The sequence below is a fragment of the Acidimicrobiales bacterium genome (genome assembly GCA_016794585.1).
Lineage (GTDB): Bacteria > Actinomycetota > Acidimicrobiia > Acidimicrobiales > DATDAH01 > JAEUJM01.
The window spans coordinates 1-230,686 of the sequence record JAEUJM010000044.1; the positions used below are offsets into that span (position 1 = coordinate 1).

Consider the following 230,686-nt stretch of genomic DNA (forward strand, 5'->3'; position numbering starts at 1 on the left):
ACTTGCGTTTCCGTTCTCTCACCGACCCGCAGAGGTGTGCGCCATGTCCCAGTTCTCGCTGGAGCTGAACGAGGATCACCAGCAGATCCAGCAGTGGATCCACGACTTCGCCGAGGGGGTGGTGCGCCCCGTCGCGGCCGAGTGGGACGAGCGCGAAGAGACCCCGTGGCCGGTCATCGAGGAAGCCGCCAACATCGGCCTCTACAGCCTCGACTTCTTCGCCAACGGGTTCGCCGACGAAACCGGCCTGACCATCCCGATCGCCCTCGAGGAGCTCTTCTGGGGTGACGCCGGCATCGGCCTGTCCATCGTCGGCACGGTGCTCGGCGTGGCCGGCATCATGGCCAACGGCACCCCCGAGCAGATCGGCGAGTGGGTGCCCCAGTGCTTCGGCACCCCCGACAAGTTGATGATGTCGGCGTTCTGCGTGAGCGAGCCCGACGCCGGCTCGGACGTCAGCTCCCTGCGCACCACCGCGGTCTACGACGAGGCCAAGGACGAGTGGGTCCTCAACGGCCAGAAGACCTGGATCACCAACGGCGGCATCGCCGACGTCCACGTCGTCGTCGCCTCGGTCGACCGTGAGCTCAAGGGCCGCGGCCAGGCGTCGTTCATCGTGCCCCCCGGCACCCCCGGCCTCAGCCAGGGCACCAAGTTCAAGAAGCACGGCATCCGCGCCAGCCACACCGCCGAGGTCATCCTCGACGACTGCCGGGTGCCCGGCTCGTGCCTGCTCGGCGGCAAGGAGAAGCTCGACGAGCGCCTCGCCCGGGCCCGCGAGGGCAAGAGCAGCAAGGTCCAGGCCGCCATGGCCACCTTCGAGGCCACCCGCCCGTCGGTGGGCGCCCAGGCCGTCGGCGTGGCCCGTGCCGCCTACGAGTACGCGCTCGAGTACGCCAAGGAGCGCAAGCAGTTCGGCAAGCCCATCATCGAGAACCAGTCGATCGCGTTCATGCTCGCCAACATGAAGACCGAGATCGACGCCTCCCGCCTGCTCGTCTGGCGGGCCGCCTGGATGGGTCGGGCCGGCAAGGAGTTCACCGCCGCCGAGGGCTCGATGTCGAAGCTCAAGGCCGGCCGCACCGCGGTGTGGGTCACCGAGCGGGCCATCCAGATCCTGGGCGGCTACGGCTACGTCCGGGAGTACCCCGTCGAGCGCTGGCACCGTGACGCCAAGATCTACGACATCTTCGAAGGTGCCGAGCAGATCCAGGAGCTCGTCATCGCCCGCGCCATCTCCGGCCTGCGCATCCAGTAGCCCCGCGGTTCTCCGTGCGCACGGCCCCGGCTCCGGCCGGGGCCGTTCCGCGTCCGGGCGACGGTGAGGGCGAGGGCGAGGGCGAGGGCGAGGGCGACGGTGAGGAGGGGGCGAGGAGGGGGCGAGGAGGGGGCGAGGGCGGGGGCGCTCAGGCGCCGGCGCCGGGGGTGTCGCCGCCCTCGGCGACCGCGGCCATGCGGTAGCAGGAGCGGCCCGCCCGCTTGGCCCGGTACATGGCGGTGTCGGCGGCGGCGATGAGGGCGGACGGGTCGTCCACGCCGGTGGCGACCGCGACCCCGATGGACATGGTCATGTCCACCTGCTGGCCCTCGACCACGAGGGGCTGGGTCATGGTCGACAGCAGGCGGCTGGCCAGCACGCCGGCGTCGTCGGGCCCCTCGAGGTCCTCGGCCAGCACCACGAACTCGTCGCCGCCGAACCGGCTGATGGTGTCACCGGGCCGCACGGCTCGGCCCATCTCGTCGGCGATGGTCATGAGGAGCTGATCGCCGACGGCGTGGCCGAAGGTGTCGTTGATCACCTTGAAGTGGTCCAGGTCGCAGAAGAGGATGGCCACGGTCGTGTGGTGTCGGAGCGACCGGTCGAGGGCGTGGCCCACCCGGTCGATGAAGAGCTGGCGGTTGGGCAGGCCCGTGAGCCCGTCGTGGGTGGCCCGGTAGGCGAGGGCGGCGTTGCGCTCGCGGAGGGTCTCCTCGAGGCGCCGGTGGTCGTTGATGTCGTCGACCTGGACGGAGAGCATGCGCTGGCCGGTCTGGGTGAGGCGCACCATGGTCGCGGTGAGCCGGCTCCAGATCTCCTGGCCGTCGGGACGCACGAGGCGCACGTCGACCGGTGCGGTGTCGTCCGGGGCGACGAGGAAGTCGCGCACCACCTCGACGTCGGCGGGATGCACGATGCCCCCGAGGGTGGTCGCCGCCAGCGCTGCCTCGTCGCGGCCGGTCAGGGTGCGCAGGGTCTGGTTGACCTCGTGGAAGCGGCCCTCGTCGTCGATGCGGGCGAGACCGTGGGGGGAGTGCTCGAACTGCTGGCCGAACTCCTCGAGGAGCGACTCGGCCCGGCGCACCTCGGTGACGTCACGGGCGGCCACCGCCACGCCCGCCACCTCGGGGTCCTCGAGGAAGTTCGTGAGGTGGGCGGCGAGGATGCCGGGGGTCCCGTCGGCGCGGGTCACCTCGAGGTCGCACGCCACCCGGTCGTTCGGCGATCGCAGCAGGCGGTCCCAGGCGTCGGCGAGCACGGCCTGCGACTCGATGTGCACCACCGAGCCGAGGGGCTGGCCCACGAGGCGCTCGGCCTCGATGCCCAGGATGCGGGTGCTCACCGTGCTCGAGTAGCGGATGACCTGTTGGGCGTCGGTGAGGAGGGTGAGGTCGCCGGCGGCGTCGAGCAGGGCCCGGAGGCGCTTCGGGCCCTCGCCGAGCTCGCTCTCGAGCCGATGGCGGCGGCTCAGGTCCCGGACGGCGACCAGCACACCGTGCACCTCCGGGTCGTGGAGCAGGTTGCCGGCCACGAGCTCGAGCGTGCGCCACCCGTTGCGGCCGGCAGCGCGCATCTCGATGGGCACGGTCGGGCCGGGGTGGTTCAGCGCGGTGGTGATGGCCTCGTCGACGAGGCGGCGGTCGTCCGGGTGGATCAGGTCGAAGAACGAGGCGGCGTGCGCCTCGGGGCCCACTTCGGCCACGGTTCGGCGCGGTGCTCCGGTGATGCCGGAGTCCGACGAGTACCGCACGCCCCCGCGTGCGTCGATGACGATCACGAGGTCGCTCAGGTGATCGACGAGGGCACGGAAGAACTCCGTGTTCAGCCCGTCGTGCTCCTCGGTCACGATTCCCTCCTTCCGCCGGTGAGGGTTGTCTCCGCTTGATCAGTCAAGTCGCCCGATCGCCAGGACCCGCTCCGCCGTCGAAACCACTCTAGGTGAAAAATCTGACCTCGGAAAGTGGGAATCTCTCAAGATCGTCGTTGCGGACGCCGATGCGTCCCGCCGGTCGGTGGGCACTACCCCTGGCGGACGCCCCGCAGGCCCGCCCAGACCAACTCCGCCACCTGGTCGGCGAGGCGGTCGGGGTCGAGCCCCTCGGGGTTGTCGAGCCAGTAGCGGCTGGTCCCCTCGGCCACGCCCACCACGCCGTGGGCGAGGAGGGTGCGGTCGACGGGGTCGAGCCCCTCGACCTCGATCAGGTCGGCCACGAAGCGCGCGATCGACGCCTCCACGTGCTGGGCCACCACGAGGAACTCCTCGTCGGCCCGGGAGCCGCCGGTGAACAGCAGCTGGAACGCCTCTCGCTGGTGGGCCACGAAGGCGAAGTAGGCGCGCAGCCCGTCCTCGACCTTCTGGCGCGGCCCCGAGGCGCCGGCGGTGGCCTCGGCGATGGCCCGCTCCAGCCGGCCGCCCACGTCGCGGAGCAGTTCGAGGTAGAGCTCGCGCTTGGACTCGAAGTGCTGGTAGAGGACCGGCTTGGTGACGCCGGCGGCCTCGGCCACGTCGTTCATCGATGCGGCGTGGTATCCCTCCCGGGCGAACACGCCGAGGGCCACGTCGAGCAACTGGCGACGCCGTTCTGCGGCGGGAAGTCGCGTGGTCGAGGACATCGCGCCTCAACCTAGTGGCGCGTTGTTACCCGGCGGTAACCGGCCCCGGGGGCCCTGCCAGGCCCCCGGACGCCAAGGAGGCGATCAGTCGTCGTAGACGATGACGGAGCGGGCGACCTCGCCCGAGCCCATGGCGGCGAAGGCGTCGTTCACCCCGTGCAGGTCGATCTCGCGACTGATGAGCTCGTCGAGCTTGAGCTGCCCGCTCTGGTACAGGTCGAGCAGCTTGGGCACGTCGGTGCGCACGTTGGCCGAGCCGTACCAGCAGCCCTTCACGGTCTTGGCGCCGTAGAGCCAGGTGAAGGCGGCGTGCAGGTTGAGGAACACGTCCATCCGGGGCACGCCCACGAAGACGGCCTGGCCGCCCATGCGCACCATGTTGACGGCCTGCTCCATGGTCGCCCCGAGGCCGATGACCTCGAAGGCGACGTCGGCGCCGCGGCCGTTGCTGGCCATGACCTCGCCGACCGGGTCGCCCTCGTCGGCCTTGACCACCTTGGTGGCGCCGAACTCCTTGGCCATCTCGAGCTTCGACTCGAACATGTCGATGGCGATGATCTCGCCGGCGCCGGCGATCTTGGCGCCCTGGATCACGTTGAGGCCCACGCCGCCGGCCCCGATCACCGCCACGGTGTCCCCCTCGCGGATCGAGGCCGTGTTGAGGGCGGCGCCGACACCGGTCAGCACTCCGCAGCCGATGAGGGCGGCGACCTTGAGGGGGACGTCGTTCGGGATCTTGACGCAGCTGATGGCGGGGACGATCGCGTGCTCGCCGAAGGTGCCGAGCATGGCCATCTGGAACATCGGGCCACCCTGCGACGTCAGCCGGGTGGTGCCGTCGAGCATTCCACCCGTGGCCGACGCGCCGTTGTTCTCGCAGAGGAAGGCCTCGCCGCGCTGGCAGAAGTAGCAGGTGCCGCACTGGGGCACGAAGGAGAGCACGACGTGGTCGCCGGGCGACAGGCCCTCGACGCCCTCGCCCACGGCCTCGACGGTGCCGGCGCCCTCGTGGCCGAGCACGATCGGGGTGGGCAGGGGGATGGTGCCGTTCTGCACCGAGAGGTCGGAGTGGCAGACCCCCGACGCCCCCATCTTGATGCGGACCTCGCCGGCCTTGGGCTCGGCGAGCTCGACGTCGTCCCGGACCTCGAGCGGCGTGTCGACGCCGGTGAGGACTGCTGCGGAGTGGCTCATGTCTCGTTCCCCTTGTTGGTGGGTCGTCCCTGCTCGGCATCTTCCCGCTCGGCGGCCTTCACCCCGTAACCGAAGACGATGGCGGGGGCGAGGATCACCGAGCCCACCACCATCGAGACCACGATCACGCTCACCAGCGGATCGGTGAAGTCGACGAGGAGCCCGACGAAGAAGCCGACGATGGCGACGCCGAACAGTCCGTAGCCGACGCGCTGACCCAGGTCGACGAGGCGCTTGATCTGCGCACGGCGGGCGAGCACCTCGTCGTGGGTCTCGAGGTTCCTCGGGCTCACGACGCCCAGCTTCTCACGGTCGCCACCCCGCCTCCTCCAACAGCACGCCCACGTGCTCGGTCTGGCGCTCCCAGGAGAACTCGCGGCGGGCCAGGGCCTCGTTGTGGTCCAGCACCGCCGGATCGGGGTCGGCCAACCAGCGCCGCAGCGGCTCGGGGTCGTCGGTGGGGAACCACTTGAACCCCAGCCAGCGCAGCTCCTGGGCCACCGGGTATCGGGCCACCGCGGCGGGCCGGCGGTAGATGGCGGCCTCGATGGGCGGGTTGCCGAACCCCTCCCAGTGCGACGGGAACACCACCGCGTCGGCCGGCGCGTAGATGTTGGGGCCGTGGGCCATCGGGCGGTGGATCACCCGGCAGCGGGCGCCGGCGAGGATGCGGTCGAGCTCGGGGCCGAAGCCCTCCTCGGGGCCCCCGAGCAGCCAGTAGGTGGCGTCGAGCTGCTCGGCCAAGGCGATGGCCGCGGGGATGTCCTTGCGGGCGATGGCCCGGACGGGGTGGACGAGCAGGCGCTCCTCGGGGTCGACCCCGAGCTCGTGGCGGGTGCCCCACCGGTCGCCCGCCGGGCCGTCGACCTCGAAGCCGTTGTAGATGGTGAACGACGGGATGCCCCGCTCGGCCAGCTGGCGCCGGGTGAGCTGGTTGATGCAGACATGGCGCCAGGCCGGGTCGTCGGGCGGCAGCTCGGTGACGTGCGCGAAGTGGGCCCGCTGCCACGGCGGGTCGTGGTGGTGGAGGATCGCCGGCCGGCCCCGGAGCACGAGCGCCACCACCCGGGCCGCGGGCAGGTTCAGGGGGATGGTGAGCAGGTTCTCGACCAGCACCAGGTCGGCGTCGAGCAGGGCCTCGTCCACCTCGTCGATCTCCGGTGGCTCGTCGGCACCCCAGGCCAGCCCCGGGACGAGGCGGTCCACCGGGCCGTCGCCGGCCACCGTCACCACGTCGAAGCCGAGCGCCTCCAGGGAGCGGCCCCAGCTCTCGGCGATGACCGAGACGCCGTCGGCCTGGCCGAGGCGGAACGAGACGATGGCGCAGGTGGGCACAGGGTGGGGATCCGGGGGTCGGAGTCGCTCGTTCGGGGAGGGCGGGTGCTAGCCAAGGGGCCATGGACGACGCCGCCGCCCCGCCCGAGCGGCCCCGTGGAGCGGGAGGAGCGAGCGAGGCCACCGTAGCGAGCGACCTGCGGGATCGGGTGCGGGCGGTGATGGAGGCGCATTGGCGCGAGGTGGACGGCGCCGGCTTCACCGTGCCCAACGCCACGGTGTATCCCTGGCAGTGGTTGTGGGACTCGTGCTTCCACTCGATCATCTGGGCCGAGCTGGGCGACGGCGACCGGGCGGTCCGCGAGCTCCAGTCGTTGTTCGCCCACCAGGACGACGACGGCTTCGTCCCCCACGTCACCCACCACGGCCGCCCCGACTTCCACGCCGACTTCTGGGGCCGTCGGGGCACCTCGTCCATCACCCAGCCGCCCATGTACGGCCACGCTCTCGCTGAGCTCGAGCGCCGGGGCATCGCCGTGCCCGCGGAGCTGGTGGACCGGGCCCGCGCGGGCCTCGAGTTCCTGCTGCGGGTGCGCCGGCGCGACGACGAGTCCGGGCTCATCACCGTCGTGCACCCGTGGGAGACCGGCGCCGACAACAGCCCCCGCTGGGACGACTTCTGCCCCGGCGGCTTCGACGTCACCCGCTGGAAGCAGGTGAAGGGCGACCTGCTCGCCACGGTCGAGCGCACGGCCGGCGGAGCGCCGGTGGCCAACCCCGCCTTCCCGGTGGCGCCGGTCAGCTTCAACGCGCTGGTGGCGTTCAACACGTGGGAGCTCGGTCATCTGGCGTCCGAGGACGACGAGCCGCTCTGGGGGATGGGGCGCATCCTCCTGGAGCTGTCGGTACGGGTCGACGACCGCTGGGACGAGGGCCTGGCGACCTGGGTCGACGGCGGGCCCTCCGCTGGGGGGTCCGGCCGCGCCCGAACCTCGGACGCGATCCTCGCGACCCTCACCCGCGGTCCCGAGGACCGCGAGGCGCGTGCGTTCGCCGAGCTGTTCGAGCCGTCGGCCTTCGGCGCCGCCTACGGGCCGACCCAGGTGCACCGGGCCGAGCCGTCGTTCGACCCGCGTGGCTACTGGCGGGGGGCCACCTGGCCCCAGGTGAACTACCTGCACTGGGTGTCGGCGCTCGCGCCAGGTCGGGAGCACGGTCGCCGCCTCCACGCCGAGGCCGACCGCATTGCCGTCTCGACCGTCGCCGGCGCCACCGCGTCCGGCCTCGCCGAGTACTGGGACCCGGACACCGGCGCCGGCCTCGGCGCCGTCCCCCAGTCCTGGACCGGCTTGGCGCTGGTCCTGGCCGCTGAACCACAGCAGACAAGAGAGGCGCCTGGCTGACTCGTGCTCGCTGCGGTCGTGCTGCCTCGGCCGATCAGTGGCCTCTGACCCAGGGCCTACGGTCCTGCCTCGCATGGACGGGCTGCGTGTGCGCCGACGGTCCGCTGGTCTGGATGAAGGGTGGGACCGGCCGTTGGCGCCGATGCTCGGCACTGCCGTCGTGTGCCGTCGTCAGGACCTGCAGTGGATGCGGGTGGCGTAACGTCGGCGGGCGTGGCTGACCCGACGACCGATGACGCACCGGCGCCCGAGCTGCTGGCCGAGGTGGCCGACGGCGTGGGGCGCCTCACCATCAACCGGCCCGAGCGGCGCAACGCCATCTCGTGGGCGGTCATGGAGGGCCTGCGCCGGCACCTGGCCGACTGGAAGGACGACCCCGACGTGCGCGTCGTCGTCCTCACCGGCGCCGGCGACCGGGCCTTCTGCGCCGGCGCCGACCTGACCGGCATGACCGGTGACGGGGGCTACGTGGCCCTGCACGAGTCCCGGGGCGAGCTCGCCCGCCTGTTCCACGACCTGTGGGATCTCGGGAAGCCCACCATCGCCCGGGTCCGGGGGTACTGCCTGGCCGGCGGGTTCGGGCTGGCCCTGTCGTGCGACCTGGTGATCGCCGCCGACGACGCCCAGTTCGGCACGCCCGAGATCGACGTCGGCCTCTGGCCGTACATGATCACGGTGCCCCTGATCCGCTCGATGCCGCCGAAGAAGGTGCTCGAGCTGATGATGACGGGCCGGCGCGTCCGGGCGGCCGAGGCCGACAAGCTGGGCTTCGTCACCAGCGTCGTCCCCGTCGACGACCTCGACCCCGCGGTCGACGAGCTCGCCGCCACCCTCGCGGCCAAGTCGCCCGCCACCATGAAGCTGGGCCGGGATTCCTTCTACGCCGTGTGGGACCAGTCGGCCGAGGACGCCCTGCGCCTCCTGCATCCGATGCTGACCATCACCTCGTCCACCGAGGACGCCGCGGAGGGCATCGCCGCCTTCGTCGAGAAGCGCGAGCCCCAGTGGAAGGGCCGCTGATGGCCGACGATACCCCGAACCTGCACGACTGGGCGCCGCTCACCCAGGACCTCGCCGAGCGCCGCGAGCGGGCCCTCGCCATGGGCGGCCCCGAGCGGGTCGAGCGCCAGCGCTCCCTCGGCAAGCTGCCGGTGCGCGAGCGCCTCGAGCGCTTCGTGGACCCCGGCACCTTCGTCGAGTACGGCCAGCTCGCCGACTCCATGGACCCCGGCCTCGCCGACAAGGGGTACCTGGCCGCGGACGGCTGCGTCACCGGCATCGGCGAGGTGGACGGCCGGCGGGTGGCCATCTGCGCCTACGACTTCACGGTCATGGCGGGCTCGATGGGCGCGGTCAACGAGCAGAAGACGTCGCGCATGCGCGAGCTGGCCCTGCGCCAGCGCATCCCCATCGTCTGGCTGCTCGACTCGGCCGGCGCCCGCATCATGTCGAGCTCGGGCTCCACCTTCGCCGGCGTGGGTCACCTGTTCCGCGAGCAGGTCACCCTCTCCGGCGTCGTGCCCCAGGTGGGCGGCATGCTCGGGCACTGCGCCGCCGGCACCGCCTACATCCCTGCCCTGGCCGACTTCATCCCCATGGTGAAGGGCGTCTCCTCGATGGCCCTCGCCGGCCGCCACCTGGTGAAGGCGGCCACGGGCGAGGACGTCACCGAGGAGGACATGGGCGGCTCCACCGTGCACACCAAGGTGAGCGGCGTGGCCGACCTCGAGGTCGAGTCCGACGATGACTGCCTTGATGCCATCCGCACCTACCTGTCGTTCTTCCCGAGCCACAACCAGGAGGCGCCGCCCGTCCGCGAGTGCACCGACCCGGTCGACCGCAGGGTCGAGGAGCTGTACGACATCGTCCCCACCGCGCCCCGTCGCGCCTACGACATGCACAAGGTCATCCGTGCCGTCGTCGACGACGGCGAGTTCTTCTCGATGAAGGGGGCCTGGGCCAAGAACATCATCACCGGCCTGGCCCGCGTCGGCGGCCAGCCCGTGGGCATCGTGGCCAGCCAGCCCATGGTGCTCGGCGGTGCCCTCGACGTGAACGCCGCCGACAAGGCCGCCCGCTTCGTGTGGCTCTGCGACGCCTTCGGCATCCCGCTGGTGTTCCTCCACGACGTCCCCGGCTTCGTGGTGGGCAGCGCGGTCGAGAAGCAGGGGATCATCCGCCACGGGGCCAAGATGCTGTTCGCCATCAGCGAGGCCACCGTGCCCAAGGTCAGCATCGTGCTGCGCAAGAGCTACGGCGCCGGCTACTTCGTGATGAACGGCACCGCCTACGAGGCCGACTACGTCGCCATCTGGCCCACGGCGGAGATCGCCGTGATGGGCCCCGACGGGATGGTGAACATCATCATGCGCAAGCAGCTCGAGGCCATCCCCGAGGGCAAGGAGCGCGACGAGGCCCGCATCGCCATGGCCGACGAGCTCCGCAAGAACATCGACCCGTACATCGCCGCGGGCCACGCCGCGGTGGACGACGTCATCGACCCCGCCGAGACCCGCCACACCATCTGGCGCGGCCTCCAGGTGAGTCGCACCAAGCAGGTCCAGCGGCCGTGGCGCAAGCACGGCGTGCTGCCGGTCTGACCCCGCCCTGTCGATGACCGTCCTCTTCCTGCACATCCCCAAGGCCGCGGGCACGTCCTACGGGGCGGCGCTGGCGACCGCGCTCGGCGGTCCCGCGTACTTCCCCGACATCCCTGGCGGGATCACGTCCGAGGAGTTCCAGCAGGTCGACGTCGACTCGCTGCGGGAGTTCTCGTTCGTGGGCGCCCACGTGGACTACGGGCTGTGCCGGCGAGCACCGTTCCTGCGCCCGGTCACCGTCCTACGCGACCCCGTCGACCGCATCGTCTCCTGGTACCACTACGTGCTGAACGACGACGGGCCGTCGCTCGCGGAGTGGCGGGACTTCATCCACGCCCGGCGTCTGTCGGTCGAGGAGTTCCTGCTGCACCCGCAGCTGCGGTGGCTCCAGGGGCAGGCGCAGACCATGCAGATCGCCGGCCACCTGTGGAGCGGCGACCCCCTCCCCTTCGTCGACGACTTCGTGCCGATCGCGGCGGAGAACCTGTCCGGCTTCACCCACGTGGGCCTCTTCGAGCGCCTCGGCGACTCGATGCGCCTGGCGCAGGCCGAGCTCGGGTTGGCGGACGTCCCCACACTGCCCGACCGCAACGTCTCGCCCGAGCGGCCGACGCCCCTCGACCCCGAGGTGCGGGCCGAGGTGGCCGGCCTCATCGGCATGGACGCGGCGTTCTACCCGCTGGCGGTCGCGGAGTTCGAGCGCCGCCTCGCCGCGCACGGCCTCGCCGACGACCGCGTCGACCTGCCCCCGCCGGTGCGACCGGCGGCGATCGTGGCGCCGCCGGCGCCGGCCGCCCCCGCCGCGGGCCCGACCGACACGGCCGCCGGGGTGGGGGACTGGGTGGAGCTGGCCTGGGCCCCCGAGCCCGGCACATCGCTCAGCGGGCCACTCATCTGGCCACTGCCCCTGACCGCTCCGGAAGAAGCGACGACGGCGTCCGTGGGTGGGTCGCTCGTCACCGGTGACCCGGCACCGGTCGACATCGGCGCCAACTGGGTGCGGGTCGCGGCCGGGCTCTACCACGTCCAGGCCACCGTCCCCTGCCGTCGCTTCGACCACGACGACGACGGCGAGGAGTGGCAGCTGCTGTTCGACTTCGCCTGGTACGCCGATCCGCCCATCCCGTTCGCCGAGGGCCTGCCCGGCATGCCCGACCTGGTGCTCTGGCTGGCCCAGGCCGTGCCCGCCGGCCTGCCGAAGCTGCCGCTGCGGGGTGCGCCGGTCACCGCCGGCGGCCTGCTGCGCGTGCCGCGGGACGGTGGGCACGTGTGCTTCCTCCTGGGCTCCAACCGCCCGGTGGTCATGTCCCCGGGTGACGAGGTGCTGCTCCGCTACGCCAAGGTGGGGTGACGTCGTGGGCGGGCGTCGCCCGGCTCAGGCCTGGTGCTTGACGCCCGACAGCAGCACGTCGCTGATGCGACGGGGGGCCTCGGCCAGCAGCGGGAACGCGGCCGCCCGCTTCGGCAGGCGGATGTGGGACCGACCCTTGCGCACGGCGTCCACGATCGCGTCGGCCACCTGCTCGCGTGGGATGTCGACGAGCAGGCGCAGCTGGTAGCCCCGGTCGAACGAGTCGCGGGTGGGCGCGTAGTCGCGCACGTGGTCGAGCATCTCGGTGGGGATGGGCCCCAGCTGCACGACCGTCGTGCCCACGGGCAGGCCCTTCAGGTCGAGGGCCAGGATCTCGGTGAACTGGGTGAGCCCCGCCTTGGTGGAGGCGTAGGTGGCCATGCCCGGGTAGGCGGCGACGCCGGCGAGCGACGACACGTTGACGAGATGCCCCCGGCCCCGATCCAACATGCCCGGGAGCACCTGACGGCACAACTGGACCGGCGTGACGAGGTTGAGGCGGTAGATGCGCTCGATGTCGTCGGGATCGGCGTCCGCGAAGGCGCCCACGGCGTCGATGCCCGCGTTGTTGACGAGGACGTCCACCCCGGCGCCGGTCGACTCGACCTCGTCGACGAGCCCCGCCACCACCGAGGGGTCGAACAGGTCCGCCGGGTGGGCGGTGCCGCCGAGCTCGTCGGCGAGCGCGGCGAGGCGCTCGGCGTCGCGCGCCACCAGCGCCACCGACGCACCGGCCGCCGCGAAGGCGCGGGCCGTGGCCTCCCCGATCCCGCGGGAGGCCCCGGTCACCAGCACTCGACTGCCCTGGAGGTCCATGCCCCCAGGATGCACCGCCGAGGGGTCAGCCCGCGGGGGTGTTCTCGATCTCGACGTACTCCCGGCACGGCTGGCCCCGGTAGGACTCGCAGTCCGGCACCTCGTCGGGAACGTCGTGGTCGCCGCCCAGGATCGGCAGCACCACCGACGACGGGAAGTCCGCCGACTGGGCCACGGTGTTGGTGATGTCCTGACCGCTGAGCGAGTCGAACTCCCACTCGGGCCGGTCACCGCCGGGGGAGTCGACCGTGATGCGCAACTGGGAGCCCGGGTGGAACGCGTGGGCGAAGGGGAAGATCTCCACCCGCACGAGGGTGAACTCGCCCTCGGGCAGGCGCTCGTCGTCGGTCTCGAGGTGGGTCGACTGCGGGCGCAGCTCGGTCGACACCTCCTCGTCCAGCTTGCGGTGGCTGGCCCGCAGCCAGCCGTTCTGGAGATAGAGCTCGTCGCCGTTCGGGCGCACCTCGCTCAGCGTGACCTCGAGGTCGGTGTCCAGGGCGGTCGACTGCACATACAGGTCGGCGCTGGCGGGACCGGCCATGACCGTCGCCTCGTCGAACGGCTCGCTGAGGTAGCTCACCGCGTCGCCCTCGAGCAGCGGCTGCCAGTCGAACTCCTGCTCGGCGCTGAAGCTGAAGCCGTCCGCCGTCCGGTCGTCGCCGTACTCGGGGTGGTACTCGAACGACGCCGCGCTGTCCGCCTCGCCGTCCTCGACCGTCGGCTCGTCCTCGGCCAGGGTGCCGTCGGGCTGGAAGAACAGCCGGGTGGGCTCCACCTCGGACGGCGGCCAGGCCGTGTAGGTCTCCTCGAAGGTCGAGCCCGGGACGCGGGGCTGGTCCGTGCCGGCGCCGTTCTCGTAGAGGATGCGGATGTCGTCCTCGGCCTGGTACGCGGCGAGGGCCTCGTCGTAGGAGTCGTACTCGGTGAAGCGGTCCTCGGGGAACGGATAGTCGCCCTCGCCGAACTGGCCCGCGAACACCGCCGGCGCGCCGGCCCGGATGATGGGCGGGATCTCGGGGATCTCCTGGGCGACGTAGAAGTCGAGGAACTCGAACCACCGTTGGGTGTTCTCGGGGATGAGCGCGTCACCGTGGGTGCCGTTCTGCATCGAGACCACCAGGTCGGGGGTGTTCGTCAGGTGCTCGATCAGCGCGGGGAAGTGGCCGCCCGTCTGCTCGTCCTGCCACGAGCCCGTGAGGAACACGGGCACCTCGATGCGGTCGGCGAAGGTCACCGGGGTGAGCGGGGGGCTCAGGACCGGGTCGTAGTGCGGGTAGGCGCGGGCCAGCCGCTCGATGTCGGGGTTCTGGCTGCGCAGGCCCTGGTTGGCGGCGCACTCCTCGGCGTTCGGGCCGCCCTCGTCCACCACGAACTGCTCCCAGCCCTGGCCGTAGGGCTGGGCCCCGTCCTGGACGTTGAGGATCCAGTTCCGGGCGAAGCCGTCGTTGTACATGCCGCCCGGGTAGAGCACCGCCGGCCAGATGCTGTCGAGCACGGACATCGGGGCGATGGCCGCCAGGTGGGGCGGCTGGGTGGCCGCCACGTAGAGCTGGCTGTTGCCGGCGTAGCTGATGCCGATGAGGCCGGGCTTGCCGTGCTTGACCCAGTCCTGTGCGGCGACCGCCTCGACCACGTCGTAGCCGTCGCTGACCTGGGCGGCCTCGAAGAAGCTGAACGTGCCGCCCGAGCACCCGGAGCCCCGGACGTTCACCGACACGGTGGCGTAGCCGTAGATGTCCGCGAAGGGGGCGATGCTGCTGCCGGACCCGTTGGGGTTGGCGGTGTCGTAGCCCGAGTAGTTGATGACCGTCGGGTAGGGCCCGTCCTCGGGCGGGCCGGGCATCTTCACCAGCGCCGCGAGCGTGGTGCCGTCGCGGGTCTCGATGAAGTTCAGCCCCGGCTCGAGCACCTGGTCCTCGTAGAGCGAGGGATCGGGCTCGTCGTACACGTCGCCCACCGTGATGGGCTCGCTGGTGGCGACCGCCTCGCCGTCGGCGACCTCGACCACGTGGTACCCCTCGCCGGGAGGGACCCGCGCGAACACGAGGTTGCCCTCGTCGTCCACCGTGCCGGCGTCGGCCTGGAGCCCGTCGATGGTGAGCACCACCGGCTGGGGCACGCCCTCGGCGTCCACCACCTGGAGGTCGGTGCCCGGCTCGGCCTCGGTCACCGTGATGGCGCCCGTGTTGCCCACCACCTCGAACTCGGCCGGCGCCGCACCCTCGAGCTCGATGGGCTCGGCGGCGGCACCGTCGCCGTCACCGCCGTCGCTGCTGCAGGCGGGGAGCGCGATCGCGACGAGGGCCACGACGGCGAGCGAGAGGGCGCGTGCGGGTCGGCTCGAGGCCATGTCGGATGGTTCCCCCGTGAGGCAGGTGACCAGCTGGTAGACAGCGGGTGACGGACGGTCCGAGCACACTAATGGGACCGCACCCAGGAACGGGAGTCGCTCCATGACCGAAGTCGAGGCCGAGATCACCGCCAACGTCTGGCAGGTGCGGACGGAGGTCGGAGCGGTCGTCGCCGAGGGCGACGAGCTCGTCATCCTGGAGTCCATGAAGATGGAGATCCCGGTGCTGGCGCCGTGTGCCGGGACGGTCACCGAGATCCGGGTGGCGCCCGACGACCAGATCCACGAGGGCGACGTCGTGCTGGTGATCGATTCGGCTTAGCGCCCGTCGCCCTGCGGCTGCGGGGTCCTGTCCCCGCTCCGTTTCCACTGGCCCGGGGCGCTTTGCCGTCGGCCCTCCGTGGCGGGCTCGGTCCTTGGGTCTCGGGCGGCGCGGGTCGAGCGGGGCCGACGGGCGCCCCGGTCCAGCGGACCCTCGGAGCGGCGCCACCCCTCCGCCTCCGGGCGACCCCTGGCGGCCGGCCTCGGTCACCAGCTCCTTGGGGTCGGGGCGACCGCTCGGTGGGTCCCGTCGGTTGGTGCCGTTCCCGCGGGAGGCGCCGGCCGCCGGCCATCGCCTTCCTGGCGGGTGGTGCCGATCTCGGTCCTCGGGCTCCTTGGGGGCCGAGGCGACCGGCGCGCGGCTCGAGCGGTTGGCGCCCTTCGTGCGACGTCCTTGGTCCGGGCGGCGCAACATCTCTGCTTTCGTGACGGCGGGTGCGATCTCGGTCCTCGGACTCCTTTGGGGCGGGGGCGACTGCTCGGTGGTGCTCGTCGGTTGGTGCCGCTTCCGCTTCTCCGCTGGCCGTGGCGTCACGCTGGGTGGTCACTTCGAGGGTCGCCTCCGAACCTGAGGCAATAGCGCGCGGTATGCGCGCGCTATTGCCTCGACTTCGAGGGGCGCGGGCCTCGTGGGCACGGAGGGTGGGATCGGCGCCTCGGCCGGACCCCGTCGTCGCCGCCTTTCGCTCGTGCGAGCCCCCTCGGAGTCCGGCGTCGGACTCGGGATCGCGCCGGGAGGTCCCGGCGCCGCCGCCGGGGGTCAGGCGCCGGCGGCGCTTCCGGCCACGGTGGCGGTGAGTTGGGCGGCGGGGTCGAAGGCGACGCAGACGGCTTCGCGGTCGCCGCCGGACCAGGAGGCCTCGGTGGGCCAGAGGGAGACCATGGAAAGGGGGGAGGTGCCGTAGGCGACGCCGACGTAGGCCTCGAAGGCGATGGCGCACTGCTCGTCGGCGTAGGCGGCCACCTGGTCGGCGCCCGGGAAGGCCACCTCAGGGCCCTCGGTGTAGGTGATGACCCCGACGACCTCGCCGTCGTGGGCGGCGGCGCAGTCGACCACCTGCGCCTCGGTGGCCTCGCCGGTCGAGTCGGCGGAGAACGCCGACCCGTCGACGCAGTCGCCCGCCACCAGGTCGGTGATGGGCGTGGCTGCGGCCGAGGTGGTGGCCGGACCGCCCCCTGCGACCGTGGTGGTGGTCGCCGCGGGGGCCGCGGTGGTCGTGGTGGGGGCGCCGAGCTGTTCCAGCCAGGTGGGCGGGTCGGTGTCGGCGCACGCGCCAGCCGCCAACGCAGTCCCGAGGGCCAGGCCGGCGACGAGCACGGACAGGGTGGGACGTCGCATCGTCAGAAGCCCGCCGGCAGGAGCTTGTAGAAGTTCTCGAAGAACACGTAGAGCGTCACCGCGAAGAACGGGAAGGCGATCAGGTAGGCGGGCCACTTCCGCCAGGCCCGGCCCACGAAGTAGGCGGTGAGCCAGATGGCCGCGGCGGCCAGGCCCCACAGGACGGCGGGCGCCTTGGAGACGGGCTCGGTCTGCTCGGCGTCGTCGAGGGACACCTCTTCGGTGCGGGTGGGTCGCTGGCCGGGCGGGATGGGCACGGGCGCCTCCTCGAGGCGGGCCCGGATGATGATGCGCTCGCGGGCGCTGTACTTCGGGTGGCAGGCGGTGAGGGTGAGCATGTTGTCGAGCTCGCCGTCCTCGTCGAAGTCCTTGGCCTGGAGCACGTCGGTGCGGTCGGGGGTGACGATCTCGGTGCTGCGGTAGCTGTAGGTGAACTCGGCGCCGGTGACGTAGGTGACGATGATCTCGTCGCCCGACTTCATCTCGTCGACTCGGTTGAAGGGGGCGCCGTAGGTGGTGCGGTGGCCGGCGATGGCGGCGTTGCCGGGCTGGCCGGGCATCGGCGTGCCCTCGTAGTGGCCCGGGCCGTCTTTCAGGATGCTGAGATCGACGCCCTCGTAGAAGTACCAGTCGGCCCCGATCGACGGGATCTGGATGCGGCCCACGAGTCCGCCGGTGGCCGGAGGCGGGGGGATGACCTGATCGCCCTCGGTGGCACCGGACCCACCGGCCACGGTGGTCGCAGTGGTGGGCGCCGACGTCGTGGTGGTGGCCCCGCCGGCCGCGGTCGTGGTGGTGGCGCCCGGCTCCTCGTCGCCGCCGGCGAGGGTGCCGGTCTGCTCGAACTCCGCGGCCTGCGCCTCGAACTCGCTCTCGGCGCTGCTCTGGGCCTGGCGGGTCTGGATGCCCGTGCCCCAGAGCTGGAAGGCCACGAAGGCCAGGATGAGCACGCCGGCGGTGATGAGCACCCGGCCGATGCGGGAGAGGGCCTTGGCCAGCCTCACGGGGACACCACCCTGCGCGCTCGGCCCATAGGGAGGCGAGGCTACCCGGGGGCACGGGGGACGCGAGGGCGCGTGCGCCGCGGATGGGACGTTCGGCCCTAGGCCGGGAGGGCACGGCCCGGGCATTCTCGGAGGGTTCGCCACCCGAGGGGGAAGATCCATGCGCATCCTCGTGACCGAGACCCATGCCGAGGCGGCCCTGCCCGCCACCCGCCAGCTCGTCGAGGCGGGCCACGAGGTCGTGCGCTGCCGCGCCGACGACGGCCCGGCCTTCCCCTGCGCCGGCCTCGAGCCCGGCGGGTGCCCCGTCGAGGGTGGGATCGACGTCGCCCTCACCGTGCGCACCGGCCCGCCCGAGCAGCCGACCGCCCGCGAGGACGGCGCCGTGTGCGCCCTGCGCCGCCACGTGCCGCTCGTGGTGGCCGGCCCCGCCGGGCCCAACCCCTTCGAGGGGTGGTCGACGGTGGCGGTCGACGAGCGCGACCTCGTCGCTGCCTGCGAGGCGGCCGCCGCCTCGGACATCTCCCGGCTCTCCGACGCCGCCCGGGCCGAGGCGAGCCGGTTCCTGGCCAAGCGGGGCCACGACGTGGACGGTGTCGAGGTGCACACCCGGCGCTCGGCGCACGAGCTCAAGGTCGAGCTCAGGCTCCCCGACTCCCTCACCGGTCCCGAGTCCGACGCCGTGGCGGTCAGCGTGGCCGACGCCGTGCGCGCCATCGAGCCGACCATCCCCGTCATCGACGTCCGGCGCGCCTGAGCGCCGGCGCCACCGTGATCGTGACCGTGACCTTCGGCCCTTCCACCGGCCGCCGCCCGGCGCGACCCTGACCACATGACCGAGACCACGAACAACGAGGAGCTCGCCGCCGAGCTCGAGGATCTCGAGCGCGAGACGGTGGACGCCGACGGAGATGACATCCGAGCGCAGGTCGAGGCCCAGCTGGCCAAGTGGCGCCAGTGGATCGACGAGCTGGTCGTGCAGGCCGACCTGGGTCGCCTGGACGTCCGCGACGAGCTGCGGGACCTGGTCCAGCGGCTCGAGAACTCCTACCTCGCCCTGAAGAACGAGGCCGAGAAGGCCGTCGACCGCAACCAGGGCCGCGGCGAGCAGGTGCAGAAGGTCGCGGCGGGTGCCGCCGGGGATCTGAAGGAAGGCCTCACCAAGGCCACCGACGATCTGCGCAGCGCCGCCCGCAAGGCCTACGACCAGGTCCGCAAGGCGGCGTAGGCCGCCGCGGGTCAACCGTTCTCGGCCCTCGGGCCGTCACCTCACGTCGGAGGGTGACGGTCCGAGGGTCGGAATCGTCGCGTCGAGGGCGGCCGACTTCGGGCCGGACGTGTCGATCTCGATGGCCTCGGGCCACGGCTCGAAGCGCGCCGCCATCCAGTCCGCCACCTCCGGTGTGGCCTCGGACGCGTCGTCACCCCGGGCCAGCCGCCGGGCGACCCGGTCCCGGCAGACCTCCGGCGGGGCCACGCAGCGGATCGAGGTGACCCGCGCGCCGATCGCCTCCGCGGCCGCGCCTGCGGCACGTCGGCTCGCGGCGGTGCGCCATGATGCGTCGAGCACCACGGATCCGCCGGCGCCGACGGCGGCCAGCCCTTGCCGCACCACCTCGTCGTAGACCCGGGCGGTGACGTCGGGGGCGTAGCCGCCCTGCTCGATGGCGTCCGGTGCCCTGTCCCCACCCTGCCCGTCGCTGCGACCGAGCAGCTCGCGGCGCACGTCGTCGGACCGCACCACCACCCAGTCGTGCGCCTCGCCGATGCCTCGGGCGAGGGTCGACTTCCCCGTGCCGGGGCCACCGCCGACGAGGACGACGCGAGGCTCGGCGCGGCGCAGGTGGTCGAGGGCGAGGGCGAGGAACTGGTCGACGGTCGCCTCCTCGTCCGTGCGGGCGGCGTCCTCGGCGGGGAGTTGGTCGGCCCGTAGGGCGTGCACCTTGGCCCGCACCACGGCCCGCTGGGCCACGTACAGGTCCGTGAGGGCGGCGGGCGGGTGCTCTCCGGCCGCCTCGCCGTAGGCGCGCCACAGGGTGGTGGCGAGGTCGGGACGGCCGAGGTGCTCGAGGTCCATGGCCAGGAAGGCGAGGTCGGCGGCGACGTCGCCCCAACGGAGCTCGTCGGCGAAGGCGAGGCAGTCGAGGATGCGGGGGCCGTCGTCGAGGCAGAAGATGTCGTCGGCCAGCAGGTCGCCCTGGCCGTCGACGATGTGGCCGCCGGCGACACGGCGCTCGAGCATCGGGCGGCGGGCCCGGATGCTGCGCTCGGCCAGGTCGCCCGCGGCGGCGAGCGCATCGCCCCGCTCGGCGCCGAACCCGGTGGACGCGAGCTCGGCGAGGTCCGCCTCCCACCGGGCGGCGAGCGCGTCGGGAGTCGCCACCGCCTCGATGGCGGGGGACCGGTCCGCTCGCCGGTGGAACTCCGCCATGACCTGCGCGACCGCCACCACTTCGTCGTGACCGCCGCCGGCGCGGGCCAGGGTGGCGAGGCGGCGGGCGGGGTCGAGGCGGCGCATGAGCACCAGGTGGTCGCACACCTCTCCTTCGGGCCCGCGCACCTCGGCCACTCCCAGGTACACCTCGGGGGCCAGGCGGCGGTTGAGGGCGACCTCCCGCTCGCAGTCGACCCGTCGACCCTCGACGGTGGTGTGGTCGAGGAAGTCGGTGCGGACCGGCTTGTAGCGCTTGACCGCCAGGTCGCCGTCGAAGAGCACGGTCGAGATGTGGGTCTCGGCCACCGCCGCGGGTGGCGGCGGACCCGGCGGCGCCGGTGGGCGGGCGGCCGGCTCGGTCACCGGCCCATCATCGCCCCGCCGGCCAGAAGGCCGCAGAGGCGAAGGTCACGTCAGTCGCGGTGCTCGCGCTCGCGGCGCTCGGCCAGGCGGGCGGCGAAGACCGCGGCCTCGGTGCGCCGACTCATGCCGAGCTTCGAGAGCAGGTTGCTCACGTAGTTCTTGACCGTCTTCTCGGCGAGGTACATCCGCTCGCCGATCTGGCGGTTGGTGAGGCCCTCGGCGATGAGGTCGAGGATGCGGCGCTCCTGGGCGGTGAGGCCGGCGAGCTCGTCGTCTTCGGGGGTGCGCAGGCGCTCGAGGACCTTCTGGGTGAGCGCGGGGTCGAGGAGGGACTCGCCGGCACCCACGCGGCGGATGCCGCCGACGAGGTCGGTGCCCTTCACCTGCTTGAGCAGGTAGCCGGCGGCGCCCGCCATGATGGCGCTGAACAGCGCCTCGTCGTCGGCGAACGAGGTGAGCATCAGGCACTGGATCTCGGGGTGCTTCGAGCGGATCTCGCGGCAGACCTCGATGCCGTCGCCGTCGGGCAGGCGCACGTCGAGCACGGCGACGTCCGGCCGGGTGGCGGGGATGCGGCCGTAGGCCTCCTCGGCCGTTCCCGCCTCGCCGACGACCTCGAAGTCCTCCTCGGCCTCGAGCAGGTCCCGGAGTCCCCGGCGCACCACCTCGTGGTCGTCGAGCAGGAAGACACGGACGGTCATGGCGGACAGTCTGCCCGTTCGGCCCGGTTCGCGGCGGTTGGCTGCGTTCGTGCCCGCGGTGACGGTGGTCGTAACCTCTCGACGTGTCCAGGCCCACGGCGCCGTCGAGCATGCAGCAGCTGCTCGACGCGGTCGCCGCCGTCGGGACCGATCTCGACCTCCCGGCCATGCTGCGACGCATCGTGGCCGCCGCCGCGCAGCTCGCCGACGCCCGCTACGCCGCCCTCGGCGTGCTCGACGAGAGCGGCACCGAGCTGGTCGAGTTCATCACCGTCGGACTCTCCGACGAGGGGGTGCGAGCCATCGGGCACCTGCCCAAGGGGCACGGCATCCTCGGCATGCTCATCGTCGACAAGGAGCCGCTCCGGCTCCGCGACCTCAGCCAGCACCCCGACAGCTACGGGTTCCCCGCGAACCACCCGCCCATGACGTCGTTCCTGGGCGTCCCCCTGCGGGTGCGTGACGAGGTGTTCGGCAACCTCTACCTGACCGACAAGGCCTCCGGCGAGCAGTTCACCAGCGAGGACGAGCTGTTGGTGGTGGGCCTGGCCGTGGCCGCCGGCGTGGCCATCGAGAACGCCCGCCTCCACAACCGGGTGCAGGAGGCCGCCATCGTCGAGGACCGCGAGCGCATCGCCCGCGACCTGCACGACACCGTCATCCAGCGCCTGTTCGCCACCGGCCTCTCACTCCAGGGCGCCATCCGCAAGGCCGAGGTGCCCGAGGTGGCCGAGCGCATCGAGGCGGCGGTCGAGGATCTCGACCTCACCGTCAAGCACATCCGCACCGCCATCTTCGGCCTCGAGTCGTCCCGGGGGCGCACGGTCAACGGCACCCGCGCCGAGGTGATGTCGCTGTGCCGAGAGGCCGCCGGCCCGCTCGGCTTCGAGCCCCGTGTCACCTTCGACGGCCCCATCGACGCGTCCGTGCAGGGCTCGGTGGCCATCGACCTCCTCTCGGCGGTGCGTGAGGCGCTCAGCAACGTGGCCCGCCACGCCCACGCCTCCCGGGTGGACATCCACCTGCACGTGGTCGACGACACCCTCAGCCTCAGCGTGGTCGACGACGGCGTGGGCCTCCCCGACGACCTCGCGGCCGCCGGCCACGGCCTGCGCAACCTCCGGGACCGGGCCGAACGCCACGGCGGCAGCTTCCTCGTCCTGCCCGCCGTCCCGAGCGGCACCCGCGCCGAGTGGCAGGTCCCGCTGTCGTAGGCGGCGCCGCCGCCGATCAGGTGCGGGCGGCGGCGGGGGTGCGGGCGGGGAGTCGGCAGCCGGCCACGACGTCGGTGGGGACGGCCAGGTAGCGGTCACGGGCGCCGTGGGCCCACCAGCCCCCGGGCTCGAAGCCGAGCTCGGCGCGGGCGGCGTCGGCGGCGTCGACCAGGCCGGAGACGTCACGGGCCACGCCCGTGACGGTGACGCTCCAACCCCAGGGCTCGTCCGCGCCCAGGGCGTCGACCTCGAAGGCCACCACGGCGTCGGTGGTGGCGGTGTGCAGGCGGCTGCCCTCGGCGGTGCGGAAGACCACCCGGTCGCGCCACAGGCGGTAGTCGACGGGCACCACGACGGGCAGGGCTCCGGCGGTGAAGCCGATGCGCCCCACCTTGGCGGTGCCGAGCAGGGCGAGGCACCGGGCCCGGGTGAGGGGCTCGCCGCCGCTCTGCTCGAAGTCGATGGGGTCGAACACGGTGCGGGAGACGTGGTCGTCGTGGTCGTGCTCGGGGAGGACGTCGGCTTGGGCGGCCCGCTGGCGCACCGCGTCCTCGACCACGAGCACGAGGTCGGCGCCGGGGCTGGTGTAGCTGGTGGCCCAGGCCGTGTAGGGGCTGGCGAGGGGCGTGCCGGCCAGCACGAGGGGGACGCCGCTCTCGGTCAGGGTGAGGACTCGCTCCTCGCACCACGGCACCCCGACGAGGGCGTGGCCGGGGATCGAGACCACGACGTCGACGGTGTCGGGATCGAACGAGTGCCGGTCCCCGGTCGGCCACCGGAAGGGCACCCCGCTCTCGGCGGTGACGTGGCTGACCGTGTGGCCGGCGCCGGCGAGTGCGAGCGTCGCCTCACCGATCGCGTCGGCATCGGGCCCCACGAGCAGGACGTGCAGGCTGGTGCGCATCACGTCGCTCCCGGGTGGGAGTGGGCGACGGCGGATCGCGGCGGAGACGGCGCAACGCGCCGGCGGGCGTGGACGCGGCGGGTCCCGGTCCCCCCGGAGGCCGTCCCCTGTGCCGTGCTCCTTCGAGCCATGGGGCGAAGGTACGGGGGTGCGATCCGGCCCGGCAGGGGCGAAAGTCCCATCTCTGCCGCCGGTGGTGCGCTCAGGACCCCTGGCGCTGCGCTTGCTGGTGTGAGCGCGGCCTCCGTAGCCTGCCCTTGGCCCCATGGATCCCGTCGTCCACCTCCGCGCCGCGGTCTCGCTGCTCGGGCGCTTCCCCGCCCTCGCCGGCGTCGACCTCGACGTCGGGCGGGGCGAGACCGTCGTGTTGCAGGGCCCCAACGGCGCCGGCAAGACCACCCTCCTGCGGCTGTGCGCGGGCCTGGCGCCGGTCGCGTCGGGCACCGCGGTCGTCCTCGGCCACGACCTCACCCGCGACCGCAAGGCCGTGCGCCGCCATGTCGGCCTGCTCGGCCACCAGACCCACCTCTACGACGAGCTCACCGTCGCCGACAACGTCACCTTCTGGGCGAAGGCCGTCCGTGCCGACGCCGCCGACGCCCAGCGGGCCATGGCCCGCCTCGGCCTCGACGGGCGCCTCCGCGACGTGGCCGTCGGTCGCCTCTCGGCCGGACAGCGGCGACGGACCGCCCTCGCCGTGCTGGTCGCCCGACGGCCCGAGCTGTGGCTGCTCGACGAGCCCCACGCCGGCCTCGACCAGGACGGACGCGACCTGCTCGACGGCCTCATCCGGGAAGCCACCGCCGCGGGGGCCACGGTGCTGATGGCCTCGCACGAGCTCGAGCGGGTCCAGGGCCTCGCCCCCCGGGTCGTGCACATCGCCGGCGGTGGCGTGGCCGGCGACGACCCCGCGCCCGAAGCGGCCGGCGAACCGGCCGACGAGGGGGAGGCCGCCCGTGTTCCGTGACGCCGCCCTCATGGCGGGCAAGGACCTGCGCCTCGAGTGGCGTTCCCGGGTGGCCACCAACCAGGTGGCGCCGTTCGCCGTGCTCGTCCTCATCCTGTTCGCGTTCGCGCTCGACCCCGATCGGGGGATCCTCGAGCGGGCCACCGCCGGCCTCTACTGGATCACCGTGCTGTTCTCCGCCCTGCTGGCGCTGTCGCGGGCCTTCTCGGTGGAAGCCGCCGACGGCAACCGGGACGCCCTGCGCCTGTCGGGGCTCGATCCCGCCGGCATCTTCCTCGGCAAGGCGGCCGCCATCGCCGCCGAGCTGCTGGCCCTCGAGGTGGTGCTGCTGGTCGGTGTCGTCGTGCTCTACAACGCCGACCTCTCGGGCATCGGGCTGCTCGCGGCGACCTGCGTGGCCGCGACCGCGGGGCTGGCGGCCACAGGTAGCCTCTACGGCGTGCTCGCCGCCGGCTTGCGGGTGCGGGAGACCCTGCTCCCGCTCCTGCTCCTGCCGGTTGCGGCGCCCGTCCTCATCGGGGCGACGCGGGCTTTCGAGGCTGCGTTCTCCGGCACCACGGGCGAAGGTTGGTCGTGGTGCGTCCTGCTCACCGTCTTCGCCGCCGTCTACACCGTGTTCGGGGTGCTCGCCTTCGGGCCCCTGCTGGAGGAGTCATGACCACCACTGATCCGACGCCGGCGGCCACCGACGCCGGTCCCATGGCCACGGGGTCGGCCTTCACCCGGGTGCTCGGCATCCTCTGCCTGGTCGGCATCGCCGCCCTGCTGGCCTTCGGGCTGGTGTGGAGCGCCCCCGACGTCGTGCAGGGCGACTCGGTCCGCATCATGTACGTCCACGTGCCGGTGGCCATCGTGGCCTTCCTCGCCTTCGGGGTGACGGCCTTCGGCAGCGTGATGTACCTGTGGAAGAAGTCGCAGTTCTGGGACCTCACCGCCGGCGCCTCCGCGGAGATCGGCGTCGTCTTCACCTCCCTCTGCCTGGTCACCGGCATGCTCTGGGGCCGTCCCACCTGGGGCGTCTACTGGGTGTGGGACGCCCGCCTCACCACCACGGCGCTGCTGCTCGTCCTCTTCCTCGGGTACCTGGCCGTGCGCCGCATCCCCGCCGAGCCCGACGTCCGGGCCAAACGGGCGGCCATCGCCGGTCTGATCGCCTTCGTGGACGTCCCCATCGTCCACTACTCCACGGTGTGGTGGCGCACCCTGCACCAGGGGCCCACCATCACCCGCCTCGACCCGCAGATCGACGGCCTCATGCTCTTCAGCCTGATGCTCGGCATGGTGGTGTTCCTGCTCGTGTACCTCTGGCTGCTCGTCCACCGCTTCCGGGTGGCCTACCTCGAGGCCCAGGTCGAGGACCAGGGCCTCGACGTCGCCATCGCCGAGCGCCGCGCCGAGGCGCAGGCCGCGGGTGGCGCGGCCGCCACCCCGGCCGCCGCGGCCGCCGCCGACCCGGCCCCGCTCGTCAGCACGGGGGAGGAGCGATGAGCCACGCCGGCTACGTCGCCGTCTCCTACGCCCTGGTCCTCGGCTCCACCGCGTTCTACGCGGTCTGGGTGATCGTCAAGGGCCGCCGCCTCAGCCGCCAGGTGCCCCCGGAGGACCGTCGATGGCTCTGACCCCACCGCCCCCGCCGCCGTCGGCCACCGCCGACGAGTCCGACGAGGACCTCCCCCCGGTCGACCTCACGCCCCGCGCCGGACGGGCACGGGGCAAGCGCCGCCTGCCCGTGATCCTCGCCCTCGTCGTGGTCGTCGCCGCCCTGATCTTCATCGCCGCCCAGAGCCTCGGCTCGGCCACCTTGTTCTTCTACAACGTCGACGAGGCGGTCGCGAACAAGGACGACCTGGGTGACGACCGCTTCCGCCTCCAGGGCACCGTCGAGGAGGGCTCGGTCCAAGAGTCCGACGACCGGGTCGAGTTCGTGGTGTTCTTCGGCGGCGCCGAGGTGGACGTGGTCCACCAAGGCGACCCGCCCGAGCTCTTCCAGCCCAACATCCCCGTGGTGCTCGAGGGCAACTGGGACGGCGACCACTTCGCCTCCGACCGCATCATGGTGAAGCACTCCTCGTCCTACGCCGAGGACAACCCCGACCGGGTCGAGCCGGTCGACGCACCGGCCGCCGACGGCGTCACGGACAGTGGGTCGTCCGCGCCGTCCGGCCCCGACGAGTCGTCGGGGGGCGACGCCGCCGAGTCCGGCAACCCGTGACGCGGCCATGAACGTCGCTCTCGGCTCGGCCGCGCTGCTGTTCGGCCTCGGGGCCTCCGTGCTGGGTGCCGGCACCCTCGCGGTCGGGCTCGCCAAGAAGCGGCCCAAGCTGCTCGTGCTGGGCCGCAGCTACGCCCTGCTCGCGTTCCTCGGGGCCCTCGTGGCGTTCGCGGTCATGGAGCGCGCCCTCATCACCCGGGACTTCACGGTGGCCTACGTCGCCGAGAACGGCAGCTCGAAGACCCCCGCCATCTACAACTTCGCCACCCTCTGGGCGGCCCTCGAGGGCTCGATCCTGCTCTGGGCGCTGGTGCTCACCGGCTACCTGATGGCCATGATGCGCAAGTTCCGCCACCGCCAGACCGACCCGCTGGTGGGCTGGGCCAACCTCACCATGTTCGTGGTGTGCATCTTCTTCTTCGGGCTGATGGTCACGGTGGCCAAGCCCTTCCTGCCCTTCGACCCCGGGCCGGGCTTCGACGGGCCGGGCCCGAACCCCCTGCTCCAGAACCACATCCTCATGGCCTTCCACCCACCGATGCTCTACCTGGGCTACGTCGGGTTCACCGTGCCCTTCGCCTTCGCCATCGCCGCGCTGGCCACCGGTCGCCTCGGCGAGGGCTGGCTGGTCGAGACCCGGCGCTGGACCCTGTTCGCCTGGGGCTTCCTGACGGTCGGCATCGTCCTCGGGGCGTGGTGGTCCTACGAGGTGCTGGGCTGGGGCGGCTACTGGGCGTGGGACCCGGTGGAGAACGCCTCGTTCCTGCCGTGGCTCACCGGCACGGCCTACCTGCACTCGGTGATGGTCCAGGAGCGCCGCGGCATGTTGCGGGTGTGGAACCTGTCGCTCCTGTGCGCCACGTTCTCGCTCACCATCCTCGGCACCTTCCTCACGCGCTCGGGGGTGCTCGACTCGGTGCACGCGTTCACCGAGTCCGGCATCGGGCCGGCCATCCTCGGGTTCTTCGCCTTCATCGTCGCGGTCACCGTCGGCCTCATCGCCTGGCGGGGCGACACGTTGCGGTCGCCCGGGCGCATCGACTCGCCGATGTCGCGCGAGGGCGCCTTCATGGCCAACAACCTCCTGTTCGCGGCCTTCGCCTTCGTGGTGCTCCTCGGCACCGTGTTCCCTCTGCTGGTCGAGGCCGTCAACGGCGACCGCATCTCGGTGGGCGTCCCCTACTTCAACCGCATGACGATGCCCATCGGGCTCACGCTGCTGTTCCTCATGGCCATCGCCCCGGTGCTCCCGTGGCGCAAGGCCAGCGGGGAGCTGCTGCGCCACCGCCTGTACTGGCCGATGTGGGTGGCCACCGCCTCGCTCGTTTTCGCCGTGGTCATCGGCGCCCGAGGGCTGGCCCCACTCGTCGCGTTCTTCCTCGGCGGGCTGGCCGCTGGCTCGGCCCTCCGCCAGATCGTGCTCGCCACGCGGCGCCAGGGGTGGCGCGGACTGGTGGGTCGGGCCAACGGCGGCATGATCGTGCACCTGGGCGTGGTCATCATCGCCGTCGCCTTCGCCGCCAGCCAGAGCTTCGCCCACCAGGGTGAGTTCCGCCTCTCGCCCGGCGACTCGGCGGTCGTGGCCGGTCACCGCATCACCTACCTCGGGGTCGAGACGGTCGAGCGTCCCGAGAAGGTCGTGGTCCAGGCGCGGGTGCGCGTCGACGACGACGGGGTGTTCACGCCTGCCCTCAACCGGTTCCAGTTCGGTGGCCAGGCCATCGGCACGCCGTCGGTCCGGGTCGGGTTCGCCGATGACGTCTACCTCGCCCTGCTGGCCCTGCCTGGCGAGGAGGGCTCGGTGACGGGCACGGGCAGCGACACCAGCGACGCGCTGGCCGACGCCGCCGGCGACGGCTCGGAGGACGGCGCGGCGGCGGACGGCGCCGACGCCGGGGACGGCGATGCCGCCGCCGGCCAGCCCGCGGCCGACGCCGTGCTGCTGCGGGTGATCGTCCAGCCCATGATCGTCTGGCTCTGGATCGGCGGCGGGGTGATGGCCCTGGGCACGATCCTCGCGGCCTGGCCCGGGCGCCGGCGGCGCCCCACCGATCCGGTTTCCGCCCCTGTCGAGGTCGCCGCCGGCGGCCCCGACGCCGGGACCGATGACGGCGACGGCGGCGACCAGGGCGGAGGGGACGAGGGCGACGACACCTCGGCCCCCGAACCTGCGACGGTGGGCTCGTGACCGACCCCCAGGCTCCTGACGGGCCCCGCCGGCACGGGCGCGTGCTCGAGGACCCGCCTTCCGCCGACGCCGACGCCGACGCTGATGCCGGTACCCGTGCCGGGGACGGCGGGTCGGGCGTCGCGTCGTCGGGTCCCGCCGCGTCGGGCGACGAGGGCACGGGCGACGCCGCCGGCCTGTCCGAGGGGCGCCCCCGCCGCCGCGGCCCTATCTTCTTCGTGGCCCTCGGCGTCGCCGTCGTCCTCGCCGTGTTCGTGGTGGTGCTGGCCACCCGTGAGCCCAGTCAGGACCGACGGGCCGACAGCCCCCTGGTGGGCGAGGTCGCCCCGCCGGTGCGGGGGGTCTCGCTCACCACCGGCGACGAGTTCGACCTCGACTCGCTGCGGGGCCAGTGGGTGGTCGTGAACTTCTTCGCCACCTGGTGCGTGCCGTGCCGGGTCGAGCACCCCGAGCTGCTGTCGTTCAGCCGTCGCCACGCCCAGATCGGCGACGCCTCGGTGGTCAGCGTCGTGTTCGACGACGAGCCGGGCGAGGTGCAGCAGTACTTCGAGGACAACGACAGCACCTGGCCGGTCATCGACGGCTCCGGCACCGGCGTGGCCCTCGACTACGCGGTGGCGGCCGTGCCCGAGTCGTTCATCATCTCGCCGACGGGCTACGTCGTGGCCAAGGTGACCGGCGGCGTCACCAGCGTCGGCCTCGACCAGCTCATCGACCAGCTCTCCGGTGCCGAGTCCGACGGCGCCGGGTCCGACGGTGCCGGGTCGGGCTCCCCGGGGACCACGACGCCATGACCGACACCGCCGCCCCCGAGTCCGCCGGGGCCCCTGATCCCGACTCCTCCCCGTCGTCGTCGACGACGACGACCCCGGCGTCCCTGTCGGGCAAGGCCGGTCCGGCGCCGTGGCTGTGGGTCCTGATGGGGGCGATCGTGCTCGTGGCCCTCGTGGTGGGCACCCGTCCCGACGACACGCCCCGCACCAACGAGGACCGTGCCCATGCGCTCGGCGACACGCTGAAGTGCCCGACGTGTCGCAGCCAGTCGGTGGCCGATTCGGACGCCCCCGTGTCGAAGGAGATCCGCGCCGAGATCAACCGGCGGATCGAGGCCGGCGAGACCGACGAGCAGATCCGTGACTACCTCGTGGGGCGCTTCGGCGAGGACGTCGTGCTGACCCCTGCCGCCACCGGGGTCACCGGGCTGGTGTGGGTCCTGCCGGTCGTGTTGGTGGTGGCCAGCGGCGCCGCCCTGGGCTTCGCCTTCCGGCGCTGGCGCCGCCGGTCGCCCGTCGGGGTCACCGACGACGACCGGGCGCTGGTGGAGAAGGCCCGCCGCGAGCTCGAGGGCGACGGGTCGTCGTGACCGGCACCCGGTCCGCCAAGCGGCCGCCCGCGGGGCTCGGCGCCGCCGACCGCGACGCCCTCGTCGAGGAGCGCGACTTCCTGCTCGCCTCCCTCGACGACCTCGACCGCGAACACGCCGCCGGCGACATCGACGACGACGACTACCGCGCCCTCCAGGACGACTACACCGTGCGCGCCGCCGCGGTCGTGCGGGCCCTCGAGGAGCACGAGGCCGCCTCGCGGGGCGCCGACGCCGACCGTGTCGGCGACGGCGCGAACGGATCGGGCCGGGTCCGCACCCTCGCCATCAGCGCCTTGGTGGTCGTGTTCGCCGTCGTGGCCGGGCTCGTCATCGCCAACAACTACGGCACCCGCGCCCCGGGCGAGAGCGCAGTGGACGACGGCGTGGAGACCGCCCGCGAGAAGGTGTCCGAGGCGCAGCAGCTCGAGGCCAGCGGCGAGCCCGACTCCCTCGCCCGGGCCGCCGAGCTGTACGACGAGGTCCTCCAGACCGATCCCGAGAACGTCGACGCCCTCACCTACAAGGGCTGGCTACTCGTGCGGGCGGGTGTCGACGGCGGGATGGAGTTGTTGGATCAAGCCATCGCCCTTCGCCCCGGCTTCGCTCCGCCCCACGTCTTCAAGGCGGTGGCGTTGCGCAACCAGGGTGACCCCGAGGCGGCGCTCGCCGAGCTCGACGCCGTCGACCCCACCCAGCTCTCGGCCTTCGGCGGCCTGGTCACCAACCTGCGCCAGGAGCTCGAGGCCCTGGTGATCGCGGGCGACACCTCCGACGGCGCCGGCGCCGCCACCCCCACCACCGCCGCGCCATGATGGCGGGGTGACCGGATCCAGCAGGGGCGACGCCGGCGTGGTGACGCCGCGCAGCGGAGCGGAGCAGCGGCGGTGAGCTCGAACGGATCCCGAAGGGGTGACGCCCGAGGCGGCGCAAAGCCAGTACGCATCGGGGGTGGGCAGGGGTTCTACGGCGACGGCCACGAGCCGGTGGGCGCGCTCCTCGAGGCCGGCGTGGACTACCTGGTCTGCGAGGCGCTGGCCGAGCTGACCCTCGCCATACTCGCCAAGGACCGGCTCCGCGACGAGGCGCTCGGGTACGCCCGTGACCTGCCGCTCTACGTGGCGGCCGCGGCGCCGTACCTGCTCGACGGGCGCACGAAGCTCATCACCAACGCCGGCGGCATCAACCCCGTCGCCGCCGGTCGGGCCGTGGCCGGCTTCGCCAAGCAGGCCGGCGTCGGCGGCCTGACCATCGCCACGGTGGTGGGCGACGACGTGCGTCCCCGGGCCGCCGAGTTGGGCCTGCCCGACGACGCCATCTTCGCCAACGCCTACCTGGGCGCCCGTCCCATCGTCGAGGCGCTCGCCGCCGGCGCCGACATCGTCATCACCGGGCGGGTGGCCGACGCCTCGCTCTTCCTGGCCCCGCTCATCCACGAGTTCGGGTGGGCGTGGGACGACTGGGACCGCCTCGCCGCCGGCGTGACCGTCGGCCACCTGCTGGAGTGCAGCGGCCAGGTCACCGGGGGCAATTACTCGGGGGCATGGTGGGAGAACCCCGACCCGCTGCACGTCGGCTTCCCCCTCGGGGAGGTCGACCAGGACGGCGCCATGGTCCTCACCAAGCCCGAGGGGACCGGGGGCATGGTCACGTTCGACACCGTCCGGGAGCAGCTCCTCTACGAGGTGCACGACCCGAGTCGCTACCTCAACCCCGACGTCGTGGCCGACTTCACCACGGTGCAGCTCGACGATCTCGGCGACGACCGGGTCCGGGTGTCCGGCGCCACGGGACGCCCGGCGCCCGAGACCTACAAGGGCCTGGTGTGCACGCCCGCCGGGTGGTCCGGCGAGATCCGCTTCGGCTACTCGTGGCCCGACGCCGAGGCCAAGGCACGTGCGGCGCTGTCCTTCGTGCGCCGACGGGCGGAGGACGCCGGGGTGGCCGTCGACGAGTGGCACGAGGAGTACTTCGGGCTGAACGCGTACGGCGGCGACACGGTGGACCTGGGCCCCCGCGCCGGCGGCGACCACGAGCCGCCCGAGGTCATCGGGCGCCTCGCGTGGCGAGCCGCCGACCGAGACGTCGCCGCGTCGGTGGCGAAGGGCGCCGGCGTGTTGGGCCTGTCGGGCCCGCCCACCATCACCGGCACCGGGCGCGCCCGCGACGGCAAGCCCACGCAGCTCCTCGCGGTCGAGCCCTTCTTCGTCGAGCGGGCGTCGGTCGACGCCGGCGTGCGCGTCGACGTCGCCGTGCTCTGACCCCGGCGAGCGGCGGCGGGAGCCGGGCATCGGGATGCGGGGCGACAAGCGGTCTCGGCCTCCTGAGCCTCCCAGCCGAACGGTGACGTCCCCCGCCAGTCGGCGTTCCCCCTGCCGTAACCGTGTGCCTGCACTAGCGTGCGCGCCATGACCAACGTCTCACCTTCGGGCAAGCCCCTCGGCAAGCTGCGCAGCCCCATCGGCGTGTGGCTGCTCACCCTCATCACCTTCGGGATCTACCTCGTGTACTGGTGGTACAAGGTCAACAAGGAGCTCGACGACTTCGACGACGAGATCAACATCTCGCCCGTCCTCAGCGCCATCGCCCTGTTCGGGGTCATCACCACGGTCGTCACCATCGTCCGCACCGGCGGGCGAATCGGCCACGCCCAGAAGCGGGCCATGGGCGAGGACGACACGTCCGGTTGGCTGGGTCTGCTCCTGGCCTTCTGCGCCACCCTGAACGTCGCCTATTACCAGGCCAAGCTCAACAAGCTGTGGGAGAGCCAGGGCGCCACCCGGGCCTGATCAGCCGCATGGCGGCGGTCGGCTCGGCCGGTCGTCCGCCTCGTCCAACCGGTGGTGTGCCACCGCGGTTAGGGTCGCGGCTGAACCAGCCACGCCCCTCCCGGGCACCTTGGTGAAGGAGAACCTCAATGTCTGATGCCCCGCCGCCGCCTCCTGGTCCGGATCCGAGCAGCGTCCCGCCGCCGCCCGCTCCCGGCTACCAGCAGCCCGCACCCGGCTACCAGCAGCCGCCCGCCTACCAGCAGCCCATGGCCGCCGGTGGCGTCCCGGCCGTCGGCCCCGACGGCACGCCCCTCAAGTCGAAGATGGTCGCCGGCCTGCTCGGCATCTTCCTCGGCGGCTTCGGCGTCCACAACTTCTACCTGGGCAACACCAACAAGGGGATCATCCAGATCGTGGTCACCCTGGTCACCTGCGGCATCGGGGCCATCTGGGGGACCATCGAGGGCATCTTGATCCTCGTGGGCAACCAGGGCTTCTCCACCGACGCCCAGGGTCGCCCGCTGACGGACTAGCCGCACTGCGGCGCGCCATCGTCAGGGGGCGGGCTCGTACCGCCCCCTGACGAAGCGCTTCCCTTCGGGGTGCAGCACCCAGGTCGAGCCCTTCTTGGCGTCGCGGCCGTGGGCCTCCATGCCCTCGCCGATGAGCCGGTTCACCAGGTCGGGGATGATGTCGCCGTGGCTGCACAGCGCCACGTCGATCCCCCGGACCGAATCGAGCAGCTCGCGGGCACCATCCACCGACGCGCCCTCGAGCAGGGCGTCGTGGTCCTCGATGACAAGGCCGAGGTGCGAGGCCAGGGGGTCGAGGGTCTGGCGGCACCGCACCGCCGGGCTGGTGATCAGCCGACGGATGCCCTTGGCGCCCCAGAGCTCGACCAGGCCCTTGGCCTGACCGAACCCCTTCTCGGTGAGGGGCCGGAGCAGGTCGTCGTGGGCCCATTCGCTGCGGCTGAGGGCGTCGGCGTGGCGGACGAGGTAGACGGTCACGGGCGGGCGGCGTTCACGATGCAGGGTCGGGGTCGCCCGTCGGGCATCGCCCGAATGTAGGCGAGTGGGCGACCCGATTGTGCCACCGTCGGGTTGCGGGGCCGTCGCCCGGATCGGGTGATCCCGCGTAGGGTGGCCGCCGTGGCCAGGATCCAGCTCCGGGACCTCTGCGGGGCCCGCTCGGGGGACAAGGGCGACATCAGCGACATCGCGCTGTTCGCCGACGACGAGGCCGCCTACGAGGCCATCCGGGCGCAGGTCACCGCGGCGCGGGTGAAGGACCACTTCGGCTCGCTGGTGGCCGGCCCGGTCGAGCGCTTCGAGGTGCCCAACGTCTGGGCGCTGAAGTTCGTGCTCTACGACGCCCTCGGTGGCGGCGCCCCCCGGTCGCTGCGGGCCGACAACCTCGGCAAGACCTTCGGCGCCAGCCTCCTGCGCCTCTGGATCGACGTCCCCGACGAGGTCGCCGCCGGCGCCCGCCGGCGCAAGGCCCCCGTCCCCCGCTGACCCCGCCGGCGCCGGCGCCGGCCAATCAGCCGCCGGCGAGGGCGCGGAGGTCGGCGAGGACCTTCGGGAGGGCGGTGAGGAGGGCGTCGACGTCGGCGTCGGTCGTGCTCCAGCCCACCGAGAGGCGCAGCGAGCGGTGGGCGTCGACGCCCATGGCCTCGAGCACGGGGGAGGGCTCGAGCGACTCGGACGAGCAGGCGCTGCCCGAGTGGGCGGCGACGCCGGCCCGGTCGAGGCCGAGCAGCACGGCTTGTGGCTCGATGCCGTCGATGCCGAGGCAGACGAGGTGCGGGGCCCGGTGGTCGAGGTCGCCGTAGACCCGGACGCCATCGAGATCGGCCACCGCGGCCAGGATCCGGTCGGTGAGACGGCGGGCCTCGGCGGCCTCCGCCTCGATCCGCCCGCCGCCGAGCGCCTCGGCGGCGGCACCGAAGCCGACCACGGCGGTGACGTTCTCGATGCCCGCCCGTCGGGCCCGCTCCTGGTCGCCGCCCAGCAGGAGCGGGCGCAGGCGCAGACCTCGTCGGACCAGCAGGGCGCCGGCGCCGGCCGGGCCCCCGAACTTGTGGGCGCTGAGCGACAGCAGATCGGCGCCGAGGTCGGTGAACGCGATGGGGAGGTGGCCGTTGGCCTGGGCGGCGTCGACGTGCACCAGCACGCCCCGGTCGCGGCACCCGGCCACCACGTCGGCGACCGGTTGGACGGTGCCCACCTCGTGGTTGGCCCACTGCACGTGGACAAGGGCGGTCTCGGGCGTGATGGCGGCCAGAACCTCGCCGGCGTCGACCCGACCGCCGCCGTCGACGCCCACGACGGTCACGGCGCCGGCGCGGGCCGCCGCCTCCCGAACGGCGGAGTGCTCGACGGCGGGCACGACCTGGTGCGCCCCCCGCTCGGCGGCGCCCCACACCGCGGTGGCGATGGCCTCGGTGCCACCGCTGGTGAAGACCACTTCGCGCGAGCGGGCGCCGAAGCACGCTGCCACCTGCTCCCGGGCCGTCTCGACCGCCACCCGGGCGGTCAGGCCCTCGGCGTGTATGCGGCCGGGGTCGCCGGCGGGGTCACGCAGGCAGGCGACCATCGCCTCGACCACCTCGGGCCGCGGGGGCGACGTCGACGCGTGGTCCAGGTAGTGGCGCCGGCTCACGCCCCCATCATCGCCCGCCCGCCGCCCATAGCCCCCACCTCATCGCTTCTGCCAGCACGAGCCTGTTCTGCACGACAGGGCGGTGCTGGCGGAATGAGTGGACCGGGCGGGTGGCCGGACGACGCACACCGGTCGCGCCGTTCTGCCAGCACGAGCCTGTTCTGCACGACAGGGCGGTGCTGGCGGAACGAGGGGACCGGGCGGGTGGCCGGCGGTCACTCGGGGACGGCGGTGACGCAGCGCTCGTCGCCCATGGGGAGCGACGCCTCCGTGGCGGGCGTGGTGTCGCCGTAGAGGGCGCCGAGCATGCCCTTCACCATGCCGCGGTCGACCGCGCAGATCACCGGGTGCTCGACGGCGGCATCGCCGAACGGGCAGTGCTCGGACACGAGGCGCAGCTGGCCGTTGCGCGACTCGGCGCGCATGGCGAAGCCGTGAGCGGTGAGCGCGTCGGCCACGGAGTGCAGCGCGGTCCGGAACGAACGGGACTGGTCGCCGCCGGTGCCCATGGACTCGGCCATCGTGCGGCCGTATTCGATGCCCACCTCCTCGGCCATCCGCTCGGCCTCGGCGGGTCCGAGCAGCTCGAGGGCGCGGCCCAGCAAGGTGACGAGCACGTCGTCGTGGCGCACCGGCATCTCGATGGGCATCGCGTCGCTGGTGACCCGGTAGTGCTTCGAGGGCCGACCGGCGCCGCCGGACTCGCTGCGCTCGACCGCGACCTCCAGGTACCCGCCGGAGGCGAGCTTGTCGAGGTGGTGGCGGGCGACGTTGGCATGCAGCTCGAAGCGTTGCGCCACCTCTGCGGCGGTGACGCCTTCGGCGTGCTCACGGGCGAAGAGGTAGATGTCCCGCCGGGTGGGGTCGCCGAAGGCCGAGGTGATCGCCGTGACCGCCGAGGCGAACTCGGTGGCGGTGAGGGCCGAGCCGTCCACGTCGGTATTCTACCTATGCGCGTAGGTGAAATACCCGAGGCACCGGGCGAGTGCCCGTGCCCGCCACGCGATCGGTGCCCGCCGGGGCGCCGTCGAGGAGGAGGCACGACCCCATGAGCGATCAGCGCAACGCCGTCGAGTCGGCCATCGGCGGCGTGCTCGAGCCCGAGCTCGAGCGCACCCTCGCCGACCTCGGCCTGGTGCGTGGCGTCGCCGTCGACGGCGGCCGCGTGCACGCGGTCGTGGCCCTCACCACCCCCGAGAACCCCACGGCGCCCGAACTGGCCCAACGCATCACCGACGCCGCCGGCGCCGTCGAGGGCGTCACCGGCATCGACATCGAGTTCTCGGTCCTCACCGACGACGAGCGGCTGGCCCTGCGCCAGCGCCTCCTCGGCGACCCCCACGCCACCGCCGGCACCACCGAGGCCCACGGGCATGCCGAGGGCCGGGCCATCCCCTTCAACCAGCCCGGCTCGCACACCCGCGCCCTGCTGATCGCCTCCGGCAAGGGCGGCGTGGGGAAGTCCTCGGTCAGCACGAACCTCGCCGTGGCCCTCGCCGCCCAGGGCCACCGCACCGCCATCGTCGACGCCGACGTGTGGGGCTTCTCCGTCCCACGAATGCTCGGCATCCACCGGCCGCCCACCCTCATCGACGAGATGCTCGTCCCGCCCCGAGCCAACGGCGTGGCGTGCATCTCGATGGGCTTCTTCGCCGACGAGAGCCAGCCCGTGATCTGGCGGGGTCCGATGCTCCACAAGGCCCTCGAGCAGTTCCTCACCGACGTCTACTGGGGCGAGCCCGACTTCCTCGTGGTCGACCTGCCCCCGGGCACGGGCGACATCTCGATCTCCCTCGCCAGCTTCCTGCCCCAGAGCGAGGTGTACGTGGTCACCACCCCGCAGCCCGCAGCCGAGCGGGTGGCCCAGCGAGCGGCCTTCATGGCCCAGAAGGTGGGCCTCGAGGTGAAGGGCGTCATCGAGAACATGTCGTGGTTCACCGGCGACGACGGCACCCGCTACGAGCTCTTCGGCGCCGGCGGTGGGGCCGGCCTGGCCGAGCGCCTCGACGTGCCCCTCGTCGGCCAGGTGCCCCTGGTGCCGGCCCTGCGCGAGGGCGGCGACGGCGGCGAGCCCATCGCCGCGGCCGACCCCGACAGCGAGGCCGGGCGGGTGTTCGCGGAGATGGCCCGCACCATCGCCGTCGATCTGGCACCCACGAAGCGCCGTCACCCCGAGCTCCGGATCGTGTGATCGGGCGGTCGCCGCGTACCATCGGTCCCTGCGGCCGCTGGTCCCGGACCGGCCGCCCCACCCCGCCGAGGCCCCGCCTCCGCCCCGACCCCAGCGCCAGACAGAGGAAGACCATGGACGTTCGCATCGGTGTGACCTACAGCCCCAAGGAGCTCGACCTCGACCTGGGCGACGACGTCGATCGCGACGCCCTGAAGAAGAGCATCGAGGCCGCCCTTTCCGACGACGACGGTGTGCTCTGGCTGAGCGACAAGCGCGGGCGGGAGGTCGCCATCCCGTCGGGCAAGGTGGCCTACGTCGAGCTCGGCAGCCCCGAGGACGAGCGGCGGATCGGCTTCGGGGCCGGCTGAGCGCCCGCCCGTGCCCGCCTCCGCGGTGCCGCTGCTCGATCGGCGGCTCCTCTTCGTCACCGGCAAGGGCGGGGTCGGCAAGACCACCGTCGCGTCCGCCCTCGGGGTGCTCGCGGCGAAGCAGGGCAAGAAGACCCTCGTCTGCGAGTTCGACGCCAAGGGCAACATCGCCGACTTCTTCGGGTCGGACCCGACCCGCTTCGAGCCGCTCGAGGTGCAGCCGAACCTCTTCGCCATGTCCATGGACACCGAGGAGTCGCTGAAGGAGTACCTGCGTCTCCAGATCAAGGTGCCGCTGCTGGCCAAGATCGGGCCGCTGGCCCGGACCCTCGACTTCGTGGCCAACGCCGCGCCGGGCGTGAAGGAGATCCTCACCGTCGGCAAGGTGGCGTGGGAGGTGCGCGAGGACCACTACGACCTCGTGATCGCCGACGCCGCCGCCAGCGGCCACGTGGTGGCGCAGCTCTCGGCGCCGCAGGCCATCGGTGAGCTGGTGAAGGTCGGCCTCATCAAGGAGCAGACCAGCTGGCTGAGCGACATCCTCGACGACCCCGCCGTCACCGGCGCGGTCCTCGTGTCGGCGCCGGAGGAGATGCCGGTCAGCGAGACCCTCGAGCTGGCCGAGCGCATCCGCACCGACACCCGGGTGGACATCGCCGCCGTCGCGGTCAACCGGGTGCTCCCCGAGCTGTTCGGTCGGGGCGAGGAAGCGGTCTTCGACGCCTTGTCCGAGCCCGCCGCGCGCGAGCGCCTCGACGCGCTGGTGGGCCACCCCACCGCCCCGCTCTTCGACGCCGCCCGGCTGGCGGTCACCCTTCGCCGCACCCGGGCTGAGCACCTCGACCGCCTCCGCCACGAGCTGCCCGCAGAGCTCCCCCTGCTCTACCTGCCCGAGCTGTTCACCCGCAGCCACGGGTCGCGCGCCACCCACCAGGTGGCGGCCGCCCTCGCCGCCGAGCTCGGGCTGGAGGCCTAGGCCGTGGCCAAGAAGACCACCGTGGCGCCGCCGCCCGCGTCGTTCGAGCAGCTGCTGGCCACGCGCGAGATCGTCGTCACCTGTGGCTCGGGTGGCGTGGGCAAGACCACCACCGCGGCGGCCGCCGGGGCGATGGCCGCGGTGCACCTCGGCGGCAAGGTCCTCGTGCTCACCGTCGACCCCGCCCGCCGCCTCGCCACCGCCCTCGGCCTCGAGCAGTTCGGCAACGTCGAGACCCAGGTCCCCGCCAGTGCCTTCGCCGAGGCCGGCGTCGAGCCCCGGGGCGAGCTCTGGGTGGCCATGTTGGACATGAAGGCGTCGTGGGACGACCTCGTCCACCGCTACGCGCCGGACGAGGAGACCCGCGAGGCGATCCTGGCCAACCCGCTCTACCAGAACATCACCGGCAAGTTCGTCCAGAGCCACGACTACATCGCCATGGAGCGGCTCTACGAGATCCACGTCTCGGGTCGCTACGACCTCATCATCGTGGACACCCCGCCCACCCGGAACGCCATCGACTTCCTCGAGGCGCCCGAGCGCATGGCCGACTTCTTCAGCAGCCGCCTGCTGCGCTGGCTCACCGCCCCGGCCCGCTCCCGCATCCTCAGCACCGCCTCGAAGCCCTTCTACTCGATGGCCGACCGGATCCTCGGCTCCCAGTTCCTCCAGGACATCGCCGACTTCTTCCTGCTCTTCCAGACCATGTACGACGGCTTCGTCGAGCGCGCCCGGTCCATCGAGCGGACGCTGGCCGACCGCTGCACCACCTTCGTGGTGGTGAGCACCCTCGACACGGCGCCGGCACGCGAGGCCGAGTTCTTCATCGAGGCACTCGCGGAGCGGGAGCTGAACCTCGGGGCGCTGGTGCTCAACAAGGTGCTGCCGCCGTTCTTCGTCGACGCCGAGGCCGGGGCGATGGCCGAGCAGGTCTGCCGGGACAGCGAGGCGCTGGCTGAGCAGGTCGTGGCCGAGGGCATCGGGGGCTGCACCGACGCCGGACAGGTCGCCCGGGTGCTCAGCGAGGTCGGCGAGAGCTTCGTCAACTACCGGGTGGTCGCCACCCGCGAGGCCGAGGAGGCCGCCCGCCTGGGCGAGCGTCCCGGCCTCGTGGCGGCGGTGTCCTACCTCGAGTCCGACGTCCACGACCTGGGCGGCCTCCTCGAGCTCGGCGAGCGTCTCTGGTCGTGAACGCAGGCGTCCAGGGCGGGCCCGGCCGACGGCGGGGCGCATGACCGCCGGCCTCGTCGCGGGCGGCCACCCGGCGGTGGCCGAAGCCGCCGCTTCCGTCCTACGCCAAGGTGGCAACGCCTTCGACGCCGTCGTGGCGGCGGGGTTCGCCGCTGCGGTGGCCGAGCCGACCCTGTCCAGCCTGGGGGGCGGCGGCTTCCTGCTCGCCCGCACCGCCGGGGGCGCCGCCACGCTCTTCGACTTCTTCGTGGACACCCCGGGACGCGGTCTCGGTCCCGGGGCGGTCGAGCCCCACTTCGAGCCCGTCACCATCGCCTTCCCCGGATCCGATCAGGTCTTCAACGTGGGTCGGGGCTCGGTGGCGGTGCCGGGGTGCCTGGCCGGCTACCTCCACGTCCACGAGCGCCTCGGCCGCCTGCCCCTGCGTGACGTCGTGGCCCCTGCGGTCGACCTCGCCGGCGGCGGCGTGGTGGTGACGCCCATGGCCGCGGCGCTCTGCGCGCTGCTCTGGCCCATCTTCGACCGCTCGCCCGACACCCACGCCCTGTTCGCCCCCACCGGGCGGGCCCTGCGAGCGGGCGACCGCATGACCAACCCCGACCTGGCGGGCTTCCTCACCCGTCTCGGCGACGACCCCGGCCACTCGTTCTACCGGGGGGCGCTCGCCGAGTCCTTCGCCGCGGACATGGCCGCCGGCGGCGGCCTCGTCACCGAGGACGACCTGGCCGCATTCGAGGTGATCGAGCGCACGCCGCTGGCGGCGGACTACCGCGGCCATCTGGTGCTCACCAACCCGGCGCCTTCGTTCGGCGGCTCGCTGGTCGCCTGCACCTTGGGTCTCCTCGCCGACGGCGGCACCCTGCCCGACCGGGGGTCGCCCGACCATGCGGTCGCCCTCGTCGAGGCCATGGTGGAGACCGATCGCTTGCGCGCCCTCGGCGAGGTGGACGCCCGCCTCCAGGCCACGCGGGGCACCACCCATTTCAGCGTGGCCGACCACGAGGGGAACGTGGCCTCGATGACCACCTCCAACGGTGAGGCCTCGGGCTACCTCGTCCCCGGCACGGGCATCTTGTTGAACAACATGTTGGGCGAGGACGACCTGCACCCCGACGGCTTCCACGCCGCCCCGGCGGGGGAGCGGGTGGCGTCGATGATGTCGCCCACCGTGGTGCTCGACCCCTCCGGCCCGCCCGCCCTCGTGGTCGGCAGCGGCGGCTCGAAGCGCATCCGCACCACCATCGTCCAGGTCGTGACCGCGGTCGTCGACCACGGGGTCGCCCTGCGTCCCGCGGTGGAGGGCCCCCGCCTGCATTGGGACGGCGACGTCGTGCAGCTCGAGCCGGGGTGGCCCGCCGAGTCGGTCGGGGCGCTGCGCCGGCGCTGGCCGGTCAACGAGTGGACGGAGCGCAACCTCTACTTCGGCGGCGCCCACGCCGTCGTTCCCGCGGGCCCCACCGGCTCGGGCGCCGCCGCCGGCGACCCCCGCCGCGGCGGCGCCGCCCTCGCCGTCGACTGATCCCGCGACGGCCCGTCCGGTCCGCCCTGGGGAACCACACGGCTGAAACTTGTCAGAGCGGGTTCGTACGGTGCGGCCATCGGAACAGTGGAGGAGGATCCGATGGCCCACCGCACGAACCGCACGAACCGCACGCACCCCCACCGGCACGCCCGGCGGTGCCCCTCGGGGCGGACGCAGCACCTGATCGACCTCGAGAACCTGGCCGGCGGCCCGTTCCCGAACGCCGGCGTCGCGCTCGCCCGCCTCGACGAGTACCTCGAGGCCAGCGACTGGCAGCCGGGCGACCTCGGCGTCGTGGCCACCAACCGGTGGCTCCACCGCCGGATCGCCTTCGACCTGCCCCGCCACCTGCGGGCCCTGCCCGTGATCGGCAAGGACGGCGCCGACCTGGCCCTGCTGGGGTGGACCAGTCCCGCCGACGTGGCCAAGCGCTTCGACCGCCTGGTGGTCGGCAGCGGCGACCACGCCTTCGTCGAGCTGGTCGCCGGCGCCGCGGCGCTCGGGGTCCCGGCCTGGGTCGTGGGCGTCACCGGCACCATCTCGGCCCGCCTCGAGGCCGCGGCCACCCGCACGGTCGTGCTCGACCGCGCGGTCGCGGCAGCGGCCTGACCTACCATCCCGCCCCGTGGCCGGTGACCGCCTGGAGCGACTGTCCGACCTGCTCTTCCTGCTGTTGGAGCACGACCAGCCGCAGACCCAGGTCGAGCTCCGGGCGGCGCTCGGCCACCAGCCGACCACGGCCTACCCCGAGGGGGACAGCGGCGAGCGGGCCTTCTTCCGCGACCTCGCCACCCTCCGCGAAGCGGGCATCCCCGTCGTCGAGCGCGACGACGCCTACACCATCCGTCGTGAGGACTACTACCTGCCGAAGCTCGACCTCTCCGAGGACGCCCAGCTCGCGTTGAACCTCGCCGCCACCGCGGTCGGCTTCGCCGGGCGCAACTGGTCGACCTCGGCGGCGTGGAAGCTGGGTGGCCTGGTGGGCGGCCAGGACCAGGTGGCGGTGGTCGCCTCCGAGGAGCACCTGCCGGAGCTGTTCGCCGCCTGCGGCGACCACCGGCGGGTCCGCTTCACCCACGGCGACCGGGAGCGGGTGGTCGACGCCTGGGGCCTGCTGTTGCGGGAGGGCTACTGGTACCTGTTCGGCTGGTACGCCGACGCCGATGGCTGGCGCTTCTTCAAGGTGGACCGCATGACCGGGCCGGTGCTCGACGTCGGCCCCTCCGAGCACCCCGAGCCCGACGACTTCGACGCGGCGGCGGCCTTCCCCGCCGACCCCAAGCTCGTGGGCGGCGACGAGGTGGTCACCGCGCACGTCGAGGTGGACGCGGTGCTGGCCGCCAAGGTGCAGGCCGAGCACCCGCGGGCCCACGTGCTCGAACGTCGAGCCGACGGCTCGGTGGTCGTCGAGCTGGCCGTGTCCAACCGGCCGGCGTTCCGGTCGTGGCTCCTCGGCATGCTCGACCACGCCCGGGTGCTCGCCCCGGACGTGCTGCGCGACGACCTGCGCTCGTGGCTGGTCGCCATCGCCGAGGCCGGACGATGAGCGCGCCGGCGGTGTGGCGGCGCGCGAGCCGAGGCGGCCCGGTGGCGCCGAGCGGCGTCCTCTCCGCCCGGCTGGCAGTCGTGGCCGAGGCCCGACGATGAGCCGGCCATCGGTGGCCGAGCGCCTGCCGCGCATGCTCGCCGTGCTCGCCTTCCTGCACCAGGAGGGGTCGGCCACGGTGGCGGAACTGGCCGAGCGCTTCGGCCTGCCCGTCGAGCGCATGCGCCAGGAGGTGATCCTGCTGTCGATGTGCGGGCCCGACCCCTTCGACGTCCTGGACATCACCATCGACGGCGACGAGGTGGGCGTCGGGATGCTGCCCGACTACGTGCGCCGCCCGCTCCAGTTGTCCCGGGCCGAAGGCTTCGCGGTGCTGACCGCGGGCGAGTCGTTGCTCGCGAGCGGCCTGTTCGAGGCGGCGCCGTTGGACGAGGCCCTCGATGCGCTGGCCGCGGCGCTGGGCGTCGACCGCGACGACGTCGAGGTGGTGGTCGAGGTGCCGCCCTTCCGCGACGAGGTGCAGGCCGCCGTCGAGGCCGGCGAGACGCTCGAGCTCACCTACTACTCGCTCTGGCGAGACGAGGTCGACGAGCACACCGTCGATCCGCTGCGGGTCTCGCTGGTGGACGGCGAGTGGTACCTCGACGCCTGGGACCACGGCCACGACGAGGTGCGCAAGTACCGCGTGAGCCGCATCCACGCGGTGCGGCCCACGGGTGCGACTTTCACCCGGTCGGTGGCGCTCGACGATCCGTCCGCCTTCGTGGCGCCGGCGGCGTCGGTCGAGGCGCGGGTGTTGCTGCCCCGGTCGGCGGCGTGGGCGGCCGAGGTCTACCCCGGGGAGGTCGTGGCCGAGCACCCCGACGGCAGCGTCGAGCTCACCTTCTCGGTGGTGGGCACCACCTGGCTCGAGCGCCTGCTCTTGCGGGCCGGCCCCGACGCCCGGGTGCTGTCACCCCCCGACCTCGTCGACCTCCCCGCCCGGGCCGCCCGCCGCCTCCTCGCCCACCACGACGCCTGAGCCATTTCATTCTGGTAGCGACTTGGCAACGCCAGGGGAGCGTCGATCTTTCCAGCGGCGCCTGCATACGGCCAGCGCGGCCGAGCGTTTCCCCTGGTGGGAATGCATCGTCGCGCAGGCCCGAGCCCCCAGCGTCGCTGACGAGGGACCAGAACGAGCGGGGTGGCGGGTCAGGGGGCGCCGACGAGCGAGCCGGTGAGGCCGTAGCGCTCGGCGAGGCGGAGGGTGGCCCGGGCGTCGCTGGCCACGTAGCGCTCGAGGGCGGAGGCGGACAGCGACGGGAGTCGGGCGTAGTCGTGCTCGAGGCAGTCGATGCCGTGGAGCGCGGCGAAGGGCTTGAGCCGGGCCGAGCCGGCGATGCGGTGGGCGATGGGTCGGAGCTCGAGGTAGGCGTCGATGTGGTCGTGGGCGCCCCAGCGCACCCGGTAGGCCAGTCGGTGCCCGGCCGGTGGGCCGTGGGGCAGGAGGATGCCGGGGTCGGGCGAGAGGTAGAGGTCGAGGGCCACGCCGGCGGCGATGGCCCGGTCCCACACGAACGGGAAGTCGAAGCCGGCGCCGTTCCAGGTGACGAGGTGTCCCGGCGGGAGCTGGGCGAGGAACGCGTCGGTCTCCGCGAGCACGTCGGCCTCACGGCCGGTGAAGCTGCGCTCCCATCCGTCGCCGGCGATGCCGATGGCGATGATCCGGCTGGTGGCGGGGTCGAGGCCGCCGCGGGTGGTGTCGGTCTCGATGTCGAAGCCGTAGGCCGGTCGTCGCTCGTGGGCGGTCCCACGTGTCGTCAGCCGGTGAGTGGGGTGCGGGGTCACGTCGTGCCTCTCCTCGTCGCCCGATGTCGAACGGTAACCAGGGCCTGTGACAGGCAACCCGGGGCGTCCCGCCCGGTCGGCGGTCAGAGCGCGGAGAGGATGAGGTCGTCGGGGTCGATGGCGGGTGGGGCGGCGAGCTCCCATCGGCCGGCCCGCTTCTCGAAGCGCCACCAACGGCCGTCCCGGCCCAGTCGCAGCTGGACGTCGATGGCCGGGATGGTGAGGCGGTTCTCGCGCACGGCCACGGCGCCATAGCGCTTGAGGGCGGCGCCCACGGCGTCGCGGGCCGCGCCCATGACCAAGGGGTCGGCGCGCCACGGGGGGTCGCCGATGGCATCGAGCGCGGCCTCGCCCCCGAAGCGCCAGGCGGTGGCCAGGTGGCGCAGGGCGCGGTCGCTCTCCCCTGTGGCGGCCAGCAGCGGCATCCATCGGTCCGTGCCCAGGGCGCTGCTGGCCCGCCGGGCAAGATCAGCGTCGGGAGCGAGCGTGAGGTCGGCGCCGCCTTCGCCGCGGGTCAGGGCCCAGGCCCGCTCGGCGGCATCGGCGGCCAACTCGTGCAGGCCGGGGGCGGTGAAGGGCGCGCCGTTGGGTGGGTCGGTGGCCCACGGCGCCGGCCGACCGGGCGCGGTGCGGGGTGCCGGGGGCCGAGGCGGGTCCGCCGGCGTCCAGGCCCACGCCTCCCGGGCCACGACGCCGGGGTCGGCCTCGGGGGGCCGTTCGCCGGCCGCACCGGCTGCGTTCGTGCCCTCGGTACTGCTCGTGCCCGAGCGCCGGCGGCGGACCTCGGCCAGCACCTCGTCCCGGGTGCGCCCCCGCACGAGGAACAGGGTGAACGGGTCGTCGTCGAGCAGGTCCGCCGTGAGGTAGCAGACCGCGGCGGCGTGCTTGCAGGGATTGGCCCAGTCGGGGCACGAGCACTCTGGGCGCAGCTCGCCGGCCAGGGGCAGCAGGTCGACGTCGGCGGCCCGGGTGTCCTCGACGATGCCCGGGTCGAGCTCGCCGTCGAGCAGGGCGGCGGCGTGGCCGGCCCGGGCGGCGATGGCGTCGAGGGCGAGGTCCCACTCGCGGTCGGTGAACGGACGCACCCCGAGGCGCACCCGGTAGGGCACGGAACGACTGCCGTGGACGAAGGCGCGTACCGCCCCGGGCTCGACCTCGAGGCGCTCGACCCGGTCCTGGCGGGCGTAGGTGCGCCCCCGGGGCAGGCGGTTGGGGTCGAGCTGCGCGCGGTGTTCGAGGGCGTCGACCCACGCCGCCCCCCACCACGTGTTGCCGAAGGTCCGCCGCGGAGGCATCAGGCGTCCTCCGCATCGGTGTCGTTGTCGGCCAGCGGCGGCACCAGGGACAGGCCGCCGCGGCTCGGGGTGGCGGTGGACGGAGGCGACGACGTGGGAGCGGACGGGGAGGGAGCCGGGGAGGCGGGGCCGGACGCGGAGGCCGCCTGCCCTGCGCCGACGGGCTCGGCAAGACGGACGAGGTCGGCGAGGGCCCGGTCGTCGAGCTCGGAGATCCAACCCTCGCCGCTGCCCACCACCGCGTCGGCGAGGGCCCGCTTGTCCTCGAGGAGGGCGGCGATGCGGTCCTCGACGGTGCCTTCGCAGATGAGGCGGTGGACGGTGACGGGCCGGTCCTGGCCGATGCGCCACGCCCGGTCGCTGGCCTGGTCCTCGACCGCCGGGTTCCACCAGCGGTCGAAGTGCACCACGTGGCTGGCCTGGGTCAGGTTGAGGCCGGTGCCGCCCGCCTTGAGCGAGATGACGAACGCATCGGCCTCGCCGGCCTGGAACCGGTCGACCAGCTCCTGACGTCGGCGCACGCCCAGCGATCCGTGGAGGAAGAAGGTGCGCAGCCCGTGGGCGGCGAGGTGCTGCTCGAGCAGGCGGCCCATCTCGACGTACTGGGTGAACACGAGGGCGGCGGCGCCCTCGTCGGCGATGATGTCGAGCAGCTCGACGGTGGCGTCGAGCTTGCCCGAGCGTTCGACGAGCGGGCCGGGTTGGTGCAGGTACTGGGCGGGGTGGTTGCAGATCTGCTTCAGTGCGGTCAGCAGCTTGAGCACGAGGCCGCGCCGCTCGATGCCCTCGGTCTCCGCGATGGTGGCGAGCGCCTCCTCCGTGACCGCCTTGTAGAGCGAGGCCTGCTCGACGCTCAGGGGGACGATTCGGTCGACCTCGGTCTTGGGTGGCAGCTCGGGGACGATGGTCGGGTCGCTCTTACGGCGGCGCAGCAGGAACGGGCGGGTCACCCGGGTGAGGGCCTCGGTCGCCTCCGGGTCCCGGTAGCGCTCGATGGGCAGGGCCACCTTCCGACGGAACGGCTCGAGGGGGCCGAGCAGCCCAGGCGTGGTCCAGTCGAGCAGTGCCCACAGCTCGGTGAGGCGGTTCTCGACGGGGGTGCCGGTCAGCGCGAAGCGGGCGTCGGCGGGCAGCTTGCGGAGGGCCTTGGCCGTGCGGGCGAGCGGGTTCTTGACCGCCTGCGCCTCGTCGGCGGCGATCAGCCCCCAGTGGACCTCGGCCAGGCGCTCGGCGTCGCGGCGCACCATGCCGTAGGTGGCCACCACCAGCTCGTCGGGGGCGAGGTCGTCGAGGCTGCGTCCGGCGCCGTGGTAGCGGCGCACCGGGATGTGGGGGGCGAAGCGGGCGGCTTCCCGCTCCCAGTTGGCCAGCACCGAGGCGGGGCAGACCACGAGGGTGGGCCGGCCGGGGGCGTCGCCCTCGCTCCCGGGGTCGCCGTCGGGCTCGGGCACGGGTGCGGGCGGGTGGCGGTGGAGGTGGAGGGCGAGGAGCTGGACGGTCTTGCCGAGGCCCATGTCGTCGGCGAGCACGCCGCCGAGGCCGAGGTCGGCCATCTCGGCCAGCCAGGCCACGCCCCGCTGCTGGTAGGGGCGCAGCTCGGCGCCGAGCCCGGCCGGCGCCGGCAGGGCATGCGTGGGGTCGAAGGCGGCGAGGCGTTCGGTGAGCCCGGCCAGGGGGCCCTCGAGCTCGACCTCGAGCGCCTCGCCGTCGATCACCAGTTCGGCGCCGAGGCTGGCGGCCAGCACCTCGCCCGCACTGAGCCGGCGGCGCTGACGGAGTCGGGCCAGCCGCTCGGGATCGGCGCGCACCCAGCGGCCCCGCAGGCGGACGACGGGCCGCTTCGCCTCGGCCAGCGCCGCCAGCTCGGCGGCGGTCAGCGCCTCACCGCCGATGGCCGCGGTCCACCGCAGCTCGAGCAGGTCCTCCAACGAGAACCCGGTCTCGGCCACGCCCGCCGGCGCGGGCGTGGAAGACGCCACCGCGGTCAGCGTGAGGTCGTCCACCAGCTCCTTCGGCCAGAGCACCTGGATGCCGGCGCCGGCGAGGTCGTCGACGACGGGTCCGAGCAGGTCGTCGGCCTCCTCGTCGCTCACCTCCAGCGCGGTCGGTCGGGCCTCGTCGAGGAGCCGTTGGAGCGGCGGCCAGGTGCGGGCACCGCGGCGCAGGGCGAGGAGCAGGTCGGTCTCGCCCTCGGGGAAGCGCTCGAGGACGACGTCCGGCGCGTCCCACAGATCGGCGGCGTCGAGCACGAGTGACGGGTCGGCGGCGCTCTGGAGCTGGAGCGCGGCCCGGAAGGGGTCGGCCTCGTCGAGCGGCGGCTCGAGGCGCAGGGCCACGACGACGGCGTCGGTCGACGGGCGCAGACCGGCCAGCCAGGCCGCGGTCGCTCCCTCCAGCCGGGGGGACGACCCACCCTCGGCCATCGGGCCCACGGATGGGGCGTGCCGGTCGGCGGCGCCTCGACGGCCGGCGCCGGTGTCGGGCGTCATCGGACGGCCGCCGTCGACGTCCGGTCGGCGCTCTCCAAGGCTGCTCGACCGGGCGAAGGCCACGTGGCCGGCGGCGGCCGGCGCCGACGCGGTGCGGGGGAGCAGGTCGGCGACGGCATCGGCGAAGGCGGCGACGGCCACGTCCGCCGATCCGATTCGCAGCGGTCGGTGGCCGGGGAGAGCGACGGCATGGGCCTCGGGGGGCAGTGCCCGGGCGAGCTCGCCCTGGCGGCGGTGGTCGTCGGGATCGAGGGGGCCGACCCGCCAGGTGTCCGTGCCGGTCGGGGTGACGCCCGGCTGGAGCCGCCCCCGTGCGGCGAGCTCGACGGCGATGCGGGCGGCCGCCGCCCACGCCCGCACCGACCGCCCGACCTCCGCCCCGGCGGGCAGCTCGACGAGGGCGTCGAGCGCCTCGGCGAGGGGCACGCGGTGCACCGCCACCTTCTTGCGCCGCACCTGGGTGCCCGCGGGCACGGCCAGCTCGAGCTCGTCGGTCGGCGTCAGCCGCCGAGCCGCGTCCTTGCCTTCGGCGTCGCCGGCGAGGGGCCAGAGCGCGAGCCAGCTGTCCCTCGGCGGGTCGGCGGCGACGAACGTCGCCGCGACCGCGGGACCCGCGAGCTCGTGCAGGGACGCGTCGGCCATCGTCCGGGGACCGTACCCGCCCCCGTCGGCGCTCCCACGTCCGGCCGGGGTCCGTGGCCGGCGTCGCCCGCGGGAGTCAGCGCCAGCCGGTGCGGAGGACCTCGGCGTCGTCCCAGTGGTCGTGGAACACGACGTCGGCGAGGGGGCGCCGGCGGACCGGGCCGTGGGCGCCCCGGGGCCAGCCGACGACGACGTGTCCGGCGAGCAGCCACCCCTCGGGGATGCCCACGGCCTCGCGCAGCAGCGCCTCGCCGCCGTAGTTGGCCCAGCTGGTGAGGCAGGCGCCGAGGCCCTGGGCGCGGGCGGCCAGGAGGAAGTTCTGCATGGCCGGGTAGATCGAGCCGCCGAGCAGTAGCTCGGAGGCCGTGTCGTAGCCGAAGGTCGTGAACAGCACCGACGTCCGCTCGCCGGCGTGGTCGTGCAACTCGTAGGTGGCGCGATCGGTGCGGGCCCGGCGGCTGTCGTCGTCGGGATCGGGGCGGGACATCCCGTACACGGGCTCGATCACCTGGAGGGCGAGGCGGGCGGCCTCGGCCACCACGGCCCGCACCTCGGGGGATCGCAGCACCACGAAGCGCCACGCCTGCACGTTGGCGCCGTTGGGCGCCCAGGTGGCGGCTTCGAGACAGCGGTCGAGCACCTCGTCGCCGACGGGCTCGTCGGTGAAGCGGCGGATGGAGCGTGCGGTCGCCAGCACCTCCCAGACGTCGTCGGTGGCCCCCGGCATGGCCGTCCTTCTAGCAGGCTCCCGCTGCGGATGCTTCGGGCGGCCCGAACCTCGAACCGTCGATCGCGGAGGGCGACCGCGCCGCCGGCGGTCGGACCGAGGCGGCGCCGCTGGTCAGGCGGAGGCGGCGCTGGTGGTGCGGTCGGCGGCCTCGACCACCTCGTAGCCGCAGTTGTAGCCCGGGGTGAAGGTGACGCCGGGACCGCCGTGGCAGCCGGCGCCGCAGAGGTACAGGCCCTCGTAGGGGATCGGGTTGTCCGGCCACCCGGTGGGCCCGGGGCGGAACGGACCCATGAGCTCGGGGTGGATGAGGCCGTGGCAGAAGTCGCCGTCGATGGCGCCGTACATCATCTCGTAGGTGTACGAGGCGTAGGTGAGTTGGCGGTCGATGATGTCGGGGAAGTTCGGGGCCATCCCCGCGACCTTCTCCACGACCCGCTCGGCCATGACGTCTTTGAGGCGGGACTGCTCCTCGCGGGTGCCCACGACGGGGAAGTAGAAGGCGTAGGAGCTTGCCGCCTGCTTGCCGGGCGGGGCGAGGGCAGGGTCGAGCAGCGAGGGGATCTGCATGCCCATCGAGGGCCAGGCGGGCACGTCGCCGCGACAGCAGTCCTCGTAGTCCCGCTGCATCTCCTCGGGGGTGCCGAACATGCCCATGGATGCCCGGAGGTTGCCCTCGTTCAGCATCTCGTACGGGCCCGCGAACTCGGGGAGCCCGTCGAGGGCGAAGTGGATCTGCACGTAGGCGGCGCGGTGGTCGATGCGCTCGACCCGGCGCACCAGGTCCGGGGGCATTGACTCCCGGTCGACCAATCGGGTCAGCGTCGTGGTGAGGTCGAGGTTGGACACGACGTTGGGCGCCGAGACGGTGTCGCCGTCGGTGAGGCGCACACCGGTGACCCGCCCGTCCTCGATCAGGATCTCCTCGACCTTGGCGTGCAGGCGCAGCTCGCCGCCGGCGGCCTCGAACTGCCCGAGCAGGTGCTCGGAGAGCGCACCGATGCCGCCCTTCAGCTTGCGCATCATCTGGGTGCCGGGACTGGCCATGGCGAAGGCGAGGCACATGGCGCTGCCCGGGGTGTACGGGCCGCGGTAGGTGGAGTTGACCGCGAGGAAGGCGAGCATGCCCCGGAGCATCCCGTGGCGCTCCTTGTCGGGCAGGAAGCGGTCGATGACGTCCATGACGCTGCCGAACAGGGAGACCTCGATGGCCTCGCGCTCGGCCTCGTTGCGGGCGCAGGCGAACATCTCGTCGAGGCTCTTCGGGCCCTGGCGGACCTCGAAGCGGCCGAGCGCACGGGCGGGCGCGTCGCACCACCCCATGATCTCGGCCATGCCCAGCACGGCGTCCATGCCGTTGGTCTCGCTGATGTGCTCCATCAGCTTCTCGGGGTCGGTGTAGAAGATCATCGGGTCCTGACCCGGCCGGCCGATGTTCACGGACATCACGTCGCTCTCGACCGTCTCGCACGCATCGAGGCCCAAGTCGTCCCAGATCTCCTGGGCCATGGGGAACAGCACCGAGCCCGCGATCTCGAACTTGTAGCCCTTGATGAGCTCGGTGGTCGACGCCATGCCGCCCACGTGTTGGTTCTTCTCGAGGCAGAGGACGCGCAGCCCGCCCCTGGCCATGATGGTGGCTGCGGTGAGGCCGTTGTGGCCCGCTCCGATGACGATGGCGTCGTAGTCGCTCATGGGCGCCACCCTCCATCACTTGCGCACTCATGTCAACACTGACATGATCCGGCCACAACGGACACCAGGTGCGGACGGCCGCACCGGACCGCCGATCCGGGGGGATGGCCATGGGGGACCGCGGAGGACGCCGACACGGCGCCGTGAAGTTGCTGGCGGCGGCGATCGCCATCGTCGTCGCGGCCTGTGCCTCGGGGTCGAGCACCAGCCCCGACCGCGAGGACAGCACCGCCACCAGCGCCGGCGGCGGGGGCACCACCACGACGGTGGCCTCCGTCTTGAGCGGAGCCGACGCCGTGGCGGCTGCGGAGGAGGGCCTCCAGCCCTGGCTCGAAGGCACCTTCCGCCCGCCGCCCGACGACGGGCCCGCCGCGGTCGACGGCGCCGCGATCTACGTGATCTCGTGCGGCCAGCTGCTCGAGAGCTGCAGCGTGCTGGTGGACGGCGTGATGGACGGCGCCGATTCCATCGGCTGGGACGCCACCCTCTTCGACACCGGGCTCGACTTCACCAAGGCCGGCGACGGCGTGCGACAGGCCATCGCCGCGGGCGCCGACGGTGCCGTGGTCGTCGGGGTCGACTGCCAGCACTTCAGTGGCGCTCTGGACGAGGCCAACGCCGCCGACTTCCCCGTCGTGGTCCTCAACGCCTTCGACTGCGACGTGACCTCCGACGGCGAGCAGGACGCCCGCTTCGCGGCGCAGGTCAGCTTCACCCCCGAGGGCCAGGACCCCGAGCAGGGCGCCCGGGACTTCGCCGGCGCCAAGGTCGACTTCGGGGTGGTCGAGACCGACGCCGAGCTGAAGGTCATCAACCTCACCCAGGACGACCTGCTCGCCATCACGCTGCTCGGCGAGGGCTTCGAGCAGGCCGTGGGCACGTGCGGGTCGTGCGAGCTCGTCGACACCGTCACCTTCAGCACCGGCGACCTCCTCGACGGCTCGCTGCCCCAGAAGGTCGCCTCGTCCATCGTCGCCCACCCCGAGGCCAACGCCATCAGCTTCCCGTACGCCGCCGCGGTGCAGCTCGGCCTACCCGGCATCGCCGACGCCGGCCGCGACGACCTGCTCGTCCTGGGTGCCGAAGGCATGCCCTCGCAGTACGACCTGCTCGCCGATGGCCAGATCGACATGGTTATGGCCTTCCCCGCCGACTGGACCGGTTGGGCCGCGATCGACACCCTCAATCGCATCTTCCAGGGCGCGGAGACGGTGGACGAGGGGGTGGGCTACCAGCTGTTGACCGCCGACACGCTGGTGGACGGCAACGAGCCGCCGGCGCCCCCGTACGACTTCGAGGCCACCTACCGCGAGGTCTGGGGGGTGTGAGCGGGAGGCCCGAGCCCGCCCTCGCCGTGCGGGGGCTCACCAAGCGCTACGCCGGCGTGCTCGCCCTCGACGGTGTCGACCTGTCGGTGGCGCCGGGGTCGTTGCACGCCCTGCTCGGAGCCAACGGGTCGGGCAAGTCCACGCTCATCCGCGTCGTTGCCGGCGTGGAGCGGGCCGATGCCGGCGGGACGGTGTCGGTGGGGGGCGCCCAGGTCCGCGCCGACCGCACCTCGCCGGCGTGGTCACGGGCGGCCGGCGTGCGGGTCGTGCACCAGGGCACCTCGGTCTTCCCCGACCTCACCGTGGCCGAGAACATCGGCGTGGTCGCGGGCCTGCCCACCCGGCCCGGTGGCTCCATCCGGTGGCGGGCGGCGCGGGCCGACGCCGCCGCGGGCCTGGCCCGGCTGGGGTTGACCGTGGACCCGGCGGCCCGCATGGGGTCGCTGTCGCCGGCGGTCCAGACGCTGGTCGCCGTCGCCCGCGCCCTCGCCGACGTGGACGGCGGCGGCTCGGCCGTCGCGAGCGGAGGCCCCAAGCTGCTCATCCTCGACGAGCCCACCGCGGCGCTGCCCGCCGCCGAGGCCGCCACCCTGCTGGCCGGCCTGCGGTCCCTCGCCGGCGAGGGTCACGCCGTGGTCCTGGTCACCCACCGCCTCGACGAGGTCACGCGAGCCGCCGACGAGGCCACCGTCCTGCGCGACAGCCGCACCGTCGCCCGGGTGCGCGTGGCCGACACCGTCCCTGCCGACCTCGTGGCCCTGGTCACCGGGGCGGTGACGCCGGTGGCGTCCTCGGCGACGATCGACCCGGGCGCCGGCGATGGCGGAGGGGCGACCGCCGGCGCCCGGGCCGCAGCCCGCCGGGAGGCCTCTGGGGCCTCCGCTAGCAGTAGCGGCAGTAGCGGCGGTGCGGAGGAGCCCGAGGCCGCCGAGGCGGCGCCGTTGCTGGAGGTGGACGGCCTCGCGGTCGGTCCGCTGCGGGGGGTGTCGTTCACGGTGGCGCCGGGCGAGGTCGTGGGGATCGCAGGGCTGCTCGGCTCTGGGCGCTCTGCACTGCTCGAGGCGCTGTTCGGGGCCCGACCCCGTCGGGGCGGGACCGTGCAGCTCGTCGGCGCCGCGATGGCACCGCGCTCGCCGGCCCACGCGATGACCGCGGGAGTCGCTCTCGTCCCCGAGCAGCGCGAGCGGGCACTCTTCCCGGCCCGGTCGCTGGCCGAGAACCTCAGCGTGGCCGACCTCGGCCGCTTCCGTCGACGCGGCCGCATCGACCGGGGCGGCGAGTCGCGGGCGGCGGCGGACGACGTCGAGCGCTACGGCATCCGGGCCCGATCCGTCGCGGCGCCGGTCCGCACGCTGAGCGGCGGCAACCAGCAGAAGGCGGTGGTGGCCCGGTGGCTGCGCCGCGACCCGACCCTCCTCCTGCTCGACGAGCCGACCCTCGGGGTCGACGTCGGCGCACGGGCAGAGATCCACGCGCTCGTGCGCCGCTTCGTGGCCGGCGGCCACCGGGCCGTGCTCTGCGTGTCGTCCGACGCCGAGGAGCTCTGCGCGCTCGCCGACCGGGTGCTCGTGCTGCACGACGGGCGCCTCGTCGGCGAGCTCCGGGGGGCCGACGCCCACCCCGAGGCCGTCGCCCACCTGTCCCACGGCGGGGTGGCGGCGTGAGCGGTGAGGACCCGGTGGTGGACGACGCCACCGACGCGGTGGTCGACGTGGGTGCCGCCCCGGCGCCGAGCCGGTCGAGCGGGCGGGGTGCCGACCTGGCCGAGCGCTACGCCCTGTTGCTGGCCCTGGTCGGCGTCATCGCCTTCTTCTCGCTGCTGCCGGCCACCTCGGAGACCTTCGCCACGGTCACCAACTTCAAGTTCGTGCTCAACAACCAGGCCGTGCCCGTGCTGGTTGCGCTGGCGGTGACGGTCCCGCTGATCTGCAACGAGTTCGACCTTTCGGTCGGCGCCCTCACGGCCCTCTCGTCGGTGATCGCGGCGGCGGGCATGACCCGGTTCGGCCTCGGATGGGGCCCGGCCATGCTCCTGGCCGTCGGCGTGGTGGCGCTGATCGGGCTGGTCACCGGCCTGCTCGTCGCCCGCGGCGGGATCAGCTCGATCGTGGTCACGCTCGCCGTGTCGAGCGTGGTCATCGGCGTCCTGTCCTGGTACACGGGCGGCGAGAGCGTGCTCGGCACGTTCCCCGACCCCTTCACCTCGATCGGCGCCTGGCCCTGGCCGCTCGTCGTGATCGTGGTCGTCACCGGACTGCTCTGGTACCTCCTCGAACAGACCCCGTGGGGGAGACGGCTGTACGCGGTCGGCTCGAACCGTGAGGCGGCGCGCCTGGTCGGCATCGGCGTCGCTGCGAAGGTCACCCTCAGCTTGGTGCTGTCCGCCGCGCTCGCCGGCCTCGCCGGGGTGGTCGCCGTGGCCCGCAACGGGGGTGCCAATCCGACCGTCGGCCCGGCGCTGGTGCTGCCCGCGTTGGCCGCCGCCTACCTGGGGGCGACCGCGTTCCGCCGCTGGTTCAACCCCCTCGGCACCGTCGTCGGCGTGCTGCTGGTGGCCTTCACCGTCAGCGGCTTCACCCTCGCCGGCATCGACCCCTGGGTGAAGGACGTCATCAACGGCACACTGCTCCTCCTCGCCGTCGCCCTGGTGGCGCTGCTCCGCCGGCGCTCGTCCGCCACGGCCGGCTGACGCCCAGCGGCGGCGACCGGACCGGAGTCAGGCCCGATCGCGGAGGTCGAAGACCTGGATGGTCGGCCGGGCGGGGTCTGCGCAGGAGACCTGCGTGGCGAACGTGGCGCCCGCGGCGACGGCCAGGCCGCACGACGGACCGAGCAGGCGCTCCTGCCGGTGAGCGACCGAGTCGTAGGCGATCGTCCTGCCGTCGGCTGAGTCGGTGAGGATCACGTGCTCGGCGCCCACGGTGACGGAGAAGGCACCGGGCGTCGTCTCGAACCACCGCTCCTCGCCGGTGGTGGCGTCGTACACGACGACGTGGTCGTCGGTGGTGAGGACCACGACCTGCTGGGATGCGCCCACGATCGGGCTCGCTTCGAGCCCTTCCTCGTACTCGACGTTCCAGCGGCGTTCGCCGGTCGACGGGTCGAGCCGTTCCAGCCGCGCACTCTCGGGCCCAGCGGGATACGTCGCCGCGGTGCGCACGAAGACGGCGTCGTCGGTGGCGAAGAGGGCACCGATGTTGGCCTGCATCTGCCAGATCCCCATGCCGTAGTCGCCGTCGAGGGCCCGCAACTTGTCGTCGTTGCCGACGTAGACCTGGTCGTCGTCGACCGCGATGGCGGCATCGCCGAGTCCTCGTCGGGCCCATCGTTGCTCGCCGTCCTCGAGATCGAGGACCCGCACCGCCTGGGTCGACTGGAGCACGAGCATCGTCCGACTCTGCCGCACGCGCTCGGTCCCTGCGGGCACGGGACGGCGCCAGAGCACCTCGCCGCCGTCGGCGTCCACTGCGGTGATCTCGCCCCCGCAGTTGAGGACGAGCGGCGAGCCGTCCGGTCCGGGGACGGGCGCGAGCCAGCCCGGGAAGATGCAGTCGTCGACCGACCACCTCGGCTCTCCCGACTCGACGGTGAACGCCCGGAGTCCGCCGTCGGTGGGCACGACGACGTGGTCGCCCGCGATTCGTGCCTGGTCGGTCGGGTACGAGGAACCGAGCGACAGCTCGATCGAGGGAGGCGCGGCTTGGCCGGCGGTCACGATGTCGGCACTCGCGGTGCCCCCGGGGTCGTCCGGTTCGGTGATGGTGACCCGATAGCGCTGGTCCTCCTGGTCGACCCAACCGGTCCAGTGAGCGTCCTCATGGCGATCGAGCAGCCACCCGTCCCGTTCGAGGATGGCCGCGGCTCGATCCGAAACGTGTCCACCGGGCCTTCGCTCCTCGAACGCGAGTCGATGGCGGCAGCCCGGCGCGGGCGATGCCGATGCGATGGCGACCGAGTCGCCGTCGTCCACCGACGGGAGGTCCACCGGGCGGCACCGCTCGATGCCGGGTCCGGCGGAGGGAAGGCACCCCGTGCCCGCCAGCGCAAGCAGGGCTGCGAGGCTCGCGAATCCCGACCGTGCGCCCATCGGGTTCCATCGGCGGTCGCCGGATTCGGGATGAGTGATTCCACCGATGTTCGAGGCCGTCGAATCCGGCATCTTTGGAGGAAATGCCAGTCACCGGTGACTGGTGGTTCCTCCAGTGAAGGGTCAGGCGAGGGGGACGTCGCCGAGGAGGGCGAAGGCCTCGCCGGTGAGGACGGTCATGTCCTCGGGATCGCCGCCGCCGCGGCGGGTCCAGACGTCGAGGACGCCGAGCAGGGCACCGGCGATGACGTTGCCCACCACCACCGAGACCAGCTCGATTCGGTCGTCGGTGGTGCCCGCGCCGTCGGTGGCACGGGTGTGCTCCATCTTCTGGCGGATGGCGCCCTCGAGCTCGCGGGCGAAGGCGCCCTGGACGAGGCGCAGGTGGTTCTCGATGGTCTCGGGGCTGAGCACCCCGTGGCGGATCGCGGCGACCTGGTGAAGGATCTCCCGGTCGTCGGGGAACGACCCCACCGCCACCATGACCGACTCGAGGACGGGCTCGTCCAGGGGCCGGACGGCGAGGGCGGCGCTGAACCACTCGAGGCGACTCTCGTAGTCCTGGAAGAGCACCGCCTCCTTCGTCGGGAAGTGGCGGAAGAAGGTGCGCTCGGTGACACCGGCGCCGGCCGCGATCTCGGCGACGCTGGTGGCGTCGAAGCCGTCGCGGCGGAACAGCTCGAGGGCGCTGGCCTGGAGGCGCTCTCGGGTCTGGGCCCGTTGCTTGGCGCGCGTGCCCAGCTCGGCCATGGGCCCACGCTACTCAGGTCGTGGCAGTCCTGACATCATCGGGTCCAGTTTGACAGCCCGGAGGGCAGGTTCAGAACGCGCTCGACCCGTTCAGAGCGTCGGTGACGAGCTGGGTGCCACCACTGGCCAGCAGGGTCACGCCGATGGCGGTGAGCAGGATGCCGGCGATGCGCTCGAGGGTGCCGCGGGAGCGGTCGGACAGGCGGCGGTCGAGGTGGCCGGCGACCCAGAGCGTGATGCCGGTCATCGCCGCGTAGGCCACCCCGGCGACGGTCACGGCCAGTTGGTCGGCGGCGCCGTCGGTCTGCGCGGTGAACCCCACGAGGATGCCGAAGGTGGTGCCACCCACCGTCAGGGGAAACGTGACCGGCGTGAACAGCACCCGACGCCAGCTCTCGCCGGCGGCGTCGTCGCCCCTGTCGGCGCCGTCGGCCCCCGCCTCCGCACCCGCAGGCCGGTCGCCGAGGAGCGCCGGGTCCGTCAGGCCCCGCATCATCGGGATGCTGGCGTAGAGCAGGGCGATGCCGCCGGTGACCGACAGCGCCGCGGTGCTGATGCCGAGCACCTCCAGCAGCGGCTCGCCCACCCAGATCGACGCCATGGCGAAGATCAAGACGTAGGTGAACAGCCCGACGGCCAGGCGGGTGCGGTCGGGAAGGGGCAGGCGCCCCACGATGGGCAGGTACGACGACAGCGCCGCCAGCGGGCTGTAGAGCGCGAAAAGGGTGACGAAGAGCAGGACCCCGAGGTCCACGGAGCCGCTCATCGGGTCCGCCGGCTCAGAAGTCGACGGCGTCGCGGACGAGCGGGCAGGTCATGCAGTGGCCGCCACCGCGCCCGCGGCCGAGCTCGGCGCCGACGATGGTGATGACCTCGACGCCGGCCTTGCGCAGCAGTGAGTTGGTGTGGGTGTTGCGGTCGTAGGCGACCACGACACCGGGCTCGAGGGCCACGAGGTTGTTGCCGCTGTCCCACTGCTGGCGCTCGGTGGCGTAGATGTCGCCGCCGGTCTCGATGACCCGCAGCTGGTCGAGGCCGAGCGACTCGGCCACCACGTCGACGAAGGGCTTGCGCTCGGCGTGTACCTCGACGCCCTCGCCGGCGTCGTCGGGGCGGATGGAGAAGGTCTCGATGCCGTCGACGATGGGCGCGTGGGCGGTGGCGATGTCGCGGTCGGCGAAGGTGAACACCGTGTCGAGGTGCATGGCCGCCCGCAGCTTGGGCATGCCCGCGACGATCACCCGCTCGGCGGCGCCGGCCTCGAACAGGGCGTGGGCCACCTGGGTGATGGCCTGGCGGGACGTGCGCTCGCTCATGCCCACGAGGACGATGCCGTTGCCGACGGGCATCACGTCGCCGCCCTCGAAGGTGGCGAGGCCCCAGTCCAGCTCGGGGTCGCCCCACCAGACCTTGACGTCGGCGTCGGCGAAGTCCGGGTGGAACTGGTAGATCGCCTTCATGAGCAGGGTCTCGTCGTGGCGGGCGGGCCAGAAGAGGGGATTCATGGTGACCCCGCCGTAGAGCCAGCAGGTGGTGTCGCGGGTGTAGAGGGTGTTGGGCAGGGGTGGCATGAGGTAATCGCGCACACCGGCGTGCTCGCGGGCCAGTGCGAGGTAGCCGGTGCGGAACTCGTCGGGCAGGTCGTCGGTGGCGAGGCCGCCGATGAGGAACTCGGCCAGCTCACGGGTGTCGAGGCCGTCGAGGAAGGAGCGGGTCTCGTCGACCAGGCCCAGGCCGACCTCGTTGGCGGTGATCTTGCGGTCGAGCAGCCACGCCTTGGCGTCCGGGAGGTCCATGGTCTCGGCCAGCAGGTTGTGCAGCTCGACCACCTCGACGTCGCGCTCGCGCATCTTGGCCATGAAGTCGAAGTGGTCGCGTTGGGCGTTCTGCACCCACATCACGTCGTCGAAGAGCAGGTCGTCGCAGTTGGTCGGCGTGAGGCGGCGGTGCGCCAGGCCGGGGGCGCACACGAGCACCTTGTGGAGCTTGCCCACCTCGGAGTGGACGCCGTAGGGGAGGGGTTGGTCGGGCATGGGATCGCTCCTGGAGTCGGTGCGGCGGGGTGGGAGAGAGGGTTGGCCGGAGGGGGGAGGGTCAGATGGAGATGGTGCCGGTGGCGAGGGCGACGACGCCGGCCACCGCGCCGAGCACGGACACCACGAGGATGACGAGTTCGGGTCGGCTGAACAGCTGGCGACCCTGCTCGCGGCGGGCCATGACGAACAGGATCGTGCCCGGGGCGTAGACGATGAAGGCCACCAGCAGGTACTTCGCGCCGGCGGCGTAGAGCAGGAACACCGTGTAGAGCGTCGCCAGGCCGGCCACCAGCAGATCGCTGCGACCCTGCTCACCGGCGGCCACACCCCCGCGGCCCCGCGCCAGCTTCACCGCGAAGCCCGCCGCCAACAGGTAGGGGATGAGGCTGAGCGCGCTGGTCATGTTCAACATGAAGTCGAAGGCGTTCTCCGACAGCAGCACCACGAAGAGCACGACCTGGATCAGCGCGGTGGTGAGCAGCAGCGCCGCCGCCGGCGAGTCGGCGGCGTTGGTGCGGCTGAGGAAGGCGGGCATGTCCTTGTCCCGGGCGGCCACGAAGAGCACCTCGGCCGACATCAGGGTCCACGCCAGGTAGGCGCCGAGCACCGAGACGATGAGCCCGACGCTGATGAAGACCTCGCCCCACCCGCCGACCGCGGCCTCGAGCACCCCGGCCATCGAAGGCTGGCGCAGTTCGGCGATCTGCTCGCGGGGGAGGATGCCGTAGCTGACGATGGTGACGCTGGCGAAGATGGCGAGCACCATGACGAAGCCGAGGATGGTGGCCCGGCCGACGTCCTCCCGGCGCTTGGCGTAGCGGGAGTAGACGCTGGCGCCCTCGACCCCGAGGAAGACGAAAACGGTGGCGAGCATGGTGCCCCGCACCTGGGAGAACAGCGAGCCGGCGCCCTCACCCGACAGGTTGTCGGCCAGGACGTCCACGTCGAGGTAGGCGACGGCGAGGACGATGAAGACCAGGATCGGGATGATCTTGGCCACGGTCACGATCTTGTTGATGGCGGTGGCCTCGCGGACGCCCCGCAGCACGAGGGCGGCGAACACCCAGATGGCCACGCTGGAGAGGCCGACGGCGGCGAGGGTGTCGCCCTCGCCCAGCCAGGTGAAGATGCCGCCGAGGGTCGACATGATCAGCACCCAGTAGGTGACGTTGCCGACGCAGGCGCTGGCCCAGTAGCCGAAGGCCGAGAAGAAGCCGAGGTACTCGCCGAAGCCGGCCTTGGCGTAGGCGTAGACGCCGGCATCGAGGTCGGGCTTGCGCACCGCCAGCGTCTGGAAGACGTACGCCAGCATCAACATGCCGGCGCCGGCGATCACCCAGGCAATGAGCGCGCCGTAGACGCCGGTCTCGGCGGCGAAGCGGCGGGGCAGCGAGAACACGCCGGCGCCCACCATCGAGCCCACCACCATGGCGGTGAGGGTGACGAGGGTGAGGCGGGGGGCATCCTCGCCGACGTCGGTGTCCGTCTCGGAGGCGGTCCCGACCCCTTCGTCTGCTGTCACCGCTCGGTACCCTAGCGATCCACCCGTCGACCGCCCGGGTTGCGCGAGGGGTTGATCCATGAACTGGAGGTCACGAGATCATGGTCGCCCCTGACGCCGGCGTGGAGCGCCGGGCCCTGCGGGTCTCGCTCGTCGCCGCCGCGGGGCTCGGTGTCGCCGGGGTGCTCTGGGGCATCGCCACCGGGTCGCAGCTGATCCTGCTCGACGGGGCCTATGCCTTCATCGGCGTGGCCGTGTCGTGGCTGCTGCTAGCGGTGTCGCGTGCCGTCGGCCGGGGCCCCAACCACGTCTACCCCTACGGCCGTCAGGCGCTCACCCCGCTGGTGGTGGGCGTGCAGGGGTTCGTCCTGCTGGGCACGGTCGCCTACGCCGCCGTGGACGCCGTGAACTCGATCCTCGCCGGGGGCGAGGAGGTCGCGGCCGGCTGGGCCCTCGCCTACGGCGTGCTGACCCTCGCCGCCTCGCTCGTTGTGTGGCGCCTGCTCCTGCGCATGGCTCCCGACTCGGACCTCGTGGGCGCCGAGGCGACGGCGTGGCGCGTGTCCGCTGTGCTCGCCGGCGGGATGGTCATCGGCTTCGGCGCCATGCTCGCACTGGAGGGCGGCGCCCGCAGCGACTGGGTGCCGTACCTCGACCCGGCGCTGGTGCTCGTCGCCGCCGTGGTGCTGGTGCCGGCGCCGCTCGGCATGGTGCGCACGACCTTCGTCGAGCTGGTGGAGGCGTCGCCACCCGCCGACGTGCAGGCGCCGGTCCGCGCCGCGGTCGCCGCCATCGAAGCCGAGTACGGCGTGACCGTCCCCGACCTGCGCATGACCAAGGTCGGCCCCAAGCTCTACGTCGAGGTCGACGGCGTCGCCCCGCCGACCCTCACCATCGCCGACGAGCACGCCATGCGCCTCGACCTCGAGCGCCGCCTCGACGCCCTCCCCTTCGACGTCTGGCTCAACTTCGAGCTCTTCCCCGCCGACGCCCATTGACGGCGTCGGCTTCGCTGGTTTCGAGGTCTTCGGGGGTGGACATCTCTGTACATTTCCCTGGGTTTTGCTTGACAGTGGCGTGGTGTTAGGTGGGTAGTGGTGCCTCTGCGAGGGGGTTCTTTGTGATGGTTCGGCGGTGGGCGGGTGCGGTTGTCGTGGTGATGGTGTTGGCGGGTGTGGTGGTGGCTGCGCCGGCGGGGGCCGAGGTGTCGCGTGCGGGGGAGGTTTCGCCGACCCCCCCCGCGTGAGGTGGGGGAGCTGGTGTTCTCCGAGGACGGGGGGATCGAGCGGGGGGCGGAGGTGGTGTCGTTGCGGTCGGAGTTCTCTCGGACGTTCGCGACGAGCGTGGCGGGGGTGTTCGAGACGGTGTCGTCGTCGGCGCCGTTGCACTTCGAAGGTGCTGATGGTGGGTGGCGCCGGTTCGACAACGATCTCGAGTCGGCGTCGGGGGATGTGGTGGCGCCGGCGGCGACCGATGTGCCGGTGGCGATCGCGTCGGACGCGTCGGCGGCGGAGTTGGTGGCGGTGGAGCCGGCAGAGGGGGTGTCGGTGGGGTTCGGTCTCGAAGGGGCCGCGGCGGTCGAGGCGGAGGTGGCTGGGGACACGGCGACCTTCAGTGAGGTGGTCGAGGGGGTCGATGTGGAGTTGACCGCGTTGGATCGGGGGGTGAAGGAGACGATCGTGTTGGCTTCGCCCGAGTCGCCGAGCGAGTTCCGGTTCCCGTTGGTGTTGGAGGGTGCGTCGGCGTCGGTGAACGCCGAGGGTGCGGTGGAGTATCGGGACGGGACGGGGGCGGTGGTGGCGGTGACACCGGCGGGGTTCATGGTGGACTCGGCGACGGCTCGTGGGGTGGGGGAGCGGTCCGAGGCGGTCACCTATGCGGTCGAGGACGACGGGTCGGGCCCGGTGTTGGTGGTGTCGGTCGACCCGGGGTGGTTGGCGGACCCGGCCCGGGTGTTCCCGGTGTTGGTGGACCCGACGGTGGAACCGCCGTTCGCGACGGTCGAGGTCGGGGCTGATGACACCTACGTCGCAGATTCGGACACTGGGGACCATTCGACCAATAACAGCTTGTATGTGGGGTACGGCGACGGGGCGGTGCTGCGGTCGTATCTCCAGTTTCCGGGGATGGACGACTTCGACGGGATGAACGTCTACGACGCCCGCCTGGACCTGCGCCAGGTGTTCGGGACGAACTGCTCGCCGGGCCCGGTGGAGGCCTATCCGGTGCCGACCGCGTGGGAAGGGTCGGAGGTGACGTCGTGGCCGGGCCCGGTCGAGGACCTGGTGGATCGAGTGGCGATCGATTCGATGTCAGGCACGGCCGGGTTCGGGGCGCCGGGTTGTTCGTCGCCGGGGGCGGTGTCGATCCATCTGACCGCCGGGGCGGCGCGGTGGACGAGCACCAACCCGAACGAGTCGTGGGCCAACAACGGGGTCATGTTGCGGGCCGCGGACGAATCGCAGAGCGCGGGCGGCTTCCGGGAGTTCGCGTCGGCGGACTCGTCGACCCCACCGACGTTGAACCTGATCTGGTCGGACCCCTCCGACGCCGGCGAGGACAACACCGCGCCGACGGTCTCGGGTCCGTACGCCCCGCAGGGCGACCTCGCCTCGACCGCGGTGACCGCGTCGGCGGTGTATGACGACACCGACGAGGACCGCGGCCACGTGACGTACTTCTCGTACTTCCCGGATACGTACCTGCTCTCGGTGATCACTGCCCCCGAAGTTGACCCGGGGGAGACGTCAGGATTCTCGGCAACGGTCCCGTGGGACGTGCGGTTCTCGTGGCGGGCGTCAGCAGTCGAGGACGACGTCGACGCGCCAGGGTTGCCGCATTCACCGCTCACCCCGTTCATCGAGTTCGAGGCCAGGTCGGTGCAGCTCACCGACCCCGTCCCGGACCAGGTCCTGTTCGACGACGTGACCGTGACCGCCACCGCGGCGGTCACCACCAACCTGACGGGCGTGCAGTTCCTGTTGGACGGCAACGTCGTGTTCACCGACACGGCGGCGCCGTTCGAGATGGCCGGGTCGAGCACCACCACCGCCGACGGGCCGCACACCCTGGCGGCACGGGCCGTGTACAGCAGCGGCCCGCCCCGGACCAGCGTCACGATCGACGTCACCGTGGACAACGGCCTCAACACCCAACAACGCCTCCAGGTCGACCTCGGCACCGGCCGCATCGACCTCGACGAGTTCACCGAGTACGGCGTCAAGGGCCTGCTGAACCAGGACGCCATCGAACCCCGCTACCGGTCCACCGCCGAAGCCTCTATCGACCCCACTGCGGGTGTGCTCAGCTACCTGGGCAACGGGTGGGGGAGCCTCGACCCAGCCCAGAAGGAGGACATCGAGTCGTTCCTCACTCCAGAAATGACCTCGGTGGCAGGGACACTGTCTGGTTGCACCGGCCTGGTCGAAACCGATGTCTTCGACTTCACCGGGCTACCGGGCTGCATCCACACCACGCCGCACTTCGCGATCATCTACAACCCTGGCGAAGGTGACATCGACCCTGACGAGGACGACAACCCGGAGAACGGGCTGCCTGACTTCATCGACACCATGGAAACCTCGCTCGAAGGAGCGCGCCAGGCCTACATCAACATGGGCTACGAACCGGCCCCCGGTGTCGTGGTGGTTCTGGTGCAGGGCGCCGGGGAAGGTTTCGCCAGCCCGGTCGGGTCGTTCATCCGGCTCGGGAACCAAGCACCGAGCGCGACGTACCTGGCGCGCCATGAGTTGTTCCATCAGGTCCAGTACAACTACACGGCCCTTCGAGACATCGACGGCTACGTCGCCGACTTCTCGGACTTCCACCTCCCGTATGACGAGACCACGTTGTGGTGGCTCGAGGCCAGCGCCGAATGGGCCGCCCATCAGGCCTCGGTCGCCATCGGCGACCCCGACGAACCTACCTATGCCCGTCATCTGGATCAGGTGTTCGGGGCATCTAGGTCATACCTCGCAGACTTTCCGGCGATCTTCACCGCCGGCGTGCCGTTCAACTCGGTGGACTTCACGCCGGACCGGTCGCACGCCTACGGGTCGTTCATCTTCGCCGAGTACCTCGAGGAGGAGTTCGACCCCGAGTTCATGCGGCGCATCTGGGAAGGGATCGACACGTCGGACGACGAGGTGTCCGAGGTCATCGAGGGCCTGCTCGTCGACGACGAGAGCACGTCGATCGACCAGGTGCTCCCCGAGTTCTGGATCGCGAACTACCTGTTCGACGACCGCTCCGGGCTCGGTGGTCGCTACCACTACGGCGACCCTCACCTCGATTCGGTGTGGCGAGATGCACTCGAGGACTCAGACCTCTCCGTCGGGGCCGATGATTTTGCGGAGATCCCGCGTCCGGATCGGACGCGGCTGGTGTTGTCGACGCCCGAGGTGCCGGTGACGTCCGAGGTGCGAGTGGCGCCGGGCGGCAGTGCGTTCGTCGACCTCGACCCCAAGAACAACCTCCAGGGCGATGTCGAGCTCACCCTCGAGATCGGGGACTCGGGCCACCTCAACAAGTACCGGTTCTCCACGATCGCTTATCAGCGGGCCCCGAACAGTGGCGTGGAGTCGGGTCTCCCGGCCGTGTGCCAGCGCGACGGCGAGTCGATCATCGAGACCTACGAGTCCGAGCTCGCGTCCTTCGGAGACCAAGTCCGAATCGACGGTGCGTGCCAGAGCGCCACGCTGGTCATCACCAACATCGACCTCAACTCCGATGACCGCAACGGCGACGAGTTCACGGTCACCGCGTCGTTCGAGAACACGTCGCCGCTGACCGACGTCGTGTCGGCCAACTCGCTCGGCGTGTTGGGCAACGACACGAGCACCCACGGGGCGCTGTCGTCCGACGGGACCGCGGCAGTGTTCGCCTCGACCGCCCCGAACATGGTCACCGGGGACCAGGGTTCGGGCGCCGAGATCTACCAGCACCGCCTCGTCGACCCTGGCGGTCGAGAGACCGTGCTCGTGTCCGGCGGGGACCCCGATGGGACCACCGACCCCGACGACAGCAGCGGGTACCCGGTGGCCTCCAGCGACGGTGAGCTCGTTGCGTTCGCGTCGCTCGACGAAGACCTCGACGACACCGGCCTACCCAGCGACGGCGCGCAGATCTACATCGCCCAACCCGGGGCGCCCGCGTCGATCGAGCGGGTGTCCTTGTTCGAGCCTGAAAGCACCCAGTTGGCGGCCGCGGGTCGCCCTGCGATCTCGGGCGACGGCCGCTACGTGGTATACGAGGCCGGCGCCTACGCCGGGCTCGACCGGCCCGCCACGTTCGCTTCGGGAGCGGTGTCGGCGATCTACCTGCACGACCGGGATCACCCGTTGTGGCCGCCGACCTGCCTGTCGTGCGACGTGAACGGCGTCCCGGTCGGGTTGAGCTTCGACCCGGACATCACCGACGACGGCGACTACGTGGTGTTCTCCACCGACGCGGCGTTGGTCACGACCGACACCAACAGCGTGGTGGACGTGTACGAGTACAACACGGTGCACAACACCTTGACCCGTGTCTCGACCGACGCGATCGGCGGGGAGTCGCTGGTCGCGTCCACGAGCCCGGAGGTCGGCGGGTACACCACAAACGATGCCGTCGCCTACCAGCAAGGCGACGACGTCGTGGTCCACTACCAGGGCAACCGGTACGTCCACGACGACGTCAACCTCGTCGAGCTCGCCCCCGGAGGTATCGGGGGCATGGTCGTCCGCTCCGGCGGCGACCTCTACCACCTGTGGCCGATCGACACGAGCCACGCACCGGTGCTCGTCTCCGCGGGGATCGACGGCCCTGCGAACGCCCCCGCCTGGGGCGGCAGCCTCGACTACTACGGGAGGTTGGTCGTGTTCAACACCGACGCCGACAACCTCCTCATCGCCGACACCAACGACACCACCGACGTGTTCCTCCGCTACTTCGACGTGAACAATCCGTCATGACCGGTTTGCTCGCCACCCTCGGCCGCACCAGCGTGCTCGCCGGCGCGATCGCGGCACTGCTCGTCGCCTGCGGTCCGTTCGCCGAAGACCTCGGGATCGAGGGGATCTGGGTGGTGAATCAGGGCGACGAGGCGGTCACGGTCGAGGCCCGCTACTTCTCCAACTTCGATGAGCCCGTTACCGAGGACGACATCGGGTACAGGGTCCGGCCCGGCGAGTCACAGGCTGTCCGAAGCGTATTCGATTCGAACCACTGCGTTCCTGCTGATCTTGTCGTGTTGAGGGGCGGTGTAGAGATCCAACGGATCAGCGGGCCGATCTGCGTGCCGGGCGACACACTGACGCTTGACATCGGCGACCCTGGGAATGACGACGCCGATCCTTGACACGATCGGTGAGTCGACAGCGCCGCCAAGACCCGACGAGCTCAGCGTGGTTCGGACCGCCGGCGTCACCGGTGTTCGACGTTGACGGGCACGAGGTCACCTTCACTGAGACCGGGTACGGGGACGGCTTGCCCGCCGATCCCGAGTTCTCGGTCGTCTCCACCTGCACCCGGTGGTAGCGCCCGGGTTCAGCTGGCTTCGGTGAGGACGAGGGTGATGGTGCCATCCTCGCGGAGGAGGGTGAGGGTGTCGCCGGCGATGGACATCTGGGCGGTCTCGTCGAGGGCGGTGAAGAGCGCCGCCTCCTGATCCATGACGCCCTCGGGGGAGTCGCAGGTGCGGAAGGTGGCGGCGAGCGGGCCGATGCTGAGGGCGTCGCCCTCGAGCTGCCATTCGCCGCTGCCGTCGTTGCAACCGGTGGTGGCCGACACGGTGCCGTCGTCGGCGAAGGAGACGGTGGGCTCGGTGCCGTCGACGGGGCCGGTGACCGCGTCGGGGGTGGCCAGGTTCACCACGTCCCAGTCGCCGACGAGGGCCTGGTACCGATCGAGGGCGTCGAAGGCGAGGCGCACGTCGTCGGGGCCGGTGAGGACGAGGCGGTCGTCGGTGATCTCGACCGTGTCGGCGGCCTCCAGCGCAGAGACGAAGGCGTCCTGGGCGTCCATGAGGGCCTGCTCGCAGGCGATGAGGGTGCCGGCCAGCGGGCCGATCTCGACCGAGTCGCCCTCGAGCACGAACGGGCCGGCGTACGAGTTGCAGGGCCCGACGCCGTTGGTGGTCTCGCCGTCGACGTTCAGGGTGGCCGAGGCGCCGTCGGGCAGTTCGACCGAGCTGTCGCTCGGGTCGAGCACCCACTCCTGGGCTTCGAGGTCGGTGAGGAGGTCGGGCAGGCCCTGGGTCTCGGAGCGGGTGTCGGCGGTGTCGTCGCTGCCGCACGCGGCGAGGCCGGCGGCGGCGAAGAGGAGGAGCCCGAGGGCGACGGCGAGAGCGAGGGGGCGACGGGCCATCGCCGGACTGTACCGAGCGGTGACAGGACAAGCTGGTCTGGCTACGGTCGAGGCGTGCTCCGCCTCCTCGCCGCCGCCGTGGTCGCCCTCATCGCCGACGCCCTCGGGCTGATCGTTGCCGCCGCGGTGGTCGACGGCATCCGCATCACCGTGGTCGGCTTCGTCGTGGCGGTCCTGGTGTTCGCGGTGGTCGACCTGCTCATCCACCCCCTGTTCCGCCAGATGGCCATCAAGCGGGCGCCGGCGCTGATCGGCAGCAGTGCGCTGGTGGCCACCATCGTCAGCTTCGTCGTCACCGCCACCTTCACCGACGGCCTGACCGTGTCCGGTGCCACCGCCTGGTTCCTGGGCCCGCTCGTCGTGTGGGCGGTCGCACTGGTGGCCCAGCTGCTGTTGCCCCTCGTGATCTTCAAGCGGACCCTGGCCCGGCGCGCCGATCAGCGCTGAACGCCGGCGCCCATCTCGGCGGTGGAGGCCACGGCATCCGGAATCCGGACGTGCTCGCCTCCACCTCGCGACTGATCGCGCCGGCTGCGCCCCGGGATCAGTCGGCGGGGACGGCGCCGAGGACGATGAAGCCCTGGTTGTCCAGCAGGGTCAGGCGGTCGGGGGTGGCCTCGACGCTCGTGGCGTTGCCCAGGGCAGCGAGGATGCGGGTCTCCTGGCGCATCACGCCGGTCGGGTCCAGGCAGGCCCGCTCGGTGACCTCCACCGGCCCGATGGCGATGTCGTTGCCGTCCACGGTGTACGGGCCACCGCCGGTGTTGCAGCTGGTGTCGACGGCCATGGAGCCGTCGGCCGCGAAGGTCAACGTGGGCGACGTGCCCTCCCGCACGCCGATGATGGCGTCGGTCTTGGCCACGTCCACGATGTCCCAGTTCCCGAGGACGGCGCGGGCGGGGTCCGAGGCGGTGAACGTGAGGGTGGTGTCGTCGGCGCCGGAGAGCACGAGCGTCTCGCCGTCGACCTCAGCGGTGTCGACGGCGCGGAGGGCGGCCGTGAAGGCGTCCTGCGCGTCCTGGAGATCGCGCTCGCACCCGATGAGGGTCTCGGCCAGGCTGCCGATGGTCACCGACGTGCCGTCCACTTGGATCGAGCCGCGGTAGCTGTTGCAGGGGCCGAGGCCCGACACGGTGCCGGCGTCCACGGTGAGGGTGGCGCTGGCGCCGTCGGGCAGGTCGATCGAGCTGTCATCGGCCTCGAGCACCCAGTCCACACCGGTGAGCTGGCCCGTCACGGGCGCCCCTTCGGTGGTGGTCGGGGCGGCGTCGCCGGCGTCGCTCCCACAGGCGACGGCGAGCCCGAGCAGGGCGGCGGCGAGAGCAAGGACGGCGAGGCGGCGGCGCACGGAGCGAGGGTACCCAGCCGGGTCCACGCCCTCGCGACACCACCGGCGCCCGCCTCGGCCGTTCTGGGACCGCCGTGCCCAGGCGACGCCAGCGTGGTCCCAGAAAGGGATGGGGTCGGGCGTCTCGTACGGTGGGGCCATGAGCGACGGGGACGGGCAGGCGGGCGCCGCGGGGTTCGACGCCGAGGTGCGGTACACGAGCGACGGGGTGCCCCACATCCGGGCGGGGGACTGGGGCGGCATCGGCTTCGGGCAGGGGTGGGCCTGCGGGCGCGACCAGTTGCCGGCCATCGCCGACCAGCTGCTGAAGGTGCGCAGCGAGCGGGCCCGGTGGTTCGGCGCCGGCCGGCAGGGTGATCACCTCGCCAGCGACTTCGGCTACCTCGCGCTGGACGTGATGGGTCGGGCCGTTGCCTTCCGTGACGCCCAGTCACCCGACCTGCGGGCGCTCATCGCCGGCTACGTGGCGGGCTACAACCGCGCCGTCGACGAGGCTCACGCCGCAGGCACCCTCCCCGACTGGTGCGCCGGCGCCGGCTGGATCCGTCCCGTCACCGAGCTCGAGTTCTACGCCCACCTGGTGGACATCTCGCTGATGGCGAGCGGGCGCAACCTGGTGGGCCTCATCGGGCGCGCCGAGGCGCCCGGTCCCGACGGCCCCGTGGCCCCGTCTCCCGTGGATGCCCTCGGCGGGGGTGGTGGCGCCGCCGGCGACGGTGCCAGCAACGGGTGGGCGGTGGGCGGCGACGTCACCGCCTCGGGCCACGGCATGGTCCTCGCCAACCCCCACTTCCCCTGGTACGGCGAGGCCCGCTTTTGGGAGTGCCACCTCACCATCCCCGGCGAGCTCGACGTCTACGGCGTGTCGCTGCTCGGCACCCCCGGCGTGCAGATGGGCTTCACCGAGGGCGTGGCCTGGTCGCACACCTTCTCCTGTGGCAACCGCTTCACCGTCTACCGCCTTGACCTCATGGCCGGCGACCCCACCCGCTACCGCTTCGGCGACGACGAGCGGGCCATGACGTCGGCCACCCACCGGGTGGCGGTGCGGGCCGACACCGGGGTCCCGGACGCGGTCACCGAGGTCGAGCGGACGCTGTGGCGCTCGCACCACGGGCCCATGCTCAACCTTCCGCTGCTGGGCTGGGGCCTCGAGCTGGGCTTCGCCTACCGCGACGCCAACCTCGACAACACCGCCGTTCTGGAGCAGTTCGCCCGCATGGACCAGGCCACCGATCTCGACCGGTTCCAGGCCGTCTACGCCGACGTCCAGGGCATGCCGTGGGTCAACACCCTCGCCGCCGACCGCTCGGGCCGGGCCTGGTACATCGACGCGTCGGCCACTCCCAAGCTGAGCGCCGGCGCGCAGTCCCGCTACACCACCCGCATCCGGGAGGACTTCGTCGCCGCCCTGCTGTTCGAGAACCGGGTGGCGCTGCTCGACGGCAGCGACCCCGACGACGACTGGCTCGACGCCGAGAGCGCCGGCGCCCGCTCTCCCGGGCTCGAGGCCCACGCCGAGCTCCCGCAGGTCGAGCGGCGCGACATCCTCGTCAACGCCAACGACTCGCACTGGCTCACCTCGCCGGCCGAGCCGCTGGAGGGGTTCTCGCCGCTGCACGGCCTCGAGCGCACGCCCCGCACCCTGCGCACCCGCCAGAACACGGCGCTGGCGGCGGCCTTGGCCGAGCGCGGCGGCGTCACCAAGGAGGACCTGCTCGCCACACTGTTCGCGAACGAGAGCCTCAGCGCCGACCTGCTCGTGGACGCCGTGGTCGAGCGCTGCCGGGCGGCGGGCACGGTGACGGTCGAGGGCCACGAGGCCGACCTCGTCGAGGTGGCCGACGTACTCGCAGCGTGGGACCGCCGCTACGACCTGGGCTCGCGGGGCGCCGCGCTCTGGCGTGAGCTGGTCAGCACCTTCCCCCCGGCCGAGCGCCATGACGCCGGCCCGCTGTTCGCAGAGGCGTTCGACCCCGACGACCCCGTCGCCACGCCGCGCGGGCTCGCGGCGCCGGCGGCCGACCTCGCCGCCGACCCCGTCGTGCACGCCGCCGGCCACGCGGCGCGCGTCCTGGCCGCCGCCGGCGTCGCCCTCGATGCCCCGCTCGGCGAGGTGCAGTGGGTCATGCGCGGTGACGAGCGCGTGCCCGTCCACGGCGGCGGCGAGGGCGAGGGGATGATGAACGTCCTCAGCCCCTGGGGCGCGCTGGCGCCCATGTCGCTCGAGCCCGTGCCGCCGAAGGCGATGGCCCTCCCCGGCCGCGAGCGCACCGGCCTCACCCCCGGTGGTTACCAGTGCGACTACGGCGTGAGCTTCGTCATGGCCGTCGAGCTCACCGACGACGGCCCGAACGCGGTCGGCCTGCTCGCCTACGGCCAGACCGGCGACCCGAGCCGCCCCGAGCACCGCACCGGCGCTGACGCCTATGCGGCCAAGGAGGTGCGCCCGCTCCTTTTCGCCGAGGCCGACATCGCCGCGGCGCTCGCCGACACCGTCCACCTCACCACCGGCTGACCGCGCCCGGACATTGGAGGAAATAGCCGCCACATGTGGCAGCGATTTCCTCCAATCACGCTCGTGCGGACCGCGGGAGCGCCGAGGGTGGGGCGGATAGGGTCGTGACGCAGTCGGGCCCCCTGGTCCGCCTGGACGAGGAGGGTGGGGGCGGTGGGCGCACAGACGGCGACGATCCTCGTCACCGACCTCGTCGGGTCGACCGAGCTGCGGGTCCGCCTCGGTGAGGACGACGCCGACGCCCTGCGCCGTGTCCACGATGAGCTCCTGACCGCCGCTGTCGCCGGGCAGGGCGGCACCGTCGTGAAAGGCCTGGGCGACGGGGTCCTCGCCATGTTCTCGAGCAGCGCCGACGCGGTGGCGGCGGCGGTCGCCGTCCAGCAGGCGGCGCACGTCCACGGTCGCGGCCACCCTGATCAGGCTCTTGCCATTCGGGTGGGGATCAGCGTGGGCGACGTGAGCGTCGAGGACGGCGACTGCTTCGGCACGCCGGTGATCGAGGCGGCCCGGCTGTGCGCCGCGGCCGAGGGCGGGCAGGTGCTGGCGGCCGACCTGGTGGAGGCACTGGCGCGGGGTCGGGGTGGTCACGAGTACCGCCCGGTCGGCGAGTTGGACCTGAAGGGTTTGCCCGACCCCGTCCGCACGGTGGAGGTCGTGTGGGTGCCGGCGACGGCCGGGCCCGGGGCGGGGGCGGCGCCTCCCTTCCCGCCGCTGCTGCACGACGAGCGCAGCGTCTCGTTCGTCGGCCGTCCTCACGCAGTCGAGCAGATGACCGCGCTGTGGAAGGAGGCGGCCACCGGTCCGCGCCGCTGCGTCCTCCTGGCAGGCGAGCCGGGTGTGGGCAAGACCCGCCTGGCGTCTGAGATCGCCCGCCGGGCCCACGACGAGGGTGCCACCGTCCTGCTCGGCCGTTGCGAGGAGGAGCTGGGCCTGCCCTTCCAGCCCTTCGTGGAAGCCCTCGCGTACGTGGTGGCGACCGCCGGGCCGTCGGCCGGTGACCTGGGCCGGTTCCCCGCGGACCTGGCTCGGCTCTATCCCGAGCTGGCCGATCTGGTCCCGGGCCTCGGCGACCCCGTCCACGGCGACCCCGAGGTCGAGCGCCACCGCATGTTCGAGGCCACCACCTCCTGGCTGGCGGCGGTGGCCGAGCCCGCGGGCCTGGTCCTCGTCCTCGACGACCTGCACTGGGCGGGCAAGCCGACCTTGCTGCTGCTCCGCCACCTGCTGCGGTCCGCCGACATCGGACGCATTCTCGTGATCGGCACCTACCGCGACACCGACCTCGACCGCACCCACCCCCTCGGCGAGCTGCTCGCCGACCTGCGCCGCGAGCCCGGGGTCGAGCGCCTGTCGCTGGCGGGCCTGACCGTCGAAGAGGTCGAAGCGTTCCTCGCCGCCGCCTCGGGCGAGGAGCTCGACGACGACAAGCGGGCGCTGGCCGCCGCCGTGCACGCCGAGACCGAGGGCAACGCCTTCTTCGTGGGGGAGGTGCTGCGCCACCTTGCCGAGTCCGGCGCCATCGTCCAGCGCGACGGTCGCTGGCAGGCGGTGGTGGCCCTCGAGGACATGGCCATCCCCGAGGGGGTGCGCGAGGTCATCGGTCGCCGGGTGTCGCGCCTGTCCGATCCGGTCAACGACGTCCTGCGTTGGGCTGCGGTGGTGGGCCGGGACGTGGAGTTCGGGGTGTTGGACGACGTGGTCGAGGGGTCCGAGGACGATCTGCTCGGCGCCCTCGACGAGGCCGTCGACGCCCGCCTGGTGCAGGAGGTGGGCGCCGACCGTTACCGGTTCGTCCATGCGCTGGTGCGGTCGACCCTGCTCGACGAGATCCGCACCACCCGCCGGGTGCGCATGCATCTGCGTATCGCCGAGTCCCTCGAGCGCCGCCGTCCCGACGACCTCGCCGCCCTGGCCTTCCACTACGGCGAGGCCGCCACCGCCACCGCCGGTGCGGGCGACCGGGCCGTCGACTACGCCGGGCGTGCCGCGGCCCAGGCCTTCGACCGCACGGCCTACGACGAGGCGGTGACCCGCTACGAACACGCCTTGGAGCTCCTCGACGACCTGTCACCCGCCGACGAGTCGCCCGAGGAGCAGGTGCGGCGCCTCGACCTCCTGCTCGGCCTCGGCCGGGCGGCCTTCGCCCGCGGCGGAGGCGGTCACGAGCAGCCCCTTGCCGACGCCTTCACGGTGGCCCGGGCGCTGGGCGACGGTGAGCGCATGGCCGAGGCGCTGCTCGCGAGCTACCGGGGTTGGGGGAGCGTGGCCTTCGCCGCCAACGCGGCGCTCGTGGCGGACCTCGAGGCCACCCTGGCACTGCTCCCACCCAGCGACTCGGGGCCCCGTGCCCGGCTGCTCACCATGCGGGCCGCCGAGGTCAGCGCGCAGCGGGATGACCCCCGGGGTCGAGCCTTGCAGGACGAGGCCGTGGCGATGGCCCGGCGGGTGGGCGATGACGGGGCGCTCCTCGAGGCGGTGGGGGTCAAGTGGGCCACGCTGGTCGGCCACCGGGATCGTGCCGAGTGGGAGGCCATCTTCGATGAGGTCTTCGCTGTGCTCGGACCGCTCGGGGACGCCGGCCAGGAGGTCTTGTGGCTGAGTAGCCGGCGCGACATGCTCCTGGGGGCGGGCTTTCCGGTCGAGGCCGATGCGATCCTCGACGAGATCTTGCGATTCGACCTCTCGGTGCTGCCGGCCGTGCCCCGATGGATGATCGCCAACGCCGTGGCCGGCGAGCGCCTCTACCGGGGGGCGCACGACGAGGCCGAGCCGCTGATCGAGCGGGCGTTCGTGCTCGGCCAGGAGAGCGGCGCCCTCGACGCCTTCGCTTACTACGGCAACCACCTGCTCTTCCTGCGCCACCAGCAGGGCCGCAGCGACGAGGTGGTCGACATCGTCGTCGACTGGCTGGCCACGGACCCTCCCGGCCGCATCTACTGGGACGCTGCCCTGGCCATGCTGCTGGCGGGGTGCGACCGCTTCGACGAGGCCAGGGCGCTCTATCGGGACGCCATCGACGCGTTCCCGGGTCACCGCTACGACGTGTCGTATCTGCCCTTCGGCGCCTGCCTCGCCCACCTCGCCGCCGACCTCGACGAACCCGACCGGGCCGCCGAGCTGCTCGACGGGCTGGTCCCGTACCGGGGCGAGCTCGCCGGCTGGCGCAGCCTGTCCACGCTCGGCCCGGTCGACCTGGCCACCGGCCGCCTGCTCACCCTGCTCGACAGCCCCGGCGAGGCGCTCGAGCACCTTGCTTCTTCTGCCGACATCTGTGAGCGGGGCCGGCTCGCGCCCTTCCTGGCCATGACCCGCCTGGCCCAAGGCGACGCCGCCCACGCCCTCGGTGACGACGAGGCCGCCCGGCGGTGGTGGACCGACGCGCTCGACCTCGCCGCCGCCGGCGACTATCGCACCACGGTGCGCCGCGCCTCGGCGGCGCTGACGTCGCCCTCCGAGGCTGGCTGAGGCTCGCCGGTCGGGTCCACCCCGCTCGTTCTGGGGCATGAACCCCCGCCACGCGTTCTGGGACCAGGAACGGGGTCCATGTGACCGAAATCTGGTCCCAGAGGCGGATGGTGGGGAGGCGGTGCGCTCAGGTGGTGCCGGCCTCGGCGAGCGCGGCCGCCACCGCGGCCTCGGCGTAGGCGACGGTCTCGGTGATGGAGAGGGACCGGCCCTCATGTCGGCAGGCCTCCCACGCCTCCGGGCCGAGCTCGTCGGCGAGGCGGCGGTCCAGGTCGGCGAAGGCCCCCGCGTCGATCCCGAGGGCCGGGTCGTTGCCGATGGCGGCCGCCAGCACCGCAGCGGAGCGTGGGTGGCCCGTATCGGCCAGCAGCGTGACGGTGCGTCCGAGACCTCGACCCAGCCCGGCGTCGCCGGAGAGCGACAGCCCGGAGAGCACGGCAGCCGCGAACTCGAGCGCCTCGACGTGATCCTGGAGCCACCAGTCACTGTCGAGCAGGCCCTGCAGGAACAATGCGTGGCTGAAGCGGTTGCCCGACCGCTCCGAGAGGCGCAAGGCGTCGCGCGCCGACTCGATCGACGCGTCGAGGTCCCGGTGCTTCGTCGCGCCGGCCAGTGAGAGCCGCGCGCCGGCGATCTGCGACGGCATGCCGAACGCCTCCGTGGCGGCCACGGCACGGGTGGCCAGGGCGATGGCGTGGTCGTCGGCATCCGGTGCGACGAAGCTGGCCAGGACGGAGAGGCAGAGGTGGGCCACGTCGTACGGGCTGTCCGCCCCCCGCTCGAGGTGCTCGATGGCCCGGGGCAGGTCACCCTCGAGCAGGTCCATCATGGCGAAGTCGGAGTGCGCCCAGCCGAAGGGCTCGAACCCGGGCTGGTCGTTGCAGGCGAGCGCCTCCTCGCCGAGGCGGCGGCCGGCGGCGAAGTCGCCTCGGGCCCATGCGCTGTCGCAGGCCATGGTCAGGAGCAGGGGGAGGAGGGGGTGGCGCGCCTCGCGGGCCGCGTCGAGGACCCGGGCCGCCCAGCCGTGGGTCTCGGTGCGCAGCCGGAAGCGGGCGATCTCGTGCGTGTGGGCGGCGAGGCGCACCGCGAGGTCAGTCTCGCCGCGGGCGACCGACCACTCGAAGGCGGCCTGGAGGTTCGGGAGTTCGTCGTCGACCCACTCGTACGCGCGCCGCTCGTCGGGGGAGAGGAACCAGGCCCAGGCCTGGTCGGCCGCGTCGGCGAAGTGCCCGGCGTGGCGGTCGCGTATCGCCACGGCCTCGGCCGCCCCGCCCAGGACCTCCTCCGCGAACTGCCGGATCGTCTCCAGGAGCCGGTAGCGGACCTGGTCCTCGCGGCGGTCGGCCACGACGAGCGACCGCCGGGTCAGGGCGTCGAGGTGGTCCAGGACGGTCAGGTCGTCCTCGCCCCCGTCGGCGCACACCGCGGTGGCCGCGGCGAGGCCGAAGCCGCCGGCGAACACCGACGCGCGAGCGAGCACCCGCTGCTCGTCGGGGTCGAGCAGGTCGAAGGACCACTTCACCGTGTTGTGCAGGGTCTGGTGGCGCTCGAGCCCTCGCCGGCCGCCGGTGAGGAGCCGGAAGCGGGCGTCGAGCCGGTCGCGCAGCTGGGCCGGGGTCATCGACGTGAGCCGTGCCGCGGCGAGCTCGAGCGCGAGGGGGATGCCGTCGAGCCTCGTGCAGATCTCGTCGACGACGCCCTCGTCGGTCTCGTCGAGGGCGCGGGCGCCGACCTCCCGGGCGCGCCGGGCGAAGAGCTCGGCGCTGGCCGAGCCGGCCCCGCCCGTGTCGAGTGAGGGGACCGGCCGGACCCGCTCGCCGGCCACGCCGAGCGCCTCCCGGCTGGTGGTGAGCACCACCACGTCGGGGCAGGTGGCGACCAGCCGCTCGACGAGGTCGGCGGCGACGCTGAGGACGTGCTCGCAGTTGTCGAGTACGAGGAGGGCCCGCCGCCGGCCGAGGGCCCGGGCGATGGCGTCGGGCAGGCCGGCGTCGTCGGGCGCGGTGACGTTGAACACCGCCGCCACCGTCCCGGGGACGGCAGCGGCGTCGACGGGCGCGAGGTCCACCCACCACCGGCCGTCGGGGAAGGCCAGGGCCGGCAGGCCGGCGACCCGCTGGGCCAGCCGGGTCTTGCCGACGCCGCCGACCCCGGTCAGGGTGACCACCCGGGCGGCGCCGACGAGTCCGGCGAGCTCGTCCACCTCGGCGTCGCGGCCGATGAGGTCCGACGGCTCGACGGGGAGGTTGCCGCTCAGGGAGTGATCGGTGCGCAGCGCCGGGAAGTCCCGTAGCAAGCCGTCGGCGAGCACCTGGTGGACCCGCTCGGGCACACCGATGCCCCGCAGGTGCTGCTCGCCGAGGTCGAGCAGCCGGGTGCGGTCGACGAGCGCCGCCGTCGACGCCGCCACGAGGATCTGCCCGCCGTGGCCTGCGTCCATCACCCGGGCGGCACGGTTCAGCGCAGGGCCGAAGTAGTCGCCACCGCGGGCGTCGGCCTCGCCGGTGGCGATGCCCATCCGCACCGGCAGTGCGACCGTGTCCTGCGCGGCGACCGCCGCCTCGATCGCACCGGCCGGCGACTCGAACACCGCGCACATGCCGTCGCCGGTGTGCTTGAAGACGTCGCCACCGTGGGCGGCGACGGCCGCCACCAGGGCGTCGTCGTGGGCCCGCAGTGCGTCGCGCATGGCGGCAGGGTCGGCCTCCCAGCGCGCCGTCGAGCCCTCGATGTCGGTGAAGAGGAAGGTCAGCAGGCCCGCCGCCCCCGGGGTGCCCACGGCGCTACGCCGGCTCGACCTCGACGGCGAGGGCGGTCATGCGGGCCATGCCGGAGAGGGGCTCGATGCCGTCGGGGCCGTCGGCGGTCAGGATGTTGGCGTTCACGCCGGCGTGGGCCCGGGCGACCGTGAGTCCGCCAGTGCCGGCGTGGCCCCAGCCATGGGGGAGCGACACCACGCCGGGCATCAGGTCGTCGGTGACGGTCACCTCGACCTCGACCTCGCCGGTCTTCGAGCGCACCCGGGCCCGGCCGCCGTCGCGTACGCCGGCGGCGGCCGCGTCCTCGGCGGTGAGGTGGAGGCGGTTGGTGGTGCGGTCGCCGCCGACGAAGGGCTCGGCGTTGTGGGTCCAGCTGTTGTGGCTGTGGCGCTCACGGCGGGTGATGAGACGCAGGCCGGTGTCGGTGCGCTCGGCCTCGAAGTCGGCCTCGAGCCCCGCCGCCGCGGCCACGAAGTCGGGCGGCGCCAGGTGGACCTTGCCGTCCTCGGTGAACACCCGCTTGCCGAGGAACTCGCCGCCGGGCACGTCGGGAAGGCGCAGCCCGTGGGGGTGGCGGCGCAGTTGCCGCACCGGGTGGCGGGCGACCGCGAGCACGAGCGAGAGGAGGCGGGCGTCGGACACCTCGGCGAGGCGGCCCAGCAACGGGACCCCGCGCAGGCGGCCGAGGGCCCGCGTGAGGAACCCGGCGGCACCGGCGCCGAGGCCAACCCCGCAGGCGTCGGCGAGCCGGGCGAAGATCCAGGACTCCTCCCGGCGCTCGCCCGCCGGCGCCACGACGGCGTCGGTGTACTGCAGCCACGGGTCGACCTGCAGGCCGGCAAAGGCGTGGACCAGGGGCACGTCGGGCCGCTCCAGCCACGAGCACGCGGGCAGCACGTAGTGGGCGTGCTCGGCGGTCTCGTTGCGGAACAGGTCGATGCAGACCAGCAGCTCGAGCTCGTCGAGGGCGGCACCGAGGCGCTCGCCGTTGCCGATCGAGAGCACGGGGTTGCCCGCCGAGACGAACAGCGCCCGCACCTGGTCCGGCCCGGGGGTGGTGATCTCGTCGGCGAGGAGCGACGCCGGGAAGGTGCCGAGGATCGCCTCGAAGTCGCCGACCCGCGAGCGGGCCGTGCTCGTGCCGAGGCCGGCGGCCTTCGCCCGCTTCTGGAAGTCGAACGGTGGCGTGCGCACGAGCGCGCCGCCGGCGTGGTCGAGGTTGCCGGTCACCGCGTTGACGAGGTTCAGGAACCAGTAAGCAAGGGTGCCGTGGGGGCCCATGTTCACCCCGGTCGAGCAGTAGAGGGATGCGCCGTCGGCGGCCAGGTAGTCGGCGACGAGCGCGCGCAGGTCGGCGGCGGCGATGCCCGTCACCGCTTCGGTGCGCTCGGGCGACCAGTCGGCCACGACGCCGGCGAGCGCGTCGAACCCGGTGGTGTGGGCCTCGACGAGGGCGCGGTCGATGGCGTCCTCGGCCAGGACCACGTGCAGGAACGAGGCGAGGAAGAACACGTCGGTGCCCGGCCGGATGAAGAGGTGGTCGCCCACGGCCCGGGCGGTCTCGGTGCGGCGGGGGTTCACCGACACCACCCGGCCGCCCCGGTCGACGATGGCCTTGAGGCGGGCCATCGCCCGCGGCGCCTGCACGACCGACATCTGGGAGATGGCCGGGTTGGTCCCGATCAGCACCACGAGGTCGGTGCGGTCGAGGTCGGGGATCGGCTGGAGCAGCTCGTGGCCGTAGAGGCGCTTGGCTACCAGGTACTTGTTGGTCAGGTCCTGGGAGGCGCTGCTGTAGGACTGGGACGTGCCGAGGCCCTCGAGGAACGCGTTGAACGCCAGCGCGTGCAGCGCGCCGAAGGCGGCGGGATTCCCGAGGTAGCCGGCGACGGCGTCGGGCCCGTACTCGGCCCGCAGCGCCTTCACCTTGGCGCCGATCTCGGCCAGCGCCTGGTCCCACGAGATCCGCTCCCAGCGGTCGCCGACGCGCTTCATCGGGTGGTCGAGACGGTCCGGCGAGTGGTGGAGGTTGGCGAACTTGAGCCCCTTGACGCAGGCGAAGCCCTGCGAAGCGACGTGGTCCTTGTCGGGGTCCAGGCGCACGACCCGGTCGCCCTCCGTGGTGGCGAGCAGGCCGCAGCCCGCCTCGCAGATGCGACAGAACGTGGGCGTGATCGTCTGGTCGGCCATGGTCGTCCCCCTCGTCGTCGGCGTGGTGCGGCGGGAACCGCATCGCCTGTCGCCAGCGTAGGTTCCGAGCGCCGCCGGTGACCGGCCCGGTACGGTCGCCGCCATGGCGCGCTGGCGGATCGACACCGAGCGCGCCTCGGCGCGGGTCACGTTCCGCCCCGGCATCCCGGGTCTCGGCATCACCGTGCGGGGCCTGTCGGGTGAGTTCGACCTCACGTTGGGCGACGACGACCGGCCCGACATGCGCGTCCCGGTGCGGGGCGAGTTCGCCCTCGCCCTCGCCGACCTCGACACCGGGCCCCTCACGAAGGTGAGCCGCTCGCTGCTGAGCGGCGGCGACCAGATCCCCATCCAGGGCACCATCCGCGACGTCGCCCGCACGAGGGGCCACGACCACGACGAGTTCGGCTTCGTGGTCGACGTCACCATGCGGGGGGAGACCCACAGCACCGACGGCATCGGCACCAGCGGGGTGCTCGACGGCGACCGCCTGCGGGTGGAGGGCCGCACCACGGTGAACCCGCGGGCCGTCGGCGTGCCCGTGCCCAAGATCTTCCACGCCCGGGGCCACATCGTCTGGGACCTCGCCCTCGTCCTGCTCGAGCCCTGACCCGCCCCCCACCACCTGATCCCCGAGGCCCCGTGACGTCCTTCCCCACCCGCTTCGAGTCCACCCTCGACCTCGCCCGCCTGCCGTGGTTCGAGGTGCGGGGCGGCAGTCGCCTCGCCATCGCCGCCGATGCCGCCGAGGCGGTCGGCCCGGTGATCGACATGCACACCCACCTGGCCATGGGCTACCTGCGCAAGCTGGCCGTGGACGTCACCGTCGAGACGCCGGCCACCTCCTACTACTTCCCGGTCACGCTGCCCGTGGACCTCGAGGGGTACGCCAACGTCAACTTCGACGCCGCCTCGATGTTCGCCATGCGGGTCGACCTCTCCGCCATGAGCCTCACCGGTACGGGCATGCGTCGCACCCACACCGCCCCCAACCTGCTGCGCGACATGGGCGACCTCGGCATCGCCCGCTCGGTGGTGCTGCCCATCGACTGGCCGGTCGGCCCGCAGAACACCGACGTGGTGCTCGACGCCTGCCGCCCGCACGCCGAGCTCGTGCCCTTCGCCTCGGTCCACCCCCTCCGACGCGACGTGGACGCCCAGCTCCGGCGCCACAAGGCCGCCGGTGCCCGGGGCGTCAAGGTGCACCCCGCGGTCCAGGGGATCGCGCCCGACCACCCGAAGGCCGTGCACCTCTGCGGACGCTGCGGCGTCAATGGCCTCCCCGTCCTGTTCCACTGCGGGCCGGTGGGCATCGCCGGCAAGGGCGCCGACGGGCGCTGCCAGGTGCCCCGCTACGAGCAGGTCATCGCCGAGCACCCCGACACCACGTTCGTCCTCGGCCATTCGGGTGCGCTCCAGATGGAGCAGGCCGTCGCCTATGCCGACCGCTACCCCAACACCTGGTTCGAGCTGGCCAGCCTCGGCGTCGACGCCGTGCGCACCGTGCTCGAGCGCGTGCCCTCGGATCGCATCGTCTACGGGACGGACTGGCCCTTCTACCACCAGGGCCTCACCCTGGCCCGGGTGCTCATCGCCACCGAAGGCGACGAGGCCCTGCGGCGGGCCGTCCTCCACGACAACGCCGCTCGCCTCCTCGCCGATCCGCCGGCCGCGGCGGGCTGACCGGGCGGGACCCGGGGCCGGCTCCTCGAGCCTTCACCGACCTTGGACCCTGTCGCTCGCCGGCGTCTTGGCGCGACCATCGAAGCAGCGACGACAGGGGAGGTGCGATGCGGACGCCAGTCGATCCTCCGTCGGTCACATCCGGCGGGTATCCACGGACATGACCCCCGATGAGCGCCGTGACGACTTGGAGCGGCCCGACGAAGCGGCCTTGGGCGCCGAAGCGCCCGGCGCCGACGAGGCGGACGATCCGGGCGTGGACATGCGTTTCACCGTGATCGACCGGGTGGACGGCCGGGTCCACCTGCTCAGCGAGGGCGGCGGCGTGCTGTTCGCGCACCCTTCGGTGTCCGACGAGGTGTGGGACGCCGCGCTCGACGAGGTTCCCGACGCCTGGGAGATCGTGGACCTGCCCGAGCCCGTCGCCGACGTGGTGCCGAGCGCCTGGCACCCCTCGCACGGGCAGGGTGACCCGGACGGCGACTACCTCGACGTCGACGAGCTGGCCGAGCGGCAGTTCGAGCTGCTCACCTCCTTCGTGCGAGCCGGCTTCGACCGGGCCGAGGCCATGGCCCTGGTGCTCGAGCTGTTGCGCTCGGAGGGACCGGACTGCTGATCGCCCCGGTCGGTGACGTCGGCGGTGACCGCCGCGGTGGCTGCCGCGGGGATCGCGCCTCCTAAGCTGCGTCTCTGAAGGTGCCGGCAAGGGGTGTCGGCGCCTCGGTCGAGGGGACAGGGGTCCGGTGCGCCGACGCGTGGGGAAATTCGTGAGGTCGCCGGCGGCGGTGCTGCTGGTCGTGCTGGTGGGCGCCGCGGTCTGGGTCTCCCGCGACCAGTGGACCTGGCTCTTCCAGGAGGGTGACGCCCAGACCGTGGGCGCCTTCGCCCCCGCCCTCGAGGTCCTCGACGAGGACAGCGAGCACCTCTACCGCATCACCACCGGCAACGGGTCGACCCTCACCTACGAGATCGAGGAGAGCCTCGCCGGCGAGGACAACCTGGTGCGCGGCACCACACCGTCGGTCGCGGGCGACATCGCCGTGAACGTCGAGGATCCGGCCGACAGCCGCATGGGCACCATCGTGGTCAACGTCGAGCAGTTCGAGTCCGACTCGAACCTCCGCGACAAGCGCATCCGCCACGACTTCCTGGAGTCCACCCACTTCCCCTACGCCACCTTCCAGGCCACCGAGATCGAAGGGCTGCCCGACGCGGTGGACGGAGAGGGCGAGACCTCCACCGAGCTCACCGTCACCGGCGATCTCACCATCAAGGAGACCACCGCGCCGGTCACCTTCACGGGCACGGCCACGGTCACCGAGGATCGCCTCGAGGCGTCCGTGTCGGGCACCGTGGTGATGTCGACCTACGACATCGGTCCCATCCACGTCCCCGCCCTCGCCCACACCGGCGACGAGGTGGCCTTCGTGCTCGACGTCGTGGCCGAGCGCACCGACGTCGACGAGGCGCCGCCGGCCGGCGGCGACGAGGACGTGGCCGCCCCGGAGATCCCCGAGGGCGACTTCGCCGAGACGGTGCAACCGATCCTCGAGTCCAGCTGTGTCACCTGCCACGAAGAGGACGGCCCCGGTTTCAACACCGTCGAGCTGGGCACCGCGGGTGACGCCGCCGAGATCGCCGAGGACCTCGCCCTCGTCACCCAGGCGAGGTACATGCCGCCGTGGCCGGCATCGGACCTCAGCCCCGAGTTCGAGCACGACTTCTCCCTCACCGACGAGGAGATCGCGACGATCCAGGAGTGGGCGGCCGACGGCGGCGGGCTCGACGTCGATCCCGACACCGTGCTGGAGGCCGAGGACGAGCCCTTCGCCCCGCTCCCGCGCGACCAGGTCGTGCCCTCGAAGGGCGCGTACGTCGGCGACCTCGACGTGAAGGACGACTACCGCTGCCAGATCCACGAGGTCGAGGACCCCGAGGGCGACGGCGAGTGGATCACCGGCATGGCCTTCGAGCCCGACGAGGAGGACATCGTCCACCACTCGATCGTGTACCGGGTGCCGGCCGAGGGCATGGAAGAGGCGCTGGAGCTCGACGGCGCCGACGGGCGCGCCGGCTGGACCTGCTTCGGGCGCTCGAACATGCGCACTCCCGGCGTGGTGTCCATCGGTGGCTGGGCGCCAGGGCAGCAGCCGCGGGTCTACCCCGAGGGTGTGGGCATCTTCCTCGAGCCGGGTGACTTCATCGTCAACCAGATCCACTACCACTTCGACCACGAGAACCCGCCCGACCGCTCGACCCTGGTGTTCGACACCCTCACCCCCGAGGAGCTGGCCGACCGGGACGAGCCCATGACCGCCATCACCGGGAGCACCTACCTCACGCCCGCGGAAGGGCCGTGCACCCCCGAGGAGTCGGGCCCCCTTTGTGATCGGGAGGCGGTGCTCGACCAGATCGCCGACAACTACGGCATCGAGGCCCGGTTCATCCCCGATGCGCTCATCGGCGCATGTGGCGGCACCGTCGACGACTACGACGACCTCGACGGCACCCGGTTCGGGAGCTCCTGCGACATGCGGGCCCGGGACTTCGGCACGCTGTACTCGGTGCTGGGCCACATGCACGAGTTCGGGGCGGCCTACCGCATGACCCTCAACCCCGACACCCCCGACGAGCGCGTCCTGCTGGACATCCCGAACTGGAGCTTCGACTGGCAGCTCTACTACGTGCCCACCGAGACCATCCGGATCGCCGAAGGTGACGTGATCCGCTTCGAGTGCACGTGGGACCGAGCCAACGCGGCCATGGAGGAGCCCCGCTACGTCACCTGGAACGAGGGCACGGTCGACGAGATGTGCTTCTCGAGCGTGTCGGTGGTCCCCGACGTGGACGTCGAGGGCCAGCCCAACCGCTTCGCGCCCTGAGCCCCGGGTCCTCGCCTGGCCCTGCGCCGCCGGTCAGGGGGCGGCGGTGGTGGGTGTGGGCTCGGTGACGGGGGGGACGGTCACGGGTGGCGTGGTGACCGACGGCGTGACGGGGGTGACGGTCGCCGGCGTGTTGGCCGTGGTGGTGGGGGTCGTCGGCGTGTCGTCACCGCTGTCGCGTGTGACGAGGAAGAAGATCCCGACCGCGACGGCGAGCACGAGGAGCAGGCCGACGACCACGGGCGCGGCCGAACGCGACGGGGGTGCCGGCGGGGGCTGGGTGGGCGAGGCCACCGGCGCCTGCAGTTGGCTGCCCGGGACGGGCGGGATGGTGGCCTGCGACGGGTCGGGCGGGAGGTTCAGGGTGACCCCGCCGCGGGAGATGGCGTCGGTCCACTCGATGCCGTTCCAGTAGCGGCCGTCGCACTGGCCGAAGGGGTCGTGGTACCAACCGGCCGGGGTGGTGTTCATGTCGGTCACGGCGCATCCTCCGCTCACTCGTGCGGCACGCGCCGCCGCGCGCAACGGTACGCGGGGGCGGCGAGCGGGGCGCGCACCCTCGCGCGCCGGGCGCCTACCTACCGGTAGGTAGGCTGACCGGGTGGTTCCCGTGATCGACGACGCATCAGCCCCTGAGACCCTCGGTCTCGACACCATGCGGAGGCGCGACGACGAGCGGGTGAACTGGCGATCGTCGACGCCGTTCCTGCTCGTGCACGCCACCCCCCTCCTGTTGCTCTGGACCGGGATCTCGGCCACCGCCGTCGTCCTGCTGGTGGTCACGTTCTGGGCGCGGATGTTCTTCATCACGGCCGGCTACCACCGCTACTTCGCCCACCGCTCGTACTCGTTGGGGCGGGTGCCGCAGTTCCTGATGGCCCTCGGCGGCACGATGGCGCTGCAGAAGGGGCCGCTCTGGTGGGCCGCCCACCACCGCGACCACCACCGCTGGTCCGACACCGAACGCGACATCCACTCGCCCCAGAAGGGCTTCTGGTGGAGCCACGTCGGCTGGATCCTCTGCGACAAGTACAGCGCCACCGAGACCGATCGCATCCGGGACTTCGCCGAGTACCCCGAGCTCCGCTTCTTGAACCGGTTCGACTGGATCGGCCCGCTCGGCCTCGCCATCGCCTGCGGGCTCATCGGGGGCTGGTCGGGCCTGGTGCTCGGCTTCTTCGTGTCGACGATCCTGCTCTGGCACTCGGTGTTCTTCGTGAACTCACTGGCCCACGTGATGGGCCGGCGCCGCTACGCGACCGAGGACACGAGCCGCAACTCGGCGCTCATCGCCGTGCTCACCCTCGGTGAGGGGTGGCACAACAACCACCACTACGCCCCCCGGTCGTGCCGCAACGGCTTCTACTGGTGGGAGTGGGATCCCACGTTCTACGTCCTGTGGGGCCTCAGCAAGGTGGGCGTCGTGCGCGACCTCCACGGCCTGGCTCCGGGGGCGCGCGAGGCGAACCGGCTGCGCGACGGCGCGTTCGACATCGGCATGTTCCGGGCGAACTGGGCGAAGGCGGCCCGAGCGGTGGCCGATGCCGGGGCGTGGCTCGATCGCCGCAGCGCGGACCGCCACCCGGGGCCGGTCGACGTGACCGCGGCGCTGGAGGCCGACGGTCGCCCGACCCCGAACGTCGCCGCCTCGAAGGTCGCCCTCGAGCGCCTGGTCCACTCCTCGCTCGACTCGGCCTCCGAGCTCGCAGCGGCCATGCGCGCCGCCCAGCGCCGCTCGACGCGCGCCGCGGGCACCTCGACGTCGTAGCCGCGGCCGGCGAGCACGACCGTCCTCGGACCGTCGGACCCTCGGACCGTCGAAGCGGCGGCGAGGCGGCCACTAGCCTCCGGGGGTGGACTCCGGAGCGGCGGGCACCCTCCAGGACGTCGTCATCGTCGGTGCCGGCGTCGTGGGTTGCGCCATCGCCCACGAGCTCAGTCGCACCGGTCTGCGGGTCGCCCTCGTCGAGCGGGCCACCGAGGTCGGATTCGGCACCAGCAAGGCCAACAGCGGCATCATCCACGGCGGCCATCACGCCAGCCCGGACACGCTCAAGGGCCGGCTGGAGTGGGCCGGGAACCAGCTGTGGGACGGCCTCTGCGCGGAGCTCGGCTTCGGCTTCGCCCGGGTGGGTGAGCTCACCGTCGCGCTGGCGGAGGACGACGAGCCCGCCCTCGAGCGGTTGGTGCGCCAGGCCGAGGAGAAAGGTGTCCCCGGGGTCGAGCGCTGGACCCGGGAGCAGGTCCTGGCGGCCGAGCCCGCCCTCAACCCCGCACTCGTGGGCGCGGTGCACGCGCCCACGACGGGCGTCATCAACCCCTACGAGGCCTGCTTCGGCCTGGCCGAGAGCGCCGTGGCGGGTGGGGTCACGTTGTGGACCGACTGCCCGGTCCTCGCCCTGCGCCCGATGCGGGGTCCCGACGACGGTTGGGAGGTCATCACCCCCAGTGCCACGATCGCCACCCGTGCCGTGGTGAACGCGGCGGGCGTCGCCGCCGGCGACATCGCCCGCATGGCCGGCATCGAGGGTGTGCAACTCCGACCCCGCAAGGGTGAGGAGTACCTGCTGGACAAGCGCCTCGCCGGCCTCGTGCACCGGGTGATCTACCCCTGCCCCTCACCGACGAGCAAGGGCACCCTGGTCATCCCGACCTACGACGGCACGATCATGATCGGCCCCACCGCGGACCTGGTCGACGATCCGGACGACCTCACGACCTCGGTGTCCGGCGCCGATCGGATCCTCGCCGCCGCCCGGCGCCTCGTGCCGGGCATCAGCGAGCGCGACGTGATCGCCCAGTTCGCCGGGATGCGGGCGGTGCTCGACGACGAGGACTTCCTCATCGGGCCCACCGAGGCGCCCGGCTTCTTCAACGTGGCCGGCATCCAGTCCCCGGGGCTCACCGCGGCACCGGCCATCGCCCGGTACGTGGCGGCGCTGCTCGGCGCCGCCGGGTTCGACACCGAGCGCGTCAGCGCGGCGCAGCGGGTCGCGCCGCCCGTGCGCTTCGCCCACCTCGACGATGCCGCTCAGCAGGCGCTGGCCGCCGACGAGCCCGCCCACCGGCGCATCCTCTGCCGCTGCGAGATGGTCACCGAGGGCGCGGTCCGAGAGGCCATCGCCCGCGGCGCCCACACGCTCGACGGGCTCAAGTTCCGCACGCGTGCGGGCATGGGGCGTTGCCAGGGCGGGTTCTGCACCGATCGCTGCATGGCCGTACTGGCCGCCGCGCTCGACCTGCCCCTCACCTCGGTCACCAAGCGGGGCGGCGACTCCTGGTTGGTGCTGGACCGCTCGGAGCCCTCGTCGTGACCGGTCCCGGAGCGCAACGATGATCGACGCGCGGCCCCACGTGCTCCACGACCGCTACGACGTGGTGGTGGCCGGTGGCGGCCCCGCCGGGCTCGGAGCCGCGCTCGCGGCGCGAGAAGCCGGGGCCGAGCGGGTCCTGGTGGTCGATCGCGAGCCGGAGGCCGGCGGCATCCTGCTGCAGTGCATCCACGCCGGCTTCGGGCTGCACCACTTCGGCGAGGAGCTCACCGGCCCGGAGTACGCGCACCGGGTGTTGCACGAGGCGCTCGATCACGGCGTCGACGTGCTCTGCGACGCCTACCTCATGGACCTCGCCGACGGCAGGGCGAAGCTCCTCTCCGGGGAGCACGGCGTCGCGTTCGTGGAGACGGGGGCGACGGTGCTGGCCATGGGTGCCCGCGAGCGCACCCGCAGCGCTATCCGCATCCCGGGCGACCGGCCCGCCGGCGTCTTCACCGCCGGTCTCGCCCAGCGGTTGGTCAACCTCCGGGGGGTGTTGCCGGGCCGCCGGGTGGCCATCCTCGGCTCGGGTGACATCGGTCTCGTCATGGCCCGCCGCCTCGCCCTCGAGGGCGTCGAGGTGGTGGGCGTGTTCGAGCTCCTGGCGCACGCCAACGGCCTGGCCCGCAACATCGTCACCTGCCTGCACGACTTCGACATCCCGCTGCACCTGTCCACCACGGTCGTGGGGATCCACGGTCGCGACCGGGTGGACCACGTGACCGTCGCCCCGGTCGACGAGCACCTGCAACCCGTTCTGGAGCGCCAGTGGGAGGTGCCCTGCGACACCCTGCTCATCTCGGTCGGGCTCATCCCCGAGAACGAAATCTCGCGCCAGCTCCGCCTCCGGCTCGACCCCGTCACCCAGGGGCCGGTCGTCACGAGTGCGATGGAGACGTCCCGTGACGGGGTCTTCGCCTGCGGCAACGTGGTGCACATCCACGACCTCGTCGACTACGTGAGCGCGGAGGCGACGGTGGCGGGCACTTCGGCCGGCGGGTACGCCATCGGTCACCGCCCGGCCGCCGACAACGTGTGCCTCCAGGCGGCGACCAACGTCGCCTACTGCGTGCCCCAGACGGTCTCGACCCACCGGGAGCACACGGTGTACCTGCGGGTGCGTCGGCCCCTCGAGCAGTCCACCCTGCGTCTCAGCACCCCCGATGGCCGTGTCGTGCACGAGCGCAAGCTGCGCTACGTCGTGCCCGCCGAGATGGTGCGCCTGAAGCTGCGTCCGGCGCTGCTCGCCGACTTCCACGGCGACGCCCTCCAGGTGGAGGTCGTGGCCCGGTGACCGCGGCCGAGACCCCGATGAACCCGGACCTGAGCCCGAGTTCAAACCCGAACCCGGAGCCGGACCCGGGCGCCAGGGTGACCACCCACGGCTACCTGTGCATCGGCTGCCCTCTGGGGTGCCGGCTCGAGGTGGACGAGGGCGCCGACGGGGACATCGTCGAGGTCCGGGGCTTCAGTTGCCGCAAGGGTCGCACCTTCGCGGTGCAGGAGCACACCGACCCCCGCCGTCTCGTGACCACCACGGTCGCGGTCGACGGTGCCCGGTGGCCCCGACTCCCGGTGCGCACGGTCGAGGCCGTGCCGAAGGAGCTCGTGCTCGAGGTGTGCCGGGAGCTCGCCACGGTCCGCCTCCGTGCCCCGGTGGCCCTCGGCGAGGTGGTGCTCGCCGACGTCTGTCGCACCGGCACGGACGTGGTCGCCACGCGCGATCTGCCCGCGCTCGGCTGACCCGCCCCAGCGCCGTCGGCCCCGGTCTCCTACACTCCCCGAGTCGCCGGTCCGTATGGGGGCGGCGGCCATCCGGGGGGATCGTGACCACTGCGGCGACGGGCGCAGGCTCGGCGAAGGGGACGGGTGCGGTCGTCGGCGTGTTCGTCGCCGGGGCGGCCACCGCGGTGCTGCTCGGCGCCTACGGGCGGGTGCACGACCCCACGGGCGAGACCGCCCTCACGGCGTTCTTCTCGGGTCAGCTCCAGTTCAAGGTCTGGGCCGCCACCCTCGCCGTGCTGTTCGCGGTGGCCCAACTCGTCAGCGCCGGGCGCCTCTACGGGCGGTTCCGGACGCCGGCGCCGCCGTGGTTGGGCGACATCCACCGCCTCACGGGCACCCTGGCCTTCCTCTGCACGCTGCCCGTGGCCTACCACTGCCTGTGGTCGATCGGCTTCGACATCGATCCCGGGGTGAACCGCGTGTTCATCCACTCGATCGCCGGGTGCCTCTTCTACGGCGCCTTCGTCGTCAAGGTGTCGGCGGTGCGCATCGGCCGGCTGGGTTGGCTGCTGCCGTTCGTCGGCGGCACCGTGTTCACGCTCCTCGTCCTGCTCTGGTTCACCAGCAGCTTCTGGTTCTTCACCACCTTCGACGGGTCGCTGCGGTGAGCCGGCGATGACGGCGGCGGGGACCGGGAGGCCGCTGCGGGTCGTGGTGGCGATCGTCGAGGTGTTCGCCGTGCTCGCGACCGTGGCCACCGTCGTGCTCCTCTTCGCCAACGAGCCGGCCGCTCCGCCGGCGGCCGCCCCGGCGGCGGACGGGGCGGCGACGGACGGTGCCGAGCCCGTCGCCCGCGACGGCGCCGCGGTGTACGCCGACGAGTGCGCCGCCTGTCACGGCGCCGACGGTGGCGGCGGCGTCGGCCCGACGCTGTCGGGAGGCGCGGTCGTCGCCGCCTTCCCCGACGCCGCCGACCAGACGACCCTCGTCGTCGAGGGCCAGGGTGGGATGCCGTCGTTCGGCGACCGTCTGAGCGAGGAAGAGATCGCCGCCGTCGTCGAGTACACGAGGTCGCTCTGACATGCGCTGGAGCACGCGTTCCCGGATGACCCGCACCGGCATCGGCCTCGGGGTGGCGTCGCTCGTCGCGGGTGCCGCGCTCGTGCTCACGCCGGCCCTCCTCGCCGTGCCGGTGGTCGGGGTCGCCGCCGAGCCGGCGACGTCGGCGACGTCGGGGTCGTCGGCGGCTGTGACCCAAGGCGCCTCGGAAGCCCTCGAGCACGAGGGCGAGATCTTCAGCTTCGGCATCACCGTGCCCGACGAGGCCATCACGGTGGGGGACACGATCGTCTTCCCGAACAACTCGGATCGACCCCACACCATCACCGACCGCGGGGGCACGTTCGACACCGGGGAGATCCAGCCCGGTTCCTCGGGGGAGGTCATCTTCTCGGTCCCTGGCTCGTTCGAGGTGTTCTGCCGTATCAACCCCTCGACCATGAACGCCCTGGTCGAGGTGGATCCCGGCGCCGACCCGCCGGACACCGTGCGTATCCAGGCCTACGACGAATTCCGGGAAGGGGAGACGCGCCGCTTCGACCCGGCCGACCTCGAGGTCGCGCTCGGCACCACCCTCTCGGTCGCCAACGTCGGTGGGCTCGAGCACTCGCTCGTGGCCACTGACGGCACCCTGGCGACCGGCCCCATCGCGCCCGGCGCGGAGCAGGGCACCTTCGCCGGCACGAGCGCCGAGGTGGTCGCCGACGAACCGGGGACCTTCGAGGTCTTCTGCGAGTTCTTCCCCGACGAGATGCGTGGCGTCCTGCGGGTGGTGGACCCCTCGCCGCCGACCACGGTCGCTCCCACGACCGCTCCGCCGGACGACGGCGGGGAAGGGGAGGCGGCTGCGCCCGCGGCGTCGCCCGCGGAGGACCGCGGCGTCGGCGGCGCCGTCGCCGGGGCGGTGGTGGTGCTCCTCGGCATCGCCGCGATCCTCCTGGCCCTCGTGCCGCGTGGTCGGAGGCGTCCCGCGCCCCCGTCGGCGTTCTAGTCCGCAGGCGTCCTGCCAGAGCGTTCTACGGCGCGGTCGGCTCGTCGAGTCCGAGTAGGTCGACGAGGCCCTGGCAGTCCTCGACGGTCACCGTGAGCGCCGAGTGCGGTCGGGGCCCGAAGCCCTTGACCCGCTCGTGGAAGTGCACGCAGACGCCGCGGTCGTGGTTGGTGCCGAAGGTGAGACCGTCGTCGGCGGCGGACAGCCGGGGGCCGACGGAGGTCCACCAGCGATAGCCCTCGGTGATGTGGCCGCCGGCGACGTTGGCCAGCGGTGTGTCGACCTTCAGGAAGCCGAAGGTCGCCCGGAAGCGGTCGTCGCCGACGTGCACGCCGTCTCGGCCGGGACGGGCCCCGAAGGGAAGGCACACGGCCAAGAAGCGCTTGTCGAACCGGTAGGGGAAGAAGGCGTCGGCCACGCGGGGAACCTACCCGTCCGGGGGCCGAACATACGTTTGCTCCCGGCGGGGTAGGCCTGGGTAAGGTGCGGCGATGGAACAGCGCCTGTCGCTCGTGACCCTCGGCGTCGCCGATCTCGACCGGGCCCGCGCCTTCTACGAGGCCCTCGGGTGGGAGGGCATCGCGGAGAACGAGGTGGTCTTCTTCCCCGCCGGGGGCATGGTGATCGGCCTCTGGAGCCGCGAGTCGCTGGCCCACGACAGCGCCGTGGAGGACGGCGGCGGGTGGGGCGGCATCACGCTGGCCCACAACGTCCGCAGCCCCGAGGAGGTCGACGCCGTCCTGGCCGAGGCCGCCGACGCCGGCGCCACCATCGGACGCCTCGGGGCCGAGACCTTCTGGGGTGGCTACACGGGCGTGTTCCTCGACCCCGACGGCCACGCTTGGGAGGTGGCCCACAACCCCGGCTGGCCACTCGGTCCCGATGGCGAGGTCCAGCTCTCCCTGCCGGAGTAGCACCGCGTCGTCCGCAGGGCGGGGCCGTAGCATTCCGCCATGCCGAGCCTCGCCGAGCTGGCCCGCCGCCAGACCTCCCTCAGCGAGGACGACGTCGCGCACCTCCATCGTCTCGTCGCCAGCTGGGGCCTGCTCGCCGACCTCTGCTTCGCCGACCTCCTTCTGTTCGCCCCGGTCTCGGGCGACGGGGTGGACAGCGCCGAGGAGCGCTTCGTCATCCTCGGCCAGATCCGCCCCACCACAAGCCAGACCCTCTACCGCCGTGACTGGGTCGGTGAGGTCCTCAGCGACAGCGAGCGCCCGCAGGTGGCGCGCTCGTACCGGCTCGACGAGCTCATCGAAGGCGAGATCGAGATCGCGGCCCTGCGCGAGCGCGTGCGGGTCCAGTGCATCCCGGTGCGCCACGACGGTCGCATCCTGGCCGTGCTCACCCGTGAGTCGACGCCGTCGATCGGGCGGGCACCGGGCGAGCTCGAGCGGACCTACGTCGAGCTGTTCAACCGCTTCGCCCGGATGATCGCCGCCGGCGACTTTCCTTTCACCGACGAGCACAGCCGCTCCGAGGAGAACCCTCGGGTGGGCGACGGCACCATCGTGCTCGACCGGGTCGGCCGGATCGAGTTCACGTCACCCAACGGCGTGTCGGCGCTGCACCGCATCGGCATCCACGCCAGCCTGGAGGGCCGCCACCTCGCCGAGCTGGGCCTCGGGGACGACATCGCCCGCACCGCGTGGTCGTTCGCCATTCCCGTCACCGAGGAGGTCGAGCGGGGCACCGGCATCACCGTCGTGGTGCGCTGCATCCCGCTGATCGAGCGGGGCGAGGTGTCGGGGGCGTTGGTGCTGCTGCGCGACATCTCCGAACTGCGCCGCCGGGACCGCCTCCTGCTCTCGAAGGAGGCGACCATCCGCGAGATCCATCACCGGGTGAAGAACAACCTCCAGACCATCTCGTCGCTGCTCCGGCTCCAGAGCCGGCGGCTGTCCAACCCGGAGGCCCGGGCGGCGGTCGACGAGTCGGTCCAGCGCATCCAGTCCATCGCCCTGGTGCACGACATCTTGTCCCGGGAAGCGGGCGAGGTGGTGCCCTTCGTCGACATCCTCCGCCCCCTCCTGCGCATGGTGGAGGAGGGGTTGCTGCCGTCGGACAACCGGGTGCACTTCCGCCTCGAGGGCGGCGCCGGAGAGCTGCCCGCGACGGTGGCCACACCCCTCGCGATGGTGATCACCGAGCTGCTCCAGAACGTGGTCGAGCACGCCTACCCGTCGTCGGACGCACCGGTGTCGGGCGAGGTGGTGATCGAGCTCGGCTACCGCGGGCGCGAGCTCGTGGTCACCGTCACCGACGACGGCGCCGGCCTGCCCCCGGGGTTCTCCATGGAGAGCTCGACGGGCCTCGGTCTGTCCATCGTGCGCACCCTGGTCGAGACCGAGCTCAACGGGACCATCACCATGCACAAGAGCGACGGCCCGGGCTCGGGCACCGTGGTGCAGCTGCACGTGCCGGTCGGGGCGACCTGGCCGATCGCCGCCGAGGGCACCCGGGTGCCCGGCGACGGCTGAGCGGTCGTGCACGCCCCGGGGCGGCGGAGGGGGTACCCGCGCGAGGTGGGGCGAGCGCGTCGACCGGTGCCCGGACGCGGAACGACCCCCCGGGGCGGGGGGTCGTCAGCAGGGTGCGGCGCCGAGGGGGGAGTCGGCGCCGACGATCTGGGGGTGGCTCAGGAGGCCTTGCGGCGGCGGGCCAGCCAGGCCTTGCGCAGCTTGCGGCGCTCCTCTTCGGAGGTGCCGCCCCACACGCCGGAGTCCTGGTTGGTGGCCAAGGCGAACTCCAGGCACTCGGACTGGGCGTCGCACTCGCCGCAGACGGCCTTCGCCGAGGCGATCTGCTCGATGGCCGGGCCCGTGGTGCCCACGGGGAAGAAGAGGTCGGGATCGGTGTCCCGGCAGGCGGCATCAACGCGCCAGTCCTCATTTTCCATGGTTACCGGCAGGGTGAGAGCCACCGCTCCTCCAAGGAGTCGATCACACGTTCGTGATTTCGTTCACATGCCGTCACCACGCGGATCTGCGGCGTTGGTGCGGCGGGGACGGGCGTCACCTTACCGCCCGGTAACAACAGTAGCAAGCAGTTTTTCTCCGAGAGTTCACAGAGTCGTCGAACGGCCGAAATCCCTTGTGCCGCAAGGGGTGAACCCCGTTCACCAACCCCAGGAGCACCTGTTCCCATGACCCTCGTCATCGCCCACCGCGGCGCGTCCGCCGCGTTCCCCGAGAACACCGTGGCCGCCTTCGAAGGCGCCCGAGCGCTCGGCGCCGACTGGGTCGAGCTCGACGTCCGCCGCACCGCCGACGGCGCCCTCGTCATCCTGCACGACGAGGCCCTGCCCGACGGGCGGGCGGTGCACCACCTGCGCCGGTCGGACATCGACCCCGTGGTGCCGTCGTTGGCCGAGGCCCTCGACGCCTGCGAGGGGATGGGCGTGAACATCGAGATCAAGAACCTTCCCCCCGAAGAGGCGTACGACCCCTCCATGGCGGTGGTGGCCGACGTGGTCGCCGAGGTCCGCCGGCGGGGCGACGTCGAGCGCTACCTCGTGTCGTGCTTCGACCTGTCCACCGTCGACGCCGTCCACGAGCAGGCGCCCGAGATCCCCACCGCGTACCTGGTGCTCGACCCGCAGGGCGGCGAGGCGGTCGACGTGGCCGCCGCCCACGGCCATCGGGCCATCCATCCTTGGGTGCCGATGGTCGACGAGGCCCTCGTCGAGCGGGCCCACGCCGCCGGCCTGGCGGTGAACACCTGGACCATCGACGATCCCGCGCGCATCGTCGAGCTCGCCGCCTGGGGCACCGACGGCGTGGTCACCAACGTGCCCGACGTCGCGAGGGCGGCGCTCGACGCCTGAGCGCAGGACTCCTCCCGACTCCTTCCCTCGTTCGGGTACCTACTTGGCAACGCCTGTGTTGCAGACTCGCTACCAGAACGAAGGGTGTGCTCAGAGGGGGAGGACGAGGCGGAGGGCGTCGGGCTCGTGGCGGAAGACGAGCTCGTCGATCTCGCCCAGGTAGTCGCCGTCGACCTGGTAGGGGAACGGTCCGAACCCCTTGACGGTCAGCGCGGACACGTCGGGGCGGTAGTCCACCCACTTCGACGAGCGCAGGCGGGCGCCCGAGCCGAGCGCCGACGACATCAGGCTCAGGAAGCGCAGGGTGCGCATCGAGCGCACGCTCACCGACGTGAGCGGTCGGTCGAGGGTGGCGTCGGGGGCGAGGTTGAAGGGCCGGTTGCCCACGTAGGTGTAAGGGTTCGTGTTGAGCACGACGGTCATGTAGGCGTCGTCGACCACCGAGCCGTCGGCGTGGTGGAGGGCGAAGTGGGGCCGGCTGCGGTCGTAGTGGCGGGCCCACGTGTCGAGGCCGGCGTAGGCGAAGAGGGCGTGGCCGGCGTAGCGCTTCAGTGCGGCACGTCGCTCGACCTGGGCCACCAGGGCGGCGTCGAAGCCGATGCCGACGTGGAACACGAAGTAGCGCCCGTTGACCACGCCGAGGCCGATGGGGCGGATGGTGTCGGCGTCGAGCGCGGCGAGCAGGTCGCCCGTCGCCTCGATGGGGTCGTCGGGGAGGCCGAGCTGTCGGGCGAACACGTTCGTCGAACCGCCGGGCAGCGGCGCGAGCGCGGTGTCGGTGCCGGCGAGGCCGTTGGCCGCCTCGTTGAGGGTGCCGTCGCCGCCCAGGACGACGACCACGTCGGTCCCCGCGGCCGCCGCGCCCATGGCCAGGCGGGTGGCGTGGCCGCGGCGGGTGGTCTCGGCGAGGGTGACCTCGTGGTCCGCGCTGAGGGCCTTGCGGATGACGACGCGCGCCCGGGCGGTGACCGACGACGCCGACGAGTTGACCAGCAGCAGGATCTTCACGACGGCAGCGACAGTACCGCCGCTCGCATCTCCCGCTCTGGTGGGCCGCTCGGGCCCACTTCCCGCTCGGAAGGGCCGCTCGGGCCCGAGAGCGCCCTGCGGATTTGTCGGCCCGCCGGGTCGCGACCGACAATCGACGTCATGAACGTCGTTGTCTGCGTGAAGCAGATCCCTGACCCGGCCGAGCCCGGGCAGTTGGATCCCGAGACCAAGACCCTCAAGCGGGACGGCAAGCTCATCCTCGACGAGTCCGACTCGTACGGGGTGGAGATGGCCCTCCAGCTGGTCGACACCGCCGGTGGTGGCGAGGTGACCCTCGTCTCCATGGCCCCGAACAGCGAGGTCGGCGGCATCCGCACCGCCCTCGCCATGGGTGCGGCCAAGGCCATCCTCGTGTCCGACCCGGCCCTGGCCGGCACGGACTCGCTGGGCACCGCCAAGGTGCTGGCCGCCGCCATCAAGCGGGCCGAGCCCGACCTGGTGCTGACCGCCACCGAGTCGTCCGACGGCTACACGGGCACCGTGCCCGAGCAGCTCGCCGGCCTCCTCGACCTGCCCTCGGTCACCTTCGCCAAGCAGATCGCCGTGGGCGACGGCAAGGTGTCCGTCCAGCGCCAGACCGAGCAGGGCTTCGACGACGTCGAGTGCCCGATGCCGGCCGTGGTCTCCGTGACCGCCGGCGTGGTCGAGCCCCGCTACCCCTCGTTCAAGGGGATCATGGCCGCCAAGAGCAAGCCGGTCGACGAGCTCACCGTCGCCGACCTCGGCCTCGACGCCGGGTCGGTCGGCTGGGCCGGTGGCCAGCAGGAGATCGTCGACGTGTCCGCCGCGGAAGCCCGTCAGGCCGGCGAGATCATCGAAGACGAGGGCGAAGCGCACCTCAAGATCGTCGAGTTCCTCGACCAGCTCAAAGTTCTGTAGGAGGACTGATCATGGCTCTCTCCACCGTTTGGGTCCTCGCTGAAGAACGCGAGGGCAAGGTCCTGCCCATCACCCTCGAGATGCTGGCCAAGGCCCGCGAGATCGCGGACAACGTCGAGGCCGTCCTCGGCGGCGACGCCACCGCGGTCGCCGCGGAGCTCGGCGCCCACGGCGTCACCAAGGTGCACGCCACCGGCGACCTCGCCGGCGCGCTGCCCGGTGTCCCCGTCGCGGCCGCCATGGCCGCCGCCATCGAGGGTGGGGCCAGCCCCGACCTCATCATGTTCGGCACCACCTACGACGGCCGCGACATCGCCGGCCGCCTGTCGGCCAAGCTCGATCGCACCGTCATCACCAACAACGTCGACATCACCGTCGACGGCGACTCGATCGTCGTGGTCGAGCCGGTGTTCGGTGGGTCGACCAACGTCTCCACCAAGTTCAGCGCCGCCGGCCCGCACCTGGCGCTGTTCCGGCCCAAGTCCTTCGAGCCCGCCGAGAGCGGCGGCGGCCCGGCCGAGGTCGCGTCCCTGTCGGTGCCCGACCTGGGGAACTCGGGTGGCGCCACCATCACCGAGCGCCACGTCGAGGAGCGCGAGGGCCCGTCCCTGGACGACGCCGCCGTGGTCGTCTCCGGCGGTCGTGGCCTGGGCGAGTCCGACAAGTACGAGATGATCGAGCAGCTGGCCAAGCTCCTCAAGGCCGCCCCGGGCGCGTCGCGGGCCATCGTCGACGCCGGCTGGGTGCCCTACTCGTACCAGGTGGGCCAGACCGGCAAGGTCGTGAAGCCGACGGTGTACCTCGCCGCCGGCATCTCGGGCGCCACCCAGCACATGGTGGGCATGAAGGGCTCGAAGAACATCATCGCCATCAACAAGGACGCCGAGGCCCCGATCTTCTCGATCGCCGACCTCGGCATCGTTGGCGACGTGCACAAGGTGCTGCCCAAGCTCATCGAGGCCCTCCAGGCCCGAGGCTGACGCCACCGCAGTCCTGAGCAGTGCCCGACGGGGCACCGGCGCTTCGGCGCCGGTGCCCCGTTGCGCGTCCACCCTCGGGTCGGGGGCCCGCCCCGCCTGCCCTAGCGTGCGGGCGTGGGTCGACGCGCTTGGACGAACTGGGCGGGGAACCAGCGATGCGCGCCCCACTCGATCGAGCGGCCCCGCACCGAGGCCGAGCTGGTGGCGATCGTGGGGCGGGCCGCCGCCGCCGGACGCCGGGTGAAGGCGGTCGGGGCCGGCCACTCGTTCACCGACATCGCCTGCACCGACGGCCACCTGGTCGACCTGCGCGACTACGGGCGCCTGCTGTCGTTCGACCCCGCGACCTGCCGGGCGACCGTGCAGGCGGGCATCCGCCTCACCGAGCTCAATCGCCTGCTGGCCGAGCGGGGGGCGGCGATGCCCAACCTGGGCGACATCGCCTACCAGTCGATCGCCGGGGCCACCGCCACGGCCACCCACGGCACCGGCCGTCGCTTCGGCAACCTCGCCACGACCATCGTGGGGATGCGGCTGATCGCCGGTGACGGCTCGATCGTCGCGTGTGCGGTCGACGACGATCCCGATCTGCTCCGGGTGGCGAGGGTGGGCCTCGGCGCGCTCGGGCTCGTGTCCGAGCTCACCCTCCAGTGCGTGCCGGCGTTCAACCTGCACGCCGTCGAGGAGCCGATGCTCGTCGACGAGGTGCTCGACGACTGGGACGGCCACCTCGACCGCAACGACCACTTCGAGCTGCTGTGGGTGCCCAACACCCGCTGGGCCCTGACCAAGAGGAACCGGCGGACCGACGAGCCCGTGCAGCCCCGGACGCCGTGGATGCGGTGGCGCAACGGGGTGCTCTACGACAACATCGCCTTCGGCGCGGCAAACCGGGTGGCCCGTCGCCGGCCCGATGCGGTGCGCCGCCTCGGCAAGGCGCTGCCGTCGGCCGGGCGGGTGGAGTACATCGAGCCCAGCCCCCAGGTCTTCGCCAGCCCCCGCCTCGTGCATTTCGTCGAGATGGAGTACGCCGTCCCCCTCGAAGCGGTGCCCGAGGCCCTGAACCGGGTGCGGGCCCTGGTGAAGGAGGAGCGCCTGCCGCTGCTGTTCCCCGTGGAGGTGCGGGCGGTGGCGGCCGACGACATCCCCCTCAGCCCGGCCTCCGGACGCGAGACCGGCTACCTCGCCGTCCACGTGTACCGGGGGACGCCCCAGGAGCCCTACTTCTCGGGGGTCGAGGCGATCATGGACGACTACGGGGGCCGCCCGCACTGGGGCAAGGTGCACTTCCAGACCGCCGAGTCGCTCGCAGCCCGGTACCCGGGCTGGGACGACTTCCTCGAGGCCCGCGAGCGCCTCGACCCCGCCCGCACCTTCGCCAACCCCTACCTCGAGCGCGTGCTCGGGGCGTAACCGCCCCGCGGGACGCGATCGGGCACCGCGACCGGGGCGGGGGGCCTTCAGATCGCCGTCGCCCCGCCGATGAGGGCAGGGATGACTCGATGGGGCGGCCACGAGGTCGGCCGCATCTCGCACACGGTCGGGCTCGTGCTCGCGGCCGCGGCGCTCGCCGTCGTCGCCTGCGTGGTGGCCGCCTTCCTGTTCGGGGTGTCGCCGTCGGAGGATCTGGTGGACGCGGCCCGGCGCGACGCCCGCAACTTCGGTTGGCCGCTCGTCATCGCCGTGGCCGTCATCGCCTTCCTGGCCTTCCAGCACCGCGCCGAGCGCCACGAGCGCAAGCTCGCCGACGCGCCCCTCGACCAGGGCGAGCGCCTGAGGTTCAAGTGACCGGGCGGGACGAGCACGACGCCGATCTGGTCCCGCTCTCGGACCGGCTCGCGGTCCTGCTCATCGCCCGCCTGGCCATCGCCGCCAGCGTGATCATCGCCGTCGGTGTGGTCGACGAGCTGGTCTCGGACCCCTCGCGGACGGTGTTCCTCGCTGCCGTCCTGTACGCCGGGCTCACCACCGCGGTCGAGCTCACCCGGCGCAAGCTGGGGTGGCGCGGGCTGCTGGCGGTGTCGGCGCTGCTGGTCGTGGACGGCGTCTTCCTCGCCTACGTCGTGGTGCAGACCGGAGGTCTCGACAGCCCCCTGGTCTTCCTCATCTACTTCCACATCGTGGCCGTCACCCTGGTCGCCTCGTACCGGACCGGCCTGAAGGTGGCCATCTGGCACGCCCTGTTGATGGTGGGCGGCTCGTCGGCCGTGATGGCCTACTACCTCCACGGCGAGCACACCGGCGAGGAGCAGGCCGTGGCCTTCCGGGCGTCGACCCTGCTCGTCCTGGCCATCGGCGCCGCCGCCTTCTCGTCGCTCAACGAGCGTGGTCTCAACCACAGTCGCCGCCAGATCCAGTCGCTCCTCGACCTCAGCTCGGACCTCGAGCGCGAGGAGTGGCCGGCGGAGATCTGCGCCGTGCTCGCCACCCACGTCCACGACCGCCTGCGCTTCCACCGTGCCCTCGTGCTGGCCACCGAGGGCGAGCAGGTCCTCGGGGCCGTGTCCGACGACGGCGTGTGCCTGTGGTTCGAGGCGCCGCCGCTTCCCGACGATGTCGGCGGGGTGATCGGCGAGTGCCGCCGCACCGGTGCGCCGGCGCTGGTGCGGTCACTGGACCCGGTGGACGACGCGCTCGTGGACACGATGCTGCCGCTGGCCCATAACGTCGTGGTCGTCCCGCTCGTGGCCAATGGCGAGCCCGTCGGGGTCCTCGTGGCCGAGTGGGCGGGTTCGCGCTGGAGCGGCCTGCCCGCGTCCACCCTCACCACGCTGGTCCAGTCGGCCTCGCATGCGGCGATGTCCCTCCGCACCCGGATGCTGCTCGGCGAGGTCGACCGCCTCGCCCGCCACGACGGCCTCACCGGGCTGTGCAACCGCCAGGAGTTCGACGCCGCGCTGGAGCGCGAGTTCTCGCGGGCGCAGCGCGCCGGTGCCCCGCTGAGCGTCGTGCTCGTCGACGTCGACCACTTCAAGGCCGTCAACGACACCCATGGGCACCAGCGAGGGGACGAGGTGCTGCGCCAGGTGGGCGCCGGGCTCGAGCAGCTGGCCCGCCGTGAGGACATCGCGGCGCGCTACGGCGGTGAGGAGTTCGTGGTCCTCCTGCCGGGGGTGGACGGTGCGGGGGCCTCGGCCTTCGCCGAGCGGGTCCGGGCGCGCCTGCGCGACGGCGTCGAGGCCGTCCCCATCACCGTCAGCGCCGGCGTCGCCTGCTTCCCGGAGAACGCGATCGACCTCGATGCGCTGGTGGGACGGGCCGACGCCGCGCTCTACGAGGCCAAGCGGGGCGGTCGGGACCGTGTCGTCACCAGCACCGTGCACGCGCGCCCGGCGGTGGTGGCCGACGCCGGCTGACGCTCTCTCAGACGAGGGGCCAGGGGTACTGGCGTCCCGAGGTGTCGACCGGGAAGCACCCGGCCTCGACGAGCCGCCGGGCCCGGAAGAGCACGGACCGGCACTCGACCGGTGTCAGCAGGGACTCCAGGGGAGCGGGCACGCCACGTGCCACCAGCGCGTCGAGGTCGGTGAGGAGGTCGTCGGGCACGGGCTCGCCGGCGAAGTCCCAGATCACGGTGCGGAGCTTGAAGTCCTCGTGGAAGGCGAGGCCGTGGTCGATCCCGTAGAGGTGGCCGTCGGCGCCCAGCAGGCAGTGCCCGCCCTTGCGGTCGGTGTTGTTGGCCACGATGTCGAACGCCGCCATGCGCCGCAGCTGCGGGTGCAGGGCCTCGTCTTCGAGCAGGGTGAAGTAGTGCTGCTCGAAGTCGGCGTCGACGAACTGCTGCACCGAGCCCTCGCCGAGCGGGCCGTCGCGCAGGACCGTCGGTGGCACGACGTCCCATCCGAGGGCGACCGCCAGCTCCCACGCCGCCACCTCGCGCTTGCCCAGGCCGGGCGGGAAGTCCCACAGCGGCCGCTCGCCGCGGTGGGGCTTGTAGATGGCCCGGCCGGTGCGGTCGTCGAGGTGCAGCTCGACCAGGAAGGTGGCGTTCGAGCTCCAGGGCATGCGGCCCTCGATGACGAGCTCGGCCTCACGGAGGAGGTGCAGCTCGTCGGCGTGGTCGCCTGGCATGCCCACCCGGGTCAGCTGGGCCGGTGGTGGCCGTTGGTGCGGGGGCAGGCGTGGCCCTCGGGGTCCATCGGGCGGCCGCACAGCGGGCACAGCGGCCGGCCCTGGCCGACCAGCTCCTCGGCCCACGGGATGAACGCCGCCACCTGCGCCGGCGTGAGGCGGACGCGGGCCACGCCCGGCGACTCGGGCGGCTCCTCCTCGTCGACGAGCTCGTCGACGACGATGACGAAGCGCTCGTCGTCCTCGTCGTAGGCCACGCCCATCGAGCCCGCCACCCACTCGGCGAGGACGGGCTCGACGAGGCCGAGCTGCGCCGGCGAGAGCGCCGCCGCCACCGGGGGCAGGTCGGCCAGCAGCTCGGCGAGGTACTGGGCGAGGGCCGCGACCTGCTGCTTCTCGCACTTGAGGCTGACCACCTGGCCCGCCTCGGTCACCTGGAAGAAGAACGTGCGGGCCCCGGGCTCGCCGAGGGCGCCCGCGGTGAAGATCTCGGGCTCGTCGAAGCGGAACGACGAGCTCATGTGCGTGCCTCCTGGGTGCGGGTCATGACGGGGCGAGGGCGGTCAGGTCGCCGCCGGTGGAGTTCACCGACAGCACGACGGGCCCGGTGGCCGTGTAGAGGATGGCGGTGACCGAGCAGGGCGAGATGACGATGCGCTGGAACAGGTCGAGGTGGGTGCCGAGCGCCTGGGCAACGGCCGCCTTGATCGGGTCGGCGTGGGACACCGCCACCACCGTCCCGCCGGGGTGCCGGGCCACGAGGCGGTCGATGGCGCCGGTGATGCGGGCCTGCATCTCGGCGAAGGACTCGCCCTTGGGGAAGCGGAAGCCGCTCGGGTAGCGCTGCACCGTCTTCCACTCGGGGAGCTTGGCCAGGTCCTTCAGGTTGGCCCCGGTCCAGGTGCCGAAGTCGCACTCGATCAGGCCGGCGTCGGTGCGCACCCGCTTCTTCACCGCCTTGGCGATGGGGGCGGCGGTCTCCTGCGTGCGCTCGAGGGGCGAGGCGTAGACCGCCTTCACCTTGTCGGCCAGCGGCCGGATCCGCTCGGCCGCCGCGGCGGCCTGCTCGTGCCCCTTCTCGGCGAGGTGCAGGCCCCGGGCCCGCCCCGGGAGGGTGGTGCCGGTGGTGGGCGTCTGCCCGTGCCGCACCAGCAGCACGAGCGTGGGTTCGGGGCCGGGAGGCGCCTTCTTCGCAGCCATGATCCGAGCACGGTACCCGCCACCTGGCGCCGTCGACCCACCGGCGGGGCTGCATCCTCGTGGCGGGCCCGCCGGGCCGGGTCACACCGGCCGGGTACCTTGAGGATGTGGGGACGGGGGCACGTGGGCCGCTGGTGCGAGTGCTCGGTCCGGTCGTCGTCGACGGCACGCCGGACGGCCCCACCGCGCCGGGCGGCCCGCGGCGGCGGGGGGTCCTCGCCATGCTCGCCGCCGAGCTCGGCCACGTCGTGTCCATGGACCGCCTCGTCGACGGCCTCTGGTACGACCCGCCGGCGAGCGCGGTGAACGTCGTGCAGGTGCAGGTCTCCCACCTGCGCAAGCAGCTGCCGGCGCCGGTGCGGCTGGAGACGGCCGGTGCGGGCTACCGCCTCGACGCGTCGGCCCGCCACGTCGACCTGGCCCGCTTCGAGGCCCTCGTGAACGAGGCCGCGGCCGCCGAGCGCCAGGGCCTCGCCGGCGCCAACGTCGAGGTGCTGGAGGAGGCCCTCGCCCTCTGGATGGGCGAGCCCCTGGAGGGCGTCGGCGACCTGCCCTTCGTCGAGCCGCTGCGGCGGGCGCTGCTCGAGCGGCGGGGGCGGGCCGAGGAGCGTCTGGCCGCGCTCCTCGTGGAGCAGGGTCGGTCGCGGGAGGCCGTGGACCACCTCGAGGTGTTCGTGGCCCGGACCCCGTACGACGAGCACCGCTGGGCGCTCCTGGCCCGGGCCCTGGGGGCCTCGGGGCGCAGCGCCGACGGGCTCGAGGCGTTGCAGCGCGCCCGCCGGCGCCTGGTCGAGGACCTCGGCATGGATCCCGGCCCTGAGATCCGGGCGGCCGAGCAGGACCTGCTGCGACTGGGCGACGGGCCGGCACCGGCGGACCCGTGGGCGGCCTTCGCCGAGTCGATGGCCGCGACCGACGGTCCCGCAGTCGTGCCCGTGAGCGCAGCGCTCGCTCCGTTCTCTGGCCGCGCCTGCGTCGGCCGCGACCAGCCCCTCCAGGAGCTCGAAGGGCTCTGTGCTCTTGATCGCTCCGACGGCGATCGCGTCGCCGTGGTGGTGGCCGAGCCCGGGGCGGGCAAGACCCACCTGTTGGCGGCGCTGGCCGCCCGGGTCGGGGCCACGGGCGCGATCACCCTCTACGGCCGCCACAGCCCCGAGCGCTACCTGCCCTACGAGGCCTGGGGTCAGATCCTCTCGGCCGCCGTCCAGCAGCTGCCCCCCGGGTTCGCGCCGGCGCTGCCGCTGCGGCTGCGGGAGCCGCTCGCCCGCCTCGTCCCCGCCTTCGCCGGTGACGGGAGCGGCGCCGACGCCGAGGTCGACCCGACGTCGCGGTTCCGGTTGTTCGAGGCGGTGGCCGACCTCCTGTCCCTCGTGGCCGAGGTGGTGCCCGTCGTGGTGCTGGTCGACGACCTCCAGTGGGCGGGGACCAGCTCGGTGGCGCTCACCCGCTCGGTCCTGTCCCGGGGCCTGCCGGACGGGCTGCGGGTCGTGCTCGCGTCCCGGCCCGATCCCGAGGACAACGACGCCGCCGGGCTGCTCGCCGAGCTCCACGAGCAGGCCGTGCCCGTCAGCCTCCCTGGCCTCGACGCCACCGCCGCACACGAGCTGCTCCGCCTTCACGGGCTGGAGTGCTCGCTCGACGACGCCGGCCGCATCGCCGCCCTCAGCGCCGGCAACCCGCTCGTCATGCAGCAGTTCCGGTCGTTCGACGGCTCGTCGTTCATCGCCGAGCTGGGCGGCGTGGAGCCGTCGGCCCGGGCCGAAGCGCTGGTCGACGAGCGCTTCGAGGGCTTCGCCCCCGCCACCCGCGCGCTCCTCGAGGCGGCGTCGCTGGCCGGCGTCGAGTTCACCCTGGACGAGGTGCAGGCCGTCACCGACGCACCCGAGCACCAGCTGGTCGACGACCTCGAGCCCGCGCTGCACCGAGGGGTCGTCCTCGATCCTGGGGGCGACGATCGGTTCGCCTTCGGCCACGCCCTCTACCAGTCGGTGCTGCGTCGCCGGGTCGCCGGGCCCCGCCGCCGGCGCGGCCACCGCGCCCTCGCACTGCACGCGTCCGAAGCCGGGCGGGTCGTCGCCGCGGCCTACCACGCCTTCGAGGCGGGCGGCAGCGTGGCCCCCGACGAGCTCCACGCGTTCGCGCTGGCGGCCGCCGACCGGCTCGCCGCGGACCTCGCCCCGGACAAGGAGCTCGACCTCCTTGACCGGCTCGCCGCCGACCCGCTCGTGGCGGCCTCCCTCCGGGACGCCGAGCGCTTCGAGCTGGACCTGCGCCGGGCCCGCCTTCGGTGCGTGTGCGGGGACTGGGACGGCTCCCGGGAGCAGTACCTGGCGGTGGCCGAGGAGGCTCGCCGCCTCGGCGCGGTCGACGTGCTGCCCCGGGTGGCCCTCGAGATCGACGACCGGGGCCGGTCCGTGCGGCTGGTGGGCCCCCGCCTCGGGCTCCTCGACGAGGCCCGGCGGCGCTTCGGCGACGCCGGCGACCTGGCCCTGCGCATCGAGCTGGACGCCGCCTGGGCCGGCGAGGTCAACCAGTTCGGGCGCGGCGACGCCGCCGTGGCGGGTGAGTCCCTGGTCGCCTTCGCCGACGAGGTGGTCACGCGGGCCCGCGACCTGGGCCAACCCCACCCGCTGGCGGCGGCCCTGTTCACCCGCCAGAGCGTGGGGCACTGGCAGGGCGACATCGAGGGCAACCGCCTCCTGCTCGACGAGCTGCTCGAGCTCGCCGCCGCGCTCGGCGACGACCACCTCCTCCACGTGGGGCTCCTCGGGCGCCTCCGGGCCGGGATCCAGGCCGGCGACCGGGAGGCGGCCGAGGAGTTCCGCCGTCGTCACGCCGCGCTGGCCGAGACCACCGGCCATCCCCGCACCACCTGGTTCGCCATGATGCAGCGCAGCACCCTGGCCCAGATGGACGGCGCCTTCGACGAGGCCGAGGCGCTCGCCCTGGAGGCCGTGGCCTACGGCATGGCCAAGGACATCCCCGACGCCGACGGCGCCTTCAAGGCCGCGCTCTACTTCAACCTGTTCCACGCCCAGCGCACCGCCGAGGTGCGCTCGCTCGTGGAGGACGTGGTCGTGGCCGAGCCCCACAACCCGCTGTGGCGCATCGGCGCCGGCATCGCCCAGGCCGAGGACGGCGACCAGGCCGCCGCCCAGGCGTCCCTCGACGCCGTGGTCGACCTGCTGGCCCGGCTGCCCCGCAACGAGTTCTGGCCGTCGGTGCTCACGATGGCCGCGGACCTCGCCGACCGCCTCCCGCCCGACCCGGCGCGGGCGGCGGCGCTGGAGGCGCTGTTGGCGCCGTGGTCGGGCCGCTTCGTGGTGATGGGGTCGATGATCACGACCCTGGGCCCGGCCGACCGGGCCCTCGCCCTGCTGGCCTGCGAGCAGGGCGACCTGGCCCGGGCCGAGGCGCTCCTGGCCGAGGCCGACGCCCTCTGCGACCGCCTCGGCGCCGCCGCCTGGTCCGACCGGGTCCAGGACGTGCGGGCACGCCGAGTCACCGCCCGGTAGCCGGCCTCCTCAGGCGCCGACCACCGGCCCATCGTCCTCGGGCTCGAGTCCCTCTTCACCCGCGGTGTCCGTCCGGCCGGCGAAGAGCGAGCGGGTGAACTCGATTGGCGCCCGGCCGATCGCCTCGGCCACGCCGGCGATGATGTCAGTGAGACCTGGTGGGTCGCCGCGCCGGCCGGGGCCGTCTTCACCGTCATCGCCGTCGGTCTCCCCGTCGCCGACCCATGTCGGCGACGTGCGCGATGCCCAAAGGGCGTCGGACATCTCCATGGCGAATGCATCGACCGACCGGCGGGTCGGCGGCGCGGTGGCGGTGGGAACCCAACGCCCGGGACCGATCGAGAGCACCTCCGGCGCGTCCGCTCCGAAGGGGGCGACCGCCACCGACGCAGTCGACACCACGTCGCCGTCTCCGGGGGTCGTCCGGCGGTGCCCCGCCTGCGTCTTGACGGCCTTCGGAGCCCACCGCTCGGGGCCCCGGGCCCAGAGCGTCACCGGGACGAGTCGCTCGCAGTCCCACAGGTCCCTGGGTGTGCTCAGCGGCAGTTGGTCGGCTCCGAGAAGAACCTCGTCCACCTTGTCGAGATCGAGTTGCAGGTTCGCGGCGGCGTACACCTGCTCGACGAACGACGCGCAGATCCACCCGGGCCCTCCGGCGTGATCGGGGAACGTGAGCAGGTCGATCGACCGCAACCGTTCTCGGACGATCTCGCGAGCGCTCTTCAGGCCGTGCGCGCCGATCAGTCTGATGCCGAGCAACCAGGCCAGAGGGACCTTGCGCTGATCGGCGAGCTTTCGCAGGCGCCCCCATTCGCGGTAGCCGGGTCGATCCATGATGTCCGGGATGAACGAGACGAGCTCCGCGGGGTTGAACGAGGTCGCATCGGCCGCGACGGGCAGCACCGCGTCGAGGAGGTCCGATCGAAGCTTGTCGCGCTCGTCGGCGTCCCCCTGGTGCAGCCTCTGGTGGCGAAGGGCGGCGACCGAGCGGATGTGGTGGACCGAGCGCGAGCCGATCACCGCGGGGTCGCTTTCGTCTTCGGGGTTCCGTCCATAGAGCCACTCCGGCCCGTGGCGGTCGAGGTAGTCCTCGATCGTCACGATGCCGACCCCACCCAGGGTGACGAGTGTCGACGGCGGACCGGAGACCGCTCCGGTCGTCGCAGCGGTCCATGGCCGCAGGTAGGCCGCGGCGAGGTGCTCGGCGAGGTCATCGATGAAGCCGCCCAGGTCGGTCAGGCGGCCGTGCTCGTCCCGGGCAGGCTTCAGTGTGTAGCCCTCGGCGAGGCGGGTGGCCGTGTCCCCCCACCACAGGTTCGAGACGTTGTGGGCGAGCAGGTGCTCGGCCGAAGCGCCCCGTGGATGTTCGCCGAGGTACAGAGCCGAGTGGTAGCAGGTCCGCCGTTCCGTGAGCTGCGCGAGGCCGGCGAGGAAGTCCGCCCCTTGGAACAACAAGACGTCGCCGGGCTCGAGCCGACTGAAGAACTCGTCACGGTCCCCAGTCACCTCGAGGATCTCCGGCGTGGTGTCGTGCAGTTCCATCGTCACCTCCCGCTCTCTGGCCCAGGGGCCTCACCCACGGCATCGTTCCCGCCGCGTCTGGTCTTGTCCAGCACGTCCGGCCTGGCTCGCGTCACCGCGTCCGGCGCCGTGGTCGCCGCCGGATGCCCCGTCGAAGGAGGCGTGGCTTCAGGTCCGCCGGCTCCTCGTCGATGGGTGCGGTCGACCAGCGCCACTCCAGCTTCTCGAGCGCCCGGCGAATGGCCTCGTCGCGGGTGGAGGGGCCGGCAACCACGGGGACATCGACCTCGGCGCTGATCCGGGTGGTCGTCGAGAGGGGCTCGGTCGCCCGGGCGATGAAGACCGCTGGGGTGGCTTGGCCGACCCCGACCTCGACGCCGCGGTCCGGCTCCTCGACGGGTATTGGCTCCTCGACCCGTTCCGGCCTCGCCGCCGGACCCTCGTCCCATCGCTCGGGACCCCGCACGAACATGGTGTGCGGCGTCAGTTGTGGGCAGTCCCACAGGTCGCGCGGCGTGCTGAGGTCCACCTGCTGACCGTCATCGGCCCCCATCTTGACGCCCTCGACGTGGCCGACGTCGAGGGGCATCCCTGCTGCCGCGTAGGTGGCGATCACGTACGAGGCGCAGATCCAGCCGGGCCCTCGATCGACTTCGGGGAAGTAGTAGGCCGGCTCGATCGTCCGTAGCCGCTCGCGGACGATGTCCAGCGCTGACGGCGGCTCCTGTCCCCGTGGGAGGCGGCGGCGGAGGAGGCGGGCGAGGTTCTTGCGGTTGCGCTGCTGCTCGGCCAACAGGCGCAGTCCCGCCCACTCGATGTAGCCCGGGCGGTCGAAGCACTGCGGCACCACCGAGAGCAGCTCGGCGGCGTTGAAGCCGCTCGCCCGGTCTGCGGTCCCGGAAGCGGCGAGCAGAAGCTCGCCGGCGGCGGCATCGACCTCGAGCTCCGTGCGGAGCTGGTGGTGGCGCAGGGCCAGCACGGAGCGGACGTGGTGCACGTACTTCGCACCCGTGCGCTCGCCGGCGCTGTCGAAGATCGGCTCGGTCTTCCGGCGGGCGAGGTACCCCTCGATGCTCACGACGCCCACGCCACCGTGCTCGACGAGCTGGCGGGCGAGCTGGAGGAGCGCGTCATCGCCACGGTGGAACCGATCGAAGAGGTGATGCTCGACGAGGTTCCTCGCCAGCACATCGAAGAACTTCGCCCGGTCCTCCTTGTTGTTGACCACGTCGACCTCGTCGCCGGGATGGAGGCTGCCGCCTTCCCCGGGCACCTGGCGGGCGAGGTCCCGCCACCAGAGGGTCGAGACGTTGTGGGCGAGGAGGTGCTCGGTCCGGCCGTCCCGCTGGCCCGTGCCCACGTAGATCGCCGAGTGGTAGCAGGTACGCCGCTCGGTGAGCTGGGCCAGGCCGGCCAGGAAGTCGGCGCCCTGGAACAACAGGACGTCCCCCGGCTCGAGCGTGTCGAGGAAGACGCCGGCTCGGGCCGTCACCTCCAGGGTCTCCGGGGTGGCGTCGTGCATCTCGTCCTCTCGGGTCATCGCTGCGATCCCGCCGCGGGCCGGCCCTCGTCGCCGAGACGGGAGGTCACGTCCACGAGCCGGCCGTCTCCAGCTCCGGGTCCTGGCGCAAGATGGCCTCCTCGAGTGCGCACAGGGCGGCGCCGGGCTCCAATCCCACCTGACGGACGAGCTCCTCGCGTGCCCGCTGGAAGGCCCGCAGGGCGTCCACCTGACGGTCGACCCGATAGAGCGCGGTCATCAACAGCGCCCAGCGCCGCTCGCGCAAGGGCTCCTCGCGCGCGAGGCGGTCGAGCTCGAGGGCCGCCTCGGCGACCCGACCGACGCACAGGAGCGCCTCGCAGCGGGACTCCTCGGCCAGCCGTCGCCGCTCCTCGAGGTGGGTGCGCTCGAGCGAGAAGCGCTCGCTGGTCAGGTCGGCGAACGGGGCGCCGCGCCACAGGCCCAACGCCTGCTCGAGCTGGGCGAGGGCCGGCGCGGGATCGAGGGCGTGCGCCCCGTCGACGAGCTGTCGGAAGGCGACGGCGTCGACCGCCGCGGTGGGCAGGTCGAGCCGGTACGAGGAGCCCTCGGTCGTGATGGCGCCGGGCGGCAGGCGGCGGCGAAGGCGGAGCACGAACCCTTGGAGCGTCTTGCGGGCGGAGGGCGGCGGATCCTCCTCCCACAGCGCGTCGATCAGCGAGGACGCGGCGACGGGTCGCCCCACCTCGAGGCCCAGCACCGCGAGGACCGCGTGGTAGCGCCGGCCGGCGAGGACGTTCGCCCGTCCCTCGTGGACGATGGTCGGTGGGCCCAGCAGGCGGATCGCGGTCGTGTCCATGGCTGCACCTTGACGGACGCCGCTTTCGATCCGCTTTCGCTCCCGCCGCCACCGCGTGCAGGCCACTGCGGACAGGCCCTCGCCGGCTGCTTCGGGCCTGCCTAGCCTGCGGCCGGTGGATTCCCTCGAGCGCCTGACCGCCGACATCGTGGCCTGCCGGGCGTGCCCGCGCCTCGTCGCCTGGCGCGAGCAGGTGGCGGCCGAGAAGAAGGCCGCCCACCGCGACGAGGCGTACTGGGGCCGACCCGTGCCCGGCTGGGGGGATCCCGCCGCGACCCTCGCCGTGGTCGGCCTGGCCCCGGCCGCCCATGGGGCCAACCGCACCGGGCGCATGTTCACCGGCGACCGCTCGGGGGAGTGGCTCTACCGGGCCCTGTACCGGGCGGGCTACGCGGATCGCCCCGAGTCCGTGTCCCGGGACGACGGCCTGCGCCTCACCGGTGCGTGGATCACGGCCCCCGTGAGGTGCGCCCCGCCGGCCAACAAGCCGACGATCGACGAGCGCGACACCTGCCGCCCGTTCCTCGAGCGGGAGCTGGCGCTGCTCACCGAGCTGAAGGTGCTCGTGGCCCTCGGTGGGTTCGGCTACCAGGTGCTCGCCGGCGCGCTCGGCGTCCGCCCCCGCCCGAAGTTCGGCCACGGCGTCGAGGCGGTCACCCCCTCGGGGCTCACCATCCTCTGCTCGTACCACGTCAGCCAGCAGAACACCTTCACCGGCAAGCTCACCGAGCCGATGCTCGACGCGGTCTTCGCCCGGGCGCGTGTGCTCGGCCGGGGGTCGCCCCCGGGCTGAGGGGCGCCTCAGCCCAGGAGGGCCAGCGTCTCGCCGACGCCGTAGGCCAGCGCCATCAGGCCGAGGAAGGCGGCCACGACCCGGCGCAGGCGCCGGTCGCCGGCCGCGATGGCGAGCGCGGCGCCGATGCGGGCGCCGGGGATCACGCCGACGCAGAGCAGCAGGGCGAAGCGCCAGTCGATGTTGCCGAGGAGCGCGTGGGTGATGGTGCCGGGGACGGCGAACAGCCCGACGCAGGCGAGGGACGTGGCGATGGCCCGCTTGACCGACAGATCGCCCACCTGGGTGAAGCCGGGGACCATCACGATGCCGCCGCCGATGCCGAGCAGCCCCGACAGGGTCCCGGCGACGATGCCGACGGTGGCGAAGGCCAGGCGGCGGTGGTGGGTCGCCGGGTGGCCCGGGGCCCCGTCGAGGGCCTCGACGTCGGTCTCGGCGAGCGGCTCGCCCGGCTCGACGGCCTCCTCGCCCCCGTCGCGGGGGAACATGCGCCAGGCGCTGTAGGCGAGCAGGGCTGCCGTCATCAGCATGAGCACGTGGCCCTCACCGGGCACGTGGTCGGCGGCGAGGGCGCCGACCACCGCGGCGACGATGCCCGCGGGCGCGGTGATGGCGACCACCGACCAGTCGACCATGCCCTCGCGCGCGTACCGGGCCGTGCCGGACGCCGCCCCGGGGATGATCGAGGGCAGCGTGGTGCCCACCGCCAGGATCGGACTGGCGCCGAGGGCGCGGATGCCCGGGGTGGAGATCACGGCGCCACCCACCCCGAACAGGCCGGACATGATGCCGGTGAGCAGGCCCAGGCCCACGGTCAGCGCGTCGCGCAGCAGGCCGGGGTCCACCGCCTCGGTCTACTGCGGCGTCGAGAATGGTCCAAATGCCCCCTCACGCCGGCCGCGTCGGCGCCGATGGGAGGTCATCGCCCAACGGCTGCTCCGCCTCCGCCGCTCAACGTCGAACGGTGGGGGCGGGGCCAGTCGGCGGGGTACGGTGACGCCGTCTCGTAGCCGCCGAACCCCGCAGGAGAACGTGAACATGCGTCGTGCCGTCGTACTCGGCGTGGTGGCCCTCGCCCTGGTGCTCTCGGGCTGTGGCGACGATGCGCCGTCCGACTACAACGCGGAGGTCGAGGAGAACTTCCTCCAGACCTGCACCGACCAGGGAGGCGACGACCTCCAGCAGGTGTGCCAGTGCGCCTACGACAGCTTCGAGCGGGAGATCCCCTTCGACCGCTTCCAGCGCGTCGACGAGCGCCTGGCCGACGACCCGGACGCCCAGCTCCCCGACGAGTTCCTCGACCTCTACACCGACTGCGTGATCCAGTCGGGCGGCGGCTCCGCGGGCACCACCCCTGAGCTCCCCACCACCACGACCACGGCCACCACCCTCGCCCCGGGCGCCAGCACCACGGCGCCGGCGGTCACCGACACCACCGCGGCGCCGTGACCGACACCGCGACCGCCACCCCGGCCAAGAAGCCCCGGTGGACCAACCAGTGGCTCGAGCTCTACAACGAGGTCATCGAGACCGGCCTCTGCACGGGCTGCGCCGGCTGCGTCATCTCCTGCCCCCACGACGTCATCGGCTACGACCACCAGGCCGGCGGCTACAAGCCGTTCCACCTGGAGGACGAGCTCGGCCCCGGGGACTGCGTCCACGGCCAGAAGGGGTGCACCACCTGCACCCGGGCGTGCCCGCGCTTTCGCACCTGGGAGGCCGAGGCCGACGAGCACCTCTTCGCCCGCACCCGTGAGCCCGACGAGATGTCCGGCATCTACCAGGACGTGCTGCTCACCCGGGCCAGCGACGACTACGTCCACAAGATGGGCCAGGACGGCGGGCTCGTGTCCGCACTGCTCATCTGGGCCCTCGACCACGGCTACATCGACGCGGCCCTCACCTCGTTCGTCGAGGGCGACGGCACGTCGTGGAAGGCCATCCCGGGAGTGGCCAGCAACAAAGAGGAGGTGCTCGCCTCCGCGGGCAGCCGTTACACGTACTCGGCCAACACCCTCGCCTTGGACGACGCCCTCGAGCGGGGCTTCTCCAAGCTGGCCCTCGTGGGCATGAGCTGCCAGTCGTCGGTGCCGCCGGTGATGTGGCACCGCAAGGTGGGCAAGATCAGCAAGCCCGTCATCTTCAACATCGGCCTGCTCTGCTCCAAGACCTTCGACGACGCCATCTTCCCCGAGCTCTTCGAGGCCAAGTACGGCCTGAAGAAGGAGGAGATGGTGAAGATGAACATCAAGGGCGTCTTCCAGATCTGGATGCGCAACGGCGACTACCACGAGATCCCCTTGAAGGAGTGCCACGCGTGGACGCGTGAGGGCTGCAAGTGCTGCCCCGACTTCTCGGCCGAGCACGCCGACATCTCCACCGGCGGCATCGGTGAGAACAACGACTGGACCCTCACCATCGTCCGCACCGACCTCGGTCGCGAGATCATCAGCCGCATGATCGGCGACGGTTCGATCATCGCCCGCCCGGGCGACGAGGACCCCGGCGCCATCGACCTCATGCGCCGCCTCTCCATCGTCAGCCGCCGGCGCTGGCCCGACTTCGCCGAGGCGTCGGTGAAGGTGGGCGTGCCACCCCCCAAGAAGAAGAAGGCCGCGGCGCCTGCCGCCGACGTGCTCCCCAAGGACTCGCCGGACACACCGGCCGAGGCGCAAGCCGTGGCCGACGCCCAGGTGCCGGAAGGCGCGGACCCGCCTTCCGCCTGAGCCGTTTCCCGCGGTTGTCGCTTCTTGACCGGGCGGTCAAGATGGGGCCATGGACCTGACGTACCCGCCCGAAGCGGAGGCCTTCCGCATCGAGATCCGCGCCTGGCTCGAGGAGAACCTCCCCGACGGATGGTTCGACGAGGGCTTCGAGCTCTCCCGCGAGGAGCGGGCCCGCTTCAACGAGGAGTGGACCGAGAAGCTCTACGGCGGCGGCTGGATCTGCGCCTCCTGGCCCACGGAGTACGGCGGCAAGGGCCTGTCCACCATGGAGGCGGTGGTGCTGAACGAGGAGTTCGCCCGGGCCGGCGCCCCGCTGCGCGCCGACTTCTTCGGCGACACCCTCGTCGGTCCCACGATCCTCCAGTGGGGCTCCGAGGAGCAGAAGAAGGAGTACCTGCCCAAGATCCTCTCGGGCCAGATCGCCTGGTGCCAGGGCTTCTCCGAGCCCGAGGCGGGGTCGGACCTCGCCGGCCTCAAGACGAAGGCCGAGCTCGACGGCGACGAGTGGGTCATCAGCGGCCAGAAGGTCTGGACCACCCAGGCCGGCTTCGCCGACTACATCTTCCTGCTCGCCCGCACCGACCCCGACGCCCCCAAGCACGCCGGCATCTCCTATCTGCTCGTGCCCATGAAGCAGCCCGGCGTCGAGGCCCGCCCCATCACCCAGGTGGACGGCTCGGCCGAGTTCTACGAGGTCTTCTTCGACAACGCCCGGTGCCCGAAGGAGAACGTCGTCGGCGGCGTCAACAACGGCTGGAAGGTGGCCATGACCACCCTCGGCTTCGAGCGGGGCACGTCGGCCACCACCGGCCACCGCCGCTTCGAGAAGGAGCTCGAGATCATCGTCGACAAGGCCCGGGAGAACGGTCGCATCGACGACCCCCTCGTGCGCCAGCGTCTCGCCCACGCCTGGTCCAAGGTGCAGATCATGCGCATCAACGGCCTGCGCAGCCTCACCGCCGTCGTGCAGGACAAGAAGGATCTCGGCGTGGCCGCCCTGGGCGCCACCAACAAGATGTACTGGTCCGAGTACCACCGCGACGTGATGGAGCTGGCCATCGACATCCTCGGGATGGACGGGCAGATCCTCACCGGCAGCGTCGACGAGGAGGAGTCGGTCCCCGGCTACGGGGTGCGACCGACCAACGCCCGCTACCCCGCGAGCGTGTTGCAGTCCTCGTTCTTCTTCAGCCGCTCCGAGACCATCTGGGGCGGCACCGCCCAGATCCAGCGCAACATCGTCGGCGAGCGCGTCCTCGGCCTCCCCAAGGAGCCCAAGCCGGCGTAGGTCGGGCGCCGTGACCCCGTCGGTCGAGGTGGAACGCCTCCAGCTCGCCGAGCTGGACGAGGTGGTGGTGGCGACGGCCCGCGCCTTCTGGCCCGACCCCCTCTTCGGGTACTTCGCCCGCGACCACACCCACCACCACCGCTTCGCGCCGCACATGCTGCGCCCCGTCATCGCCGACGCCCAGCACCATGGCGAGGTGTGGGTGGCCCGCACCGGCCGGGGCGTGGCCGGCAGTGCGTCGTGGGTCGCGCCCGGCGAGATGCCGCGGTCCACCGGACGCGATCTGCGCATCGCCGCCGGGGCCCTCGGGGCCTTCGCCCGGGGACGCAACCGGGCGCGCGCCCTGCGCCTCCTGGGTGCGGTCGACAAGCGCCATCCCCGGGAGCCCCACTGGTACCTGGCCCTCCTGGGCGTGGACCCCCGCTTCCAGCGCCAGGGCGTGGGCCATGCCCTCGTCGAGCCAGTGTTGGCGCGTTGCGACGAGGAGGGTCAGCCCGCCTACCTGGAGACCCAGAAGGAGGAGAACCTCGCCTTCTACGCCCGTTTCGGCTTCGAGGAGACCCGGCGCATCGACCTGGAGGGTGCCCCGCCGATCTGGCTGCTGTGGCGCGAACCGGTGGCGCGCCCCTGACCGCGGCCGGTCAGAGGGGCTCGGGGGCGAGCGCCGGCGTGGCGCCGGAGGGGTCCGTGCCCGTGCGGGGTTCGGTGGCGGTGTCCGCTTCGCCGGCGCCTTCGAGGGTGTTGCCCACCGCGGCGTCCTCTCGGAGCGGGAGTTCCTTCAGGCGGAACACGACCACGAAGCCCACGAGGAGCACGACCATCGCCAGCAGGAACACGTTGTGGATGGCGAGGGTGAGGGCCTCGACGACCGCGTCGCGGACGCCGGCCGGGAGGGCCCGGATGGCCTCGGGGCTGTTCAGCAGCGACGTGGTGCTGCCTCCGGACGTCGGCGTGCCTTCGGGGAGCAGGCGGGGCAGCTCGCGGGTGATGCTGGCCGTGAGCACGGCGCCGAAGATGGCGACCCCGAACGAGCCCCCGATCTGGCGGAAGAACGTGGCCGACGAGGTGGTGGTGCCCAGGTCGGCGGGATCGGCCTCGTTCTGCATCGCGAGGATCAGCACCTGCGAGATGAGGCCGATGCCCAGGCCGAAGACGAACATCGACAGCGAGCTGTAGGGCCAGGTGGTGTCCACGTCCATGCGGCTCAGCATCCACATGCCGATGCTCGCCACCGCGAAGCCGACCACCGGGAAGATCTTGTAACGGCCGGTGCGGGTGATGAGGCGACCTGACCCGATGGACGTGGTCATGATGCCGATCATCATCGGGAGGGTGAGGAGGCCGGAGTTGGTGGCCGAGGCCCCGTTGACCACCTGGAGGAACAGCGGCAGGAAGATGATCCCGCCGAACATGCCGACGCCGACGAGGAAGCTGAGGATCACGCTCATGCGGAACACGGGCTTGCGGAACAGGCGCAGCGGCAGGATGGGTTCGGTGGCCCGGCCCTCCCAGAAGACGAAGCCGGTGAGCAGCAGCAGGCCGGCGCCGAGCAGGCCCACGATGGTGGGCGAGCCCCAGGCGTATTCGTTGCCGCTCCACACCAGGGCGAGCAGGAGGCTGGTGACGCCGGCCACGAGCAGAGCGGCGCCTTCGTAGTCGATGCGGTGGCGGCGCACCACGAAGGGGAGGTCGAGCACCTTCGAGGTGATCACGAGGGCGGCGCCCCCGATGGGGATGTTGATGTAGAAGACCCAGCGCCACGAGAGGTGGTCGACGAAGAGGCCGCCGATGAGCGGCCCGGCCACGCTGGCCACGGCGAACACCGAGCCCAGGTAGCCCGTGTACCGGCCCCGTTCGCGCGGCGGGATGATGTCGCCGATGATGGCGAAGGCCATGGCCATGAGGCCGCCGGCGCCGATGCCCTGGATGCCCCGGAACAGCACCAGCTGGAACATGTCCTGCGAGAGGCCCGAGAGCACCGAGCCGATCAGGAAGATCACGATGGCGGCCTGGAACATCTGCTTGCGGCCGTAGAGGTCCGAGAGCTTGCCGTACAGGGGTGTGCTGGCGGTGCTGGTGAGCAGGTACGACGTGACCACCCAGGACAGGTGGTCGACGCCGCCCAGCTCGCCCACGATGGTGGGCAGGGCGGTGGACACGATGGTCTGGTCGAGGGCGGCGAGGAGCACGCCGCTCATCAGGCCGCTGAACACCAGCAGGATCTGGCGGTGGGTCAGGTGCTGGCTGGTGGCGATCGGTGCGGGGGAGGTGCTCATCGGCGTCGGCGGGCGTCCCGGTGCTCGGCGGTCAGGGTCGGGGGAGACTGGATGCGGAGGTACTTGTAGTGCGCAAGGAGATTTGTTGTAGCATACAAGTTCATGGGCGCAGAACCAATCGACACCGCGGTCGTGGGCGACGGGCAACGCATCGGCGTGGCGTGGCGGGAGCTGCGGCGGGGGGCGTCGATGATGCGCTTCCGGGAGCTCCTCTACGGCCCGGATGTCGAGATCGGACAGGTCGACGCGCTCGATCTGCTCGTCCAGCACGGCCCCTCGCGCATGCGCGACCTCGCCGACGCCCTGCGGGTGGACGCCTCCACCGCCACCCGCACCGTGGCCCGTCTCGCGGACGCCGGCCTGGTCGAGCGGGTCCCCGATCCCGACGACGCCAGGGGGGTGCGGGTGCGGCTGAGTCCCGAGGGCGAGCAGCTCCACGCGGTCATGGGCGAGCGTCGGCGCCAGCTCTTCGAGCGGGTGCTCGTGGGCTTCGAGCCCGAGGAGCTCTCCACCCTGGCCGACCTGCTCGAGCGCCTCGTCGCCGGCGTCGACGCCGCGGTCGAGGACGCCTGAGCGCGCCGCCTGCGCCCCGCTCACCTCCCCGCTCCCGCCTGGCGGGTGACATTGCGGTTCCATGACGGATTGTTACAGTGGCCCGGTCATGTCCGCCCGACGCTCGGCCCGCGCCGGCAAGCCTCGCCGCACATGGCCCCAGCGCATCGTGATCGGCACAGGCGTCCTGGTGGCCTTCTCGTGCGCGCTCACGGCCACCGGCCTCGCCTACGGCAAGTGGAAGTTCGACCAGGTCGAGCACTACGAGATCGAGCTCGTCCAGGCCGCTTCGGGCGAGCCCGAGAACTTCCTCATCGTCGGGTCGGACAGCCGCGACGCCATCGATCCCGACTCGGCCGACGCGGACATCTTCCTCAACGGTGAGTCGGGCGGCGAGCGGTCGGACTCGATGATGGTCGCCCGCATCGACCCGTCGAGCCAGCACGTCGACCTCCTGTCGGTGCCCCGCGACCTCTGGGTGACCATCCCCGGCGGCGATCCCGACGAGCACCACCGCATCAACGAGGCGTACGCCGGGGGGCGCCAGCAGCTCATCGAGACCATCGAGGCCAATCTCGGCATCGACATCAACCACTACCTCGAGGTGGACTTCACCGGCTTCAAGGAGCTGGTCGCGGCCATCGACGGCGTCCCCACCTACTTCGACACCGCGTGGCGCGACACCAACTCGGGCCTCGACATCAAGGGCGAGGGGTGCGTCACCCTCAACCCGGACCAGGCCCTCGCCTACGCCCGGGCCCGTCACCTCCAGTACTACGACCCCGAGACGGGCGAGTGGGACTCCGACCCCACGGGCGACCTCGGCCGCATGAACCGCCAGCAGCTCCTCGTGGTCAACGCCATCGACGAGGCCGTTTCCCTCGAGCTGGCCAACCCTGCGCGACTCAACCGCCTCATCAACGTGGGGGTCGACAACGTGGGCGTCGACCCCGGGTTCACCTTCGACGACATGGTCTCGCTGGCCAAGGCCTTCTCCGACACCAACAGCGAGGACATCTCCCGTCACAACCTCGAGGTCGAGGACTACCGCACCGACGGCGGCGCCGCGGTGCTGACCCTCGACGAGGCCACCTCGCAGCCCGTGCTCAACATCTTCCGGGGCCTGGACCCCGACGAGATCACCGAGGCCATGGTCACCGTCGACGTCGTGAACGGCTCGGGCGTCGACGGCCAGGCGCAGTCCGTGATGGACGCCATGGTGGCGAGTGGCTTCACCCCCGGTGCCGTCGGCGGCGACATGACGCCGGTCGCGGCCACGGAGGTCCATTACGCGCCGGGCTCGGAGCGGGCCGCCGACCTCGTCGCCCGTCACCTCACCGCCGGCGGGGTGCTCGTCGAGGACGAGAGCCTCGACCCCTTCCAGGTCAGCCTGGTGACGGGCCCCGACTTCACGACCGTCCAACAGACCGCCCGCCCGCCGGCGGCGGCCACGGGGGGCGGGGCCGGGGCCACCACGACGTCGAGCTCCACCACCTCGACCACCATCGGGCACAGCGCCGGCGATCCCGCCGCCGAGGGCATCGACTGCGATTGACCGGGTCGGCCCGTCAACGGCCTTCGGGACCGGGCCCCGCCCGCGGTAGAGTCGGTCCCCTGCCCTCGTAGCTCAGCGGATAGAGCATCGCCCTCCGGAGGCGTGTGCGCAGGTTCGAGTCCTGCCGAGGGCGCCACACCGACCGAGTCGGAGGCGCGGGCACCGCATGACGCAGTCCACAGGCGGGTCGCAGTCCGACGACGGGGCCCAGGCCAAGGACGGGGCGCAATCCGGCGGCGGGGCGCAGGCCGACAACGGGGCGCAGTCCAAGGACGGGCCATCGCCCGACGCCGGTCCGCCAGCGATCGGGGACGGGAACCGGCTGCTCGACGGCAAGGTCGCGGTCGTCACGGGTGGGGGAGGCGGGATCGGCGCCGCCGTCGCCCGGCTGGTCGCCGAGCACGGTGCGTCCGTGGAGATCGCCGAGGTCGACGGTGACGCGGCGGCGTCGGTCGTCGCCGAGATCGAAGCTGCCGGTGGGGTTGCCCGGGCCCACGTGGTGGACGTGCGATCCGCCGACGGGGTCGCCGCGCTCGCTGCCGGCGTGCTCGACCACCACGGTCGGGTCGACGTCCTCGTGAACAACGTCGGCGACTACCGGCCGTTCGTGCCTTTCTCGCGCTCCGGTCCGGAGTCGTGGCAGGCGCAGTACGAGGTCAACCTGCTGCACGTGTTCGCCGTGACCCGGGCGTTCCTCGACCCGATGGTCGCCGCCGGGTCGGGCGCCATCGTCAACGTCCACTCGGTGGAGGGCATGCGGGGCTACCCGGGCGACCCGGTCTACGGGGCCATGAAGGCGGCGGTGGCGGCGTTCACCACCGACCTCGCCGTCGCCGTCGGCCGCTACGGCGTCCGGGTCAACGGCATCGGCCCCGACCTCACCCAGACCGCCCAGGTCGACTACGCCGCCATGGGTGAGGCCGACGACCCGTTGTGGGAGGCGTGGGCTCCGGTCGGCCGTCTCGGGGCCCCGGACGACCAGGCCCGGGTGGCGCTCTTCCTCGCCTCGGACCTGTCCGGGTTCGTCACCGGCCACAACATCCCGGTCGACGGCGGCACCAAGGCGGGCGGCGGCTGGTTCTGGTCCCCCTCGACGAGGCGCTTCACCAACCGCCCGCCCGGCCTCTGATCCCCCGGCGACGGATCCGGAACGGGCGTCAGGGGTCGAGGGCGAAGGGCGCGCGGATGCTCTCGTCCTCGCCGCCGAGGGCCGATCCCCACACCTGGACGAAGCACTGGGCGCCTCGGCAGTCCTCGACGCCGGCGAAGCCGTCGAAGGGCTCGGGCTCGTACGAGATCGACACCGTCCCGTCCTCGTCGGCGGCGGCGTGGACGGTGGTGGGGATCAGGCACTGCTTGGGGCCGTCCCGCTTGATGCAGGTGGTGGCGTAGACCTCTTCGGTGGGCACGAAGCCCTCCCCGTTGACCTCGAGGGTGTCGCCCTCGACCAGTCGGGCGTACGCGGTGGGCGGCGGCGCCAGCGGTGCGTCGGGATCGAAGGCGAGGGCGAAGGTGGTGGGGTCCCCGTTCGGGTCGACATGGAGGTAGCACCGCTCGACGCGGCAGTCGATGGGCCCGTTCGCGGATTCGAGGACGGCGGTGGCTCGGTACGGCTCGCGCAGGCGACCCTGGGCGTCGACCCGGTCGGCGATGCCGGTCTGCGACACGGCGAGGCACTCCTCGGTGATCGGTTCCGGTGACGGGCACACGACGGCGTCGAAGCCGTCACCGGGCCGGCGACCGTCGGCGCTGACGAGGATGACGTCGCCGTCGGCGAGCCCGGTCAGCGGTGACGCGGTGACGGCCGATGGCACGACGAGAGGGGCGTCGGGATCGAAGGACAGGGGCACGCGTCCGTCGAGCTGGTGGTACTCCTGGTCGGCCTCACCCCAGGCCTCCACCGAGAGGCGGCACGCCGCTTCCGCCAAGCGGCACCCGTCCGCCACGACACCGACGGTCCGGGTGAACGAGCCGTCGTCGTCGATCTCGCTGAAGTCGGCCGTATGGCAGCTGCTGCGATCGTCCGTGGTGCACTGCCAGAGACTGACCGATCCCGCCGGGTCGAAGCCCTCCCCTTCGACGGTCACCACCTGGTGATCGACCAGGTCCGTCGACGGTGTCACCGTGAGCGTCGGCTGAGCCGAGCCGCCGGGCGCCGCGCTCAGGGTGACCGTGACGGGCTCGCCGGTCGGCGCGGACGGGTCGGCGGCGACGGCCAACAGCACGACCACGACGCCCAGGACGGCGAAGATGGCCACCGCCGCCCACCGGCCAGGACTTCTCGGTGGGGAACCCCCGAGTGCGGGGTGTCCCACCAAGGAACGCTGCGAGCTCGGGGTTGCGGGCGGCATCAGGCCTCCAGGCGCAGCACCCGGGCCGAGTGGCGGGGGAGCGGGCCGACGTCCACCAGCGTGCCCCGCACCTCGACCGCCCGACCAGTCCAGTACTCGGTGAGGGCGGGGGCGACATCGCCGGCGGCGAGCGCCGGTCCGAGGTCGCCGAGGCCGAGCCGGGCCAGGTCCACGACGCCGGAGCGGGGGCGGTCGTCGAGGTTGAGCAGGCCGACGTCGACCCGGCCGTCGGGGTGGCGGCTGACCACCAGCTCCGGGAGTGCCCGCTCGAAGAGGTCGACCACCTCGGGGCGGCCGCCGGCGAGGGCCCGGGTCTGCGCCACCATGGCGCGGCGGGCGGGGGACAGGCGGTCGAGGCGGTCGGAGAGCACGAGCATCCCGTCGGTCATGCCGAAGACCGTGCAGAGCAGGCGCACCTCGTCCTCGGTCAGCTTCGTGTCGGTGTCCCGCACCATGAGGCAGTCGGGGTCGTTCAGGAACCAGGCGCCGTCGAGCACCGAGCGGGTGAGGGTGTTGAGCAGAGCGTGGAAGGTGGCCAGGCCGTGGCGGTTCCGCCCGACCGTCCGCCCCAGCAGGCTGGTCCACGATGGGGTGACGTCGGCGCCGATGCGCATGGCGTCCACCACGCCGACGGCAGGGCCGAGCGGGCAGCCGCAGCCGAGCAGGAAGGAGTCGTCGCCCGCTCCGGCCCGGATCGCCTCCAGGCCCCGCCGCAGCGCCTGGGCCCGGGTGGCGCCGGCGTCGTGGCGGACGCCGGGCAGCGCGGCGGCGTAGAGGAAGTCGAGCTTCTGGATGGCGTAGCCCCACTCCTGGCCGATGGTGGCGGCCACCTGGGTCAGGTGGTCGATCACCTCCGGGTGGGTGGTGTCGAGCACCCGCATCGGGGTGGTGAGGCCCCAGCCGGGGTTGAGCAGGCCGAGGATGGGCCGTCCGCGTTCATCGCGCACGAGCCACTCGGGGTGGTCGGCGGCGACCCGGGATCGGGCCGAGGCCAGGAAGGGCGCCCACCAGATGCCGGCGTCGAACCCCTCGGTGGCGATGCGCCGGGCCACCTCGGCCATGTCGTTCGAGAACTTGTCGTTGGTGGTGAGCCAGTCGCCGATGGCGGCCTGGTGGCCGTCGTCGACCATGACGTACTCGCAGCCGAAGGCGGGTCCGTCCCGCCCGTCAGCGGCCAGCACGGCGAGGTTGTCGACCACGTCCGCCTCGGTGACCTTCGTGAAGTAGAAGTACCACGAGCACCACCCGCCGGGGTGAGGCCGGTCGGTGCCGCGGGCCTGCATGGCGTCGCCGGCGGCCTCGGCCACCCGACGCAGCGCGGTGGTGCCGGCGGTCCGCTCGCCCGACACGGCCGCGAGTCGGAGCGTGAACCAGGGCGTGGCCGCTCCCGGGGCGAGGACGGTGCCGTCGAGGTCCACCCAGGCGGAGACCTCGGGGTCGGCGCCGCCGGACGCTCGCACCTCGACGAAGGCGAAGGCATCGGCCAGCGTCGTGAAGCCGACGGCGAGGGCGTCGCCGCTGGTCGCGTCGCTGATGGCCGAGAGGGCGTCCGAGCGGACGTGGCCCCGGTCCGTCGGGGCGGGGTGGCGGGCGTCGGTGGCGCCGGTGCGGGCGAAGGCCGTGGGTAGGTCGCGGTCCCGCTCGTCCACGCCGATGGTCCACGTGCCCGACCAGGACTGGTAGCCGTTGCGGTAGATGCGCCAGCGGCGGGGGTCCTCGCCCACCCGAAGGCCGGACGTGTGCAGGAGCGTGAAGCGCTCGACGGCCACCGCGGTGCTGCCCTGGTTCCGGAGGCGGCCCCGGATCTCGGCCTCTCCCTCTTCGTCGCTGAGCGCCGTGGCTTCGACCTCGACGACCAGCCCCTGGCCGTCGGCCCGGTCCCCCCGCACCTCGAACGAAGGCGTCGAGGGCCCGAGGGCGATGCGCCCGTCGGCGCTCGTGAAGGTGGTGCCGTCGCCGCCGGTGGTCACCTCCACCCCGCCGACGTTACGCCTCCACCCCCCACGTTCTGCCAGCACGAGCGTGTCCTGCAGAACAGGGGGGTGCTGGCAGAACGGCCGACCTTCCACTCCACTACCGCCACCTCGCGCCTTCTGCCAGCACGAGCCTGTTCTCCAGAACAGCGAGGTGCTGGCAGAACGGGGCCCGCCGGCGGCGCATGCTTCGCCGCCGCCGCCGCCGGTGGGCGTGGGTACGGTGCAGGGCGGCAGGTGCCCTCGACCGGGAAGGGACCAGATGGGCCACGAGCACGGCGGCGGCGACCACGGGCACTCCCACGGCGGCATCCGTGCGGGTGAGCGCCACAAGGGGCGGTTGTTCGCCGCGTTCTGCGTCGTCGCGGTGTTCATGGTGGTCGAGGTGGTGGCGGGCATCGCCAGCCAGTCCTTGGCACTGCTCTCCGACGCCGGCCACATGCTCACCGATGTGCTGGGCATGGGGATGGCCCTCGCCGCCATCCAACTGGCGAGCAGCGGCTCGCAACGCCGTCACCACACGTTCGGGCTGTACCGCCTCGAGATCCTCGCCGCCCTGGCCAACGCCGTCCTGCTGTTCGGGGTCGCGGGCTACGTGCTCTACGAGGCCATCAGCCGCATCGGCGACCCGCCCGAGGTGCGCGTGGGCCTCATGTTCTGGGTGGCGCTGCTCGGCCTCGCCGCCAACCTCGTGGCCTTCTTCCTCCTGCGCTCCGGCGCCCAGGAGTCCCTGAACGTCGAGGGGGCCTACCTCGAGGTCCTGTCCGACACCGTCGCCTCGGTCGGCGTCATCGCCGGCGCGGTGATCCTCCAGGTGACCGGGTGGGAGTGGGTCGACGCCGTCGTCGGTGTGGCCATCGGCCTGTGGATCCTGCCCCGGGCGTGGAGCCTCGGCGGCCGGGCGCTGCGAATCCTGGTGCAGGCGGCGCCCCCCGGGCTCGACCTCGACGCCCTCGAGGCCGATCTGGCCGGCGTCCCCAGCGTGGTCGAGGTCCACGACCTGCACGCCTGGACCCTCACGTCGGACATGGAGGTGGTGTCGGCGCACCTCGTGGTCACCGCCGACGCCGACCACCACGCCGTGCTCGACCAGGCCCGCGACGTGCTGCGGGCCGGGCACGGCATCGACCACGCCACCCTCCAGGTCGAGCCCGAGACCCATGAGGGCTGCGCCGAGATCGCCTGGTAACGGGTAGCGCCGGACCCCAGTTGCTCGCCAGAGGACCCGAGCCGTCGTTCTGGCCGCGGCGACGTGTTGTCAGGCCAGAGCATCCGCGGCCAGAAGAGAAATTCCGGAGCCAGCGGGAACGCATTGGGCGCGTCGGACCCCGGCAGGGTTTGATGGTCTCGTGGCCGGCATTCGGGAAGCGTTGACGGAGGCGCTGGGGACAGCGCTGGCGGCGGTCGGGGTCGAGGCCCCGGCCTCGGGGATCTCCCTCGAGCGCCCCGCCCGTCGCGAGCACGGCGACTGGTCGAGCAACGTGGCGATGGCCACGGCCAAAGCCGCGGGCCGCAATCCCCGCGAGCTGGCCGGCGAGCTCGTCGCCGCGCTCGAGGCGAACCCGCCAGCGCATGTCGCCTCGGTCGAGATCGCCGGCCCGGGCTTCGTCAACTTCCGCCTCCACGACACCTGGCTGCACGAGATCCTCACCGACGTCGTCACCGCCGGCGCCGACGGGTACGCCCGGCCCGACCTCGGCGGCGGAGCGAAGGTCAACGTCGAGTTCGTCAGTGCCAACCCGACCGGCCCGGTGCACGCCGGCCACGGGCGGGGCGCGGCCTACGGCGACTCCGTGGCCCGGCTGTTGGAGCGGTGCGGCCACGACGTCCACCGCGAGTTCTACATCAACGACCGCGGCGTCCAGATGGAGCTCTTCGGCGCCTCCCTGGCCGCCCGCAAGGCCGGCGAGGAGCCGCCCGAGGACGGCTACCAGGGCGAGTACATCAAGGAGTGGGCCGCCGAGATGCCCGACGGGGTCGACCCCGTCGAGTGGGGCGAGGAGCGGGCCATCGCCGACCAGCGCGCCACCCTCGACCGCATGAACGTCACCTTCGACGTGTGGTTCAGCGAGAAGTCGATGGTCGAGTCGGGAGCCATCGAGACCACCCTCGCCGACCTCCGCGAGCGGGGGGTCGCCTTCGACGAGGACGGCGCCACCTGGCTGCGCAGCACCGACTTCGGCGACGACAAGGACCGGGTCCTCATCAAGTCCGACGGCGAGTACACGTACCTGCTGCCCGACATCGCCTACCACCGGGACAAGCTGGACCGCGGGTTCGAGCTGCTCATCGACGTGTGGGGATCCGACCACCACGGCTACGTGCCCCGGATGCGGGCGGCGCTCCAGGCCCTGGGACACGACCCCGACCGCTTCGAGGTGCCCATCACCCAGATGGTCAACCTCATGCGCGACGGCGAGGTGGTGCGGCTCTCGAAGCGCTCGGGCGACCTCATCACCCTCGAGGAGGTCCTCGACGAGGTCGGGCCCGACGCCGCCCGCCTCACCTTCCTGCTCCAGTCCGTGGACACCCGCCAGACCTTCGACCTCGACGTCGTGGCCAGCCAGGCCATGGAGAACCCCGTCTTCTACGTGCAATACGCACACGCCCGGATCCACTCCATCGCCCGGGTGGCCGCCGAGCGCGGCGTCGTGCGGGCGCCGCTGGCCGACGCCGACCTGTCGCTGCTCACCCACGAGCGCGAGCTCGACGTGTTGCGCAGCCTGTCCGAGCTGCCCGAGACCGTGGCCACCGCCGGCAACGCCCGGGCGCCCCACCAGATCGCCACCTGGGTGCGCGAGCTGGCCGGCCGCTTCCACGGCTTCTACCACGACTGCTACGTGATGGGCGACGGCGTGTCGCCCGAGCTCACCCAGGCCCGGCTCTGGCTGGTCGAGGCCGCCGGCGTGGGCCTGGCCATCGGCCTGGACCTCCTCGGCGTCTCCGCCCCGGAGTCGATGTGAACGGCGTGGCCCGCCCGTACGGCTCCCTCCTGCCGTTCTGCCAGCACGAGCCTGTCGTGCACGACAGGCTCGTGCTGGCGGAACGAGGGCCTTCGACCGGCCGGCGGTCGCGATGACGGCGCTGCCGCGGGAGCTGCTGCCCGACAACGCCGTCATCGACGACACCGGGCGCCTGTCCATCGGCGGGTGCGACGTGCTCGAGCTGGCCGAGGAGTTCGGTACCCCGCTGTTCGTCTACGACGAGGACCACCTCCGGGCCCGCTGCCGGGAGGCGGTGAGCGCCTTCGGCGACGGCGTCGCCTACGCGGCAAAGGCCTTCCTCTGCACCGCCATGGCCCGCCTCGCCCACGAGGAGGGCATGCACATCGACGTCGCCAGCGGCGGCGAGCTGTTCGTGGTGCTGGCGGCCGGCGTCCCCGCCGAGCGCATCGTGCTGCACGGCAACAACAAGTCGAGCGACGAGCTGCGCCAAGCTCTCGACGCCGGCGTGGGCCGCATCGTGGTCGATTCGTTCGACGAGATGGACCGCATCGAGGCCCTCGTGGCCGCCGGCGCCCCCGTCCCGAAGGTGCTCGTGCGGGTGACCCCGGGCGTCGAGGCCCACACCCACGAGTACGTGCGCACGGGCCAGCAGGACTCGAAGTTCGGTTTCGGCCTGGCCTCGGGCGACGCCGCCGCCGCCGTGATCCGGGCCTCGGGCTCCGACGCCATGGACCTCGTCGGCGTCCACGCCCACATCGGCAGCCAGGTGTTCGTGGCCGACTTCTTCGCCGAGGCCATCGAGGTGCTCGCGCCCTTCGTCACCCCCCTCGGCCTGCCCGAGCTGTCCATCGGCGGCGGCCTCGGCGTGGCCTACGTCGTGGGAGAGGCGGCGCCGACCATCTCCGACTGGGCCACCGCGGTGCACCAGGCGTGCGCCGAGGTGGGCATCGAGGCCCGCCCCGTCGCCGAGCCGGGCCGGGCCATCACGGCGCAGGCGGCGATCACCCTCTACCGGGTGGGCACCATCAAGGAGGTGCCCGGCATCCGCACCTACGTGGCGGTGGACGGCGGCATGATCGACAACCCGCGGCCGGCGCTCTACGGCAGTGGCTACGAGACCTTCCTGCCCCGCGCCACCCTCGCCGAGCGCCTCCGCACCGTCACCGTCGTGGGCAAGCACTGCGAGTCGGGTGACCTGCTCGTGCGTGACGGCGCCGTGCCCGACGACCTCGCCGTCGGCGACGTCCTCGCCACCCCGGTCACCGGCGCCTACGGCCACTCCATGGGCTCGAACTACAACAAGCTGCCCCGCCCGCCGGTGGTGTTCTGCCGCGGCGGCGAGGCCCGCCTGGTCGTCCGCCGCGAGACCTACGAGGACCTCCTCCGCGCCGACCTCTGACCCCGCTCGTTCTGGTGTGTCGCCGGCGACGTGGGTGTTGCAGGGTCGATACCAGAAGCAAGCCTGGTTCGTTCTGGTGTGTCGCCGGCGACGTGGGTGTTGCAGGGTCGCTACCAGAAGCGGGCCGTGCTCGTTCTGGTGTGTCGCCGGCGACGTGGGTGTTGCAGGGTCGCTACCAGAAGCGGCGCTCAGCGGGTGGCGGCGCCGGCGCGGTGGGCGACGAGGAGGTCGCCCTGCGCCTCGACCACGACCCAGTCCTCGGTGTCGAGGATCTCCTGGAGCAGGTCGTCGAGCTCGGGGCTGAGGCTGAGGCGGTCGACGACCAGCCAGTCCACGGTGTCGGGGTCGTGCTGGTTCTCGCTGGCGACCCCCCAGTTCTGCTCCTGCCAGGGGTTCGGGAACGAGTAGATGTTGCGACGGTGGGTGAGGTGGGGGACCAGCAGGTAGGTCGCCGCCACCGAGGCGTCGTCGGGCGGGGTGTTGACCGCCCGTTGCAGCTCGTCGGCCCGCTCGTTGGGCGTCAGGGGCCAGAACCCCTCGCGGTAGTAGGTGGACATCGGCGAGATGCCCCAGGCCGCCGTCGTGGCCAGCGCGCACGCCGCCACCAGCCCGAGCAGGAACCGCCGCACCGCCAGCGAGCGGCGCCGGCCGATGCCCTCGACCATTGCGAGAGTGGCCCCGGCGACGGGCATCGCCGCGTAGTGGAAGCGCAGGCTCCACGTGAAGCTGTTGGCCGAGAGCAGGTTGACCAGCGCCTGCGGGGCCCCGATGAGCAGCACCCCCGGGGCGAGCAGCGGCGTGAAGCCGTAGGGGGCGAGGAGGTCCCGCACGTAGCCCAGCGCGTTCGCGTCCTCGAGTTGGCGGGTGACCGCGGTGGGGTTGGTGACCGCGGTGTCGGCCAGCGCCCAGGGTGAGTTGCCGAGGGTCCCGAAGAAGTCTTCGTAGAACACGCCGCCCGGGCTGAAGGCCGGGATGATCAGCCGCGTGCAGAGCGCGAACCACCCGAGCCCGGCCACGACGGTCGCGATGCCGGCCCGGCGCATGGTGCGGTCGTCGCCCCGCTGCCCCCGCCAGGCGAACAGCAGGCCCACCATGACCGCGGCGAGGGCGATGTCCTCCTTCCACGCCACCGCGAAGACCATCCAGGCCGCGTAGGCCCGCCAGCGCTTCTCGGTGGCGGCGAGGAAGCCCATGAAGAACGGAAAGAGGGCGACCACCTCGGCGTGGAACGTCTCCTGCACCATCCACTGGTTGGTGAAGTGGAGGAGGAAGGCGAGCGCCGGCACCAGCGCGTGCCACTCGTCGGCGAGCCAGTGACGACCGAGGCGGAACACGGGCACCGCCGCCAGGGCGACCGCCCCGACCATCACCAGATTGAGGAAGTTGGGGCCGGCGCCCAGCCAATAGAAGGGCACGAGCAGGTAGAAGGCCAGGTTGACGTGGTTGCCGAACACGCCGAGGCCACGGACGGTGTCGAAGCCGTGACCGTGGGCCAGCAGCCAGACGGCCTGGTCGTAGATGCCGAGGTCGAAGTCGAAGGTGCCGAAGCGCTCGTGGCGCAGCACCACGAGACGGCCGAAGACGATGGCGAACACCGCCATGGCGAGGAACAGCACGACCCGGGGCGGGCCGATCTCGACGAGGCCGTCCCGGGCGAGGGTGGCGACGTGACGGGGCCACGACCGCAGGGGTCGGCGAACCCGGGGCGCCACCGCCTCAGCCATCGCGGCGAGTGTAGGAGCGCGCCCCCGGTCGGGCTGGGGACCGCCGTGCCGCCTCGCGCCGGCGGTCGTCAGATGCCGGACCGTCGGTCGGATGCCGGACCGCTGGTCGACGGGGCTCGCGTCGCCCGCGCCTGCCCGTCGCCAGCCACGGAACCGCTGCGGGATCCCCGGGGGCCAGCCAGTAGCGTGACGCCCGTGAGCGAAGCGGTGGCCCGAGCGGCCCGGCGGCGAGGCCGCCAGGAGCGGACAGCATGATCGAGACCAAGATCCGGGTCGGCGTGCTCGGCTGCGGCAACGTCGGCGCCGCCCTCATCCAGCTCATCGAGGACCGTGGTGACGAGATCGTCGCCCGCACCGGGCTGCGCCTCGAGGTCACCCGGGTCGCCGTCCGCAACGTGGCCAAGGCCCGCCCGGTCGAGCTCGCCGACGGCGTCGTCACCCACGACGCCGGTGCCCTGGTGGACGACCCCGACGTCGACATCATCGTCGAGGTCATCGGGGGCATCGAGCCCGCCCGCACCCTCACCCTCGACGCCTTGAAGGCGGGCAAGCCGGTCATCAGCGCCAACAAGGAGCTGCTGGCCAGCATGGGCGCGGAGATCTTCGACGCCGCCGACGCGGCCGGCGTGGACATCCTCTTCGAGGCCGCCGTGGCCGGCGCGATCCCGCTCATCCGCCCGCTCCGCGAGTCGCTGGCCGGTGAGCGCATCACCCGGGTGATGGGCATCGTCAACGGCACCACCAACTTCATCCTCACCCGCATGACCGAGGACGGCGCCTCCTACCAGGAGGCGCTCGCCGAGGCCCAGAGCCTCGGCTACGCCGAGCGCGATCCCACCGCGGACGTCGAGGGCTTCGACGCCGGCGCCAAGGCCGCCATCATCGCGATGATCGCCTTCGGGGCCCGGGTGGTGGCCGGCGACGTCTACCACGAGGGCATCTCGGGCATCACCGCCGCCGACATCGCCTTCGCCCGGCACCTGGGCTACGTGGTCAAGCTCCTCGCGGTCGTCGAGGAGATCGACGGCGAGATCGCCGTGCGCGTCCACCCCGCCATGGTCCCCGTCGCCCACCCGCTCGCATCGGTGCGCGACAGCTTCAACGCGGTCTTCATCGAGGGCGACGCCGTGGGCGACCTGATGCTCTACGGCCGCGGTGCCGGCGGCTTCCCCACGGCCAGCGCGGTGCTGGGCGACCTGATCGACGCCGCCGTGAACCTCCGCAAGGGATCGTCGGCCCACATCGGCCGCCTCGGCCTCGCCCGCATCCGTCCCATCGACGAGGTGCGCTCGGGCTACTACCTCAACGTCGAGGTGTTCGACCGCCCCGGCGTCCTGGCCACGGTTGCCGGTGTGTTCGGCGAGCACGGCGTGTCCATCCGCTCGATGGAGCAGGAGGGCCTGGGCGACGAGGCCCGCCTCATCTTCATCACCCACGAGGCCTTCGAGCGGGACGTGGCCGCCACCGTCGCCGACCTGAAGGACCTCGACGTCGTCGGCCGCGTCGGCAGCATGCTGCGCGTCGTCGGGGACCACTGAGGGCCGGGGTCGTGCGCTACGTCAGTACCAGAGGGGCCGCGCCCGTCCTGCGCTTCACCGACACCCTCCTCGCCGGCCTGGCCACCGACGGCGGCCTCTACGTGCCGGACTCGTGGCCCAAGTTGCCTCACGGCGTCGCCGCCCTCGCCGATCGCTCGTACGCCGACGTGGCCGTCGAGGTGATGTGGCCCTTCGTCGAGGGTGAGTACGACCGGGACGAGTTCGCCGCCCTGGTCGCCGACTCCTACGCCACCTTCGACGACCCCGAGGTCACCCCCCTCTACCGCCTCCACGACGGACTGTGGCTGCTCGAGCTGTTCCACGGCCCGACGCTGGCCTTCAAGGACGTGGCCCTCCAGCTCGTGGGGCGCCTGTTCGACCACGAGCTGGCCCGCCGGGGCGAGCGGGTCACCATCGTGGGCGCCACCTCGGGCGACACCGGCTCGGCCGCCATCGAGGCCTGCCGCGACCGCGACGGCATCGAGATCTTCATCCTCCACCCGGCCGGGCGGGTGTCCGAGGTGCAGCGCCGCCAGATGACCACAGTCGACTCGCCGAACGTGCACAACATCGCCATCGAGGGCACCTTCGACGACTGCCAGGACCTCGTGAAGGCCCTGTTCAACGACGCCCCGACGCGCGAGAAGCTGCGCCTCTCGGCGGTCAACTCCATCAACTGGGCCCGGGTGATGGCCCAGATCGTGTACTACGTGCGTGCCGCGGCCCGGGTGGGCCACGGCACCCCGGTCTCGTTCGCGGTGCCCACGGGCAACTTCGGCAACGTCTTCGCCGGCTACGCCGCCCGGCGCATGGGCGTGCCCATCCCGCAGCTCGTGATCGGCAGCAACCGCAACGACATCCTCTTCCGCTTCCTCGGGTCCGGCGACCTCGAGATGCGCGACGTCGAGCCGAGCATCAGCCCGAGCATGGACATCCAGGTGTCGAGCAACCTCGAGCGCCTGCTCTTCGAGCTCTACGGGCGCGACGGCGCCGGCGTGGCCGAGCTGATGGACGCCTTCCGGGCGGACGGCTCGGTGACCATCGGCACCGAGCGCCTGGCCCAGGTGGCCGAGGTGTTCGCCGGCGCCCGCTTCGACGACGACGAGACGCGGGCCGTCATCGAGGCCGAGTACGAGCGGGACGACGTCCTCATCGACCCGCACACCGCGGTCGGGGTTGGGGCGGCGCGGGCGTGCCGGCGGGACGTGTCGGTGCCGATGGTGGCGCTCGCCACCGCCCACCCCGCCAAGTTCCCCGACGCGGTCGAGCAGGCCACCGGCATCCGGCCGGCGCTGCCCGACCACCTGAGCGACCTCTTCGAGCGCCCCGAGCACTTCGACACGCTGCCCAACGACCTCGACGCGGTGCGCGACCACCTCTTCGGCGCCGCCGTCCTCGGCTGAGGGGCGCCAGCGTGGAGGCGACGGGGCGGCCAGCGGGCAAGATGGCGTGATGAAGGCGTCGCTCCCGGCCCTAAGGCTGGTCCCGTGAAGTACGTGGTTTGCGTGCCCGACGGGTGCGCGGACGAGCCGGTGGCGGCCCTGGGCGGTCGCACGCCGCTCCAAGCCGCCCACACGCCCACCCTCGACGCCCTCGCCGCTCGCGGTGAGGTCGGTCAGGCCGCGGTGATCCCCGCCGGCATGCCGCCGGGCAGCGACGTCGGCAACATGTCGATCTTCGGGTACGACCCGGCCCGCTTCCACACCGGCCGTGCCCCCATCGAGGCCGCCGCCCTCGGGCTGCGCCTGCGCCCCGACCAGGTGGCGTTCCGCTGCAACCTGGTCACCCTCGGCGACGACGGCACCATGGTCGACTTCGCCGGCGGCCACCCGTCCACCGAGGACGCCGCCGAGGTCGTGGCCCGCCTCCAGGACGCCCTGGGCACCGACGAGATCACCTTCCACCCGGGCGTGCAGTACCGCCACATCGTCGTGGCCCCGAAGGACTGGGCCGACGCCGAGTGCGTCCCGCCCCACGACCTCTCTGACAAGCCCGCGGTCTTCCCCACGGGCCCGGCGGCGTCGAAGCTGCAGGCCGTCATGGACGCCTCCCGCGAGGTGCTGGCCGCGGCCAAGGCCGACGGCTCACCGGTCGCCGCCACTCAGGTGTGGTTGTGGGGCCAGGGGCCCCAGCCGGTCATGACCCCGTTCCGGGACGCGTATGGCCTGCAGGCCGGGCTCGTCACCGCGGTCGACCTGGTGCGCGGCCTCGGCGTGCTCACCGAGATGGACATCGTCGAGGTCGAGGGTGCCACCGGCTGGTACGACACGAATTACGAGGGCAAGCGCGACGCCGCCCTGGCCGGCCTCGAGGCCGGCGCCGACCTCTTCATCGTGCACGTCGAGGCCACCGACGAGGCCGGCCACGCCGGCGATCACGAGGAGAAGGTCAAGGCCCTCGAGAACTGGGACCGGCGCATCCTCGCCGACCTCGTGGCCGGCCTCGACGCCATGGGCGACTGGCGCCTCCTGCTCCTGCCCGACCACGCCACGCCCGTCGAGCTCAAGACCCACACCCCGGATCCGGTGCCCTACCTGCTGGTCGACAGCCGGGAGGACGGCCCGGGCGGTGTGTACACCGAGGAGGGCACCGCCGACGCCGCCGTGCGGGCGGGTCACACACTTCTTCCTCGGCTGCTCGGTCGCTGATCGCTCGGCGCGTGCCGCTCGGCGTGGCGGCCCGTTCGAGGGCGTAGGGAGACCGCCGCCGACGACCAAGTTCGGCCATTCGGGCCGGACCAGCCGGTGATGCCGGGGAGGGCGCCGCCGACGCCGGCGCCCTCCCCGACCTCACTCTCCTGCCCCGATCGCACGGTCGGTAGTCGGGGTCTCACCGCACCCGCGCTCTCCGCATCCGCGCTCCGCCACCCGGCTCCTCGTGTCGGCAGCGAGGAGCGTGGGGGTCAGTTCGCCGGCGTCAGGCCGGCGTCGGTGCCGGTGGTGTGGCTACCGGTGATGGTGATGGGGGTGGCGTCGCCCATGTTGGGCGTGTCGTCGTGGAACTCGTAGGCGTGGTGGCCGGTGGGGTCGATGAACACGACGTAGTAGTCCCCGAGGTCGAGGCCGTCGATGGTGTACCGGCCGTCGGCGTCGGTGGTGGTGCCGGCGACGCCGTGGCCGTCGGTGGCGGACATCACCGCGACCCAGATGCCGTCGAGGGGGCCGTCGGTGTCGGTGTCGGTGACCGTGCCGGCGGCCGTCCCGTGCAGGGGGATGAGGTCGTCGTCGGCGGTGCCGGGCGCGGTGACCACGGTCAGGTCGCTCGGGGAGGTGGGGTGCGGCTGGTCCCGGTACCACTCGAACTCGTGGGCGTGGTCGAGGTCGAAGAACTCGAGGTAGTAGCCGCCGGCGGGGACGGTGAGGGTGTAATGGCCGTCGGCGTCGGTGAAGGTGGCGACCACGAACGAGAAGTCGGCGGCGCGGAGGGCGCCCACGAGGACGCCGGGCTCGGGCTCGGCGTCGACGTGGTCGGTCAGCGTGCCCTGGAGGGTCTCGGTGGGGACGCCGTCGGTGATGAGGGGTGGGGCGAGGTCGGCGCCGGTCGTGGTGTGGTCGGCGGTGACCGTCAGCGCGGTCGCGCCCTGGGGGGTGTGGGTGCCGCCGACGAACGTGGGTTGGCGGGTGCCGTCGGCGGTGGCGGCGATCACCCAGTAGTCCCCGGGGGGCAGGCCGGTGATGCGGTAGGTGCCGTCGGCCTGGGAGAGCTCGGCCGCGTAGGGGTGATGGTCCGTGGTGGACATGACCGCCACGCCGGCGCCGACGACCGGGTTGCCGGTGCCCGGATCGGTGACCTTGCCCGTGATGGCGCCGGTGGGCAGGAACAGGGCGGCATCGACACCGGTGGTGGCGGTGCCGAGCGTGGCCGTGACGGGGTCGGACGAGCCGAGCTGGTCGAAGGCGTGGTCGTCGTACCACTCCATGTCATGGGAGAAGTTGGGCTCGATGAACTCGAGCCGGTAGTCGCCGGGCTCGATGGGCAGCACGTAGCTGCCGTCGGCCCCGGTGGTGGCGCCGCCGATCAGCTGGTAGTCCGACGCCCGCAGCGCCGCGACCCACGCGCCGGCGAGGGGGCCCGCCGGTGGCGGACTCGGTGACCGTGCCCCGGATCACCGACGGAGCGAACTGCTGGATCCGGTTGTTGCCGGCGTCGACCACGGACAGCGTGCCGCGGTCGTCGACGGCAAGGCCGCGAGGCGAGTTCATCGACCCGCCCGCAGTGCCGAGGGTCCCCCAGGAGCTGAGGTACCGGCCGTCGCCGCTGAACTGCTGGATCCGGTGATTGACGAGGTCGGCCACGTAGAGGTTGCCAGCCGAGTCGACGTCGATGCCCGACGGTCCGTGGAACTGGCCGGCCGCGGAGCCGAAGCTGCCCCAGGACCGCACGAACCCGCCCGTGCGGCTGAATTCCTGCACGCGGTTGTTGTTGTAGTCGGTGACATACACGTGGCCGGTCGACCCCAGTGCGATGCCGTAGGGGAAGTTCAGTTGCCCGACCCCGGAGCCCGCCGTTCCCCACGTACGGACGTGAGTGCCGCTGGCCGTGTACTCCGAGACCCGGTTCGACCCCGCACTCGTCACGAGGACCGCGTCGGTCCCGTCGGTGACGATCGAGTAGGGGGTGCCTTGGGTGGCGTACCAATCGCTGACCGGTGATCCCCCTCTGTCGAACCCCCGGATCTTCCCGGTCCCCATATCGGCCACGTAGACGATGCCGGACTCGCTCACGGCGATGCCGATGGGGCTGACCAACTGGTTGGCGCCGGTGTTGCCCCATTGGGTCAGGAACCGGCCGTCGGGCGCGAACTTCTGCACCCGGCGGTAGATCGTGTCGACGACGTAGACGTTGCCGTCGGCGTCGACGGCCACGTCCCAGGGCTCGTTGAACTGTCCTGCGCCGGTGCCGAGGCCGCCCCACGTCCGCACGAGGACGGGTGCCGGCCGGCTGGCGGTCGGTGTCGGCCCGAACACCTGCACGCGGGCGCCGTTGCGCTCGGACACGTAGACGTGGCCATGGGCGTTCGTCGTGATGCCCACCGGCACGTTGAACTGGCTTGCGCCAGCGCCCGCTGAGCCCCAGCCCGTCACGTAGGTGCCACTTGCGGTGAACACCTGGATCCGGTTGGCGTCGGCGTCGACGACGAGGACCCGTCCGGTGGCGTCGACGGTCACGCCGACCACGTTCAGGAACTGGCCCCGTGCGGATCCCTGGTTGCCCCAGGCGGTCACGAAGGTGCCATCGGGGTGGAAGCGCTGGACCCGATAGTTGTACGAATCGGCGACGTAGACCTCCCCTGAGTCGTCGACGGCGACCCCATGGGGGTAGCTGAACCGTCCCTCGGCGCTCCCCTCGGAGCCCCATTGGTCGAGGTAGCGGCCGTCGGTGTCGAACTTCTGGATGCGGTGGTTGCCGGTGTCGGCGACGTAGACGTTGCCGAAGTCGTCGGCGGCGATGCCGATCGGGTTCAGGAACTCACCCTCCCCGGACCCCTCGGAGCCCCACTCGGACAGGTAGCCACCGGTCGAGTCGAACTCCTGAACGCGGTTCGCGAGACGGTCGAGCACGTACACGTGGCCCGACGGGTCGACGGCGACCCCGTAGGGGTTGGTGAACTTCCCCTCGCCGGTGCCGAGTTCCCCCCACTGCAGGACGAAGGTGCCCGTGGCGCTGAACTTCTGGACGCGGCGGTTGCCGGTGTCGACCACGTACACGTTGCCGGCCGAATCGGCGGCGGTACCCCACGGGAGGCTGAACTGTCCCGCCCCGGCTCCGGTCGTGCCCCAACTGCGCAGGTGGAAGGGCGGGTTCTCGGACGGTGCCGCGGCGGTGACCGTGACGGACACGGTCGTGGATGTCACCGCATCGGTCTCGTCGGTGTCGACAGTGGCCGAGTTGGCGCGGACGCCGATCTGGGTGGGCGTCGGCGTGTAGCTGCAGTCGACGGTGTGGTGGGTGCCGACCGCCAGGTCGGCGAGTGAGCCGGCGCACGCCGGCGCGTTGGTGTCGGTGACGGTGACGCCGTGGAGCGTGACGTTGCCCGTGTTCGTGACGGTGACGTGGTAGTGGATGGGGTTGCCGGCCACGACGGTCGTCTCGTCGGCGGTGACGGCGATGGACACCCCAGGCGCTGCGGGCACGAACTTCTGGATGCGGTGGTTGCCCGTGTCGGCGACGTACACGTTGCCGGCGCCGTCGGTGGCCACACCACGCGGGTACGACGGGCGCCCGACCGCGGTGCCGTAGCCGCCCCACGTCACGAGGTGCTGGCCGTTGGCGGTGAACTTCTGGATGCGGTGGTTGTTGCGGTCGGCGACGTAGACGTTTCCTGCGGTGTCGACCGCGACGCCGCGCGGCGTCGAGAACTGGCCGTTGGCCGTGCCGGGGCCTGTGCCCCATTGGCGGACGTAGGTGCCGTCGGTGGTGAACTCGACGATGCGGTGGTTGTCCCGGTCGACGACGTACGCGTGGCCGGTGTTGTCCACGGCCACGGCGACCGGCAGGTTGAACGGGGTGTGCTCGCTCGGGACCACCCAGGGGGTGGCGAAAGTGCCATCGGGGTGCCGGACCTGGACACGGTTGTTGAAGGTGTCGGCCACGTAGACGTTGCCGGCAGCATCGACGGCGAGGCCGTTGGGCCCGTGGAGTTGCTGGGCGCCGGCGCCGTAGCCGCCCCAGGAGAGGAGATGCTGGCCGGCCGGGTCCAGCATCTGGATGCGGTGGTTCTCGGTGTCGGCGACGTAGACGTTGCCGTCGTGGTCGACGGCGATGCCGCTCGGGGTCGCGAACTCACCGTCGCCGCTCCCCGGACCGCCCCAGATGGCCACATGACCACCGGCCGCGTCGAACACCTGGACGCGGTCGTTCACCGCGTCGGCCACGTAGAGGCGGCCAGCGGCGTCGATGGCCACGGCGTTGGGCTCGTTGAGCTGGTCGTCACCGGCCCCGGGCCCCGAGCCCCAGGCCAGCGAGAAGACCGGGGCCAACTCGGCGGCCCCGGCGGGAGCCGATCGGATCGGCACCACCGCGAGGAGCGCTCCCAGGAGCGTTGCGATCAGGAACAGACCGACGAGCTTGCGCATCGCGATCACCGCCCTCTTGTCGTCTCTGCCTCAAAGCTCGCGCTCCGGCAGGTGCGCATTCAGGGTCGAACGTCACCTCCGGGCGGTGACATGCGTCACGTACCCCGGGTATGTGAGGGCGGTATGGACGCTGCCGCAGCGTCAGCTGAAGCGGGTGATGTAGCCGCGCTGGCGGAAGGTCTTCAGCATGTGGGCGACGAACCAGAGGCCGGCGAAGGCGACGAGGATGCAGCCGCCCGCCGCCAGCGCGATCTGGTCCCAGGGCATGGGGTCGCCGTCGAGCACCATGCGCACGGCGGCGAACGCGTGGGTCGTGGGCAGGAGCACGGAGATCGGCTGCAGCACGGTCGGCAGGGCGTCGACTGGGTAGAAGATGCCTGACAGGGGCATCACCACGAAGAGGATCCCCCAGGCGAGCACCTCGGCGCTCTGGCCGAAGCGCAGGACGAGGCCGATCACGAACAGCGAGATGGACCACCCGGCGATGAGCAGCACGGAGCCGATGGGCAGCAGCGCCCAACCGACGTCGAAGATCGAAAAGGCGTAGAAGCCGAAGGCGGCCAAGACCACGACCCCGAGGCCGGTGACCACTTTCGCGAGGCCGAAGAGGCCGACGCCGACGGCGTACTCCCACTCGGACACCGGCGTGGTCATGAAGTTGAGGAGGTTGCGGGACCAGACCTCTTCCAGGAAGCCGGTCGAGAGCGCGATCTGGCTCTGGTAGAGCACGTGGAACAGCAGGATCCCGGCGAGCAGGTACTCGACGCCCGACTGTCCGGCCTCACCCTGTTGCGCCACGAACACGCCGAGCGAGCCCCAGAGGAGCACGTCGACGACGGGCCACACGAACACGTCGAACGAGCGGTGGGGGCTGCGCTTCAGCACGTAGGCGTGGCGGATGGCGATGGCCCGGATGCGGGTCCAGCGACGCGGGTGCACGGTGAACGCGAGCGGCGCAGGGATGTGCTCCGGGGGCGGTGTGGGCTCGGCGGTGGCGGTCATGGGCGGGCCGACTCCTCTTCCTCGAGGGCGCCCACGTGGCTGCCGGCGCCCCGGTGGGTGCCGATGCTGTCGAGCTCGTCGTTGCGGGCCAGGGCGAGGAAGAAGTCCTCGAGGGAGCCGTCGCCCGCCACCTCTTCGGGGGTGCCGTCGGCCACCACGCGCCCGCCTTGGACGAAGACCACCCGCTCGCAGAGCTCTTCCACCTCGACCATGTTGTGACTCGTCACGAGCAGCGCGATGTCCTCGTCGTCGCTGAGCGACTGGAGGCCGGTGCGCACCCGCAGGGCCACGTCGGGGTCGAGTGATGCCGTGGGCTCGTCGAGGACGAGCAACTGGGGGTGGTGCATGATCGCCTTGGCGATGCCCACGATGGTGCGCTGGCCCGACGACAATTCCATGCACATGGCCCCGGAGAGGTGCGTGACCCCGAAACGGTCGAGCGCCGCCAACGCGGCCTCCGTGGGGTCGTCGATGCCGTACAGGCGCCCGAAGATGCCGAGCACCTCGTTGACCCGCAGGCGGTCGGGGAGGGGCAGGTAGCCCGCGGCGAAGCCGACATGCTGCATGGCCCGGCTGCGGTGGCGGGGGAGGCGGTGGCCGGCGATGGTGACCGTGCCCTTGTCGGGGGTGATGGCCCCGAGCAGCATCAACAAGGTGGTGGTCTTGCCGGCGCCGTTCGGCCCGAGCAGGCCCACTCGTTCACCCGCACCCACGCTGATGCTCACGCCGTCCACGGCACGGACGCGCTTGTAGGCCTTGACGAGGCCATGGGCCTCGAGCACGGGCGCGTCGATCGGGTTCCCCACGCCCGCAGTCTCGCGGCCGGCGCCCACCCGCGCCGAGCCATTTCGGCGCCAATTGCCCCGCAGGCGGCAACTGGTAGCCTGGGAGGGCCGTCGATGACGGGCCCGCTCCACCACCCGGTGCCAGACGATCTCCCGAGGCACGGGTCGAACCGCTGCGGCGGCTGCGGTGGCGGACCTCCCGCTCGGCGGACCTCCCCTCTGCCGGACCGGTGCGGCTCGCCCCCCACCCGCGATGGCTCGCACAAGAAAGTAGGAACCCCATGAGCGTGGAGTCCACGGACCTCGAGCGAACGGCGCTCGAGCGCAAGGACCGCGACGAGCTCGTCACCATCGCCGAGGCGATGGGCGGCAAGCCCGGGTCCCGGGCCAGCAAGGCCAAGGTGGTCGACCTGATCCTCGACCTGGCCGGCGTGACCGAGCCGGGGAGCGACGACGCGTCCACCGCGGCGAGCGACGGATCTGCGGCCGAGTCGACCCCGGTGGAGGCCGCCGAGGCGCCGTCCGCGCGCGCCGAGTCCGACGACGACGGTGACGGGTCCGAGGGCGGCGACGCCTCGGACGACGAGCACTCTGGCGCCGGTGCGGCGCCGAGCGACAACGGCGCCGACCGGCCGAAGGCGAAGGCCAAGGACAAGGAGAAGGGCAAGGCGCAGGGCCAGGACGGCGGCGCCGGCAAGGGCGAGGGCTCGGGCAAGGGTGCAGCCGACCAGGGCCGGGACCACGGCGAGCGTGACGCCCACGACGCCGCAGGCGACGGCAACGAGCGCGACCAGGACCGCGGGCGCGGCCAGCAGGGCGGCGACGAGGTGGACGCAGGCAACCGCCGCCGTCGCCGTCGTGGTCGCAACGACCGCCCGGGGGGCGACGAGCCCTGGCAGGGCGAACCCATCCCGGTCGAGGGCCTGCTCGACCTCCGCGAGGAGGGCTATGGGTTCCTGCGCCTCAACGGCTTCCTCGCGAGCAAGGACGACGTCTACGTCTCGGTGAAGCAGGTCCGCCAGTTCTCGCTCCGCAAGGGCGACGTGGTCAAGGGCGCCAGTCGCCCGGCGAACCGCAACGAGAAGAACCCGGCGCTCCTCCACATCGACGAGGTCAACGGCCAGACCCCCGACGAGGCCCGGGCCCGGCCCCGCTTCGACGATCTCACCGCCCTGTTCCCGGACGACAAGCTCCGGCTCGAGGCACCGAACGACCCGTACAACATGACGGCGCGCATCATCGACCTCATCTCGCCCATCGGGAAGGGCACCCGCGGCCTCATCGTCTCGCCGCCCAAGGCGGGCAAGACCACCGTGATGAAGCAGATCGCCCGGTCCATCGAGACCAACAACCCCGAGGTGCACCTCATCGTCCTGCTCGTCGACGAGCGGCCCGAAGAGGTCACCGACATGCGCCGCTGGGTCAAGAACGGCGAGGTCGCCGCCTCGACGTTCGACCGGCCCACCGAGGAGCACACCCAGGTGGCCGAGCTCACCATCGAGCGGGCCAAGCGCCTCGTCGAGACGGGCAAGGACGTCGTCATCATCCTCGACGGAATCACCCGCCTCGCCCGGGCCTACAACCTGGCGGCGCCCACCAGCGGACGCGTGATGTCCGGCGGTATCGACACCGGGGCCCTGTACCCCCCGAAGAAGTTCTTCGGGGCGGCCCGCAACCTCGAGGAGGGCGGTTCGCTGACCATCCTCGCCACGGCATTGGTCGACACCGGCTCGCGCATGGACGAGGTGATCTTCGAGGAGTTCAAGGGCACCGGGAACATGGAGCTGCGCCTCGACCGGCGTATGGCCGAGCGCCGCATCTATCCCGCGATCGACGTCGACGCCTCGTCCACCCGCCACGAGGAGCTGCTGTTCAAGCCGAAGGAGCTCCAGCAGGTGTGGAAGCTCCGCCGGGTGCTCACGGCCCTCGACGGGGGGAACGGTGCCGGCCTCGAGCTGCTCATCGACCGGATGAAGACGTTCAAGAGCAACGACGCGTTCCTCGACGAGATCGCCAAGGCCGCGTCGGCCGGCTGAGGGTCCGAGGCCCCGGCCGGGTAACATGACCAACCCGCTGAGCGAAGAAGGCTCCGATGAAAGCTGACATCCACCCCGACTACGTGGTCGCCACCGTGACATGTTCCTGTGGCAACACGTTCGAGACCCGCTCCACCAGTGCCGACCTCCGCGTCGAGCTCTGCAGCGAGTGCCACCCCTTCTACACCGGCAAGCAGAAGCTGGTGGACTCGGGTGGCCGCATCGACCGCTTCGAGCGTCGGTACGGGCAGCGCAAGAACAAGCAGGCCTGAGCCTGGCGGCCGGTCGCGGGCCCCGTGCCCGCCGCCGGACGTCCGCTGAACGATGAGCCTCGACCCCGAACGTCGCGCCGCACTGCTGGGCGCCAAGCTCGGCGCGCTCGTGCGCGACACCTGGGGGGAGGCCGAGCGCACTCCCGCCGTCTTCGGCGGCGGCGCCGCGCTCGTCGCCGGCGACACGGGATGGGTGCTCGCCGACGACCAACCCCACCGGGTGTTGGGCGGGGGCCTCGCGTGGGCCCGGAGCCAGGGCGTGGGTGACCTCCACCTGCTCGTGGACGACGAGACGGCCGCCGGCGTGGTCGCGCGTCGAGCCGGGGCCTTCGCCATGCCGCCGACCGTGTGGCGGGTGGAGGGCCGTGCCGTGCACCCCGCGGTGCCGGCGCCCTATCCCGAGCGTGCCCCGGCCCCCGGAGGCGTCGACGACCTCGTCGCCCTCCTCGAGGGCTCGGGCGTCACCGTCGTGGTCGAGCACGGCGTGGTGGCCGGTGAGGTGCTGGGGCTCGAGATCGCCCGGGTCGTGGAGGGCGACGACGGCGAGGCCCGCCTCGAGGTGGGCGTCGGGCGCCACGACCGCGAGGCCTTCGCCATGATCCACGGGGGCCTACCCACCGCAGACGCGCTGGCGGCGGTGGTCGATGCCGTCCTCGCCCAGCGCCGACCCGACGCCTCGCCCCACCCGCTCAACCGCCTCGCCGCCGAGCGATGGCTGCGCGCGCTGGTCATCGAGCGCCCTGAGGTGGCCGGCGCCGTGTCGCTCGCCCCGATCGACCCACCCCGGCCCCGTGACAACGTCAAGGACGCCGCGCCCGCCGCTGCGCTCGGCATGGACGAGGCCGGTGCACCGGTCGTGGTGGTGTGCTCATCGGGCGTCGACCTCGACCTCGTGCCCACCGCGGCCGACGCCCGCCAGTGGCACGCCCCCGAGGCCCGTCTGGTGCTGGTCGTCCCCGAGCGCGACGCCCATCCCGTCACCCGTGCCCTCGCCGCCGCCCTGGTCGAGCCCGCCGACGTGGTCGCCGTCAGCGGGGAGTGGCGCCGGACGCTCGATGACACCCCTGGGGCAACCGGCGGCCCCTGATCGGGCCCCGGCGGTTCCGGCGGGGGTCACGCTGAGCGTTCGGGCAGGCGCCGATACCCGCTACGGCGGCACGATGGATCGCACCGCTCGACCGAGGTGAGTGCCTTCCGAGTCGTCGCCGCACCGACAGCGCAGCATCCCGTTGCGCTGGGCCAGGAGGACCGCTTGGAGCGCGTTCTGGGCGTCGAACGCATCGAGGATGTCCTGGATGTGCCCCCGGCAGGTGCTCATGGTGATCCCCAACCTCCGCGCGATGTGCTTCGGCGTCTCACCCTCTGCGAGCAGTTCGAGCACCTCTTGACGCCGGTCGCTCAAGGGGTGGTCCGCCGACGGATCGGTGGCGGGTTCCTGGATCATCGGTGCGGCTCCGGAGTGGTCGTACGAGATGCCCGCGGTCACCGAGAGTACGAGGCAGGTTGCCGTTCTGGATGCCCGGGCGCGTTGATCGAACGCGGCGGGGCCCCCGTCACCGAGCGGTGACGGGGGCCCCGGAGCTGATCGGACGGGTGCCTCAGCCGCCGAGGCCGCTGAGGAGCCCGCCGCCCTGACCGGCGTCGTCGGAACCGCCGGTGCGGTCGTTGGAGGTGTTGTCGAGGAGATCGTCGACCGTCCCCGTCACGTCGTCCACCGTTCCGGTCACGTCGTCGACGTTGTCGGTGATGACGTCGGTGACGTCGTTGTCGGTGATCGCGTTGGTGACGTCGTTGTCGGTCACGTCGCCACCGGTGACCGACGGGTCGACGGAGGTGGTGTTGCCGCTCACGATGTCTCCACCGATGTCACCGACCTGGTTGTCGCCGTGCTGGTTGGCGACGTCGTCCGCCAGCTGGTTGGCGTTGCCCAGCTGGTTGTCGGTGCCCAGGTCGTTGCCGTTCCCGGCGCGCGTGTCGTTGTCCGTGCCGGTGTGGTTCCCGTTGCCGAGGCGGTTGCCGTTGGCGTTGTCGTCCACGTGCGAGCGGTTGCCGCTCCCGTTGTGGTCGGTGCTCGACTCGGTGCGCTCGGTGCTGGTGCCCGAGCCGCCGTCGTCGGCCTGGGCGGCCGCTCCGACGCCGAGCAGCGCGACCGAGACGCCGAGGGCGGCGACCGTCTTGCGGATGGGGGTGATCTCCACGGATTCATCTCCTTGATGGCGGGTGAACGCCGTCCGCTGTGGTGGTCGGGCGGGTTCCATCAGGTCCTTTCCGGGTTGGCGCGCTCTCGGAACGGGCAACATTGCCGGTTGGGGTTCGGTGCCCGGGGGGCGACTCCCCGTAGCCTGAGACGATGCTGGAGCGGTTGGGCGACCTGGAGCGGGAGTTCGACGACGTCGAGGCGCGCCTGGCCGACCCTGCGGTGATCGCCGACCAGTCCCGGTACGCCGAAGTGGCCCGGCGCTACAAGGAGCTCGAGGAGGTCGTCTCGCGCGCTCGGGACCTCCGACAGGCCACCGAGGACCTCCAGACCGCCCGCGAGATGCTCTCCGACGCCTCCGGCGACGATCGAGAGGTCATGCGGGACGAGGTCGACGATGCGGAGGCCTCCATCGCCAGGCTCGAGGACGAGCTCAAGACGCTGCTCCTGCCCCGGGACCCCAACGACGACAAGAACGTGATCGTCGAGATCCGCGGCGCCGAGGGAGGCGAGGAGGCCAACCTGTTCGCCCGCGACCTCGCCGAGATGTACCAGGCATACGCCGGCCGCATGGGGTGGAAGTGCGAGGTGCTGGGCAGCCAGCCGTCGGACATGGGTGGCTTCAGCGACATCACCCTGCTCTTCAAGGGCGACGGAGTCTGGAGCCGGATGAAGCACGAGGGCGGCCCCCACCGCGTCCAGCGGGTACCCGTGACCGAGAGTCAGGGCCGTATCCACACGTCGTCGGCCACGGTGTCGGTACTCCCCGAGGCCGAGGAGGTCGACGTCGACATCGACCCCAACGACCTCCAGATCGACGTGTACCGCTCGTCGGGCCCTGGCGGTCAGTCGGTCAACACCACCGACTCCGCGGTGCGTATCACCCACAAGCCCACGGGGCTCGTGGTGGCGATGCAGGACGAGAAGAGCCAGATCCAGAATCGGGCCAAGGCCCTCCAGGTGCTGCGCTCGCGCCTCCTCAAGGCCAAGCAGGACGAGGCCGCGGCGGCGGCGTCCGACCAGCGCCGAGACCAGATCGGCGGCGGTGGTCGCTCCGAGAAGATCCGCACCTACAACTTCAAGGAGAACCGGGTGAGCGATCACCGGATCGACCTGACCCTCTACAAGCTCGACAAGATCCTCGCCGGCGAGCTCGACGACGTGGTCGACGCGTTGGTGGCCGACGAGCGGGCCACCCAGCTCCAGGGGTCGTGAGGGGCCGGTGACGGGCGGCGCCGAGGAGGAGGGGACGCCGTGGCGGGTGTTCGCCGCCGAGGCCGTCGCCCGGCTCGAAGCAGCCGGTGTCGAGTCGCCAGAGGTGAGCGTGCGGCGCATCGTCGAGCGGGCCGCGGGGTTCGACGGCGCCGAGTACGCCCTCGGCCTCTCCGAGCCCGCCACCGAACGGGCCATGGGCTTCTTCGACGCCATGGTCGAGCGCCGCTTGGCCGGCGAGCCGCTGCAGTACGTGCTGGGGGAGTGGTCGTTCCGCACCCTCGACCTCATGGTCGACCGCCGGGTGCTGATCCCCCGCCCCGAGACCGAGCAGGTGGTGGAGGTGGCGCTGGCCGAGCTCGACGCCTTGGGACCCGAGGCACCCCGGGTGGTGGACCTCGGGACCGGCTCGGGGGCCATCGCTCTCTCCGTGGCGGTCGAGTGCCCTGCGGCTCGGGTGTGGGCCGGCGACGTGTCCTCCGACGCGCTCGCGGTGGCTCGGGCCAACCTCGCCGGCATCGGCCACGCCGGCACCCGGGTGACCCTGGTCCAGGGGTCGTGGTTCGAGGCCCTTCCCCGCGAGCTGCAGTGCACCCTCGACCTCGTGGTCTCGAACCCGCCCTACGTGGCGGCGTCGGATCCGCTGCCCGCCGAGGTGGCCGACTGGGAGCCCGCCGGCGCCCTCGTCCCCGGTCCGACCGGGCTCGAGGCCATCGAGGAGATCGTCGCGGGCGCCCCGGTCTGGCTGCGCCGGCCCGGTGCCCTGGTGGTCGAGCTCGCGCCCTCCCAGGCCGACGACGCCGTCATCCTCGCCCGGGCCGCCGGCTTCACCGACGCCCGCGTCGCCCCCGACCTCACGGGTCGTCCCCGCGCCCTCGTCGCCCGCATCGGCTGAGCGCCGGCGCTGACGCCGCCCGTCAGAGTGTGGTCGAGGTGGTGGGGTCGCCTTCCTCAGGGAGGGGGCGGTAGTTGACGCAGTCCTCGGACACATCGCTCGACGGCACGCACTCGCCGGGCTCGATGGTGTCCGGGTCGATGCAACCCCGGACCGTCTGCACACAGCCCTCGAGGGTGGTGGTGGTCGGGTCGGCCGTCCCCCCGTCGTCACTGCAGCCCAGCAGCACCAACGCGAACGAGGCCACGAGGAGCAGGGCGGGGCGCGATCGCATGCCGGGAGCGTAGGGGAGTCCGGCCGCTCGTATCGTGGCGCGGGTGGCCGACCGACCCGCACCGTCCCCCGTCGCGATCGAGGACGCGGGCCGGGCGCTGGTAGAGGGTCGGGCCGTCGTGGTGCCGACCGACACCGTCTACGGGCTGGCGGCGCTGCCCACGGTGCCCGGCGCGGTCGACCGGCTGTTCGCGCTGAAGGGACGGCCGGCGGACATGCCCATCGCCGTGCTGGTCGCCGGACTCGAGCAGGTCGAGGCGCTGGCGGATCTCTCCGGGGTGCCCCGCCGGCTGGCCGAGGCGTTCTGGCCCGGGCCCGTCACGATGGTGCTGCCCCGCAAGGAGGGCGTCGACCTGCCCCTGGGCGCGCCCCAGGCCACCATCGGCGTGCGCTGGCCCGACCATCCGGTGATCGCCGCGCTGGCCGAGGCCGTCGGTCCGCTGGCGACCACCAGCGCCAACCGCACCGGCGAGCCGACGCCCGCCACCGCGGCCGAGGCGGCGGCGGCGCTGACCGGACCGGTGGCCGTGGTGCTCGACGGCGGCGAATGTGCCGGCACCGCCTCGACCGTCGTCGACCTCACCGGCGCCGACCTTCGTGTCCTGCGCGAGGGCGCGATCACCGAGACGGCCCTCCGCGCCGCCCTCGACTGATCGTTCTCGGAAGCATGAAGCCGCCGCTGGCGGACGGAGCGTTCCCAGATCGTGAGAGCGCGTCGAGCGCGGCGCGGGTCGCAGGTGCTCTGGGAAGCGTGAGGCCGCCGTCGGCGGCGTGAGGGTTCCCAGAACGCAGCGTGCGCCGCGGCGACGGCCCCCGGGTGTCCCCGGGGCCGTCCGCCGCGGGCGGTGCTACTGGAAGAAGAGGACCAGGCCGTCGGGGTCGGCGTCGGGGATGTCGCCCTGGGAGGCGTCGACGCTGAAGGTCTGGCCGTCGTCGCCCTCGAGGGTGGCCGAGACCACCGAGCCGGTGTCCTGGGCCAGGGTGTCGGCCACGAACAGGTACCACTGGCGGTCGGCCGACGGCGGGTACTGGGAGGCGCAGTCGCTGACGGGACCGCTGACGTCGAGGCCGTTCTCGCCGTTGTTCTGGTCCGGGGTGGCGAAGGGCTCCTCGCAGAGCACGTTGTCCTCGGCGTCGAGCACCCCGACGGTGACGGCCAGGTCGCCCTGGAACGAGTGGTCGATGGTGATCGACGCCGTCGGGGCGCCGCCGGCGCCGATGTCGGTGGTGGCCGAGCCGCTCGACCCGTCGGTGAACAAGGTGAGGCCGTCGGGGTCGTTGTCGGGGATCTCGGCGGGGACGTTGTCGAACTCGAAGGTCTGGCCGTCGGGACCGGTCAGTGACAGCGAGTCGACGGTGCCGCTGTCGAGATCGGCCGTGTCGATCACCTGGAGGAACCAGAGGTGCTCGTCGTCGGGCGGGTACTGGTCGGCGCACTCGGACAGGTCGATGTCGCCGGAGAGACCGCCGTCGCCACCGTCGTTGGGGTCGGGCTCGACCACCTGCACCGAGCACAGGGTGGTGCCGTCGGACTGGCCCACGCCGGCGCGGATGGAGAGGTCGCCGGTGTAGGTGTGGGTGAGCTCGAGGCTCATGAACGGCCCGTCGCCCACGTCGTCGGTGGTGCCGGTGCTGGTGTCGACGGCGTCGGTGCTGCCGTCGGTGATGGCGAAGGTGCCCTCGGGGTCGCCGTCGGCGATGGGCTTGGGCAGGCCCGAGGCCGGGAAGGGCGTGTCGCCGTCGAGGACCGTGAAGCTCACGATCTGGCCCTCGTCCTGGGGTAGGGTGTCCTCGGCCCGGAGGAACCACAACTGGTCCGGGCTCGGCGGCAGGAACTGGGCGCAGTCGCTGTCGCTGACGTCGACCTGGCCGGAGAGGTCCTGGGCGCTGTCGGTGTTGTCCGGCTCGTGGATGACCACGGGCTCGCAGAGGTCGTTGCCCTCGGGGTCGGCCACCCCGACGGTCACCGCCAGGTCACCGCGGTAGGTGTGGCTGATCTCGAACGCGACGGATGCGGCGGCGTCGTTGGCCGAGCCCGTGTCGTTGCCGTCGGCGTCGATGGTGTTGCTGCTGCCGCCCGCCAGGCCGTGCTCGGCGAAGACCGACTCGATGAGCTCGGCGTCCTCGCCGTCGAAGTTGGCGTTGTTGGTGGTCTGGTAAGCCGCGGCGACGTCGGGCAGGGTGACGTTCGAGTTGAGGTAGTTGTTCGAGGCCAGCAACGTCGTGAGGATGCGGTCGCGCACCTCGTTGCACTGGTCGCTGCCGGGGCAGTCGGCCACGTCGATGCCCTCCTCGGCCAGCAGGGCGGCGAAGATGTCGAAGATGGCGCCGGTGTAGATGGTGCCGTCCTCGTGCACCTCGTTGACGAGGTCGTCGGGGTACACCTTGTCGTCGTCCATGCGCCGGATGCAGGCGCCTTCCTCCGCCCAGGCGAACAGGCAGGCCTGGTCGACCTGGTCGTTGCCGGCACGCAGCTCGACGGTGGTGAAGTAGGCGAGCAGGTCACCGAAGGCCTCGTGGTAGGCGCCGGCCTCCTGGCCCTGGAGCAGGCCGGGCGCCTGCTGGTCCAGCACGGCGTGGCCGTACTCGTGGATGATGCCGCTGGCGTCCTCGCCCTCGTTGATGCCGTTCGAGCCGACGCCGAGGACGATCTCGGACCCGTCGTAGAAGGCGTTGTCGACGGTCTGGGGGTCCACGCCGAACACGGGGAAGGACTCGTTGCGGACGTCGGTGAAGCCGAGGTCCTGCATCTGACGCTGCACCCGGTCGATCCAGTAGTAGGCCATGGCGCTCTCGAAGCCGGCCTCGCCGCGACCCTGGCCCCACTGGGCGTCGGCCTCCTCGGGGGTGTCGACCGGGGCGCCGTCGGGGTCGGCGTTGACGAACTCGCCGACGAGCTGGCCCGAGGCGGGGTCGTCGAGGCCCTCGAGGGGCTCGCCCGACAGGAACTGGTTGGCGTCGGCCGAGTCGGTGAGCTGGCCTCCGGAGGCGTAGATCGGGTCCGGGAGGAACACGCAGGCCGAGGGGGCCTCGGGCAGGTCGCACTGATCCCCGGCGGCCTGGGCGGCCACTCCCTTGCCCGACGAGACCGCGGTGCCGGCGAGGGCCGCGTTGCCGGGAACGGCCGGGCCGAGGCGGTGGCGGTCGGTGGCCACCTGGGCCGCGGTGATGGTGTCGCCGGTGGTGGCGTTGATCAGGACCCGCCAGGATCCGGTGGGGTCGGACGTGCGCACGCCCACGCGCCACGCCAGCACGAGCTCGTCACCCGACTGCACCCAGACGAGCTCGGGCTCGTCCACCTCGGTCGGGGTGCCCTGCACCGCCTTGCCGGCGCTCTCCTTGGCCTCCTCGGCCGTGGTCGCCTCGGCGGCGTCCTCGGCCGGCTGGGCGTCGACGAGAGCGTTGTTGGCGCCCGTGATCTCGCCGCCGTCGCGCACGTGGACGGTGACCTCCGCGTCCTGCACGAGGTGGCCGTCGTACTCCTGGGCGAAGGTGACGTGGCTGACGTTCGGCGACCGGGTGAGGCCGGCGAACACGAGCGAGTCGAAGGTGGCGTCGGGCACGGCGTCGGCCTCGCCGAGCCAGGCCTGCGCGTCGTCGACGAGCGCCTGCTCCTCCTCGGTGAGGCTCGCGCTCGGGTCGGTGGTGGCGGTCGCGCCATCGCCGCCGTCGCCACCCGACGAGCACGACAGGAGGGTGACGGCCAGCGCGGTGGCCACGACGACGGCCACCACCCGGTTGGTGGCCCGCTGGGACTGCCCGTTGCTGCGCTTCACCGTCACCCCTTGGTCGAGAGCTGGTTGCCCCGTACAGACGAATGACGTTACCGGTCTGGTTCCCGGCGTCGTCCGCACCCGTGCTCCCACCCGTCCGCGCACGGCAGCCGGGGGGTCTACCCTGTGGCCGACCACGAACCGGTCGGGCACAGGGGGAACAGATGGTTCGCAGGAAGAAGGCCACCGAGGCCGCGGAGCGGCTGTCGAGGATCGCGTTCTTCGAGGGCTTCACGCCCGACGAGCTGGCGCGGGTCGCCGAGCTCGTCGACGACGTCGAGGCCGAGCCCGGCGCCGTGTTGACCGATCAGGGCCGGCCGGGCCAGGAGTGCTACGTCATCGAGTCGGGCCAGGCCAACGTGTACTTCGGCGGCGAGCACATCGCCACCCTCGGCCCCGGTTCGATGGTGGGCGAGATGGCGCTCCTCGAGCACCGCCCCCGCATCGCCTCGGTCGTGGCCGAGACACCCATGCAGCTCCTCGGCCTCGACACCCGCAGCTTCCGGGCCCTCCTCGAGGAGATGCCCAAGGCCAGCCAGCGGGTGATGTCCCTGCTCAACGCCCGCCTCCAGGAGAACGCGGACCGCCAGTCCGGCGGCGAGGGATAGCAGGCCCCTCGGCGCAGGGCGTGCACTCGCCCGACCGGGGGTCGGCGTCCGACATCAGTCCAATCGCAGGCTGCCGCCGGCGGCGCGGTGCGCCGGGCGGCCGCAGCACTCCTCGTCGATCAGCGCCGCCATGGTGTCGACGTCGCGCGTCGAGCACCACGCCCGTCGGCCATCGGGGAGCAGTCCGGCGGCCAGCGCCACCTCGCGCTCGCCGTCACGTCCGTGCATCACCGTGTAGGCCTCGACGGTGACCGGTCCGGCGTGGTCGTCGGGTGCCACCTCGCGGCCCGGGGCGGCCAGCGCGTCGGCCTCGGCCTGCGTGCCGGCGTGGCGGAAGCCGCCGGCCGGCGGCTCGGTGGCGTAGAGGCCCAGTGCGTGCTTGGTGGTGAACCCGCCGTTCGCGCTGCACAGTCCGAGCGTCCCGGGCGTCTCACCCCGCAGCACCTCGACCATGGTGGCGATGCCGTGGGTGGCGTAGTTGTTCCACGGGCCGCCGGCGAGCCCCATCCCCCCGGTCACGGTGAGGGGCCGCTCCAGGCCGAGCCCCAACTCCGCCGCCGCGATCTGCACGGCCGACGGGAAGCACGAGTAGAGGTCGACGGGGCCGAGGTCGGCTGCGCCGATGCCGGCGGCGTCGAAGAGCGCGGCGCCGGCGGTGCGCAGGGCGGGCGACGAGCAGAGGTCGTTTCGGGGCGACACGTGGGCCCGGTCGTTGGCCTCGGCGCCGGCGACCGGGAACACCCACCGGTCACGGGGGACGCCGAGGGCCTCGGCCTTCTCGGCCGAGCACAGCAGCACCGCGGCGGCCTGCTCGACGTTGTTGTTCGAGTTCATGACGAGCGTGTACGGGTACCCGATGAGCCGGTTGGTCGGGGTGGGGGTGACGGCCTCCTCCGGCGTCATGGCCGTGCGGTTCCACGCGTGCGGGTTGGCGGCCGCCACCTCGGAGAAGCCGGACCAGAGGCGCCCGAGGTGGGCGAGGTGCTCGGCGGGGGTGCGCCCGGCCGCGGCCCGCAGAGCGATCTCGAAGATGGCGTACATCTGCACCGGCAGGACGAGACCTTGTGCCGCCTCGGCCTCGTCGATCATGTCGAGGGGTGCCCCGAAGCTGTCGGCGAGCGGCGTGTCTTCCCCCTGGGAGGTCCACGCGGGCTTCTCGTCCCGATTGCGGTGGGCGGTCCGGGTGCGCCACGCCTCGCCGCCGCAGAGCAGGGCCACATCGAGGTCGCCGGCGGCGATGTCGAGGGCGGTGCGGTTCAGGAGCGCCTGCGGGGTCTGGCCGCCGTCGGTCGTGTAGATGCTCTGACGGGGCTTCGCTCCCACCCGCTCGGCCACCAGAGCGCCCGGGTCCCGGTAGCGCCAGGAGAGCAGCTTGACGACCCGTACGGAGTCCACCGCGGCGAGCAGCCCGCGACCGCCACTGTCGGTCGCGGCCGCCTCGGCGGCACGGGCGATGAGCTCGACGGGCTCGACCTCGTCGTCGCCCCGGTCGATCCGGTTCTCGACCTGGCCCACGCCCACGATGACGGGGGTGCGCGGGTCCACTACCTTGACCATCCGGTCAAGTTAGAAAGGGGCGGCTCATTCCGTACAATCGCCAGATCGACGTCCTCGTACTGTGCTCGGGCAACATCTGCCGTTCGCCGATGGCCGAGGCCTTCCTGGCCTACCAGATGGCGGCGCGTGGCGTCCCCGGCCACGTCTCCTCCGCCGGCCTGTTCAAGGACGGGCAGCCGGCGTCGCCCCACGGGGTGACGGTGACCGGGCGCAAGGGCCACGACCTCACCCGGCATCGCAGCCGGGTGATGAACGCCGACATGCTGCGTGAGGCCGACCTCATCGTGGGCATGGAGCGGATGCACGTGCGTGAGGCCGTGGTGCTGGCCAACGACGTGGCGCCCCGCGCCTTCACCCTGAAAGAGCTGGTGCGTCGCGGTGAGGCCATCGGGCCCCGCCAGCCGGGTGAGACCACCGAGGCGTGGCTGGCTCGCGCCGCCGCCGGCCGCCGTGCGACCGACCACCTCGGGGCCTCGGCCGAGGACGACGTGGCCGACCCCATCGGACGGTCCGTCGAGCACTACGAGCGCACCGCCAACGAGCTCGACGGCCTGGTCAGCCGCCTCAGCGCCCTCCTCTGGCCCGTCCACGCCATGGCCCCGCCTCCGCCTCCGCCTCCGCCCCCGCCCCCGCCCCCTCCGCCTCCGCCTCCGCCTCCGGTGGCGCCGTTCACACCGGTGCCGTCGTGAAGGTCGCCATCGGGTCCGACCACGCCGGCTTCCGCCTGAAGTCGCATCTCATCGCGGTGCTCGGCGAGCTGGGCCACGAGGCCATCGACCTCGGCACCGACAGCGAGGCGTCGGTCGACTACCCGCCCATCTGCGCGGCGGTGGGCGCCGCCGTGGTGGCCGGCCAGGCCGACCGGGGCATCGTCCTCGGCGGCAGCGGCCAGGGCGAGCAGATCGCGGCCAACAAGGTCGACGGGGTGCGCGCCGCGCTCTGCAACGACCTCTACACCGCCCGGCTCTCCCGCGAGCACAACGACGCCAACGTGCTGTCGATGGGGGGCCGCATCGTCGCCGACGGCCTGGCCACCGAGATCCTCACGCTCTGGCTGGCCACCCCCTTCGAGGGCGGGCGCCACGAGCGCCGCCTCGCCCAGATCACCGACATCGAACGGGACGGTCCGCCCGCCGCGCCCGGAAAGGCCCCCTGATGCCATTCACCACCGACCGCGACGACGAGCTGTTCGGTCTCATCGACCAGGAGGTCGAGCGCCAGACGACGACCATCCAGCTCATCGCCAGCGAGAACTTCACCTCGCCGGCGGTGATGGAGGCCACGGGCTCGGTCTTCACCAACAAGTACAGCGAGGGCTACCCGGGCAAGCGCTACTACGGCGGCAACCAGGTGGTGGACGAGGTCGAGGACCTCGCCCGCGAGCGGGTCAAGGCGCTCTTCGGCGCCGAGCACGCCAACGTGCAGCCCCACTCGGGTGCCAATGCCAACATCGCGGTCTACCTGGCCGTGCTCGAGCCCGGCGACACCGTCATGGGCCAGTCCCTCGACCACGGCGGCCACCTCACCCACGGCTCGCCGGTCAACCTCAGCGGGCGGCTCTACGACTTCGTGCCCTACGGCCTGACCCCGAGCGACGAGCGTCTCGACTACGAGGCCATCGCCGACCTCGCCCGCGAGTGCCGACCGAAGCTGATTGTGGCCGGCGCCACCGCCTATTCGCGCACCATCGACCCCGAGGCGTTCCGGGCCATCGCCGACGAGGTGGGCGCGCTGTTCATGTTCGATGCCGCCCACATCGCCGGTCTGATCGCCGGCGGGGCGCACCCCAACCCGGTGCCCCACGCCGACATCGTCACCTTCACCACCCACAAGACGCTGCGCGGCCCCCGGGGCGGTTGCATCCTCAGCCGGGCCGAGCTCGGCGCCGCCATCGACAAGGCCATCTTCCCCGGCCTCCAGGGCGGTCCCCTCGAGCACGTCATCGCGGCCAAGGCGGTGGCCTTCCGTGAAGCCGCCGAGCCCGCCTTCCGTGCCTACGCCGCCCAGATCGTCAAGAACGCGGCGGCGCTGGCGGACGCTCTCGGCCGCGAGGGCTTCCGCCTCGTCTCCGGGGGCACCGACAACCACCTCATGTTGGTCGACCTGCGCCCGTTCGACGAGGAGCTGACGGGCAAGGAGGCCCAGAACGTCCTCGATCGCGCCGGCATCACCCTCAACAAGAACACGGTGCCCGACGATCCCCGCTCGCCCTTCGTCACCAGCGGCGTCCGCATCGGCACCCCCTCGGTCACCACCCAGGGCATGACCGAGCCCGAGATGACCATCATCGCGTCGCTCATCGCCCGGGCCCTGCGTCACCGGACCGACGACGCCGAGCTGGACGCGGTCCGCGAAGAGGTCGGCACGCTCTGCTCCAAGTTCCCGCCGTACTGATCGCCACCGCGACGGGCGCGTCCCCCGCCCGTCCCGGGCGTCGCGCCTGAGCGAAGGCGTCACGTGCGCGACGCCGCGGCCGACGGGTCTCAGGTGAACCGCCTCTCGCCGCGCGCCCGCTGGGCGCTCGTTGCCGCGCTCGCCGTGGGCGCCTACCTCGTGTTCTGCGGGGTCTGGCTGGCCATGGCCCGGCGGGAGGCACGGGCGGGCAGCGATCAACTGGCGGAGTTCCGGGAGGACCCCGACCCGCAGGACCTGCTCGATGGCACGGCCCTGCCCGTCATCGAGTCGGCCCAGCGAGACTTCGAGTCGGCCCGTGACCGCGCCCGGTCCCCGCTGCTGGCGCCGCTGCGGATGGTGCCGCTCCTCGGTCGACAGATCGATTCGTTCGCCACGATCTCCGGAGCGGCGGGCGAGGTGGCGGCCGCAGGGGTGCAGGGGGCGCAGGCCGCCCGCGAGGCCCTGGACGGGGACATCGCGCCGGGGGCGGCGCGCGTGGCCACGCTGCGCGAGCTGGCCGACATCGCCGAGGCCACCTCGGCGCGCCTCGCCACCATCCCCCTCGGTCCCAGCAGCGATCTCCTCGGTCCGGTGGCGCGCGGCCGCGACGAGCTCGCCGAGGAGAAGGACAGCGTCGAGCTGGCGCTGCTCTACACCCGCGATGCCGCCAACGCGCTCGCCGACATCCTGGAGGGCCCCTCCTCCTACCTGGTGATGGCGGCCAACAACGCCGAGATGCGTGCCGGTTCGGGCATGTTCTTGTCCGTGGGGCGGGTCGACTTCGGCGACGGCCGCCTCCAGCTCGCCGGCTTCCAGCCGTCGGGCTCGCTCCACCTCGACGTGGGGGTGCCCTACCGGGACCGCGACCTGAAGGACCTCTGGGGCTTCGCCCACCCGAACCGCGAGTGGCGCAACCTGGCGCTGTCGCCGCGCTTCCCGCCCAACGCCGAGATGGCGACCCGCATGTGGGCGGCGGCGGGGGAGGTGGAGGCGGATGGCGTGCTGGCCATCGACGTGGTGGGCCTCCAGGCCTTCCTGCGGGCGACCGGCCCCGTGGAGGTGGACGGCGAGACGGTCGACGCCGACAACGTCGTCCAGCTCCTGCTGCACGACCAGTACACCGGCGACCCCGACCAGTCGGACCGCCGCGACCGGCTGGCCGAGATCGCACGCGCGGTCCTCGAGGCCTTCGACGGCAGCTCCCCGGACCTCCCGGCGCTGGCCCAGGCGCTCCGTGAGGCGGTCGAGGGTCGTCACCTCATGCTGTGGTCGGCCGACACGGGCCGCCAGCGGGCCTGGGAGCAGGCGGGCGTGAGCGGCGCCGTGGGCGACCACGACGTGCTGGTGGGCCTGATGAACCGCGGCGGGAACAAGCTCGACCAGTACCAGCAGGTCCGGGGACGGGTGCGCACGCGACGGGTGGCCGAGGGCACCGTGGTGTCGGTCCGCCTCACCGTCACCAACGAGGTGCCCGAGGGCGAGCCCGAGTACATCGCCGGCGAGGGGGAGTACGGCCTCTACGACGGATGGCTGTCGCTCACCATGCCGGGTGACTCCGGCCTGGTGGACACGACCGAGGCGGACGCCGTGGCCGCAGGGCCCGACGGTGATTCACGGGTCCTGGCCATCCCGGTGGTCGTCTCGCCGGGGGACACCATCGAGTGGCGGGTGGCGTTCGTGGTGCCCGACGACGTCACCTCGGTGACGGTGGCGCCCTCGGCACGGGTCCCTCACATCGAGTGGTGGGGCCCCGACGGCCTGCGCTGGAACGATCGGGACACCCCCCGCCAGGCGGTGCCGCTGCCGCCGGCCGGTTGACGCCGACCGGCGCCGGCTGGGGACCACGAACGCCCCACGTGAAGAGATTTCTCACTCAGGGTGGCGGAACGGACCCGTCGCGTGTACTGTGCGAATTGAACACAGACCACGACCTGTTGAGGGATCGTCACCATGGCTGCGCAACTTGAGCGATTTTCGAAGATCCGCCCCCTGCGGGCGCTCCTGGCGGCCGGCGGGCTCGCGGTGCTCCTCCTCGTCGGAGTGGTCGCCTCTCCCGCCTCTGCGCAGGACTACCCGACCCCGACCACCACGCCCACCTCGGTGGACGTCACCGAGGTCACCAACACGAACAACCTGCCCCGCACCGGCAGCGACAACACGATGATGCTCGCTGTGGTCGGCGTCGGCGTCGTGGCCGCCGGCACGGGCCTCGTGGTCCTCGGCAAGCGCCGGGCCCACCAGTCGGGCGCCTCCGCCTGATCCCTCTTCCCCGAGGTGGGGGCGACCTCCTCGGGAGTGTTCAACGCACCCTGGAACCGAACAGCGCGCCCCTCGGGGGCGCGCTGTTCAGCGTTTGGGGGCGCCGGTCACCCGGCGGCGTGATCAGGTCGGGGCGGGGTTGTAGTAGAAGACCCGGCCCAGCACCCGGACCGCCAGGCGGGCGGGTCCGAGGACCGCGGGGGCGTTGGCGGTCGGCGGGGTCGTGGTCGACGTGGTCGCCGGCGGGGCCGTCGTCGTGGTCGGGGGCGCCGTGGTCGAGGTGGTCACCGTGCGGTCCTCGAGGAGGTTGCTCAGGGTCGTCCAGACCGGCTTGAACGAGCCGTCCTGGTGGCGCACCCCGAAGTAGCCCTCACGATCGCTCGTGTTCCCTGTGTCGCGGTCGTAGCTGTAGAGGTAGAGCCGCTTCACGTAGGGCCAGTCCTCGAAGGCACGGGTGATGGCCTGGCGGGTGTAGCTCGCCTGCGTGCTCTCGGAGACGCCGCCGGCGTTCGGGGCGGTGCTCCAGCCGATCTCGGTGATCCAGATGGGCTTGGGGACACCCCGGGCCACCGTCGCCTGGCGGATGAGCTCGACCCGGCGGAAGTCCCAGCGGGCGTCGGCGTTGTCGGTCATGGGGCTGCCGGCCGGGTAGGGATGCACGCTGTAGGCGTCGAAGAATGCGCCGAGCCCCGGGTCTGCCCGCAGGATCTCGTCGACCCAATAGCGGATGGGGCCGCCTCCGCCGGTCTGGAGCAGATCGCCCGAGATGACCACGTCGATCTCGGGGGCGATGCCGTGCACCGCCGCTCCGGTGGCCCGAACGAGACGGGCGTACCCGGCGGGATCGGGAAGCGGGCCCCAGTAGGTGTCGCTCCAGGGCTCGTTCCAGATCTGGACGGCCTCGACGGGCATGGGGGAGAGCTCCGGTCGCACCGAGGTCCAGAACGTGCCGCCGGTGCCGTAGCGGGCCACGACCGCCTTGGCGAAGTTCGCGAAGTCGGCGTTGTTGGCTGGCGGGAACCGGTCGGAGCGGTCCGGGTAGTTCGAGGCCCAGGCCGGGGGCGACCCGAGAATCGGGAGCACGTCGATGCCGGTGCGGGCGGCGGCGGCCATGAGCTGGTCGGTGCGACCCCAATCGAAACGGCCGCGCTGCGGCTCGATGACCCGCCACTCGAAGCCTTCCCGGGTCCGCGTGACGCCGATGCGGGCCATGCGGTTGAACTCGGTGTAGGTGCCGGACTCGGCGCCCCAGATCTCGTGGGTGTTCAGGCCGACGCGCCCGGCGTAGGGCGAGGGCACGGTCTGCGCACTGGCGGCGCCGGCGTTGCCCGACCCGCCACCGAAGGCCAACAGGCCGATCCCAAGGGCGACACACAGGCCGGCGGCGGCGATCCGAACCCTTCTGCGGGGGTGAACGTGGCTCGACATCTCGGTCTTCTTTCGTCCCGTCGACCCGGTCCCAGTACCGAGTGACGTTCGAGTCATCGGTGCCGCGCGGGTGGGCCTGAAGGACTATTTCCCGACGTCGGCCAGCAGGTGCATCCGCGCCATGGCGTCGAGCGCGAGTCGACTGGCATCACCGTTCCCGTAGGGCGAGGGGAGCGCCGCGAGTCGCTCGTGCACCGCACCCGGCGCGTCGAGCCAGGCCGTGGCCGCGGTGCCGATCTCCTCGCCGACGCCGGCGAGCACCGAGAAGGTGCCGAGCACCTCGGGGCGCTCGGTCGAGCGGCGCACGACGACCACCGGGCGCTTCACGACGCTGGCCTCCTCCTGCACGCCCCCCGAGTCCGACACGGCCAGCGCCGCCTCGGCGAACAGGCCGAGGAATTCCTGGTAGCCGAGGGGCGCGACGGGGTGCAGACGGTCGAGCAGGTGCTGGAGGCCGAATCCCTCGACCCGGGCCGCGAGGCGAGGGTGCACCGGCAGGACGACGGGCACCGGCAGCGAGGCCAGCTGCTCGAGGATGGCGGCGAGCCGTTCGGCGTCGTCGACGTTCTCGGGGCGATGGAAGGTGGACAGCACGAAGCCCTCCCGGGCGACGTCGTGGGTCGCCAGGAGGGCTTGGCGCTCCTCGGGGCCCGGCAGTAGAGCCTGGACCGCCTCGACCACGGTGTTGCCGGTGACCGCGATCCGATCGCCGGGGATGGCCTCGGCCAACAGGTTGGCCCTGCTGGTCTCGGTCGGGGCGAGGCACAGGTCGGCGACGTGGTCGACCAGCACCCGGTTGTGCTCCTCGGGCATGGCCCGGTCGTGGCTGCGCAGGCCGGCCTCGACGTGCACGAGTGGCACCTCGCGGGCGTTCGCGGCGAGTGCTCCGGCGAGGGCGCTGTTGGTGTCCCCCTGGACGATCACCGCAGCGGGCCGCTCGTCGCCGAAGAGCGCGTCGAGGCGGGTGGTGGCCTCGCCGATCTGTGCCCCGCGGGTGCGGCCGCCGACGTCGAGGGCGTCGAGGGGAGGCTGGAGACCGAACTGGGCGAAGAAGACGTCCGAGAGCTCGGCGTCGTAGTGCTGGCCGGTGTGCACCACCCAGGCCCGCTCGCCGAGGAGACGGACGAGCCCCGCCAGCTTCACGATCTCGGGCCGGGTGCCGAGGACGATGGCGACGCGCCCGGTCCGATCGTGGCTCATTGAGCCATTCTGGCGGGGTGATCGAGTTCAACCATGGACCGTTGCGGCCGACGGGACACCGGTGACCACGCCCATGGAGCTCCCATCGGATCAGGCCGCGTCTGGGCGGACGTTCGGCACCGAGGAACTGGACCTGCTCGCCGAGGTGATCGCCTCGGGGACCCTGACGGCCACGAAGGGCGCGCAGACGCCCCGACTCGAGGCCGAGCTAGCCGACCTGTTCGGTGTCGGACACGCCGTGGCGCTGTCCTCGGGGACCGCGGCGGTGCACACCGCCATCGCCGCGCTCGACCCCGAGCCGGGGGACGAGATCATCACCACCTCGATCACCGACATGGGCGCGATCAGCCCCATCCTCTACCAGGCGGCCATCCCGGTGTTCGCCGACGTCGACGCCCGCACGGGCAACGTGACCGCCGACACCATCGCCGCCCGTCTCAGCGAGCGAACGCGGGCCATCGTGGTGACCCACCTGTTCGGCAACCCGTGCGAGATGGGGCCGATCATGGCCCTGGCCGATGCCCGGGGCATCCCGGTGATCGAGGACTGCGCCCAGGCCTACCTCGCCCGCAGCGGCGACGACCTGGTCGGGACCATCGGCGCCATCGGGTGTTTCAGCCTCCAGCAGGGCAAGCACATCACCACCGGCGAGGGCGGGTTCGTCATCACCGACGACCCGGCGCTCGCCCGGCGCATGCGGGTGTTCGTCAACAAGGCCTGGCCGTACGGGGAGGCCGACCCCGACCACGAGTTCGTGGCCCTCAACTACCGCACCACCGAGCTGGCCAGCGCCGTGGCTCGAGCGCAGCTCACCAAGCTGCCCGCCGGGGTCGAGCGCCGCATCGCCGCGGCCGACCGGCTGACCAAGCAGCTCTCCGGGCTCGAAGCGATCGAGGCACCGCTCGTGGCGGCGCGCGACACGGCGGTGTTCTGGCGGTACGCACTGCACGTGGACGCCGGACACCTCCCGGGCGGCCCCGACGCGCTGGCCGCCGCTCTCCGGGCCGTCGAGGTCCCGTCGGCGCCCCGGTACATCCAGAAGCCGGCCTACCGCTGCAAGGTCATCGCCGAGCAGCGGACCTTCGGCGAGAGCCGGTTCCCGTTCACGCTCGCCCGGCCCGAGGCCGTGGACTACGCCGACGAGCGTTTCCCCGGGACCCTCGCCTACCTTGCCTCCGTGCTCGTCCTGCCCTGGAACGAGCGCTTCACGGACGTGCACGTCGACCACCTCGCCGGCGCCCTGACCGAGGCCGTGACCGAGCTCACCGAGGAGCCCCGATGACCACCTCCGACACCTTCGGCACGGGTTCCGAAGGGAAGGTGCCCCTGGCCCTCGTGGGCGCAGGGCGCATCGCCCAGTCCTACGTCGACGTGGTGGCCGCCTCGGAGTGCGTCGAGGTCGTCGCCGTGGCCGACGTCGACGAGGCGGCCGCGGCCCGGCTCGCCCGGCGCTTCGGCGAGGCCCGCTCCTTCTCGTCCCATGGCGCGCTGCTCGACGCCGTCGAGCCGGCCGGCGTGATCATCGCCACGCCACCGGCCACCCATGGCGACATCGCCCTCGAGTTCATGGCGCGGGGCGTGCACGTGCTGTGCGAGAAGCCGCTGGCCGTGGACGTGGCGACCGCCCAGTCCATGATCTGCGCCGCCGAGAAGGCGGGCGTGCTGCTCACCATGGCCGCGAAGTTCCGTTTCGCCGAGGACGTGACCCGGGCCCGCCACATCGTGGAGTCGGGGATCCTCGGCGACCTGATGCTCTTCGAGAACGCCTTCACGTCCCGGGTGGACATGTCCGGTCGCTGGAACGCCGACCCGCGTATCGCCGGCGGCGGGGTGCTGATCGACAACGGCACGCACTCGGTGGACATCGCCCGCTTCTTCCTCGGGCCCATCGGTGAGGTGATGGCGGTCGAAGGCAAGCGCACGCAGGGCCTGGCCGTGGAGGACACCGTGCGGGTGTTCCTGCGCTCCGTGGACGACGTGATCGGCAGCATCGACCTCTCGTGGAGCATGGACAAGAGCCTGGACCACTACATCGCCATCTTCGGCACGGAAGGCGAGATCCGGGTCGGGTGGAAGGGGTCCAGCTTCCGCCAGGTGTCGAGCCCGGAGTGGGTGTCGTTCGGCAAGGGCTACGACAAGGTGGGAGCCATGGGGGGCGCGGTCGAGAACTTCTGCCGTGCCATCCGCGGGGACGAGCCGCTCCTGATCACCGCGGAGGACGCCCTCGCCTCCGTGGCCGTGATCGAGCAGGCCTACGCCTCGCTCGCCGCCGACCACTGGGTGCCCGTGCCGTCGGCCCTCGACCAGGTGGAGCGCACGCGGGCGCGAGGCGGCAGCGCCGCCTGATGGGGGCCCGCGTCCACCCTTCTGCGCTCGTCGAGGACGGCGTCGTTCTCGGGGACGGGACCGCGGTCTGGGACAACGCGCACCTGCGGGCGCCGGCACGCATCGGACGCGACTGCATCATCGGCGAGAAGACCTACGTGGCGTACGGGGTCGAGATCGGCGACCGGGTGAAGGTCAACGCGTTCGCCTATCTCTGCACCGGCGTGACCATCGAGGACGGCGTGATGATCAGCGCCGGCACCGTGTTCACCAACGACCGGTACCCGCGGGCCACCACCCCGGACCTGTCCGAGCTGCGCTCCTCGGACCCCGACGAGGACACCACCGCCACCCGCGTCGGCGCGGGCGCCACCATCGGGGCCCGTGCGGTCATCGGTCCCGGGGTCGACATCGGACGCTTCGCCATGGTCGCCGCCGGCGCCGTCGTCACCCGCGATGTCGCCGACTTCCACCTCGTCGCCGGCCTGCCGGCGGTGACCGTCGGCGTCGTCTGCCGCTGCGGCCCGCCGCTCGTGCGCGTCCGCCCGGGAGACGACCTGGGCGACCACGAGGCGCTCACCTGTGCCCGCTGCGGGCGCCGCTACGCCGTCACCGGCGGACGCGTGAAGGAGCTCGACGGATGAGCACCGACCGGGATCGGCACTGGGCCGTGGTCGGTGGCGGCATTCTCGGCATGACCGTCGCCCACCGCCTCCGCGGCGCCGGGTACGCGGTCACGCTCTACGACGGAGCGAAGGACCTCGGTGGGCTGGCGTCCGCGTGGCAGATCGAGCTTCCCGACGGCGACCGCGTCACGTGGGACCGGCACTACCACGTGACCCTGCTCTCCGACGCCCGTACCCGGGGCCTGCTCGACGAGCTCGGGCTGGGCGATGAGGTCCGGTGGGTCGAGACCCGCACCGGTTGCTACGCCGACGACCAGCTCTACTCGGTCTCGAACACCGTCGAGTTCCTCCGCTTCCCGCCGCTCGGGATCATGGACAAGCTGCGCCTCGGCGGGACCATCTTCTACGGCTCGAGGATCCACGACGGCCGCCGCATGGAACGCATCGACGTCTCCACCTGGCTGCGGCGCTGGTCGGGCAACCGCACCTACGAGCGCTTCTGGCTGCCGCTGCTGCGGGCCAAGCTCGGCGAGGCGTACCGCGAGGCGTCGGCCGGCTTCATCTGGTCCACCATCCAGCGTCTCTACGCGGCCCGGCGGAGTGGTCTGAAGAAGGAGCTCTTCGGCTACGTGCGCGGCGGGTACGCCCGCACCCTCGCGACCTTCACCGCCCGCCTCGAAGCGGAGGGGGTCACCCTGCGCACGGGCTGCCCCGTGTCGTCGGTGCGGCGCACGGACGACGGCTTCTCGGTGTCCACCCCCGATGGTGACGACCACGTCGACCGGGTGGTGGTGACCACCGCAGCCCCGCTCGCCGCCGCCCTCTGCGCCGACCTCGATGCCGACGAGCGCGATCGCCTGGAAGGCGTGCGCTACCAGGGCATCGTCTGCGCGTCGCTCGTCCTGCGTCGGCCGCTGGCGCCGTACTACCTGACGAACATCACCGACCCGGACACCCCGTTCACGGCGGTCGTGGAGATGACCTCGCTGATCGACCCCACAGAGGTGGGAGGGCACACGCTGGTGTACCTGCCGAAGTACGTCGCCCCTGACGACCCGCTGTTCGAGGCCACCGACGACGAGGTGCGGGCGGCGTTCCTCCCCTACCTCCAGCGCATGCACCCTGACCTGCGCGACGAGGACGTGCTGGCCGTGCGCGTGTCGCGGGCCCGCCAGGTGTTCGCGGTGCCGACCATCGACTACTCCCTCCGGGTGCCCCCGGTGGTGACCTCGGTGCCCGGCCTCTACCTGGCCGGATCCGCGCAGCTCGTCAACGCCACGCTGAACGTCGACGACACGATCGGCCTGGCCGACGAGGCGTTGGCGGCGATCGCGGTCGCCGAGTGCGGGGCTCCCGAGCCGGCGGTCGTGGCGTGAGCAGGCCCGCAGGGGACCGGCCCCTCGCCAGCCTCTCGCTCGACGCCGACAACCTCTGGTCGTACCAGAAGACCCACGGTGACGCCGGCTGGGACCGCTACGCGTCCTACCTCGACGTGCTCGTCCCGCGCGTCCTCGAGTTCCTGGCCGAGCGCGACCTCACCATCACGTTCTTCATCGTGGGCAAGGACGCGTCGTTGCCGGAGAACCGCGAGCCGCTCGCCGCGTTGGCGGCCGCCGGCCACGAGATCGGCAACCACAGCTTCCGCCACGAGCCCTGGCTGCACCTGTACGAGCGGGACGAGCTGGTCGACGAGCTGCGCAAGGCCGAGGAGGCCATCGAGGACGCCACCGGCGTGCGCACCATCGGGTTCCGGGGGCCGGGCTACAGCCTGTCGACCACCACGCTCGAGATCCTCGTCGAGCGGGGCTACCGCTACGACGCGTCGACCCTCCCCATGGTGATCGGCCCGCTGGCGCGGGCGTACTACTTCCGGACCTCGAAACTGACCGACGAGCAGAAGGCCGAGCGGTCCGAGCTGTTCGGGAGTTGGCGCGACGGCCTCCGCTCGATCCGCCCCTACCGCTGGCAGGTGGGCGCCGAGGCCCTCACCGAGCTGCCGGTGACGACCCTGCCGCTCGGTCGGGTCCCCATCCACGTGAGCTACCTGCTCTACCTCGCCGGTGTGCGGCCGGCCCTCGCCCGGGCCTACTTCTCGAATGCCCTGCGGTTGTGCCGAATGCGGAAGGTGGAGCCGTCAATCCTCCTGCACCCGCTGGACTTCCTCGGGGCCGACGACGTCGACGAGCTGGCCTTCTTCCCCGCGATGGGCATGGCCGGCAAGGCGAAGACCGAGTTGGTCGGCCAGTTCGTGGACCAGCTGCGGGCGCAGCACCGGGTGGTCACCATGCGATCGCACGTCGAGGACATCGAGCGGCGGGGCGGCCTGGAGCTGGTCGTGCCGCACTTCACCACCGAGCCGGCCGGCGTCGGGTGAGGGGGAACGGCCGATGACTACCCTCGACGACGCCGTGGACTTCGACCTCGATGCGCCTCCATCGGCGGGCGAGCGCCCGTTCGTGTCCGTGGTGGTGCCTGCGTACAACGAGGCCCTGATCCTCATGCAATCGCTCACGGAGCTGTACGCCTACCTCAGCGCTCTCAGCGACACCTACGAGTGGGAGCTCGTGATCGTCAACGACGGCTCCCAGGACGAGACCGGCGACATCGCCGACGCCTTCGCCCGGGCTCGCCCCGAGGTGCGGGTGCTCCACCACGCGGTGAACTTCCGCCTCGGCCAGGCGCTCCGGTACGCCTTCAACACCTGCCAGGGCGACTACGTCGTGACCATCGACTGCGATCTGAGCTACGCGCCCGAGCACATCGGGCTGCTGCTCGAGCGCCTGCGCGAGGACCACGCCAAGATCGCGGTCGCCTCGCCCTACATGAAGGGCGGCGAGACCACCGGCATCCCGTTCGGGCGCCGGGTGCTGAGCCGGGGGGCCAACCGCTTCCTGTCAGCGGCGTCGGGCGGGCAGCTCTCGACCCTGACCGGCATGGTGCGCGCCTACGACCGCCCTTTCCTGTCCAGCCTGAGCCTCCGCTCGATGGGCACGGACATCAACACCGAGATCCTCTACAAGGCCCAGCTCCTGAACGCCCGGGTCGTGGAGGTGCCGGCCCACCTCGACTGGTCGTCGAGCCAGCAGTCGGCCCCCGGGCGCGAGTCGAAGATGCAGATCGGCAAGAGCACCTCGGCCTACGCCTTCTCGGGGTTCATGTTCCGGCCGGTGGCGTTCTTCATCATCCCTGGCCTCGTCATCCTGGCCTTCGCCATGTACAACCTCGGTTGGCTGACCTACAACCTCCTGCACGAGTACTCGCACCTGTCCGGCGAGTTCGAGCCCCGCATGTCGGAGGCCTTCGCCATCTCCTTCGACGAGCGACCCCACGCGTTCTTCGTGAGCGGCTTCAGCCTCGTCATCGCCGTGCAGCTCCTGAGCCTCGGGATCATGGCATCTCAGCAGAAGCGCTACTTCGAAGAGCTGTTCCACGTGAGCACCGCCACCTACAAGGAGCAGAAGCAGGCCCGAGGCAGGTGAACGTGGCGGCTCGTCGCATCCTCGTGTGCTCGTACGAGCCTCCCGTGCCGGCGCACGGCGGCTACCGACTCCGGGTGCTCCATCTGGCCCGTCTCCTGGCCCTCGGCGGGGACGTGACCGTCGCTGCGCTCGACGACGGGTCCGACCCTGGTCATGGCCTCGCCGATGAGCCGTTCACGCTCCGCCGGGTCCGGCACGACTTCTCGCGCCGGCGGGCCCTCCTGCACTCGCTGCGCCGCCCGTACCTCGCTGCGCTCCTCGACTCGCCCGGGCTCGAGCAGGTCGCCGCAGAGGGCTCGTGGGACCTGGTGGTGGCGTCCTCGCCGTTCTTCGTCGCTGGCCTGAAGTCGTCCGGGGTGCCGGTGGTGCTCGACGCCCACAACGTCGAGACCGACATCATGGCGACGTTGGCCCGGACCGACGAGCGTCGCCTGCACCGCCTCCGTTGGCGGTGGGAGGCGGCCAAGATGGCCCCGGTCGAGCGGGCTGCGGTCACCACGGCTCGGGCCACCTTGGCCACCAGCGCCGAGGACGCCGCCACCTTCGCTGACTGGGGTGCGCCCCGGGTCGAGGTCGTGCCCAACGGCGTGGACACGACCGAGGTGGCCTACGCGCGCCCGAGGCCGGGGCACGGCCTGCTCTACGTGGGCCAGTACGGCTACCGACCCAATGAGGCCGCCGTGGTGGAGCTCGTCACCGAGATCATGCCCCTGGTGCAGGCCGAAGTCGCCGACGTGACGGTCGAGCTGGTGGGGCGCAACCCGACCGAAGGCGTCGCGGCGCTGGCCACGGGCAGTGTCGCCGTCCTCGGGGCGGTGGACGACGTACTTCCCAGCCTGCACCACGCCCGGGCCCTGGTCGTGCCCCTACGCGCCGGCAGTGGCACCCGCCTGAAGATCCTCGAGGCGATGGCCGCCGGCACCCCGGTGGTCTCGACACCGCTCGGCGCCGCCGGCATCGACGCGATCGACGGTGAGCACCTGCTGCTCGGTGAGGCCCCCGCGGAGCTGGCGGCGCACACGGTGCGGGTGCTCACCGACGACGCGCTGGCCCGCCGGCTGTCCGAGGCCGCCCGTGCGTTGGTCGAGGAGCACTACGACTGGTCCGTGTTCGCCCCGACGGTCGAGGCGATCGTGGCCGACCTGGCGCGCACCGGGCCCTGAGCCCGGAAGAGGTCGACTCAACCGGCTTCGTAAAGGGTGACGTCGAGCCCGGGGAAGGACTGCTCGTCGACGGCTGCGTAGCCGTTGGCCGCCAGGGCGTCGGTCATCACGGCAGCATCGCCGGCCTGGGGGGCGTCCTCCGTGCCGGCCCGTTCGAGGACCCAGATGCGGTCGTGGCCCTCGATGAGCGTGTCGGCACGCTCGGTTGTCAGGTCGGGAGGCTCGTCGATGAGGAGCCACTCACCCCAGTCTGGATCGGGGTCGAGGGGGATGAGCTCGTCTCGCTGCTCGGGTGAGCGGTCCGCGTAGACGGTGAACGTGACCCGGGTGAACCACGGCTGGAACACGATCGCGTCGCCGGGCTCGGCGTGGTCGAGCACGTAGGCCGTGGCTGCTCGGAAGTCGTCGTGCGCGGCGCGGGGGTAGAAGAACGCTGTCGCGACGATGGAGATCGCGATGATGAGCCCGAGCAGCGCGACCCCCAGCCGCCTCCACGGAATGGCCCACACGCCGGCGGCGACGAGCAGTGTCAGCGACGGCGCGATCAGGAGGAAGTAGCGGGCACCGAACAGCGGCTTGACCACCGAGAGGACGGCCATGGTGAGGATGGGCACCGCCACCCATGCCACCAGCAGCACCACGGCCCAGGTCTGCTCGCTGCCGACGCCCCGCTCGGCTCGGGCGCGTCGGACACCGGCCCAGAGGGCGAAGCCGATGGCGACGCCGGCGAGGGCGAGGAGCACCGGCCCGCCGTTGCCGACGAGTCGGGCGAACGCCCCGACGAAGCGCACCGGGGACAGCACGGGCGCGTTGTCGACCTGACCCTGATCGCCGCCGGTCGAGAGGAACCACACGATGGGCAGGGTGGCCACGCCGACGACGGCGAACCCACCGAGGAGGCCCCGGCGAGGTGTCGGCAACGTACCCCGGACGAGCACGGCCAGTGCCTGGGCACCCACGACGAGGAGTCCGAAGAAGTGGGCGTGGGGGAGGAGTGCGGTCGCCGCCACCCAGGCCCACCAGCGCCCCCGGCCCGGCTCCTGCACGTAGCGCACGAGGAGCAGCACGCTCGCGGACGCGAGGAGCAGGGTGAAGGCATAGGTCCTGGCCTCGTGGGCGTACTCGACCACGAACGCATTGACGGCGATCAGGAACGCGGCGGTCACCCCGACGCGCTCGTCGAACAGTCGCCGCCCGAGGAGGTAGAGGACCGGGACGACGGCGGTCGCGAAGAGGACCGACGGCAGGCGCATCCAGGTCTCGTCCTGACCGACCTGCACCCAGCCGTGCATCAGCACCGAGTAGAGGGCCGCGTTCATCTCGTGGTCGGTGATCACCCGCCAGAAGTCGGCGTTGCCGAGGCTCGTGTGGGTGAGCGTGAAGCCGTCGTCCACCCAGAAGCTGTCCGTGCCCAGCTCGAGCAGGCCGAGGCCGCACGCGAGTGCCGCCGCGAGCGCCACCCACCGCCAGGGTCGGTCGACGGTCGCCACCCCGAGGTCGGCCGGGTCGGCCGTGGTGGCCGAGTTGGGCGAATCGCGCCACGCAGCCACCTCAGCCCCGCTCGAACAGGTAGACGTCCACGCCGTCGAGGTCGCTTCGGCTCACCTCGCGATGGTCTCGTCCCAGCGCCTCGAGGTACGCCACCACGTCTCGCTCGTCGTCCTCGCCGCGGTCGTCGCGCACGACGAGCCACAGGCGATCGGCGCCCTCGACGACCGCGGTGATCTCTTCGGCGTCGGGATGATCCTGGTGGTCGGGCACGAACGTGCCCCAGCCGGCGTCGGGCCAGACCGGTTGGACCACGCCGTCGATGCGTCCGTCGCGGACGGCGTACGCGTCGAAGGGCAGCTGTTCGAACCAGGGAAGGAAGACCGCGGCGTCGCCCGGGCGGGCATCGGCGGCGACCACCCGGGCGGCGGCGCGGATGTCGTCGGCGGACGGCCGCAGATACCAGCCCACCGCCCCGGCGACCACCAGCACGCCGACGACCACCGCCGTGACCCGGCGGACCCAGCCCTTGGGGACGGTGTGGATGCCGAGCGCGAGCAGGGTCGCCGCCGCGGGGACGAGGATGATGAAGTAGCGGGCGCCGAAGAGGGGCTGCACCGGGGAGACGATGCCGATGGCGACGGGGGGCAGGAGCAGCCACACACCCAGCAGGAGCACTCCCCACTGAGCCTCGGTGGGCCGGAACGGTCGGAGGGGGAGCAGCTGCCGGCCGTAGACCCAGGCGACGTAACCGGCCAGCGCCGCGAAGACCACGAGGAGGGGGATGCCGGCGTTGCCGGCGACTCGGGCGTAGACCCCGAGGAAGCGCACCGGGCTCACCGTCGGGATGCCTTCGGCCTGTCCGCTCTCCTCGCCCGTCGCGATCAGCAGGAGCACGATGCCACCCAACACCGCGATGGTCGCGAACCCCGCGACCAGACGACGGGTGGGCCGAGCGAGGTCGCCCCGCCGCAACAACGCGGCGGTCGCCTGCACGCCGAGTACGAGCCATCCGAAGAGATGGGCGTAGGGGAGGAGCACGGAGACCCCGACCCAGGCCCACCACTGGCCCCGGCGTCCGTCCTGCACGAAGGCGACGTACAGCAGGGTGCTGAGCGTGCCCATGAACATGACGAGCGCGTAGGACCGCGCCTCTTGGGCGAACTGGAGGGCGAAGCCGTTGACCGCGAGCAACAGTGCGGCGGTCGCCCCCACCCGCTCGTCGAAGAGCCGCTTGACGAGGAGGTAGAGCACCGGCACGGTTGCGGTCATCGCCAGGGCGCTGGGCAGCCGCAGCCACCACTCCGCCTCGGCGACCCGCAGCCAGGGAAAGAGGATCAGCGAGTGCAGGGCACCGTTGGCCTCGCGCTCGGTGAGCACCGTCCAGAAGTCGCCCCAGGGCATCCGGGCATGCCCGACGCTGTAGCCCTCGTCGAGCCACAGGCTCTTGTGGCCGAGGTGGAAGAGGCTGAGCGCGCCGGCGAGGACCGTGGCGATCAGCGCGACCGTGCGGGGCGCGACTGGCCAGGAGGCGGCCGCCGGGGCCGAGTCGGTCGAATGCGGGCGTGGCGCGCCGGAGGGCGGCGCGTCAGCGAGGGAGCGGGCCATGTGGGGGTCCCATCGGCTCGGCGAGGCCCCCGTTGAGCCTCGGGGCCCGACCCTGGCGTCCCTGCTCAATCGACCCTGCTCCCTTCCGATTGGTGGGGGTGGCCCTCGTGACCCTCGTCATCCCCGTGCGCGGCTCGCTCGGCGTGGTGACCCCCCTGCTCGATGCCCTCGAGCCGCAGGCAGAGCACGCAGGCACCACGGTACGAGTCGTCGTGGTGGACGACGCCAACGACGTCCCGCTTGCCGCCGACCTCGAGGAGCGGGCGCACCGCCACCTCACCCTCGACGTCGTGCGGCGCGAGGCCAACGGCGGCCCGGGCGCCTCACGCAACACCGGCTTCGCCCTCGTGGACACCCCGTGGGTGGCCTTCCTCGATGCCGACGTCGTCCCTGCCCCCGACTGGCTCGAGCGGCTCACCGCGATCATCTCGGTGGACGACCCGCCCGACGTGGTCGAAGGTCGCATGGCCGTCGGCGGGGACGAGCCGGCCACGCCCTTCGCCCATGCCACCGAGGCGGTGCCCCCCGAGCAGCGGGTGGCCGCCAACCTCATCTTCCGCAGCGAGGTGCTCCGCGCCGCGGGCGGCTTCGACGAGCGCTTCTACGACCCGGGCCGCCGCGTCCACTTCCGAGAGGATGCCGAGCTGGCCTTCCGCCTCGAGGCCGAGGGCCGACGCTTCGCGTACGAGCCCGACCTCTTGGTGGTGCACCCACCGTTGCCGCCATCGTTCTGGACGCCGGTCAAGCTGGCCCGCCGCTACTACTTCGACCCTCTGCTCAGCCGCGAGCACCCCGAGGCCTTCCGCGCCCTCAACCGCAGCCGCATGGTGGGCCCGGTGTCGCTGCGACGGGCCCGCCACGATGCCGCCGTCCTCTTCGTGGCCGGCGCGGGGGCCACGGCCGTCGGGCTCGCCACGCGCAAGCCCGCGGTGGCCCGGGTCGGCCTCGTCGCCCTCGTGGTGGGCTGGCTGGCCAACATCGTCGCCCTCGCGTGGAAGAAGGAGGTACGGCCCCGTGACGTCCTTCCCGTCGCGGCGGTCGCGACTCTCGTCCCCTGGGCGTACCTCGCGAACTACTGGCGCGGTGTGGTGCACTTCCGCCATCGCCCGCGCCTCTGAGATCTCCCCGACGGCCGTGACCACGTGACCGACGCCGCCCCCGCCGACGCGATCCCGGGGTCCCAGCGCCTGGCTCGGCGGATGTCCCGGGGCTTCGTCGCGCTCGCCGGTGGGCGGGTCGCGACCCTCGCCCTTCAGCTGGTCGCCTTCGCGGTGGTCGCCGCGTCCCTCGGCCCGGCCGGCGTCGGCGCGTACACGTTCGCGGTGGCCTTCTACGGGCTGTTCGCCTACGTGACCAACTTCGGCGTCCGGGCAATCGCCATGCGAGACATCGCGCAGCAACCCGAGCGCGAGCGCGAGCTGGTCACCAACCTCTTCTACCTCAGGGTGATCGCTGGTGCCCTGGCCTACGCCGTCCTCGTCGTGGTCCTGTTGCTGGGCGGCTACTCGCCGGTCGAGCGCCAGGCCGCTCTGGTCACCGGCGTGCTCCTGGTCGTGCTCGCCCTCGAGTCGTTCCAGGTGATCCTGGAGGTGCGCCTCCGCATGGGCTGGGTGTCCATCGCCGCCGTGGTCCAAGGGGTGGTCCTGGCCGTCGGCACCGTGGTCGTGTCTGTGCAGGACGGTGGCGTGGTCGCGTACCTCTGGGTGTTCGTCGCCTCCAACGCCGCCAACTTCGCCATTGTGGGCACCGTCGCCCTGCGCCAGTCGGGCCGCCTGCGCTGGAGGCCCCGTCCGGCCATCTGGGCCACCCTCGCCAAGGCCGCCGTCCTGTTGGGGCTGGCCCAGCTCTGCATCACGCTCTACTACCGGCTGGACCTGCTGATCCTCGCCGCCATCAAGCCCGCCGACGACGTCGGCCAGTACGGCGCCGCATACCGCGTCCTCGAGACCTTCGTGGTCGTGCCGTCGCTCGCCATGACCGTGCTCACACCGGTGATCGCGTCGAGCGTCGTGGCGGGGATCGCGGTGCTCCAGCGCCGCTACGGGCACCTGATGCACGTCGTGGCGCTGGCGTCGTTCCCGGTCGCCGTGGCGGGGTTGCTCACCGCGTCCCGGGTGTTCCCCGCGCTGCCCGGCTTCGAGGAGTTCGCGGGCGCCGGCGACGCGCTGGCCATCCTGGCGATCGCCGCGCCGTGCATCTTCTTCGGCACCGTGTTGTCGGCCGTGCTCGTGTCCGGCCACCAGCAGGGGCGTCTGCTCGCCGTGTCCTTCGTGGGACTGCTCCTCAACGTCGGGCTGAACATCGCACTCATCCCGCCGTTCTCCTACATCGGCGCCGCCGTGGCGACGTCCGTCACCGAGGTCGTCGTCGTGATCGGCCTGGTGCGCTCGCTCCGCCGTCACCTCGACGTGTCGTGGCCGTGGTCCCGCGTACTGCGGGCGGCCCGGGCATCGCTCGTGATGGCCGTGGTCCTCGTGCTCGGCTTCCCGCTCCCGCCGTTCGCGCAGCTGGCCCTCGGTCTGGTGGCCTACGTAGTGGCCCTGCTGCCCACCGGCTCGCTGCGGTGGGACGATCTGGGCGGCCTCATGGGCGCCGATGGTCCGACGGCGGTCGTCGGCGGTCCCGGCGACGCCGAGGCGGCCGGGTCGTTCGCGGTCGATCGGTCCGGTCCCCTCCGCACGTGGCGGGCATTGTTGGGCAGCGGGGCCTGCGTCCTCGTGGAGGACGGCATGCCCGTGCCCGCGTGGGCGCCGGCGGTGGCTCGTCTGGCGGGCTGTGAACCCGTGTCGCTGCGGGTCGTCGATCCGGCGCCGGGCGGCGACCGGTGGCGTAACCGGCTCTGGCCGTGGTTTCTCACGTCGGTGAAGGTCGTCGACTCCGACGGCCCCCGAGGGGACGCGGTCCGGGCCCGGTGGCCACGGCTCGCGAGCCGGGTGGTCCAGGCCAACGACGCGCCGATGACGGCACCGGCGCCAGGGCAGCGATCCGACGATGGGGTCGAGGTCGAGGCATGAGCGACCCCTCTGTGCTGCTCGTGCACGAGTTTCCCGGTGCGTTCGGGGGCGCCGAGCGCTACCTCGAGCTTCTCGGCGCCGGGCTGACCGCGGCAGGCATCGCCACGAGTGCGGTCGTGTTCGTCGATGACGCCGGTGCCGCGGCGAGGCTCCACGATCGCCTTGCGGCCATCGCGCCGGACACCCGGGTGGTGACCGGACGGAGTCGGCCCGGCCCCATCCGCCGGGCGGTGCGGGCGCATCAACCGACCGTGCTGCACTGGAACTTCGTCGACCCGTTCGCCTTCCGAGGGGCCTCCTGGCTGCTGTTGCCCTGGGGGCGTCCCTCTGTGATCACCGACCACCTGCCGCAGCTCCGTCACGCCGGACCGCATTGGGAGGCCACCCGTCGACTCGCCAACCGGCGCATCGCTGCGATGATCGTGGTGGGTGAGGCTGCCCGCCGTGCGGCTGCGCAGCGCTGGGCGAGGCCGCCGGCCATCGAGGTGGTGCCGAACGGCGTGCCGATCGGCGCGGGTGGGGTCCGTGCGCCGATCGCGGGCGCCGACGTCGCACGGCTGCTGTTCGTCGGCCGTCTGACCGAGCAGAAGGGCACCGACCTCCTGGTTCCCGTGCTCGAGGCCGTACGGGCGGCGGGGACCCCTGCCCGGCTGCGTGTGGCCGGGGAGGGCCCGCAGGCGGGAGCGCTCGCCGCTGAGGTCGCCAAGGCGGGCCTCGCCGATCAGGTGGACCTCGTGGGCTTCTCGCCCGACCCACTCGCCGAGATGGGCGAGGCCGACGTCCTGCTGGCGCCGTCGACGTACGAGGGCCTGCCCTTCACCCCACTGGAGGCGCTGAGCACGGGTCTGCCGCTGGTCCTGTCCGACATCCCACCCCACGTCGAGCTCGCTGAGCAGGGTGCCGGGGCCGGTGCCCAGGTGGTGGCCGGTCGCTCGCCGGACGACTGGGCGCGGGCGGTCGGGCGGGCCATCGCGGATCTGCCCGCCGCCAGCCGGGACGCCCTTGACCTGGCGAGAGCGCACGACCTCGCGACGATGGTCGAGCGGACGGCGGCGGTCTATCGGCGGGCCGAGGCGACCCTCGACGAGGGCGGGGCCGCAGTCAGCTGACGCTCGCCTGGTGGTCCGCCGGTCGCGGTCAACCAGCCCAGGACGGTGCCCACGGCGATGGTGAGGCGGAAGTCGATGCCGGTGAACGGGCCCGTCAGCTCGGCCACGAGCAGGCCGACCCACCCCGCGGCCACGGCGAGGCCCACGACGCGCACCAGCGGATCGCCGGCGCGCCGGAAGCGGTGGTACGCGACCGTGATGGCAGATCCGGCCAGCCAGACGTAGGCCAGCACCCCCAGGACCCCCAGCTTGAGCCAGTACCAGAGGGGGGTGACGTGGGTGTAGTAGCGGCCCCCCGGGTGCAGCTCGGACACGGCGTACCGCTGGGTCCAGGGGATGCCCAGGCCGAGGCCCTCGACCGGGTGCGCCTTCACCTCGGCCACCACGTTGCGTTGCTCCTCGAGGCGGTATCGGTCGCCGGAGGTCGCGTTCAGGCGTGACGGGGACAGGGACTGCGCCCGGTCGATGATCGGATTCGTGCTGTCCGTCGACCCGCCGACGCTCATGACGGTCCAGAGCGACAGACCGATCGCGAGCAGCAGCAGCACGACGACCGGTCGGCTCCGGCGCCCGGCGGCCAGGAAGCCGACGATCACGAGGCCCAGGACCAAGGCGATCCAGAAACTGCGCCGGAACGAGAGCAGCAGCGACAGGGCGACCACCGGCGACGACAGCCAGATCCATCGAGGCAGCTGCACCCGGCGGATGGCAGCGGCCAGCAGCGTGAGCAGGAACACGACCATGAGGAAGTTCATGGTGGGCTCGTAGAAGGTGACAGGGCTCTGCCCGGGGCTGAGTTCACCGCCGTAGAGGCGGGTGGCGATGCCGATCGCGGCCTTCACCGGGATGAGGACCGCAGCGACCTGAAGCGCGGTCCGCCAGCGTTGCTGCTTGGCGAGTACGTAGCCAGCCACTGGGACGAAGATCACGAAGAAGATCAGCGGCCGCACCTGCGGGAAGATGGCCAGCGTGCCCGCTCCGGCCGAGCGGCCCACGACGACTCCCGCCAACGTGGCGGCGGCGAGCACGAGTAGCGGTCCCGTGAAAGGGCCCAGGAGCCGCTCGGCGTCGTGGTCCCGGCCGATCTCGATGGCCACGCCGGCCACCAGGACCACGAGGAGCAGGTCCGTGGGCCCGAGGAGCACTCCCGGAAGCCCCTCGTACCACTGCTCCACGGTGAGCAAGGCCCCCGTGGTGTCCTCGAAGAGGATGACGCTGGCGACGAGCAGCCCGAACGTGAGCCCGGGTCGTTGGACGAGCACGAAGGCGCCCACGCCGGCGATCACCGCGAGAGGCACGAAGACGCCGAGCGCAGCGATGCCCACGCCCAGCACCAGGCCGACCGCGGCCCCGGCGATCACGGTGGCCACGAGGGCCCCTGCGAGCGCGGTGGGGGAGCGCGGTGTCTCCATGACGTCGAGGTTCACGCCGGCACCCCGGCGAGCCGTCGACGGCGGAGGACCACGAGGGTGGTCGCGAAGAGGACGACCGTGGCCAGGAACTTCGCGCTGACGATCGGCTGGAGTACGACGCTCGTGGGCAGGGCGTCGTACTCGTCGCCGCTCTGGAGCAGGAGGGCCCACACGCCGAAGCTGGCGGCCGTGGCGGCGAGGAGCGCCCGGTCGCCCAACGACTCCGTGCCGCGGACCAGGAGGTACTCGGTGAGGGGGAGCCAGGCGAAGAGCAGGAACACCGCGTAGTGCTCCCAGGAGATGGTCGAGACCAGCACCGCCATGGTGAGCCACAGGCCCCACTCCAGGTCGAGCCTGGTCGGCGCCGGCTCGGCCACGGGGGGCCGGCGCGTGGTGAACCAGATCGTCAGGGCGACGGCGGCGAGGGCGAGGAGCGTGGTGAGCGGACGCACGATGCCGTCGGCCCGCAGCACGGGATCGACGTAGGGGTTGTCGGTGAAGAGGCGGTGGAGGGTGCCCGAGATGCCCTGGTTGCGGACGAACGGCTCGACCCGACTCGTGATCTCGGGAACGACCTCGGTGAAGAACCGCTGGAAGGTGGTGACCCCCACGACGGGGAGGGTGAGCAGCGAGAGTGCGGCCATCGTCACGATCGATGCCGCCACGGCTCGGTGCTGGCGCTTGAGGACGAGCAGCACCAGGAGGACGACGGGGAACACCTTGATGAGCGCGGCGACGGCGATCCAGGCGCCGGCGCCGAGCTGGTCGCCGCGTCGCAGACGGCGCAGTGCCAGCGCGCAGGCGAGGAAGACGAGCGAGTTGGCCTGGCCGAGGTAGAGGCCCCAGAAGAACGGGAACAGCACGAGCAGCGCACACCAGCCGGAAAGGACGAGGACCCGTCGAATCGGGGGCGCCCGGTCCGAGAACAGCACCCAGATTGCGAGGAACTGCGCGCCCAGGTTCACCAACAGGAAGACGAGCTTCGACGCGCCCAAGGGCAGGAGCGAGGCCGGAAGCAGGGCCACCGCGGCGACCGGGGGATAGAGGAACGGCTCGACGGAGTCGTAGCCGCCGACCGCGCCGTCCCGATCTCCCTCGGCTGCAGGGCCGGTCACCCCGAAGCGATCGGCTTGGCGCTGGAACTCTTCCTGGGTGCCATACATCTCAGGAGCGTCGCCGGCCCGGATGAGCCGGCCGGCCACGTAGTAGGCCGTGAAGTCCTGCCCGAGGCGGGGCCCGAAGAGCGCTTGGCCCAGGTTGTAGGCACCGGCCACCAGGGCCAGCACGATGAGCACGATGCCGATGCCCCGGAGCAGTGCGCTGGGCGTCGGGGGTTCCTCGGGCGTGGGTGCCTCCGTCGGCTCGGCCGGGTCGTCGGGCACGACCGGCGACCCGAGGGTCACGCCGTGGCCCTGACGACCTCGGCCTCGTGCATGCCGCGCTGGTCGGCGTAGCTGTAGCGGCGCTCGGGCGTCGACGCGCTGTTGAACACGAACCCGATGACGGGGGCGTCGATGGCACGGAGGGTCTCGAGGGCGCGGCGCACGTCGCTGCGGCGGTCCTTGCGGCCGTCGACCACGAAGAGCACGCCGTCGGCGTAGTGGGCGATGACCAGGGGGTCGACGACGGGGAGCGTCGGCGGGCTGTCGATGACCGACAGGTCGTACTGGGCGCTGATGTTGTCGAACACCTGGGCGGCCCGGTCGGTGGTGAGGGCGGCGGCGGGGTCGAGGATGCCGCTGCCTGCAGGCACGACGTCGAGGTACTCGCTGGCCCCGGGAACGGGGAGCGACCAGAGGGGGAGGCGGCCGCCTGCCAGCTCGGGGTTCGGCGTGGAGGCCGCGCCGACGAGGTCCGTCATGCCCGGCTTGACGGGGATGCCCAGGCGCTTGTTGATGGCCGGTCGGCGGAAGTCGCAGTCGACGAGGATGACCCGTCGGCCCTCGGCGGCGAAGGACTGCGCCATGTTGATCGAGATGTGGGTCTTGCCCGAGCCGGGGGTGGCGCTGGTGACCATGAGCACCGGGCCGACGTGCTCACGCAGCGCGTACGAGACGCTGGTGCGCAGCACCCGGAACGCCTCGACCGCCTCGGCGGTGTCGGGGTTGGAGCGGGAGACCGAGGCCAGCACGGGCAGGCCGAGGTCCTGCGCAGCCTCCTCTGCACTGGCGTAGCGGTCGGTGAGGGCGGAGCGGGCGTACGCCGCGGCCGAGCCGATCACCAGGGCGGCCAGGAAGGCCAGCACGGCGTTGCGCAGGGGCTTGGGGGCCGACGGGGCGCCCGGTGGCGTGGCCTCCTCGAGGATGGTGGCGGCGTCGGACGGGGCGCCCCGGACCTCGGCGGCCTGGGTCTGGAGCTGCTCGAGCTCCGTGGTGAGGGCCACGTCGTCCGGATCGGAGACGAGACTGGTGTTGATCTCGTCCACCCGCGCTTGGATGCGGTCGATCGTGGTCTCGCGCTCCGCGTCCTGTCGGTCGCTGATGAACGTGGAGAACGCCGTCGCGTAGGCGTTGGCCACCTCGGCGGCGGTGTCTGGGTCGCCCGCCGTGGCGGTGAAGTCCAGCAGCTGGACGTCCGCTCGGGGCGCCACGGCGACGCCGGTGGGGAGGGCCGGGTCCTCGGCGTCCGGGTCGAGGGCTGCGGCGGCCGCCTCCTGGACGGGCCGCGTGCGGGCCAGGGACGCGTAGAAGTTCGCCTGCTGGAACAGCTCGTCGGCGGAGACGAACTCCTGTTGCTGCGCCCGGCCCGAGACGACCTGGACGACTGCGGTCGCCTCGTACTCCTCTGACTGCAACGACGACAGGCCGAACACCACGACCGCCGCCACGGACGCGAACGCGAGGAGCCACCATCGGTAGCCCCACACGATGTGCAGCGGGTTCGTGGATTCCATCTCGGTCAGGCCCCTCGATCTCCCAGGACGCGCGCCGCTCGAGCGACCTGCGCCTATCGGCCCCATCACACCACTCTTTACGCCTGCGATGGCGGCGGGAGGTGGCAGCGGTAGGTTCGGCAGAGTGCGCGTCGAGCTCGTCCACGAGTGGCTCACCAACATGGCGGGCTCCGAGAAGGTCGTCGGCGCGCTCCGGCGCACCTATCCGGGGGCCGCGGTCAACACCAGCTTGTTCTACGCCCCCGAGTTCCCGGGCTGGGAACCCGTGCGCACCACGTTCCTCCAGCGCTTCGCCACCAGACGCGGGGCGCATCTCCGGGTGCTACCGCTCATCCCGGCGGCCATGCACACCCTGAAGGTCCCCGATGCCGACCTGGTGATCACGAGCTTCCACTCGTTCGCCCTGGACGCCCGGGTGCCCGACGGCGTGCCCCACCTCGTCTACTGCCACACGCCGCCGCGGTTCCTGTGGGAGCGCGACCAGCTGGCGGGCGAGCGGGGGCTGTCGACCTGGCTCACCGGGTCGGCCGCCGCCGTCCTGAAGCCCGGCGACCGTCGACGCAGCCGTCGTCCGGACCTCTTCGTGGCCAACTCCAGCGAGGTGCGGGGCCGCATCCAGGCGGCATACGGGCGCGAGGCCGAGGTGGTCCACCCGCCCGTCGAGGTCGAGCGCTTCGCCGCCGCCCTGGGCGAGCCCAAGGGGGACTACTTCGTGTCGTTCTCCCGTCTGGTGGCCTACAAGCGGGTCGACCTCGTCATCGAGGCCTTCCGGGAGCTGGGCTGGCCGCTCGTCGTGGCGGGGGAGGGACGGGCCCGCGCCGAGCTGGAGGCCACCGCCCCGCCGAACGTGCACTTCGCAGGGCGGGTGCCCGACGACGAGCTCCCGGCGCTGCTGGCCGGCGCCCGCGGCCTGGTCTTCGCCGGGGTGGAGGACTTCGGCATCACCATGGTCGAGGCCATGGCGGCCGGGACCCCGGTGATCGCGCTCGACGCCGGCGGCGCCCGCGACTCGGTCGAGCCCGGCCGGTCGGGCCTGCTCTTCGCCGAGCCGACAGTGCCGTCCCTCGTCGAGGCGGTGCGCCGAGCGGCCGCGATCGAGTGGGACGCGGCCGACGTGTCGTCGTCCGCCCACCGCTTCACCGAGGAGCGGTTCTCCACCGCCATGGCCGGCCTCGGTGCCTCACTGGCCACCGGCTGACGGAGAGGCCCGCCATGACGTCCGCCCGCGGTCCCTCAACCCGGTCCCGGCGCGACCGAAAGGAGGCTGTCCCATCAGCAGCCTCGGAGATCGGCGGCACAACGCACATGGCAGTTGCCGAAGGACCGCTCGTCGCCATCAACGGGCAGCGCGAGGGCGATTCGCGCCCCGCGAGCCGGCGCCGACGCCTGCCCTTGAGCCCCTGGTCGCTGCGCGTCGTCGCCGACCTGGCCGCCGCGATGGTGGGACTCGCGGCGATCCCGTCCGTCGGGTGGGCCAACGTCGCCTATGCCTTCGGCGTCTTCGTCACCCTGGGGTCGGTCGGCACGTACCGGCGCCACCTCGCGCTCAGCAGCCTGTCGGAGCTTCCCCGCCTGTTCCTCGGCGTGGGCATCCCCTTGCTCGTCGTCGGGGCCATCTCGCCCTTCGTGGACCTGCCGTCGACCCTGTTCGACCAGGTGGCCGTCACCGGCGTCGCCGTGGTCGTGGGGCGGACGTTGACCTACGCCGTGATCCGGGCGGCCCGCCGCGCCGGCCAGCTCCAGGAGAACGCCCTCATCGTCGGCGCCGGTTCGGTGGGCATCGAGCTGAACCGCCTACTCGACGAGCATCCCGAGTACGGCCTCGTGCCGGTCGGCTTCATCGACGACGTGCCCTCCCAGCCCGGGCTCGAGCTGCTGGGCGGCATGGCCGACCTCGAGAAGGTGATCCAGGACAAGGACGTCCGGCGCGTGCTGGTGGCCTTCGGTCCTCGTGGCGAGCAGGAGCTCGTGGCCACCCTGCGCTCCACCGGCCTCCACGACGTCGAGCTGCACGTGGTGCCCCGCTTCTTCGAGCTCGGGTTCTCACCGGGCGGGCCCGACGTCGAGCACATCTGGGGCATCCCCCTGTTCCAGGTCCGACGGGCGGCCCTGCGGGCCGGCGCATGGAAGGCCAAGCGGGTGGTCGACGTGTTCGTGTCCGCGCTGTTGCTGCTGCTGCTCGCACCGCTGCTCGGCCTCCTCGCCCTCACGGTGCGCCTGAGCAGCCCCGGCCCGGTGCTGTTCCGCCAGCGCCGCATCGGCCAGCACGGCCACGAGATCGAGGTGCTCAAGTTCCGCACGCTGCGGGTGAACTCCGACGCCGACGTCACCTGGTCGGTCGAGGACGATCCCCGCCAGACCCGGGTCGGGCGTTGGCTGCGTCGCCTCAGCCTCGACGAGCTGCCGCAGCTCTGGAACGTGCTCCGCGGTGACATGTCACTCGTCGGCCCGCGGCCGGAGCGGCCGCACTTCGTGAGCCGCTTCTCGGCGCAGGTCACCCACTACGCCGACCGACACCGCCTCCCGGTGGGGCTGACCGGCCTGGCCCAGATCCACGGCCTGCGTGGCGACACGTCCATCGAGGAGCGGGCCCGCTTCGACAACTACTACATCGAGCACTGGTCCCCCTGGGAGGACGTCAAGGTGATCGTCGCCACCGTCGGCGTCATCATCCGCGACGCCGTGCGCCAGACGACGCGGTCGGACCAGCCGGCCAAGCTCCGGACCGAGCGCCGCTCCCGCAACCGCCACAAGCCCTCGGCCTGAGCGCCACCGACGGCGGCGGGGGCCCTCAGAAGCGCGAGGTGAGGGCCACCTCGATGAGGTAGGGGCCGGGCTCGGCGAGGGCGAGCTCGAACGCGTCGCAGAACTCCTCGGCGGTGGTGGGGCGGCTGCCGGGGACGCCCATGCCCGCGGCCAGCTTCACGTAGTCGAGGTCGGGGCCGTGCAGGTCGAACATGGCCTTGGCCTTCGGGCCCGCCTCGCCGGCGCCGACCCGGCCGAGCTCGAGGTTCAAGATGTCGTAGGCGTGGTTGTTGTAGACGATCGTGGTCACGTTGAGGTCCTCGCGTGCCTGGGTCCACAGTGCCTGGAGGGTGTACATCCCCGAGCCGTCGGCCTCGAGCGACACCACGGGGCGGTCGGGGCAGGCGAGGGCGGCCCCGGTGGCGGCGGGCAGCCCGTAGCCGATGGCCCCGCCGGTGAGGGTGAGCAGGGTGTGGCGGTGCGAGCCGGCCGTCGCCAGGCTCGTCCAGAGGCCGGCGGTGGCGGACTCGTCGACGAGGATGGCCTGCTCGGGGAGCAGGGCGGCGATGGCGGCCCCGAGGCTCTCGGGGTCGAGGGCGCCCGTGGGACGGTCGGGCAGAGCCAGTTCCTGGATGGTGGCGGCGTCGGCGGGGGCACCCACGGCGTCGGCGAGGGCCTCGAGGGCGGCCACGCCGTCATCGGCGGGGCCGGCCAGCACATGGACCTCGCAGCCGGCGGGTACGAGGCTGGTGTCCTTGTCCGGGTAGGCGAAGAACGAGGCGGGCGAGTCGGCGTCGACGATCACCAGGTGGCGGATGCCGTCGAGTTGCATCTGGACGAACTCGCCGAGGTAGCCGAGGCGCTCGAGGGCGGGCAGCCCCGCACCGCGCTCGAGGCGCGTCGGGAAGCACTCGCACAGCACCTTGGCCCCGGTGTGGGCCCCGATGCGGCTGACGGCCGTGACGCCCGCCTCGCGGGTGACCGAGCCGCCCACGAGGACCGCGACGGGCTCGCCGCCGCGCAGTACGCCGGCGATCTCCTCGATGCGCTCGGAGGGCACCGTCACCGGGGCGGCCGGGTTGATCGGCGCTGCAGGCGAGGCGCCCTCGGACCAGGATGCGTCGGCGGGCAGGATCAGCGTGGCGATCTGGTTGGGCGCTCCCGTGGCCGCGGCGACGGCCTCGGCGGCGAGGCGGCCGACGTCGGCCGATGAGTCGGCCACGCCCACCCAGCTCTCCAGGTTGGCTGCGACCGTGGCGATGTCGGAGGTCAAGAAGATGTCCTGGCCGTAGCCGGTGGCGTGGTCGCCGACGATGTTGACCATCGGGCTGCCCGCCCGGCGGGCGTTGTGGAGGTTGGCGAGGCCGTTGCCGAGGCCGGGGCCCAGGTGCAGGAGGGTGGCGGCGGGCTTGTCGGCCATCCGGCCGTAGCCGTCGGCGGCACCCGTGACCACGCCCTCGAACAGGCACAGGACACCGCGCATCTCGGGCACGTCGTCCAGCGCGGCGACGAAGTGCATCTCGGAGGTGCCGGGGTTGGCGAAGCACGTGTCCACGCCGGCGTCGACGAGGGTGCGGATGAGGGCGCGGGCGCCGTTCACGGTGGGCTCCTGTGGCTCGGGTGCGGTGGGGGAGGGCGGCGGGTCGGGAGGTGGGTCTAGAAGATGGTGCCGGGGTTCAAGATGCCGTTCGGGTCGAAGCTCGCCTTGATGCGGCGCATCAGCTCGATCTTCACCGGGTCCTCGAACTCGAGGAAGTACTTCTTCTTCTCCGTGCCGAGGCCGTGCTCGCCGGAGATGGCGCCGCCCAGGGCGAGGCCGGCGGACACGATGCCGCGGAGGATGGCGTCACGCTTCTCGGGGTCCTTCTGGAACACGGACAGGTGGACGTTGCCGTCGCCGGCGTGGCCACAGCCCGGCACCCACGCCTCGTACTGCGTGGCGAGCTCGGCCACCGTGGCGAGGTACTCGGGCATCGAGGCACGCGGCACCACGACGTCGATGATGTCGTCGGCGTCGTTCGCCTTGGCCGCCCAGAAGGCCTTCTCCCGGGCGTCGATCAGGGCAGCGCCGGCATGGGAGGGCAGCACGTACACGTCCTCGGCGCCGAGCTCGGTGACCAGCTCGGCCACCTGGGCGACGTCGGCCTCGACCCGGTCCTCCTGGGTGCCCTCGATGACGACCACGAGGTAGGCGAGCGCGGTCTCCTTGACCTCCTCGGGGACGCCGAGGTCGATGCCCGCCGAGGCGGTGATGACCGCCATGGTGAGCAGGTCGATGTACTCGAGGATGAGGGGGCCCACGCCGCTGGCCACGATGCGGGGCACCGCGGTGGTCACGCCCTCGAGGGTGGCGAAGGGCACGAGCACGGTCGCGGCGTGGTGCTGGCGGGGGTACAGCTTGAGGGTCGCCTCGGTGACGAGTGCGAGGGTGCCCTCGGAGCCCAGCACGAGCTGGGTGAGGTCGTACCCGGCCGTGGCCTTGACCACCTTGCCGCCGGTGCGGATGACGTCGCCCGACGCCAGGACGAGCTCGAGGCCGATCACGTGGTGGCGGGTGACGCCGTACTTCACCGCCCGCATGCCGCCGGCGTTGGTATTGACGTTGCCGCCCAGCGAGGCGCTGTACTCGCCGGGGAAGACGGGGTAGACGAGGTCGTGGGCGGCGAGCTGCTGGTCGAGCTCGTCGAGGGTGACCCCCGGCTGCACGACCGCCATGTGGTTGTCCGTGTCGATCTCGAGCACCTGCTTCATGCGCTCGAAGGACACGACGATGCCGCCGTCCACCGGGATGCAGGCGCCGGAGAGGCCGGTGCCGCTGCCCCGTGCGGTGACCGGGATGGCGTGCGCGTCGGCCGCCCGGAGCACGGCCGCCACCTCCTCGGTGGTGCCGGGGCGCACCACGGCGCCGGGACGCACCGGTTCGGCGGTCAGGGCCTCGTCGTGCGTGTAGTCGTCGCTGGCGGCGTCGCCGACGAGCAGGTGCTCGGCGGGCACGGTGTCGCGCAGGATCTCGGCCAGGTCACCCATGTCGCTCCGTCCTCCCCGGATGGTCCGGCCCGCAAGCTACTCGCGGTGCCCGAGGGGGACCCACGCCGGGGTCGTCGCGGACGTGGGGGCGGGTGGTGGGCGGCCGGGTCCGTAACCTTGGGCGCACATGGCCAGCTACCTGCTCGTCTTCGCAGTCGCCTTCGCGGTGACGGTGGTGCTGACCCCGGTGGTGCGACGCGTCGCGATCCGGGTGGGGGCGGTGGTGGCGCCGGACGAGCGCCGCGTCCACACCCGGGCCACGGCCACCCTCGGCGGCGGCGCCATGTTGGCGGGGTTCCTCGTGGCGATGCTCGTCGCGTGGCAGTCCGGCCGCTTCGACGCGGTGTTCGAGGGCAGCACCCAGCCGCTCGGGGTCGTGATCGCCGCGGTGATCATCTTCGTGGTCGGGGTCATCGACGACTTCCGGGAGGTGTCGGCCCCCGCCAAGATCGCCGGCATGGTGCTGGCGGGCAGTGTCCTGTCCGTGGCCGGCGTGACCATCTTGTTCTTCCGCATCCCTTTCGCCGACCTGGTGGTGCTCTCGCCCGACCTCTCGGCGCTGCTCACGGTCCTGTGGGTGGTGGGCATGGCCAACGCGGTCAACCTCATCGACGGCCTCGACGGCCTCGCCGCGGGACTCGTGGCCATCGCCGCCGGGACGTTCTTCCTGTACGGCGAGCGCCTCGGCGACGTCGGGGTGCTCGAGCCGGGCAACATCGGCCCGCTGCTCGCCATCGTCACCGCCGGCATCTGCCTCGGCTTCCTGCCCCACAACTTCCACCCCGCGAAGATCTTCATGGGCGACGGCGGGGCGCTCCTGTTGGGGCTGCTCATGGCCGCGTCCACCATCTCGGTCGGCGGCAGCTCGAGCGAGCCCTTCAGCGGCCAGGTGTACTTCTTCTTCGCTCCGCTGTTCATCCCGCTGTTCATCCTCGGGGTGCCCATCCTCGACACCCTCTTCGCCATCATCCGCCGGGCCACGAAGCGGGCCGGCGTGGCCAACGCCGACAAGGAGCACCTGCACCACCGTCTGATGCGCCTCGGGCACGGCCAGCGCCGAAGCGTGTTGATCCTGTGGGGATGGACCCTCGCCCTGTCGGTGTTCGTGCTGTACCCGACCTACACGGGCAAGGGCGACGCGCTCGTCCCCATCGGGGTCGTGGTGCTCGGCTTCGGCCTCTACGTGTTCTTCGGCGCCGGGTTCCGTCGGGCCGCGGGCCTCAACCCGGGCGGGGGCCCCGCCGATGGGGACCTGCCCCCCGGGGCGCCACCCGATGCCCCCGCCGACCCGGTCGGCGGGGCGGCGGTGGAGGCCGAACAGGACACATGACGGTCCCGCGACAGGGGGCCAGCGAGCGGTGACAACATTGGCAACATCAGCAACACGACCACCACCAGTTTCCCTTTTCGGCTCCGGGTGTTACGTTCTCGTGACGGATTTCCGGACACCGAGGTAGGACCTGTGCAGTTCCCTTCCACTCGATGGCGAGTCGCGGCGATGTGCGTGCCCCTCGTCGCGGTCGCCCTCGCGGCGGGCCCGGTGCAGGCCGCCCGCAGCGACGACCCCCGCGCGGAGCGGGCGGCGGTCCAGGACCGACGGGCCGAGCTCGCCGGCCAGCTCGACGTCCTCAGCGCCGACATGGCCCAGATCACCGAGGCCCTCGAGGCCATCGGTCGCAACGTCGACGCGCAGCGTGCCCGCGTGGAGGACGCACAGCGGGCCGCGGAGCAGGCCGAGGCCGACGCCGAGGCCGCCCGGGCGGAGGAGGAGGCCAAGCAGGCCGAGATCGAGGCCCTCCAGGACCAGCAGGAGCAGCTCCTCGTCGACTCCTACATCCGGGAGGGCTCGAACGAGAGCGGCATGGACGTGCTCTCGGGCAGCGACCCCACCGAGGCCGCCGAGCGCCGGGCGCTCGTCGACATCACGGGCAACCGCAACGAGGACGTCGCCGACCAGCTCCAGGCGGCCCGCGAGGACCTCGCCGACGCCCGGGCCCGCGCCGAGGACGCCGCCCAGCGCGCCGAGGAGCAGCACGCCGAGGTCGCCCGCCGGCTCGAGGAGCTGCGGGCCTCGCAGGAGGAGCAGCGCCAGCTCCAGGTCCAGGTCGAGGAGCGCATGGACTCCGTGCGCCTCGCCGACGACGAACTGGCCCTCGAGGAGTTCGGCCTGTCGGCCGAGATCGCCGAGCAGGAGCGGGCCGCGGCCGCCGCCGCGGCGGAAGCCGCCGCCGCCCGCGGCATCTCCATCCAGGGCAGCGGCAACCTCGCCACCGTCGGCGGCATCACCGTCGACGCCTCCATCGCCGGCAACCTCCAGAGCATGCTCCAGGCCGCTGCCGGCGACGGCACCACCCTCACCGGCAGCGGGTGGCGCAGCAACGCCCGCCAGATCCAGCTGCGCACCATCAACGGCTGCCCCGACGTCTGGACGTCGTCGCCGTCGTCGTGTCGGGTGCCCACCGCGATCCCGGGCACCTCGATGCACGAGCGGGGTCTCGCCATCGACTTCGACAACTGCAGCTACCGCGGCAGCGCCTGCTACATCTGGCTGGCCAACAACGCCTCCCGCTACGGCTTCTACAACCTGCCGAGCGAGCCGTGGCACTGGAGCGTCAACGGCAACTAGTTGCCTTGCCTGCGCCCTGATCGGCGGATGAAGCTGTCGCCCAACTTGCGGTCGGCGCCGTCCCGGCATAGATTGCGAATTAATTCACAAGCGGCGAGCAGGTCGCCGTGACCGACCCCACTGCCCGAGAACTCCGAGAACGAGGACCGGTTCCGCGTGGATCACAGCGAGCGGCGTGAACTGAACAACGGTTTCTCCCTCGCCCTCGGCAAGGCCGTGGAGATCGTGCTGACGCCGCTCATCTTCGCGGGCGTCGGCCACTTGATCGACCGCTGGCTCGGCATCGGCCCCGTGTTCGCCATCGGCCTCGGCGCCTTCACCCTCGGCTACGTCTGCTGGCGGATGTACGGCGACTACGACCGCCAGATGCGCGCCGAGGAGGACCGCGTCCTCGGGCGCCGTCCCGGCGACGCCACCGGTGAGGCCTCGTGAGCCCGGTCCTGCCGACCCAGCGTCCGGCCGAGGAGCCAGAGGGTCGCCCGACCGCCGCGGCTCCGACCTCTGCCGAGGCCGGCCCGGCGCCCAGCACGACCACCGCGACGATCGCCGGCATCACCGTCGCCGATGACGGCGTCGCCCTCGCCGACGTGCCCCAGGTCGAGAGCCAGCTGGCGCGCGACATGGTGCGCCACGGGCTCATCGTCGCCCCGATCCTGCTCCTCGTGTGCGGCGCCGTGTGGGGTTGGGTCGGCGTCAGTTCGTGCGCCTATGGCCTCGCGCTGGTCTTCGCCAACTTCTTGCTCGCCGCCGGGATGTTGGGCTGGGCGGCCCGTTTCGGGTCGTCCGCGCTGCTCGCCACGGCACTGGGGGGCTTCCTGCTCCGCATGCTGCTTTTGGTGCTCGCCATCTCGGTCGTGAAAGATCAGACCTGGATCAACCTGGCGCCCCTCGGGGCGACGATCCTCGTCACCTACCTCGGGCTCCTGTTCTGGGAAACCCGCTACGTATCCGCCACGCTGGCCTTCCCCGGCCTCAAACCCCGCACCAAAGGAGCTTGACGGGTGACCACCCTGCTCGCGCTCGACTTCCCGCCGGTCAGCCACGTCACCGAGTGGCCGGCCATCGCCCTCGAGGGCTCGCCCCTCGAGATCAACAAGGTCGTGATCCTCATGTGGGTCTCGGCGGCGCTGGCCTTCATCTTCATGTGGGCCGCCGGTCGGAACTTCCAGATGGTCCCCGGTCGCCTGCAAGGCGCCGGTGAGTCCTTCGTCGAGTTCATCCAGAACGGCATCATCCTCCAGACGATGGGCAAGGACGGGCTCGGCTTCACCCCCTTCCTCGGGACGCTGTTCATCTACGTGATGATCTGCAACGCGTGGGGCATCATCCCGGCGCTCCAGATGCCGGTCACCGCCCGCATCGCCCTGCCGGCCCTGCTGGCCATCATGGTCTGGTTCGTGTTCAACATCGTGGGCGTGATCAAGAACGGCCTCGGGGGCTACCTGAAGTCGGTGCTGTTCCCGCCGGGCGTGCCCCTCGCCCTCTACATCCTCGTGACGCCCATCGAGTTCGTCTCGGTGTTCTTCGTCCGGCCGCTGTCCATGGCCGTCCGACTCTTCGCCAACATGCTGGCGGGCCACCTGCTCCTCGTGAGCTTCGCGGTCCTCACCACCGCCATGTTCGAGTTCTTCCCCCTCGCCGCCATCCTTCCCGGCGCCGTGCTGATCGCCATGACCCTCTTCGAGGTGCTGGTGATCTTCCTGCAGGCCTACATCTTCACCATCCTCGCTGCCGTGTACATCGGCGGCGCCATCCACCCAGAGCACTAGGAGAGAAACGTGCTTGATCTCGTCACCCTTGCCGCCACCGAGGCCGGTGAGCTCGAAGCGGGCCTCACCGCCATCGGCCGAGGCATCGTGTACGTCGGCGCTGCTGCCGGCCCTGGCGTCGGCATCGGCATCGTGGTGGGTAACGCCATCCAGGCCATGTCCCGCCAGCCCGAGTCGGCCGGCATGGTGCGTACCACCATGTTCCTCGGCATCGCCTTCACCGAGGCGCTCGCCCTGTTCGGCTTCGTGCTCGCCTTCATCATCTCGGGCTGACGCGCATGCGACGATTCCGACTGCTTCTCGCAGGGGCGGCGATCGTGCTGCTCGGCCTGGTCACCGGCGTGGGAACCGCCCATGCCGTCTCCGAGGAGGAGCTCCGTGAGGAGTGCATCCACATCCTCGAAGAGGGTGGCTCGGTCGACGACTGCCACGAGGCGCCGAGCCCCATCCTCCCGGAGATCAACGAGGTCATCTGGGGCGGCATCGCGTTCCTGGTGCTCCTCTTCCTGCTCTGGAAGTTCGGCTACCCGGCCATGACCAAGGGCCTCGACGAGCGCGCCGAGCGCATCCGGAGCGATCTGGATGCGGCCGACACCGCCAAGACCGAGGCACAGGCCGAGCTGGCCAACTACCAGGACCAGCTCAAGGGCGCCCGTGAAGAGGCCACCCGCATGCGCGACGACGCCCGTGCGGAGATGGACGACTACAAGGCCCAGCGCCGGGCGGAGATCGACGCCGAGCTCGCGGAGTACCGCGAGCGGGCCAAGGCCGAGGCCGACGCGGCCAAGAGCCAGGCCCTCGCCGACGTCCGCTCCGAGGTGGCCGCCCTGGCCATCGGCGCCGCCGAGCAGGTCGTCCAGAAGAGCCTCGACCGTGAGACCAACGTGGCCCTCGTCGAGAGCTACATCAACAGCGTGGACGCCCGGGGCTAGTCATGGCCGATCAGATCATCGACGCCTACGCAACGGCGTTCTACGGGGTGGCCTCCGCCCAGGACGACGTCTCCGAGGTCGCCGACGAGCTGTTCCGGTTCGCCCGGGTGCTCGAGGCCAACGACGAGTTCCGCAACGCCCTGAGCGACCCCCACCTGCCGGCGGCCCGCCGCCAGCAGATCGTGGAGGACGTGCTCTCGGGCAAGGCCACCGACACGACGACGTCGTTGGTGTCGATGGCCGTCGGCACCGGTCGTGCCCGTGACCTCGGCCGCATCATCGAGGCCTTCGTGGCCATGAGCGCCCACGCCGGCGACAAGGAGGTGGCCGAGGTCCGCTCGGCCATCGACCTGACCGAGGACCAGCGCAGCCGCCTCGCGGCGGCGCTGACCAAGGCCACCGGCAAGGCGGTCGAGGTGAAGGTCATCGTCGACCCCACCGTGCTCGGTGGCGTCGTCGCCCAGGTGGGCGACACCGTCATCGACGGCTCGGTGCGCCACCGCCTCCAGCAACTCCGCGAAGTTTTCTGAGCATCCACCCCGTTGCCGGCGCCGCAGCTCGGCCGCCGGCCCCCCAGGACTCCCGAGGAAGAGGGAACCCGCCCCATGGCTGAACTCACCATCAACACCGCTGACATCACCGCTGCGCTCCAGAAGAACCTGGAGGGCTTCAGCCCCGAGCTCGAGATGAGCCAGGTGGGCCGCGTGCTCGAGGTCGGCGACGGCATCGCCACGGTGTCGGGCCTGCCCGACTGCGCCGTGAACGAGCTGCTCCAGTTCGAGGGCGACACCGTCGGCCTCGCCCTGAACCTCGACGAGGACACCATCGGCGCGGTCATCCTGGGCGTGTCGGAGAAGGTGGCCGCCATCGAAGAGGGCTCCACGGTGCGGGCCACCGGCCAGATCCTCTCGGTGCCCGTCGGTGACGCCATGCTCGGCCGGGTGGTCAACGCCCTGGGCGAGCCCATCGACGGAAACGGTCCCATCGAAGGGGCCGAGACCCGCCGCATGGAGATCCAGGCGCCCGGTATCGCCGGCCGCAAGCCCGTGCACGAGCCCCTCCAGACCGGCATCAAGTCCATCGACGCCATGACCCCGATCGGTCGGGGCCAGCGCGAGCTCGTCATCGGGGACCGCAAGACCGGCAAGACCACCGTCTGCATCGACACGATCCTGAACCAGAAGGGTCTGGGCGTGAAGTGCATCTACGTGGCCATCGGCCAGAAGGGCTCCACGGTCGCCCAGACCGTGAACACCCTGCGTGAGCGCGGTGCCATGGAGTACACGGTCGTCGTGGCGGCGCCCGCCTCCGACCCGGCCCCGTTCAAGTACCTCGCCCCCTACGGCGGTTGCGCCATGGGCCAGCACTGGATGGACAACGGGGAGCACGCGCTCATCGTCTACGACGACCTGTCCAAGCAGGCCGAGGCCTACCGTCAGCTCGCCCTGCTGCTGCGCCGCCCGCCGGGCCGTGAGGCCTACCCGGGCGACGTGTTCTACCTGCACAGCCGCCTCCTCGAGCGCGCCGCCAAGCTCTCGGACGAGAACGGCGCCGGCTCGCTGACCGCTCTCCCGGTCATCGAGACCAAGGCCGGCGACGTGTCCGCCTACATCCCGACCAACGTGATCTCGATCACCGACGGCCAGGTGTACCTCCAGGACGACCTGTTCAAGTCCGGCGTGCGCCCCGCGGTCGACGTGGGCATCTCGGTCTCCCGGGTGGGCTCCGCCGCCCAGATCAAGGCCATGAAGTCGGTGTCCGGAACGCTGAAGCTCGACCTCGCCCAGTTCCGCGAGCTCGAGGCCTTCGCCACCTTCGGCTCCGAGCTCGACAAGGTGTCGGCCGCGCAGCTCGACCGGGGCTACCGCCTCACCGAGCTGCTCAAGCAGCCCCTCAACTCGCCCATGCCGGTCGAGGAGCAGGTGGTGTCCATCTTCGCCGGCACGGGCGGCTACCTCGACGGCATCCCGGTCGGCGACGTCCGTCGCTTCGAGGCCGAGCTGCTCGACCACATGCGCACCCGTCGCTCCGACCTGCTCGACGCGATCCGCACCACCGGTGCCCTCCCCGACGAGCTGGCCGATGCGGTCCAGGAGTTCGTGGACACCTTCCAGACCAGCGAGGGCACCGCCGCCTCCGCCGGTCCCGGCGTCGATGCCGACGAGATCGGCGAGGCCGACATCGAGCTGGCCGGTGGCCGTCACGAGGCCACGCTGCCCGAGCTCGAGATCGACCGCGACGACGACGAGGACGAGGCCTAGCCCATGGCTGGTGGTCAGGAGCGGGCGCTCCGCCGTCGCATCAAGTCGGTCCAGTCGACCAAGAAGATCACGCGCGCCATGGAGCTCATCGCGGCCACGCGTGTCGTGAAGGCCCAGGAGCGTGCCAACGCGGCGCGTCCCTACAGCCAGCAGATCACCAACGTGATCCTCGACCTCGTGGGCCTCGGCGCCCAGGCCGACCACCCGCTGCTGCGGGAGGACAACGACGCCAACCGGTCCGCCTTCGTGGTCGTCACCTCCGATCGCGGTCTGTGCGGCGCCTACAACTCGGCGGTCATCCGCGCCGCCGAGCGCGAGATCGTGGCCCGCCAGGCCGAGGGCAAGGACTACGCCCTCGTGCTGGTCGGCAAGAAGGCCAACACCTATTTCCGGTTCCGCAACTACGACATCGCGGCGTCGTTCTACGACCTCACCGACCGACCTGACTACGAGGACGCCCGTGCCGTGTCCGAGGTCGTCCGGTCGATGTTCGAAGCCGGCGAGGTCGACACCGTCGACCTCGTGTACCAGCGGTTCCTGTCCGCCGGTAGCCAGGAGGTCGTCGTGCGGCGCTTCCTGCCCCTCGAGACCGTCGACCCCAACGCCGACGGCCCCGCGGAGATGCACGCCAGCATCGAGTTCGACCCCTCCCCGGGGGTCATCCTCGACGAGCTGCTGCCCCGCTACGTCGAGGCCCGCCTCTTCGCGGCCCTGCTCGACGCCTCGGCGTCCGAGCACGCGGCCCGCCAGCGCGCCATGAAGGCCGCCACCGACAACGCCGAGGAGCTGATCATCAGCCTCTCGCGCGTCATGAACCGCGCCCGCCAGGACGCCATCACCGGCGAGATCATGGAGATCGTCGGCGGCGCCGAGGCCCTGCACCAGGGCAAGGGCGCCGACGGCCCCGACATCGCGGCCGCCCTGCTCGAACCCCCCGCTCTCGTCAACCGCTCAGCCTGAGGAGCCACCCTCCGCCATGACCATGACCGACAACGCCCCCGAGACCGAGCTGAAGGACGGCCGCATCGTCACCATCGCCGGCCCGGTGGTCGACGTGGAGTTCCCCCGCGGGTCGCTCCCCGAGATCAACACCGCGCTCGAGATGACCATGACCGCGGCCGGTGAGGAGATCACCATCACCGCCGAGGTCGCCCAGCAGATCGGCGACGGTCGCGTCCGGGCCATCTGCCTGAAGCCGACCGACGGCCTGACCCGTGGCACCGCGGTGCGCAACACCGGCCGGGGCATCTCGATGCCCGTCGGCGACGTCACCCTCGGCCACGTGTTCAACGTCATCGGCGAGCCCCTCGACACCGGCGGCGAGCCCCTCGAGGGCGTCACCGAGTACTGGCCCATCCACCGCGACGCCCCGGCCTTCGACACCCTCGAGCCCAAGGCGCTCGTGTTCGAGACCGGCATCAAGGTCATCGACCTGCTCACCCCCTACGTGCAGGGCGGCAAGATCGGCCTGTTCGGCGGTGCCGGCGTCGGCAAGACCGTGCTCATCCAGGAGATGATCAACCGCGTCGCCACCCAGCACGGTGGTGTGTCGGTGTTCGCCGGCGTGGGCGAGCGCACCCGTGAGGGCACCGACCTCTGGATCGAGATGCAGGAGTCCGGCGTCATCGAGAAGGCCGCGCTGATCTACGGCCAGATGGACGAGCCGCCGGGCGTGCGCCTGCGGGTGGCCCTGTCCGCCCTCACCGTCGCGGAGTACTTCCGGGACGTGCAGCAGCAGGACGTGCTGCTCTTCGTGGACAACATCTTCCGCTTCGTGCAGGCCGGCTCCGAGGTGTCCACCCTCCTCGGCCGCATGCCCTCGGCCGTGGGCTACCAGCCCACCCTGGCCGACGAGATGGGCGAGCTCCAGGAGCGCATCACCTCGACCCGGGGCCGCTCCATCACGTCGCTGCAGGCCGTGTACGTGCCCGCCGACGACTACACCGACCCGGCGCCGTTCACCACCTTCACCCACCTCGACGCCACCACCGAGCTCTCCCGCCAGATCGCCTCGCTGGGCATCTACCCGGCGGTGGACCCGCTGGCGTCGACGTCCACCATCCTCGCCCCCGAGGTCGTGGGCCAGCGCCACTACGACGTGGCCCGTCAGGTGCAGGAGGTGCTCCAGCGCTACAAGGAGCTCCAGGACATCATCGCCATCCTCGGCCTCGACGAGCTCTCCGAAGAGGACCGGGTCATCGTCGACCGGGCCCGCAAGGTGCAGCGCTTCTTGAGCCAGCCCTTCAACGTCGGCGAGGTCTTCACCGGCCTCAAGGGCGTCACCGTCTCCGTGGCCGACACCGTCGAGTCCTTCGCTCAGCTGGTCGAGGGCGAGCTCGACGACCTGCCCGAGCAGGCCTTCCTCAACGTCGGCGACGCCGACAGCGTGCGGGCCAAGGCCAAGCAGCTCCAGGAGGGCTGAGCCGATGCCCCTCCAGGTCGAGCTGGTGTCGCCCGAGCGGGTGCTCTTCGAGGGCGAGGCGGATCGCGTCATCGCCCGCGCCCTCGGGTCGGGCGACTTCGCCATCCTGCCGGGCCACGCCCCCTACCTGGCCGCCATCGCCACCCACCCCGTGCGGGTGATGATGAGCGACGGCACCGAGGACACCATCGCGGTCCACGGCGGGTTCCTGTCGGTGGCCAACGACCGGGTGACCATCCTCTCGGACGTCGCCGAGCTCTCCAGCCAGATCGACGAGGAGCGGGCTCGCAAGGCCAAGGAGCGGGCCGAACAGGCGTTGGCCAAGGGCGACGACACCGTCGCCGAGGCGGCGCTGCGCCGGGCCCACGTGCGCCTCGCCGTGGCCGGCGGCCTCAGCACCGTCGGCTGACGCCCACGACAACGGCGTTCTGGCACCGGATTTCGGTGCCAGGGCACCGAAATCCGGTGCCGGTTCGGGCGGCGTCGGCCAAGCTGAGGCGTGCCTCGTCGACGCTTCGCGGTCGCCCTCCTGGTCCCAGCGCCGGTCGCCACGGAGGTCGACGGGCTGCGGCGCGCCTGCGGTGACGCCAACCTGCGGAAGGTCGCGCCTCACGTCACCCTGATCCCGCCCATCAACCTCCGGGAGGAAGACGTCGCCGGCGCCCTGGCCGTGGTGCGCGATGGCGCCGCGGCGTGCCCGTCGCTGCACCTGACGTTGGGGCCGGCCACGACCTTCGGTGACGACGGCAACCGCACCGTGCTCTACCTCGCCGTGGGCGGCACGGGCCTCGACCGGCTGCACGAGCTCCAGGCGGCGCTGGTGGCGGGGCCGCTGGAGCGCCCGCCCCAGCACGAATCCTTCGTGCCCCACGTGACCATCTCCATCGCCGCCGGCCCCGACCGGATCGACGCCGGCATCACTGCGTTGGCGGGCTACCGGGCCGACGTGGTCGTCGAACACGTCACCGTGCTGGAGAACGTGCGTGACGACGCTCTCGACCACCATGTGTGGCGGCCGGTGGCCGACGCCGCCCTCGGCGGGCGGGCGGTCGTCGGGCGGGGCGGCCTCGAGCTCGAGCTGACGGTGTCGACCGCGGCCGACCCCGAGGTGAAAGCCTGGGCCGTGCCGCTCTGGGAGCGGGCCGACCGTGAGGATCTCGGGGGCGTGGGCGAGGAGGCGACCATCGCCATCACCGCTCGTCGGGCGGGCGAGGTGGTCGGTCTCGTCGAGGGCTGGTTCTGGGCCGACCTGGGCCACGTGGACGATCTGATGGTCGCCGAGGCCGCACGGGGGGAGGGCATCGGTCGCCACCTGCTGGCCCGGTTCGAGGCGGAGGCCCGGTCGAGGGGCTGTACCAGCTTGGCGCTGCGCACGCCCGCGGGCTCCAAGGCCGAGGGCTTCTACCGCCACCTCGGCTGGGAGCACGAGAGCACCCAGCGCGCCTGGGTCCACGGCAAGGACTTCCTCCACTTCCGCCGCTGGCTCTGAGGGCCGGCGCCCCCGGTCGGCGAGACCGTGGGACGAGCTCAGCGTGACGGGTCGCGGCGCATGACGAGGAGCCAGGTGAGCACGCCGCTGAGGGCGACGAGCACCAGCGCGCTCACGCTCATGTCGGTGAGGAAGCCGTCCTCGGCCGCGTTCCAGATCTCGGTGGACAGCGTGTCCACGTTGGTGGGCCGCAGCAGGAGGGTGGCGGGGAGCTCCTTCATCGTCGACAGGAGCACGAGGCCGGCGCCGGCCACGAGCCCCGGGGCCATGAGCGGGAGGTCGACGGTCGACAGGCGGCGCAGGGGCCCGGCGCCCAGCATGCGGGCCGCGTCGCCCATGCGCGGCGGCACGCCGCTCACCGCCACCTGGGCGGCCCGCATCGACTGGGCCCCGAAGTGGACCACGTAGGCGAAGATGAGCACGGGGAGGGTCTGGTAGAGCGAGCCCAGCAACGGGGCGTTGAGCACCCAGAAGACGAGGGCGAGGGCCACCACCAGCCCAGGGATGGCGAAGCCCGCGACCACGAAGGTGTTGGCCACCCCGCCGGTTCGGCTGCGGTACCGGGTGGTGAGGAAGGCCACGGGCAACACGACGATCACCGCGACGACCGCGGTGATCAGGCCGATGACCGCGGTGTTGATGGTCGGAGCCGCCACGGTGGCGAGGTCGGTGCTCCCCGCGGCGCCCGTGAGTCCACGGACGGCCCAGTAGAGGAGCGTGGCCACCGGGCCGATGAGCGCGCCGACGAGAACGGCGAGGAGCCCAACCAGCGCGACGAAGCGCCAGCGGCCCAGGTGGACCACGTGGGGCCGGCCCGCGCCGATGGCCTCGACCCGCACGGCGCGCCGGGCGTTGACCCGCTCGGCCACCACGACGCCCAGCGCCAGCAGGGCGAGGATCAGTGCCAGCGCGAAGGACTGGCTCCGGTCGAAGAGCCGGTTGGCGTAGATCTGGGTGGTCAGCGTGTTGTAACGGAGCAGCTTCACGGCCCCGAAGTCGCTGATCGTGTACAGGAACACGAGCAGGGTCCCCGCCCAGATGGCCCCTTGGCACTGCGGCAGGACGATGGTGCGGAAGACCGACCACGGGCCTCGACCCAACAGGCGGGCGCTCTCCTCGAGCGATGACGGGAGCAGGGTGAGGCGGGCTGCGACGGGCAGGTAGACGTAGGGATAGGTGAACAGGGTGAGCACGAGCCAGGCGCCGTCGAAGCCGTTCAGGTCGGGCATCCGGTCTGCACCCACCGGGCCGAGGAGCTCCTCGACGAGACCACCCGGCGCCACCGCGGCGAGCAGGGCGGCGGCGCCGACGAAGGAGGGGAACACGAGGGGGAGCGGGGCGAGCACGCGCCAGAGCCGGCGCCCGGGGACGTCGGTGCGGGTCGTCAGCCAGGCCAGGGCGGTGCCGAGCGCCGCGGTGCTCAGCGAGACCGCCGTGGCGAGGGTGACCGAGCGCGTCATGGCCCGCAGGGTCGAGGCGCTGGTGAGCTCACCCCACAGGTCCGACCCGAGGGTGATGTTCCGCCACAGGACGTAGAGGAAGGGTCCGGCGAAGACCAGCCCGATGAGCATCGAGACGGCCACGAGCGCGGGCGACGGCCGTCGCCCGGCCGATGCGGCGACCGTGTCCGGTTCCGGGCCCTCGAGGGCGCCGGCCGGAGCCGGGAGGACGTCAGTCCTCGAGGCCACTGTCCTCGATCAGCTCCCGGGTGCGCTCGAGTCCGCCGCCGAGCTCGTCGAAGTCGATGGTGTCGACCGACAGGGTGTCCAGCGGGGCCAGCGAGTCCGCGGGCTCGACGCCGGCGGCAAGGGGGTACTCGAAGGTCTCCTCGCTGTAGAACTCCTGCGAGTCCTCGGACAACAGGAACTCGACGAGCTGGGCGGCCTCGTCCGGCAGATCGGAGGTCTCGAGCACCGACGCGGCGGTCACGATCAGTAGCGAGCCGATGTCGCCGTCGGGGAAGGTGTAGTTCTCGCTCGGCACCGACGGGTCCTCCTCCTTGGCCCGGACGTTGTAGTAGTGGTTCACGAGCCCCATGGGCACCTCGCCACGCCCGACGGCCTCGACGATGGCGGTGTTGTTGGCGTAGACGGGAGCATCGTTGTCGGCCATGCCCGTCAGCCACTCCTCGGCCACGTCGTCGCCCAGTTCGCTGCGCATGGCCGTCACGAAGTCCTGGAAGGACGCGTTGGACGGGGCGACGGCCACGTCGCCCTCGAAGGCAGGATCGGTGAGGTCGAGCACCGAGTCGGGGAGGTCGGCAGGGTCCACGTCGTCGGTGTTGTACACGAGGACGCGCACGCGCCCGGAGATGCCCACCCAGTTGCCGTCCGACGCGCGGTTCTCGGCGTCGACGAGGTCGAGGATCGACTCGTCGAGTGGGGCGAGGGCTCCTTGCTGGTCGAGGAAGCCGACCGCACCGGGGCTCTGCGAGAGGAAGACGTCGGCCGGCGACTGGTCGCCTTCCTCGTTGATGAGGAGGGCGAGGTCCGCGGAGTCGCCGTAGCGGACGTCGATGTCGATCCCGGTCTCCTCGGCGAACTCGACGAGCAGCGGTTCGATGATGTCCTCGCTGCGTCCCGAGTAGATGGTGAGCCGCTCACTGTCCGAGGTGCACGCCGGAACGGCGGCGACGAGTGCGAGGGCCAGCAGGGGCAGGGCGACGAGGCGGGTGCGGCGCATGGCTCGGTACCGTACCGTGACGGAGGAGCGAACGTAAAGCTGCCCTAACAGATACTGGGTCGCATGCCTCTCGTGGAGCCGTGTGCCGGTAGCCTGGCGGACGCCATGAGCGAGCGGACCAACGGTGTCGGTGTCGGTGTCGGGGTGCGAGCCGTCTCGAAGCGCTACGGGGCGGACCCCGTGCTGCGCTCGGTCGACCTGGAGGTCGCCGGCGGGTCCATCACCGCCCTGCTCGGGCCCAGCGGCTGCGGCAAGACCACCCTGCTGCGGTCCATCGCCGGCCTCGAGCGCATCGACGCCGGGGCCATCGTCGTGGGGGGCCAGTTGGTGGACGACACCCGCACCTTCGTCGCCCCCGAGCGCAGGGGCGTCGGGATGGTGTTCCAGGACTGGGCACTGTTCCCCCACCTGTCGGTGGCGAGGAACGTGGGCTACGGCGTGCCCGATCGCAACGAGCGGCCGAGGCGGGTCCAGGAGGCCCTGGCGCGCGTCGGCCTGGAGGGCCTGGGCGACCGCATGCCGGGGACGCTGTCGGGGGGCCAGAAGCAGCGGGTGGCCGTGGCGAGGGCGCTGGCTCCCGAGCCGTCGGTGCTGTTGCTCGACGAGCCCTTCTCCAACCTGGACACCGCGTTGCGGGTCGAGCTGCGGGCAGAGGTGCACCGGTTGCTGCGCGAGCTGGAGATCACGGCCATCTTCGTCACCCACGACCAGGAGGAGGCCTTCGCCATCGGCGACGAGGTGGCCGTCATGCTCGACGGCGACCTGATCCAGCAGGCCGCCCCCGCCGAGCTCTACGCCAACCCCGCCACCCCCTGGGTGGCGTCGTTCGTGGGCGACGCCAACCTGGTCGCGGGCACGGCGGCGGGCACCGCCGCCGCCACGCCGGTGGGGGCGATCGCCCTTCGGGCGCCGCTCGACGGCGAGGTGCAGGTCCTGGTCCGTCCCGAGGACCTCGTGCTCGCCACGGGCGACGCCGCCGTCGTCGAGGAGGTCGCCTTCTACGGCCACGACACGGTCTACGCGGTCCGACGCGACGGTGGACCCCGCCTGCGGGTCCGCGCCGCCGCCGCTCCCCAGCACCACCCGGGCGACCGCGTCGACGTCACCTACCGGGGTGGCGCCAGCACGGCCTGGCCGGCCGAGCTGGGGGAGCCCGCCATCGCGCCCTGATGCCAGGGACTCCTTTTGACAGGCATTAGGCATGCCTTATAGTCCTCGCCCGTGGCGACGCAGACCGGTGTGCGGAAGGGGACCGTGCTGGCGACGTCCCTGGACAACTGGGGCGCGCGGCCGGCGCTGTGCACTGCCGCCGGCGCGGTGTCGTACGAGGACCTCGGCGAGCGGGTCGCCGACGCGGCGGGCCTGCTCGGGGCCTCGCCGCGGCTCGTGCTCGTCGAGGCTGCTCCCACCGTCGACGCCGTCGTCGCCCTGCTCGCCGCCCTCGCCGGAGGCCACCCGGCACTGGTCGTGGCGCCGGGCGAACGGGAACGTCGGGACGGGATCGTCGATCGCTACCGGCCCGACGTGGTCTGCGTGGGCGACGACGGGTGGCACCCACGCGAGCTCCACCCCGGGTCGGCGCACGACCTGCACCCGTCGCTCGCGCTCCTCTTGTCGACCTCCGGATCGACCGGCTCGCCGAAGCTGGTCCGACTCTCGGCCGCCAACGTCGACAGCAACGCCGCTGCGATCGGGGAGTACCTCGCCCTGACGCCGGACGACCGGGGCATCACCACCCTGCCGTTGCACTACTGCTACGGGCTGTCGGTGCTCACGTCCCACCTCGCTCATGGCGCCTCGGTCGCGCTGACCGACACCAGTGTCGTGGACCCGTGCTTCTGGGAGGCGTTCCACCGGCACGGGCCGACGGGCCTGGCCGGCGTGCCGCACACCTTCGACCTGCTGGACCGGGTGGGGTTCGCCTCGATGGAGACGCCCACGCTGCGGTACGTGACCCAGGCCGGCGGGCGGATGGGCCCCGACCAGGTGGTGCGCTACGCCACCCTCGGGGCGGCCCGCGGATGGGACCTGTTCGTGATGTACGGCCAGACGGAGGCGACGGCGAGGATGGCCTACCTGCCGCCGGAACTCGCCCGAAGCCGTCCGACCGCGATCGGCCGGCCGATCCCCGGCGGCGCCCTCCGTGTCGCGCCGGTGGGCGCAGGATCGCTCGCCCGGTCCGGCAGTGACGTCGCACCGGGCGAGGTCGGGGAGCTCGTCTACTCCGGTCCGAACGTCATGTTGGGCTACGCGGAGGGCGCCGCCGATCTGGCGCTCGGCCGCACCGTGGACGAGTTGTGGACCGGCGACCTCGCCCGGCGCAGCGAGGACGGCCTCTACGAGGTCGTGGGCCGCCGCAACCGGTTCCTGAAGGTGTTCGGACTGCGCATCGACCTCGATCAGGTGGAGGCCGCGCTCCGCGAGCGGGGCGTCGTGGCGGTGTGCACCGGAGACGACCAACGGCTCGTGGTCGGGGTGGAGAGCGGGCCCGGGGGAGTGCCGGCGCCCGCACACGACGAGGTGGCCGCGATGGTGCGTGGCCCGCTGGGTCTCCCGCCCTCGGCCGTGTCGGTCGTGGGCTACGAGCGGCTGCCCCGATTGGCGTCGGGCAAGGTCGACCTCCAGGCGGTCGCCCGTGCCGGCGCGCCGGCCCCGGCTCCCGACCCAGGAGACCCGTCGACGTCGGTGGCGGCCGTCTTCGGTCGCCTGCTGGGGATCGATGCTGTCGAGGAGACCGACACGTTCGTCGGGCTCGGCGGGGACTCGCTCTCCTACGTCGAGGCGTCGGTCGCGCTGGAGCGACTGGTGGGGACCCCACCACCCGACTGGCACGTCGTCCCGGTGGGCTCGCTCGAGGCGCTCGTCCGGTCGGAGCGGCGCCCGTCCCGCCTGGCCCGGGTCGACACGACCGTCGTGCTCCGCGCGCTGGCCATCGTCCTGGTGGTGTCCCGTCACCTGGGGATGGCTGCGGCGGTCGCCGGTGGCGCCCACGTGCTCTTCGCGGTCAGCGGCTTCAACCTGGCCCGCTTCCAGTTGTCCCGGCCCGCCGGCCGTGCGCGCCGGCGGGCCCTCTTCACCTCGGTGGGCCGCGTGGCGGTGCCGAGCGTCCTGTGGCTCAGCCTGGTCGCCCTGGTCAACGGGAAGTACGGCGTGGCCGACGTGCTCCTCGTCGACGACATCTTCGTCGCCGAGGGCGAGCCCTATTGGCGGTACTGGTTCGTCGAGGCGTTGGTCCAGGTGCTGTTCGTGGTGGCGCTGCTGTACTCCATCCCGGGCACGGCGCGGCTGGACCGTCGCCATCCCCTCGCGATCCCTGTGGCACTGCTCGCCCTGGTGTCGTGCTCGCGTCTCGACCTACCGGCGCTCGACGCCGCCGGCCCCTGGGCCGCCTTCATGGGCCCGGTGCTGATCTGCTTCCTGCTCGGCTGGATCGCTCAGCGGGCGGCGGGACCGGCGAGTCGAATCGGCGTCAGCGTGGCTGCGGTCGCCCTCGTCCCGGGGCTGTTCGTCAATGGCCAGCGCGACCTGGCCGTCACCGCCGCCCTCGTGGCCCTGGTGTGGCTGCCGACGCTGCCCGTCCCCCGCGCGACGGTGCCCGCTCTGCGTCTGGTGGCCGGCGCCTCCCTCTGGATCTACCTGACGCACTGGCAGGTGTACCCGGTGGCGGAGGCCGTGCTGCCCCCCGTCCTGGCCCTTCCGGTGGTCCTGGCGGCGGGTGTCGGGATGTGGCGAGTGGCCGAGTGGGTCACCGCCAGGGTGCGGCCGAGACGGGACGGTGCCGAGCGCTAGCGGGGGGTGGCGTCGGGAAGGCCGCCGTCGACGGGGAGGGTGGCGCCGGTGGTGGGGGTGGGCCGGGCCAGGAAGAAGCAGACCGCCCGGCCGACGTGGGTGGCGGTGATGCGGGCCTTCAGCAGGTTGCGGTCCCGGTAATAGGCCTCGAGTCCCTCGGCGTCGAGGCCGCGTGCCTTCATACGGCCGGGGCCCACCTCGGCCCAGAGTCCCGACGGGCGGTCCTCGTGGGAGAACACGGCGTCGGGGGCGACCATGTTGACCCGGATGTCGTGGGGGGCGAGCTCGAGGGTGGCGATGCGGGCGAGCTGGTGGGCCGCCGCCTTGGTGGCGCTGTAGGCCCCGAAGCCGGAGCCCGGGGCGAAGACGTTCTTGGTGGACACCAGCACCACGTCGCCGCCCGTGCCCTGGCGGATGAGGTGGGTGCCGGCCGCGCGGAGGAGCAGGAGGGTCCCGTCCACGTTGACCCGCTCGAGGCGGCGGAACGCTTCGAGGTCCATCTCGTTCAGTGAGGACACGTGCGCGAGGCCGGCGTTGACCACCACGGCGTCGAGGCCGCCCCAGTGGGCTGCCACGGCGGCGAAGGCGCCGGCGACCGAGTCCGGGTCGCTGACGTCCAGCGGCACGCCGAGCACCCGGCCGGGGGCCATCGCGTCCAGTGCGGCGGTGAGCGACGCCAGGCCGTCGCCCGGGAGATCGGTGGCCACCACGTGCGCGCCGTCGACCAGGAGGCCCTCGCAGATGCCCGACCCGATGGCGCCGGCCGCCCCGGTCACCAGCACGATCTGGCCGGCCAGCGGCGGGTCGACCGTCGCCCGCAGCTTGGCGTGCTGGAGGGTGCGGTGCTCCATGTCGAAGAGGTGGTCCTCGCCGACGCTCTCGTAGGTGCCGGCCATCGCTGCGATCTGCGCCTTGGCCCGAACGGTCTGGCGGGCGATGTCGGCCACGATCCGGGCGTCGGCGGCGTCCTCGCCCGCGCACAGCAGGCCCACGCCGGGGAGGGCCACGATGCGCGGGGACGGGTCGAAGGGCGTGACACCGGCGGGGAGCCGGGCGCGGTGGCGGTCGAGGTAGGCCTCGTAGGCGTCGCGCCACGCGGCGACCGCCTCGGAGACCTGGGTCGCGAGCGCCTCGTCGTCGCCCCATGCGGGCTCGTCCACCCAGGCCGGCAGCGGCCGGGTGCGGATGAGGTGGTCGGTGGTGAGCGGCGGGGTCACGAGGCGTTCACGCGCCCCCGGCGCGTCGAGGGCGGCCAGCACGTCGGGGTCGGTGACCGCTTCGAGCACCACCCGCCGGTGGGGACGGTCGGCGTCGCCGGTGGGACGGGCCAGGAGGCCTCGCACGACCGGCCCCACCTGGGCCAGTCGGTCCACCCGCTCCTGCTCGCTCTGGATCCAGAGGTCCGCTCTCGGCGATCGGGCGGTGCCGGCCCCACGGGCGGCGAGGAAGGCCTCGGCCCGGCTGACGACGTCGATCATGCGGTCGTAGGACTCGCGCGCGGTGGCGCCCCACGTCATCACGCCGTGCTTCGACCAGACCATGGCGGTGGCGTCGGGACGGGCGTCGAGGGCGTCGGCCACGGCGTGGGCGAGGCGGAAGCCGGGGAAGACGTAGGGCAGGACGATGACGTCGTCGCCCAGGGCCTCGGCCACGAGGGCGTCGCCCCCGACCTGGTTGGTGAGGGCGAGGACGGCGTCGGCGTGGGTGTGGTCGACGTAGGGGGCGGGGACGAGGGCGTGCACCGGGGTCTCGATGGACGGCGTGGGCGCCGAGGCGTCGAGCAGCTGGGTGCGCAGCTCGTTGACGATCTCCTCGTCGGTGAGGTCGTCGATCGACCGCAGTCGCCGCAGGTGGTCGAGGCGCACGGCCACGTGGCCCTCCGGCGGCACGGTGGCGAGGTCGTAGCCGGAGGCCTTGACCGCGATGACCTCGACCGGCTCGCCGAAGCGGTCGGTGACCGTCCGCTTGACCGAGGTGTTCCCGCCGCCGTGCAGGACGAGCGCGGGGTCGGAGCCCAGCAGCTGGCTCGAGTAGGCCCGCAGGGCGAGGTCCGGACCGTACGAGGAACCGAAGCGCTCGACGAACGCGGCGGCGTCGGCGTCCGACCAGCGGTTCTGCATCAGGCGGGCGCGCCCGCGCGCCGGGCGAGGGCGTCGAGCATGAAGCGGGCGTTGCCGTCGGGGTCGACGCCGTCGAACACGGCGCTGCCGGTGACGATGAGGTCGGCGCCGGTGGCGGCCACGTCGGCGATGTTGGCCCTGGTGACCCCGCCGTCGACGCCCACTAGCACCTCGTGGCCCGACGAGGCGATGAGGGCGCGCAGCTCGGCGACGCGCTCGGGGGTCGGTGACGCGAACTTCTGGCCGCCCCAACCGGGGTCGACGGCGAGGACGAGGACGTAGTCGGCCAGGTCGAGCACCGGCTCGATGGCGGAGACGGGGGTGCCGGGCAGGAGCGCCACGCCGCGCGCGATGCCGCGGGCGGGGTCGTTGACGTTCTCCATCGCGCCCAGCGCGACGAGGGTGCGCCGCACGTAGCGCTCCGACTCGAGGTGGACCGTGACCATGTCGGCGCCCGCGGCGACGTAGTCCGCCACCTTGTGCAGCGGCGCCTCGATCATCAGGTGGACGTCCTTGAGCATCGACGTCCGCACCGCCTTCACGACGGGCGGGCCGATGGTCGTCATCGGGCAGAAGCACCCGTCTATGACGTCGAAGTGGACCACGCCGACACCAGTGCCCTCGAGCACCGTGATGTCACGCGACAGGTTGCCCAGGTCCGCGGTGAGCATGCCCACGCTGACGGTGGGCCCGAGGGCGCGGAGCCGCTCGACCGCCGTCCCCCCGGCCATGCGGTGCGCCTAGCCCTCGGCGCCGAGGGTCTGGTACAGCTCGAGGGCCTCGGCGGGCTTGAGGTCCTCGTGGACCACCTTGCGCACGGCCTGGATCATGGCGACGGGGTGCTCGGCCTGGAAGATGTTGCGGCCCATGTCGACGCCGGCGGCGCCCTCCTGGACGGCGCGATAGGCCAGGTTCAGTGCATCGGCCTCGGGGATCTTCTTCCCGCCGGCGATCACGATGGGGACCGGGCAGCCGGCGGTGACCGTGTCGAAGTCCTCGTCGACGTAGTACGTCTTGAGATAGGTGGCGCCGAGCTCCGCGCACATGCGGGTGGCCAGCCGGAAGTACTTGGCGTCGCGCACCATGTCCTTGCCCACCGCGGTGACCGCCAGCGTGGCGATCCCGGCGGCGTTGCCGGCGTCGACCAGGCGGGTCATGTTGTGGATCGACTGCGTCTCGTTCTCGCTGCCGATGAACACCTGGACGGCCAGGGCGGCCACGTTGAGGCGGATGGCCTCGTCGATGGACACGGCGATCTGCTCGTCGGACAGCTCCCGAAGGATGCTGGGCCCGCCCGACGCCCGCAGCACGATCCCGCGGGTGTACGTGGGCGGGATGGTGGTGCGCAGGATGCCGCGGGTGAGCATGAGGGTGTCGGCGTGGGGGATCAGCGGGACGATGTCGAGGTCGACCCGCTCGAGGCCGCTGGTGGGACCGAGGAAGTAGCCGTGGTCGAACGCCAGCATGACCGTGCGGCCCGAGGTGGCGTCGAAGATGTTGGCGAGGCGGTTCTTCAGGCCCCAGTCCAGGTTGTTCGAGCCCTTGAGGAAGAAGGGCTCGTTCGGCATGGGCACGTCGGCCTTGAAGTCCTTGGCCGCCAGCGTCTCGGCGTCAGCCATCGTTCATTCCTCCGGAGGTAGTGGGATCTAGTCGAACGAGATGGACGTGTAGTCGCGGAGCTTGTCGAGCCGGTGGCGGGCGTTGACCACCCGGACCGTCCCCGACTTCGAGCGCATGACGAGCGACTGGGTGGTGGCGCCTCGGCTGTCGTAGTGCACGCCCTTGAGCAACTCGCCGTCGGTGATGCCGGTGGCGGCGAAGAAGCAGTTCTCGCTGTCCACCAGGTCGTCCTGGGTGAGCACCCGGTCGAGGTCGTAGCCGGCGGCGAGGGCCGCCTCCCGCTCCTCGTCGTTGCGGGGGTACAGGATGCCCTGGAGCTCGCCGTCCATGGCCTTGAGCGCCGCCGCGGTGATGACGCCCTCGGGCGTACCGCCGATGCCGAACAGGATGTCGGCGCCCGAGTCCGGCCAGCAGGTCGAGATGGCCCCGACCACGTCGCCGTCCTGGATGAGGCGGATGCGGGCGCCGGCCTCGCGGATCTCGTCGATGATGCCCTGGTGGCGGTCACGGTGGAGCACGACGGCGGTGACGTCGCGCACGGACTCGCCCTTGGCCTCGGCCACCGCCTTCAGGTTGTCGGTGATCGAGGCGCGGATGTCGACCTTGCCCTTGGCCTCCGGGCCGACGGCCATCTTCTCCATGTAGACGCACGGGCCCGGGTCGAACATGGAGCCCCGCTCGCTGACCGCGATGACCGCCACGGCGTTGCCGCGACCCAGGGCGGTCAGGGTGGTGCCGTCGATCGGGTCCACGGCGATGTCGGTGGCCGGGGGCGTGCCGTCGCCGATGGCCTCGCCGTTGAAGAGCATCGGCGCCTCGTCCTTCTCGCCCTCGCCGATCACGACGATGCCGTCCATGGGCACGGTGCCCAGCACGATGCGCATGGCGTCCACCGCGGCACCGTCGGCACCCTCCTTGTCGCCCCGCCCCATCCACCGCGACGCAGCCAGTGCCGCCGCCTCGGTGACCCGCACCAGCTCCATGGCCAGGTTGCGATCCGGTACCTGTGGTTCCCCAGTCATGCGCCGACGTTAGAGGACGCCCCCTCGACCCTGAAAGACTGGAGGCATGACTGGTCCGGGTAGCGAGGTGTCCGCCGCATGAGTGGCGAGGCTGCGGAGCGGAGCGGAGCGGCGGCGCAGGAGCGACCGGATCCCGAAGGGGCGCCGACGGAGTCGGCGCGAAGCAGATGGCAGGAGGCGCTCGAGGCAGCGCCGCAGCGGGATGCGACCTTCGAGAGCCTGTCGGGCGTGCCGTTCGAGGCCGTCTACGGCCCCGACGAGGGCCCGTTCCCCGGCCAGTACCCCTACACCCGGGGCCCCCACGCCTCGATGTACCGCACGAAGCTCTGGACGATGCGCATGTTCGCGGGCTTCGGCACCGCGGAGGACACCAACCAGCGCTTCCGCGAGATCCTCGCCGCCGGCGGGGACGGCCTCTCCACCGCGTTCGACCTGCCCACCCTGATGGGCCGGGACTCCGACGACCCGCACGCCGAGGGCGAGGTCGGCAAGTGCGGCGTCGCCGTCGACACCTTGGCCGACATGGAGGATCTCTTCGCCGGCATCGATCTCGGCAAGGTCTCCACGTCGATGACCATCAACTCGCCGGCGGCGGTGTTGTTGGCCATGTACGTCGCCACAGCCGAGAAGTCCGGGGTCGAGCGGGCCCGCCTCAGCGGCACGCTCCAGAACGACATCTTGAAGGAGTACCAGGCCCAGAAGGAGTTCGTCTTCCCTCCGCGGCCGGCCATGCGCCTGGTCGAGAACACCGTGCGCTTCTGCACCGCCGAGATGCCGCGGTGGCACCCCATCTCGATCTCCGGGTACCACATCCGCGAGGCGGGCTCGACGGCGGCGCAGGAGCTGGCTTTCACCCTCGCCAACGGGTTCGCCTACGTCGAGCTGGCCCAGGCCGCCGGCCTCGACGTCGACGAGTTCGCCCCCCGCCTCAGCTTCTTCTTCAACGCCCACGTCGACTTCTTCGAGGAGATCGCCAAGTACCGGGCCGCCCGGCGCATCTGGGCCCGCTGGCTGCACGACCGCTACGGCGCCCGTGATGAGCGCTCGCTGCGCCTGCGGTTCCACACCCAGACCGCGGGCGTGTCGCTCACCGCCCAGCAGCCCGAGGTCAACATCGCCCGCACGGCCATCGAGGCCCTCGCCGGCGTCCTGGGCGGCACCCAGAGCCTGCACACGAACTCGATGGACGAGGCCCTGGCCCTCCCCACCGAGAAGACCGCCCGCATCGCGCTGCGCACCCAGCAGGTGATCGCCCACGAGACCGGGGTGGCACACGTGGCCGACCCGCTCGGCGGCTCTTGGTTCGTCGAGCAACTCACCGACGAGATCGACGCCGCCGCCGAGGCGCTGTTCGCCGAGATCGAGGCGAAGGGCGACGGGTCGATGCTCGAAGGTGTCTACGCCGGCATCGACGAGGGCTGGTTCCAGGGGCTCATCGCCGACGCCGCCTTCGACTTCGAGAAGCGCGTGGCGGACGGCCGGCGCGTCGTGGTCGGCGTCAACCGCTTCACGGAGGGCAACGACGAGGCCCAGCCCGACCTGCTGGCCATCACCGCCGAGGACGAGAAGCGCCAGGTCGACCGCCTCGCCGAGGTGAGAGCCGGCCGCAACCGCGACGCCGTCGACGCTGCCCTCGACCGTCTGGCCGCCGACGCCCACGCACCTGACGCGAACCTCATGCCGGCGCTGTTGGAGGCGGTCCACGCCTACGCCACGGTCGGGGAGATCATGGGCACCCTCGCCGACGTCTTCGGGCGCTACGTGGAGCGCCCCGTCTTCTGAGCCCGCTCGTCGGGCGGCCGTCTGGGCCCGCGGCGGGTCGGTAGCATCGCCCGATGGCTGACGACCGCGAGCAGGGCCCGGACGGCGACGACGAGCTCGAAGGTGGCGACGAGGTCGCGGTCGACCAGATCGAAGACGGCGACGAGCGCGATGGTGAGCTCGAATGCGATGACGAGGCGGCGGTCGACGCGCTCGACGACGGTGACGACGGGCCGGGCGACGACGAGGAAGGGGACGACGAGGTCGAGTACGAGCTCGACGACTGGTCGGGCGAGTCCCGCCTGCTCCTCGACGGCCTGCTGAACAACCAGGGGATCCCCCACGTCTGGGAGGCCGGCACGCTCGTCGTGCGGGCCGAGCACGAGGACGCCACCGACGAGATCGTCGACAGCATCGATCTGGCCGCCATGCCCGCCCTGGATCCCGACGCTGAGAAGCTGGCCTACGAGGTCGGTGGGTGGAGCGACGAGCAGCGATCGGGCCTCGCCGACCGTCTCGGTGCCGCCGGCATCCCCTACGAGTGGGACGAGCAGGGTGACCTGGTGGTCCTCGAGGAGGACGAGGCCCGCGTCGAGGCCGTCTTCGACGAGTTCGAGGACGAGGAGGGCGACGAGCTCGACGCCGGCCTGGCCGACGAGGAGGACGGCATGGCCGCCCAGCAGGTGCTGTCCGACCTGTTCGTCTCCTCCGATCGGCTGATGCACGACGCGCGCGACCCCGACGGTGTGCTCACCTTCGTCGCCGCCTCCGGGCGGGCCCGGGCCCTGTCGCTCCCGTTCGGCTTCGAGCGCGGCGTGTGGGACGAGATCGTGGCCCGGGCGAGCGCCCTCGCGGCCGACTTCGAGAACGACGTCGAGGACGACGACCTGATCATCGAGCGGGCCACCGACCTGCGCACGCTCCTCCGCGAGTTCGTCTGACACCGGCCCGGTCGGTCCCCCGACGGATGTCCCGCCCGACCCGGTGAGGTGAGGTGGGCGCCGGTAGCGTTCGACCGTGATCCTGGCCGAGCTCGAGGTGTTCCACTCGCGGCCCATCGCCCCCACGCGACGGGTCGCCCTCGGGAACCGCTCGCTGCCCGTCCACCCCGCCCCGGGCTTCGGCGGGGTCCTCCTCGGCGGGGTGGCCGCGCGCGCTGCCATCGACCTCGACCCCGACCTGTTGCCCGACCTGCACCGGCTCATCGTCCAGCTCGAGGAGGGCCGGCGCATCCCCCAGCCCCGTCTGCGCTACCGGTACCAGACCGACAAGGTGGGCCTCACCCGCAGCCGCCACCGCCTCCTGGGCCAGGGCGAGGCCATGGAGTTCGACTTCGACGACAAGGGGGCGCCGGCGCAGTACGTCCTCGGCGCGGTCTACGCCGCCGGCCAGCTCGATCCGGTCGAGCGCCGTTCGGTGATGGGGGCCATCCGCAAGGGCCTGCGCTGGTACGGGGACATCGGCCCCGCCCTCATCGCCCACCTGTCGGGCACCGAGGGGGCCCGCTCGTGGTCACCGGCCGCCTTCGAGGACCCGGTGCGTTGGGCGCTCGACCTCCTCGGGTTCACCGCCGGCGCCGACCCCGACCCCTTCCGGCCCGAGCGCGCCGACGTGCAGCGGCGCTTCCGGGTGCTGCTGCGCCAGGCCCACCCCGACCACGGCGCCGACGCCGACGGCGCCGCCCAGCGCATCGCCGACCTCACCGAGGCCCGCCGCATCCTCCTAGCATCCTGAGCGATGTCGGTCCCCGGTCCGCGCACCACCCATCCTCTCGTTCTGGTATCTCGCCGGCTACGCCGGCGTAGCCAACCAGATACCAGAACGGAGCGAGCGCGGGTCGGTTGCCGCTCGTGAGCGCCGGGACGGGGATGTTCCTCACGCCGGGGGCGGGGAGCGGGCGGGACCATCCCACCCTCGTGGCCCTCGAGGAGGCACTGGCGCCGCTGCCCGTGGCGCGGGTCGACTTCCCCTACCGCCGTGAGGGGCGCAAGGCGCCCGATCGAGCCCCGAAGCTGGTGGCCTTCGTGCAGGAGGAGGCCGGCGTGGTGGCGAGCGATCTCGGGGTCGACGCCGCCGGCCTGGTGTTCGGTGGGCGCTCGATGGGCGGGCGCATCTGCTCGATGGCGGTCGCCGAGGGGATGCCCGCCGCGGGCCTCGTCCTGATCTCGTACCCGCTGCACCCGCCGGGCAAGCCCGACAAGCTGCGGACCGAGCACCTGCCGGCGTTGGACCTGCCGTGCCTGTTCATCTCGGGCACCAGGGACCCGTTCGGCACGCCGGACGAGTTCGCCGAGGCCCTGGCGCTCGTCCCCGGGCCGGTGACCACGGTGTGGCTCGAGGGCGGCCGTCACGACCTCAAGGGCAAGGACGACGCCATCGTCGCCGCCGTGCAGGAGTGGCTTCCGACGCTCTGACCCGAGCCGCGCCGCCGGTCAGACGATGGTGACGGGCACCCCGAGGGGCAGGACGGGGACGAGCTGCTCGATGTCGGCGTTGTGCATGCGGATGCAGCCGTGGCTCACCTCGGTGCCGATGGAGGCGTCGTCGTTGGTGCCGTGGATGCCCAGTTGGCCGGGTCCGCCCGAGAAGCTCTCGAGCACCTCGGAGAACGCCGAGAGCCCGTAGGCGTAGGTGCCGTACACGCTGTCGGGGTCGGGGGGCTGGAGCAACGAGGTGGTGTAGTAGGTGCCGCCGGGGCTGGGGGTGTTGTCGGCGGCCACACCGACGGGCGCGTCGAGGATGATCTCGTCCCCCTGGAACACCTTGATGTTGAAGTCGGCGAGGGTGACAGTGATGTGGAAGTCGTGGGCCTGCAAGGTCACGTCGTCGCGCTCGATCCAGCCCGTGCTGCCGTTGGGTCGCTCGGGCAGCTCGACGTGGAGCCGGTCGCCCTGCTCGTCGAGGACGACGAAGGTGAGGGGCACGCCCGGGCCCTCGGGGGCGGTGACCTGGTGGGACGGTTCGGCGGCGTCGGCCGAGTCGTAGACGTCGACGCTCGACTCGGGCGTGGTGGCCACGGTGGTGAGGTTCGGGTCCTCGGTCGTCGAGGTGGTGGCGCCGGCGCTGGCAGGCGGCCGATCGCCCGCGGACTCAGGGGCCTCGGCGCTGGCGCAGGCCGCCAGCAGGACGGTGGCGACGAGTGCGCCGGCGAGCACGCGCCCGAGGTGGCGGGGAGCCCGGCGGTGGGGGAGCGACATCGGCGGCGATGGTACCGGTCGTCGGTCGAGCGCCGGCCCCGGCCCGTCGTCACCTCTGACGTCGGGCGGTCGTGTCAGTACCCGCTGGCGTCGAGCTCGGGCGTGTCGACCTGGTCCTCGGGGTTGATCTCCTCGAGCTCGAGGTGGGCGGTCTCGGGGTAGGCCGTGATGATGAGGACGGCGAGGATGGCCGGCCCGATGGCGAGCAGGGCCATGGCCGGCCCGAAGGTGCCGAAGTGGTCCGACAGCGAGCCGGCGATGAGCAACCCGGCACTGCTGCCGATGACGCCGACGGCCGAGATGACGCCGTTGGTGCGGCCGCGGCTCGTCGTGGGGAACAGCTCGGGGCCGTAGACCCCCAGCGCCGGCACGGCGGCGGCACCCACGATCGAGCCGATCGCCGACGCGATCCAGATCCCCCAGCCGGTGGTGAGGTACATCACCACGGTGAGCCCGACGCCACCGGCCACGGCGATGGCCCCGACCTGGCGGCGGCCACGGAGGTCGGCGAGGTGCCCGCCGACGAGCACGCCGATGCCCCCGGGCGTGGCCGTGGCGAGCGTGAACAGCGAGATCTGGAGGGCCGAGAAGCCGTGCTCGGAGCGCAGGAACTCGTTCTGGAACTGCGACGCCGGGGCGGTGAAGATGGCCAGCAGGAAGCCCGACGCGGCCAGGAGCGCCACTCGCCGGGGGTGGGCCTTCGTCGGGGCGCGCTCGTGGGCGACCTCGTACCGGTGGCTCTCGGGGAGGTCCCGGCGGATGTACAGCGCGAGGACGATGCCGAGCACGGGGATGACGTACAGAGCCCGCCAGGCCGAGACGCCGAGGTCGGCGAGCGGGAGGAACCAGACCGCCATGCCCGCCCCCAACGCGGCGGTCATGGCCAACACGCTGATGGCGTAGGCCCGGGAGCCGGCGGGCATCTCCTCGGCGGCCACCACGGCCACGAGCAGAGCGAGCGCGGTGGCGAAGCCGCGGGCCACGGTCTGCGTCGCGCCCAGCCACACGAGGTTGGGGGCGAGGGCGCCCACCATGGTGGCGGCGCAGCCGGCCACTGCGGAGAAGATGAGCATCCGCCGGCGCCCGCGCCGGTCGGCCAGTGCCATGACCGCGAGCGAGAAGACGACGCCGATGCGCACGGCGGCGAGGGCGCCGCCCTGGGCCCGGTCGTCGGCCCCGAACTCGTCGGCGGCGAAGGTGATGGTCTGGGTGATCAGGGTGCCCAGGTAGCCGCTGATCATCACGAGCGCGCAGAGCATGCTCAACACCGAGGCCTCGCGGGCGCCGAAGCGGTCGGGCGGCGCCCACCAGGGGGCCTTGGCGCCCGGGGGGCGGCGGTGGCGCAGCGTGCGCTTGACCAAGGGGTTGAACAGCACCTGCCAGGCCCCGATGGCCAGGGCGAAGTCGGTGGTCTCGGTGAGGACCACGGTGCCGTCCGCCTCGGTCGTCTCGTCGACGGCGCGGTGGTACACGGCGAACGGGCCCGACGCGGCCCGGTAGCCGCCGGCGGGGTCGGCCTCCTCGAGCACGAGGTCGTCGCGTGGGGTCAACACGCGGGCGCGCTCGGCGGGGTCGGCGTCGGCGCCGAAGCGGTGCACGGTCACGACCTGCTTGGGCGCCACCATCGGAAAGTAGCGTGGGGGCATGCGCCTCGTGGTCCGCCCGAGCGGCCCGCTCTCCGGGGTCGTCCCCATCAGCGGGGCGAAGAACTCCGTCCTCAAGATCATGGCGGCCACGACGCTGGCCTCCGGGCGCTTCACCCTGCGCAACGTGCCGGCCATCGCCGACGTGGCGTGGACGGGTGAGCTGCTCACCGAGATGGGCATGACCGTGCGCCACGAGGGCGACGTCCTGACCATCGACTCGCCCCCCGACCTGATCCCCGAGGCCCCGTACGAGTTGGTCGAGCGCATGCGGGCGTCGATCGTCGTGCTCGGGCCGCTGCTGGCCCGGTTCGGGCACGCCCGGGTGGCACTCCCGGGCGGCGACGACTTCGGCCCCCGCCCCATCGACATGCACCTCCGCGCGCTCGAGGCGCTCGGGGCCGAGTTCACGATGGCCCACGGCTACGTGGAGGGTCGCGCCGACCGGCTCCTCGGCACCCGCATCCTGCTCGACTTCCCGAGCGTGGGGGCCACCGAGAACGCCTTGATGGCGGCGGTGCTGGCCAAGGGCACGACCATCATCGACAATGCCGCGCGCGAGCCCGAGATCGCCGACCTCGCCGCGTGCCTCAACCGCATGGGCGCCCAGATCATCGGGGCCGGCACCTCCACCATCGCCATCGAGGGCGTCGAGGAGCTGGTGCCGGTCGAGCACACCATCGTCCCGGACCGGATCGAGGCCGCCACCTACCTCGCCGCCGTCGGCGTGGCGGGCGGCGAGATCACCCTCGAGGGCGCTCGCCCCGACCACATGACGATGCTGATCCAGAAGCTGGGCGAGATGGGCATGCGCATCTCGCCCGACCCCGACGGGATCTGGGCGCTGCGCCGCGATCGCCTGCGGTCGGTCGACGTCTCCACCCTGCCGTACCCGGGCCTGGCCACCGATTACAAGCCGTTCCTGGTGGTCCTCCTCGCCTTCGCCGACGGGGTGGGGATCGTCACCGAGAACCTCTTCTCGGGCCGCTTCCGCTACGTCGACGAGCTCGTGCGCATGGGCGCCGACATCCGCACCGAGAGCCACCACGCCGTGGTGCGCGGCCTCGACCGGCTGTCCGGTGCGCCGGTGCGGGCGCCCGACATCCGGGCCGGCGCCGCGCTGGCCATCGCCGGCCTCGGCGCCGAGGGCGAGACCGTCGTGGCCGGCGCCGAGCACATCGACCGGGGCTACGAGCGCTTCGTCGAGAAGCTCCGTGCCATCGGCGCCGACATCGAGGCGGTCCCCTGATCTCGTCGCGGTGATCGCGTAGTAGCTTCGCCTCGGTGTCCACCCCCTCCGTGCGCCGGACCTTCCTCGACGACGAGCGCCAGGAGCAGTTCGCCCGGGACGGGTACGTCGTCATGCCGCTGCTCACCGAGGACGACATCGCGTACTTCGAGCAGCTGATCGACGAGCTGTACTCGCAGCCGGAGGAGTACTTCTACACCTCCGCGGAGAACTTCTACACCTCGGCGCAGAACCGGCCGGCGGATCCCAACTTCCTCAAGGTGCACGAGGCCGTGGTCGAGCGCTTCCAGGCGCGGATCGACGAGGTCTTCGACCGACACCTCATTCGGCACGGCTACGTGATGTCCAAGCCGCCGCACAGCGTGCTCGGCGTCCCACTGCACCAGGACGAGGCCTTCGTGAACGAGCCCGAGGTCCGCGGGGTCCTGATCTGGTGCCCGCTGGTGGACACCACGCTCGAGAACGGTTGGCTCAACGTGCTCCCGGGCTCGCACCGACTGTTGGAGATCGACCGCCCGACCGGTCATCCCCCTTGGCCGTTCCGCCCGGTCGAGGACCGGCTGTACAACCACCTCGTGCCCCTCGAGGTGCGGGCCGGGGACGTGGTCGCCTACGACGGCGCCCTCATCCACGCCTCACCGCCCAACCGCTCGGATGCCGTCCGCCCCGTCGTCGGCATCGGCCTCACGCCCGCGGAGGTCCAGCTGCACTGCGACTTCTACGTCGAGGAAGAGGACCGGGTGGACCGCTACTACGTCACCCCGGAGTTCTACATCCGCCACGAGCTCGGCGTGCAGCCGACCGCGATGTACGAGCGGGTCGAGCCTCGTGCCTGGGACCCACCCACCGTCACCGAGGCCGACATCGACGGTTGGTACGGGCCCGACCCCGGGCGCTCCCCGGAGTGGGAGCCCTTCATGACGCCCGACTGGGACCCGTCCCACCGCGAGCAGTTCACCCCTCCTGACGAGTCCTCCGCGGCCGTTGGCGACCCGCTGGCCGACAACGCCGATGCGGAGCCGGTCGAGTCGGCCCCTGCGCCGGGCCCGACCAGTGCCTACCGACGGGCCCGACGCCTCGCCGGGCGGGTGAAGCGCCGGGTCACCGGGGCGCACTGAGGCCGTCGGGGCGACTCAGTCCGCGTCGGGTGCGGTGGCGTCCCGCTCCGCCTGGAGGCGGGCGGCGCGGCGGTTGGCCATCCAGAGGATCCAGGCGAACAGGGCGATGGGGACGGCCACCACGAGCGCCTCGTCCCAGCCGCCCTGGTGCGCCAGGATCGTCGCCTCCATCACCCGGCGAGCGTAGGCGGGCGCCCGCCGCGTTCCCGACCTGGCGCCGACGGGAACACGCTCGCCCGCTTCGGGGTTTGCACGGCCATGACCGGTAGAATGGCCACCGTGGACGACCAGGCGACCGTCGAGCGCGACGGCGACACCGACAGCGACATCGACGACCGCCTCCGCGCCACCATCGAGGCCATCCGCCCCGCGGTGCAGGCCGACGGCGGCGACATCTTCTTCCACGGGATCGACGACCGCGGGGTGGTCACCGTCGAGCTGGTGGGGGCGTGCGTGAGCTGCCCGGCGTCGACCCTGACTCTCAAGGCGGGCGTCGAGCGCATCTTGAAGGACCGGGTGCCCGGGGTGACGAGCGTGATCAGCCTCGGCGAGAACGACGAGACCGTCGTCTCGCTGTAACGCCCTCGTGGAGCGCTCTCTGCGCTCCGTTCGCTCCGGTGGTCAGGAGCGCTTGACCACGATGCGGGCCACGTCGACCGGGTCGTCCGGTCCCTTGGCGTTGATGCGCACCGACAGGTCGCAGGTGAGCTTCGCCCCCGCCGGCGCGCCCGGCTTGATCTTGATCAGGACCCGGTAGGTCTCGCTCTGGCCGGGGTTGCGCCCCACGGCGAGCGCCCCGTTCACGATGGTGTCGGTGATGTTGATGTCGGGCACGAGCGGGTCGTTGTCGATCACGAAGTACTTGACGGTGAAGTTGGCGTTGCCGGCGCAGCCCTGGGGGGTGAGGAACTGCACCGCATCGGAGTCGTTCTGCATCCGGAACCGGTAGGCGAGCGTGGCGCCGGCGGGCGCCGACCGTCGGCGGGTCTGACCGCTGGCGGTGGTGTTGTAGACGTTGTTGCCGATCGTGTCGGAGTTGTCCGGCAACCGGGTCATCGCGTCCGGCTGCACGACCCCGGCCTCGGGCTCCGCGGCGCCGACGGGGGTCGCTCCCGCGAGCAGCGCGAGGACGAGCCCTGCGCCCACCACCCACCGCCGCACCACACCGCTCGTCGCCATCGCCGCCCCTCCTCGTCGCCGTCGGCGGCGATGCTAGGGGACGGTGGGGCGCCGCGCTCTGCCGCGGGCACGGGTTCCGGCGACGGACTGGCGGCTGGCCGGCGTGGCCCGCCTACCCTCGGGGCCGCATGAGGAACGACCCGAACGCCCTCGTGGCCAGCGCCCGCGAGGGCAACCGCACCGCGCTGGCCCGTCTGCTCTCCCTCGTGGAACGCGGCGGCGCCGCGGCGCGTGAGGTCGGCCGCCTGACCCACCCCCTGGGTGGGTCCGCTCGCACCATCGGCCTCACCGGAGCGCCGGGTGCCGGCAAGTCCACCCTGACGAGCGCCCTCGTCGGTGCCATCCGGGCCGACGGGCTGGACGTCGCCGTCCTCGCCATCGACCCGTCGTCACCGTTCTCCGGCGGCGCGATCCTCGGCGACCGTGTGCGCATGGGCGAGCACGCCCTCGACGACGGGGTGTTCATCCGCTCGATGGCCACCCGGGGCCACCTCGGGGGCCTGGCCCTCGCCACCCCCGAGGCCATCCGGGTGCTCGACGCCACGGGTCACGAGCGCATCCTCGTGGAGACCGTCGGCGTGGGCCAGGTGGAGGTCGAGGTGGCCTCGTCGGCCGACAGCACGGTCGTGGTGGTGAACCCGGGTTGGGGTGACGAGGTGCAGGCGGCCAAGGCCGGCCTGCTCGAGATCGCCGACGTGTTCGTCGTGAACAAGGCCGACCGCCCCGGCGCCGCCGACACCCGCCGGGACCTCGAGCAGATGCTCGAGCTCTCCGCGGCCAAGGACGGCTGGCGCCCGCCCATCATCGAGACCGTGGCGCGCGACGGCGTCGGGGTCGACGAGCTGTGGTCCGCCCTGGCCGACCACGAGGCCCACCTCGAGTCGTCGGGCCAACTGGAGCGGCGCCGGGCCGACCGCCTCGACCGGGAGCTGCGGGCCATCGTGGCCGAGCGCCTCCACGAGCGGGCCCTGGCCCTCTGCACCGGCGACGAGTGGGAGCGCCTCCACGACGACGTCCTCGCCCGCCGCGTCGACCCCTGGTCCGCCTCCGACGAGCTGCTCGACGCCGCGCGTTAGGGTCGCCGCCCATGGATGGCGCACTGGTCCGGGTCGAGCGGCGAGACGACGGGGTGGCGGTGGTCACCCTCGACAACCCCAAGGTGAACGCGCTCAGCCAGGAGCTCCTGAACGAGCTCGGCGAGGTGTTCGCGGCGCTGGGTGACGACCTGCCCGGCGCCGTGGTCGTGACCGGCGGCGAGCGCCTGTTCGCGGCCGGCGCCGACGTCACCCAGTTCTCGGCCGATCGGGCCGCCGACATCGCCGCCACCTTCCACAGGGTGCTCGACGCCGTGGCCGCCTTCCCCCGCCCGACCATCGCCGCCATCAGCGGCTACGCCCTGGGCGGCGGCTGCGAGCTGGCCATGGCCTGCGACTTCCGCATCGCCTCGGAGAAGGCCGTGTTCGGCCAGCCCGAGATCCTGCTCGGCATCATCCCCGGGGGTGGCGGCACCCAGCGCTTGCCCCGCCTCGTCGGCGCCTCCAGGGCCAAGGACCTCATCTTCACCGGCCGCCAGGTCACCTCCGAGGAGGCGCTGTTCATCGGCCTCGCCGACGAAGTGGTCGCCCCCGAGGACCTCCACGACCGCGCCCTCGCTTTCGCCGCCGAGCTCGCCGCCGGCCCCGTCCAGGCCATCGCGCTGGCGAAGGCCGCGATCGACGGCACGACGACGGAACAGCAAGCCTTCACCGACGTCTTCCAGACCGACGACGCGAGCATCGGCGTGCAGTCCTTCCTGGAACACGGCCCCGGAAAAGCGACCTTCACGGGGCGCTGAGCGGAGCGCTCAATCCGAAGGAGCGGAGGGAGCGTTGCGCCGCCACGTCCGGTATTGCCAGTACGCAAAGGCCAAGAGGAAGGGAAAGGCGAGCAGAGCGACCAGTGCAGCCTGAGCACTACCCCAGACGAGCGCGAGCACCAGCCAGACGATCACTATCGCGAGGGGTGGGGTCCACCACCACCGCACGGGCCCTCGAGACCACCAACGAACACGCGGCCACTCCTCGAACGGAGGAACCACTGTCGACGGGGTCATCTGCGGACGGCCTCCACCCAACGAACGATAGGGCGGCTACCCCCCTGCAAGGAGGAAGATGTGTCGCCCGGGACGGCGCTCCGATCGAAGTGCGAGAGGACGAGACCCTCGCCGCGGCGGGGGTTTGCGGGTGGGGCGATGGACGCGAGGTCAGTCAGCCCCGGGGGGTGACGCCGGAACGGCTTCGGGCCACGCGCAGCGAGGAACGAGCGAGCATGGCCCGAAACGGAATCCGGCGGCAGGACCCGCCGGGGCGGGCCAAGGGAGAGCGGCCGTCAAGGGTGGGGGATGGCTAGAACTGGAAGTAGATGAACGGCACCGCCTCGCCGCCGCTGAACAAGATGATGCCGAGGATGAACGCCCCGTAGAGCAGGCCCTGCGTCACCGGGCGGAGGGCGAGCATGGGGGTGTGGGTCCCGCGGTTGCGCTGGGCGAGGTCGATGGCGAGGCTGATCGCGGCCACGATGGCGAGCAGGGGCACGAAGCCGGCGGTGACGGCGCCGCCTTGGAACGTGAAGATCCCGCGGATCACCTCGAAGGCCTCGGTGAAGTTCTGGGCCCGGAAGAAGATCCAGGCGAAGCAGACGAACTGGAAGCAGATGATGGCGGGGACGACGTCGGCCCACGTGAAGCGGCCCGGCCGGTTGTGCTCGCCGACGGTGTCGGTCCGCTCCTGGTAGTAGCGGTGGACGCACAGGTAGAGGCCGTGGAGGCCGCCCCAGACCACGAACGTCCAGGCGGCGCCGTGCCAGAGCCCGCCGATGAGCATGGTCAGCATCAGGTTGCGGTAGGTCTTGGACCGCTTGCCCCGGTTGCCGCCGAGGGGGATGTAGAGGTAGTCCCGCAGCCAGTTGGAGAGCGAGATGTGCCACGTCCGCCAGAACACCGTCGGGTTGCGTGAGAGGTAGGGCTGCTCGAAGTTGATGGGCAGCTCGATGCCGAGCAGGCGCGACGACCCCCGGGCGACGTCGGAGTAGCCCGCGAAGTCGCCGTAGATCTGGAGGGCGAAGCCCCACGTCGCCGCGGTGAGGGTGATCCAGGACTGGTCGCCGGGGTTGGCGAAGGCCTCGTTGACGTAGGGCGCGATGGCGTCGGCGATCACGACCTTCTTGAACAGGCCCATGAGGATGAGGGCGAGCCCCGACTGCACCTGGTCGACCCGCAGACGCGGCCGCTCGTGCTCGAACTGGGGCAGCTGGATGTGGGCCCGCCCGATGGGCCCGGCCACGAGCTGGGGGAAGTACGCCACGAAGACGGCGAAGTCGAGGGCGTTGCGGGCGGGCTCGATGTCACGTCGGTAGACGTCGAACGTGTACGAGATCCCGTGGAACGTGTAGAAGCTGATGCCCACCGGCAGCAGGATCCGCAGGGTCGGCTCGTTGGCCTGGATGCCGAGCGAGTCGAAGAGGTCGACGGCCGAGCCGATGAAGAAGTTGAAGTACTTGAAGAAGCCGAGGACGACGAGGTTGAGCCCGAGGCTGAGGGCGAAGGCCCGCTTGCGCTTGCGATCGTCCTCGGTTGCGTCGAGGTAGCGGCCCACGAGGTAGTCCACGGCGGTGGTGAGCCACATCAGGCCGAGGAAGCGCCAGTCCCACAGCCCGTAGAAGAGCCAGGACGCGCCGAGCAGCAGGATGTTCTGGTTGCGGCGGCCCAGCTGCCAGTAGATGACGAACACCACCGGCAGGAACAGCGCGTATTGGAGGGAGTTGAAGACCACGGGCGCTCAGGAGGGGTGGGTGGGGCCGGGGAGGGCGGTCACGGCTCGGCGAGAGTGAGGGCGTTGTTGATCAGGCCCAGGTGAGAGTACGCCTGCGGGTGGTTGCCGAGGGACCGGCCCTGCTCGGGGTCGTACTCCTCGGACAACAGGCCGGTGGGCCCGGCCAGGGCGACGAGCCCGTCGAACAGGGCGCGGGCGTCGGCGGTGCGCCCCACGAGGTGGAGGGCGTCGATCAGCCACGACGTCATCAGGTGGAAGCCGCCTTCGGCCCCGGGAAGGCCGTCGTCGGCGCGGTAGCGGTAGACGGTGGGGCCGTCGCGCAGCTCGCGTTCGACCGCGGCGACCGTGGCGAGGAAGCGGGGGTCGTCGGCGGGAAGCAGCCCGGAGAGGCCGATGACGAGCACCGATGCGTCGAGGTCGGTGCCGTCGTAGGCGGCGGTGAAGGCGCCCACCTCGTCCTTCCAGCCGTGCTCGAGCACGTCGGCGGCGATGGTGTCGCGCAGGGCGACCCAGTCGTGCTGGTCGGGGTCGGTGAAGTGGTCGGCCACGGCGATGGCCCGGTCGACGGTGACCCAGCACATCACCTTGGAGTGCACGTGGTGGCGGGGTGGCTTGCGGATCTCCCAGATGCCGTTGTCGGGCTCGTGCCAGCGCCGCTCGACGGCGCGCACCATGGCCTCGACGAGGCGCCAGTGCTGGGACGAGAGGGGGGCGCCGGCGTCGACGAGGCGGGCGACGAGGTCGACGATGGGCCCGAACACGTCGAGCTGCACCTGGCGCTCGGCGGCGTTGCCGACGCGCACGGGGCGGCTGCCCGCGTAGCCGGCCAGCTCGGCGATCTCGGCCTCGGGGGGCAGGTGGCGGCCGGTGACGAGGTAGAGGGGATGAAGGCGCTCGGGGTCGTCGCGCTGCTCGAGGATGCGCAGCACCCAGTCGAGGAAGGCCATGGCCTCGTCGTCGCTGCCGAGGCGGACGAGGGCGGCGGCGGAGAGGGCGGCGTCGCGCAGCCAGCAGTAGCGGTAGTCCCAGTTGCGGATGCCGCCGAGGTGCTCGGGGAGGCTGGTGGTGGGCGCCGCGAGGATGGCCCCGGTGGGCGCGTGGCACAGCCCTTTGAGGACGAGGGCGCTGCGTCGGACCATCGGGGCGGCGAGCTCGGGTGCGGTGAGGCCGTCGGCCCAGTCGGACCAGAAGCGCTCGGTGGCGAGGCGGCGGTTGGTCTCGTCGGTCGGCTCGGCCTTGAGGTTGGCGGTGCCGCAACGCAGCTCGAGCACGACGGGGCCGTCGCGCAGGTCGACCTCGGCCCGCGCGCTCTGGTGGGGGCCGTCGTCGACGATCTCCCACTCGACCCCCGGGGCGCGCAGCACCATGAGGTCGGATGCGCCCTGCACCTCGAGGCCGTCGTCCCGACGACCGAGTCGGGTGGGGTACCGGCCGAAGTCGAGGCGGGGGGCGAACTCGATGGTGGCGCGTGCCTCGCCGCCGCCGTCGGTGGCCTCGAGCACCCGGATCAGGTCGCTGCGGCCGGCGAGGCGGCCGGGCCGCCCGCCGGAGCAGTCCAGGTAGTCGGTGACGGTGAACCCGGGCCACGAGGTCTCGAGCACCAGGGTGTCGCCGACGTACCGCTGGCCCGAGGAGGGGCCGCCGCCGACGGGCCCGACCCGGAAGGTGCCGGCGCCCGGCCCGCCCACGAGCTCGGCGAAGACGGCGGCCGAGTCGATGCGGGGGACGCACCACCAGACCACGCCGGCGTCGGGGGCGACCATGGCGGCGGTGCGCAGGTCGCTGAGCATGGAGTGGGCCTCGATCGGCACGACGCCGGCGCCGGCCAGCCAGGCGGCGCGCTGCTCGTTGAGCTGGGCCAGCACCTTGGCCACGGCCACGGTGCCGCCGACGCGGAACTCGGCCATGGTCGGGGCGTCGCCCACCTTCACGCCGACGTCGGGGCCGGCGAGGGTGGCGAAGGCGTCCTCGTCGGTGAGGTCGTCGCCGAGGTAGAGGACGGTCGAGGCGCCGACGCGGTGGCGGATGTCCTCGAGGGCCCGGCCCTTGTCGGTCGGGATGAGGGCGAGCTCGACGACCTGGTTCAGGTGGCGCACGTGCACGCCCTCGAGGGCGCCGGGGCCCGCCTCGATCTCGGCCAGGCAGGCGGGGACGGCATCGGGCGCCACCGTGCGGTAGTGGAACGCCACGGCGGCGGGCTTGGGCTCGACGATGGCGCCCTCGGTCCGCAGGGCGATGGACCGCAGCGCGGTCTCGACGTCGGCGCGCAGGGCGGTGGTCTCGGGGCTGAGGCCGGCGTCGAAGCCGATGTCGAACTCGGTGCCGTGGCTGCCCACCAGGTGGATCTCCTGGGGCATGCGGCTGAGGGTGGCGAGGTCGCGCAGCGAGCGGCCCGAGATCACGGCGACATGGGTCTGGGGGAGCAGCGCCAGCGACCGCATGGCGACCACGGTCTCGCGGTAGGGGAGCGCGGCCATGGGGTCGTCCACGAGCGGGGCGACCGTGCCGTCGTAGTCGCAGGCCACGAGAAGCTGGGGGGCGCGGGCGAGCTGCGCGACGCGCGCCGCGAGGGCATCGGCGCCCGTGGCCGCGCTCGTCGAGGTCGCCGCGGGCGCGGGCCGCTCGTTCTCGTGGTGCTCCTGGTGCACGGGTTGGGGCTCCTCGCCGCGGTTTCGCCGACCGTCTCGGCCGATAGGTTCGCAGAGTGCCCACCGAGGTGACCACCTGCTACCGCCATCCCGGGGTCCGGGCCGGCGTGTCGTGCCAGCGGTGCGACCGTCCGATCTGCCCGCAGTGCATGGTCCAGGCGTCCGTCGGGTTCCAGTGCCCCGAGTGTGCCAAGCAGGGTCGTCAGCGGGTCTACCACGGGCAGGCGGCTCTGGCGCCGGCCCGCCCGGTCGTCACGCAGGTGCTCATCGCCATCAACGTCGTGGTCTACGTGGTGGGCCTCGGCCTCCACGGCGCCAACGACCTCACCCGCCAGGGCGGCCTCGTCGGCGAGGGCACCTTCGACGGCATCACGGTCGTCGGTGTGGCCGCCGGCGAGTGGTACCGCATCGTCACCTCGGGGTTCCTGCACGCGGACTTCCTGCACCTCGCGTTCAACATGTTCATGCTCTGGGTGCTCGGCTCGATGCTCGAGCCGAGCATGGGCAAGTGGCCGTTCCTGGCCACCTACTTCATGTCGTTGATCGCCGGGTCGCTGGGCGTGCTCATCCTCGACCCCAACATCGTCACGGTGGGGGCGTCGGGCGCGGTGTTCGGGCTCATGGGCGCCGCCATCATCGGCCAGCGGGCCAACGGCATCAGCCCGTGGCAGACCGGCATCGGCGGCCTGCTCGTCATCAACCTGGCCATCACCTTCCTCGTCCCCGGCATCTCCATCGGGGGCCACGTCGGCGGCCTGCTCGGCGGCATGGCCGCCGGGTTCATCCTCTTGGTGCTGCGGCGCTCCCTGCCCTCCGAGGCGGCCGCCGTCGGCCTCTGCGTCGCCCTCACGGCGGCGATGGCCTTCGCCTGCGTCGCCGTCGCCTGACCCGACGCGCGGACGTCGGCGCCCAACGCGCTCCTGCGCCTCTCACCACTCACGCAGACCGTTCTGCCAGCACGAGCCTGTTCTGGGGGACCGCTTCCGTGCTGGCAGAACGGAGAGCGTGGGGTCGGATTAATTCGTAAACACTTGAAAACTACTGAAATAGCGCGAAAGTGGTCCCATGCTCGAATGGGAAGCTCGCTTCATCGCGACCGCCGCGCAGAACGATGGGCTTGTGGGCAAGTACCACCTCCCCGAGCTCGGCCTCGACTGGGACGCATGGTGGCGTGCTCGTCGCAGCGGCCGATGGTTGCCGGAGGGCGATCGGGTTCTGCGGTCGGCGTCGGCCCCGCAGACCGATGGGCAGCGCATCAGAGCCGCCGTCCTCGATGCTGCACCTGGCGCGTTCGTCCACGGCACGTCGTCGCTGGCGTGGCTTGGCATGCGTGGGTTCTCGCTGGCTGAGCTACAGGTGGCGCGCCTCCGGGGAATCTCCGGGGTGAAGCCACAACTCGCCCGGCTCCATGAGCTACGGACCGTGCGGTCGCACGACCTGATTGTCGTGCGCGGCATCCTCACCGAGACCGCGCTGCGTGCAATCTGGGCCGAGGCGGCGCGCTATGCCGCCCCGCGTCAGTTCGAGGTCGGCGCCGCCCGCATCGGCGCTCTGCTGGACCAAGCGCACCGGTTGAACCTCGTGACGTGGGCGGGGCTCCACGAGACGGTCGAAGACCTCAGCCGGCGTGGCCGCGCTGGTACCACGCTCCTACGTCACCTCGCTGCTGAGCGGCTTCCGGGCACGAGCCCGACCGAGAGCAGACTCGAGGACAGGTTCGAAGAGGTCCTGCGCGGCGGCGGGCAGCGGTTGTTCCGTCGCCAGATTCGACTCGGCGGCCATGAGCTGATCGGTCGGTGCGATTTCAGTGACGAGCTCCTGCCTCTCGCGTCTGAGATCAACAGTCTGCTGTTCCACACTGCGCCGACCGACCGGGCGAGCGACGAGCGCCGCTATCGGGCCTTGGTGGAGGCTGGCTTCACCGTCGTCGTGATCTGGGAGGACGACCTCTGGCGCTCGCCACGTGCCGTGATCGAAACCGTCGAGGCCGCTCGCCGCTGTGCCCGGGCCGGCCGGCGTGTTGTGGTGCACTCGCCGAGCTGTCCGTGGCCGCACCCTAGATTCGGTGACCCGGACGCCGCGTGACCTCCGAGTGTCCTGTTCTGCCAGCACGAGCCTGTTCTGCACAACAGGATCGTGCTGGCAGAACGGAGGAATCGGGGGCCGGCGGCCGGTCAGGGGGATTCGACGAGGGACTTCAGGTTGGTGAGGTTCTTGCGCCAGATGCGTCGCAGGACGGGGGCGCCGGCGGCGGCGCCGAGCCGGCCCGCCATCCAGAGCGGGAAGTGCAGCTCCTCGGTCCAGGTGAACCGGGTGCGGCCGCCCTCGAGGGGGGTGAGCACGAACTCACCCTCGCCCTCGACGAGGCCCACGTGGCGCACGCCCATGGCCACGGCGTCCTCCCAGCGGGTGATCGCCATCTTGTCGGTGAGGCGGAAGGGGCCGACCTTGGTGTCGCAGTCGAAGGTCGTGCCCACGCCGGCGCTGGTCGACGACGTGACCCGCACGGCGACGGCGTCCTCCATCCAACGGGGGTGCGTGCGCACGTCGTCGATGGCCGCCCACACCGCCTCGGGCGGTGCGTCGATGGTCGTCTCGACACGGATGCGGGCCACGGACGGAGCGTACGGTTGCCCCATGGCCCACGCCGAACCCAGCACCACCCCGAATCCCGACGCGATGAAGTTCACGCTCGACCGCACCCTGCCGGCGATGATCAACGTGGCCAGGGGCGACGACACCGACGACCCGTTCGCCACAGCGGTGCTCGCGCTGGACGGGGTGGCGGCGGTGTTCGCCACCAACGACTTCGTGACCGTGCGCCGGACCGAGGGCGCCGACTGGGACCCCATCGTCGCGGCGGTCGTCGCGGCGGCGGCCGAGCACCTCTGAGGGGCTAGCCCCCGGCCGCCTCTTCCGCTTCCGACGCCGGCGGCAACGCGAGGTTGACCAGGCCCCCGAGTAACATGCCGAGGGCCGCCCCGCCGATCACGTCCAGGGGGAAGTGGGCGGCGACGTAGATCCGGGCGAGGGCGACGAGGCACGCCGCGGTCCAGGCGACCCAGCGGTACCGCGCCGGGAGCCACGGCACGAGGGCCGTGGCCATCGCGAAGGCGATGGTGGCGTGGCCCGAGGGGAAGCCCGCGCCGGTGATCGACGCGTAGCCGCTGCTGATGTCCAAGGTGCGGGCGTCGAGGAACTCGACCGGACGGCCGCGGCCGACCGCCTCCTTCGCGAGGCGGCTGGTGAACCAGCCGAGAACGCCGGCGACCAGCACGGCCACCGGTGCCTGCCATGGCTTGAGCAGCAGCGCCGCGCCGAGGGTGACGGCGGCGATCCCGAGGAGCGTGCCCCCGGCCATGACGGCGAGCAGTGCCGGCTCGACGGGGAACACGGCCAGCAGCGCGTTGCCGTTGATCGCCTGGACGACGCCGGCCTCGCCGACGAGCAGGCGGTCGCGTGCGGCCAGCAGGGCGGTGACCACGAACACGGCGCCCGGGAGCAGCAGGGCACGAGCGTTCCTCGAACGTGTCATACCCCCTCTGCATACTCCACCCATGCGTTGCCATCTCTGCTCCGACGGCCTCGAGCACTGCCACGAGGTCTCCATCGTGCACGCCGACGGGTTCGCCGAGTGCGGTGGTGACGGGCCCTGCCCGCTGCCCCACCACCTCCACGAGTGGCGCCTCTCCTGTGCCGAGCTCGACCCGCCGTGCCCGTGCGCCGACGCCCACGAGAGCGGCGCCGGGGGCGTCGGCGCCGACGTCGGCGTCGTGGCACACCGCGACCGGATGCCGCTCGCGGCCTGAGCAGAGCGTCTCGGGGACTCCTCGGCGCCGGTCGCGCCTCGAGGGCGGCGCTGCAGCGGCGCACCGTCGGCCCCTACCGCTCCCGGCCTGAGCAGCCCTTCGTCCTGTTCCTGGCGCCCGGGTCGCAGCCCGACGTCGGCGCCGTCGCGGCGTTCCCGGCCACCGGCGTGCGTCTGCGGGACGGCGCTTGCTCGGGCCGTCGCGGTCGAGCGGCCGACCGTGCGTCAGCGGTCGCCGGCGAGTCGGTAGGTCGAGACGTGGAGCGGGGAAGCCTCGGTGAGGGGCTCGCCCCGCCAGCCGCCCCGGCGCTCGTCCAGCACGAGGCCGGCGCCGGCGGCGAGGTCGTCGAGCTGCTCTGGTGAGGCGTAGCGAAGCGACCAGGGCCGCAGTCGCACCGGCTCACCATGGGCGAGGTCCACGAACTGGCCGGTCACGGTCTGGGCGGCGGGAT

At 72.3% G+C, this 230,686-nt stretch carries 201 protein-coding genes, 1 tRNA gene and 1 pseudogene (1 of these 203 cut by a window edge); 126 read left to right on the plus strand and 77 right to left on the minus strand.

The genetic code is table 11. From position 1 onward, the window contains the following. The first annotated feature begins 43 nt into the window (after nt 1-43). Nucleotides 44-1,258, plus strand: a complete 1,215-nt coding sequence (locus JNK12_21835) for an acyl-CoA dehydrogenase family protein (protein ID MBL8778586.1) — start codon at nt 44-46, stop codon at nt 1,256-1,258. A gap of 148 nt (nt 1,259-1,406) precedes the next feature. Here JNK12_21835 and JNK12_21840 read toward each other — a convergent pair whose 3' ends face one another. From JNK12_21840 to JNK12_21860, 5 genes are all read right to left on the minus strand, one after another. Beyond that, nucleotides 1,407-3,104, minus strand: a complete 1,698-nt coding sequence (locus JNK12_21840; protein ID MBL8778587.1) for a diguanylate cyclase — start codon at nt 3,102-3,104, stop codon at nt 1,407-1,409. A 173-nt stretch (nt 3,105-3,277) separates the two neighbouring features. Beyond that, the gene (locus JNK12_21845; protein MBL8778588.1) at nt 3,278-3,871 is read right to left on the minus strand and encodes a TetR/AcrR family transcriptional regulator; all 594 of its coding nucleotides are present in this window, start codon (nt 3,869-3,871) and stop codon (nt 3,278-3,280) included. 84 nt (nt 3,872-3,955) lie between these two features. Next, nucleotides 3,956-5,065: a Zn-dependent alcohol dehydrogenase gene (locus JNK12_21850; protein MBL8778589.1), complete on the minus strand. Its 1,110-nt coding sequence runs from the start codon at nt 5,063-5,065 to the stop codon at nt 3,956-3,958. Continuing rightward, nucleotides 5,062-5,358: a hypothetical protein gene (locus JNK12_21855; GenBank protein MBL8778590.1), complete on the minus strand. Its 297-nt coding sequence runs from the start codon at nt 5,356-5,358 to the stop codon at nt 5,062-5,064. The genes JNK12_21850 and JNK12_21855 overlap by 4 nt, the downstream gene beginning before the upstream one ends. Before the next feature lie 13 nt (nt 5,359-5,371). After that, nucleotides 5,372-6,400: a glycosyltransferase family 4 protein gene (locus tag JNK12_21860; protein ID MBL8778591.1), complete on the minus strand. Its 1,029-nt coding sequence runs from the start codon at nt 6,398-6,400 to the stop codon at nt 5,372-5,374. Between the two features lie 62 nt (nt 6,401-6,462). Here JNK12_21860 and JNK12_21865 point away from each other — a divergent pair, with 62 nt between their 5' ends. From JNK12_21865 to JNK12_21880, 4 genes are all read left to right on the plus strand, one after another. Then, a complete protein-coding gene (locus tag JNK12_21865) occupies nt 6,463-7,743 on the plus strand; it encodes a hypothetical protein (protein MBL8778592.1) in 1,281 nt (426 codons plus the stop codon). Nucleotides 7,744-7,956: 213 nt separating this feature from the next. After that, nucleotides 7,957-8,763, plus strand: coding sequence for an enoyl-CoA hydratase/isomerase family protein (locus tag JNK12_21870; GenBank protein MBL8778593.1), 807 nt, complete (start codon nt 7,957-7,959; stop codon nt 8,761-8,763). Then, nucleotides 8,763-10,343 (plus strand): acyl-CoA carboxylase subunit beta, encoded by a 1,581-nt coding sequence (locus tag JNK12_21875; protein ID MBL8778594.1) that lies wholly within the window; start codon nt 8,763-8,765, stop codon nt 10,341-10,343. The genes JNK12_21870 and JNK12_21875 overlap by 1 nt, the downstream gene beginning before the upstream one ends. Nucleotides 10,344-10,356: 13 nt before the next feature. Then, nucleotides 10,357-11,694, plus strand: a complete 1,338-nt coding sequence (locus JNK12_21880) for a sulfotransferase family 2 domain-containing protein (GenBank protein MBL8778595.1) — start codon at nt 10,357-10,359, stop codon at nt 11,692-11,694. Nucleotides 11,695-11,718: 24 nt separating this feature from the next. Here JNK12_21880 and JNK12_21885 read toward each other — a convergent pair whose 3' ends face one another. After that, entirely contained in the window at nt 11,719-12,510 is a 792-nt protein-coding gene (locus JNK12_21885) for an SDR family NAD(P)-dependent oxidoreductase (GenBank protein ID MBL8778596.1), read from the minus strand. Between the two features lie 25 nt (nt 12,511-12,535). After that, the gene (locus JNK12_21890) at nt 12,536-14,860 is read right to left on the minus strand and encodes a CocE/NonD family hydrolase (protein MBL8778597.1); all 2,325 of its coding nucleotides are present in this window, start codon (nt 14,858-14,860) and stop codon (nt 12,536-12,538) included. 103 nt (nt 14,861-14,963) lie between these two features. Between JNK12_21890 and JNK12_21895 the strand changes: the two genes are divergently transcribed. After that, complete coding sequence (locus tag JNK12_21895; protein MBL8778598.1) at nt 14,964-15,182, plus strand: biotin/lipoyl-binding carrier protein; 219 nt, start codon at nt 14,964-14,966, stop codon at nt 15,180-15,182. A gap of 759 nt (nt 15,183-15,941) precedes the next feature. On the opposite strand, the gene JNK12_21900 is transcribed toward JNK12_21895, so the two are convergent. Together JNK12_21900 and JNK12_21905 are read right to left on the minus strand one after the other, a co-directional pair. After that, nucleotides 15,942-16,520 (minus strand): septum formation family protein, encoded by a 579-nt coding sequence (locus JNK12_21900; GenBank protein ID MBL8778599.1) that lies wholly within the window; start codon nt 16,518-16,520, stop codon nt 15,942-15,944. 2 nt (nt 16,521-16,522) lie between these two features. Then, complete coding sequence (locus tag JNK12_21905) at nt 16,523-17,524, minus strand: class E sortase (protein MBL8778600.1); 1,002 nt, start codon at nt 17,522-17,524, stop codon at nt 16,523-16,525. A gap of 160 nt (nt 17,525-17,684) precedes the next feature. Between JNK12_21905 and JNK12_21910 the strand changes: the two genes are divergently transcribed. Together JNK12_21910 and JNK12_21915 are read left to right on the plus strand one after the other, a co-directional pair. Next, on the plus strand, nt 17,685-18,281 hold the full coding sequence (locus JNK12_21910; protein ID MBL8778601.1) for a hypothetical protein: 597 nt from the start codon (nt 17,685-17,687) through the stop codon (nt 18,279-18,281). A 75-nt stretch (nt 18,282-18,356) separates the two neighbouring features. Further along, the gene (locus JNK12_21915; protein ID MBL8778602.1) at nt 18,357-18,752 is read left to right on the plus strand and encodes a hypothetical protein; all 396 of its coding nucleotides are present in this window, start codon (nt 18,357-18,359) and stop codon (nt 18,750-18,752) included. A 36-nt stretch (nt 18,753-18,788) separates the two neighbouring features. Here JNK12_21915 and JNK12_21920 read toward each other — a convergent pair whose 3' ends face one another. Together JNK12_21920 and JNK12_21925 are read right to left on the minus strand one after the other, a co-directional pair. Next, nucleotides 18,789-20,321 (minus strand): AAA family ATPase, encoded by a 1,533-nt coding sequence (locus tag JNK12_21920; GenBank protein MBL8778603.1) that lies wholly within the window; start codon nt 20,319-20,321, stop codon nt 18,789-18,791. Nucleotides 20,322-20,371: 50 nt separating this feature from the next. Then, nucleotides 20,372-21,022: a response regulator transcription factor gene (locus JNK12_21925; protein ID MBL8778604.1), complete on the minus strand. Its 651-nt coding sequence runs from the start codon at nt 21,020-21,022 to the stop codon at nt 20,372-20,374. A gap of 83 nt (nt 21,023-21,105) precedes the next feature. On the opposite strand from JNK12_21925, the gene JNK12_21930 reads away from it, so the two are divergent. Then, a complete protein-coding gene (locus JNK12_21930; GenBank protein MBL8778605.1) occupies nt 21,106-22,236 on the plus strand; it encodes a GAF domain-containing sensor histidine kinase in 1,131 nt (376 codons plus the stop codon). 16 nt (nt 22,237-22,252) lie between these two features. Here the strand turns inward: JNK12_21930 and JNK12_21935 are convergent, their stop codons facing one another. Then, the gene (locus JNK12_21935) at nt 22,253-23,140 is read right to left on the minus strand and encodes a pyridoxamine 5'-phosphate oxidase family protein (protein MBL8778606.1); all 888 of its coding nucleotides are present in this window, start codon (nt 23,138-23,140) and stop codon (nt 22,253-22,255) included. Nucleotides 23,141-23,405: 265 nt separating this feature from the next. Between JNK12_21935 and ccmA the strand changes: the two genes are divergently transcribed. The 12 genes and pseudogenes from ccmA (at nt 23,406) to JNK12_21995 (ending at nt 33,174) form a co-directional block, all read left to right on the plus strand. Then, nucleotides 23,406-24,107: a heme ABC exporter ATP-binding protein CcmA gene (ccmA, locus tag JNK12_21940; protein MBL8778607.1), complete on the plus strand. Its 702-nt coding sequence runs from the start codon at nt 23,406-23,408 to the stop codon at nt 24,105-24,107. After that, nucleotides 24,097-24,765 (plus strand): heme exporter protein CcmB, encoded by a 669-nt coding sequence (locus tag JNK12_21945; GenBank protein MBL8778608.1) that lies wholly within the window; start codon nt 24,097-24,099, stop codon nt 24,763-24,765. Before ccmA ends, JNK12_21945 begins: the two co-directional genes overlap by 11 nt. Then, a complete protein-coding gene (gene ccsA / locus JNK12_21950) occupies nt 24,762-25,595 on the plus strand; it encodes a cytochrome c biogenesis protein CcsA (protein MBL8778609.1) in 834 nt (277 codons plus the stop codon). Before JNK12_21945 ends, ccsA begins: the two co-directional genes overlap by 4 nt. Then, complete coding sequence (gene ccmD / locus JNK12_21955) at nt 25,592-25,726, plus strand: heme exporter protein CcmD (protein ID MBL8778610.1); 135 nt, start codon at nt 25,592-25,594, stop codon at nt 25,724-25,726. The genes ccsA and ccmD overlap by 4 nt, the downstream gene beginning before the upstream one ends. Next, a complete protein-coding gene (locus JNK12_21960) occupies nt 25,717-26,319 on the plus strand; it encodes a cytochrome c maturation protein CcmE (GenBank protein ID MBL8778611.1) in 603 nt (200 codons plus the stop codon). Before ccmD ends, JNK12_21960 begins: the two co-directional genes overlap by 10 nt. A gap of 7 nt (nt 26,320-26,326) precedes the next feature. After that, a pseudogene (locus JNK12_21965) lies at nt 26,327-28,093 on the plus strand (heme lyase CcmF/NrfE family subunit). A gap of 410 nt (nt 28,094-28,503) precedes the next feature. Then, nucleotides 28,504-29,301 (plus strand): TlpA family protein disulfide reductase, encoded by a 798-nt coding sequence (locus JNK12_21970; protein MBL8778612.1) that lies wholly within the window; start codon nt 28,504-28,506, stop codon nt 29,299-29,301. Next, a complete protein-coding gene (locus JNK12_21975) occupies nt 29,298-29,870 on the plus strand; it encodes a cytochrome c-type biogenesis protein CcmH (protein ID MBL8778613.1) in 573 nt (190 codons plus the stop codon). The genes JNK12_21970 and JNK12_21975 overlap by 4 nt, the downstream gene beginning before the upstream one ends. Then, complete coding sequence (locus JNK12_21980; GenBank protein MBL8778614.1) at nt 29,867-30,685, plus strand: hypothetical protein; 819 nt, start codon at nt 29,867-29,869, stop codon at nt 30,683-30,685. Before JNK12_21975 ends, JNK12_21980 begins: the two co-directional genes overlap by 4 nt. A 72-nt stretch (nt 30,686-30,757) precedes the next feature. Next, nucleotides 30,758-32,131, plus strand: coding sequence for a DUF1446 domain-containing protein (locus tag JNK12_21985; protein ID MBL8778615.1), 1,374 nt, complete (start codon nt 30,758-30,760; stop codon nt 32,129-32,131). Nucleotides 32,132-32,278: 147 nt separating this feature from the next. Beyond that, entirely contained in the window at nt 32,279-32,659 is a 381-nt protein-coding gene (locus JNK12_21990; protein MBL8778616.1) for a DUF4234 domain-containing protein, read from the plus strand. A 128-nt stretch (nt 32,660-32,787) separates the two neighbouring features. Continuing rightward, on the plus strand, nt 32,788-33,174 hold the full coding sequence (locus JNK12_21995; protein ID MBL8778617.1) for a TM2 domain-containing protein: 387 nt from the start codon (nt 32,788-32,790) through the stop codon (nt 33,172-33,174). Between the two features lie 21 nt (nt 33,175-33,195). On the opposite strand, the gene JNK12_22000 is transcribed toward JNK12_21995, so the two are convergent. Then, on the minus strand, nt 33,196-33,651 hold the full coding sequence (locus JNK12_22000) for a histidine phosphatase family protein (protein MBL8778618.1): 456 nt from the start codon (nt 33,649-33,651) through the stop codon (nt 33,196-33,198). A gap of 141 nt (nt 33,652-33,792) precedes the next feature. On the opposite strand from JNK12_22000, the gene JNK12_22005 reads away from it, so the two are divergent. Further along, nucleotides 33,793-34,158 carry a hypothetical protein gene (locus tag JNK12_22005; GenBank protein MBL8778619.1) on the plus strand — a complete coding sequence of 122 codons (366 nt, stop codon included), beginning with the start codon at nt 33,793-33,795 and terminating at the stop codon, nt 34,156-34,158. 25 nt (nt 34,159-34,183) lie between these two features. On the opposite strand, the gene JNK12_22010 is transcribed toward JNK12_22005, so the two are convergent. Together JNK12_22010 and JNK12_22015 are read right to left on the minus strand one after the other, a co-directional pair. Then, a complete protein-coding gene (locus JNK12_22010) occupies nt 34,184-35,305 on the minus strand; it encodes a cysteine desulfurase (GenBank protein MBL8778620.1) in 1,122 nt (373 codons plus the stop codon). 215 nt (nt 35,306-35,520) lie between these two features. Next, nucleotides 35,521-36,240: a helix-turn-helix domain-containing protein gene (locus JNK12_22015; protein ID MBL8778621.1), complete on the minus strand. Its 720-nt coding sequence runs from the start codon at nt 36,238-36,240 to the stop codon at nt 35,521-35,523. Between the two features lie 113 nt (nt 36,241-36,353). On the opposite strand from JNK12_22015, the gene JNK12_22020 reads away from it, so the two are divergent. From JNK12_22020 to JNK12_22055, 8 genes are all read left to right on the plus strand, one after another. Continuing rightward, a complete protein-coding gene (locus tag JNK12_22020; GenBank protein ID MBL8778622.1) occupies nt 36,354-37,496 on the plus strand; it encodes an Mrp/NBP35 family ATP-binding protein in 1,143 nt (380 codons plus the stop codon). A 113-nt stretch (nt 37,497-37,609) separates the two neighbouring features. Then, the gene (locus JNK12_22025) at nt 37,610-37,846 is read left to right on the plus strand and encodes a DUF3107 domain-containing protein (protein ID MBL8778623.1); all 237 of its coding nucleotides are present in this window, start codon (nt 37,610-37,612) and stop codon (nt 37,844-37,846) included. A 25-nt stretch (nt 37,847-37,871) separates the two neighbouring features. Further along, on the plus strand, nt 37,872-38,822 hold the full coding sequence (locus JNK12_22030; GenBank protein ID MBL8778624.1) for an ArsA family ATPase: 951 nt from the start codon (nt 37,872-37,874) through the stop codon (nt 38,820-38,822). A 3-nt stretch (nt 38,823-38,825) separates the two neighbouring features. Beyond that, entirely contained in the window at nt 38,826-40,013 is a 1,188-nt protein-coding gene (locus JNK12_22035; protein MBL8778625.1) for an AAA family ATPase, read from the plus strand. 40 nt (nt 40,014-40,053) lie between these two features. Beyond that, complete coding sequence (locus tag JNK12_22040) at nt 40,054-41,532, plus strand: gamma-glutamyltransferase (GenBank protein MBL8778626.1); 1,479 nt, start codon at nt 40,054-40,056, stop codon at nt 41,530-41,532. 102 nt (nt 41,533-41,634) lie between these two features. After that, nucleotides 41,635-42,144 (plus strand): hypothetical protein, encoded by a 510-nt coding sequence (locus JNK12_22045; GenBank protein MBL8778627.1) that lies wholly within the window; start codon nt 41,635-41,637, stop codon nt 42,142-42,144. A gap of 16 nt (nt 42,145-42,160) precedes the next feature. Continuing rightward, nucleotides 42,161-43,081, plus strand: coding sequence for a WYL domain-containing protein (locus tag JNK12_22050; GenBank protein MBL8778628.1), 921 nt, complete (start codon nt 42,161-42,163; stop codon nt 43,079-43,081). Between the two features lie 97 nt (nt 43,082-43,178). Then, on the plus strand, nt 43,179-44,102 hold the full coding sequence (locus tag JNK12_22055; protein ID MBL8778629.1) for a WYL domain-containing protein: 924 nt from the start codon (nt 43,179-43,181) through the stop codon (nt 44,100-44,102). A gap of 170 nt (nt 44,103-44,272) precedes the next feature. Here JNK12_22055 and JNK12_22060 read toward each other — a convergent pair whose 3' ends face one another. From JNK12_22060 to JNK12_22080, 5 genes are all read right to left on the minus strand, one after another. Beyond that, on the minus strand, nt 44,273-44,908 hold the full coding sequence (locus JNK12_22060; GenBank protein ID MBL8778630.1) for a ribonuclease H-like domain-containing protein: 636 nt from the start codon (nt 44,906-44,908) through the stop codon (nt 44,273-44,275). Between the two features lie 83 nt (nt 44,909-44,991). Further along, complete coding sequence (locus tag JNK12_22065; protein ID MBL8778631.1) at nt 44,992-46,203, minus strand: SWIM zinc finger family protein; 1,212 nt, start codon at nt 46,201-46,203, stop codon at nt 44,992-44,994. Next, nucleotides 46,203-49,334, minus strand: a complete 3,132-nt coding sequence (locus JNK12_22070) for a DEAD/DEAH box helicase (GenBank protein ID MBL8778632.1) — start codon at nt 49,332-49,334, stop codon at nt 46,203-46,205. The genes JNK12_22065 and JNK12_22070 overlap by 1 nt, the downstream gene beginning before the upstream one ends. 76 nt (nt 49,335-49,410) lie before the next feature. Beyond that, a complete protein-coding gene (locus JNK12_22075; GenBank protein ID MBL8778633.1) occupies nt 49,411-50,061 on the minus strand; it encodes a nitroreductase family protein in 651 nt (216 codons plus the stop codon). Nucleotides 50,062-50,175: 114 nt separating this feature from the next. Continuing rightward, the gene (locus JNK12_22080) at nt 50,176-51,756 is read right to left on the minus strand and encodes an NAD(P)/FAD-dependent oxidoreductase (GenBank protein MBL8778634.1); all 1,581 of its coding nucleotides are present in this window, start codon (nt 51,754-51,756) and stop codon (nt 50,176-50,178) included. Nucleotides 51,757-51,866: 110 nt separating this feature from the next. Between JNK12_22080 and JNK12_22085 the strand changes: the two genes are divergently transcribed. The 3 genes from JNK12_22085 to JNK12_22095 are packed head-to-tail and all read left to right on the plus strand — an operon-like array spanning nt 51,867 to nt 55,773. Beyond that, entirely contained in the window at nt 51,867-53,084 is a 1,218-nt protein-coding gene (locus tag JNK12_22085; protein ID MBL8778635.1) for a substrate-binding domain-containing protein, read from the plus strand. Beyond that, nucleotides 53,081-54,748 (plus strand): sugar ABC transporter ATP-binding protein, encoded by a 1,668-nt coding sequence (locus tag JNK12_22090; protein MBL8778636.1) that lies wholly within the window; start codon nt 53,081-53,083, stop codon nt 54,746-54,748. The genes JNK12_22085 and JNK12_22090 overlap by 4 nt, the downstream gene beginning before the upstream one ends. Then, the gene (locus tag JNK12_22095; GenBank protein ID MBL8778637.1) at nt 54,745-55,773 is read left to right on the plus strand and encodes an ABC transporter permease; all 1,029 of its coding nucleotides are present in this window, start codon (nt 54,745-54,747) and stop codon (nt 55,771-55,773) included. Before JNK12_22090 ends, JNK12_22095 begins: the two co-directional genes overlap by 4 nt. A 27-nt stretch (nt 55,774-55,800) precedes the next feature. Here the strand turns inward: JNK12_22095 and JNK12_22100 are convergent, their stop codons facing one another. From JNK12_22100 to JNK12_22120, 5 genes are all read right to left on the minus strand, one after another. Then, entirely contained in the window at nt 55,801-57,069 is a 1,269-nt protein-coding gene (locus JNK12_22100; GenBank protein ID MBL8778638.1) for a PQQ-like beta-propeller repeat protein, read from the minus strand. 225 nt (nt 57,070-57,294) lie between these two features. Then, nucleotides 57,295-57,921, minus strand: a complete 627-nt coding sequence (locus JNK12_22105) for a TetR family transcriptional regulator (protein MBL8778639.1) — start codon at nt 57,919-57,921, stop codon at nt 57,295-57,297. Nucleotides 57,922-57,991: 70 nt separating this feature from the next. Beyond that, on the minus strand, nt 57,992-58,687 hold the full coding sequence (locus tag JNK12_22110) for a MarC family protein (GenBank protein MBL8778640.1): 696 nt from the start codon (nt 58,685-58,687) through the stop codon (nt 57,992-57,994). A 13-nt stretch (nt 58,688-58,700) separates the two neighbouring features. Continuing rightward, nucleotides 58,701-59,954: an arginine deiminase gene (gene arcA / locus JNK12_22115; GenBank protein ID MBL8778641.1), complete on the minus strand. Its 1,254-nt coding sequence runs from the start codon at nt 59,952-59,954 to the stop codon at nt 58,701-58,703. 61 nt (nt 59,955-60,015) lie between these two features. Beyond that, complete coding sequence (locus tag JNK12_22120; protein MBL8778642.1) at nt 60,016-61,479, minus strand: amino acid permease; 1,464 nt, start codon at nt 61,477-61,479, stop codon at nt 60,016-60,018. An 80-nt stretch (nt 61,480-61,559) separates the two neighbouring features. Here JNK12_22120 and JNK12_22125 point away from each other — a divergent pair, with 80 nt between their 5' ends. The 3 genes from JNK12_22125 to JNK12_22135 all read left to right on the plus strand — a co-directional run bounded on the left by JNK12_22125 (nt 61,560) and on the right by JNK12_22135 (nt 67,795). After that, on the plus strand, nt 61,560-62,456 hold the full coding sequence (locus JNK12_22125; GenBank protein ID MBL8778643.1) for a cation diffusion facilitator family transporter: 897 nt from the start codon (nt 61,560-61,562) through the stop codon (nt 62,454-62,456). Nucleotides 62,457-62,717: 261 nt separating this feature from the next. Further along, nucleotides 62,718-67,409, plus strand: coding sequence for a DNRLRE domain-containing protein (locus JNK12_22130; protein MBL8778644.1), 4,692 nt, complete (start codon nt 62,718-62,720; stop codon nt 67,407-67,409). Then, nucleotides 67,406-67,795, plus strand: a complete 390-nt coding sequence (locus tag JNK12_22135) for a hypothetical protein (protein MBL8778645.1) — start codon at nt 67,406-67,408, stop codon at nt 67,793-67,795. The genes JNK12_22130 and JNK12_22135 overlap by 4 nt, the downstream gene beginning before the upstream one ends. A gap of 188 nt (nt 67,796-67,983) precedes the next feature. Here the strand turns inward: JNK12_22135 and JNK12_22140 are convergent, their stop codons facing one another. Next, nucleotides 67,984-68,802 (minus strand): META domain-containing protein, encoded by an 819-nt coding sequence (locus tag JNK12_22140; GenBank protein MBL8778646.1) that lies wholly within the window; start codon nt 68,800-68,802, stop codon nt 67,984-67,986. Nucleotides 68,803-68,856: 54 nt separating this feature from the next. Here JNK12_22140 and JNK12_22145 point away from each other — a divergent pair, with 54 nt between their 5' ends. Further along, the gene (locus JNK12_22145) at nt 68,857-69,249 is read left to right on the plus strand and encodes a phage holin family protein (GenBank protein MBL8778647.1); all 393 of its coding nucleotides are present in this window, start codon (nt 68,857-68,859) and stop codon (nt 69,247-69,249) included. Between the two features lie 97 nt (nt 69,250-69,346). On the opposite strand, the gene JNK12_22150 is transcribed toward JNK12_22145, so the two are convergent. Beyond that, nucleotides 69,347-70,150, minus strand: coding sequence for an META domain-containing protein (locus JNK12_22150; protein MBL8778648.1), 804 nt, complete (start codon nt 70,148-70,150; stop codon nt 69,347-69,349). A gap of 139 nt (nt 70,151-70,289) precedes the next feature. On the opposite strand from JNK12_22150, the gene JNK12_22155 reads away from it, so the two are divergent. Beyond that, nucleotides 70,290-72,668 carry a penicillin acylase family protein gene (locus JNK12_22155; GenBank protein ID MBL8778649.1) on the plus strand — a complete coding sequence of 793 codons (2,379 nt, stop codon included), beginning with the start codon at nt 70,290-70,292 and terminating at the stop codon, nt 72,666-72,668. A gap of 153 nt (nt 72,669-72,821) precedes the next feature. Beyond that, nucleotides 72,822-76,133: an AAA family ATPase gene (locus JNK12_22160; protein ID MBL8778650.1), complete on the plus strand. Its 3,312-nt coding sequence runs from the start codon at nt 72,822-72,824 to the stop codon at nt 76,131-76,133. A 127-nt stretch (nt 76,134-76,260) separates the two neighbouring features. On the opposite strand, the gene JNK12_22165 is transcribed toward JNK12_22160, so the two are convergent. Together JNK12_22165 and JNK12_22170 are read right to left on the minus strand one after the other, a co-directional pair. Continuing rightward, nucleotides 76,261-78,912 (minus strand): adenylate/guanylate cyclase domain-containing protein, encoded by a 2,652-nt coding sequence (locus JNK12_22165; GenBank protein MBL8778651.1) that lies wholly within the window; start codon nt 78,910-78,912, stop codon nt 76,261-76,263. A gap of 4 nt (nt 78,913-78,916) precedes the next feature. After that, entirely contained in the window at nt 78,917-81,082 is a 2,166-nt protein-coding gene (locus JNK12_22170) for a molybdopterin-dependent oxidoreductase (GenBank protein ID MBL8778652.1), read from the minus strand. Between the two features lie 103 nt (nt 81,083-81,185). Here JNK12_22170 and JNK12_22175 point away from each other — a divergent pair, with 103 nt between their 5' ends. The 4 genes from JNK12_22175 (at nt 81,186) to JNK12_22190 (ending at nt 85,647) form a co-directional block, all read left to right on the plus strand. Beyond that, a complete protein-coding gene (locus tag JNK12_22175; GenBank protein ID MBL8778653.1) occupies nt 81,186-81,692 on the plus strand; it encodes a hypothetical protein in 507 nt (168 codons plus the stop codon). Nucleotides 81,693-81,724: 32 nt separating this feature from the next. Then, nucleotides 81,725-82,765, plus strand: coding sequence for an amidohydrolase family protein (locus tag JNK12_22180; protein ID MBL8778654.1), 1,041 nt, complete (start codon nt 81,725-81,727; stop codon nt 82,763-82,765). A gap of 160 nt (nt 82,766-82,925) precedes the next feature. Next, entirely contained in the window at nt 82,926-83,381 is a 456-nt protein-coding gene (locus JNK12_22185; GenBank protein ID MBL8778655.1) for a hypothetical protein, read from the plus strand. A 151-nt stretch (nt 83,382-83,532) separates the two neighbouring features. Beyond that, on the plus strand, nt 83,533-85,647 hold the full coding sequence (locus JNK12_22190) for a YceI family protein (GenBank protein ID MBL8778656.1): 2,115 nt from the start codon (nt 83,533-83,535) through the stop codon (nt 85,645-85,647). Between the two features lie 33 nt (nt 85,648-85,680). Here JNK12_22190 and JNK12_22195 read toward each other — a convergent pair whose 3' ends face one another. Then, nucleotides 85,681-86,127: a DUF2510 domain-containing protein gene (locus JNK12_22195; GenBank protein MBL8778657.1), complete on the minus strand. Its 447-nt coding sequence runs from the start codon at nt 86,125-86,127 to the stop codon at nt 85,681-85,683. Between the two features lie 175 nt (nt 86,128-86,302). On the opposite strand from JNK12_22195, the gene JNK12_22200 reads away from it, so the two are divergent. From JNK12_22200 to JNK12_22230, 7 genes are all read left to right on the plus strand, one after another. Beyond that, nucleotides 86,303-87,415, plus strand: a complete 1,113-nt coding sequence (locus tag JNK12_22200) for an acyl-CoA desaturase (GenBank protein ID MBL8778658.1) — start codon at nt 86,303-86,305, stop codon at nt 87,413-87,415. 85 nt (nt 87,416-87,500) lie between these two features. Next, nucleotides 87,501-88,961, plus strand: coding sequence for an NAD(P)/FAD-dependent oxidoreductase (locus JNK12_22205; GenBank protein ID MBL8778659.1), 1,461 nt, complete (start codon nt 87,501-87,503; stop codon nt 88,959-88,961). Between the two features lie 19 nt (nt 88,962-88,980). Continuing rightward, nucleotides 88,981-90,255, plus strand: a complete 1,275-nt coding sequence (locus JNK12_22210) for an NAD(P)/FAD-dependent oxidoreductase (GenBank protein MBL8778660.1) — start codon at nt 88,981-88,983, stop codon at nt 90,253-90,255. Further along, on the plus strand, nt 90,252-90,704 hold the full coding sequence (locus JNK12_22215; protein ID MBL8778661.1) for a DUF1667 domain-containing protein: 453 nt from the start codon (nt 90,252-90,254) through the stop codon (nt 90,702-90,704). Before JNK12_22210 ends, JNK12_22215 begins: the two co-directional genes overlap by 4 nt. Nucleotides 90,705-90,787: 83 nt before the next feature. Then, nucleotides 90,788-91,354 (plus strand): hypothetical protein, encoded by a 567-nt coding sequence (locus JNK12_22220; protein MBL8778662.1) that lies wholly within the window; start codon nt 90,788-90,790, stop codon nt 91,352-91,354. A gap of 7 nt (nt 91,355-91,361) precedes the next feature. After that, entirely contained in the window at nt 91,362-91,766 is a 405-nt protein-coding gene (locus JNK12_22225; GenBank protein MBL8778663.1) for a cytochrome c, read from the plus strand. A 25-nt stretch (nt 91,767-91,791) separates the two neighbouring features. Continuing rightward, complete coding sequence (locus JNK12_22230; GenBank protein MBL8778664.1) at nt 91,792-92,736, plus strand: hypothetical protein; 945 nt, start codon at nt 91,792-91,794, stop codon at nt 92,734-92,736. 25 nt (nt 92,737-92,761) lie between these two features. Here JNK12_22230 and JNK12_22235 read toward each other — a convergent pair whose 3' ends face one another. Next, the gene (locus tag JNK12_22235; GenBank protein ID MBL8778665.1) at nt 92,762-93,154 is read right to left on the minus strand and encodes a hypothetical protein; all 393 of its coding nucleotides are present in this window, start codon (nt 93,152-93,154) and stop codon (nt 92,762-92,764) included. 73 nt (nt 93,155-93,227) lie between these two features. On the opposite strand from JNK12_22235, the gene JNK12_22240 reads away from it, so the two are divergent. Further along, complete coding sequence (locus JNK12_22240) at nt 93,228-93,650, plus strand: VOC family protein (protein MBL8778666.1); 423 nt, start codon at nt 93,228-93,230, stop codon at nt 93,648-93,650. Nucleotides 93,651-93,689: 39 nt separating this feature from the next. Then, the gene (locus JNK12_22245) at nt 93,690-95,213 is read left to right on the plus strand and encodes a sensor histidine kinase (GenBank protein MBL8778667.1); all 1,524 of its coding nucleotides are present in this window, start codon (nt 93,690-93,692) and stop codon (nt 95,211-95,213) included. 158 nt (nt 95,214-95,371) lie between these two features. Here JNK12_22245 and JNK12_22250 read toward each other — a convergent pair whose 3' ends face one another. Then, the gene (locus JNK12_22250; GenBank protein ID MBL8778668.1) at nt 95,372-95,632 is read right to left on the minus strand and encodes a WhiB family transcriptional regulator; all 261 of its coding nucleotides are present in this window, start codon (nt 95,630-95,632) and stop codon (nt 95,372-95,374) included. Nucleotides 95,633-95,878: 246 nt separating this feature from the next. Here JNK12_22250 and JNK12_22255 point away from each other — a divergent pair, with 246 nt between their 5' ends. Further along, the gene (locus JNK12_22255) at nt 95,879-96,559 is read left to right on the plus strand and encodes a glycerophosphodiester phosphodiesterase (GenBank protein MBL8778669.1); all 681 of its coding nucleotides are present in this window, start codon (nt 95,879-95,881) and stop codon (nt 96,557-96,559) included. Between the two features lie 90 nt (nt 96,560-96,649). On the opposite strand, the gene JNK12_22260 is transcribed toward JNK12_22255, so the two are convergent. Next, on the minus strand, nt 96,650-97,567 hold the full coding sequence (locus tag JNK12_22260) for a diacylglycerol kinase family lipid kinase (protein MBL8778670.1): 918 nt from the start codon (nt 97,565-97,567) through the stop codon (nt 96,650-96,652). Nucleotides 97,568-97,708: 141 nt separating this feature from the next. Between JNK12_22260 and JNK12_22265 the strand changes: the two genes are divergently transcribed. The 5 genes from JNK12_22265 to JNK12_22285 all read left to right on the plus strand — a co-directional run bounded on the left by JNK12_22265 (nt 97,709) and on the right by JNK12_22285 (nt 102,824). Next, nucleotides 97,709-98,488 (plus strand): electron transfer flavoprotein subunit beta/FixA family protein, encoded by a 780-nt coding sequence (locus tag JNK12_22265; protein ID MBL8778671.1) that lies wholly within the window; start codon nt 97,709-97,711, stop codon nt 98,486-98,488. A gap of 11 nt (nt 98,489-98,499) precedes the next feature. Beyond that, on the plus strand, nt 98,500-99,468 hold the full coding sequence (locus tag JNK12_22270) for an electron transfer flavoprotein subunit alpha/FixB family protein (protein MBL8778672.1): 969 nt from the start codon (nt 98,500-98,502) through the stop codon (nt 99,466-99,468). Between the two features lie 114 nt (nt 99,469-99,582). Continuing rightward, a complete protein-coding gene (locus tag JNK12_22275) occupies nt 99,583-100,881 on the plus strand; it encodes an FAD-binding protein (protein MBL8778673.1) in 1,299 nt (432 codons plus the stop codon). 81 nt (nt 100,882-100,962) lie between these two features. After that, nucleotides 100,963-101,256, plus strand: a complete 294-nt coding sequence (locus JNK12_22280; protein MBL8778674.1) for a hypothetical protein — start codon at nt 100,963-100,965, stop codon at nt 101,254-101,256. Further along, nucleotides 101,253-102,824, plus strand: a complete 1,572-nt coding sequence (locus JNK12_22285; protein MBL8778675.1) for a sensor domain-containing diguanylate cyclase — start codon at nt 101,253-101,255, stop codon at nt 102,822-102,824. The genes JNK12_22280 and JNK12_22285 overlap by 4 nt, the downstream gene beginning before the upstream one ends. Nucleotides 102,825-102,831: 7 nt before the next feature. On the opposite strand, the gene JNK12_22290 is transcribed toward JNK12_22285, so the two are convergent. The 3 genes from JNK12_22290 to JNK12_22300 are packed head-to-tail and all read right to left on the minus strand — an operon-like array spanning nt 102,832 to nt 104,739. Beyond that, complete coding sequence (locus JNK12_22290; GenBank protein ID MBL8778676.1) at nt 102,832-103,539, minus strand: SCO1664 family protein; 708 nt, start codon at nt 103,537-103,539, stop codon at nt 102,832-102,834. Between the two features lie 11 nt (nt 103,540-103,550). Then, entirely contained in the window at nt 103,551-104,060 is a 510-nt protein-coding gene (locus tag JNK12_22295; protein ID MBL8778677.1) for a DUF3090 domain-containing protein, read from the minus strand. Nucleotides 104,061-104,082: 22 nt separating this feature from the next. Next, on the minus strand, nt 104,083-104,739 hold the full coding sequence (locus JNK12_22300; GenBank protein ID MBL8778678.1) for an MSMEG_4193 family putative phosphomutase: 657 nt from the start codon (nt 104,737-104,739) through the stop codon (nt 104,083-104,085). A gap of 134 nt (nt 104,740-104,873) precedes the next feature. Between JNK12_22300 and JNK12_22305 the strand changes: the two genes are divergently transcribed. Then, nucleotides 104,874-108,254, plus strand: a complete 3,381-nt coding sequence (locus JNK12_22305) for an AAA family ATPase (GenBank protein ID MBL8778679.1) — start codon at nt 104,874-104,876, stop codon at nt 108,252-108,254. Between the two features lie 9 nt (nt 108,255-108,263). Here the strand turns inward: JNK12_22305 and JNK12_22310 are convergent, their stop codons facing one another. The 3 genes from JNK12_22310 to JNK12_22320 all read right to left on the minus strand — a co-directional run bounded on the left by JNK12_22310 (nt 108,264) and on the right by JNK12_22320 (nt 112,114). Continuing rightward, nucleotides 108,264-109,796, minus strand: a complete 1,533-nt coding sequence (locus JNK12_22310; protein ID MBL8778680.1) for a hypothetical protein — start codon at nt 109,794-109,796, stop codon at nt 108,264-108,266. Between the two features lie 91 nt (nt 109,797-109,887). Next, nucleotides 109,888-111,315, minus strand: coding sequence for a hypothetical protein (locus JNK12_22315; protein MBL8778681.1), 1,428 nt, complete (start codon nt 111,313-111,315; stop codon nt 109,888-109,890). A 46-nt stretch (nt 111,316-111,361) separates the two neighbouring features. Then, nucleotides 111,362-112,114: an AfsR/SARP family transcriptional regulator gene (locus JNK12_22320; GenBank protein MBL8778682.1), complete on the minus strand. Its 753-nt coding sequence runs from the start codon at nt 112,112-112,114 to the stop codon at nt 111,362-111,364. Nucleotides 112,115-112,220: 106 nt separating this feature from the next. Here JNK12_22320 and JNK12_22325 point away from each other — a divergent pair, with 106 nt between their 5' ends. Next, nucleotides 112,221-112,907 (plus strand): uracil-DNA glycosylase, encoded by a 687-nt coding sequence (locus JNK12_22325; protein MBL8778683.1) that lies wholly within the window; start codon nt 112,221-112,223, stop codon nt 112,905-112,907. Between the two features lie 8 nt (nt 112,908-112,915). On the opposite strand, the gene JNK12_22330 is transcribed toward JNK12_22325, so the two are convergent. After that, nucleotides 112,916-113,752 carry a sulfite exporter TauE/SafE family protein gene (locus tag JNK12_22330; GenBank protein ID MBL8778684.1) on the minus strand — a complete coding sequence of 279 codons (837 nt, stop codon included), beginning with the start codon at nt 113,750-113,752 and terminating at the stop codon, nt 112,916-112,918. A 193-nt stretch (nt 113,753-113,945) separates the two neighbouring features. Here JNK12_22330 and JNK12_22335 point away from each other — a divergent pair, with 193 nt between their 5' ends. Genes JNK12_22335 through JNK12_22350 form a run of 4 tightly spaced genes read left to right on the plus strand, consistent with a single transcriptional unit; the run spans nt 113,946 to nt 117,552 of the window. After that, entirely contained in the window at nt 113,946-114,356 is a 411-nt protein-coding gene (locus tag JNK12_22335) for a hypothetical protein (GenBank protein ID MBL8778685.1), read from the plus strand. Next, nucleotides 114,353-115,633, plus strand: a complete 1,281-nt coding sequence (locus JNK12_22340) for a Coenzyme F420 hydrogenase/dehydrogenase, beta subunit C-terminal domain (GenBank protein ID MBL8778686.1) — start codon at nt 114,353-114,355, stop codon at nt 115,631-115,633. Before JNK12_22335 ends, JNK12_22340 begins: the two co-directional genes overlap by 4 nt. A 49-nt stretch (nt 115,634-115,682) precedes the next feature. After that, complete coding sequence (locus JNK12_22345) at nt 115,683-116,921, plus strand: acyl-CoA dehydrogenase family protein (GenBank protein MBL8778687.1); 1,239 nt, start codon at nt 115,683-115,685, stop codon at nt 116,919-116,921. A 10-nt stretch (nt 116,922-116,931) separates the two neighbouring features. After that, complete coding sequence (locus JNK12_22350) at nt 116,932-117,552, plus strand: GNAT family N-acetyltransferase (GenBank protein MBL8778688.1); 621 nt, start codon at nt 116,932-116,934, stop codon at nt 117,550-117,552. 10 nt (nt 117,553-117,562) lie between these two features. Here JNK12_22350 and JNK12_22355 read toward each other — a convergent pair whose 3' ends face one another. Next, nucleotides 117,563-119,197, minus strand: a complete 1,635-nt coding sequence (locus tag JNK12_22355; protein MBL8778689.1) for an MFS transporter — start codon at nt 119,195-119,197, stop codon at nt 117,563-117,565. A 102-nt stretch (nt 119,198-119,299) separates the two neighbouring features. Here JNK12_22355 and JNK12_22360 point away from each other — a divergent pair, with 102 nt between their 5' ends. The 4 genes from JNK12_22360 (at nt 119,300) to JNK12_22375 (ending at nt 122,433) form a co-directional block, all read left to right on the plus strand. Then, on the plus strand, nt 119,300-119,770 hold the full coding sequence (locus JNK12_22360) for a MarR family transcriptional regulator (protein MBL8778690.1): 471 nt from the start codon (nt 119,300-119,302) through the stop codon (nt 119,768-119,770). A gap of 88 nt (nt 119,771-119,858) precedes the next feature. Further along, entirely contained in the window at nt 119,859-121,304 is a 1,446-nt protein-coding gene (locus tag JNK12_22365; GenBank protein ID MBL8778691.1) for an LCP family protein, read from the plus strand. 61 nt (nt 121,305-121,365) lie between these two features. Continuing rightward, nucleotides 121,366-121,440 (plus strand) — tRNA-Arg (locus JNK12_22370). A gap of 30 nt (nt 121,441-121,470) precedes the next feature. After that, nucleotides 121,471-122,433 carry an SDR family oxidoreductase gene (locus tag JNK12_22375; GenBank protein MBL8778692.1) on the plus strand — a complete coding sequence of 321 codons (963 nt, stop codon included), beginning with the start codon at nt 121,471-121,473 and terminating at the stop codon, nt 122,431-122,433. Between the two features lie 28 nt (nt 122,434-122,461). Here the strand turns inward: JNK12_22375 and JNK12_22380 are convergent, their stop codons facing one another. Together JNK12_22380 and JNK12_22385 are read right to left on the minus strand one after the other, a co-directional pair. After that, entirely contained in the window at nt 122,462-123,562 is a 1,101-nt protein-coding gene (locus JNK12_22380; protein MBL8778693.1) for a hypothetical protein, read from the minus strand. Between the two features lie 92 nt (nt 123,563-123,654). Next, on the minus strand, nt 123,655-125,631 hold the full coding sequence (locus JNK12_22385) for an alpha-galactosidase (protein ID MBL8778694.1): 1,977 nt from the start codon (nt 125,629-125,631) through the stop codon (nt 123,655-123,657). A gap of 259 nt (nt 125,632-125,890) precedes the next feature. On the opposite strand from JNK12_22385, the gene JNK12_22390 reads away from it, so the two are divergent. The 3 genes from JNK12_22390 to lysA all read left to right on the plus strand — a co-directional run bounded on the left by JNK12_22390 (nt 125,891) and on the right by lysA (nt 129,972). Then, entirely contained in the window at nt 125,891-126,817 is a 927-nt protein-coding gene (locus JNK12_22390) for a cation transporter (protein MBL8778695.1), read from the plus strand. Between the two features lie 160 nt (nt 126,818-126,977). Then, complete coding sequence (locus JNK12_22395) at nt 126,978-128,591, plus strand: arginine--tRNA ligase (GenBank protein ID MBL8778696.1); 1,614 nt, start codon at nt 126,978-126,980, stop codon at nt 128,589-128,591. Nucleotides 128,592-128,703: 112 nt separating this feature from the next. Continuing rightward, entirely contained in the window at nt 128,704-129,972 is a 1,269-nt protein-coding gene (gene lysA, locus JNK12_22400; protein ID MBL8778697.1) for a diaminopimelate decarboxylase, read from the plus strand. 188 nt (nt 129,973-130,160) lie between these two features. Here lysA and JNK12_22405 read toward each other — a convergent pair whose 3' ends face one another. Beyond that, entirely contained in the window at nt 130,161-131,696 is a 1,536-nt protein-coding gene (locus tag JNK12_22405) for a DUF2079 domain-containing protein (GenBank protein MBL8778698.1), read from the minus strand. A 251-nt stretch (nt 131,697-131,947) separates the two neighbouring features. Here JNK12_22405 and JNK12_22410 point away from each other — a divergent pair, with 251 nt between their 5' ends. The 3 genes from JNK12_22410 to JNK12_22420 all read left to right on the plus strand — a co-directional run bounded on the left by JNK12_22410 (nt 131,948) and on the right by JNK12_22420 (nt 135,882). Then, nucleotides 131,948-133,234, plus strand: coding sequence for a homoserine dehydrogenase (locus tag JNK12_22410; protein MBL8778699.1), 1,287 nt, complete (start codon nt 131,948-131,950; stop codon nt 133,232-133,234). Between the two features lie 11 nt (nt 133,235-133,245). Then, entirely contained in the window at nt 133,246-134,637 is a 1,392-nt protein-coding gene (locus JNK12_22415) for a threonine synthase (protein ID MBL8778700.1), read from the plus strand. An 84-nt stretch (nt 134,638-134,721) separates the two neighbouring features. Then, nucleotides 134,722-135,882: a cofactor-independent phosphoglycerate mutase gene (locus JNK12_22420; protein ID MBL8778701.1), complete on the plus strand. Its 1,161-nt coding sequence runs from the start codon at nt 134,722-134,724 to the stop codon at nt 135,880-135,882. A gap of 254 nt (nt 135,883-136,136) precedes the next feature. Here the strand turns inward: JNK12_22420 and JNK12_22425 are convergent, their stop codons facing one another. From JNK12_22425 to JNK12_22440, 4 genes are all read right to left on the minus strand, one after another. Further along, the gene (locus JNK12_22425) at nt 136,137-137,216 is read right to left on the minus strand and encodes a carboxypeptidase regulatory-like domain-containing protein (GenBank protein MBL8778702.1); all 1,080 of its coding nucleotides are present in this window, start codon (nt 137,214-137,216) and stop codon (nt 136,137-136,139) included. Then, nucleotides 137,155-140,310 (minus strand): SMP-30/gluconolactonase/LRE family protein, encoded by a 3,156-nt coding sequence (locus JNK12_22430; GenBank protein MBL8778703.1) that lies wholly within the window; start codon nt 140,308-140,310, stop codon nt 137,155-137,157. Before JNK12_22430 ends, JNK12_22425 begins: the two co-directional genes overlap by 62 nt. Before the next feature lie 141 nt (nt 140,311-140,451). Further along, nucleotides 140,452-141,312, minus strand: coding sequence for an ABC transporter permease (locus JNK12_22435; GenBank protein MBL8778704.1), 861 nt, complete (start codon nt 141,310-141,312; stop codon nt 140,452-140,454). Continuing rightward, a complete protein-coding gene (locus tag JNK12_22440; protein MBL8778705.1) occupies nt 141,309-142,118 on the minus strand; it encodes an ABC transporter ATP-binding protein in 810 nt (269 codons plus the stop codon). The genes JNK12_22435 and JNK12_22440 overlap by 4 nt, the downstream gene beginning before the upstream one ends. Nucleotides 142,119-142,378: 260 nt before the next feature. On the opposite strand from JNK12_22440, the gene rho reads away from it, so the two are divergent. From rho to JNK12_22455, 3 genes are read left to right on the plus strand one after another with little or no spacing between them, the layout of a single operon-like run. Then, nucleotides 142,379-144,133: a transcription termination factor Rho gene (gene rho, locus JNK12_22445; protein ID MBL8778706.1), complete on the plus strand. Its 1,755-nt coding sequence runs from the start codon at nt 142,379-142,381 to the stop codon at nt 144,131-144,133. 56 nt (nt 144,134-144,189) lie between these two features. After that, nucleotides 144,190-144,405: a 50S ribosomal protein L31 gene (gene rpmE, locus JNK12_22450; protein ID MBL8778707.1), complete on the plus strand. Its 216-nt coding sequence runs from the start codon at nt 144,190-144,192 to the stop codon at nt 144,403-144,405. A gap of 52 nt (nt 144,406-144,457) precedes the next feature. Continuing rightward, entirely contained in the window at nt 144,458-145,492 is a 1,035-nt protein-coding gene (locus tag JNK12_22455; protein ID MBL8778708.1) for a hypothetical protein, read from the plus strand. A 60-nt stretch (nt 145,493-145,552) separates the two neighbouring features. Here JNK12_22455 and JNK12_22460 read toward each other — a convergent pair whose 3' ends face one another. Together JNK12_22460 and JNK12_22465 are read right to left on the minus strand one after the other, a co-directional pair. After that, complete coding sequence (locus JNK12_22460) at nt 145,553-145,849, minus strand: response regulator transcription factor (GenBank protein ID MBL8778709.1); 297 nt, start codon at nt 145,847-145,849, stop codon at nt 145,553-145,555. Between the two features lie 154 nt (nt 145,850-146,003). Beyond that, nucleotides 146,004-146,603 (minus strand): hypothetical protein, encoded by a 600-nt coding sequence (locus tag JNK12_22465; GenBank protein ID MBL8778710.1) that lies wholly within the window; start codon nt 146,601-146,603, stop codon nt 146,004-146,006. 152 nt (nt 146,604-146,755) lie between these two features. Between JNK12_22465 and prfA the strand changes: the two genes are divergently transcribed. Next, complete coding sequence (gene prfA, locus JNK12_22470) at nt 146,756-147,817, plus strand: peptide chain release factor 1 (protein ID MBL8778711.1); 1,062 nt, start codon at nt 146,756-146,758, stop codon at nt 147,815-147,817. A gap of 7 nt (nt 147,818-147,824) precedes the next feature. Continuing rightward, nucleotides 147,825-148,709, plus strand: a complete 885-nt coding sequence (prmC, locus tag JNK12_22475; GenBank protein ID MBL8778712.1) for a peptide chain release factor N(5)-glutamine methyltransferase — start codon at nt 147,825-147,827, stop codon at nt 148,707-148,709. Nucleotides 148,710-148,731: 22 nt separating this feature from the next. Here prmC and JNK12_22480 read toward each other — a convergent pair whose 3' ends face one another. Beyond that, a complete protein-coding gene (locus JNK12_22480; protein ID MBL8778713.1) occupies nt 148,732-148,983 on the minus strand; it encodes a hypothetical protein in 252 nt (83 codons plus the stop codon). A 43-nt stretch (nt 148,984-149,026) separates the two neighbouring features. Here JNK12_22480 and JNK12_22485 point away from each other — a divergent pair, with 43 nt between their 5' ends. Continuing rightward, complete coding sequence (locus tag JNK12_22485; protein MBL8778714.1) at nt 149,027-149,635, plus strand: threonylcarbamoyl-AMP synthase; 609 nt, start codon at nt 149,027-149,029, stop codon at nt 149,633-149,635. Between the two features lie 195 nt (nt 149,636-149,830). On the opposite strand, the gene JNK12_22490 is transcribed toward JNK12_22485, so the two are convergent. Beyond that, the gene (locus JNK12_22490) at nt 149,831-152,758 is read right to left on the minus strand and encodes a M36 family metallopeptidase (protein MBL8778715.1); all 2,928 of its coding nucleotides are present in this window, start codon (nt 152,756-152,758) and stop codon (nt 149,831-149,833) included. 161 nt (nt 152,759-152,919) lie between these two features. On the opposite strand from JNK12_22490, the gene JNK12_22495 reads away from it, so the two are divergent. After that, entirely contained in the window at nt 152,920-153,363 is a 444-nt protein-coding gene (locus JNK12_22495; GenBank protein ID MBL8778716.1) for a cyclic nucleotide-binding domain-containing protein, read from the plus strand. Nucleotides 153,364-153,417: 54 nt separating this feature from the next. On the opposite strand, the gene JNK12_22500 is transcribed toward JNK12_22495, so the two are convergent. Next, nucleotides 153,418-154,920, minus strand: a complete 1,503-nt coding sequence (locus JNK12_22500; protein MBL8778717.1) for an acetyl-CoA acetyltransferase — start codon at nt 154,918-154,920, stop codon at nt 153,418-153,420. A gap of 89 nt (nt 154,921-155,009) precedes the next feature. Here JNK12_22500 and JNK12_22505 point away from each other — a divergent pair, with 89 nt between their 5' ends. The 5 genes from JNK12_22505 to JNK12_22525 all read left to right on the plus strand — a co-directional run bounded on the left by JNK12_22505 (nt 155,010) and on the right by JNK12_22525 (nt 159,573). Next, complete coding sequence (locus JNK12_22505) at nt 155,010-155,609, plus strand: hypothetical protein (protein ID MBL8778718.1); 600 nt, start codon at nt 155,010-155,012, stop codon at nt 155,607-155,609. Then, nucleotides 155,606-156,076, plus strand: a complete 471-nt coding sequence (gene rpiB / locus JNK12_22510; GenBank protein ID MBL8778719.1) for a ribose 5-phosphate isomerase B — start codon at nt 155,606-155,608, stop codon at nt 156,074-156,076. Before JNK12_22505 ends, rpiB begins: the two co-directional genes overlap by 4 nt. Next, the gene (locus JNK12_22515) at nt 156,076-157,314 is read left to right on the plus strand and encodes a serine hydroxymethyltransferase (protein ID MBL8778720.1); all 1,239 of its coding nucleotides are present in this window, start codon (nt 156,076-156,078) and stop codon (nt 157,312-157,314) included. The genes rpiB and JNK12_22515 overlap by 1 nt, the downstream gene beginning before the upstream one ends. Nucleotides 157,315-157,377: 63 nt before the next feature. After that, on the plus strand, nt 157,378-159,132 hold the full coding sequence (locus JNK12_22520) for a DUF4012 domain-containing protein (GenBank protein ID MBL8778721.1): 1,755 nt from the start codon (nt 157,378-157,380) through the stop codon (nt 159,130-159,132). A gap of 132 nt (nt 159,133-159,264) precedes the next feature. Next, on the plus strand, nt 159,265-159,573 hold the full coding sequence (locus JNK12_22525; GenBank protein MBL8778722.1) for an LPXTG cell wall anchor domain-containing protein: 309 nt from the start codon (nt 159,265-159,267) through the stop codon (nt 159,571-159,573). 123 nt (nt 159,574-159,696) lie between these two features. Here JNK12_22525 and JNK12_22530 read toward each other — a convergent pair whose 3' ends face one another. Further along, the gene (locus JNK12_22530; protein ID MBL8778723.1) at nt 159,697-161,001 is read right to left on the minus strand and encodes a beta-galactosidase; all 1,305 of its coding nucleotides are present in this window, start codon (nt 160,999-161,001) and stop codon (nt 159,697-159,699) included. Nucleotides 161,002-161,085: 84 nt separating this feature from the next. Further along, nucleotides 161,086-162,201 carry a UDP-N-acetylglucosamine 2-epimerase (non-hydrolyzing) gene (wecB, locus tag JNK12_22535; GenBank protein ID MBL8778724.1) on the minus strand — a complete coding sequence of 372 codons (1,116 nt, stop codon included), beginning with the start codon at nt 162,199-162,201 and terminating at the stop codon, nt 161,086-161,088. Between the two features lie 61 nt (nt 162,202-162,262). On the opposite strand from wecB, the gene JNK12_22540 reads away from it, so the two are divergent. Genes JNK12_22540 through JNK12_22570 form a run of 7 tightly spaced genes read left to right on the plus strand, consistent with a single transcriptional unit; the run spans nt 162,263 to nt 169,794 of the window. Continuing rightward, a complete protein-coding gene (locus tag JNK12_22540) occupies nt 162,263-163,483 on the plus strand; it encodes a DegT/DnrJ/EryC1/StrS family aminotransferase (GenBank protein ID MBL8778725.1) in 1,221 nt (406 codons plus the stop codon). Then, nucleotides 163,480-164,547 carry a Gfo/Idh/MocA family oxidoreductase gene (locus JNK12_22545; protein ID MBL8778726.1) on the plus strand — a complete coding sequence of 356 codons (1,068 nt, stop codon included), beginning with the start codon at nt 163,480-163,482 and terminating at the stop codon, nt 164,545-164,547. Before JNK12_22540 ends, JNK12_22545 begins: the two co-directional genes overlap by 4 nt. Beyond that, a complete protein-coding gene (locus JNK12_22550; GenBank protein ID MBL8778727.1) occupies nt 164,547-165,170 on the plus strand; it encodes an N-acetyltransferase in 624 nt (207 codons plus the stop codon). The genes JNK12_22545 and JNK12_22550 overlap by 1 nt, the downstream gene beginning before the upstream one ends. Continuing rightward, nucleotides 165,167-166,528, plus strand: coding sequence for an NAD(P)/FAD-dependent oxidoreductase (locus tag JNK12_22555; GenBank protein ID MBL8778728.1), 1,362 nt, complete (start codon nt 165,167-165,169; stop codon nt 166,526-166,528). Before JNK12_22550 ends, JNK12_22555 begins: the two co-directional genes overlap by 4 nt. Continuing rightward, nucleotides 166,525-167,526 carry a polysaccharide deacetylase family protein gene (locus JNK12_22560; protein MBL8778729.1) on the plus strand — a complete coding sequence of 334 codons (1,002 nt, stop codon included), beginning with the start codon at nt 166,525-166,527 and terminating at the stop codon, nt 167,524-167,526. The genes JNK12_22555 and JNK12_22560 overlap by 4 nt, the downstream gene beginning before the upstream one ends. Before the next feature lie 13 nt (nt 167,527-167,539). Then, complete coding sequence (locus tag JNK12_22565; protein ID MBL8778730.1) at nt 167,540-168,631, plus strand: glycosyltransferase family 2 protein; 1,092 nt, start codon at nt 167,540-167,542, stop codon at nt 168,629-168,631. Nucleotides 168,632-168,633: 2 nt separating this feature from the next. Beyond that, nucleotides 168,634-169,794, plus strand: a complete 1,161-nt coding sequence (locus tag JNK12_22570) for a glycosyltransferase (GenBank protein ID MBL8778731.1) — start codon at nt 168,634-168,636, stop codon at nt 169,792-169,794. A 17-nt stretch (nt 169,795-169,811) separates the two neighbouring features. On the opposite strand, the gene JNK12_22575 is transcribed toward JNK12_22570, so the two are convergent. Together JNK12_22575 and JNK12_22580 are read right to left on the minus strand one after the other, a co-directional pair. Further along, nucleotides 169,812-171,344 carry a glycosyltransferase family 39 protein gene (locus JNK12_22575; protein ID MBL8778732.1) on the minus strand — a complete coding sequence of 511 codons (1,533 nt, stop codon included), beginning with the start codon at nt 171,342-171,344 and terminating at the stop codon, nt 169,812-169,814. 1 nt (nt 171,345) lies between these two features. Continuing rightward, nucleotides 171,346-172,890 carry a glycosyltransferase family 39 protein gene (locus JNK12_22580; protein MBL8778733.1) on the minus strand — a complete coding sequence of 515 codons (1,545 nt, stop codon included), beginning with the start codon at nt 172,888-172,890 and terminating at the stop codon, nt 171,346-171,348. A gap of 98 nt (nt 172,891-172,988) precedes the next feature. Here JNK12_22580 and JNK12_22585 point away from each other — a divergent pair, with 98 nt between their 5' ends. The 3 genes from JNK12_22585 to JNK12_22595 are packed head-to-tail and all read left to right on the plus strand — an operon-like array spanning nt 172,989 to nt 177,013. Next, nucleotides 172,989-174,008: a glycosyltransferase gene (locus JNK12_22585; protein MBL8778734.1), complete on the plus strand. Its 1,020-nt coding sequence runs from the start codon at nt 172,989-172,991 to the stop codon at nt 174,006-174,008. Nucleotides 174,009-174,032: 24 nt separating this feature from the next. Then, nucleotides 174,033-175,904, plus strand: coding sequence for a polysaccharide biosynthesis C-terminal domain-containing protein (locus JNK12_22590; protein ID MBL8778735.1), 1,872 nt, complete (start codon nt 174,033-174,035; stop codon nt 175,902-175,904). Further along, nucleotides 175,901-177,013: a glycosyltransferase family 4 protein gene (locus JNK12_22595; protein ID MBL8778736.1), complete on the plus strand. Its 1,113-nt coding sequence runs from the start codon at nt 175,901-175,903 to the stop codon at nt 177,011-177,013. The genes JNK12_22590 and JNK12_22595 overlap by 4 nt, the downstream gene beginning before the upstream one ends. Here the strand turns inward: JNK12_22595 and JNK12_22600 are convergent. The 3 genes from JNK12_22600 to JNK12_22610 are packed head-to-tail and all read right to left on the minus strand — an operon-like array spanning nt 176,962 to nt 181,318. Beyond that, nucleotides 176,962-178,425, minus strand: a complete 1,464-nt coding sequence (locus JNK12_22600; GenBank protein MBL8778737.1) for an O-antigen ligase family protein — start codon at nt 178,423-178,425, stop codon at nt 176,962-176,964. The genes JNK12_22595 and JNK12_22600 overlap by 52 nt on opposite strands. 11 nt (nt 178,426-178,436) lie before the next feature. Then, entirely contained in the window at nt 178,437-179,828 is a 1,392-nt protein-coding gene (locus JNK12_22605) for a DUF2029 domain-containing protein (protein ID MBL8778738.1), read from the minus strand. Next, on the minus strand, nt 179,825-181,318 hold the full coding sequence (locus JNK12_22610) for an AAA family ATPase (protein MBL8778739.1): 1,494 nt from the start codon (nt 181,316-181,318) through the stop codon (nt 179,825-179,827). Before JNK12_22610 ends, JNK12_22605 begins: the two co-directional genes overlap by 4 nt. A gap of 124 nt (nt 181,319-181,442) precedes the next feature. Between JNK12_22610 and JNK12_22615 the strand changes: the two genes are divergently transcribed. Then, nucleotides 181,443-182,516: a glycosyltransferase gene (locus JNK12_22615; GenBank protein MBL8778740.1), complete on the plus strand. Its 1,074-nt coding sequence runs from the start codon at nt 181,443-181,445 to the stop codon at nt 182,514-182,516. A gap of 107 nt (nt 182,517-182,623) precedes the next feature. Continuing rightward, the gene (locus JNK12_22620) at nt 182,624-184,084 is read left to right on the plus strand and encodes a sugar transferase (GenBank protein ID MBL8778741.1); all 1,461 of its coding nucleotides are present in this window, start codon (nt 182,624-182,626) and stop codon (nt 184,082-184,084) included. A 25-nt stretch (nt 184,085-184,109) separates the two neighbouring features. On the opposite strand, the gene JNK12_22625 is transcribed toward JNK12_22620, so the two are convergent. Then, nucleotides 184,110-185,663 (minus strand): acetolactate synthase large subunit, encoded by a 1,554-nt coding sequence (locus JNK12_22625; protein ID MBL8778742.1) that lies wholly within the window; start codon nt 185,661-185,663, stop codon nt 184,110-184,112. A gap of 56 nt (nt 185,664-185,719) precedes the next feature. After that, nucleotides 185,720-187,090: an FAD-binding protein gene (locus tag JNK12_22630; GenBank protein ID MBL8778743.1), complete on the minus strand. Its 1,371-nt coding sequence runs from the start codon at nt 187,088-187,090 to the stop codon at nt 185,720-185,722. A gap of 127 nt (nt 187,091-187,217) precedes the next feature. Here JNK12_22630 and JNK12_22635 point away from each other — a divergent pair, with 127 nt between their 5' ends. The 13 genes from JNK12_22635 (at nt 187,218) to JNK12_22695 (ending at nt 198,589) form a co-directional block, all read left to right on the plus strand. Continuing rightward, entirely contained in the window at nt 187,218-188,420 is a 1,203-nt protein-coding gene (locus JNK12_22635; GenBank protein MBL8778744.1) for an undecaprenyl/decaprenyl-phosphate alpha-N-acetylglucosaminyl 1-phosphate transferase, read from the plus strand. A gap of 168 nt (nt 188,421-188,588) precedes the next feature. Beyond that, the gene (locus tag JNK12_22640; GenBank protein ID MBL8778745.1) at nt 188,589-189,716 is read left to right on the plus strand and encodes a D-alanyl-D-alanine carboxypeptidase family protein; all 1,128 of its coding nucleotides are present in this window, start codon (nt 188,589-188,591) and stop codon (nt 189,714-189,716) included. A 156-nt stretch (nt 189,717-189,872) separates the two neighbouring features. After that, nucleotides 189,873-190,148 (plus strand): AtpZ/AtpI family protein, encoded by a 276-nt coding sequence (locus JNK12_22645; protein ID MBL8778746.1) that lies wholly within the window; start codon nt 189,873-189,875, stop codon nt 190,146-190,148. Continuing rightward, a complete protein-coding gene (locus JNK12_22650; protein ID MBL8778747.1) occupies nt 190,145-190,714 on the plus strand; it encodes an ATP synthase subunit I in 570 nt (189 codons plus the stop codon). Before JNK12_22645 ends, JNK12_22650 begins: the two co-directional genes overlap by 4 nt. Before the next feature lie 3 nt (nt 190,715-190,717). Further along, complete coding sequence (atpB, locus tag JNK12_22655; protein ID MBL8778748.1) at nt 190,718-191,485, plus strand: F0F1 ATP synthase subunit A; 768 nt, start codon at nt 190,718-190,720, stop codon at nt 191,483-191,485. Between the two features lie 72 nt (nt 191,486-191,557). After that, a complete protein-coding gene (gene atpE, locus JNK12_22660) occupies nt 191,558-191,758 on the plus strand; it encodes an ATP synthase F0 subunit C (GenBank protein ID MBL8778749.1) in 201 nt (66 codons plus the stop codon). 5 nt (nt 191,759-191,763) lie between these two features. Beyond that, on the plus strand, nt 191,764-192,417 hold the full coding sequence (gene atpF, locus JNK12_22665) for a F0F1 ATP synthase subunit B (GenBank protein ID MBL8778750.1): 654 nt from the start codon (nt 191,764-191,766) through the stop codon (nt 192,415-192,417). Between the two features lie 2 nt (nt 192,418-192,419). Continuing rightward, nucleotides 192,420-192,947, plus strand: a complete 528-nt coding sequence (gene atpH, locus JNK12_22670) for an ATP synthase F1 subunit delta (GenBank protein ID MBL8778751.1) — start codon at nt 192,420-192,422, stop codon at nt 192,945-192,947. Between the two features lie 75 nt (nt 192,948-193,022). Next, the gene (locus JNK12_22675) at nt 193,023-194,678 is read left to right on the plus strand and encodes a F0F1 ATP synthase subunit alpha (protein ID MBL8778752.1); all 1,656 of its coding nucleotides are present in this window, start codon (nt 193,023-193,025) and stop codon (nt 194,676-194,678) included. A gap of 3 nt (nt 194,679-194,681) precedes the next feature. After that, entirely contained in the window at nt 194,682-195,638 is a 957-nt protein-coding gene (locus JNK12_22680) for a F0F1 ATP synthase subunit gamma (GenBank protein ID MBL8778753.1), read from the plus strand. A 16-nt stretch (nt 195,639-195,654) separates the two neighbouring features. Continuing rightward, nucleotides 195,655-197,100 (plus strand): F0F1 ATP synthase subunit beta, encoded by a 1,446-nt coding sequence (gene atpD / locus JNK12_22685; GenBank protein ID MBL8778754.1) that lies wholly within the window; start codon nt 195,655-195,657, stop codon nt 197,098-197,100. A 4-nt stretch (nt 197,101-197,104) separates the two neighbouring features. Then, a complete protein-coding gene (atpC, locus tag JNK12_22690) occupies nt 197,105-197,509 on the plus strand; it encodes an ATP synthase F1 subunit epsilon (protein ID MBL8778755.1) in 405 nt (134 codons plus the stop codon). Nucleotides 197,510-197,599: 90 nt separating this feature from the next. Continuing rightward, nucleotides 197,600-198,589 carry a GNAT family N-acetyltransferase gene (locus tag JNK12_22695; protein ID MBL8778756.1) on the plus strand — a complete coding sequence of 330 codons (990 nt, stop codon included), beginning with the start codon at nt 197,600-197,602 and terminating at the stop codon, nt 198,587-198,589. A 38-nt stretch (nt 198,590-198,627) separates the two neighbouring features. Here JNK12_22695 and JNK12_22700 read toward each other — a convergent pair whose 3' ends face one another. Together JNK12_22700 and JNK12_22705 are read right to left on the minus strand one after the other, a co-directional pair. Further along, nucleotides 198,628-200,172 (minus strand): iron ABC transporter permease, encoded by a 1,545-nt coding sequence (locus JNK12_22700; protein MBL8778757.1) that lies wholly within the window; start codon nt 200,170-200,172, stop codon nt 198,628-198,630. Nucleotides 200,173-200,260: 88 nt separating this feature from the next. Further along, a complete protein-coding gene (locus tag JNK12_22705; protein ID MBL8778758.1) occupies nt 200,261-201,271 on the minus strand; it encodes an iron ABC transporter substrate-binding protein in 1,011 nt (336 codons plus the stop codon). Nucleotides 201,272-201,376: 105 nt separating this feature from the next. On the opposite strand from JNK12_22705, the gene JNK12_22710 reads away from it, so the two are divergent. Next, complete coding sequence (locus tag JNK12_22710; GenBank protein MBL8778759.1) at nt 201,377-202,441, plus strand: ABC transporter ATP-binding protein; 1,065 nt, start codon at nt 201,377-201,379, stop codon at nt 202,439-202,441. Nucleotides 202,442-202,492: 51 nt separating this feature from the next. After that, a complete protein-coding gene (locus tag JNK12_22715; GenBank protein ID MBL8778760.1) occupies nt 202,493-205,060 on the plus strand; it encodes an AMP-binding protein in 2,568 nt (855 codons plus the stop codon). On the opposite strand, the gene JNK12_22720 is transcribed toward JNK12_22715, so the two are convergent. The 4 genes from JNK12_22720 to glpX are packed head-to-tail and all read right to left on the minus strand — an operon-like array spanning nt 205,057 to nt 209,783. Then, the gene (locus JNK12_22720) at nt 205,057-207,180 is read right to left on the minus strand and encodes a bifunctional aldolase/short-chain dehydrogenase (protein ID MBL8778761.1); all 2,124 of its coding nucleotides are present in this window, start codon (nt 207,178-207,180) and stop codon (nt 205,057-205,059) included. The two genes, JNK12_22715 and JNK12_22720, sit on opposite strands and share 4 nt — an antisense overlap. Continuing rightward, nucleotides 207,180-207,911 (minus strand): ribulose-phosphate 3-epimerase, encoded by a 732-nt coding sequence (locus JNK12_22725; protein MBL8778762.1) that lies wholly within the window; start codon nt 207,909-207,911, stop codon nt 207,180-207,182. The genes JNK12_22720 and JNK12_22725 overlap by 1 nt, the downstream gene beginning before the upstream one ends. A 9-nt stretch (nt 207,912-207,920) precedes the next feature. Beyond that, nucleotides 207,921-208,799 (minus strand): 3-hydroxy-5-phosphonooxypentane-2,4-dione thiolase, encoded by an 879-nt coding sequence (lsrF, locus tag JNK12_22730; protein MBL8778763.1) that lies wholly within the window; start codon nt 208,797-208,799, stop codon nt 207,921-207,923. A 27-nt stretch (nt 208,800-208,826) separates the two neighbouring features. Next, the gene (glpX, locus tag JNK12_22735; GenBank protein MBL8778764.1) at nt 208,827-209,783 is read right to left on the minus strand and encodes a class II fructose-bisphosphatase; all 957 of its coding nucleotides are present in this window, start codon (nt 209,781-209,783) and stop codon (nt 208,827-208,829) included. A gap of 117 nt (nt 209,784-209,900) precedes the next feature. Here glpX and JNK12_22740 point away from each other — a divergent pair, with 117 nt between their 5' ends. The 4 genes from JNK12_22740 (at nt 209,901) to JNK12_22755 (ending at nt 213,997) form a co-directional block, all read left to right on the plus strand. Further along, nucleotides 209,901-211,604, plus strand: coding sequence for a methylmalonyl-CoA mutase (locus JNK12_22740; GenBank protein MBL8778765.1), 1,704 nt, complete (start codon nt 209,901-209,903; stop codon nt 211,602-211,604). Nucleotides 211,605-211,657: 53 nt separating this feature from the next. Continuing rightward, entirely contained in the window at nt 211,658-212,524 is an 867-nt protein-coding gene (locus tag JNK12_22745) for a hypothetical protein (GenBank protein MBL8778766.1), read from the plus strand. A 76-nt stretch (nt 212,525-212,600) separates the two neighbouring features. Next, nucleotides 212,601-213,317 carry a J domain-containing protein gene (locus tag JNK12_22750; GenBank protein MBL8778767.1) on the plus strand — a complete coding sequence of 239 codons (717 nt, stop codon included), beginning with the start codon at nt 212,601-212,603 and terminating at the stop codon, nt 213,315-213,317. 134 nt (nt 213,318-213,451) lie between these two features. Further along, nucleotides 213,452-213,997: a dienelactone hydrolase gene (locus tag JNK12_22755; protein MBL8778768.1), complete on the plus strand. Its 546-nt coding sequence runs from the start codon at nt 213,452-213,454 to the stop codon at nt 213,995-213,997. Between the two features lie 18 nt (nt 213,998-214,015). Here the strand turns inward: JNK12_22755 and JNK12_22760 are convergent, their stop codons facing one another. Beyond that, the gene (locus tag JNK12_22760) at nt 214,016-214,780 is read right to left on the minus strand and encodes a L,D-transpeptidase (GenBank protein ID MBL8778769.1); all 765 of its coding nucleotides are present in this window, start codon (nt 214,778-214,780) and stop codon (nt 214,016-214,018) included. Nucleotides 214,781-214,854: 74 nt separating this feature from the next. Then, nucleotides 214,855-216,402 carry an MFS transporter gene (locus tag JNK12_22765; protein ID MBL8778770.1) on the minus strand — a complete coding sequence of 516 codons (1,548 nt, stop codon included), beginning with the start codon at nt 216,400-216,402 and terminating at the stop codon, nt 214,855-214,857. A gap of 22 nt (nt 216,403-216,424) precedes the next feature. Here JNK12_22765 and murA point away from each other — a divergent pair, with 22 nt between their 5' ends. Both murA and JNK12_22775 read left to right on the plus strand, forming a co-directional pair. After that, nucleotides 216,425-217,672, plus strand: coding sequence for a UDP-N-acetylglucosamine 1-carboxyvinyltransferase (murA, locus tag JNK12_22770; GenBank protein ID MBL8778771.1), 1,248 nt, complete (start codon nt 216,425-216,427; stop codon nt 217,670-217,672). Nucleotides 217,673-217,707: 35 nt separating this feature from the next. After that, complete coding sequence (locus JNK12_22775; GenBank protein MBL8778772.1) at nt 217,708-218,790, plus strand: phytanoyl-CoA dioxygenase family protein; 1,083 nt, start codon at nt 217,708-217,710, stop codon at nt 218,788-218,790. Between the two features lie 15 nt (nt 218,791-218,805). Here the strand turns inward: JNK12_22775 and JNK12_22780 are convergent, their stop codons facing one another. Then, a complete protein-coding gene (locus JNK12_22780) occupies nt 218,806-218,961 on the minus strand; it encodes a hypothetical protein (GenBank protein MBL8778773.1) in 156 nt (51 codons plus the stop codon). A 156-nt stretch (nt 218,962-219,117) separates the two neighbouring features. Here JNK12_22780 and JNK12_22785 point away from each other — a divergent pair, with 156 nt between their 5' ends. Beyond that, a complete protein-coding gene (locus JNK12_22785; GenBank protein ID MBL8778774.1) occupies nt 219,118-219,369 on the plus strand; it encodes a NifU family protein in 252 nt (83 codons plus the stop codon). A 42-nt stretch (nt 219,370-219,411) separates the two neighbouring features. Here the strand turns inward: JNK12_22785 and JNK12_22790 are convergent, their stop codons facing one another. Continuing rightward, on the minus strand, nt 219,412-219,969 hold the full coding sequence (locus JNK12_22790; GenBank protein ID MBL8778775.1) for a hypothetical protein: 558 nt from the start codon (nt 219,967-219,969) through the stop codon (nt 219,412-219,414). A 128-nt stretch (nt 219,970-220,097) separates the two neighbouring features. On the opposite strand from JNK12_22790, the gene meaB reads away from it, so the two are divergent. Together meaB and JNK12_22800 are read left to right on the plus strand one after the other, a co-directional pair. Then, complete coding sequence (gene meaB / locus JNK12_22795; protein ID MBL8778776.1) at nt 220,098-221,045, plus strand: methylmalonyl Co-A mutase-associated GTPase MeaB; 948 nt, start codon at nt 220,098-220,100, stop codon at nt 221,043-221,045. A gap of 11 nt (nt 221,046-221,056) precedes the next feature. Continuing rightward, the gene (locus JNK12_22800; GenBank protein ID MBL8778777.1) at nt 221,057-221,803 is read left to right on the plus strand and encodes an enoyl-CoA hydratase/isomerase family protein; all 747 of its coding nucleotides are present in this window, start codon (nt 221,057-221,059) and stop codon (nt 221,801-221,803) included. A 550-nt stretch (nt 221,804-222,353) separates the two neighbouring features. Here JNK12_22800 and JNK12_22805 read toward each other — a convergent pair. Both JNK12_22805 and otsB read right to left on the minus strand, forming a co-directional pair. Further along, a complete protein-coding gene (locus JNK12_22805; GenBank protein MBL8778778.1) occupies nt 222,354-223,778 on the minus strand; it encodes an MBOAT family protein in 1,425 nt (474 codons plus the stop codon). Nucleotides 223,779-223,816: 38 nt separating this feature from the next. Then, complete coding sequence (otsB, locus tag JNK12_22810) at nt 223,817-226,426, minus strand: trehalose-phosphatase (protein MBL8778779.1); 2,610 nt, start codon at nt 226,424-226,426, stop codon at nt 223,817-223,819. A gap of 56 nt (nt 226,427-226,482) precedes the next feature. On the opposite strand from otsB, the gene JNK12_22815 reads away from it, so the two are divergent. Together JNK12_22815 and JNK12_22820 are read left to right on the plus strand one after the other, a co-directional pair. Then, complete coding sequence (locus JNK12_22815; protein MBL8778780.1) at nt 226,483-227,313, plus strand: rhomboid family intramembrane serine protease; 831 nt, start codon at nt 226,483-226,485, stop codon at nt 227,311-227,313. Nucleotides 227,314-227,491: 178 nt separating this feature from the next. Further along, nucleotides 227,492-228,511 (plus strand): hypothetical protein, encoded by a 1,020-nt coding sequence (locus JNK12_22820; GenBank protein ID MBL8778781.1) that lies wholly within the window; start codon nt 227,492-227,494, stop codon nt 228,509-228,511. Nucleotides 228,512-228,600: 89 nt separating this feature from the next. On the opposite strand, the gene JNK12_22825 is transcribed toward JNK12_22820, so the two are convergent. After that, a complete protein-coding gene (locus tag JNK12_22825) occupies nt 228,601-229,041 on the minus strand; it encodes an SRPBCC family protein (GenBank protein ID MBL8778782.1) in 441 nt (146 codons plus the stop codon). Nucleotides 229,042-229,063: 22 nt separating this feature from the next. Between JNK12_22825 and JNK12_22830 the strand changes: the two genes are divergently transcribed. Continuing rightward, nucleotides 229,064-229,318 (plus strand): NifU N-terminal domain-containing protein, encoded by a 255-nt coding sequence (locus tag JNK12_22830; protein MBL8778783.1) that lies wholly within the window; start codon nt 229,064-229,066, stop codon nt 229,316-229,318. A gap of 4 nt (nt 229,319-229,322) precedes the next feature. Here the strand turns inward: JNK12_22830 and JNK12_22835 are convergent, their stop codons facing one another. Next, on the minus strand, nt 229,323-229,961 hold the full coding sequence (locus tag JNK12_22835; protein ID MBL8778784.1) for a phosphatase PAP2 family protein: 639 nt from the start codon (nt 229,959-229,961) through the stop codon (nt 229,323-229,325). A 22-nt stretch (nt 229,962-229,983) separates the two neighbouring features. Between JNK12_22835 and JNK12_22840 the strand changes: the two genes are divergently transcribed. Further along, nucleotides 229,984-230,235 (plus strand): hypothetical protein, encoded by a 252-nt coding sequence (locus JNK12_22840; GenBank protein MBL8778785.1) that lies wholly within the window; start codon nt 229,984-229,986, stop codon nt 230,233-230,235. Nucleotides 230,236-230,459: 224 nt separating this feature from the next. On the opposite strand, the gene JNK12_22845 is transcribed toward JNK12_22840, so the two are convergent. Next, nucleotides 230,460-230,686, minus strand: partial view of a class I SAM-dependent methyltransferase gene (locus JNK12_22845; protein MBL8778786.1) — the 3' portion only. The gene runs 532 nt beyond the window's last position; 227 of the gene's 759 nt are visible here — the last part of the coding sequence; its start codon lies beyond the right edge, outside the window; the stop codon is at nt 230,460-230,462.

What these genes read in the sequence shown, in the direction of transcription:
- JNK12_21835 (MBL8778586.1), top strand. Translation starts at nt 44, where the DNA reads ATGTCCCAGTTCTCGCTGGAGCTGAACGAGGATCACCAGCAGATCCAG.
- JNK12_21845 (MBL8778588.1), bottom strand. Translation starts at nt 3,871, where the DNA reads ATGTCCTCGACCACGCGACTTCCCGCCGCAGAACGGCGTCGCCAGTTG.
- JNK12_21850 (MBL8778589.1), bottom strand. Translation starts at nt 5,065, where the DNA reads ATGAGCCACTCCGCAGCAGTCCTCACCGGCGTCGACACGCCGCTCGAG.
- JNK12_21865 (MBL8778592.1), top strand. Translation starts at nt 6,463, where the DNA reads ATGGACGACGCCGCCGCCCCGCCCGAGCGGCCCCGTGGAGCGGGAGGA.
- JNK12_21875 (MBL8778594.1), top strand. Translation starts at nt 8,763, where the DNA reads ATGGCCGACGATACCCCGAACCTGCACGACTGGGCGCCGCTCACCCAG.
- JNK12_21880 (MBL8778595.1), top strand. Translation starts at nt 10,357, where the DNA reads ATGACCGTCCTCTTCCTGCACATCCCCAAGGCCGCGGGCACGTCCTAC.
- JNK12_21885 (MBL8778596.1), bottom strand. Translation starts at nt 12,510, where the DNA reads ATGGACCTCCAGGGCAGTCGAGTGCTGGTGACCGGGGCCTCCCGCGGG.
- JNK12_21890 (MBL8778597.1), bottom strand. Translation starts at nt 14,860, where the DNA reads ATGGCCTCGAGCCGACCCGCACGCGCCCTCTCGCTCGCCGTCGTGGCC.
- JNK12_21895 (MBL8778598.1), top strand. Translation starts at nt 14,964, where the DNA reads ATGACCGAAGTCGAGGCCGAGATCACCGCCAACGTCTGGCAGGTGCGG.
- JNK12_21900 (MBL8778599.1), bottom strand. Translation starts at nt 16,520, where the DNA reads ATGCGACGTCCCACCCTGTCCGTGCTCGTCGCCGGCCTGGCCCTCGGG.
- JNK12_21910 (MBL8778601.1), top strand. Translation starts at nt 17,685, where the DNA reads ATGCGCATCCTCGTGACCGAGACCCATGCCGAGGCGGCCCTGCCCGCC.
- JNK12_21915 (MBL8778602.1), top strand. Translation starts at nt 18,357, where the DNA reads ATGACCGAGACCACGAACAACGAGGAGCTCGCCGCCGAGCTCGAGGAT.
- JNK12_21925 (MBL8778604.1), bottom strand. Translation starts at nt 21,022, where the DNA reads ATGACCGTCCGTGTCTTCCTGCTCGACGACCACGAGGTGGTGCGCCGG.
- JNK12_21935 (MBL8778606.1), bottom strand. Translation starts at nt 23,140, where the DNA reads ATGCGCACCAGCCTGCACGTCCTGCTCGTGGGGCCCGATGCCGACGCG.
- ccmA (MBL8778607.1), top strand. Translation starts at nt 23,406, where the DNA reads ATGGATCCCGTCGTCCACCTCCGCGCCGCGGTCTCGCTGCTCGGGCGC.
- ccsA (MBL8778609.1), top strand. Translation starts at nt 24,762, where the DNA reads ATGACCACCACTGATCCGACGCCGGCGGCCACCGACGCCGGTCCCATG.
- ccmD (MBL8778610.1), top strand. Translation starts at nt 25,592, where the DNA reads ATGAGCCACGCCGGCTACGTCGCCGTCTCCTACGCCCTGGTCCTCGGC.
- JNK12_21960 (MBL8778611.1), top strand. Translation starts at nt 25,717, where the DNA reads ATGGCTCTGACCCCACCGCCCCCGCCGCCGTCGGCCACCGCCGACGAG.
- JNK12_21975 (MBL8778613.1), top strand. Translation starts at nt 29,298, where the DNA reads ATGACCGACACCGCCGCCCCCGAGTCCGCCGGGGCCCCTGATCCCGAC.
- JNK12_21990 (MBL8778616.1), top strand. Translation starts at nt 32,279, where the DNA reads ATGACCAACGTCTCACCTTCGGGCAAGCCCCTCGGCAAGCTGCGCAGC.
- JNK12_21995 (MBL8778617.1), top strand. Translation starts at nt 32,788, where the DNA reads ATGTCTGATGCCCCGCCGCCGCCTCCTGGTCCGGATCCGAGCAGCGTC.
- JNK12_22020 (MBL8778622.1), top strand. Translation starts at nt 36,354, where the DNA reads ATGAGCGATCAGCGCAACGCCGTCGAGTCGGCCATCGGCGGCGTGCTC.
- JNK12_22025 (MBL8778623.1), top strand. Translation starts at nt 37,610, where the DNA reads ATGGACGTTCGCATCGGTGTGACCTACAGCCCCAAGGAGCTCGACCTC.
- JNK12_22040 (MBL8778626.1), top strand. Translation starts at nt 40,054, where the DNA reads ATGACCGCCGGCCTCGTCGCGGGCGGCCACCCGGCGGTGGCCGAAGCC.
- JNK12_22045 (MBL8778627.1), top strand. Translation starts at nt 41,635, where the DNA reads ATGGCCCACCGCACGAACCGCACGAACCGCACGCACCCCCACCGGCAC.
- JNK12_22055 (MBL8778629.1), top strand. Translation starts at nt 43,179, where the DNA reads ATGAGCCGGCCATCGGTGGCCGAGCGCCTGCCGCGCATGCTCGCCGTG.
- JNK12_22065 (MBL8778631.1), bottom strand. Translation starts at nt 46,203, where the DNA reads ATGCCTCCGCGGCGGACCTTCGGCAACACGTGGTGGGGGGCGGCGTGG.
- JNK12_22070 (MBL8778632.1), bottom strand. Translation starts at nt 49,334, where the DNA reads ATGGCCGACGCGTCCCTGCACGAGCTCGCGGGTCCCGCGGTCGCGGCG.
- JNK12_22075 (MBL8778633.1), bottom strand. Translation starts at nt 50,061, where the DNA reads ATGCCGGGGGCCACCGACGACGTCTGGGAGGTGCTGGCGACCGCACGC.
- JNK12_22080 (MBL8778634.1), bottom strand. Translation starts at nt 51,756, where the DNA reads ATGAGCGACTACGACGCCATCGTCATCGGAGCGGGCCACAACGGCCTC.
- JNK12_22085 (MBL8778635.1), top strand. Translation starts at nt 51,867, where the DNA reads ATGGGGGACCGCGGAGGACGCCGACACGGCGCCGTGAAGTTGCTGGCG.
- JNK12_22105 (MBL8778639.1), bottom strand. Translation starts at nt 57,921, where the DNA reads ATGGCCGAGCTGGGCACGCGCGCCAAGCAACGGGCCCAGACCCGAGAG.
- JNK12_22110 (MBL8778640.1), bottom strand. Translation starts at nt 58,687, where the DNA reads ATGAGCGGCTCCGTGGACCTCGGGGTCCTGCTCTTCGTCACCCTTTTC.
- arcA (MBL8778641.1), bottom strand. Translation starts at nt 59,954, where the DNA reads ATGCCCGACCAACCCCTCCCCTACGGCGTCCACTCCGAGGTGGGCAAG.
- JNK12_22125 (MBL8778643.1), top strand. Translation starts at nt 61,560, where the DNA reads ATGGTCGCCCCTGACGCCGGCGTGGAGCGCCGGGCCCTGCGGGTCTCG.
- JNK12_22135 (MBL8778645.1), top strand. Translation starts at nt 67,406, where the DNA reads ATGACCGGTTTGCTCGCCACCCTCGGCCGCACCAGCGTGCTCGCCGGC.
- JNK12_22140 (MBL8778646.1), bottom strand. Translation starts at nt 68,802, where the DNA reads ATGGCCCGTCGCCCCCTCGCTCTCGCCGTCGCCCTCGGGCTCCTCCTC.
- JNK12_22155 (MBL8778649.1), top strand. Translation starts at nt 70,290, where the DNA reads ATGAGCGACGGGGACGGGCAGGCGGGCGCCGCGGGGTTCGACGCCGAG.
- JNK12_22170 (MBL8778652.1), bottom strand. Translation starts at nt 81,082, where the DNA reads ATGGCCGACCAGACGATCACGCCCACGTTCTGTCGCATCTGCGAGGCG.
- JNK12_22175 (MBL8778653.1), top strand. Translation starts at nt 81,186, where the DNA reads ATGGCGCGCTGGCGGATCGACACCGAGCGCGCCTCGGCGCGGGTCACG.
- JNK12_22185 (MBL8778655.1), top strand. Translation starts at nt 82,926, where the DNA reads ATGACCCCCGATGAGCGCCGTGACGACTTGGAGCGGCCCGACGAAGCG.
- JNK12_22200 (MBL8778658.1), top strand. Translation starts at nt 86,303, where the DNA reads ATGCGGAGGCGCGACGACGAGCGGGTGAACTGGCGATCGTCGACGCCG.
- JNK12_22210 (MBL8778660.1), top strand. Translation starts at nt 88,981, where the DNA reads ATGATCGACGCGCGGCCCCACGTGCTCCACGACCGCTACGACGTGGTG.
- JNK12_22225 (MBL8778663.1), top strand. Translation starts at nt 91,362, where the DNA reads ATGACGGCGGCGGGGACCGGGAGGCCGCTGCGGGTCGTGGTGGCGATC.
- JNK12_22230 (MBL8778664.1), top strand. Translation starts at nt 91,792, where the DNA reads ATGACCCGCACCGGCATCGGCCTCGGGGTGGCGTCGCTCGTCGCGGGT.
- JNK12_22240 (MBL8778666.1), top strand. Translation starts at nt 93,228, where the DNA reads ATGGAACAGCGCCTGTCGCTCGTGACCCTCGGCGTCGCCGATCTCGAC.
- JNK12_22245 (MBL8778667.1), top strand. Translation starts at nt 93,690, where the DNA reads ATGCCGAGCCTCGCCGAGCTGGCCCGCCGCCAGACCTCCCTCAGCGAG.
- JNK12_22250 (MBL8778668.1), bottom strand. Translation starts at nt 95,632, where the DNA reads ATGGAAAATGAGGACTGGCGCGTTGATGCCGCCTGCCGGGACACCGAT.
- JNK12_22255 (MBL8778669.1), top strand. Translation starts at nt 95,879, where the DNA reads ATGACCCTCGTCATCGCCCACCGCGGCGCGTCCGCCGCGTTCCCCGAG.
- JNK12_22265 (MBL8778671.1), top strand. Translation starts at nt 97,709, where the DNA reads ATGAACGTCGTTGTCTGCGTGAAGCAGATCCCTGACCCGGCCGAGCCC.
- JNK12_22270 (MBL8778672.1), top strand. Translation starts at nt 98,500, where the DNA reads ATGGCTCTCTCCACCGTTTGGGTCCTCGCTGAAGAACGCGAGGGCAAG.
- JNK12_22280 (MBL8778674.1), top strand. Translation starts at nt 100,963, where the DNA reads ATGACTCGATGGGGCGGCCACGAGGTCGGCCGCATCTCGCACACGGTC.
- JNK12_22290 (MBL8778676.1), bottom strand. Translation starts at nt 103,539, where the DNA reads ATGCCAGGCGACCACGCCGACGAGCTGCACCTCCTCCGTGAGGCCGAG.
- JNK12_22295 (MBL8778677.1), bottom strand. Translation starts at nt 104,060, where the DNA reads ATGAGCTCGTCGTTCCGCTTCGACGAGCCCGAGATCTTCACCGCGGGC.
- JNK12_22300 (MBL8778678.1), bottom strand. Translation starts at nt 104,739, where the DNA reads ATGGCTGCGAAGAAGGCGCCTCCCGGCCCCGAACCCACGCTCGTGCTG.
- JNK12_22310 (MBL8778680.1), bottom strand. Translation starts at nt 109,796, where the DNA reads ATGGAACTGCACGACACCACGCCGGAGATCCTCGAGGTGACTGGGGAC.
- JNK12_22315 (MBL8778681.1), bottom strand. Translation starts at nt 111,315, where the DNA reads ATGACCCGAGAGGACGAGATGCACGACGCCACCCCGGAGACCCTGGAG.
- JNK12_22320 (MBL8778682.1), bottom strand. Translation starts at nt 112,114, where the DNA reads ATGGACACGACCGCGATCCGCCTGCTGGGCCCACCGACCATCGTCCAC.
- JNK12_22335 (MBL8778685.1), top strand. Translation starts at nt 113,946, where the DNA reads ATGCGTCGTGCCGTCGTACTCGGCGTGGTGGCCCTCGCCCTGGTGCTC.
- JNK12_22345 (MBL8778687.1), top strand. Translation starts at nt 115,683, where the DNA reads ATGGACCTGACGTACCCGCCCGAAGCGGAGGCCTTCCGCATCGAGATC.
- JNK12_22355 (MBL8778689.1), bottom strand. Translation starts at nt 119,197, where the DNA reads ATGAGCACCTCCCCCGCACCGATCGCCACCAGCCAGCACCTGACCCAC.
- JNK12_22360 (MBL8778690.1), top strand. Translation starts at nt 119,300, where the DNA reads ATGGGCGCAGAACCAATCGACACCGCGGTCGTGGGCGACGGGCAACGC.
- JNK12_22365 (MBL8778691.1), top strand. Translation starts at nt 119,859, where the DNA reads ATGTCCGCCCGACGCTCGGCCCGCGCCGGCAAGCCTCGCCGCACATGG.
- JNK12_22375 (MBL8778692.1), top strand. Translation starts at nt 121,471, where the DNA reads ATGACGCAGTCCACAGGCGGGTCGCAGTCCGACGACGGGGCCCAGGCC.
- JNK12_22390 (MBL8778695.1), top strand. Translation starts at nt 125,891, where the DNA reads ATGGGCCACGAGCACGGCGGCGGCGACCACGGGCACTCCCACGGCGGC.
- lysA (MBL8778697.1), top strand. Translation starts at nt 128,704, where the DNA reads ATGACGGCGCTGCCGCGGGAGCTGCTGCCCGACAACGCCGTCATCGAC.
- JNK12_22405 (MBL8778698.1), bottom strand. Translation starts at nt 131,696, where the DNA reads ATGGCTGAGGCGGTGGCGCCCCGGGTTCGCCGACCCCTGCGGTCGTGG.
- JNK12_22410 (MBL8778699.1), top strand. Translation starts at nt 131,948, where the DNA reads ATGATCGAGACCAAGATCCGGGTCGGCGTGCTCGGCTGCGGCAACGTC.
- JNK12_22430 (MBL8778703.1), bottom strand. Translation starts at nt 140,310, where the DNA reads ATGCGCAAGCTCGTCGGTCTGTTCCTGATCGCAACGCTCCTGGGAGCG.
- JNK12_22435 (MBL8778704.1), bottom strand. Translation starts at nt 141,312, where the DNA reads ATGACCGCCACCGCCGAGCCCACACCGCCCCCGGAGCACATCCCTGCG.
- rho (MBL8778706.1), top strand. Translation starts at nt 142,379, where the DNA reads ATGAGCGTGGAGTCCACGGACCTCGAGCGAACGGCGCTCGAGCGCAAG.
- rpmE (MBL8778707.1), top strand. Translation starts at nt 144,190, where the DNA reads ATGAAAGCTGACATCCACCCCGACTACGTGGTCGCCACCGTGACATGT.
- JNK12_22455 (MBL8778708.1), top strand. Translation starts at nt 144,458, where the DNA reads ATGAGCCTCGACCCCGAACGTCGCGCCGCACTGCTGGGCGCCAAGCTC.
- JNK12_22460 (MBL8778709.1), bottom strand. Translation starts at nt 145,849, where the DNA reads ATGATCCAGGAACCCGCCACCGATCCGTCGGCGGACCACCCCTTGAGC.
- prfA (MBL8778711.1), top strand. Translation starts at nt 146,756, where the DNA reads ATGCTGGAGCGGTTGGGCGACCTGGAGCGGGAGTTCGACGACGTCGAG.
- JNK12_22480 (MBL8778713.1), bottom strand. Translation starts at nt 148,983, where the DNA reads ATGCGATCGCGCCCCGCCCTGCTCCTCGTGGCCTCGTTCGCGTTGGTG.
- JNK12_22495 (MBL8778716.1), top strand. Translation starts at nt 152,920, where the DNA reads ATGGTTCGCAGGAAGAAGGCCACCGAGGCCGCGGAGCGGCTGTCGAGG.
- JNK12_22500 (MBL8778717.1), bottom strand. Translation starts at nt 154,920, where the DNA reads ATGGTCAAGGTAGTGGACCCGCGCACCCCCGTCATCGTGGGCGTGGGC.
- JNK12_22505 (MBL8778718.1), top strand. Translation starts at nt 155,010, where the DNA reads ATGGCCGAGGCCTTCCTGGCCTACCAGATGGCGGCGCGTGGCGTCCCC.
- JNK12_22515 (MBL8778720.1), top strand. Translation starts at nt 156,076, where the DNA reads ATGCCATTCACCACCGACCGCGACGACGAGCTGTTCGGTCTCATCGAC.
- JNK12_22525 (MBL8778722.1), top strand. Translation starts at nt 159,265, where the DNA reads ATGGCTGCGCAACTTGAGCGATTTTCGAAGATCCGCCCCCTGCGGGCG.
- JNK12_22530 (MBL8778723.1), bottom strand. Translation starts at nt 161,001, where the DNA reads ATGTCGAGCCACGTTCACCCCCGCAGAAGGGTTCGGATCGCCGCCGCC.
- wecB (MBL8778724.1), bottom strand. Translation starts at nt 162,201, where the DNA reads ATGAGCCACGATCGGACCGGGCGCGTCGCCATCGTCCTCGGCACCCGG.
- JNK12_22545 (MBL8778726.1), top strand. Translation starts at nt 163,480, where the DNA reads ATGACCACCTCCGACACCTTCGGCACGGGTTCCGAAGGGAAGGTGCCC.
- JNK12_22550 (MBL8778727.1), top strand. Translation starts at nt 164,547, where the DNA reads ATGGGGGCCCGCGTCCACCCTTCTGCGCTCGTCGAGGACGGCGTCGTT.
- JNK12_22555 (MBL8778728.1), top strand. Translation starts at nt 165,167, where the DNA reads ATGAGCACCGACCGGGATCGGCACTGGGCCGTGGTCGGTGGCGGCATT.
- JNK12_22565 (MBL8778730.1), top strand. Translation starts at nt 167,540, where the DNA reads ATGACTACCCTCGACGACGCCGTGGACTTCGACCTCGATGCGCCTCCA.
- JNK12_22580 (MBL8778733.1), bottom strand. Translation starts at nt 172,890, where the DNA reads ATGGCCCGCTCCCTCGCTGACGCGCCGCCCTCCGGCGCGCCACGCCCG.
- JNK12_22595 (MBL8778736.1), top strand. Translation starts at nt 175,901, where the DNA reads ATGAGCGACCCCTCTGTGCTGCTCGTGCACGAGTTTCCCGGTGCGTTC.
- JNK12_22600 (MBL8778737.1), bottom strand. Translation starts at nt 178,425, where the DNA reads ATGGAGACACCGCGCTCCCCCACCGCGCTCGCAGGGGCCCTCGTGGCC.
- JNK12_22610 (MBL8778739.1), bottom strand. Translation starts at nt 181,318, where the DNA reads ATGGAATCCACGAACCCGCTGCACATCGTGTGGGGCTACCGATGGTGG.
- JNK12_22620 (MBL8778741.1), top strand. Translation starts at nt 182,624, where the DNA reads ATGGCAGTTGCCGAAGGACCGCTCGTCGCCATCAACGGGCAGCGCGAG.
- JNK12_22630 (MBL8778743.1), bottom strand. Translation starts at nt 187,090, where the DNA reads ATGGGTGACCTGGCCGAGATCCTGCGCGACACCGTGCCCGCCGAGCAC.
- JNK12_22635 (MBL8778744.1), top strand. Translation starts at nt 187,218, where the DNA reads ATGGCCAGCTACCTGCTCGTCTTCGCAGTCGCCTTCGCGGTGACGGTG.
- JNK12_22640 (MBL8778745.1), top strand. Translation starts at nt 188,589, where the DNA reads ATGTGCGTGCCCCTCGTCGCGGTCGCCCTCGCGGCGGGCCCGGTGCAG.
- atpF (MBL8778750.1), top strand. Translation starts at nt 191,764, where the DNA reads ATGCGACGATTCCGACTGCTTCTCGCAGGGGCGGCGATCGTGCTGCTC.
- atpH (MBL8778751.1), top strand. Translation starts at nt 192,420, where the DNA reads ATGGCCGATCAGATCATCGACGCCTACGCAACGGCGTTCTACGGGGTG.
- JNK12_22675 (MBL8778752.1), top strand. Translation starts at nt 193,023, where the DNA reads ATGGCTGAACTCACCATCAACACCGCTGACATCACCGCTGCGCTCCAG.
- JNK12_22680 (MBL8778753.1), top strand. Translation starts at nt 194,682, where the DNA reads ATGGCTGGTGGTCAGGAGCGGGCGCTCCGCCGTCGCATCAAGTCGGTC.
- atpD (MBL8778754.1), top strand. Translation starts at nt 195,655, where the DNA reads ATGACCATGACCGACAACGCCCCCGAGACCGAGCTGAAGGACGGCCGC.
- atpC (MBL8778755.1), top strand. Translation starts at nt 197,105, where the DNA reads ATGCCCCTCCAGGTCGAGCTGGTGTCGCCCGAGCGGGTGCTCTTCGAG.
- JNK12_22705 (MBL8778758.1), bottom strand. Translation starts at nt 201,271, where the DNA reads ATGCGCCGCACCCGCCTCGTCGCCCTGCCCCTGCTGGCCCTCGCACTC.
- JNK12_22710 (MBL8778759.1), top strand. Translation starts at nt 201,377, where the DNA reads ATGAGCGAGCGGACCAACGGTGTCGGTGTCGGTGTCGGGGTGCGAGCC.
- JNK12_22720 (MBL8778761.1), bottom strand. Translation starts at nt 207,180, where the DNA reads ATGCAGAACCGCTGGTCGGACGCCGACGCCGCCGCGTTCGTCGAGCGC.
- JNK12_22725 (MBL8778762.1), bottom strand. Translation starts at nt 207,911, where the DNA reads ATGGCCGGGGGGACGGCGGTCGAGCGGCTCCGCGCCCTCGGGCCCACC.
- lsrF (MBL8778763.1), bottom strand. Translation starts at nt 208,799, where the DNA reads ATGGCTGACGCCGAGACGCTGGCGGCCAAGGACTTCAAGGCCGACGTG.
- glpX (MBL8778764.1), bottom strand. Translation starts at nt 209,783, where the DNA reads ATGGAGCTGGTGCGGGTCACCGAGGCGGCGGCACTGGCTGCGTCGCGG.
- JNK12_22740 (MBL8778765.1), top strand. Translation starts at nt 209,901, where the DNA reads ATGAGTGGCGAGGCTGCGGAGCGGAGCGGAGCGGCGGCGCAGGAGCGA.
- JNK12_22745 (MBL8778766.1), top strand. Translation starts at nt 211,658, where the DNA reads ATGGCTGACGACCGCGAGCAGGGCCCGGACGGCGACGACGAGCTCGAA.
- JNK12_22755 (MBL8778768.1), top strand. Translation starts at nt 213,452, where the DNA reads ATGTTCCTCACGCCGGGGGCGGGGAGCGGGCGGGACCATCCCACCCTC.
- JNK12_22760 (MBL8778769.1), bottom strand. Translation starts at nt 214,780, where the DNA reads ATGTCGCTCCCCCACCGCCGGGCTCCCCGCCACCTCGGGCGCGTGCTC.
- murA (MBL8778771.1), top strand. Translation starts at nt 216,425, where the DNA reads ATGCGCCTCGTGGTCCGCCCGAGCGGCCCGCTCTCCGGGGTCGTCCCC.
- JNK12_22780 (MBL8778773.1), bottom strand. Translation starts at nt 218,961, where the DNA reads ATGGAGGCGACGATCCTGGCGCACCAGGGCGGCTGGGACGAGGCGCTC.
- JNK12_22790 (MBL8778775.1), bottom strand. Translation starts at nt 219,969, where the DNA reads ATGGCGACGAGCGGTGTGGTGCGGCGGTGGGTGGTGGGCGCAGGGCTC.
- meaB (MBL8778776.1), top strand. Translation starts at nt 220,098, where the DNA reads ATGAGGAACGACCCGAACGCCCTCGTGGCCAGCGCCCGCGAGGGCAAC.
- JNK12_22800 (MBL8778777.1), top strand. Translation starts at nt 221,057, where the DNA reads ATGGATGGCGCACTGGTCCGGGTCGAGCGGCGAGACGACGGGGTGGCG.
- JNK12_22820 (MBL8778781.1), top strand. Translation starts at nt 227,492, where the DNA reads ATGCTCGAATGGGAAGCTCGCTTCATCGCGACCGCCGCGCAGAACGAT.
- JNK12_22830 (MBL8778783.1), top strand. Translation starts at nt 229,064, where the DNA reads ATGGCCCACGCCGAACCCAGCACCACCCCGAATCCCGACGCGATGAAG.
- JNK12_22835 (MBL8778784.1), bottom strand. Translation starts at nt 229,961, where the DNA reads ATGACACGTTCGAGGAACGCTCGTGCCCTGCTGCTCCCGGGCGCCGTG.
- JNK12_22840 (MBL8778785.1), top strand. Translation starts at nt 229,984, where the DNA reads ATGCGTTGCCATCTCTGCTCCGACGGCCTCGAGCACTGCCACGAGGTC.